Here is a 229,428-nt window from a genome sequence, read left to right on the forward strand (position 1 = left end):
GGGCATCAGCGGAACATCCAGGAACGGACCGCGGAGGGCGCGCAGGTACGCCGGGCCACCGAGAGACGCGGGGAAGATCTTCACGACGTCGGCTCCGAACTCGACCGCTGCCATGACCTCGCTTGGTGTAAGAGCTCCGGTCAGCACGAGGCGACCGGTGCCTTTCATCGCTGCTGTCAGCTCGGGTCGCGTACCGGGACTGACAAGGAAGCGGGCTCCGGCGTCGGCGGCCTCGGTCGCCTGCTGTGCCGTCGTGACGGTGCCTGCTCCGAGGTAAATTCGGTCGCCGTATTTCGCATCGAGCTCGCGAATCACCCGGGCGGCGTCCGGGGTTGAGTAGGTCACTTCGAGGCCCGTGATGCCGCCTTCGACCAGGGCGTCTGCGGCGAGCAGGGCTGATTCGGCCGATGGTGCCCGGAGTACAGCGAGGACGCGGGCCTCTGTGAGCGAGGACAGAGTCATGGTGAAGCCTTTCGCGATTGTTCAGGAGGTGTCAGCGGACCGTTGGTGTGGAGCGCATCAGGGCGGCTACGTCGGCGCTCGTCGGGATACTGGGCGAGGCACCTCGGCGCGTGACCGTGAGCGCACCTGCCGCGATGGCGCGGCGGATGGCATCCGTACTGTCATATCCCGCGGCAAGTGACGCCCCCAGATAACCGGCGAAGGTATCGCCGGCTGCGGTGGAGTCGACGACGTCGACGCGGAGGGCGTCGAAGTATTCAACGGTGTCGGCGGTCACCAAGACAGCGCCGGCGGCGGCCAGGGTGATCAGTGCTGATCCGGTGCCGCGTGCTGTGAACCAGCGACCCGCCTCAACCGCGGTAGCCGCATCGGTCACTCGGATGCCTGTGAGCAGGGTGGCCTCGGTCTCGTTTGGTGTGACGATATCGACGAGGGGCCAGATGCTGTCATCGAGGGTAGCGGCCGGGGCCGGATCGAGGATGACGGTGAGGCCCGCCTCCCGGGACCGGCGGATGGCATGCAGGGTGAGCTTTTGCGGTGTCTCAAGCTGGGTGAGCATGACGCGGCAGCGCGGCGCGAGGTCGGCGATGGCCGCGTCGATGTGGTCTGCGCTGAGTGCGTCGTTGGCGAGGGGGACGACGACGATGTTGTTTTCGCCGGCAGCGTCGACCCGGATGTGGGCGATCCCAGACGGACCGGGCACGCTGTGAACGTTCTCGACGCCTACGCCAGACGTGGTGAGGTCATCGAGAAGCATCCGGCTGAACGTATCGTCGCCCACGCAGCCGACCATGTGTGCCTGCCCTCCCGCACGCCCGGCGGCGACGGCCTGGTTGGCACCCTTACCGCCCAGCACCAGGGAAAAGTCGTCGCCGAGCAGGGTTTCACCCGGAGCGGGAAGGCGTGTCGAGAAGGTGGTGAGGTCGGCGTTGATGCTTCCGATGATGAGGACGCCTGTGGACGAATCGGAGGGGGTCATAAAGCGGCCTTTCGAACGTCGATGAGAGGCGCGGTCGCGGGGACCGGGTCCGCCCGGGCGGGTCATCTCCGTGATCGTGAAGACTCCGTCGTCGATGCCCGGCGTAGGAAAAGCCTACCGGTCACTGCAATCGTTGCTGCTTGGCCTGCACAGGCAAGAGGAGCAGCAAGCCGATGAAGATCACCAGCACGATGCCGAGTATTCCCCAGTACTGCTCGCCACCCACGGTGATAAACAGAGCGAACGCGGTCGGTGCCAGGAAGGACACCGCGCGTCCGGTGGTTGCGTAGAGTCCAAACACCTCGCCCTCGCGGCCGGCCGGAATGAGCCGAGCCAGGAACGAGCGCGAGGCAGACTGCGCCGGGCCAACGAAGAGGCAGAGGGCGAGGCCGAAGATCCAGAACATGTTTTGCCCGCCGTCGTGCAGGAAGAAGACAGCGAGGCCGGCGAGGACCAACCCGATCAGGGACGCCATGATGACCGGTTTGGCGCCGAGTTTGTCGTCGAGCAAGCCCACGGTGATTGTCGAGATGCCGGCGACGACGTTGGCAGCGATCGCGAAGATGATGACCTCACCAGCGGTGAACCCGAACCACCCGGCGGCGAGTACGCCCCCGAACGTGAAGACACCTGCGAGCCCGTCACGGAACACGGCGCTCGCCAGGAGGAAGTAGACGGTCTGCCGGCTTTCGTTCCAGAGTTTTCTGATGTCGTTGAAGAGCCGAGCGTAGGACGCAAAGAAACCGACCTTCGCGCGCCGAGCGCCGACGCCTTGGTACTCGGGAACCGCGAAAAACACGGGAAGCGCGAACAACCCGAACCAGATGGCAGACACCAGAACGGTGACACGAATATCCATGCCGTCCTGCCCGGTGATGCCAAACAGCCCCACCTCGGGCTGGATGAAGCCGAAGTAAACGATGAGCAGCAGCACGATTCCACCGAGGTAGCCGAGACCCCAACCGATGCCGGACACTCGGCCGATCGTTTGTGGTGTCGACACCTGGACGAGCATGGCGTTGTAGTTCACGCCGGCAAACTCGAAGAAGACGTTGCCGGCTGCCACGAGGAGAAGCCCAAGCCAGAGGAAGCCTGGGTCAGGCTGCACGAAGAACATGGCCGCGGTGATCGCGACGACGATGTAGGTGTTGACGGCGAGCCAGAACTTGCGGCGTCCGGAGCTGTCGGAGCGCTGCCCGGTGACGGGAGCCAAGATGGCGATGAGGAGGCCGGCACCAGCCAGCGCCCAGCCCAGCTGAGCGGAAACCTCGGCCTCGCCGCCGAAGGCGTCGCTGGTGAGGTAAACCGTGAAGACGAAGGTGGTGACGACCGCGTTGAAGGCTGCGGAGCCCCAGTCCCACAGCCCCCAGGCGAGAACCTGCTTGGAAGCGGTCTTCTTCGGAGCCTCGGAGAGTGCTGCAGCTGTTGTCGGTGCCGCCTCGTTGCCAGCGTTCGTCATCATGATGCTCAGGTTAGTGGCACAGCAAAGCGCCAGAGTGAACCGCTGGTTACCGTGTCCCGGTCAGAGCAGCTTGCGCGCCAGCGCCCACGCGGTCAGTTCGTGTCTCGACGACAACTGCAATTTTCGCAGGACGCTCGACACGTGCGTCTCCACGGTTTTGATCGAGATGAAGAGGGATGCTGCGACCTCCTTATACGCATAACCCCGCGCGATCAGCCGCATCACTTCCTGCTCGCGGGCCGACAGCCGGTCCAGCTCGTCTGAGGCCTCGGCTGTCTCGCCGGTGACGGCGCCAAAGGCGTCGAGAACAAAACCGGCCAGTCGGGGCGAGAACACGGCGTCTCCGTCGCGAACGCGCCTGGCAGCATCCGAGACGTCCGACCCTGAGGAGCTCTTCGTGATGTATCCGCGTGCCCCTGCGCGGATGACGGTCACGACATCGTCGGCGGCATCGGAGACACTCAGCGCAAGGAATCGGGTGGATGGCGCGTGCGGTGCGGCACGGCGAATCACTTCGGCGCCGCCACCGCCTGCCCCACCGGGAAGGTGCACGTCGAGGAGCACGACCTGCGGCTGCGCGCCGATCACAAGGTCAACCGCTTCGTCCACGGTCGCGGCTTCACCGAGAACGCTGATGTTGCCAGCCAGGTCGGCGCGCAAACCGGAGCGGAAAATGGAATGGTCATCAACGATGACCACCGTGAGGGCACCGTCGGTCGGTTCAGGCTTCGTCATGGTGTCCTCCGTGGCTGAGGGGCAGAAGGAGTCGGATCTCGGTTCCCGCTCCGCCCGGGCCAGCGGCGAGCTCGGCTGTGCCACCAATGCGGCGCATCCGGCCGAGAATGGATTCACGCACGCCCATCCGGTCGGACGGGATGTCGTCGAGGGTGAAGCCTGGTCCACGGTCGGTGATTGTGAGCTCCACCGCGGTGGGCGATGACTCGAGGTAGACCGACACGGTGCCGCCCGCGTGCCTGGCGGCATTGAGCAGCGCCTCCCGAGCGGCGCCGAGCAGCGCGTCGGGAACGGCGCTCGGGCTCTGCCCGGCGGAGACAACCTCGATGCGCACGGCATATTCCTCTTCGATCACCGCCGCGATCCGTCGCAACTCGTCGGCCAGATCGACCGAGCGCCCGGGGGAGCCCGCGAACAGCCAGTCCCGCAACTCCCGTTCTTGCGCGCGAGCCAGCCGGGAGGCTTCGCTCGCCGGGTCGGCCTTCTGCTGGATGAGCGCCAGCGTCTGCAGCACCGAGTCGTGGAGGTGGGCGGCGATCTCCGCTCGATCGGCTTCGCGCACCCGCGCGGCGCGCTCGTCGGCGAGGTCTCGGCTCAACCGCACCACCCACGGTGCCACCACGATGGCGACACCGACGAGTACTGCGATGGACGCCGCAAACACCGTCCAGACGTTCGGTTCCTCGCCGGTGACGAAGAACAGGAGAATGCCGAGCGCCACAAGGATGAGCGCACCGAGTGCCCGGATGACGAGCGCTGATGACGACGATGACCGCTGCTGGCGCAGGTCATCGAACTGGCGCCAGGCTAACCCGGCTCCGCCGAGCACCACGATCGCCGGAATGACGAAATCGAGCGGCACATCCGCTCCGAGCCGCGCGGCGACGAGCGCGGCCGCGGCCGCAAGCAGGGCCATGCCCAGCAGAATCTCGGTGACCGGGGCCGAACGGCGGGAAGCATCGGCCCCACCGTCGTCGCTCGGCAGGGTCAGCACGTGCTTGAGCGGATCCGCCGCGTACCCGGCAACCGGAGTCACCACCCATAACCAGAGATACATCAACAGTCCCGCACCGCCGCACACGCTGAGCACGACGGTGAGCGTGCGCACGAGTGGAAGCGGAAGCCCGGTGTGATCCGCAAATCCGGCACACACCCCGCCGACAAGCCGCACCCGCGGCCGTGTCATCAGTGCGGTGTCCATGCTGCAATCCAAGCACCCCGAGCGCCACCCGCGCGGCTCATCGGCAAAACTCAGGGTCCGGTCAGGGGGATACCCCATGGCCGCGTGCGTCACCCCAGCGCCAGAATCGCACTATGAACGACGCACCCTTCCCCTCCAACGCTTCGACGGCGACGCCATCGCCTGAGCCGCGGTCGAACTTTTTCGACTGGATTCGCGGCACCGGAATCTCCCGCACCGACGACGCCTGGCTCGGCGGAGTGGCTGGCGGCATTGCCCGGCACACCGGCGTTGACCCGCTCATCATCCGCGGCGTCATCCTGGTGGTGGCGGTGCTGGGCGGTCCAGCGCTGTTCCTGTACGCGGTGGCCTGGGCGCTGCTCCCCGACAGCTCGGGCCGCATCCACACCGAACGCGCCCTCCAAGGAATTTTCGACCCGGCCGTCATCGCGATCACCGTGCTCATCGCCCTCACCTTTGTCCCGTTCATGCGCGGCATCTGGTGGCAGGGAGCTCCCGCTTTCTGGAACATGCCGGAGTGGCTCGAATCGACCCTCCGCACCGGATGGGTGCTCGTGCTCGTTGCCAGCCTGGTCTGGCTCACAATCGTCATCGCCCGTCGAACGCCTCAGTCGGCAACCGAGGCGCCACCCGCCCGCTCCCACGCCGATTTCTGGACCAGTCCCGCGACACCTCCTGCCGGTGCGTCGTTTGCGTCAGCAACGGATGCTCCGGCGAACGCAACAACGCCCGGTCCGTCCGCTCCCGATTCGGGTGCCGCTCCCAGCGCCGGGACCTCGTCGGCCTGGTTCCCCACCCCCGAATCAGCGCACTCGGGATCGCCGGACCCCCGTGTCTACGGAGCCGTGTGGAACCCGGGCCCCACCGCCGAGCAACGGGAGGCCCAGCGCCGCGAGCGTGATGCCATCCGCGCGCAGAACCGGCGTGAGCACGAGGAACGCTACCGGCGCCGCCAGCCCGGCGCCGCGTTCGTCTCGATCGCCCTCGGGCTCGCCGTCCTCGGGGGAGTCTTCACGACCATCGCGCTCGGCTACGCCACGGTGTCAGACACATCGGTGCTCATCGGCGTCGGCGTTGCGCTCGGTGTTATCGCGCTCGCCACGGTGATCGCCGGCATTCGTGGGAAGGAAAGCGGCGCGCTCGGCTTCTTCTCGATCGTGGCGATCCTCGTCCTGCTCTTCGTCGGCGTGTTCCCTCGCGGGACGTCCGTCTCCGTGGTCGGCAACACGATCTGGGAGGTCACTGAGGCTGCCCCGCGGTCATCGGCGGGCTACTCGATGGCTGCCGGGTCGCCGACGCTCGACCTCTCGGCACTCGACGATCGTGGTGCCGAGGTGGGCGGGGTCGTGGAGCTCTGGCTCGGTGCCGGCACCGTCACCGTCGACCTGCCCGAAGATGTGCCGGTCATCCTCCAGGTCGCTGGCGGAGTCGCGGGGCTCAGCTACGTGGACGACGGCGAGCTCCGTGAACGCGGTGCGCCGCTGTACCGCGAGGTCGTGCGCTTCGGCGACACCTCCAGTGACGACACCACAACCGTTCGAATCTGGCTCGGCGCCGGCAGCGTCGACCTCGTGAACAGTGAAAGGAACGCACGATGAGCGACTCCGAGAAGACCCAACCGTATGAATCGCGGCCAAATAACGATGCGGATGCCACCGACGTGCTGTTTCCCCACGCCTCGTCGTCGAGCTCGAACCCGGTGATTCCGGCGCGGGCACCCGGTGAGGAGCGTCTCCGTCCTCGCTTCGGGACGATCTTCTGGGGCGTGATCCTCCTGGTGTTCGCCGCATTCATGGTGACGAATGCGATCGTGCCGTTTGTTCTCGACCCAAGCACGTGGATAATCGCCGGGTTAGTGGCCGGCGGTGTGGTTCTCGTCGGCGCAGGAATCGCGGCGGCAATGCGGAAAAGCGACTGACGGCATCCGCTTCGCACGAAGAAAGGCGGCTCCTTCGGGAGCCGCCTTTCTGCGTGACCGGGACAAAAAGTTGAGTCGGTACGGCTCAGGATTCGCTGTGAGAAGTTGACAGCGCTAGGAGGCTGAGTAAACTTGAGTCATCGCCGCTCAACTATGAGTGGCTCCCACAACTTCGAATTGCGGGCCCAGCATAACGGGTCACCGTCGAACCAGACCGTTCGCGGTCTCAAAGGAGAAAAAGACACATGGCACGTGCAGTAGGAATTGACCTCGGAACCACCAACTCGTGTGTGGCCGTTCTTGAAGGTGGCGAGCCCACCGTCATCGCGAACGCCGAGGGTCTTCGCACCACCCCATCGGTGGTTGCGTACACCAAGGATGGCGAGGTGCTCGTCGGTGAAACCGCAAAGCGCCAGGCCGTCACCAACGTTGACCGCACCATCGCGTCGGTCAAGCGCCACATGGGCACCGACTGGAAGTTCGCGGTCGACGAGAAGAAGTACACGCCGCAGGAGATCTCGGCTCGTATCCTCGCCAAGCTCAAGCGCGACGCTGAGCAGTACCTCGGCGACACCGTGACCGACGCGGTCATCACGGTTCCCGCATACTTCAACGACGCTGAGCGTCAGGCAACGAAGGAAGCCGGTGAGATCGCCGGACTCAACGTGCTGCGCATCATCAACGAGCCGACCGCAGCCGCCCTGGCCTACGGCCTCGACAAGGGTAAGGAAGATGAGTTGATTCTCGTCTTCGACCTCGGTGGTGGAACGTTCGACGTCTCGCTGCTCGAAGTGGGCAAGGACGACGACTTCTCGACCATCCAGGTGCGCGCCACCTCTGGTGACAACCGCCTCGGTGGAGACGACTGGGACCAGCGCATCGTTGAGCACCTCATCAAGCGCTTCAAGGAGACCACTGGCGTCGACGTCTCGAACGACAAGATCGCCAAGCAGCGCCTCAAGGAAGCTGCCGAGCAGGCCAAGAAGGAACTGTCCTCGGGCATGTCCACCTCGATCCAGCTGCCGTACCTCTCGCTCACCGAGAACGGCCCGGCCAACCTCGACGAGACGCTGACCCGTGCACAGTTCGAGCAGATGACCTCTGATCTCCTCGACCGCACCAAGAAGCCGTTCCAGGACGTCATCCGTGAGGCCGGCATCAAGGTCGGCGACATCGCGCACGTTGTGCTCGTTGGTGGATCGACCCGTATGCCCGCCGTTTCGACCCTGGTCAAGCAGGAGACCGGTGGACAGGAGCCCAACAAGGGCGTTAACCCTGACGAGGTCGTCGCTGTCGGTGCTGCACTGCAGGCCGGTGTGCTGAAGGGCGAGCGCAAGGACGTTCTGCTCATCGACGTCACCCCGCTGTCTCTCGGTATCGAGACCAAGGGCGGCATCATGACCAAGCTCATCGAGCGCAACACGGCCATCCCGACCAAGCGCAGCGAAACCTTCACCACCGCGGACGACAACCAGCCGTCCGTTGCGATCCAGGTCTTCCAGGGTGAGCGCGAGTTCACCCGTGACAACAAGAACCTCGGAACCTTCGAGCTGACCGGAATCGCTCCGGCTCCGCGCGGAATCCCGCAGGTTGAGGTCACCTTCGACATCGACGCCAACGGCATCGTGCACGTGTCCGCCAAGGACAAGGGCACGGGCAAGGAGCAGTCGATGACGATCACCGGTGGTTCCTCGCTCGCGAAGGAAGACATCGAGCGCATGGTTCGCGAAGCTGAAGAGCACGCTGCGGAGGACAAGGCCCGCCGTGAGTCGGCCGAGACCCGCAACAGCGCTGAGCAGCTCGCATACTCGATCGACAAGCTGATCAAGGAAAACGACGACAAGCTGCCCGAGGACGTCAAGAGCGAGGTGCAGGCTGATGTTGACGCTCTGAAGTCCGCGCTCGCCGGCGACGACGACGCAGCGGTCAAGACCGCCTTCGATAAGCTCAACGAAAGCCAGACCAAGCTCGGCGAGGCCATCTACGCTCAGGCCCAGCAGGAAGCCGCTGCAACCGGTGAAGCCGGAGCTGAGCAGCCGACTGATGCAGCATCCGACGAGGATGTTGTGGACGCCGAAGTTGTCGACGATGAGGAAAGTGACAAGAAGTAACAATGACTGACACGAACCCGACTCCAGAAGACGGTGACGAGGTTCAGCCAGTGAACGAAGGGTCGGAAGCTACGGCTTCCGGCCCTGCGTCGCAGGTGGACCCCGAATCTCCCGAGACCACAGACGACGAGCTCACCGTTGAGGACATCCTCAACGCCACGCAGGCCGAAGGCCTGGAAGACGAGCTCGACAACGAACGCGCTGCTGACGCGGAACCCGAACACGAGCACCTCGTTGACCTCAAGCGGCTGAGCGCCGAGTACGCGAACTACCGCAAGCGCACCGAGGCCAACCGCGAGGTTGAGCGTGAGCGCATGACGGGCGACGTCGTGAAGGCACTCCTCCCGGTGCTCGATGACCTCGACCGCGCTGAGAAGCACGGCGACCTCGAGGGCGACACCCCGTTCTCGGCTATCGCCGCGAAGCTCCGCACGAGCGTCGCCAAGCTGGGGCTCGCCCCGTTCGGTGCGAAGGGTGAGCCGTTTGACCACAACCTCCACGAGGCGATCTTCCAGCAGCCGAGCCCGGACGTTGAGGTCGAAACCATCCTCGACGTCGTCGAGACCGGCTACACGGTCGGATCAACACTGCTGCGCGCGGCCAAGGTCGTTGTCGCCGTTCCTGCTGAGTAGGCGCGATGGCAAGTCAGGACTGGTTCGATAAGGACTTCTACAAGGTTCTTGGTGTGAAGAAGGACGTCACGCCAGCGGATCTGAAGAAGACCTACCGCAAACTCGCGCGGCAATACCATCCGGACTCAAACGCCGGTGACTCTAAAGCCGAAGAGAAGTTCAAGGAGCTCAGCGAGGCCTACTCGGTTCTCAATGACCCTGAACAGCGCAAAGAGTACGACGCCGTTCGCGCCATGGGATCCGGAGCGCGGTTCACCGCGCCCGGGTCCGGTGGCGGCAACGGGGGCTTTGACGATGTCTTCGGCGGCATGTTCGGTGGCGGTGCTCGTGGAACGAGCTCGAGCTACCAGCAAGCCGATTTCGAGGATATCCTCGGCGGCATGTTCGGCCGCGGCGGTGGCTTCGGCCAACCAACCGGCGGTTACCGCGGGTTCGGTGGACCGACGCCGGGGCGCGACCTCACGGCATCGACCACGCTCGACTTCCTCACGGCGATCAAGGGTGACACCATCACCCTGCAGACCGCCGAAGGTCGCACGATCAAGGTAAAGATTCCCGCTGGTGTCTCGGACGGACAGAAGATCAAGCTCCGCGGCAAGGGTTCACCGTCGCCTGACGGCGGCCCTGCCGGTGACCTGGTTCTCTCGGTGACCGTTCGGAAGCACCCGGTCTTCGAACGCGACGGACTCAACCTCCGTGTGAACGTGCCGGTGACCTTTGTCGAAGCGACGCTTGGGGCCACCATCGAGGTGCCGACGCTCGGCGGCGACCCGGTTCGACTTCGCGTCGCTCCCGGAACGCCGTCCGGGCGAGTCCTTCGAGTGAAGGGCCGCGGAGTCGCCACGTCGAAGGGCACCGGCGACTTGCTCGCCGTTGTCCAGGTGGCAGTGCCGTCTCACCTCAACGCTGAAGCCCGCGAAGCGCTCGAGCGGTTCCATGAGCTCGAGCCGAAAGAGAACCCGCGTGACGACCTGATCGCGCGCGCGAGGGGATAACCAATGGACGAGAATTCGCCGATCTTCGCGATCGCGATAGCGGCCGAGCTGGCCGGAATGCACCCGCAGACTTTGCGGCAGTACGACCGGCTCGGCCTCGTCTCGCCTACCCGAACGGCGGGTAAGTCCCGCCGGTACTCGATGCGCGACGTTGTGCAGTTGCGCGAGGTCGCCCGACTGAGCGCCGAAGGCGTGAGCCTGGAGGGCATCGGCCGAATCCTCGCGCTCGAGAACGAGGTCACCGCTTTGAGCGCCCGGGTCCGGGAACTCGAACATGCACTCGCCGATGAAATGCTCAAATCGCCAGGGCGCCGGGTGTTCGCGGCCGGAGCACAAGGCGACGTCGTTCCGCTGAAGAGTGGTACCCGAGCGCAGCGCCGCACGGAACTTGTCGTGTGGCGGCCGTTCCAGCGATAACAACCGCAGGACCCTGGTACCACGGGACCCTCTCCGTCGTGGTACTGCCAGGGGTTCCGAGCCCCCATGCCCAGGTCTAGGCTGGCCGCATGAGCGACCAGAAGCCGCCGGCAGGGCCGGAACAGGAACCCCAACAGCCGACGGAAAATGAACCTCCGTACCCGGCGAACGTCCAGAACAGCACTGCGGGCGCAGCCTCAACGCAGCCCCCCGCCGGTCCGCCACCCGGCTCTCCTCAGGCACCCCCTGCCAGCTCCCAGCCACAGCCCGGCTCGCCCCAGGGACCGGTCCCGGGACCGCTTCAGCATGGCGCTACGCCGAACGGATATCCGGGTCAACCCGGCGCGGGTTACGGGGGATACCCGCCGCAACAGCAGGGGTACCCGCAGCAACCGCAGGGCTACCCGCAGCAGCCGCAACAGGGTGGATACCCGCCGCAGCCGCAGGGGTACCCGCAGCCGCAGCAGAGTGGCTACCCGCAGTCGTACCCGCCCCAGCCGCAGCACAGTGGCTACCCGCAGTCGTACCCGCCCCAGCCGCAGCAGGGCGGCTACCCGCCGCAGCCCGGCTACCTGCAACAGGCACCGCGCCCGGCCGCGCCACCGCGCCCGCCTCTTGCCCCTCGCCAGAAGCGCGGCGCCATGCTGGCCGGCGCCGTGAGCTTCACTCTGATGAGCCTCGGGTTCACCCTGTTCATCATTCCGCTGGTGATCGGGCTGTTCGGGGCCTTCTTCGGCACTCTGTTCACCTACATCGCGAACAACAACCCCGAAGACTTCACCGTCAACGGCGGCCCGGCCCCCGAAGACGTCAGCCAGATCGTCTCCGACCTCTGGGCGACATTCCTGCCCTGGCTGATTGGCTCGCTGATTCTCGGCATCATCATCTGGATCCTCGGCTACTTCTGCAGCCTCTGGATGCTGCGCAGCCACCGCGTCAATCGACCCGTTGCCGTCACCTGGAGCGGCCTGGGCATCGCGATCGTCGGCAGTTTCCTGCTCAGCGCCCTGAGCTCACCGATCAGCGGGTTGTTCGGCCTCGGCACACCCAACTTCGACAGCGATGACTTCTCCGGCTCTGACTCAATTCCGGGATTCGAGAATTTCGATTTCGGCCCGATCATCGGTCTCGGCGTGCTGTTCTTCCTGCTCAGCCTTCTCGTCAACGCCGGGATCGGCCTACTGAGCTGGTGGTGGATGGCCCACGCCTTCCGCGACCGTTCCGCCCTGTCCGAGAACGAGCACCCCGAGACCCGGCTACCCTGAACAGGTGACTGACTTCCCGTTCGACCGGCTTCGACGCTGGCCTGACATCGAAGCCGCCAACCTCTTCGCGTACGACGCCACCGACAAGCTACTTCTCGAGACGGCCGCCGACGCCCTCCGTACCGCCGCCCCCGGCGACACGGTGGTCGTCGGCGATCGGTATGGTGCGCTTACCCTCGGCGCCTTGCATCAGAACGTGTCCGGAATCCGCACACATCAGGATGACCTCTCCGGTGAGCGCGCACTTGACGCGAGCGCGGCGTCCTTATCGATCACGGATGCTGTCACGCACGCACCATTGGACGCCTCCCTTTTTCGGGACGCCCGCGTGGTGCTGATGCAACTGCCGCGGTCGCTCGAAGCCCTCGCCGAGACCGCGGAGCTCATCGCCCGGCACGCCGCCCCCGGCGTCGCCGTGTTCGCCGGCGGCAGGATCAAACACATGAGCCGGGCCATGAATGACGTGCTCGCCCGGTACTTCGGCTCGGTCACCGCATCACTCGCGCAGCAGAAATCACGGGTGCTCGTAGCCCGCGATCCTCGACCGCCCGTGGGGGAGCTGGCCTGGCCGGCGCGCGAGTTTCATGCTGATCTGGGTCTCACGGTGTGCGCCCACGGTGCCGCGTTCGCTGGCACCAAAATCGACATCGGCACTCGCTTCCTGCTCGAGTTCCTCGACCGGTTGCCCGACGTTCCTCGGGCCATCGACCTCGGCTGCGGCACCGGAGTGCTCGCCACCCTGGCGGCGCGTGCCCGACCGGCCATGCAGGTGATCGCAAGCGATTCATCGGCGGCGGCCGTGGCGTCCGCTCAACAGACAGCACTCGCGAACGACGTTGCTGATCGAGTCACCGTGGTGCGTGATGACGGTCTCTTGAGCCAGCCCGACGGCTCATCGAACCTCATTTTGCTCAACCCGCCGTTCCATGTCGGGGCGACCGTGCACGCGGGCATCGCACAGAAGCTGTTCGACGATGCCGCCCGGGTGCTTCGGCCGGGCGGCGAACTCTGGACGGTGTGGAACTCACACCTCGGCTATCGCCCGGCGCTCGAGCGCACGGTCGGGGCGACGCGGCAGCTCGGTCGAAACGCGAAATTCACCGTGACGGTGTCGACGAAGCGCTGACGGGTCACAGCGGGGTTGGCAACCCCCTCCGCTGTATTCGCGCCGTGCGGTTGGCTTGACAGAGTGAGCACAGAGAACTTTTCGCATGACGACCTTGAACGCACAGCCCGGGAACGCTTCGGGTGGGACGACCTGCAGGGCGGGCAGATCGAGGCCGTTGAGGCGTTGCTTCAGGGCCGGGATGTGCTCGCCGTCATGCCGACCGGATACGGCAAATCTGCGATTTACCAGCTGGCCGCCGCGCTGCTCGGTGGTGTCACCGTTGTGGTGTCCCCGCTCATCGCACTGCAGACGGATCAGGTTGCCGGACTTGCCGAGCTGCCGAACGCGCCGGCTGCTGTTGCCATTAACTCGAGTCTTCGACCTGCCGCGCTCGAGGCTGCGTGGCAGCGGGTCTCCGGTCCCGATGGCGGCATCGTCTACCTCGCCCCTGAACAACTGGCCAAGGACGAGACCGTTGAGCGCCTGCGCGATCTCGGCGTGACGCTATTCGCCGTGGACGAGGCGCACTGCGTGACGGCGTGGGGTCACGACTTCCGCCCCGACTATCTGCGGCTCGGCGATGTGATCGAGCGACTCGGGCACCCGCGAACGGTGGCGCTCACTGCCACAGGCTCGTCACCGGTGCGCCGCGACATCGCCGAACGACTCCACCTGCGTGACCGCCTTGAGATCACCCGCGGATTCGACCGACCCAACCTGTGGCTCGAAGTGACGCGGCACGTCGAGGCGAGCGAGAAAGAGCGGGCCGTGATCGAGCAGGTCACGGCTCTCTCGAAGCCGGGTCTGCTCTACGTCGCGACCCGGGCAGACACCGAGCGATATGCGGCCGAACTCGAGGCGAGAGGCCTGCGCGCTGCGGCCTACCACGGCGGACTTCGAGCCGCCGATCGTCGGGCCGTGCACGATGACTTCACCTCCGACCGCGTTGACGTGGTCGTCGCCACCTCCGCCTTCGGGATGGGGATCGACAAACCCAACGTCCGTTTTGTGGTGCACGCGGCCGTGCCGGAATCGGTCGATGAGTACTACCAGGAGATCGGCCGTGCGGGGCGTGACGGAGAACCCGCCGCCGCCAACCTGCACTATCGCAGCGAAGACCTGGGACTTCGGAAATTCTTCGCGTCCCGCAAACCCGACGAAGATGCCCTGCGCCGGGCGTACACGGTCATCGCCCACGCCGACAAGCCGGTGAAGGCGACAGAGCTCGCTCGAGAGCTCGACATCTCCAGCCGCGCGGCTACCGGACTCGTCAACGCGCTCGCCGACGCCGGGATGGTGCGGGTCGACCGGCGTGGCAGTACGGCGACGAGCTCCGCCCGAGCGCACACAGCGGTGAGCGCCGCTGTCGAGGTCATCGAGGAACGCGAGCGCATCGAGGAGTCGCGGCTCGAGATGATGCGAGGCTACGCCGAGACGACCGACTGCCGCCGGCTGTTCCTGCTCGGCTACTTCGGTGAGCAGCACTCCGAACCGTGCGGAAACTGCGACGTCTGCCGCCGCTCAGGCAACCAAACGCCTGAAGACGGAGCCGGTGCCACTGCCGCCACGAGCACCATTCCATTTAGCCCGCAGTCGAGTGTGGTGCACACTGAGTGGGGCCCGGGAACGGTCATGCGGGTTGAGGACGACCGCCTGACAGTGTTCTTTGAGCATGAAGGCTACAAGGTGCTCTCGCTCGAGCTGGTCACTGAAAACGGTCTCCTGCAGACGGCGTGACCGACCGGCGCTACAGTTCCGCTTCGTAAGTGCCGAAGTAGTCGAAGTCGATGACGGGCGGGTGCGATTCCCACTCTTCCACTTCCGCTTGGACCTTCTCGATTGACTCAAATCGCACACCGATGTGGGGTGTAATCATGACGCTGACGGCCGACCGGCCGACGGTTTCCAACTCAACGAAACCGGCTCCATTCTTGGCCGCTTCCACGATCCTGGCCTTCAGCTCGTCGAGGTCTTGCCCGGGCCTCAACACAAGCATCTGTCCGTCGATGCGCACCGTAGTGATCTTCATTTCGCCCTATCCCGGGCGACTTGTCGTTCTGCGCTCGTTAATGAAGGCTACGCGCGTCGATCTCCAAATTGTGAGGTTGGCCCAGATTCACAGGTGCCCCTCGTCACCACGCCATCGGGTGTGAGCTTCACTGGTCGCCGTTCAGCGTCGCGCGAACACATAGTTGTCGAGGAGGTAGTCGGCGATCGCCATTGACGAGGTCGCGGCCGGTGACGGTGCATTGCGCAGCAGGGTGACGGGTCCCACCTGGTCTACGGCGAAGTCATCGACGAGCGCTCCGCCCGAATCCCAGGCCTGCGCGCGCACCCCGGCCGCCGTTTTGCGCGTCAAATCCTTCATCTCCAACTCGGGCACGAAACGTCGAGCATCCTGGAAGTACACACTTTTGAGAACGGATGCCGTCACCTCCTTCACCCCCATCCGCCAGTGTTCGCGGGCGAGAGTCGCCGCTCCGGGCCAACGCAGTGAGGCCCAGGTGTCCTTCACTGAGATCCGTCCCCACGAATAGCCCTCACGAGCCAAAGCGGGAACAGCGTTGGGTCCGACGTGGACGTCGTCGTAGACGCCACGGGTGAAGTGCACGCCGAGGAACGGGAACCGCGGGTCGGGCACGGGATAGATCATGCCGCGCACGAGGTGCTGCCGGGCCGGGTCGAGTTCCCAGTACTCGCCGCGGAACGGGAGGATCTTCGGTGACGGCGATGCGCCGACGAACCGGGCAACGATATCGGATTGCAGCCCGGCGCAGACGATGAGTCGGTCGAAGCGCAGGTCCGCCGTCGGGGTCACAACGCGCACCCCGCCGGGTTCCTGCCTGATTCCGGTGACCTCGGACCCGAGCAGGATGTGGCCACCGGCGCGACGCACGTCATCGGCCATGGCTTCGGTGATTGCCGCGTAGTCAACAGCCGCGGTGTGTGGTGAATGCAGGGCGGCGACGCCCGCAGCGTGCGGCTCGATCTCGCGCAGCTCGGTCCCGGTCACTCGCCGCAGGTCAGGAACGCCGTTCAGGGTCGCGCGGTCCTCGATCACCGCGAGGGCGGCTCTGTCGTCGTCGGTAACCGCGACGACGAGTTTGCCGACCTCGCGATAGGGCAGGTTCTTCTCGGCACAGAACTCGCGAGTGAGCTCCCGGCCAATCGCGCACAACTGCGCCTTCAACGAACCCGGCGGATAGTACAGACCAGCGTGAACGACACCGGAGTTGCGGCCCGTCTGGTGCAGGGCCAGCCGACGCTCCTTCTCGATTACGGTCACCTCGCCGTCACCGCGCTGGGTCAGCGCGCGGGCAATGGCAATCCCGACGATGCCGCCCCCGATGACTCCGATTCGTTCCGTCATGCAGTCGCTCCTCGCGGCCAGCCAAGCTGAGCTTTCCTCAACTGTTTTAGCTTAGGGTGCCCGGCCCGATTCCCTCAGGCCCTCATCCGGGGGCTGTAACGTGAGCGGATGCCCCGCCGCTTCACACCCGTCGAAGAGCTCATCGATGCTCGCGCCCACGCGTGGCTGGATGGGGTGCCGACCGACGGCATCCGCTCAAAATTTATTGAGTTCCTCGTTTTTGGCGCCAAGCAAGCGTGGGCGTGTGTCTTCGGTGCGGCGTTACTCGCGGTCATTCTTGCCGCCCGGCTTTGGTATCCAGACGATGCCGCGCTCGCCCGCAACGACGCCCTCACCCTCGCTGCCATCGCAATCCAGATCCTCATGGTCGTTCTCAAACTCGAGACGCTGCGTGAACTCCGGGTGATCATCCTTTTTCACATCGTCGGTACCGGCATGGAGCTCTTCAAAACCGATGTGGGCTCGTGGATGTATGAGGCGGACGGCATTCTTCGACTCGGCAGTGTGCCGCTGTTCAGTGGATTTATGTACGCCGCCGTCGGTTCGTACATGGTGAGGGTCTACCGGCTCTTCGACCTGCGGTTCTCGCGTTATCCCCGGCTCTGGATCACGGCGATCCTGGCGACCGCCATCTACCTCAACTTCTTCACTCACCACTTCATTTGGGATTTCCGCTGGGTGCTCCTCGCCGCCGTTGCCGTGATCTATGCCCGGACAGTGATGCACTTCCGCTTTTTCCGGAGAACATTCCGGATGCCGTTACTCCTCGGATTCACGCTCGTGGCGTTCTTCATCTGGCTGGCGGAGAACATCGCCACCTGGGCCGGTGCGTGGGCATATCCCGATCAGGTCGACGGCTGGCAGATGGTATCTGCGTCGAAGCTCGTGTCCTGGTTCCTGCTCATGATCATCTCGGTGGTGCTCGTCACCTGGGTCTACCCGCCCCGCGAACCTGACGTCGCCGCCGTCGAGCCGCAGGGCTCGGAGCAGGACACGATCGCCGACGGTATGTAGAGCATTGTCAGGGCCCTAGGCTCGAAACCATGAGTATTCGCGTCGAGGATTCGGCTGTTCGTCCAGCCCTGAGTCCCGAACTGCGGCGGCGCCGCGCCGCTATCTTCCTGTTCATGCTCACGGTGGGCGTCGGACTTTCCTCGTTCATCGTTCGCACCCCGGCGGTGCGCGACCTCGTGCATGCGAGCACGGCAGAGATGGGTCTCATCCTCTTCGGTCTTTCGGTGGGATCGATGACCGGAATCTTGAGTTCTGCCGCACTCGTGCGGCGGTTCGGTGCCCGCCGGCCCATACTGATCGGTGGCACGGCGTTCGTTACGGGCCTCACCCTGCTCGCAAGCATGGCTGGCCTCGGGCAGGGCGTCGGCGTCTTCGTCGGCCTCGTTGGTATTGGTCTGGGTTTTGGGCTCGCGGAGATCGCGATCAACATCGAGGGTGCGGCGATTGAGGTTGCGTCGGGCCGCTCGATTCTGCCGGTGTTGCACGGATGTTACAGTCTGGGCTCCGTGATCGGAGCGGTCGCGGGCATCGGGCTGACCGCCGTCGCGTTCCCGGTATGGATTCACCTCCTCGTCGTTGCTGCTCTCGCACTGATCGCACTGCTCTGGGCCATCCCCAAGATCCCCACTACCACAGGACGTCAGGACGCTCACAGCAGCGCCCCGCCCGGGCTCCGCGCTCAACTCGCCGTGTGGAAACAGCATCGCGTGATCATGCTCGGCCTCATTGTTCTGGCCCTCGCGCTCGCCGAAGGGGCTGCGGGCGACTGGCTGCCGCTGCTGATGGTTGATGGACACGGCGCGACACCGGCAGTCGGCTCCATCGTGTTCGCGGCGTTCGCACTCGCCATGACGATCGGACGTTTCTCGGGCGAGCCGCTCATCGAACGATTCGGCAAACCAACTGTCCTGCGGGCGAGTGCGCTCGTCTCGGCAGCGGGCATCGCCCTGGTGATCTTCTCGGACAACATCGTAATTGCTGGTCTTGCCGTCGTTCTCTGGGGGTTGGGCGCAGCGCTCGGTTTCCCCCTCACACTTTCCGCCGCTGGCGAGAGCGACGACCCTACAACAACCGTTGGCGCCGTCGCCTCAGCGGGTTACGTCGCCTTCCTCGTCGGCCCACCGCTCCTCGGGTTCCTCGGCGAGCAGTTCGGGCTCCGCGGGGCAATGATCGTCGTTCTCATCGTTGTCGCGGCCGCTGCGATTCCGACGTCCGCGGCCAGAACTCCTGCGGCACCCGCGATCAAAGAGTGACGTCGTCCCCGGCGCTGTCGAGGTAGGCGAGCTGCGCCTCCACCGAATCCTCGGCTGCACACCGCACCGAGGCATCGACGTCGGGATACACCGTGTCGGTGATAGACCCGACGTTTGCCCGGGCGCCCAGGACTCGGCGTGCGGTCCGCACCTCGTCGAGCCGCTGAAGCCGGTGCTGGAGGTACCTGCTGCTGATTTCGTGAAGGTTGGGCACCGCGGGTCCGTGACCCGGGCGCACCGTCATCGCGTCGAGGTTGCGTAGTCGGTCAAGCGAGTCCAGGTAGTCGCCGAGGTTGCCGTCGGGCCGCGCGATGACGGTTGTCCCGCGTCCGAGGAGAGTGTCTCCGGTCAGGATGGATCCGAATGGGCCATCATCGGGGAGCACGAAACAGACCGAGTCCGCCGTGTGCCCCGGCGTTGTCACGGCTGTGATCCGAACTCCGGCTGCAGTGATCTCCTCGCCGTCAACCAGCGGGTCTCCGCCGATGCAGAACGCCGGGTCGAGTGCTCGCACCGGTGCGCCTGAACGCTCATGTAGTTCGGCGCTTGCCTCGGTGTGGTCGCCGTGAAAATGCGTGATGAGGATCAACTTGACTGAGCCGCTGGCCATCAGTGCGTCGATGTGGTCGGCGTCACCCGGGCCGGGATCGACGATGACCACCGATCCAGATCCGGGTGCTCGAACGACGTAGCTGTTCGTGCCATCAAGCGTCATCGGCCCCGGGTTCGGCGCGAGAACCGCTCGGGCGAGCGCGCTGGGGTGCGCCGTCACCACTACCCGAGTGCGCGGAGCCGGGGTGCCAGGTCGCGCTCGAACAGGTCGAGGAACCGCTTCTGGTCGTGGCCGGGTCCGTGGAAGACGAGGTGGTTGAGGCCGGCGTCAATGTAGGGCTTGATCAGTGAGACCGCTTCGTCCGGGTCGCTCGACACAATCCAGCGCTTCGCCACCTGCTCGATCGGCAGTGCGTCGGCCGCCGCCTCCATCTCGGTCGGATCATCGATCGAGTGCTTCTGCTCGGGTGTCAGCGACAGCGGAGCCCAGAACCGGGTGTTCTCGAGTGCGGTGTCTTTGTCGGTGTCGTAGGAGATCTTGATCTCGATCATCTTGTCGATCTCGGCAACGTCGCGGTTCGCCTTCTCGGCACCCTCCGCGACAGCGGGGAGGAGCTTGTCGGTGTAGAGCTCCATGCCCTTGCCCGACGTGCAGATGAAGCCGTCGCCAGCGCGACCCGCGTAGCGTGCGACCACAGGCCCGCCCGCGGCTACGTATACCGGGATGCCGCCTTCGGGCACGTCGTAGATTGACGCTCCCTGCGTGCGGTAGTACTCGCCCTCGAAGTCCACCCGGTCGCCAACCCAGAGCTGGCGCATGAGGTCAACCGACTCACGGAGCCGGGCAAACCGCTCCTTGAACTCGGGCCACTCGCCCCGGAAGCCGGTGGCGATCTCATTGAGTGCTTCGCCGGTGCCGACCCCGAGGAAGATGCGTCCCGGGTAGAGGCAGCCCATCGTCGCGAAGGCCTGTGCAACAACAGCGGGGTTGTAACGGAAGGTCGGTGTCATCACCGAGGTACCAATCGTGATGCGTTCGGTTCGCTCACCGACGGCGGTCATCCAGGCCAGGGAGAACGGAGCGTGGCCGCCGTTGTGTCGCCAGGGCTGGAAGTGGTCACTGACCGTGACGCTGTCGAAACCGTGCTGCTCCGCCTGCACACCGAGCTCAACGAGCTCGCGTGGGCCAAACTGCTCGGCCGATGCCTTCAAACCCAATTTCAACAACAGTGCCTCCACGGTGATGCAATTTTCGACGGCGGTCGTCGTCTTCTCGACACTATCCCGCTATCGCGTGAGGCCCCCCAGTGGTGGGCAGATTGTCTCAGGGAATTTACCGGGCACAAAAGTCACGGGCTGTGCTTTGTCGCTCGTCAGTGCAAAGCTGGAGGGGTGCCCCAGGTTGATGAACTGCAAGATCTCGACGAGCAACTGACGCTCGGCGAGCCATGGAACACCGTCGTCTGGGACGACCCGATCAATCTCATGACCTACGTGGCATGGGTATTTCGCAGTTACTTCGGCTTCTCCCAGGCACGGGCCGAAGAGCTCATGCTGCAGGTGCACAACAACGGTCGGGCAACCGTCGCCACCGGCACCCGTGAAGAGATGGAACGCCACGTCGCGGCCATGCATCACTACGGGCTGCTCGCCAGCCTGACCCGGAGCGAACGATGAGGGCCTTCGGCGTTGCCTCCGGCGGAGAGATCCTCGCCGAGTTCGAGTCGCAAGAGGTCATGATGTTCACTGACCTCGTGCAGCAGATCATCGCGCTTCTCGTGCGCGTGAAGGAGGGCGAGGCAGACATTGACGGCGCCGTCCTCTCTCGCCTGTTCCCCGATGCGTATGCTGACGACATCGAAGCATCCGACGAATTCCGGCGTTTCACCATCGACGACCTCATTGACCGCAAGATTGAGAACGCTCAGGGCGTGCTCGAATCGTTCGACAAGGCCGGCGTCCGCGCCACGGCAGAGGGCGACGTCACGCTCGTGCGGCTCGATCGCGAATTCTCGATGTACTGGCTTGGCACCCTCACCGACCTGCGGCTGGTGCTCGCCACGAACCTCGGCATCGGCACCGAAGCTCCCGCCGTTGAAGGCGCAGACAACGAATATGTGCAGAGCCTCTACGAGTGGTTCGGCTTCACTCAAGGCTCGCTGATTGAGGCGCTCGAAGAGGTCGAAGGCATCAGCGGTTAGATCGAACATCAGGCGGGCGGATGCTCCGGCGGCAGCATGCAGGACCCTCGGCCGGTCGCCGGTAACCTGAGAGCACCATGCACATACTGATGTTCAGCGACCAGCACGCCGACTCCCTCGGCGGAGTGCAGGTCTCCATTCGGTTGCAGAAACGATTTCTTGAACTCGCCGGGCACCGTGTCACCGTTGTGGCACCGAAAATGCACCGCGAGCACTCGGGCAGCGCCGACTATGTCGACACCCCGTCGGTTCCGATCACCCTCGATCGCGAGTACTCGGCGACGCTCCCGAGCCGTCGCATTGACCGGTTCCTCGACGAAGAGATGGCCACCCGGTCGCCGGTCGATATCGTGCACGTGCAGGCCGACTACTGGGGCGCGATGCTCGGGTACCGCTTCGCGGCGCGTCATGGCATCCGCTCCGTGCATACCTTTCACAACCACATGGAGTTCGGGCTGGAGCAGGTTGTGCCTTTCCCGACAGTTGTCATTCGGGCGCTGTTGTGGTGGCAGCACCGTGTGCTTCGGCCGCGGCTCTCGACGCTCCCGCCCAGCGCGTGGAGCTACCTCGATGAGCTCGCCGCTCGAGCGTCGGCGAGTGTGGCGCCGAGTGGACATTTCGCCCGGCTGCTGGAGTCGCACGGAGTCGGTAGTGGCATCGACGTGATCTGGACCGGTGCCGACGACGCGCTCGTTGACGACGTACTCGCGGCGCCTGCGCCTGCGCCCGCGACCTCGACTCGGCCGTTGTTCGTGTGGATGGGGCGGATGAGCGCCGAGAAACGCGTGATGGAGTATCTCGAGGCCATTCGGCTGGCGGGCGTCGACGCCGAGTTTCGGCTCTACGGCGCTGGCCTCCTCCTGAAAAAGGCACAGGCGTTCGTGCGGGAGAACGGGCTAGAGAATCGAGTCGTGTTCGCCGGGAAGGTGCCCTACCGCGATGCCCTGGCGGCCATCGCTGCGGCCGACGCGCTCGTGCAAACCTCGATCGGCTTCGAGACCCAGGGGATGACCGTGTTCGAGGCCGCAGCGCTCGGCACCCCGTCGATCGTGAGCGACCCAAATATCGCGGGCGAGCTGCCCGACGGTATTTACTGGCAGCCGGCCGACGGAAGCGTGCCTGCGCTGGCGGATGCTCTCCGGCACGCGGCAGCGGACGTCGCGTCGGGTTCGCGGCTCGTCGTGGAGCCGCAGGCCAGTCTCGAGTTTCGGCAGAGCTACCAAACCGCCCGAATGATCGAGGTCTACGAGCGGGTGCTGCCGGCGTCACGCGGCGAACGTGCGCCGGACACGGAAAAAGGCTCGAGGTAAGGGCTGCGGGTCCCACGGCTTCCGTCGCTCGCGTCGATGTCCTTATGTGCGGGTGGTGGCAGGGCTGCGTGGTGGTGGCAGGGCTTTCCGTGTCGTCGAGTGGCAGGGCCGCCTATGTCGCGCGTGGCTGTCGCTCGTGTGACGCTGTGTTGCGGCTCAACGTGACCAGGCGCGCAACCTGACGGACGATGGGGATATGACCCGTCACATCCGCTTCAATGCTTTTGATATGAACTGCGTCGCTCACCAGTCGCCCGGTCTGTGGCGTCATCCCGACGATCAGTCTCAGCGTTACACCGACCTCAGCTATTGGACGGAGCTCGCGAAGCTGCTTGAGCGCGGCAAGTTCGATGGGCTGTTCATCGCGGATGTGCTCGGAACCTATGACGTGTATGGCGGCAGCAATGAGGCCGCGTTGCGCAACGGTGCGCAGGTGCCGGTGAGTGACCCACTGCTGCTCGTGTCGGCCATGGCTGCTGTGACTGAGAACCTGGGCTTCGGCATCACGGCGGGGACGGCGTATGAGCACCCGTATCCGTTTGCGCGGCGGCTCTCGACGCTCGACCACCTCACCAAGGGGCGGGTCGGCTGGAACGTCGTCACCGGTTACCTGCCGAGCGCCGCGCGCAACATGGGGCACGAAGACCAGATCGAGCACGATGAGCGATACAACATCGCTGACGAGTACCTCGAGGTGCTCTACAAGCTGTGGGAAGGCTCGTGGGAGGACGACGCCGTTGTGCGCGACCGAGAGACCGGTGTGTTCACCGACCCGACGAAGGTGCACGAGATCGGGCACTTTGGTAAGCACTACACGGTGCCGGGCATTCACCTGGCCGAGCCGTCGCCGCAGCGCACCCCGGTGATCTTCCAGGCCGGTGCGTCGGGGCGTGGCATCCAGTTCGCCGCCGAGAATGCCGAAGCCATCTTCGTCGGCTCACCCACCAAGGCCGTGCTCAAGGCCACCGTGTCAAAGATTCGGGATGCTCTCGAAGCGGCCGGGCGCGACCGGTACAGCGCGAAGATTTACCAGCTCGTCACCGTCATCACCGACGAGACCTCGGAGAAGGCGCAGGCTAAGCACGAGGACTACCAGAAGTACGCGAGCGTCGAGGGCGCCCTCGTCTTCATGTCGGGCTGGATGGGCGTCGACCTGTCGCAATATGACCTCGACGACCCCATCGGCGATGTGAAGAGCAACGCCATCCAGTCGGCCGTCGCCAACTTCCAGGCCGCGGCCGAGGACGGCAGCGAGTGGACCGTGCGCGACATCGCGGCGTGGGCTGGCATCGGTGGACTAGGCACCCGCATCGTCGGCTCGGGCAGTGAGGTCGCCGACCAGTTGCAGTCGTGGGTCGAGGAGACCGATGTCGACGGGTTTAACCTCGCCTACGCCATCACGCCCGGATCGTTCGAGGACATCGTCGAGTTCGTCATCCCCGAGTTGCAGAAGCGCGACGCGTACCCCACCGACTACACGCCGGGGACGCTGCGCAACAAACTGCACGGTCGCGGCGACCGGCTCCCGGCCGAGCACAAGGGTGCATCGTTCAGCTACAAGGAGCGCGTCGCGACCGCATAGCGCCGCACCCTTGAACTACACCAGGTGTGCGCTTAGGGTCGAGGCGTACTCGCCGACGGTGTGGAGATAGCGTGACAGGGCTTGACGATGGCAGCGGTCAATCGCAACCGTTCGGCTATCTGATCACGGCCATCGCGATCGGGTGGATGACCTTCTTCGCGCTTGCACCTCGGCGGCGGCCGCGCTGGCTGGCCCAGGTGAGCTTTCAGTCGGGGCTCCTGGTCAGCGAACAGCCGTTTTACCCGTTCTATCTCCTTCTCGGGCTCACGCTGCTCGCTCAGGTCGAGGGTGACCTGAGCACCGAGGTGGGCGGTTTGGCACTGGCGCTCTCCGCAGCGATTGTCCTTGGCCTCGCAACTCTCGTGATGAGGTCGACCCGAACGGCTGGTGTGCTCGATCGAGCGCTTGATCGTGGGCTGGGACACGACGGGCGTGAGCGGGCGGGCAACGCCCGGCGTCGCGGAATCCCGCTCGGCCACATTGTCTTCGCGCCATTTTTCACCAGGCGTCACGACGTCCGGTGCATCCGCAACATCCGCTATGGCGACGCGGGTCGGCACAATTTGCTCGACTTGTACTGCCGACGGACGCGTCCACAGGGCGGCGGCGTGTTCATCTTCTTCCACGGCGGCGGGTTCTCGTCCGGTCGCAAGAGCTTCGAGTCTCGCGTCCTGCTCAACACCCTGGCCAGTGCTGGCTGGGTCTGCATCAGCGCGAACTATCGGCTGGGCCGCACTGCCCGGTTCCCCGACCACCTGGTGGACGCGAAGAAGGTGATTCGCTGGGCGCGCCAGCACGCGAGTGACTACGGTGCCGACGCATCGGCGCTCGTCGTCGGCGGCAGTTCGGCGGGCGCCCACCTCGCGTCGATGTGCGCTCTCACTCCGGACCGACCCGAGTTTCAGCCGGGATTTGAGGGGGCCGACACATCGGTGTCCGCCGCCGTGTGCCTGTATGGCTGGTTTGGGGCGGTGAGCGATCACGCGACCGGGTCGTCACCGCACGACTATCTCCCGACAACCGATAGATCCGCTGTACCGCCGTTTTTCGTCGCACACGGAAACCACGACACGTTGGTTCCGGTCGAGAGAGCTCGTGATTTTGTCGCCCGACTGCGGTCCGAGTCCGACGCTCTCGTCGTCTACGCGGAGCTGCCGGGTGCGCAACACTCCTTCGACCTCTTTCACTCGATCAGGTCCGACCTTGTCGTTCGCGGGATCGGCTCGTTCCTTGCGGCTGTCCTGATACCGAGTCGGCGATGACCGCCGTGAGCGAATGAGCCGAATGTCACTGTTGTGGCTGTCAAGGCCTTGGCCAGCGCGCCGCCCGAGCGTAGGTTCGCATCATGAGTGACGAACGCGATATCCAGGACCAGCTGAAGATCACGGACGCTGACGCAGAGGTCAGCCCCGCCGATCGCACGGAAGCCGGCGCGAACACCGGATCCGAATCCACCGAAGGCAATGTCGGAGTGCTTGGCGACGTCGCCCACCCCTTCGACCAGACCAATGGCATTGTCGACGGGTTCGACGAACGTCTCGCCCAGGACGGCGACCCCGTCACCTCGGCGGGTGGCGTCGATTCGTCGACAGATGAGACGACGGATGCTGTCGGTACGGACGCGGGAACTTCCGGTCGGCACGCCGCTCCGGTGACGAACGGTTCCGTGGCGCCCGACGATGACGACTCGCTGACCGCCGACGACACGGTTCGCTGACCCACCCTGCGCCGATCGCGCCACGTTCATTCGAGCGGGTCAGAAATCTCGCGCCGGTCGGGCGGACCTCTCTGGCGCTGTTGGACGAACGTGGCGCGGTCGACGCCGCGGCGCGTTAGCGCTTGAGTGCCTCGCGCTCGAGCGAGAAAAGTCCGATCGGGAGGTCGGTGCGTCCGCGCGTCGACAGGTCAGCCACAATGTCGCCGACAACGGGAACAAACTTGAAGCCGTGGCCGCCGAAGCCGGTGGCGACCGTCACCTGCGAGTGCTCGGGATGCAGCCCGAGCATGAAGTGGTCGTCGGGTGAGCTGGGGTAGAGGCACGTGCTCGCCGCGAGCAGGCGGCCGGTGAGGTGCGGAAAGAGTTCGAGCGCGCGCGACTGCATCTGGGCGACCTCGAACGGCAGCACCTCGCGATTGACGGCGTCCGGGTCGGTCGGCGTGTGATCGTGGAAGAACCCGATCTTGATTCCGGGCGTCTGGCCGGGCACCATCGGGAACCCGTAAACCTGTTCGTTGCCGTCCGTGTGCTCGATAAAAACCGGCTGCGTCCCCACCGAGTAGTCGTCGAGGCTCGGAGTGCCTTCGGAGGCATCCGGCGCGAACCAGTACACGACCTGGCGCTCGGGCGACACCGGTGCGCCCACCTCGCCGAGCAGGCGCTCTGACCAGGCGCCGGGCGCCACGACGAGCCGGTCAGCGCCGTAGCGTCCCCGGGTCGTGACAACCTCGGCCCCGCCGCCCTTCGTCGCGGTCCACGACAGCACAGTCTCACCGAAGTGCAGCTCGGCACCGTGCATCGTCGCCACTTGGATGTTCGCTGCCGTCGTCTCCTCGGGGTTCACGAACCCGGCGTTCTGCTCAAACAGGCCCATCGCGTGCGGTGCCGGGCGCATCGCCGGGAACCGCTCGGTGATCTCCTCACTCGTGAGCACCTCGTGGGGGAGTCCCCAGTGGTGCGCCGATGCGAGTGCACCGGTGAAGGTTTCCTCGTCCGGGTCGCCGATGTAGATGCCGCCGGTGAGTGTCATGAGCGACCGCTCAGACTGCTCCTCGAGCCGCCGCCACCCGGAGTATGCGCGACGAAGCAGCGGCACATACTCACGACCCTCGAAGTACGACTGCCGAATGATCCGGGTGCCACCGTGCGCCGAACCACGGTCATGGCTTGGCCAGAACCTCTCGATGCCCAGCACGCTGTGGCCGCGTTGTGCGAGCGCATTAGCTGCGGCACCGCCCATCGACCCGAGCCCGATCACGATGACGTCGACGTTGTTCACGGTGTCCCTTTGTGGTGAGAAGGCGAGCGGATGCCGTTCGCTCACGGCGTGCGGACGTCTCCCAGCTTAGAAGCTGGCGCTAATCCACAGCGCTTGGTAAACTTGAGTCAGACAGACTCAACTTTGAGGAGAAACATGCAGCCTGGACAGCAGCCGCAGGGCGAGCAGAAGAGCGCCCTCGAGCAATACGGCGTCAATCTCACCGATGTGGCGCGAACCGGAAAACTCGACCCGGTCATCGGTCGTGACGCGGAAATTCGACGGGTCAGCCAGGTGCTCACGCGCCGCACCAAGAACAACCCCGTGCTCATCGGGGAGCCCGGCGTCGGTAAAACCGCCGTCGTGGAGGGGCTCGCCCAGCGCATCGTCGCGGGTGACGTCGCCGACTCACTCAAGGGCAAGCAGCTCGTCTCACTCGACCTGGCGGCCCTGATCGCCGGCGCGAAGTACCGTGGTGAGTTCGAGGAACGACTCAAGGCCGTGCTGCAGGAGATCAAGGACGCCGAGGGCGAGATCATCACCTTCATCGATGAACTGCATACCCTCATGGGTGCTGGCGCCGGTGAGGGCAGTGTCGCGGCGTCGAACATGCTGAAGCCGATGCTAGCGCGCGGTGAACTGCGCATGATTGGCGCGACGACCCTCAACGAGTACCGCGAGTACATCGAGAAGGACGCCGCCATGGAGCGTCGCTTCCAGCAGGTTTACGTCGGCGAGCCGAGTGTCGAGGACACGGTCGCCATTCTCCGTGGGCTCAAACAGCGGTATGAGGCCCACCACAAGGTTGCGATTGCCGACTCTGCCCTCGTGGCAGCGGCATCCCTCTCCAATCGATATATTCCGGCTCGCCAGTTGCCCGACAAGGCGATCGACCTCATCGACGAAGCCGCGTCGCGGCTGCGGATGGAGATCGACTCGTCTCCCGTTGAGATCGACGAGCTGCAGCGCAGTGTGAACCGGCTCAAGCTCGAAGAACTCGCGCTCAAGAAGGAGAAGGACGAGGCCTCCAAGCAGCGCCTCGCCAAGCTCCGCGAAGACATGGCGGAGAAGCAGACCGAGCTTGATGGCTTGAAGGCCCGTTGGGAGAAGGAACGCTCGAACCTCAACCGGGTGGGCGATCTCAAGACCCAGCTCGACGAGATGCGATCGCGCCGGGACCGTGCGCTTCGTGAGGCGAACTACCAGGAGACCTCGCGGCTCGAGTACGAGGTCATCCCGAAGATCGAAGCCGAGATCAAGGAAGCCGAGCAGGCCGAGAACGACGGGCCTCTTATGGTCAACGACCAGGTCACCTCCGACGACATCGCGGCCGTCATCGCCGCCTGGACCGGCATCCCGGTCGGCCGACTGCTGCAGGGTGAGACCGAGAAGCTGCTGCACCTCGAGGCCGAGCTGGGCAAACGACTCGTCGGGCAGAAGCAGGCCGTGCAGGCGGTCTCTGACGCCGTTCGCCGCACCCGCGCGGGTATCTCCGACCCGAACCGGCCGACCGGATCCTTCATGTTCCTCGGCCCGACCGGTGTCGGCAAAACCGAGCTCGCCAAGGCGCTCGCCGAGTTCCTCTTCGACGACGAGAAAGCCATGGTGCGCATCGACATGTCGGAGTACGGCGAGAAGTTCTCCGTCTCGCGACTCGTCGGTGCCCCTCCGGGATACGTCGGCTACGAGCAGGGTGGCCAGTTAACCGAAGCCGTTCGTCGCCGACCGTACTCGGTCGTGCTCTTCGATGAAGTGGAAAAGGCACACCCCGAGGTGTTCGACGTGCTGCTGCAGGTGCTCGACGACGGCCGGCTCACCGATGGCCAGGGTCGCACCGTTGACTTCCGCAACACGATCCTCATCCTCACCTCGAACCTCGGCTCGCAGTACCTCGTCGACCCCGACCTGACGTGGGCGGAGAAGGAACAAACAGTTCAGCAGATCGTCCGCCAGTCGTTCAAGCCCGAATTCATCAACCGGCTCGACGACATTGTCGTCTTCTCCGCGTTGAGCGAGGATGACCTCGGCCAGATCGTCGAGCTCTACATCGACAGGCTGCAGCGCCGGTTGAACGAACGCAGACTCGAACTCGCAGTGACCCCGGATGCACGGCGCTGGCTCGCCGAGCGAGGCTACGACCCGATTTACGGGGCGCGCCCGTTGCGCCGGCTCATGCAGACCGAAATCGACGACCGGCTGGCTATGGCACTGCTCAGCGGCTCGATCCGCGACGGTGACACGGTGCGTGTCGACCTCGATTCGGCGAGCGATGCCCTGACGGTCGGCTCCGTTCCGGTGACCGCGTCTGAGGTTCGATAAGGAGACAAATATGAAGAGCGGATGCCATGGCATCCGCTCTTCTTATTTCGATTGTTTCTCTTGTGGGCTGGCCCCCCAACGGGTTTAGGCTCGGTACCCTCACGGATGGCGAGGGGAGCCTGCCATGAAGCACGAACACCATTTTGAGCCGCCGGATCACGACTCGGCGCCGGATCTCGAGAATGCGCGGGAGCGTATTGGCGACGAGATGATGGCGGTGCAGGACTTCTCTGTCGAACAGGAGGGGTACCACACCACACTCAAGCCCAGGCAGCTGCAGATGATCGCCATCGGCGGGGCGATCGGCACCGGTCTGTTCCTCGGAGCTGGAGGCCGATTGGCTTCCGCCGGCCCATCGCTCGTCTTCGTCTACGCGATCTGCGGGTTCTTCGCGTTCCTCATTCTGCGGGCGCTGGGTGAACTCGTGTTGCACCGGCCGTCGTCGGGATCGTTCGTCTCTTACGCTCGTGAGTTTCTCGGCGAGAAGGCCGCCTTTGTGGCTGGCTGGATGTATTTCCTCAACTGGGCCATGACGGCGATCGTCGACGTGACGGCCGTGGCGATCTACGTGAAGTTCTGGTCGGCGTTCACCGATGTGCCGCAATGGATTCTTGCCCTCGTCGCCCTGGCCATCGTGCTCTCGCTCAACCTCGTCTCGGTCAAGGTGTTCGGTGAGATGGAGTTCTGGTTTGCCATCATCAAGGTCATCGCACTCGTTGCCTTTTTGCTGATCGGGGCGGCGTTCCTCGCGTTCCAGCTTCCAACGGACGCGGGTGTTCCCGGCCTCGCCCTGCTGGCCGACAATGGCGGCTTCTTCCCGCAAGGCCTCTTGCCCGCGATCGTCGTGGTGCAGGGCGTCGTCTTTGCCTACGCCGCCATTGAGCTCGTCGGCACGGCCGCAGGCGAGACCGCCGATCCGCGCGCGATTATGCCGCGCGCCGTTAACACGGTCATTGTGCGAATCGCCGTGTTCTACGTCGGCAGTGTTCTGCTGCTGTCGCTTCTGCTGCCATACACCGAGTACAGCAAGAACGAGAGTCCCTTCGTCACCTTCTTCTCGAGCATCGGCAACCCGGCGGTCGCCGGAATCGCGGGCAACATCATGAACTTCGTCGTTCTCACTGCGGCGCTGTCGAGCCTCAACGCTGGCCTGTACTCGACCGGCCGCATCCTGAGGTCGATGTCGGTGAACGGTTCGGCGCCCAAGTTCACCGGTCGGATGAACTCGAGCGGCGTGCCATACGGCGGCATTCTCCTGACGGGCTTCATCACTCTGCTGGGGGTCGGACTCAACGCGATAGTGCCCGACGACGCGTTTGAGATTGTGCTCAACATCTCGGCCCTCGGCATCGTGACCGGCTGGGGGATGATCATCCTCTGCCAAATGAAACTGCAGCGCCTGGCCAAGAGGGGGCTGATGGAGCGACCGTCGTTCCGGCTCCTCGGTGCGCCGTTCACGGCATACCTGACGCTGGCGTTCCTCGTCGCCGTGCTTGTACTGATGGCGCTCGACTACCCGGTCGGCACCTACACGATCGGGTCGCTTGCCATCATCATCCCGCTGCTCATCCTCGGCTGGTTCGCCGCACGGAAGGGCATCCTCGAGATTGCGAAGGAGCGGGAGGGGTACACCGGGTCATTCCCCGTCATCCCCGAACGGCCGGGCATCGACAGCCGCAAGTCCCGCGGTGGTCGGACGCCCTGACCACCCGTCACATGACGAGCGACCGGTGTCCGTACGGAACACCGGTCGCTGTCGTTGGAGGGCGCTTTAGGCGCTGACGAGAACCAGCTCATCGAGCGGTCGTCGCACGCGCGGTGCCACCTCGCGCTCGCGCAGGACGTCGCTGGCGAGGGCCTCGGGGGCTCCGACGTAGCCGAGCGCGGTGACCGAGATCGGCTCGAGCGCGGCGTCAATGTCGAACGCGGCGCGTAGCCCGTCGACCTCGATGCCGCCCATCTGGTGCACGTGCAGCCCGTCGTGGTGAGCCTGCACGGTGAGGTTGGCGACGGCCTGCCCGAGGTCGTACTGGGCCCAGCGCATCGGGGTGCCGTCTTCGGCGGTGACCGCGGCGAGGTTGACGATGAGCACAGCGGCCGAGCCGGCCCAGGCCTGGTTGAAGCCCATCAAATTCTCCACGATCGTGGTGTGCTCGGCAGTTCCGCGACGGGCGACGATGAAGCGCCACGGCTGGGTGTTCGACGCCGACGCCGACCAGCGTGCGGCCTCGAGGGCTGCGGTGATCTTCTCGGCGTCGACCTCGAGGGAGGCGTCGAAGGAGCGGGGGCTCCAGCGTTCTGCAAGCACCTCGTGGATCGGTGCGCTGGTGACAGCCGTGCGGCTGAGTGATGACGTGGTCATATGGCTCCTCTGAATGAATCGATGGTGCGGTCGCCGTTGACCCATGCACATGCAAGGAAAAAGTGCCGTGGAAAATTCCACGGCACCTTCGCCTCTGTCACTGTATGACAGCATCCGCCTCATAAACCTCGAATGACACAGGATTGCGGATGCCATCGGCAGGGTTGACAACCATGCGACGGCTCCATGGGTTAACTAGTGAACTATAGAACCAAAGGTCGTGACAATGTTCACTGGGGAAATCCCGATCTACCAGCAGCTCGCTGATCGCGTTGCCGAAGACATTCTGGCCGGAACCTACCCGGAAGAAACCAGCGTGCCGTCGACCAACGAGTACGCGGTTTTCTACGAGATCAGCCCCATCACGGCCGCTAAGGGAGTGAACCTGCTCGTCGAACAGGGCGTGCTCTATAAGAAACGTGGCGTCGGAATGTTCGTGTCCCCTGGCGCACAGGAAAAGCTGCGCGCGAGACGGCGAGCACAGTTTGCCGAGCGGCACATCAGTCCGCTCGTGCGTGAAGCGCGACTGCTTCACATCGACAGAACCGAACTCGACGACTTGATCAGCCAGGAGGACAGCAAATGACGAACGCCATCGAAATCGACGCGGTGACCCGACATTTCGGTCGTGTGCACGCGCTCGACAACATCAGCTTCACGGTCCCGGAGCACTCGATTGTCGGGCTTCTCGGGCGTAACGGAGCGGGCAAGACGACAGTGATGTCGATCATGGCCGGGCAGGACCGACCAACGTCCGGGCACGTCCGGGTAGCCGGTCACGATCCGTTCGAACACGCTGCGACGCTCGCGCAGATCAGCTACGTGCGGGATAACCAGCGGTATCCCGACGATTACCGGCTGCACCACGTTGTGCGAATCGCGCCGGATTTCGCGCCGCACTGGAGCGAGGACATTGCCACTGAACTTGTCGAAGGCTTCCGGATCCCGGCGAAGACCCCGATCAAGAAAATGTCTCGCGGTCAGCTTTCATCGGTAGCGATCGTGCTCGGATTGGCTTCACGGGCTCCGGTCACTCTCCTCGATGAGCCGTACCTTGGCCTCGACGTCACAGGGCGAGCGTTCTTCCACCGGGTTCTGTTGCGTGATTACGGGGAGCACCCACGCACAGTGGTCTTCTCCACCCACCTCATCGACGAGAGTGCTTCGCTCTTCGACCGTGTCGTCATCATGGACGCGGGGCGCCTTGTCCTTGACGCAAACAGTGACGAGGCCAGCGAATCGGCATGGGTGATGAGCGGGGCAACCAACGCGGTCACTCAGCTCATCGGCACCGCGAACGTCCTGTCGACCAGCACCGTCGGTGGGCTGATGTCGGCCACCGGCTCCGGAGAGCTCGACACCGAAACGCGCGCACTGGCGGACGACCTGAGAGTTCACATCAACCGCGCATCCCTCCAGCAGCTCGTCGCCGCCTACGGAGCTGACCGCGCTGCATCTGACACGATTGACGAGGACCGACGAGCATGAGCACTGTGATTCCGACCACGAAGCTGCACCTCAACAAGCGGGAGGTCACCTTCGTCGTTCCGCTCTACATCACCGCACTGGTCGCTGTGGTGTCTGTCCTGATCTCGTTCCTGTTCTGGCGCGCCGGCAGTATTCCGGGCACCGCAGGCTGGGTGTCGGGCTCACAATCCAATCCGGGAATTCTCTATTCGCTTGCGGGTTTCCTCGTCTACCTGGGTGTGCAGTCGGTCGCGACGACGTTCCCCTTCGCCCTGACCCTCGGTGCTACCCGTCGGGGATTCGCCGGTGGCACCGTGCTCTGGGCCGTGCTGGTATCCGCCTATCTGGCGGTCGTCTTCGCTGTGCTGATGACGATAGAGGTCCAGACCGGCCACTGGTTCTCGGACTTCTACGTCTTCGATGTCTATGTGCTCGGGGCGGGCGACCTCGGTCGGCTCCTGCCGATTGTGTTTCTCGGGACGCTGTCGATGCTCACCATCGGCGGAGTGTTCGGTGGGGCCTGGGTTCGATTCGGGGCACGTGGTCCGCAGTTCATCGGCGTCGGGGTCGGGTTGCTGCTCGTCCTCGCCCTCATCGTGCTCATTCCGTCGGCCGAAGACATTCTCGCGGCGTTCCAGCTCTGGTGGCTCGCCGTTGCCGCCGTAATCGTCATCGCGCTGAGTTCGCTCGGCACCTGGCGGCTGCTGCGCACCGCGATCGTGCGCTGACCGCCACAACAGAGCGCCGGTGTCGTGGAGAAGTCCACGGCACCGGCGCCCTGTCACGCGCGAGACGGCATCCGTCGTCAACGCGCGGAAACCTCTGCGGTCAGGCGGTCGCCGGGGCCTGCGCAAGCGCCGGCAGCACGGTGCTTTCGAAGAGCTCAATTCCTGAGCGGTCGTACGCGGCTTCGGGGAAGTAGGTGATCGCGTATGCGAGTCCCTGGTCGCCCATCGACGAAAGCCGCTCGGTGATCTGCTCGGGTGTGCCAACGCCCAGTGCCTTGCCGCTCCGGTATTCGGCCATGAAGTCCGCGGCCTTGGCCTCGCCGAGGTACGGGGTGACGCGTGCCTGGATGGCGTCGAGGCGGTCGGCGACCTCGGCTTCGGTGTCGGCGATCACGACGTTGTAGTTTGAGCTGCGCACGATCTCAGAGAAGTCCCGCCCGAGCCGGTCGCAGTGCCCGCGGAGGATCTCGCTTTTGTGTGCGAAGCCTTCGGGGGAGCCGTCGAAGTTCGTGTACTGGGCGTACTGTGCAGCGATGCGAAGGGTGACTTTCTCGCCGCCGCCGGCAATCCAGAACGGGATGCCGTTCTCCTGTACGGGCAGCGGACGCACGATGGCGCCGTCGACCTGGTAGTGCTTGCCGTCGAGCGTGGCGGTGCCGGTCTCCCACGCTTGCTTCATTATCTGCACGCCCTCGTCGAGGCGACCGAGCCGGTCACCAGCGCTCGGGAACCCGTAGCCATACGCACGCCACTCGTGCTCGTACCACCCGCCGCCGATGCCCATCTCGACGCGTCCACCGGAGATGTTGTCGATCGTCGCGGCGACCTTCGCGAGGTAGGCCGGATTGCGGTAGCTCATGCACGTGCACATCTGGCCCAGCCGAACGCGTTTCGTGGTGGCGGCGAACGCAGACATCAACGTCCAGGCCTCGTGCGTTGCTTCTTCGCTCGGCACCGGGGTGGTGTGGAAGTGGTCGTACACCCAGATCGATTCCCAGGCGCCCGCGTCAGCGTGGGCGGCAAGGCTGGACATGGTGTTCCATTGCTCGGCAGGGTCAATATCTACAAGGTCAAAGCGCCATCCCTGTGGCACAAACATTCCAAATCTCATGCACGCCAGCCTATTGGTCGGTTCTACTGGGGTTCAGGGATTGACACAACAAATCCCCGCGGCGAAGCGGGCACCCGTCTCTATATGCTGTCGGGAGCTACAGGCGACCGCAGGCGACAGTGCGGCCATTCGGTCCAGAAGATATCACCATTGTGCCGGCGCCTATTGCCTTCTCGGTGCCGTCGAGGCGGATTTGTTTGACTATCACGGGCACAGAGCCGGTCACGGACGTTGCGACGCTGTAGGGGTAAAGCTGTACCTGCGGCCACCCCGTACTCGCTGTAGTCGTCGTTGCGACGGTGGAACCGTTGAGATACACGGCATAACCGGAAGTGTTTGGGTCGCCGGCGACCGGACTGTTCCATGAGTACTGAACATAGTTGCCGTTGTAATTCGCGCAGGACATCGCCGCGATTGGCGGGCTCAAAGTAGTCACCGTCACCGCTTGCGATCTAGCAGAAACGTTCCCGGCCTTATCGCGAGCCGCGACCTCGTACTTGTAAGACGTGCCGGCCGAGAGCAAGGCATCGCTGAAGGAAAGTGTCGCTACGGTTTTGATCAAGGTTCCATCGCGAAAGACGTCATAGCCCACCACTCCGACGTCATCGGTCGAACCGCTCCACGAGAGTTGCGTGGATGTTTGAGTTGTGTTTTTTGCGGTGAGGCTGGTCGGCACGTCCGGAGCCGTTGTGTCGACGAAGATGAGGCTAAAGGTCTGTGCATCGTTCATCGCGTCACAGATTTGCTGCTCATAGTGTGTGGCAGCAGTGGGTGCTACGCCTTGAATGACGGACAGGCACTTGCCGCTGTTTCGCGCGACGAACTGGTACTTGTTCTCCGCCACGGCAACCACACTGAATTGCTGATTCGTTCCCTGATTGGGCTGGTAAAGAATCACTCGGGCAGCGTTGGACCCTGCCACTCCTTCGACATCCCACACAACTGTCGGAGTGACCTTGGGTGCGACAGCGAAGTAGCCGGCGGGGTTAGTGCTGGTAAATGTCCATGATTGGCTGAGCGGCGCTTGACTCAGGCAGTCTTGCTGAGTCAAGGGCGCGAAATTGGTGGTCCCCCCAGCGTTGATGCACAATCCACTCTTGGTGTTGCGGACCTGGTAGTAACCGACCGGCGCGCTCACCGCAGGGGTTGTCACACTGAATGGCGCAGACGGCGTTGAGTTGCCCGCCCCATCTCGAGCGCGAATGACGTAGCTGTACTTCGTTGAGGGCTTGACCGTTAGGTCGGCGATAGACGTCGATGTCGTGGACCCAAGAAGGGTCGAGTCCCGATACACGTCGTAGCCGGTGACGGCAACCAGGTCACTCGAGGCGGTCCAACTGATCGTGGTCGAGAACGCAGCGGTTCCTGACGCCCGAAGGCCGACGGGCGCGGTCGGCGGCGCATCGCTGAAGGTCTGCGTCATCGGGGAACTGGCGGTGCTCGACCACGATCCACGAATCAGCGTCGTCTCCAGCGATGCGCTCACGCTGCCGCTAGCGAGTAGATTGTCGGCTCTCGAGAGGGACGTGAGAGCGCAATAGTGCACGGATGTCTGCGCAGCCAGCGTTCCCGTCAGTGCTATTTCCGGGGCGCCCCATGCATAGGACGGCGTGTTCGCCGGAAGGGTGCAAACGCCTGCTGTTGGCGTCTTCCACACTTGAACCTTGAGCCTGCCAGCGAATGTTGAGGAGGAAGGACCGGCTACCTTCGTCGTCGTCCTATAGTCGGCGGTGACAGTGCCGGTATTCGTGACTGTCGCGGTGTCTAAACGCGTCAACACCCCTGCAGAGAACGCTGCACTTGAAGACGTTGCGTTTGACGTGGCGGTGACGGTGCCTGCGGTTGCAATCTGCAGCTGTGCTTCTGAAGTGTCAGACCATAGCGCGTATGTCTGCCCCGTGTTCCCGGTTGCTCCAACTGCGAATATCGCAGCAATAGCGGCGGCCGCAACAAGGGGTCCTCGCACAAACCTGCGCCAAACACCGCGTCGACGCGCAGGCGTCGGTTCTGCGGGCAGGTTGGTCATCGCGAGGTCGGTCTCAACTTTCAGAAAAGGAAACTCGCCTTCAGCTTAGTCATGACGTCTGGGTAAAGACGCGAGCCGGCATACCCAGTTCGGGGCAGGCAGGCGGTCTCGCTTCGCGCGGCCGTCCAGCAAAAGGGACGTGTGCGCACACTCGGCTAAGAAAGGCTGGTGCTTTAGCCGATGAGACCGCGACCGGCCTTCACGATGTGCTCGATCCGAGCCGGCGCCGTCTCGTCCTGCAAGCTCGTCACGTCGCCGAGTGGGCGGGAGTCCGAGATATCGCCCAACAGTCGCCGCATGATTTTGCCGGATCGCGTTTTCGGCAGATCGGGAACGAGAATGATGTCGCGTGGTTTGGCGATGGGACCGATCTGCGCCCCGACGTGTGCGCGGAGTGTTGCGGTGAGTTCGTCGCGCAGACCGAGCCAGTAGGCGGGGTCGTCGGACTCAGGACCATGCGAACGCTCCGCAGGAATGACGTACGCCGCGATGGCTTGCCCGGTGATGGCATCCGTCACACCGACAACGCCTGCCTCGCCGACCGCCGGATGTGCGACGAGCGACGACTCAATCTCGATCGTGGACAGGCGGTGACCCGACACGTTGATGACGTCGTCGACGCGACCGAGTACCCAAATGTCGCCGTCGTCGTCCCACTTGGCGCCGTCGCCGGAGAAGAAGTAGCCCTGCTTCCAGAACCTGGCCCAGTACGAGTCGCGGTAGCGTTCGGGGTTGCCCCAGACCGAGCGTGCGAGGCCGGGACCGGGGCGATCGACGACGAGGTACCCTCCTTCGCCAAACGGCACCGCGTTGCCGTCGTCATCGACAACGAGCGTCGAGAGTCCGGGCAGGGCTCGGTTAGCGGAGCCTGGTTTGAGTGTTGAGACGCCGGGCATCGGGGCCATCACCGAGGCGCCGGTCTCGGACTGCCACCAGGTGTCGACGATTGGTGCTTTGCCTTGACCGATGTGGGTGTGGAACCAGACCCACGCTTCCGGGTTGATCGCCTCACCGACGGTGCCAAGCAGCCGCAACGACGAGAGGTCGTAGTCGGCGGGCACGCCATCGGGGAACCAGGTCATCAGCGTGCGGATGAGCGTGGGCGCCGTGTAGTACGTCGTCACGCCGTAGCGCTCGATGATCTCGAAGTGCCGTGCCGTGTGTGGAGTGTTCGGAGTGCCCTCGTAGATCACCTGAGTGAGCCCGTTCGACAGCGGTCCGTAGATCTCGTAGGTGTGCGCGGTAACCCAGGCAAGGTCTGCGGTGCACCAGTGCACGTCGTCGGGCTTGGCGTCGAAGATTGCCCAATGGCTCCACGACGCCTGGGTCAGGTAGCCACCCGACGTGTGCACAAGCCCCTTGGGCTTACCGGTTGTCCCCGAGGTATAGATGATGAACAGCGGCGTCTCGGCATCGAACGCCTCAGCGTCGTGCACATCGGCTGCTTCGTCGACGGTCTCGTGCCACCAGACGTCGCGTCCGTCAGTCCACGCGATGTTCGGGGTCGCATCGCCCGTGCGCCGCACCACGAGCACGTGCTCGATGCTCGGAACGCCCTCGACAGCGGCGTCTGCATTGTCTTTCACAGCGACCGCCGACCCGCGGCGGAACTGCCCATCGGTCGTGATCAACAGCTTTGCCCGGGTGTCCTCAACCCGGAACCGCAACGCCTCAGCGCTGAACCCACCGAACACCAACGAGTGGATCGCGCCGATCCGAGCAACAGCCAGCGTTGCGATGATGGTCTCCGGAATCACCGGCAGGTAAATGACAACGCGGTCGCCTGTGCCGATGCCGAGCTCGGTCAGGGCGTTTGCGGCCTTCGACACTTCACGCTGCAGTTCGGCGTAACTGATCGCCCGCCGGTCACCCGGCTCACCCTCGAAGTACAGCGCGATCTTCTCGCCCTTGCCCGCCGCCACGTGCCGGTCAACACAGTTCACCGCGACGTTGAGTTTTCCGCCGGCGAACCACTCGGCCTTCGGCACGGTCAGTTCGCCGTCGGCCCCTTCGGTGACCGGCTCCCAGGTGTGGGTGGTGTGCCAGGGCTCTGCCCAGTCGAGCCGGGCGGCCGCTTCGGCCCAGAACGCGGTGGGGTCCGCGTCCGCTTTCTCCCAGTCCGCGGCCGAGAAGTTGGCCTGTGCCGCAAACCCCTCGGGCGCTGGGTAACGTCGTGTCTCCGCGAGCAGGTTCGAGATCGTGGGGGCGGATGCTTCTGGCGCGGTCATTCTTCGACGTTACGTTCGGCAGGTGGCGGCCTCGAAATCGGGGTGCAACAGGAGGTAACCTGACCGCAAGTTGCTGACTATGCGGCAGTGGGGTGCGACACAACCCCTGCACTTTTTGCACCTCGCGGCGAGTGATCCTGACAGACTGATGGACATGTCTGCACAGAGTGTCCTCGTCCTTGGTGGAACCGGAATCATCAGCAGTGCCTCGGTGGCGCTCGCCGCCGAGCGCGGATGGGAGGTGACCGTGGTTAACCGCGGCAGGTCCGAAAGCCGCCCGCTCGGCGCTGACATCGAAACGCTCGAGGCTGATGTCCGCGATCCTGAGTCACTCTCGGCAGCGATCGGAAACCGAAACTTCGACGTGGTCGCTGACTTCCTCAGCTTCACTCCCGACCAGCTGCACCTCGACGCTTTTCGCGACCGCACGGGCCAGTACATCTTCATCAGTTCCGCTTCGGCCTATCAGAAGCCGCCCGCATACTCCCCGGTCACCGAGTCGACACCGCTGCGCAACCCGTTCTGGGAGTACTCACGCAACAAAATCGCCTGCGAAGACGTCCTCGTCGCCGAGTATCGGGCATCCGGTTATCCCATCACCATCGTTCGACCGTCACACACCTACGACCGCACCGCGCTGCCGACGTTGGGCGGTTGGACCGACATTGAGCGCATGCGTCGCGGGCTCCCCGTGGTCGTGCACGGCGACGGCACCACCCAGTGGACCATCACACACACTCGGGACTTCGCTGTCGGCTTCGTCGGGCTCTTCGGGCGCGACGCCGCGCTCGGCGACACGTTCCACATCACTGGCGACCAGGCACCCACCTGGGACGCGATTTACGCAGCACTCGGCCGCGCGGCCGGCGTCGAGCCCGTTCTCGTTCACGTTCCGAGCGACGCCATTGCGGCGGCAGCACCCGACTTGGGCCCCGGCCTTCTCGGAGACAAGGCCCACTCGATGGTGTTCGACAACAGCAAGCTCAAGGCACTCGTCCCTGACTTCCGACAGTCCACGTTCTTCGAGGACGGTGCACGCGAGATTATCGAGTGGTACGACGCCGACGCGTCGCGCCGTGTCGTCGACTCGCAGTTCGACGAGTTGTCTGACAGCCTGTTCCAGCGTTTCGGGGCCTAACGCGTTCCTTGTGCGGGCCGAGCGACGGTCGGAGTGACTACTTCCTGGCGGCCAAACGGTAACCGACACCTCGGACGGTCTCGATCCATCGTGGCTCGTCCAAACTGTCGCCGAGTTTGTGCCGGAGGTTGCTGAGGTGGCTTTCCAGCGAGCGCTTGTCTGTGTCCGTCACGTAATGCGACGACGACGCACTGTCACCGCGCGCGAGCAGCGCGAGGTCACCTTTGTTCTGCACGCGGCGATTTCCTTCCAGGACCGCGGCCAGGAGGTCGAACTCCGTGCGGGTGAGGTGCAACTCGGTGTCGTCGAGCACGGCCAGGCGCATGTCCGTGCTCAGTCGTAGTCCGTTGTGCTCGACCCAGTCTTCGGTGCTGCTCGCTCGATACGAAGCGGTGGTGCCAGGCTCCGAGGCGGGAATCATCGAGAGCTCCGTTTGAGGGGTGTCGGTCGGCTGCGGCAGGGGCGTGCGAGGGCGCCGAAGCATCGCGGCAATTCGCGCTCGAAGCTCACGTGGCCGGAACGGTTTCGTAAGGTAGTCGTCCGCGCCGGCCTGAAGACCGGACAACGTATCGATTTCGCTGTCGCGCGCGGTAACCATCATGAGGTAGGTATTGCTGAACTCCCGGATGCGTCTGGCGACTTCGAATCCGTCCATGCCCGACATGCTGAGGTCGAGCGTCGTGACAACCGGGTTGTGCTCATGAACGGCCTGAATTCCGTCGATGCCATTTCCGGCTCCGGCAACGTCGAATCCCGCCTGGGTTAATGTCACTTCGAGGAGGTGGCGAATATCGGCCTGATCCTCAATGACCACCGCAACTCGACGACCATCATCCAACGACCCCATCGTGACCTGCCCCCGCTCCAGATTCATTTGACGTAGTCACACTATGTGATCAGTGCTCACAAAAAGGGCGGGCAGATCGCGAGGGGTATTTCTGTTAGCATTCGCCGTCCAGCCCGGGGTGCGAGGAGGGGCAATCGCGAGGTACGGCGGAGATATCACGAAAAGCGGCTCGCACAGCCGAGATTGTGCGAGCCGCTTCTGTTACGGGTTACGCCCGGCGAAGCCGCCGAACGGCGACGAGCGCGCCGCCCATCAGGAGAAGTCCGCCCGCCACAGCGAACATCCATGCGTTATTGGTTCCCGTGGAGGGAAGCACGTCTGCAACCGGACTGCTGTCGGTCGCGGAAGGTGTCGGCGGAGTCACCGCAACCGGGCATTCGACGGGGGTCGCCGCACGAACCGCGGTCGTCGTCGTGGACGCCGGAGCTTCCGGCGTCCAGACGTTGGATGATGTGTCGAGGATCCAGTCGGTGCTGACTGTTGTCGTTGTTGTCGCGATGGACGTGCTCGAGCAGTCCTTCTCCTCGACAGGGATGCTTGTGACCACCGGAGCGGGCTTTGGTGGGACGACGACGGAAGGAGTGCAGCCGTCATCGACTCGGGTTAGTGTGCCAGCGAGGGTGGAGGTGAAGGTCAGTGTTTTCTCTCCATTGGCGAAGGTGTGGCCGTCGTCAGCGGTCGCAATCACGGAGTATGTCCCGGGGCCCACTTCGGCGGTGGGCGTCGACCAGGTGGCGTTCGTCACCGCACCGAGAACGAGCCGGGCGGGCGCGTCGCAGGTCGGCGGACGCACACTGACTTCCGCCACCGCATCCGCAGGCACAGAGGCCGCTGGGCAGGGATCAGTGGTTCCGTCGAACGTTCTGTCATAGGTCGTGCCGACGGCATCCACGATGATCGAGTAGGTATGGCCGACGGTGGTGCTGTCGAATGCGTAGGTGTCTCGGAACGATTCTCCGAACCGCTCTGCAGCCACTTCAATGTCATCAATGGAGACTGAAACGAGGTTGGGGTTGCTGTCTTCGGTGGTGGTCGAGTAGTTCTCGAAGTTGACCGAAATTCCTTCACAGCTGGCATCGACTTCGGGCGCATGCGCGCTTGCGGGGGCTGCGGTGGCGAGCAGCACCAAGGCGGCTCCTACGAGGACGCTCGCATTGAGTCCTGCGATTGCTCTTGTGTGGGCTTTCACAATGTCCTTTTCCGACGCGCACCCCGGGTGGCGGGATGCACGCCATGATTGAGGGTCAGGTGCGAGCGCAGAACCGCCGCATCGCAAACCCAGCCGCTTCATGCGACGGGTCTCGGGTGACCGGGCCGCACGGCAGAGAGGATCTTCCTCTCGCAGAATTCACCCTCCGGCACCCCCCATAAGGGGACCCCGTGAAAGGGTCTGGAGAAGCTCAAGATTTGCTCGGTTTTGAGTCTGTGCCGCCATGCGGCTGGCTGGTTATTGTCCGATGTCCGCGGGGAATCGAATTGCAGCCGACTCCCGGAAGCTAGTGCGCGGTCACCTTCGGGTGCCGTACCCGGTGCGTCGCGAGAATGAGGACAGCGGCAACGGCGACGCCCACGATCGTCTCGAGGCCCCGGTCGACAACCAGCGGGAGAACGGGTCTCGGGCCGTTGAGGAGCCCCATCCCGACCGTGAGCGGCGTCAGGAACAAGAGGGCAGAGCTGTAGTTACGCAGAACAACGAGCTCGGTGCCTGCCTGCAGGGCGACGAGGATCAGGATGAGCATGAGGCCCTGCGGTTGCCATCCGAACAGGAGGATCGCGACGAGTAACCCGATGAGTGTGCCGAGTACGCGGTGACTTCCCCGGATGAGCTGGCCAGACGTGGTCGCACCGACGACAGGAACAACAGCCGACACCATCGCCCAGTACGGGTGCTGCCAGCCGAGCGACAGCGCGATACCGCCCGCGATTCCGGCACCGAGGAAGCACATGGCGGCGTGCGTGACGATCAGCCGCCAGTCCCGAGGTGCCGGTCGCATCGCCGGGTAGGAGCCGGTGGCCTTGCCCGCAAGCCGTCGTCGAGCCCGAAGGCCCTGTTTACCGAGACCGGAGATCGCGGTCACGAGGAGGGTGAACGCCAGCGCGGACCCGGCGAGCATTGCGGCAACACCGACCCCGGGCCACGTGGTCGGCAGTGACGCCGACACACCGAGACCGAACACAAAGAACACTGACCCTGCCGGACGCCACGAGCGAGCATCAGCAACCACCGTGCCGAGCCCGGCCGCGATCGCGATGCAGAGGACGACCAGCCACGGCGACGCCTCGGCGGCGGACAGCGCCGCGCCGGCGATGATGAGCGCCACTTGACAGAGCCCGAACTCGGTCTGCACGACCATCCGTTGCAGCGGCGGTGCCATGCGGCCGTACACCGACGCCAAAGCGGCGAGCAACGCGTAGCCGGCGAGTTCGAGGTGATCGAGAGCAAAAAGCACGAGCAGCGGCGCAAGGATCGAAACCACAACGCGCAGCGCCACTTTGTGCGCACCGAGATGCGGACCAAACCGAACGAGCTCACGAGGGTCGAACAGAATCCCATCGGGGCGATATCGGTCAGCGTGCATGTGTTCCTTCTCGTTGCGCCCTCACGGAGAGCTCCCTCCAGCCTACGCGCGTGAAAGAGCAGCACATTCGCGCCCGACGCTCGACTAGCGCTGAGCTTTCGCCTCGACCGTCCGATGCCTGGGGCTGTCCGGATTCATCAGCGAATGACGCCGCCCGTACAAAAAGTAAATTGCGAGCCCGATCACGAGCCACACGCCGAAGCGAACCCAGGTTTCCCAGTGGAGCTGGATCATCAAAAAAGCGGATGCCACGACACCGAAAGCAGGAACCACCGGCATGAGAGGCAGACGGAACGTTCGCGGAGCATCCGGTTTCGTGTATCGGAAGACGATCACCGACGTACACACCACAACGAAGGCGGCGAGGATTCCGATGTTGGTGAGGTCTGCTACTTCCTTGATCGGAAACACTCCGGCGAGGAATGCCGACGAAATTCCGGCGATCCAGGTAACGCGTTGCGGGGTGCCGCGCTTGTCGGTGTGCGAGAACCAGGCAGGCAAAAGTCCGTCGCGACTCATCGAGAACCACACCCGAGTGACACCGAGGAGGAAGGTCAGCATGACCGTGAGGATGGACAGTACGGCGAACACGGCAATGATGGTGGCGATCACCGGAAGCCCGACGCTCTGGAACGCGGATGCGAAGCCGGCTGTTGGCGAGATGTCCTTGTAGTTCTGCATGCCGGTGAGCACGAGGGTTGCCGCGACGTAGAGCAGCATGGCGATGATGAGCGACAGGATGATGGCCTTGGGCATGTGCTTCTTGCCGTCGGTGGACTCCTCCGCTGCCGTGCTCATGGCGTCATAGCCGAAGACGGCGAAGAACACGGTTGCCGCTCCGGCGACGACGGGCCCGAATCCGCTTGGCATGAACGGGTTGTAGTTGGCCGTGTCGATGTAGAAGATCCCGAGCCCGATGATGAAGAGGATCAAAAGTACTTTGATCGCGACGGCGACCAGCTCGAAGCGACCGAATGCCTGGGTGCCTCGGCTGAGGATCCAGGTCACGAGCAGGCAGACGGCGATGGCGGGCAGGTTGACCACCCCACCACGTCCTTCGTCAAAGGTTGAGGTGAGCGCGGCCGGCATGTCGAGGCCGATGCCGTTGAGGAACGCCTCGAAATACCCGGAGATCCCGATGGCAACAACCGCGACAATCGCGATGTACTCGAGCAACAGATCCCAGCCGATGAACCAGCCGATGATCTCGCCGAGGGCGACGTAGCCGTAGGTGTAGGCCGACCCTGCGCGCGGGACCATTCCGGCGAATTCGGCGTACGACAGGGCGGCGGCGGCCGAGGCAAGCCCCGCGATGAGGAAGGAAATGAGCACGGCAGGGCCGACGCCCGGTGAATCTTCGCTCCCGGCAGCCACAAGCCCGGCCAGTGAGAAGATGCCGACTCCGATGATTCCGCCGACGCCGATGGCCGTGAGTTGCCAGAGACCCAAGCTCTTGGTCAGCCCGCTGTGTTTGTTCTCTTCCTCGATGTCTTCGATGGGCTTCCGCCGCAGAATCGACCGGTTGGAGTGTGTCGCAGTCATGAGGACCCCCTTGTCCGCCTTCGTTGCTCAGGCAGCGTCAGTATGGCAAGTGGGCCCACCCGCCGCAAGAACTCGACAGCGGGCAGATCAGGGGTTAAGCGCGGGCGTCTGTCGCGAGCTCAGTGCGAATGCCCTCGACAAAGGCATCGATGTCGGCTTCGGTCGTGTCAAACGAACACATCCACCGGACCTCGCGTTGTGCCGCATCCCAGTCGTAGAAGTGGAACTTTTCGCGCAACACCTCGATCGACTCGGCGGGCAGCGTCGCGAACACCGCGTTCGCCTGCGTCGGCTGACTGAACCTGAGACCCGTCACCGCACCGGTGGAAACCAGCTCGTCGAGCGCGCCCCGAAGCCGTGCGGCCATCGCGTTGGCGTGCTGGGCCGAACGCAGCCACAAGTCACCCTCGAGCAGGGCGATGAGCTGGGCAGACACGAAACGGAGTTTTGACGCGAGTTGCATGTTGAGCTTGCGAAGAAAAATCAGGCCATCGGATGCGGCGGGGTTGAGAACGACGACCGCCTCACCAAACAGGAGACCGTTTTTCGTTCCGCCGAACGAGAGCACGTCGACGCCGGCGTCGGTCGTGAACGCCTTGAGCGGGACGCCGAGCGAAGCCGCCGCGTTGGCCAGCCGGGCACCGTCCATGTGCAGCGCCATTCCATGCGCGTGGGCGTGGTCGGCGATGGCGCGCACCTCGTCGACCGAGTACAGCGTTCCGAGTTCGGTCGACTGGGTGATGGAGACGACGAGCGGCTGAGCGCGGTGTTCGTCACCCCAGCCCCATGCCTCGAGATCAATCAGCTCGGGGGTGAGCTTGCCGTCCGGGGAGGGCACCGTCAACAGCTTGATGCCGCCGACGCGTTCGGGGGCTCCGCCCTCGTCGACGTTAATGTGCGCGGTGGATGCGGAGATGACCGCTCCCCAGCGCGGAAGCATGGACTGTAGCGCGGTGACATTGGCGCCGGTTCCGTTGAAGACGGGGAACACCTCAACGCCCTCGCCGAAGTGCGAGGCGAAAACCTCCTGCAGACGGGCGGTGTACACGTCGCCGCCATAGGAGACCTGGTGGCCGCCATTGGCCTGGACGATCGCGTCGAGTACTTCGGGGTGTGCGCCCGCGTAGTTGTCGCTTGCGAAGCCGCGGAAGTTAGGGTCGTGGAGAATTTCAGTCACTCACTCAGCGTAATAGTCGTTCGTACTGTTCGTTGAGCACATCCCAGCCGTGTAGTTTGGCGGCTTCCCCGGTCATGGGCGGAATCTCAAGGCCCTGGGTGATGCCGTCGAGCGCGGTGAGGCAGAGGTGCCATCCCGCCGCGTAGCTGGCCGCGTTATCGCGGTCGTCGAACGTATGGCTGAGGCGAAGTACCGTCGCGTTCTCTGACGGAACCACCTCAAAATCGAGCGTGTCGTCGCCCCACGTGAGCGACAGCATCCGCCCGGGTATGACGGAAAGGACCTCACCTTGACTTTCTGGTGGTTCCTCGTCGTCGTCGTCCGTGGTGGATTCGGGGAGAGACACCGGGCCTGTCGCTGTGAGGTCGCGTGACGGGTGGTAGGGCGCCCAGCCGGCCACGCGATGGCGGTCGGTGAGTGCGTGCCAGATCTCAGGAATTGTCGCGGGAAGCACTCGCTCGAGCGTCAGCACAATGGCGTTGTCCAACGGTGCCACTCTGGCGTCGATCGGGTGCTGTGGTACCGCGGATTCGCTCATGAGATGTCCCCTCGTCAATCGCCGAGGCGAAGCACGGCGACGTGTGCTTTCCAGTGTTGCCGTTCGCGAGGAGTTCGTCCAGAGACTAACCGCCTACCAGTCCGGTCATCACCGAGCCAGCCGCGACAACTGCCGCGAGCAGAACGGCAGCGGCTCCGAGCGCGGCGACCGCGGGCCACCGCCGCCGTGACCGACGGGGAGGGGACGGCTCTGGGATGTGGGCCGGGTTCACCATGGCGTGGTAGCGCAGCGGATTGAGCGGCGGCTCCGGCGTCTGCCGGGGAAGGCGAGGGGTGGATGAGGGCGTAGCGGGAAGAGTCATATCCGGTCCTGTCGGGTAACGCACCGAGTGAGACCTGCAGCTTATAACTGAGGAACACTCAGTTTGTGGCCGGATACACAAATCACCCCTGAAGATGTGTCAGACATCGTCAGGGGTGATCTGGGGGCACGCGGCGAATTAGCTCTTGAGAGCCTCGCCCCACTTCACTCGAGCACCCATCTTGAGGAGCGAGTTCTGGTAGATCCGGGATCCGAGCGCGATGACCGCGATCGTTGAGACGACGAGGATCGCGAGCGACAGCAGCGGCTCCCACCACTCGGCCGAGCCGAGGAACAGGCGCACGGGCATTCCCACCGGAGCGGAGAACGGCACGTACGACATGATCGCCAGCACCGTGGGGTTGTCGTTGAAAAAGATGACCAGGAAGTAGGGAATCATCACGAGCATGGTGACCGGGGTTGTGGTCGAGCCGATGTCCTCCTGGCGGGAAACCATGGACGCGGTCGCTGCGAAAAGTGCGGCGAGGAGCACGAAGCCAATCGCGAAGAAGACGACGAACCAGACGATCGGGGCGCCGAGCCCGGTGAGCAGGTCGGTTTGCCCGGTGATGGTCAGGCCGATGATCGACAACGCCGCAATCACGGCGATCTGACCGAAGGCGAGGATCGAGTTGCCGAGTACCTTGCCTGCCATGAGCGCCTGGACCGGAACGGCCGACATCAGGATCTCGACGACACGCGTCTGCTTCTCCTCAACGACATTCTGCGCAATCGTCGAGCCGAATGTCATCGCCGACATGAAGAACACGAGCCCGAAGCCCAGGGCGACGAAGTAAACGATGAGCGGGTTTGCCGCAGTGTCATCGAGCAGGTGCACGGGCGGAGACATGCTCAACTGGCCGAGCAGCCCGCTGGGCACCTCGGTGTCGCCGATGACGGCAATCCCGAGCGGGGTGGTGGAGTCGGGCACGATGGCCGCTTCGACGGTTCCGTCCTTCACGAGCGCTTCGGCCTTCTCGACGCTGGAGGCCTCGGTCACGTCGAGACCTTCTGCCCCAGAGACCGCCTGCGACGCGGTTCCGACGACCGCGACCTTCGTGTCGCTTACGTTTTGGGCCGAGAACCCACCGATCACGATGGAGGCGAGAACGAGCAGTAGGAGAATTCCGGTGGAGATGAGAAACGCTTTGCTGCGCAGGCGCATCGTGATCTCACGCTCGGCGACAAGCCAGGTCGCCTGAACGGTGCTGGGTGCTGACGGCCGGGTGCGCGAGACACTGTCCGGGGTTGTGGTCGTCATTTGATGACCTCCTTGAAGATTTCGGCGAGGGACGGATGCTGCGGAGCGAACGTTGCCACGTCGCCCCGGCTCAGTGCGGAGCGGAGGACGTGTTGGGCGGTCGCTTCGGTGTCGGCGTCGAACAACGCATACCCACCGTCGAAGTCGACCACCGTTACACCGTCCTCAGCGCGCAGCCAGCCGGCGTCGCCGCTCGACACGAGCTCGTAGCGGAGCCGCGAGTGCTGGGCGCGGAGCCCCTCGCGTGAACCGGAAGCCCGGATACGGCCGTCGGCAATGATGACGAGGTCGTCGCAGAGTCGTTCGACGATGTCGAGCTGGTGCGACGAGAACAGTACGGGTGCTCCGGCCGTGGCGCGGTCCTTGAGCACACCGACGACAACGTCGACGGCGAGCGGGTCGAGTCCGGAGAACGGCTCGTCGAGTATGAGGACCTCGGGATCGTGCACCAGCGCTGCGGCGATCTGGGCGCGCTGCTGGTTCCCAAGCGAGAGGCTCTCAACGGCGTCGTTACTGCGCTCGCCGAGGCCTAGTCGTTCGAGCAGTTCGCGGGCGTTGCGGCGGGCGGCCTCGGTGGTGAAGCCGTGCAGCCGAGCCAGATAGACGAGCTGCTCCTCGACCTTCATCTTCGGGTAGAGCCCACGCTCTTCCGGCATGTAGCCGAACCGTCGACGATCGTCTGGAGTGAGCCGGCTGCCGCCGAGGCTGACCGTGCCGGCGTTGGTGCTCAGCACACCGAGGATGATGCGCATGGTGGTGGTCTTGCCGGCGCCGTTGCCGCCGACAAATCCGGTCATGCGGCCGGGTGCGACGTCAAAGCTGACGTCGGTGAGCACCTGCCGCGTGCCATATGTCTTGGTGACATTTCGAATCTCGAGCATGTGAAGCCCTTTCGGTGAACGTAAGCCAACGGTACGGCGGGCGAGCAGCGCGGAGCATCCGTCTGGGGAAGGGTCTTTCGTCTCCGCCGTGCGGGGGAGACGGCGCTATCCTTCGAGAGGATCACGTGCTTTGCTGGCTGCATGGCAACCGAGTGGACCCTGACCGTCGACTGCGCAGACCCGATGCGGCTAGCCGCCTTTTGGAAGCGAGCCCTCGGGTATCGGGATCGGCCAGCACCCGGTGGATTTCGTTCGTGGCATGACTGGTTCTCGAGCATCGGCGTTCCCGAGGCGGAATGGAACGACGGTGCCTACATCGACGATCCAAGCGGGACGCTGCCGCGCATTTCGTTCCTCCGCGTCCCTGAAAGCAAGATCGTGAAGAACCGAATGCACATAGACGTGCAAGCGGGTGGAGGGAGGGCCGAACCTCTCGCCGTTCGATGGCCGCGCGTGCGTGCTGCGGTCGCCGAGCTTGTCGACGCCGGTGCCGTGCTGGTTCGCCAGTATGACGACCCCGAGGGGCGACCGGATCACGTCGTGATGACCGACCCGGAGGGCAACGAGTTCTGCGTGGTCTGAACGGTGCTCATCGGGTCCTCCGGTGGCGCCCTGTTGTTCCCGCCAGGCCTACGCTGGGTGAGTGATTCGAGTGTCTCTGACCCGCCGCGCTACGGACTGCCCGCGGTTGCCGCGAGATGTGTTGGTGCTCGGTGTCGTGGCCTTCTTCGTGATGGTCGGGTTCGGTGTTGTTGTTCCGGTTCTCCCGGTCTATGTGGCCACCTTCGGCGTCGGGTATGTCGAGGTCGGCGCCGTCGTTTCGGCGTTCGCGCTTCTGCGGTTTGTCACCAGTCCGTTTTGTGGTCGGCTCATCGACCTCGTCGGCGAGCGGGTGCTTCTTGCGGTTGGCATCGGAATCGTCGCCCTGTCGAGCGGGCTCGTCGGGATCGCGCACAGCTACGTCGATGTGTTGTTGCTGCGGGGAGCCGGCGGCATCGGCTCGGCCATGTTCACGGTGTCGGCCATGACGCTCCTCCTCGGCTCGACAGTGCCGACGCAACGCGGCCGAGCGGTTGGCTTCTATCAGGGCGGCTTCCTCATTGGCGGCATGGCTGGACCGGCGATCGGCGGGGTGTTGGCCGCGATCTCGCTCACGGCCCCGTTCTTCTTCTATGCCGGGACGCTCGCGATTGCCGGACTCGTCGGCATTGTTTTGCTGCGTCCACGGTCGCGGGAAGTTGGGGGCCCGGCGCGGGTCGACGCTGTACCTTTCCGGGCCGTCCTCAGAGACACCCGATTCCGAGTGGCAGTGCTGGCGAACTTCGCCAACGGCTGGACCTCACTCGGCGTGAGGAGTGCGCTTATTCCGGTGCTCGTCGTGGACGTCCTGCGTGGTGAACCGGCGTGGACCGGCATCGCCTTCGCGATAGCGGCGGTGGCTCAGACCCTCGCACTGGGACCCGCGGGCAAGTTCGTGGATACCGTCGGGCGAAGACCTGCCATCCTCGGGGCCTATGCCGTCGCGGCACTCACCATTCTCGGTATTTCGTTCTCGCCGAATATGGTCGTCCTCACCGTGCTGCTCGCCGTCTACGGGGTGGCTGCCGCGTTCATGGGAACCGCACCAGCGGCCGCGGTTGGTGACGCGACGGCCGGAGCGAAGGGCGGTCGTCCGGTCGCGGTGTTCTCGATGGCCAGCGATCTGGGGGCCATTGTCGGCCCCCTGGTTGCCGGGTGGCTGGTGGACACCGCCTCGTTCCCGCTGGCGTTTGGTCTGGCCGCGCTATTCCTCGCCGCCGCGTCGCTTTTCGCCATCCGAATGCCACGCGAGAGCATCGTTTCATCCCCGTGACCGTGCTTCGGGCGGGAAATCGAGGGGTCCGTCGCGGATAGCGGGTCGGACACTCCACCTGACCTCCCGAAACTTCGGGTCAGGTGCCAGGGACCGCGACGCCGTGCTCGTAGGCGTAGACCACGGCCTGGATCCGGTCCCGCAGACCGAGCTTCTGCAACACCTTGGACACGTGCGACTTCACGGTGGCCTCACCCACGAACAGTTGCTGGGCGATTTCGGCGTTGGACAAGCCCTGCGCCACAAGTGAGAGCACTTCACCCTCACGATCGGTAAGGGTGTCGAGCGCGTCCGGCCGCACACGAGTCGCCACCCCAGAGACTCGAGCTGCAGCATCCGCGTGGCCGCCGAACCGCTCGATCACGCGACGGGTGACCGCTGGAGCAAGCAGAGCGTCGCCGGAGGCCACGACCCGAACGGCATCGATGAGTTGCTCTGGAGTCGAGTTCTTGAGCAGGAACCCGCTTGCTCCCGCGGACAGTGCCTCAAAGAGATAGTCGTCGCGGTCGAAGGTGGTGAGGATGAGAACGGCGGATGTTCCCTCGTCGTCCGCGATGATGCGTCGCGTGGCTTCCAACCCGTCCATGTCGGGCATCTGCACGTCCATGCAGATCACGTCGGGGTGGAGCTCGACGGCTCGGGCAAGCGCCTCGGTGCCGGTAGCCGCTTCTCCCACTACCTCGATGTCGGGTTGCGAGCCGAGGATGATGCGAAAGCCCGCCCGAACCATCTCGTGGTCGTCAGCGAGGAGCACTCGAGTAGTGGTCATCGTGCGGTCTCCTGTGGGGCTGGTGTCGATGCATCGTCGGGCGTGATGGGCGGCGCTTCGGTATCGGGAATGCGGGCGCGCACGAGGTACCCACCCCGGGCCCGCGGCCCGAGTTCAAGCGTTCCGCCCAGCGCATCGACACGCTCGCGCATTCCGATGTGGCCCAGACCGCCCGCCCGGGGTTGCGAGGGCACCGACCCGGTGTTCGCGACCTCCAGCTCCACAGCCCCGGGCAAGTAGCGCACGCGCACATCTGCTGTCGCGGCGGTTCCCGCGTACTTGCGGGCGTTGGTGAGCGCCTCCTGCGCGATGCGATAGAGGCTCAGGCGCACCAACCCCGGCACCTCACGTGGCTCGCCGATCATCTCAAGCGTGGTGGGCAGCCCGGACGCTGTCGAGTCGGCGGCGAGGGCATCCAGCGAATTGAGGCCGAGAGTCGACGCGCTCGTCGATGCGGAGTCGTCGACCGGTTCGGACTCGCGAAGCGTGTGCAGGAGCTTCTGCAGCTCGTCGATTGCCGTGCGGGCGCCGAGCTCAACATTCGACAGCGCATCGCGCGCCATGGCCGGATTCGAGTCGAGCACCGTTCGAGCAGCCCCAGCCTGCACCCCCATGACTGACACATGGTGGGCAACAACGTCGTGCAGCTCCCGGGCGATCCGCACTCGCTCAAGCGCGACCGCTTGCTGCTCGGTGCGCTCCCGCTCCCGCTCCAGCTCCGCGGTGCGAAATTCCAACAAAGCTTTCTGACGTGCCGACGCGTACGAACGGTCACCGAAGTAATAGGCACCGCCGAAGTAGAGCAGATTGGTGAGGATCTGGATCATCAGGTAAGCCACGAGCGGCGAGAACGCGCCCACCCGTGAGAACCCCTCGAGCGCGTCCGGGTCGGTGGTCTGCCGGAACATCGCGATAACCAACCAGCCGAGCATCGCCGCGATGATGACCGCGCGCACGACGAGTGCGGTGCGCCGGTTATCGACCCACGCACCCACCGCGTAGAGCGCCATGAACAGGGTGATGTTGCAGATCAGCAGTTCGGGCACATGCAGTTCGCCGCCGACGATGAATGCGACAGATACGACGACCGCCACGGTGTTCGGAAACCGGCGTCGAAGTGCGAGCGGCAGGGTGATGAGCACCGCCCACATGAGGCTCAGCCACATTGGTGCCGGATCCTCGTAGAGGCCAGCCACCTGGTAGAGCATGAGGCTGAATAGCGTCCCGACGAAGAGCACGGCGGCGAGGATCGCGTCGGCGCGCAACTGCGTGGGCGTCACGGCCGGGCGGCGCCAGGTCGCATCGTTCGGGTCGAGCGCGGGCACAGGAATCGACATCACAGCTCAACGCTAGCGAGGCCGCGTGCGTGAAGCATCCGCCGCTCGGCGGAGTTTGCGATCAGCTCCCCTCAGGAGCAGTGAGGATCGAACGCATAAAGAAAGCGGATGCCGCATCGGCCTCCCACAGGCGCGTCACTTCGGTCGCCAGTTGGGTTTCGAGACCGGCCAGGGCTCGCACCGCGAAGACGGTGACGCTCGCCGACGCCGCCGACTTCTCGAATCCGTTCGCGATTGCGCGCGCCCAGGTTTCGGCGGCCGCCTTCGCGGCAGCGTAGTTTGCTCCGCCGGGCATCGGCCGGTCGAGGGTCGTCGTCGAGACGAGAGCGAGCCGCCCGGCATCGGAGGCTTGCAGGTCGTCGACGAACACGCGGGTGGTGTTACGCAGGGTGGTGACGATGCGGGAGTGCAGAAAGTCCCAGTCCTCGTCGCTCTGGCCAGCCAGTCCGCCGCCGCCGCGCCAACCGCCGACGAGGTGAATGAGGCCGTCGATTCGGCCGTGATCCTCGTGGACACGATCGCCCAAACGGGCCACCTCATCGAGGTGGGCGAGATTGCAGATCATGCCCGTGGCATCCGGAACCGTCTCGACCAAATCGCGCATGCGCTCGTCGTGAGAACCGACAGCGATCACCCGCGCTCCCGCCGAGGCCAACTCGCGACAGACGGCGATGCCTGCGGCGCTCGTGGCGCCGGCGACGAGGACGAGTTTTCCGGAGATGTCGGTCATGTATTCATTCTGGCCGCGAGCTGGGGTTTCGTGCCAAGATCAACCATGGAGTCGCGGAAACGTGAACCAGAGAATCAGTCCGGCGCCTCGCGTCGCGACTTCTTCCGCGCATCCGGGATCGCGGTGTCAGGGCTCGCCGTCGGCGGTCTCACCGGAGCGGCGGTCGCGGCGGCCGCCGATGCCGATCCCGGGTACTCTCCCGTTGCGCCACGTTCGGAGCCCGGGTTCGATCACCTCGTTGTGCTCATGTTCGAGAACCGCTCGTTCGACAACCTGCTGGGTCGGCTGTATGAGAACACAACTCCGCCGAACGGCCAATCGTTTCGCGGTATCGCGGAGGGCCATCACAGCAACACGGCTCCCGACGGAACGGTCGTTCCTTCCCATGTCTTCGACGGACCGACCGACACGGTGATGTCGCAACCCGCTCCCGACCCGGGCGAGACCTATCCGCACGTGAACACCCAGCTGTTCGGCATCGTCGACCCACCTGACAATTCCCACCTCACCGAGCGCGGCGCCGCGAAACCGTTCAACGCCCCGCCGGACGGCGCGACGCCCACCATGTCGGGCTTCGTGACCGACTACATCATCAACTATCGGCACGAGCAGGGTGGGAAAGAGCCGTCCGTCGAGGAGTACGGCGTCGCCATGGGCGGCTTCTCGCCCGACATGTTGCCGGTGATGAGCACGCTAGCCCGCAACTTCGCGGTGTACGACGCCTGGCACTGTGCGGTGCCGTCGCAGACGTTCTGTAATCGCTCGTTCTTCCACGCGGGTACCTCGCACGGCTTCGTCACCAACGTCGAGAACGGCGGCATCGGCAAGTGGCTCGACCCCGCGTTCACCACGACGCTGTTTACCCAGCTTGAGGAGGCCGGGATCTCGTGGCGGGTGTACTACGACGATGACCAGCTCATCTCGCTTACCGGCCTCATCCACGCCGCGGCGACCGAACGGTACTGGAAGTCAAACTTTCGCGGCATGAAACAGTTTCACGACGATGTAGCACGCGGCACCCTGCCGACCTACGCGTTCATCGAGCCGCGAATGATCTTCAACCACAACGACATGCACCCGCCGGTCGGGCGGCTCCGTGAGAGCACGGTCGATGGCAAGCCTGTGACCGACAGCGCACTGTCGGATGTGCGTGCAGGCGAGGTGCTGCTCTCATCGGTGTACACGGCAATCAAGGAGTCGGCGTCGACGACGGGCTCGAACGCGCTCAACACGACCCTTGTCATCACCTTCGATGAGCACGGCGGGACGTACGACCACGTACCGCCGCCCGCCGCCACTCCACCCGACGAGGAGCCGAAGCCCGGCGAAATGGGCTTCACCTTCGACCGACTCGGCGTGAGGGTACCCGCGATTGTCGTGTCTGCATACACGCCCGTCGGTGCGATCCTCTCCGATGAGATGCACCACGGTGCCATCGCCGCGACGCTGGGTGAGCTATTCACACTCACGCCCCTCTCACGGCGCAACGAGGGCGCGCGAACAATCCGCAATGCGCTCACGCTGACGAAACCCCGGCAGCCCGCGCTCTGGCCAGACACACATCCCGCCTACGTGCCGCCGAACTCTGAGGCTCAGGGCGCCGTGCACGAAAGTGACGCACACCACCCGCTGACCTCGCCGGCCAAGGGCGTGCTCGGACTGCTGCTGGCCAAGTATGAGCCGAGCCGCCCGGTCCCTGAGACCTACGCCGATGCCTACGAGGTTCTCGTGAAGCATGGCACAGGTCTCTTCGGCGTCACCGAGTGAGCCCGACCCGGGGGAACCCCCCTGTTACTCGGCGGTTCGACCGGTGATGCCCGCCGTGGATTCGATCACGTCGCGCATCTTCTTGGAGAGCGCCTCGTAGAACATGCTGAGTGGGAACTCGTCATCCATCACGAGGTCGGTGTACCCCTTGGGTGCTCCGGTGAGTACGTCGTCGGGGAGACCCCGGGCCCACGCTGAGGCCGGGTGCGGCTCGACCGTGCTTGAGACGAGCTCGTACGCGGCGAGCCAGTGCGCGACCTTCGGCCGGTCGATCGAGCGCCAGTAGAGCTCGTCGATGGCGTTGCCGAGCGAGACTACGACGTCGGGCACCTCGGCCCAGTCGATGGTGAGCGCGGTGTCTGTCCAGTGCAGCACGTGGTGCTGGTGCAGCCACGCGAAGAGCAGCTGCCCACCGAGCCCGTCGTAGTTGCGCACCCGGTTGCCGGTGAGAGCGAACCTAAAGATCCGGTCGAAGATCACCGCGTACTGCACGAGCTTCGCGTGGGTGAGGATTTCGGTCTCCGCGTCGGTCAACTCGGCCGGGCTCTGCGCGCTCAGCGCGCGTTCGAGTTTCACCGACTCGCGGAACGCCGTGAGGTCACAGCGCAGTTCCTCGAGGGAGTACAGGAAGAACGGCATCCGCTGTTTGATCATGAACGGGTCAAATGGCAGGTCCCCGCGCATGTGCGTGCGGTCGTGGATGAGGTCCCACATCACGAACGTTTCCTCGGTGAGCTCCTGGCTCTCGAGCAGCGCCTGTGCGTCTGCGGGAAGTTCGAGTTTGGTGATTTCGGCGGCAGCCTTCACAACCCGGCGGAACCGAGCGGCCTCACGGTCGGCGAAGATCGCGCCCCAGGTGAACGTCGGGATCGCCCGCATCGCCACGGTCTCGGGAAAGAGCACGGCCGAGTTGGTGTCGTAGCCGGGGGTGAAGTCGAGGAACCGAATTGGCACGAACAGTTTGTTCGAGTACTCACCAGCCTCAAGCTCAGCCACGAAGTCGGGCCAAACGACCTCGACCAGCACAGCCTCAACGAGCCGGTCGGTCGACCCGTTCTGTGTGTACATCGGGAACAGCACGAGGTGCGAGCGCCCGTCGACGCGGTGCTGCTGCGGCTGGAACGCCATCAGCGAGTCATAGAAGTCGGGCACTCCAAAGTTCTCGGCCGCCCAACGCTCACAGTCCACCACGACGGCGTCGAGATACTCGGCATCCCACGGAAACAGCGCTGCCAGCTCACGAACTGCACTGACAATCGTTGCAAGGTGCTCGCGTGCCTCGCCATGGGCATCCGATTCAGGAATGGATCCGTCCTTGATTTGCAGCGGGCGGATGCTGACGGCCGCGTTCTTGAGACGAAGCCACGCGGGGTGGCTGGCCAGGTCGCTGCCGGTAGCCGGGCGGTCTTCGACGACCTCGGGCTCGCCAACGATCACGTGTGCGTGAAATTCAGACATAACAACCCTCCCGGCGTCGATGCAAACAGTGTGCATCGAGCGTATCCGGGGGAGTGCAAGCGTTTCTTTGACTCTCACGAGCGTTGGCTGCGCAGAACCCCGGGGAAGCGCAGGTAAATTGCGCCGAGCCTCCCGGCAGAACACTCAACCCACGTGGGCTGGGGGCGGTTGGCGCTCGCGGCAACTCGCCCCGACGTCAGTGGAGGAGGTGACTGATAAACAAGCCCAGCGAGAACACAACCGACACAGCTGACAGCCACAGGGCCACCTTCTGGAGCGCCCGGTCCCCGGTGTTCTGGCTCACCCGCACGATCGCCCAGACGAGAACCGCGATGGCGACGAGGGGGAGCACAAAGAAAACAAAGCTCGCGACTGAGCCGACGAGCAGCCAGATATCGGCCCACGGACGGGCCGCGGGTGCGGGAGCGACCGAATCAGAAGAAGGTTCCATGCATTGCACGCTACCGGTATCGTGCAATGCATGCGAGCTCGCTAGCGGGTCGGTCCCGACCCCACCGCAGACTATGCCGACTGCAGGAGCTGCCCGTCCGTCGGCCACGGCACTGCGGCTTCGAGCCGGTCTGCCGCAAGCTTCTCGGCCGCAGCCAACGTCGTCACCGAGCGCGTCGCCGCATCGCGGAACACTGCCTTGAGAGTGCGCCCGATGTCGTCGACTCGAGCGTGGATGGCCTCGCGGTCAGCGCCGGCCTGTGACGCCATGTCGAGATAGATCACCCCGCCCGCGTTGACGATGAAGTCGGGTGCCCAGAGGATCCCGCGCTCGGCGAGTCGTTCAGCGCCGTCTGTATCGGCCAATTGGTTGTTCGCGGCACCAACGACGGCGGCGCAACGAAGTTGTGCGATCACCTCGCGCGTGAGTGCCCCGCCGACCCCGCACGGCACGAACACATCGGTCTCGAAGAGATGCTCGTCGCCTGGTTCGATCCAGCTCGCGTGAATCTCTTCGGCGAATGCACGGCGAGCAGGATTCACGTCGGTGACGATCAGGGTCACCCCTTCCGCGGAGAGCCGTCGAGCGAGTCGCGATCCGACCTGACCGAGTCCGGAAATGGTGGCCCGTCGACCGGACAAGATCGGGCTGCCTGTCACCGTCTCCAGGGTGGCCACGATGCTCGAGTACACGCCCTGCGCCGTGGCGTCGCTCGGTTCACCGACTCCACCACGATCGGCTGGCAGGCCCGAGACGTGTGCGGTGCGCTCGCCGACAACGGCCATGTCGGACGCGGTTGTGCCGACGTCCTCCGCGGTTTGGTACGAACCGCCGAGGCTGTCCACCGCGTCACCGAGGTCGAGCATGGCGAGGCGTTTGCGCTCGGCGTCGAGCGCCTCGCCGCGTGGGACGAAGATCACTGACTTGCCGCCGCCCCGGGACAACCCGGCGGCCGCGTTCTTCAGGGTCATACCGGCCGACAACCGAAGAGAATCCTCCACCGCCTCAAGCCAGGAGTCGTATTGCCAGACCCGGGCGCCACCGAGGGCGGGACCCAGCTGGGTGGAGTGGACCGCGACGCTGATCGTCAGCCCCGACCGGGTGCCGCGGGTGATCAGGAGCGTTTCGTGGTCGAGAGTGCTCGAGTGCAGGGCGTCCAGGGACGCACCGGGTGAAAAAGACGACATTGTCAGATCTCCTTGTGGGTGATGTGGGAGCCCCGAGTCGGGGCGGCAACGCGATGCGCGGGTAGCGCAGCGAATCACCTGAGTTCCATCACACCAGCCCACTGCGCCGGTGGCAAGGGGCAGCGGCCAGACCTAGCTCCAGCGCTTATTGACCCAGCGTTCGAAGAGCCCGACGAGCGAATCGGTGACCTTGCCAAGCACGGCGAGAAGCACGATCGCGAGGAGGATCCGGTCGACGCGACCGTTGTTCTGCGAGTCAATGAGGAGGAAGCCGAGTCCCATCGACGACGCAATGAGTTCGGCCGCAACGAGGAACAACCACGCCTGCGCGAGCGCGAGGCGCAGCCCGGAGACCACGGACGGCAAAACAGCGGGCAGCTGCACGGTTGTGAACAGTCGGGCTCCGTTGTAGCCGAACGCCCGACCCGCCTCAACGAGCTGCCGATCGACGTGCCGCAGCGCCGCAGACACCGTCGTGTACACCGGGAAAAACGCGCCGATCGCGATGAGGGTGATCTTCGACTCTTCGCCGATCTTCAACCAGAGAATAAGCAGCGGGATCCAGGCAAGCGACGGCACCGCCCGAATAGCGCCGAGCGTCGGTGCCACCAGGATGTCGGCGAGGCGCGACAACCCCACGAAGGCACCGAAAAGCAGACCAAGCAGGGCGCCGATCGCGAAGCCGATGAGCACGCGTTGGGTCGAAATAGCGACGTATTGACCGAGCAGCCCGCGCTGCAGCAGGTCAACGCCAGCGAGCCAGACTGATGCGGGCGATGGCAGCTGTGACTCGCTCACCAGACCGAGCGTCGTCACCGCCTGCCACGTGGCCAGGATGATGAGCGGGAGAACCGCTCCACCGACGATCACAAACCAGGGGCGACGCGTCAGCGGACGGCGTCCGCGAGCCGAATCAGAACGACGAGCGGATGCTTCGGTGCGACGGGCAACCTCGGACCGCGCACGCACGCCAACCGGGTGCCCAGGAAGACCAGCAGCCGTTGCCGCGCGCACGTCGCTGCTCGTCGTCAGCTTGTCTGTGTCTGTCATGAGCTTTCCTGCCTGCGAAAAAGAAGAAAGAGGAGAAGAGCGGATGCCCCGCTCTTCTCCTCCGGACGGCTAACCGATGGCGTCGGGGTCGGCCTTCGTGATGAACGAGTCGTTAATGATGCTGTCGAGCGCCTCGTCGACTTTGTCCTGGCTCGTCACGTCACCGGTCTCAACAAAGATCGGGCCGACGATGGAGAGCACGTCGATCTGGGCGTCGCCGGGTACCGGGTCGACGTCGAGGTTCGAGCGCTCGGTGATCACGCGGGTGGCGACCGGCAGGTCGAGGCCGGCGACGCTCGCGAGGATCTGTGCGGCTTCCTCTTCGTTGTCAGCGGCCCAGGCGCGGGCGTGCTCGTATGCGTTCACGACGGCCTGCGCCAGGTCGGGCTTGTCCTTGAGGAATGACTCGGTGGCGTTGAGGAATCCGTAGGTGTTGAAGTCGACGTTGCGGTAGATGAGCTTGGCGCCCGCCTCTTCGGCGTTGGCCATGATCGGGTCAAGTCCGCTCCACGCGTCGACCGATCCGTTCTGCAGCGCAGCCCAGCCATCGGCGTGCTGGAGGTTCTCGATCGTGACGTCCTCGGGAGTGAGGCCGGCCTCCTCGAGGCTCTGCAGCAGGAAGAAGTACGGGTCAGTACCCTTGGTCGCGGCGATCTTCTTGCCCTTGAGCTCGGCGACATCGGTGATCGTCGAGTTCGGTCCGACAACGAGTGCCGACCACTCGGGTTGGGAGTAGAGGTCGATGACCTGGATGGGTGAGCCGTTCGACCGGGCCAGGAGGGCGGCGGAGCCGGCGGTCGAGCCCACATCGATGGCGTTGGCGCGCAATGCCTCGTTGGCCTTGTTCGAGCCCGCGGACTGCACCCAGTTGACGGTGACGTCCTGCTCGGCGAGGGCGTCTTCGAGCCAGCCTTTCTCCTTAATGATCAGCGACAACGGGTTGTACGTGGCGAAGTCGATGTTGAGGGTGCCGCCTTCGGTGACGATCGCGCCGCTGTCGTCTTTCGACGAGGTGGCGGCCGAGCCTTCACCGGCCACGCAGCCAGAAAGCAGGAGAGCCGCGGTGGCGGCGCCGGCGACGAGAGCCGCCAGGGAGAAACGTTTGCGAGCCATGAGAGGTCCTTTGGTCAGGAAGTGCTGTTCGGGTGCGAGCGGAGAAGTGCAGCGGTTAGTACGGGAAGGTCGGCATGGCCGTGGTTTTTTCGACGCCACGAGCCTCTCCGTGACGGTCGATGCCGAGGCCGGCGAGGAGCCGCCCGCGCAGTTCCGCGAGCTCGGCTGAGCCACGGTCGCGGGGGCGTCGGCCGGGAACGACGATCTCCTGGGCGATCGACGAGCCGTCGACGCCGTCCTTCCGGCCGAGGAGGATGATGCGGTCTGCGAGTTGGAGTGCCTCGTCGACGTCGTGGGTGACCAGGAGCACCGTGGTTGGCGCCGCCGCGTGCACATCGAGCAGGAGGTCCTGCATCTTGAGCCGGGTGAGGGCGTCGAGCGCACCGAACGGTTCGTCGAGCAGAAGCACACCCGGGTTGCGGGCGAGTGCGCGGGCCAGCGACGCGCGCTGCGCCATGCCACCCGAAATCTCGCGGGGACGGTGACCGGCGAACGCGCCGAGCCCAACCAGATCGATGAGTTCGGCCACCCGGGCAGCGCCATCGGCTTTCGGTGTGCCGCGGGGCAGCCCGAGGGCAACGTTGTCGGTGACGCTGCGCCACGGCAGCAGCCGAGGTTCCTGGAAACCGACCGCGGTACGGGCGTCGAACCGGGAAACCGGGGAGCCATCGATGAGAACGCTTCCGGCGGTGGCTGAGTCGAGGCCGCCGGCGATGCGCAGGAGGGTCGACTTTCCGCACCCGCTTGTGCCGAGAATGGCGAGTACTTCGCCCGCTCGAACCTCAAGCGAAATGTCACGCAACACGCGACGCTGGGCTCCGCGTTCGCCGGGGAAATCGCGACCGACGCCCGCAAGAGAAACGCCGAAAGCGGCATCCGTCCTCGAAGGAGAAGTTCCCGATGCCGACTGTGACGCGCCGCGCAAGGCCCCCGGGGGGCGAGCGGTGAGGCGAGAAGATGACATGAGGTGCTCCTCAGAGGGAGAGATCGGGTAGTTTCACGGTACTGAGATGCGCCGCTACCCATCAGCAACGCCGAAACACTCCGTAACACTGCGGGCAGGGAGAACACGCGAATGGTTGTCGTCGACAACGCCGTCTACCTCGGAGGCAACCGGGTGGCGACACCGCCGAGCCTCGATGCCACCTACGAACTGATGCAGGAAAAGGGCGGCATGGCGTGGATCGGCCTGTACCGCCCGGATGACGAGGAAGTGCACTCGGTCGCCGCGGAGTTCGGGCTGCACCCGCTCATGGTGGAGGATGCCCTGTCCGGGCACCAGCGACCGAAGATTGAGCGGTACGGCGACACCCTGTTTGCAGTATTCAAGGCCGCGCGATACGTCGACGCCGATGAACGGGTCGAGTTCGGTGAGGTGCACGTGGTCGTCGGGCGGGATTTCGCCATCACCATTCGGCATGCGGAGACGCCGAATATTGCGGGCATCCGCAAGCGCCTCGAGGGTGATGAAGAGCTCCTGGCCATGGGGCCCGAAGCGGTGCTGTACGCGGTGATTGACGAGATCGTCGACGGGTACGCTCCGGTGGTTGCCGGTCTCGAGAACGACATCGACGAGATCGAGGACGCTCTGTTTTCGGGTGGGCAGGAGTCGTCGCAGCGCATCTACGCCCTCAGCCGTGAGGTGATCGAGTTTCAGCGCGCCACCCAGCCGCTCGTCGGCATCTTCGAGTCCCTCGGCGACGGCGCGGATAAGTATGGGGTCCCGGTGGAACTCCGGCGGTACCTGCGGGATGTGCACGACCACGTGTTGCGAGTGGTTGAGCGCGCCGACGCTTTTCGGGCACTGCTGCAGAACGCGCTGAGCGTCAACACAGCCCTGGTCGGTCAACGGCAGAACGAGGCGAGCTTCGCGCAGAGTGAGCAGGTGAAACGCATCTCCAGCTGGGCGGCGATCTTCTTCGCTCCGTCTCTCGTCGGCTCGGTGTACGGCATGAATTTCCGGTACATGCCCGAGCTCGACTGGGTGTGGGGGTATCCATTCGCGCTTGCCCTCATGGTCGGAAGCGCGGGCGTGCTCTTCGGGATTTTCCGGAAGAACAAGTGGCTGTGACCGCCCCGGCGATCGTCTGGTTCCGCGAAGACCTGCGACTGGATGACAACCCGGCTCTCAGCGCGGCGGTCGAGTCGGGCCGTCCACTCATTGCGGTCTACCTCTACGACATCGAGTCACCCGACGTCCGGCCGCTCGGCGGCGCCGCACGGTGGTGGCTGCACCAAAGCCTCACCTCCTTGTCAGCATCACTCGCCGACGTCGGTGTCGACCTTGTTTTACGTCGGGGAGCAGCCGCCGACGAGATCCCCCGGCTCGTCCGTGAGGTCGGCGCCGATGCGATCTTCTGGAACCGGCGGTACGGCGCCGCCGAGCGCGCGGTAGACGCTGAACTCAAGGCTCGCCTGCGTGCGGATGGGCGTGCGGTGGCGAGTTTCGCGGCCGCGCTGCTCTTTGAACCATGGACCATCACAACCGGGTCGGGCACCCCGTACTCGGTGTTCACTCCATTCTGGCGGGCGTGCCTCGCGAGCCCGCCGCCTCGGGCTCCGCTCGACGAACCCGAGTCGCTGTCGGGGTGGACCGGCAGCGTGCCGAGCGACCAGCTGGACGATTGGGCGCTCGAGCCGACGCACCCCGACTGGGCGCGCGGGCTGCGGGAGGCGTGGCAGCCGGGTGAGGCATCCGCTCATGCGCTTCTCCACGAATTTCTCGGTGACAAACTGGCCGCGTACGACGACGAGCGTGATCTGCCCGCGCAGGCCGCGACGTCGGGACTCTCGCCGCACCTGCGCTGGGGCGAGATCAGTCCGCATTGGGTGTGGGCCGAGACTGACAGGGCGCGGCGTGGAGCCAGCGCCCGGGAAGCGGCTGGGGCGTCGCGGTTTCTCACCGAGCTGGGGTGGCGTGAGTTTTGTTACCACGTGCTGTTCGCGTCACCCGATCTCGCGACCAGGAACTGGCGACCCGCGTTCGACGCGTTTCCGTGGCCGCCCCTCAACGAGGAGGCGCTCGCTGCCTGGCAACACGGTCGAACCGGCATTCCTTTGGTGGACGCGGGGATGCGTGAGCTCTGGCGGACCGGAACGATGCACAACCGCATCCGCATGGTGGTTGCGTCGTTTCTCACCAAGAACCTGCTCATCGACTGGCGTGAGGGCGAGCAGTGGTTCTGGGACACCCTCGTCGACGCCGATTCGGCCGCCAATGCGTTCAACTGGCAGTGGGTGGCCGGCTCGGGAGCCGACGCCGCGCCGTACTTTCGCGTCTTCAACCCCGAGTTGCAGGCGAAGAAGTTCGACCCGCACGGGGAATACATCCGTCAGAACGTGCCGGAGTGGGGAACGGATGCCTATCCGCAACCGATCGTGGACCTCGCCGAGACCCGCAAAGCGGCGCTCGCAGCCTACGACGCCCTGAAACGCGCGCCGAATTGAACAGGTCCCCGGCGAGGCAGCTCATAACCCGTGGTCGGAAAGCCACGGGCTGAGGACCTCGAGGAACTCCCGCGGGCGCTCGACACTGGGCAGATGCGCCGTGTCGGGAAAAACGTGCCGCGTCGCGTTCGGAATCGACTGGGCCAGGTACTCGAACTGGATGAGCGCGGGCGTGATGTCGAACTCACCGACCGTGACGAGCGCCGGGATCTCCAGGTCCACGATCTGGTCATAGGCCGGTGGCTCGAGGTCGATTGACTCGCCGATCGCACTGTCGTGGTGCCGCAGATTGAGCCGGTTGAGTTCGAACGCGGTGCGCACGAAGTCGCCGTCGAGGTCCTGTTCATTACGGAGCGGACCAATCGACCAGAGCCGCACCTCCAGGTCAGCGATGCGCTGGTGATCTTTCGCCTCAAACGCCTCGTCGAGTTTCGTGCACAGATCGTCCTCGGCGTCGGTCAGTTCAACCTCAGGAAATCCGCTCGGGCCGGAGCCGATCGTGGCAATGCCCGCCACCCGATCGGGCGTCTCCACCGCGATGTCGAGCCCGATCCGCCCCCCGCGAGACGCACCGATGATCGTCGGACGCAACACCCCGAGGTGGTCAAGGATCGCGCGCGCGTCGTCCCGATCCGAGAACGCCTCTGGCCCGCTCGTCGTCTCGCCGAATCCCCGCGTGTCATACCGAATCACGTAGTGATTCGTGGCCAGCGCCGCCACAATGGGGTCCCACATCCGCAGCGTCGCGATGCCAGCGTGAATCAGCAGCAGCGGCTCATCGGCCGCGTGGCCATCTGTTTCGTAGTACAGCCGGGCTCCCGGCACATCCAGGTGAGGCATCCTCCGACACTACCCAGAGCACTCGCTGCTGGCTAGAGCGGTCGAAGCCCCTGCGGGCGTCGCTCGCATGCGGCAAGCGGATGCCATCGGTGCTGACACAATAGACGAATGTCAGGGGTGCTCACAGGGTTCGTGGTGATCGGAATCATCATCGCCGTCGGCTACCTCGTGGGACGTATCGATCTGCTCGGCAAGCACGGCCAGCAGGTCATGGCCCGGGCGATCTTCTTCGTCCTCTCGCCCTGCCTGCTCTTCACCGTGCTCGCTGAGGCCGAGGTCAGTCGCCTGTTCTCGCCGCTTCTCGTGGTATCGCTGCTCGCCGCCCTCTCGGCGTTCGGAGTGTTTCTGGTCGTCGCTGTCGTCATCTGGCGGCGCAAGCTGCCCGAGGCGACCATCGGCGCGCTGGCGTCGGGTTACGTCAACGCGAACAACATCGGTATCCCGGTGTCGGTCTATGTGCTCGGCGACGCCACGTATTCGGCGCCGGTGGTGCTGCTGCAGATGCTGATCTTCGCCCCCGTCGCGCTCACACTCCTCGACGTCGGTACCGGAGGTTCGGCGTCCGTTGGCCGCATCCTCACCCAGCCTTTCCGTAACCCCATCATCATCGGCTCGCTGCTGGGCCTTCTCGTCTCCGTCACCGGAATCACGGTGCCCGAGCCGCTCTTCGAACCGTTCAAGCTCATTGGTACCGCCGCCCTGCCCCTCATGCTCATCAACTTCGGCATGTCGCTCTCCGGCACCAAGATCCTCCAGCCCGGCTCAGGGCGGCGTGATGTCCTCCTCGCCACCTCGATTAAACTCGCGATCATGCCCGTCGCCGCCGGTCTCATCGGGGCGGCGTTCGGGATCACCGGGCACGAACTCTTCGCGATCGTCGTGCTGGCGGCTTTGCCGACAGCGCAGAATGTCTTCAACTACGCTCAGCGCTACTCGCGCGGCGTCATCCTGGCCCGCGACACCGTGCTTCTGACGACCGTGGGTTCGGTCGTCGTCCTGCTGATCGCCTCTCTGCTCCTCACCTAGGCGCGATTTCACCATGTGCCCTTGACGGGGGTCATGCCGAGGTCTACCGTGAAACCACCTAAACCGGTTAAGGCCCCGGTATCCGGGACGATCGGCACCTCAAGGCGGAGGCACGATGAGCGCTCGCAAGCCCACCATCTCTGACGTTGCCAGCGCGGCAGGTGTCAGTAAAGGGCTCGTGTCATTTGCCCTCAACGACAAGCCCGGGGTCGCAGTCGACACCCGTGACCGCATCCTGGCCGTCGCGAAAGATCTCGGCTGGCGTCCGAGCCTTTCCGCGCGTTCGCTGTCCACGCGCACATCCTTCGCCCTCGGCCTCGTCATCCGTCGTGCAGCCGAAGTAATCGGCGCGGACCCGTTCTTTCCGTCGTTCATTGCCGGCATCGAATCCGTCCTCTCCGAGGAGGGAAGGGCCCTCGTCCTCAGTGTGGTTCCCGACCAGGAAGCCGAACTCAGTACCTACCGAACGCTCGCGGCTGACAAGCGGGTCGACGGGGTCTTCCTCACCGATCTTCGCCAAGACGACAAACGGTTTGCCCTCATCGAAGAGCTGGACCTCCCGGCCGTCGCTCTCGGGCACCCGGCCTCGAGCGTTTGTTTCCCGTTCGTTGAACTCGACGACACCTCCGGCATTCAGGCCGCCGTCGAACACCTCGTCTCCCTCGGCCACACCCGAATCGGGCACGTCGCCGGGGATCCCGCCATGATCCACGGCGGTCGACGGCGAGAATCGTTCGCCGATGCCATGACCAACGCCGGCCTCGACTCGTCGCTCGTCATCGAGACCAATTTTTCGGTCTCACAAGGTGCGGATGCCACGCGTCGCCTTCTCGACGGCCCTCACCCGCCAACCGCGATCGTATTCGCCAATGACCCGATGGCCATCGCTGGCCTGGGGGTCGCCCACCAACGAGGACTCAGGGTGCCCGCAGACCTCTCGATCACCGGGTTCGACGGCACCGACATCTCGGCATACGTGTTTCCCGCCCTCACCACCATCACGAGCGACCCGGTCGAATGGGGCCGCGTCGCCGCTCGAACCCTGCTCGACCAGATCGCGACCGGAGCTGCGCCCACCGTGGCGCTCCCACCGGCCCAACTTCTGATCAGGGACTCCACCGCACCACCCCCACCTCCCGCGGCAGAAGTCGCACACAGATAAGGAGAAGAACCGTGCAACGACGCACTTTCACCACGGCGACCGCGACAGCCGCGGTTGCACTCCTCGCCCTGACCGCCTGTTCCGGCGGTGGAGCAAGCAGTTCCGACGCCCTTAAGGCGAAGGGCGACATCACCATTTGGTACTCCAATAACGAACAAGAAGTGGCCTGGGGTAAGGCCATGGTCGAGGCCTGGAACAAGGACCATCCCGATGAGCAGATCAAGGGACAGGAAATCCCGGCCGGAAAGTCGAGCGAAGAGGTCATCGGCGCGGCCATCACGGCTGGCACCGCCCCGTGCCTCGTCTTCAACACGGCGCCGTCGGCGGTCGGTCAGTTCCAGAAGCAGGGTGGACTCGTCGACCTCACGAAGTTCGACGACGGCAAGTCCTACATCGAGGAACGCAGCGGCGATGCCGCCGAGCAGTACCAATCGCCGGACGGCGGGTACTTCCAGATGCCCTGGAAGTCGAACCCCGTGATGATCTTCTACAACAAGGACATGTTTACGGCGGCTGGGCTCGACCCCGAGGCCCCCAAACTGTCCACCTATGACGACTTCCTCGCCACCTCTAAGACGCTCGTGGAATCGGGGGCCGCGCCGTTCGCCATCTACCCGACGCCGACAAGCGAGTTCTTCCAGTCACAGTTCGACTTCATGCCGCTCTACGCGGCCCAGACCGGGGGCACCGGACTCGTTGAAGACGGCAAAGCAACGTTCGACAGCGAAGACGGCCTCGACGTCGCCACGCTCTGGAAGACGCTCTACGATGAAGGCCTCGCCGGCAAGGAACAACTGCAGGGTGATTCGTTCGCTACCGACAAAGCAGCTATGGCCATCGTGGGCCCGTGGGCCATCGCGGTGTACGGCGAGGACAAGAACTGGGGAGCCGTTCCCGTTCCGACGAAGGACGGCATCGCCGCCGATGAAACGTACACCTTCAGCGACGCGAAGAACGTGGGGCTCTACTCGGCCTGCAAAAACCAGGCCACCGCGTGGGAGGTACTGAAGTTCGCCACGAGCGAGGAGCAAGACGGCCAGCTCCTCGAGTTGACCGGCCAGATGCCGATCCGGCAGGACCTCCCCGAGGTCTACGCTGACTACTTCGAAGCGAACCCGGCATACACGCTGTTTGGTGACCAGGCCAGTCGCACCATCGAAGTTCCGGCCGGACCCAACACGGTCGAGATGCTGCAGGACTTCCGCGATGCGTACACCAAAGCCGTGATCTCCGGAGAGGGTGACCTTGCGGATGCACTCAAGGGTGCAGCCGACAAAGTCACCAAACTCGCGGGTCAGGACTAACCACCATGTCGAGTGAAACGCTCGGTCGTCCCGCGGGGGTACGCAACCCCCGCGGGACGACACCACCCCGCCCAGGCAAGCGCCCCGGAATTCAGCGACTCTTCGGAAAGCACCCGCTCGGTGTCCTGTTCAGCGCTCCGTACCTGATCTTCGTCGGTGTCGTCTTCGCCTACCCGCTGGTCTTCGCGGTTTACATGTCGCTCCACGACTACTTCTTCGCGGCGCCCGGCGCCGTCGTAGATCGACCCTTCACGGGTATCGATAACTACGTCACCGCTTTGACCGACCCGCGGGTATTGCGCAGCTTCCTCAACGTCGGGATCTTCCTGATCATCAACGTGCCGCTCACCGTCGTGTTGTCGCTCGTCCTGGCCACGGCGCTTAACCGGGTGGTCCACTTCCGCAGCTTCCTCCGGGTGGCGTTTTATGTGCCGTACGTCACGGCGAGCGTCGCGGTCGTCGGGGTGTGGCTGTTTCTCTTCAACGGGGGCGGTTTAGTCTCGACGCTTCTCGGACCGCTGGCGCCCGACCCGGCGTGGTTGATCAACCCGGCGTGGGCCATGCCCACCATCGCACTGTTCGTGACGTGGAAGCAGCTCGGGTTTTACATCCTGCTCTACCTGGCGGCGCTGCAGAACGTGCCGAACGAACTGTACGAGTCGGCATCGACCGATGGTGCCGGAGCTGTGCGCTCGTTTTTCTCGGTCACGGTCCCCGGAGTTCGGCCGGCCACCGTGCTCGTCTTGCTGATATCGACGATCACGGGCGCGAACCTGTTCACGGAACCGTACCTGCTGACCGGTGGCGGCGGCCCCAATGGGGCATCGGCCTCGCCCGTTCTCATCATGTACCAGCAGGGTATCCAACAGGGGAAGCCCGGGTACGCAGCCGCGATCGGCGTTGTCCTGGTGATTCTTGTGCTGGTTATTGCGCTGTTGCAGAACCGATTCGTCGGCGGAAGGGAGGAGAAATAATGGCCGCTACGCAACGCCTCCCGGGCCAGATCAGCCGCGGACAGGCCATTCTTCGCGGAACGGTGTTGGGCATCGGAGCACTCGTGTTTCTGTTCCCGTTCTACTACATGGTGATCGGGTCGCTGCAGACCTCTCCAGATACCTCTCTGGCCGGCTTGTTTCCCAACCCGGCGAACATCACGGGCGAAAACTACGTGAACATCAACGAGCGCATCAACTTGTTCACGGGCCTGGTGAACTCCGGTATCTTCACGGCCGGAGTGCTCATCGGCACCACGGTCTTCGGCCTTTTGGTCGGTTACGCGCTCGCCGTGCTGGAGTGGCGAGGGCGAGGCGCGACCTTTGCACTCGCACTTCTTGTGCAGGTGGTGCCGTTCCAGCTCCTCATGATCCCGCTGTATGTCATGATCGCCAGGGATTACGGGCTCGGTGATACCCACCTCGGGATGATCCTGCCGTTCGCCATCAACTCAACCGCGGTGATCATCTTCCGCCAGTACTTCCTGCAGGTACCCAAGGAAATGTTCGACGCCGCCCGAATCGATGGCGCCGGTGAGCTCGGGTTGCTGTGGCGGGTGGCGATCCCGCTCGTCCGCCCGGCACTGGTCACCGTGGTTCTTCTCGCGTTCATCGGGCCCTGGAACGAGTTCCTCTGGCCTTTCCTCATTACTAAGGACGCGAGCCTGCAGCCGCTCGCCGTGTCGCTGGCCAACTTCATCTCCAACGTGGCCTCGTCGACGGCAAACCCCTTCGGGGCAATCCTCGCGGGCGCATGCGTGCTCGCAGCTCCGGTTGTCGTTCTCTTCCTGTTCTTCCAGCAGTACTTCATCTCAACGGACATCGGGTCCGGAGTGAAAGGATGACCATGTCAGCGCAGTCTCGTCCATTTCCGTACACGTTGGCCCGCGTGGGAGTGGTGATGACCCCGGAACCCGGGAACGAGCTCGAAGCCGAAGGGGTGCTCAACCCGGGCTCAGGTCGAGGACCCGACGGCGAGCTGTATCTGCTGCCGCGGCTCGTCGAGAAGGGGAACGTCTCGCGCGTCGGGCTCGCCCGGGTTGTGGTGGAGGACGGTGTTCCCATCTCGGTTGAGCGTGAGGGCGTCGTGTTGGCGCCCGACCGGGGCTGGGAACGCGGCGTCGGCAATGCCGGGGTCGAGGACCCACGCATCACCTGGATCGCGGAACTTGGCCTGCACGTCATGACCTACGTCGCGTACGGGCCGCTCGGACCGCGCACGGCTCTGGCCACGTCTGTGGACCTGCGGGACTGGACCCGATTGGGACCGGTGCACTTCGAGTACGACGACGCGCTCGACATGGACCTCAACCTGTTCCACAACAAGGACACGGTGTTCTTCCCCGAAGCGGTTTCCGGGCCAGACGGTGTGCCGAGCTTTGCCGTGTTGCACCGGCCGATGTGGGATCTCGATGAAGTGAAAATGGGGCAGGGAATTCGCGTGCCGGCGGGCATTGAGGACGAGCGGCAATCCATCTGGATCAGCTTCGTGCACGTAGACGACGTCGCGCGTGACATCCGTTCCCTGACGCATTGGAGAGGGCATCGACTGCTTGCCACGCCACAGTTCGCCTTCGAGGCGCTCAAGATTGGCGGTGGGCCGCCGCCGCTCCGTGTGCCGGAGGGGTGGCTGCTGCTGCACCACGGCGTGACCGGGAAGCTGGCACGCGCCTTCGATCAGCAGCAAAACGTCAACTATGCAGCGGGCGGCATGATTCTCGATGCGAACGAACCGTGGACGGTCCTCGCTCGAACCGAGGAACCGCTGCTTGCCGCCGAGACCGAGGATGAGCGCTCGGGCATCGTGCCGAACGTTGTCTTTCCGACAGCGATCGAGAATATCGACGGCGTGCATTTCGTGTTCTACGGGATGGCTGACTCAAAGATCGGCGTCGCGCGGCTGGAGAGCGTAAGCTGACCCCCATCCGACCGAGGTGAGAGCCTCAACTGACAACGGCGTGGGGAGTTCGGATCATGGCGAGTTCTGTGGCGAAGCGGGTTCTGTCCGTCGTCGCGAGCGCCGTTTTTGTGGCTGCCGGGCTTGGCATGTCCGCACCAGCCGTCGCCGAAACTGCGCCGCTGAGTAACCTCGATCAACTCAACTTCCTGCTGGACGACGTGGCACCAACGGCGACGCCGGAACACGACACCTGGCGCCTGGCGGAAGAACCGCAACTTGTGATGCCGTGGACCTACGCGGATGCGCGCGATGGCGGGACGTTTGAGCGGATCGGTGGCGGAACGCTCGACCCGGCTACCGGGTACTGGGGCCAGGGTGCGTTCAACGCGGACGATGTGGCGCGCACGGCGGTGGTGTACCTGCGGCACTGGACGCAATTCGGAGATAAGGCTTCGAGGCAGCAGGCGTACGATTTGCTGCGGTCAACCGCGTACCTGCAAACGCTGACCGGCCCGAACGCCGGCAATGTGGTGCTGTGGATGCAGGCGGACGGCACGCTCACCCCCAGCGCAGACCCGGTCGAGCTGCCCGACCCCTCGGATTCGGGCGAGAGTTACTGGCTGGCGCGCTCGCTCTGGGCATTCGGCGAGGGCTATGCCGCGTTCCGTGACGTTGATCCCGAGTTCGCCGGTTTCCTTCAGGACCGGTTGCGGTTGGGCGTTGCCGCCCTCGATCGGCAGACTTTGACTCGATACGGCCAGTACCTGACGGTCGATGGCGTGCAGCTTCCGGCGTGGCTCATCACCAACGGCGCGGACGCCAGTGCCGAAGCGGTGCTCGGGCTGTCGGCGTACCTCGAGGCGGCTCCGTCCGACACCGGTGTGCGTGCGGCGACGACGAAACTGGCTGAAGGTATCGCCGCGATGGCATCGGGTGACGCCCGAAACTGGCCGTATGGCGCCGTGTTGCCGTGGGCTGAATCGCGATCGGTCTGGCACGCGTGGGGCTCGCAGATGCCTGCTGCGCTCGCGGAAGCATCCGTTGTTCTGGGGAATCCGGCGTTGTTGGAGCCGGCGCTCAAGGACTCGGCGGTGTTCGATCCGATTCTATTAACGGCGGGAGGCCCGGATAACGGCTGGAACCCGGCACCGGTCGACCGAACCCAGATCGCTTACGGCGTCGACTCGCGACTGCAGTCGCTTATTGCCGTTGCTGCAGCCGGGAACACGCCCGGGCTGTTGGGGCTGGCCTCCCTCGTCGGCAGTTGGTACTTCGGCACAAATGCGTCGAGCGTGCCGGTCTATGACCCGGCCACCGGAGTGACCTTCGACGGTGTGGCTGCCGACGGCACCGTGAACCGGAACAGTGGGGCTGAGTCGACGATTCACGGACAGTTGTCGATGCTCGCGCTGGACGCGAACCCGGAGCTGCGCGCTCGGACGCTGGGACTGACCACCGTGGTGTCGCGGGATGGCGCGAGGGTAGTTGAGGCGGAGACGGCTACCTCAACGAGCGGAAAGGTGGTTACGCTTCCGGACTCGGAACGCTGGACCGGTGAGTCGCAGTATTCGGGCACCGGATACCTGCAACTCGCCAAGGGCCGCTCGGCAACGTTCGCCCTGCCACCCGCGACGTCGCAACGACTCGTCTCACCCATAATCTTCTCGGCGCAGAGCGGGAAGGCGAGCTCGCTGTGGCGCAGTGGATACGTGCCGCTCGGCGTGCTCACGCACAGTGTGGGGACGCAGGGAGTGACCGCGGTTCCCGGTGCGCTGCTGCCGCAGACGCTGCCGATTGCTGTGCCGACGAAAGGCACGAGCGTCGCGGTGACCGCGATCTCCGGTCCGGTGAAGGTGGACGCGTTGCTCGTTCGGCCGCTCTTCTCACGCCTCACCTACGGTGGCCCGGCCATGAGCACTGAACTCGTTCACTCGGCCAGCGCCGTGTCCCAGCGAGTCGCGGTGAACGCGGCGGGCGGAGCCGGAACGCTGACGAGCTATGACTCGCGTGGCGTTGTGGTCGCGGAACACACCATCAGCGGGGCCGCTCAGATCACGCTGAAGCCGGGCGGCTTCGCCCTCGTCATCAAGGGCTAACTGTACACACCGGACGATCGATGGAGTAACTCACGTGGCCTGGCCGTGCACAGGTCTGGCGTTTGCCGGGGGTTCTCCAACCTCCTCAATGGTGTGGCCGGTGCACGGCGTCGTTGTTACGCTGGCTCGTTCGATCCGCGACACCGTGAACCATCGCATTGCGGTGCGCAGTCTGCACCACCCAACGAGATACCAGGTGCCGTTTGTCGAGGCGAACAGAACGGGTTCGACATCGCGGGTGGTCGTGGCCCCGTCTGGCGTTGTATAGCGGATGCGGACTACTCGTTGCTCGACCATCGCCGCCTCTAGTGCCGATCTGATGGTGCGCGAAGAGGGGGGAGCCGCGTTGACCCAGACTCGGCCGGCCAGCTCGGCGGCTCGTGCTCGAGTTCTGGGATCGAGCACGTCCAGTATCTTTTGGACGCCGGCTGCTGCTAGATCGGCGTATGGCGCATCGGGTGCAGCCGACACGGCCGCCATGAGTGCAACGGCCTGCGCGGGGGACAGGCTGACCGGCGGGAATGATGCGCCGATCGCTAACCCGTAGCCACCGCCCGGTCCCGGGCGCGACCATACGGGCGCACCGCTGTTCTCGAGCGCAGCGAGGTCTCTCTTGACCGTGCGGACGGATACGCCGAACTCCTTCGCCAGACGGTCGGCGGAACAACCCCGTGATCCGTTACGACGCAACATCTCGGACAGGGCGTGGAGTCTCTCAGTTCGTTTCACTGCTCTCGTTTCACTGCTCAGCCTGATGTGAATTCATGACAGAAATAGTGACATACACCTGCCCGGAAGGCACCCCAATGTAGAGATATGACAACTACGACAACTCATCCGGCCATCATCCTTATCGCCGGCCACTGGCTGGGCGCATGGGCATGGGATGACGTCCTCGAGCACCTCGAAACCGACCACTCGCGTGCGCTGGCGATGACGCTGCCCGGCCTCGATGGGGATGATCCTGAGCGTGCGGCGAGAACTCTCGACGATCAAGTCGGAGCGATCTTGGACGTTTTCGCCCACCTCTCGGTCTCCGAAGATCAGCCGGCGATCATCGTCGCTCACAGCGGTGCGAACTTCCCCGTCAGCATTGTCCTTGACCGGCACCCTGAGCTCGTTCATCGGGTGGTGTGGGTCGACTCCGGCCCCGTTGCGACGGGAAGCGTCTTCGCCCCAGACCTCCCGGAGGAAGTGAAGGAGGTTCCCTTGCCGCCCCTGGACGTCCTCGCGCAGCGGGCGAGCTTGGACGGCCTAAGCGCAGAGGTCCTCGAACGTTTCCAAACCCGGGCCGTTCCTGAGCCCGGCCCCGTGCTTCGTCAGCGTATTGAGCTTACGAACGACGCCCGGCATGAGGTCCGGACAACCCTGGTGTGCTGCTCGATTCCGAGCGCACAGATGCTGGAGCTTGCCCGCGCGGGACACGCTATGTTCGCCGAAGTCGTGAAGATCGAGCACCTCGATGTCATTGATCTCCCGACGGGCCATTGGCCGATGTGGAGCCGTCCCCGCGACCTCGCCACGGCCATTCAGTCAGCGGCGACGCTGCCCCGCTGAACTGCACTCACCAACAAGCGAGGCCGGTCGCACGTGGGTGCGACCGGCCTCTTTCATGACGACTACTCGGCGTCAAGGTCCGTTTCGAGCAGGGCAACCAGCTCGGCGAGCGCCTCGTCGGCTCCGTCGCCGTCGGCGGCGAGCGTCACTGTCTCGCCATTCGATGCGCCGAGGCTCATGATCGAGAGGATGCTGGCGGCGTTCAGCGGACCGCTGTCGCCCTTCGCGATGGTGACCTTGACGGGCTGGCGCTTCACAGCGTCGATGAAGAGTGACGCGGGTCGGGCGTGAAGGCCAACGCGGCTGGCGATGACGGCGGTGCGTTCTGACATGAGATTCCTTACTGAGTCGTGGGGACGGTGGAGAAAACGAGTTAGACCGTCGCGGGGACGCCTGTTTCTATGGGGGTGGCATCCGTCACTGATGTGTCATCAGCAACCGGGCGACGCCGAACGAAGCGCTTCAGCAGCACCACGATGGCGGCCGAGATGATCGTGCCGACGACGATCGCCAGGATGAACATGAGCACGTTACCGATGGCGAAGAACACGAAGATGCCGCCGTGGGGAGCTTGCGAGGTGACACCTGTGCCCATCACGATCGCACCGGTGACTGCGCTTCCGACGATGCCCGCTGGAATGACCCGGAGCGGGTCAGCCGCCGCGAACGGGATGGCGCCTTCGGAGATGAATGCCGCGCCGAGCAGCCAGGCTGCCTTCCCGTTCTCGCGCTCTGCAGCGCTGAACAGTTTGCGGTCGACGAGGGTGGCGAGGGCGAGGGCCAGCGGCGGAACCATTCCGGCCGCCATCACCGCGGCCATGATCGCCCACGGGGCCTGGTTGTCGAAGGACCCGGCGCTGAGCCCGGCCACGGCGAAGGCGTACGCCACCTTGTTGACCGGTCCGCCCAGGTCGATGGCCATCATCGTGCCGAGGATGAGTCCAAGAAGTACAGCGGATGCTCCGGTAAGCGACGACAGCCAGGTGCTGAGTCCCGTCATCAGGGCGGCGATCGGTCCGCCGAGCAGCACGATCATGAGTCCGGAGGCGAAGATCGATCCGACGAGTGGGATGATCACGACGGGCATCAGGCCACGCAACCAGCGTGGAACGGTCAGGCGACCGATCGCCCAGGCGATGAATCCGGCGAGCAGACCACCGACAAGTCCACCGAGGAACCCAGCATTCATAACAAGAGCCACGGCGCCGGCAGTGAAACCGACGGCGATACCGGGCCGGTCAGCGATGGCGTAGGCGATGTAGCCGGCCAGCGCGGGTACAAGGAAACCCATCGACGCGCTACCGATGATGTACGCGACGGCGCCGAGGTATTGGCCCAGGCCGCCGTCGGGCAGGTTGGCCAGGCTGTTGCCGAGGACGATGTCCTTGGCGTTGTCGGTGATCTGGTAACCGGCAAGCAGGAAGCCGAGCGCGATCAGTAGACCGCCTCCCGCAACGAACGGGATCATGTAGCTCACACCGGTGAGCAGGTAGCGCTTGAGCTTCTGGCCGATGTGCTCGGATCGGGCGTCGTCGGAGGAGGCGGCGGATTCCGCACTACTTCCCGAGACGCGGCGAGCGTTCGGGTCGGTGGGAGCCGCGAGGGCCTCGGCAATCATTTTGTCGGGCTCGTCGATTCCGCGTTTCACCGGAGACTGCACGAGCGGCATGCCAGCGAAACGGCCCTTGTCGCGAACGTCGACGTCGACCGCGAAGATCACGGCAGACGCCCGCGCGATGATTGCCGGGTCGAGCGGGGTGACGCTCGATGATCCCTGTGTCTCTACATGCAGCTCAACCCCGGCGCGCTTCGCTGCGGCGACCAGCGAGTCGGCCGCCATGTAGGTGTGTGCGATGCCGGTCGGGCACGCGGTGATCGCAACGAGCACGGGTGCCGGTTCGCTTGATGAAGCGGATGCTCCGGCGCCAGCCGCCGAAGCGGCCGCCGGTTCTGCAGGCTTCGTCGGCGCCAGTGCCTCGTCGACGAGGTCAACGACGGCCTGCGGGGTCGGCGCGCTGCGCAGCGCGTCAGTGAAGTCCTCACGGATGAGCGAACGCGCCAGCGTGGACAGCAGCGTGAGGTGAGCCTGGTCTGCTCCCGCCGGCGCAGCGATGAAGAAGATGAGGTCGGCCGGGCCGTCGTCAGAGCCGAAGTCGACGCCCGGGTTCGGGCGAGCCATGACGAGGGTCGGCACGGTGACCGCTTCGGAGCGGCAGTGCGGGATGGCCAGGCCGCCCGGGATCCCGGTGTCGGTCTTCGACTCGCGGTCCCACGCGTCGGCGAACAGGGCGTCGACGCTCGTGGCGCGGCCGTTCTCGACGACGAGGGTCGCAAGAGTGCGGATGACCGCTGCGCGGTCGGTTCCGAGATTCTGGTCGAGGAGGACCAGCTCGGGGGTGATGAGGGAAGACATGAACGAAACTCCTTCGTTGTCGTGCGTGGGGGACGTGAGGGGCGCGTTACTCGGCGAGAACGCGGGGGGAGCGGCTGACGGCGATGGCGCCGGAGTCCGCTTGCTCGAGGGTGGGAACCTTCGAGCCGGGAAGAGAAGCGGCCGCAGCGCCGTGCGCGATGGCCTGGGCGAGACACCCAGCCGCGTCGTCGCCACGCTCGGAGGCCAGGAGGAAACCGGCGAGGGAGCAGTCACCGGCGCCAACGGTGCTGCGGGCCACAATGCGGGGGGCGGCGGCGCGGACAACGTCGCTGTCGGTGGCAAGCACGGCCCCACGGGATCCGAGGGTGATGAGGGCCGCGCCGAGACCGTGCTGCAACACCTGGTCCGCGATCTCGACTACGCTCGCGTCGTCGGAGCCGAGCAGCTCCGGGTCGACATCCGGAACCGCAATGCCAAGCGACGACGCCAGGTCGAAGAGCTCCTCGGCGTTGGGCTTGATGAGGTCGACCCGTTCGTCCGATGCGAGGAGGGCGGCGAGCGGCTCGCCCGAGCTGTCGACGGCGACGCGGGGGGCGGGAACGCCGCGGAGCGCAGCGTCGTTCCGTACCTCGTGCACGATGTGGGCGTAGAAGTCGCTGGGCAGACCGGGAGGCAGCGATCCTGCGAGAACCAGCCACGTGGCATCCGCAGATCTCGACACAATGAGGGTCATCAATGCAGCAGCCGTCGTCTCGGTAACGGGCGCACCGGGCTCGTTGAGCTTCGTGGTGGTGCCATCTGGTTCCGTGATGGTGGTGTTGGAGCGGATGGGCGCGGTAACCGGAACCGTCTCGGCCGGGATACCGTCGGCCAGGAGGGCGAGGACCATGGGGTCAGCGGACGCGCCCGGAAGCATCGCGAGGGTGGCGACGCCGGCGGTGTGCAGAGCGCGAGAGACGTTGACGCCCTTGCCGCCGGGTTCCTGGATAGCACGCGCCGCGCGTTGCACCGATCCACGCTCGAGCGGAGCGTCGAGGTCGATGGTGCGGTCGAAGGACGGGTTGAGGGTGACCGTGACAATCACGCGACGATCACCTCCACCTCGTCGGAGTCGAGCGCCGCCGAGAGAGTGCCGACCGGGTCACTGTTTGAGATCAGCGTGTCGAGTTCGCGCAGCTCGGCGAACCGGTAGAGCGCTTCGTCGCCGAGCTTGGACGAGTCGACGAGAGCGACCGTGCGTCGAGCGGCGCGGACCATGGCGGATTTCACCGAGGCTTCACGCTCTTCGGGGGTACTCAGGCCGAAATCGGCAGAGATGCCGTTCGCGCCGAGGAAGGCAACGTCAGGGCGCAGGTGGGCGAGTTGCTCGATCGTGCTACCGCCGACCGCTGCGCTCGTGACTCCGCGAACGCTTCCCCCGAGAAGGTGCAGGTCGATCGCAGGGTTGTGGTGAAGGAGCGCAGCGATGGGCACCGAGTTCGTGATGACCGTGATATTCGATGAGCCCTTGCCGCGCCAGTCGGCCAGGAGCTCAGCCAATGCCCCGGTTGTGGTGCCTGCGTCAAGCAACAGCGAACCGCGGAAGTCATCGCCGATGAGGTCGAACGCGGCTCTAGCGATCGCCATTTTGGCCTCGCGGGCCTCGCCGGATCGGTCGGCGACCGTGGACTCTACAACGCTCGTTTTGCCTGCGGCGACGGCTCCGCCGTGCACCCGGCGGAGAGCGCCCTGGCGTTCGAGGACGTCGAGGTCGCGGCGAACGGTTTCGGCCGTGACCGACAGGGAGTCGGACAATCCAGCGACGGTGACGCGGCCACTGGCCTGCAACAGTTCGGCGATGCGCTCGTGGCGTTCGATGGCATACATGTCGACGCTGACTCCTCGGACTTCTCTGAACCGGAATTCGCTGGACGATCCTTCGGCGAATCTTTGTTTCAGTGACTTTATGCCCGATTCTGTGGGAATGCAAGATTAACCGCAGAAAAAGCCAGAAATCTCCACATCCGATCGGAATGGGTGCGGGGATTAGAGGGTGAATCGGCCTTGGCCTAGAAAATCATGGGCCGATCGTCGTCGTCTTCGGTGGGCAGGTCCAGCTCAACCATGACGGGAACGTGGTCGCTCGGTGCTTCGCCTTTCCGCTCGTTCCGGTGAATGGAGGCACCAGTGACGAGGTCAGCGAAGTCGGGCGAGCCGAAGATGAAGTCGATGCGCATGCCTTCGTTGCGCGGGAACTTGAGCTGTTTGTAATCCCAGTAGGTGAATCCCTCCGGAACGAGCGGCCGCACAACATCGGTGAGCCCGATGTCGCCGAAGGCGGCGATGGCGGCGCGTTCGGGCGGGGAGATGTGGGTCGAGAGGCCCGGAACGAGGTTGGGATCGCCCATATCGGAATCGAGCGGAGCGACGTTGAAGTCGCCCATGAGCGCGAGCGGAACACCGGGGTTCGCCGAAAGCCAGCCGCCCATGTCTTCCTTGAGCTTGGTCAGCCAGTCGAGCTTGTACACGTAGTGCGGGTCATCGAGCGAGCGGCCGTTGGGAACGTACAGGCTCCACAGCCGGACACCGTTGATCGTCGCGCCCAGTGCGCGCGCCTCTTTCGGCAGGTCAGGTCCTTCTACGCCTTTCAGGAAGCCGGGCATCTCCGCAAAGGCGGTCGTGACATCCTCAATCGGAAGCCTGCTCGCGATCGCGACACCATTCCACTGGTTGAGACCGTGGATGGCGACCTCATAACCCGCGGCCTCGAATTGTTCGAGCGGAAACTGGTCTGGACGACACTTGATCTCCTGCATGGCCAGCACGTCGACGTCTTCACGCGCCATCCAGTCAACGGTGCGGGTGACACGGGCTCGAATGGAGTTGACGTTCCAGGTGGCGATTCGCATGATTCAACGCTAGCCGAGACCGACGACGCTTCCGTGCGCCAAGATGGGGTAATGGCTTCCCTCTCCGTCGGCTATTCGGCGATGCTCTCGCAGTTCGCCCCGCAGGAGGCTGTCGCGCTCAGCGCGCTCGCCGAGCAGCACGGGTTCGATGGAGTGATGGCTGCCGACCACTTCCAACCATGGGTGCCGCAACAGGGCGAGTCATCGTTTGTCTGGAGTGTGCTGGCTGCGCTGGGCGAGCGCACCACCGGCAATTTCGGACCCGGCGTCACTGCGCCCACGTTCCGCTGGCACCCGGCCATGGTGGCGCAGGCCTCGGCAACGCTCGGTGCCATGTACCCCGGCCGGCATTGGCTCGGGCTCGGCTCCGGAGAAGCGCTCAACGAGCATATTGTCGGCGCATATTGGCCCGAAGCGCACGAGCGCATTAGCCGCATGTTTGAGGCGGTCGACATCATCAAGAAGCTCTTCGCCGCGTCGCTGGCCGGTCGAGACGTCAAGCACTCGGGACCGTTCTACAAGCTCGAATCCACGCGACTGTGGACAATGCCCGCGGTTGCGCCGGAAATCCTCGTTGCAACATCCGGCCCCGTTACGGCCAAGCGTGCCGGCAAGACGGTCGACGGGCTCATCACGGTCGAAGCGCCGCGTGAAAAAATAGGCATGCTGCTGTCACGGTTCGATGAGGGCGCGCGCTCGATCGGTCGCGACCCGTCCACGATGACCAAGGTGTTGCAACTTCACCTGTCCTGGGCGTCGACCGACGAGGAAGCCCGCCGCAATGCGGTGGTGGAGTGGCCCAACGGCGGCATGCGGTTCCCGAAGTCCGACATCCGCTCGCCGTTCGAATTTGAGCAGATGGCGCGCATGGTCCGACCGGAGGACTTCGAGGGTCGGATGGTCATCTCCGCAGACCCCGACGTGCACCGGCGGCACATTCAGTCCTACGTCGACCTCGGTTTCGATCGGATTTACTTGCACAACGTTGGCCGCAACCAGCGCGAGTGGATCGAAACCTTCGGCCGCGATGTTCTTCCCCAACTCTCCCGATAGGTGGCAGTGTGCTGACAGTATTTGGACTCGACGGCATCGGTGAGATCACCGACGGCGACGACCTCGCAGCGGTGATCACGACGGCGGCGACCGGGCTCATTGAGGACGGTGACATCCTCCTCGTGACCTCAAAGATTGTGTCAAAGGCTGAGGGACGGATGCGTCACGCCGCCGATCGCGAACAGGCGATCACCGATGAGACGGTGCGCGTTGTTGCGCAGCGCGAGCATCCGAACGGCATTACTCGAATCGTCGAAAACCGGCTCGGACTAGTGATGGCCGCCGCAGGAGTCGACGCCAGTAACACCCCGGACGGGACCATCCTGCTGTTGCCGGTCGACCCCGACCGCTCGGCGCGGGAGCTCCGCGCTCACCTCTTCGTCAAACTTGGCATTCGGGTGGGCGTTGTCGTCACCGACACGGTGGGTCGGCCGTGGCGCGACGGGCAAACGGACATCGCCATCGGAGCAGCGGGTATCCGCGTTATTGATGACCTTCGCGGACAGACCGATGCCTCGGGTCGGCTGCTCACCGTGACCGCTGCCGCCGTCGCTGATGAGCTTGCGGCGGCTGGCGACCTGGTCAAAGGCAAGACAAGTGGACGCCCGGTCGCGGTCGCCCGCGGCATGGCGCACTTGGTCACCGACGAAGACGGCCCCGGCGCTCGGGCACTCGTGCGCGACGCCGAGCGCGACATGTTCCGGCTCGGAAGTGATGAGGCGTATGCGGCCGGATACGCGGCGGGACTCGCTGCGGCGAAGGTGGCCCGAGCCACTCCCGCGGGCTGAGCGTTTCGTCACCGCCGCAACAGGAAATAGTGCCCAAATCAGGATACTTTCGCCGGGAATGTCCTGATTTGGCGACTATTTCCTGATTTCGGCGTCACGCTGCATGAACGAACCATATGAACTGAGTCAGGTGGTGTCGAACGCGATGAGCGGCCGCCCGGTGCGTGGGTGCGTCAACACGTCGGCGCGGACGCCGTAGACGTCGCCAATCAATTCTGGCGTGAGAACGGATGCCACGTCGCCAGCAGCGACGACGCGCCCAGCGCTCAGCACAATGACCGAGTCGGCGTACGCCGCGGCAATGTTGAGGTCGTGAAGAGCCGCGATGGCGGTAATCCCGGCCGCCGTCTGCGCCCGGACGAGTGAGAGCAGGCTGAGTTGCGCGCGCACGTCGAGGTGGTTGGTTGGCTCATCGAGTAGCAACAGCCGCGGTTGTTGGGCCAGGGCGCGGGCGAGGTGTACACGCTGACGTTCACCTCCCGAGAGTGTGTCGAACGAGCGGTCGGCGAAAGCGCTCATGCCGACGGCGGCGAGGGCGTCCGACACGATGCGTCGATCGCCCTCGCTCTCGGCGGAGAAGCGGCCGATGTGCGGAGTGCGGCCAAGCATGACCACGTCGGTCACGGCGAGTCCGGTGTCGCTGTCACCGTGTTGCTCGCTGAGGGCGACAATCCGGGCGCGGTCCCGTCGGCGGAGTCCGAGCAGGTCGGAACCGTCGAACAGCACAGCGCCGCTCTCGGCGGGCAGTGTTCCGACGAGGAGGTGCAGGAGCGTCGACTTTCCGGCACCGTTCGGGCCGATCACCGCCCCGAACGAGCCGATCGGAACTGTGACGTCGACTCCATCGAGCACGAGTTTGCCGTCGCGCCGGAAGGAAACGCGACTGGCGGCCAGTGCGGAAACGTTCGCGACAGCATCCGTCGTCGAATTTGTGGTGACGTCGGTCACGAGATCCTCCGGGACTTGAGAAGCAGAAGCGCGAAGACTGGGGCGCCGACGACCGCCGTTAGGATGCCGACGGGCAGTTCGCGCGGGTCGAACAGGGTGCGAGCACCGGTGTCGATCCAGACCAGGAAAATGGCGCCGGCAAGGGCGGAGAGAGGAAGAACGACTCGGTTGCGCTGACCGGCGACCAGTCGGACCGCGTGCGGGAGGATCAGGCCGACGAAGCCGATCGATCCGGAGACCGAGACCATGGCGCCGGTGAGGAGCGCGGTCGCGGTGAGGAGGATCCAGCGGGTCGAGTTGACGCCGATGCCGAGCGCCGACGCGGCCGTGTCGCCGAACGCGAAGGCGTCGAGGGTGCGGCCGGTAAGCATCAGCGGGATGCCGACAATCACGAGGGCACCGATGCCGATCGCGACGGCAGGCCAGCGCGCGCCGCTCAGCGAGCCGAGTAGCCAGCTCAGGATCTCCCGGTAGGTGTCTCCGGTGGCTGACCAGAAGATGATGAGGCTTGTGAGCGCTCCGAAAAAACTCGAGACGGCGAGGCCGGCCAGCACGGTGCGGGTCGGCGTGAGGGCACCGACCGCCCCGGCCAGCCCGAGCGTTGCCACGAGGGCGGCGATGGCTCCGGCGAAGGCGGCGACCGGGAGCACAACGCCGAGTCCGAGCAGGATCACGGCGACGGCACCGAGCGAGGCGCCGGACGACAGGCCGAGCAGGTAGGGATCGGCGAGCGGGTTGCGCGTGAGCGCCTGCATCACCGTGCCGGAGAGGGCGAGCCCGGCACCGACCGCAGCGGCCGTGAGCACGCGGGGCATCCGCAGTTCCCAGACGATGCCGTCGCGCAGGGGCGAGAGGGCTTCGCCGCCGAGTGCGGTCGGGGAAAAGCCGAGGTGGCCGAGAATCGAGCCCCACACCTCGGTCGCTCGAATGTCGGCCGGGCCAAAAGTGACGGTGACAACGAGCGACACGAGCAGGAGAACCGAGAGTGCGATCACCCACACGGCCGTCGGCAGCCCGCGTAACGCCCGGCGGCGGGGAGGGGTCAGCCCCGCCGCCGGTGCGTCGATCGCGGTTGTTGTCGTCACAGGCCGAGCGCCTCCAGCTGAGTCGAGATCGACGTCGCTGCTTCAACGTTGCGCACCCCGGCCTCGCCGGTGGCGAAGGGAACGGTGACGTAGCGCTTGTTCACGACGGCATCGAGTTTCGCGGTGGCCGGGTTCGACTCGAGAACACCGATTTTCTTCTCGGCGCTGCCCCAGTCGGAGACGACCAGGACGATGACGTCGGGATTAGCGTCGACGACAGCTTCCCAGTTGAAGGAGGTCCAGGACTCGTCGACATCGGCAGCGATGTTGGTCAGCCCGACGGCGTCCATGATCATCTGCGGCGCGCCGGATCCGGCGCCAACGTAGGGCGTGTCTGACCCGCTCGAGTACCAGAGCGCGGTCACATCCTCGACCGGCTTGATCGCCTTGAGCTGCGTCTTCTGGGTGTCGACCAGCTCCGTCGCCGCATCGGTGACATTGAAGATCGAGCCGACCTCGCCAATGTGGGCGAAGACGTCGTCGAAACTCAGCGATTCCGGGGCGTATTCCGGTTCCTGGCATGCGGCGGGCGAGACGTAGGTGTTCACGCCGAGCGACTGCAAGTCAGCGCGCTCGCCGGCACCGTCGGCCGAGAAGTTCGATTCCCAACCGGCGTAGATGAAGTCGGGCTCCAGGTTGAGCACGGCCTCCTGGCCCGGCACCTTGTCGCTGATCACCGGAACGTCAGCACCACCGAGGTCTTCGGGCAACGGCCCGTCGGGGAACGCGCGCCCGATGAGCGCATCCTCGAGACCGAGGGCGAGCAACATTTCAGTGGTCGTCGACTTGATCGTCAGCACACGCTCGGGCGCCTTCTCGATGGTCACCTCGGTGCCGCAGTTGTCGAGGGTGAGCGGGTAGCTGGCGGCTGTTGGTGTCGCCGATTCTTTCGGTGAGACGGATGCCGCGGGGCTGGCACACGCAGACACCGCGAAAAGCGAGGCGGCAACGCCGATCGCGGCCAGGGGCCGTGCGAGACGGGGAACGGAAAAAGGGGAAGTCATGAAACCTCGGATTCGGATGCGCAGGGGTGAGAGAGCACGCCACGTACTTCTCTCGACCAGCCACCCAAATCCGGGCAAGCTCGACCGGTCATACCCAACCGGCGGTCTGTTTCCAGACTACAACTCGGCTGGCGGCCGCCCAACCATGTCAGGACAGAACGTCTTTCGTGGCGAAGCGGCCGTAGGCCAGAGCGAAGAACACGGCGATATAACCCAACTGCATCAGGGCGTTGGTGCCGAACTCGCTGAGGTCGGCAGGTTGGCTCAGCAGTCCCGCGAAACCGAGCCAGTGCTGCGTGAACAGCCACGGGTGCAACCACTCGAGCTGCGGCAGGGCTCCGAGTATTTGCGAAACCACCGACAGGAGGACGGTCGCTGCCATGGCGCCAACCGGCACCGAGGTCAGTGTGGAGATGAAGAGACCAATCGCGCACAGCCCGAGCAGTGACACTGTGACGTATGCGGCCACGAGCAGCGATCGCCACACCGACTCGGCAACACCGATGGTCTCGCCGGAGAGCAGGGTGACCGGCCCAACCGGAAAGAGGAGTGCGCCGATGAGGGACCCGACAACCAAAAGAGTGAGTGTTGCTGCCAGGCAAAACGCGGCCGCGCCAGCGAACTTCACCAGAAGGAGTCTCAACCGACCGGCTGGCGACACGAGGAGGTAGCGCAGGGTGCCGAGCCCGGCCTCGCCGGCGATCGTGTCGCCGGCGACGACACCGATGGTGAGGGGAAGAAACAGGGGGATCGCGACGACGGTGGCCGTGAAGCTCACGAACAGACCGTTTTGCGTGACGCGGTCAAGGAATGGTGGCCCTTCGCCGGGATCCAGTTCGCTCGCGGTGAGTCGAACTGCGACCGCCAGGAGGATCGGGATGAGCGCGACGGCGGCCAGCATGGCCCAGGTGCGTCGGCGGGAAAACAGTACGGACAGCTCGCTGCCGAGGAGGTCGAGCCCGGGCGAAGAACGACGCGCCACCGTGGTGTCAGGAACGGACATCGAATCCCTCCCCGGTGAGTGCGACAAAGCGCTCCTCCAGGCTGGCCTCTTCGATCCCGTATCCGCGAACGCGCACACCGGCCTCGAGTAGGGCAGGCAAGAGACGGTCAGGATCGAGTTCCGTCGATGGTGGAAGGAGGGCACTCACCTCGGGGTGGGCCTCGTTCGGAGACGTTAGAGCCGGGAGCAGACCGAACCGGGCAAGTACGCTTTCGGCTGTCGAAGCATCCGGTGTTTGAACGCGCACGTGTGATTCGCCAGCGCCCCGCAGCTCATCGAGTGAGCCCTGCGCGACAATCGAGCCGGCGCTCATGATCGCGGCGTGGGTGCACATCTGTTCCACTTCGGCCAGCAGGTGGCTGGAAACAAAGACCGTGGTGCCTTCCGCAGCGAAAGAGTGGACGAGGTTGCGGACTTCACGCGTGCCCTGTGGGTCGAGGCCGTTCGTCGGTTCGTCGAGGACGAGGAGATCCCGAGGGGAAAGCAGCGCGTTCGCGATGCCGAGTCGCTGCTTCATGCCGAGCGAGTATGCACCGGCCTTCTTCGATGCCGCGTTCGTGAGCCCGACACGCTCGAGTGCCGCGTTCACGCGCTCAGGGCGGGTCCGACGCGACGCGTGACGATCTGCGGTGTCGAAGCGGTGGAGATTCGCTCGGCCGGTGAGAAACGGGTAGAAGGCGGGTCCCTCAACGAGTGCGCCGACGCGGGGTAAGACGTTCCGCAGTTTGTCGGGCATGCGCTCGCCGAGTACCCGGATCTCGCCGTCGGACGGGGTGATCAGGCCGAGCAGCATGCGGATGGTGGTTGTCTTTCCTGACCCGTTCGGGCCGAGGAAGCCAAACACTGAGCCGCGGGGCACGGCAAGGTCAATGGAGTCGACCGCTGTTTGGGTGCGGAACCGCTTGGTGAGGCCTCGACTGTCTATTGCGAGGTCGGCGGCCGCGGATGCCGTCACTCTGTGTTCGCCGCGGCCTGCAACCGATCGACGGTCACGGACCCGGCAAACACCCGGCCGTCGTCGGTCAGCAGCACGTTGAGGAGCGACGTTGAGAGAAGACGTCCGCCGTCCACCGCGGTGGTGAGTTGATCGAGTAGCGGGTTGTCGGCGAATCCGTCTGGAGCGCTTCCGGCGGGAAGAGCCACGATGGTCTCCCACCCGGTGCCGAGTGTTGTGACGCCGCTCTCCGTACCGGGATTGTGTTCACCGTTCGGCGGCATCGACGGGAAGGGTTGCTCTTCTACCGTCACACCGTCCCCGGGCGTGTAGGTGAAGAGGTCGGCGGCCGGGTCAGACAGGTCGATGGACGTGAAGCCGATGCGAAGCGCGGGCTCATCCTGGCCCGCTGCCGAGACGGTGACCTGAAGCGGGAGCCCGGTCTCGGAGTCAACGGCGATGGACACTGACTCGGCCAGGGTGCCAGACACCTTGGGGGTGAGAACCAGTTCGTAAACGGTGCGGCCAGCGACTCGCGCGTCGGTGCCCACGGTGATGGTGGTGGTCGGTTCGAGCTCGGTCAGGAGGCGATCGGCCAGCTGGGGCGGAGTGAGCATTTCTCCGGTGTGAGTGTCGCCCTTCTCGTGGACCGACGTGTCGGCGGGGATGGCGACGTGTGTGGCAACGTTCGACTCTGAGTCGTAGAACCAGGCATCGTTGCCGTTGCTGACCGCTATTCGCTCGGCGAGCTGGTCTTTTACCTGAACCCGAACATTCTTCTCGCCGGAGACGTAGACGTTGGCGTCGTGAGTTCCGCTGAAGAGCTCGAGTGCCGCAGAGACGAGCTCGCTGGAGTCCTCGGCAGACAGGCCGGACGAGGGGCCACCCATCGACTGCGCCATTCCGGCGGCGTCGATGTCGGGCAATCCGAGTTCGGCCGTCTTCTCGACCGTGCCAGAGAACGTGTCCTCGGTGCTGTCCGACACGAGGAGCAGCACTTCTTTCGCCGTTTTGTCTGGCAGGTCGACGGCGGCTCCGGCCGACAGCGGGATGGCCACGACTCCGGCCGCGACCAGTGCGGGCACTGCGAGGGCGGGGAGCCACTTGAGAGATTTACGCGACACGATCAACATCCTTTGTCGGATCGAAGAGGTTCGCCATGATACGCCGCGGAACTGGGTTTTGACCTGAATAGAGAACCGAATCCTGCTTGTTAGCCGATGCTCTCAATTGTCGCCCACTCAACGTCGGTCACGCAGAGGCCACCCTCGGTCTCGCGGAGGAAAACGTCACTCGGCACGTTTTGGCCCGGGGTCAGGCCGTCGATACTGCCCTCGAGATTGATGTTCCAGCTCGGGTCTGCAGCGACTTGCTCCTGCCAGTACTCAGCGTGGAACCGTTCCGGCTCGCCGGCCGAGAGGCCTTCCCAGTCCTCGGGGTGGCCTAGATCAGCAACGCCGTCCGCACACATCAGGTCAGTACCCTCACCCGTCGCAACGGCTTCAATGAGGTGCTCGGTCGTGTCGATGACCCGGGCCCCGTCGCCACCCCAGATGAGTGCGTCCATCGAGCACCCGCTCAGCAGGACGATGAGCGCGCCCGCGGCCCCGAGCGATAAGGCTCGAGAGACACGGTTCATGAGCACAACCTATCGGTGGCCGGTCCCTGGCGCCATCATTGATCGTTCGACGGTCAGCCCGTCAGCGCGACGCTTGCCAAAGCATCCGCCACGAAATCAACCTCGTCATGCAGCACACCCGCGGTCACTCGCACAAAGGACCCGGCGTCGGGAGAAGACAGGTACGGCGTTCCGCCCGCAACACGGATGCCCGCAGCTGACAGGTGAACCAGCGCACCTCGTTCATCGTTCACCGGAATCCAGGTGTTGAGCCCATCGGCCAGCGTCGCGAAGTAGCCACGGCGGGTGAGCGCAGTAGCCAGGGCCTTTTGCCGCGAGAAGTACACCATCCGTGCTTCATTGACCGCGTTGACCGCTGCATTCTCAGTCAACAGTTCGGCGAGGATCGTCTGAACCATCCGGCTGGTCCACCCGGTGGTGAGCATGCGCCGCGACACGATGCGGTGCACGAGATCGCCGGGGCCGCCGAGCGCCGCGATACGGAGATCCGGACCGTGCGTCTTCGAAAAACTGCGGACGTGGAGGACTTGGGTGGGGAGGAACATGCCGAGGCTGACATCCGGCTCGGTGCTGATGCCTGCCGAGTGATCATCCTCGATAACGACCGCGTCGCTCGCGTGCCGGGAGGAGGAGATGACCTTCGCCAACTCGCGGGCCCTGTCCTCGGTCATCGACGCACCGGTCGGATTGTGTGCTCGAGGTTGCAGCACGATCGCGCGTGGCGATGACGGGAGGGCTTTCGCGAGCGCGGCAGGAAGCATCCCGAATTCATCAAGGGCAACCGGGATGCGTACGGCGCCGAGGGAATCGAGGAGATCGAAGAAGGGCGGGAAGGTCGGGTCTTCGATGATGACCCGGTCGCCGAAGCGCACGACCTGTTCGAGGGCGCGCGACATTCCGTCGAGGGCCCCGTCGACGACAGTGATGGCGTCAGCACGGTACGGCCACGTTCTCGTCAGTTCGGCATGGAGGGCGGGGATAACCGGTTCATCGGTGTAGCTGAACGTCGTCGCGTGTTCGGACAGGCGTGAGAGTGCAGGTCCGAGTGCGGGTAAGAGGGCGTCATCCGGGGTGCCGCGAGACAGGTCGATTCGTGTTTGCTCGCCGTAACCGGCCATGCGCTGCATACGCGGGCTGAGCCAAGGCATCGCTGCCTGCCGCACGAAACTGCCGCTCCGACCGCGGGACACGATGAGACCGACGGTCGACAGGGCTTGCCACGCTGCACTCACCGTCGCGGGACTAACCGCCAGTTCTGCGCCGAGTTCTCGCACCGTTGGGAGCCGGTCACCGGGAGCCAGCTGGCCGGAATTGATGAGCCGAGCCAGGGCAGCCGCGATGCCCTGGGGGGAGCGATCGTCTATGAGTTCTGCGAACGACTCAGTCATCAGAGGAGGCCTCATCCCGAATTGGGTATTTACGAACGCGTCACAGAGGGAAACAATGGAGAAATGTTCAACTCGAATAATAACAAATGAGCGGAACAGCAAAACCGTCTAACGGACCGAGGAACTGACCTCAATTCGACGGACACCGACAACGGCGTAATACCTACCGCTCAATGACGACACGGAGGCTAGAGATGACTGTAGTTCGCGCGGCAATCACCCAGACGACCTGGACCGGCGACAAAGAATCCATGATCGCGAAACACGAACAGTTCGCACGAGACGCAGCGAAAGACGGAGCGCAGATCATCTGCTTCCAGGAGCTGTTCTACGGACCGTATTTCGGAATCACGGAGGACAAGAAGTACTACGAGTTCGCCGAGCCGGCCGACGGGCCGATCGTCCAGCGCTTCGCGAAGCTCGCGAAGGAACTGGGCCTCGTGATGGTTCTTCCGATCTACGAGGAAGACATGCCTGGCGTCTACTACAACACCGCTGTCGTCGTTGACGCAGACGGCACCATCCTCGGCAAGTACCGCAAGCACCACATCCCCCACCTCGAGAAGTTCTACGAGAAGTTCTACTTCCGCCCCGGCAACATGGGCTACCCGGTCTTCGACACCGCGGTGGGACCCGTCGGTGTCTACATTTGCTACGACCGCCACTTCCCCGAGGGCTGGCGAGAGCTGGGGCTCAACGGAGCCCAGATCGTGTTCAACCCGAACGCGACGAAGCCCGGCTTGTCCAACCGCCTCTGGGACCTCGAGCAGGCAACGGCCGCGGCCGCCAACGGCTACTTCGTTGCAGCGCCCAACCGGGTCGGAACCGAAGACAACGAGTACGGCGACCTCGCCGTCACCTTCTATGGCACCAGCCAGTTCGCTGACCCGCAGGGCAACTTCGTCGGAGAGCGCGGCAGCTCGGAGCACGAGGACATCGTCATCCGCGACCTCGACCTCGACATGATCAAAAAGGTGCGCGACGACTGGCAGTTCTACCGAGACCGTCGTCCGGAGTCCTACACGTCGATCCCGAAGCCATAACCGGATACCGGACGCGAGGAGGAATCATGAAGACCCTCATCAAAAACGGTACGGTCGTCAACTCAACGGGCTCTGCTCCGGCCGATGTGCTCATCGACGGCGAGACGATCGCCGCTGTATTGGCACCCGGCTCAAACCTGCTCGGCTTCGACGTCGAGAACAACGTCGACACGGTGATCGACGCAAGCGGAAAGTACGTCATCCCCGGTGGAATCGACGCTCACACCCACATGGAGATGCCGTTCGGCGGTACCTTCGCGAGCGACACCTTCGAGACCGGAACCCGCGCAGCCGCCCACGGAGGCACCACGAGCATCGTTGACTTCGTCGTGCAGTACGCGGGGGAGAACGTCCTCGACCAGTTCTCGCTCTGGCACGAGAAAGCTCGAAGCAACTGCGCCATCGACTACGGATTTCACCAGATTCTGAGCGACGTGCAGGACTCGTCGCTCACCGCGATGGACGAACTCGTCAGGGAGGGTGTCTCGAGCTTCAAGCTGTTCATGGCCTACAAAGGAGTGTTCCTCTCCGACGACGGACAGATCGTCAAGGCGATGCAGCGAGCGAGCGATAACGGATCAATGATCATGATGCACGCCGAAAACGGCAGCGTCATCGATCTTCTGGTGCAACAGTCGCTCGAAGCCGGTAAGACCGCGCCGTATTACCACGGCATCACGCGGCCCTGGCAGGCCGAAGAGGAAGCTACGCACCGTGCCATCATGCTGGCGAACCTGACCGGAGCTCCGCTGTACGTCGTGCACGTCAGCGCGAAACAGGCCGTCGAACAGATTGCCATGGCTCGCGACAACGGCCAGAACGTGTTCGGCGAAACCTGCCCGCAGTACCTCTATCTCTCGCTGGAAGACCAGCTCGGAGCGTCCAGTGAGGAGTGGGGCGACTTCGAAGGAGCCAAATGGGTGTGTTCAACTCCGCTGCGGTCGAAGCATGAGGGCCACCAGCACCACATGTGGCAGAGCCTGCGCACCAACGACATCCAGATGGTCTCGACCGACCATTGCCCGTTCTGCATGAAGGGGCAGAAGGACATGGGGCTCGGCAACTTCGCCAAGATTCCCAACGGCATTGGCAGCGTCGAGCACCGCATGGATCTGCTCTATCAGGGTGTTGTTGACGGAAAAATATCGCTCGAACGCTGGGTCGAAGTCACCTCAACCACACCGGCGCGCATGTTCGGCATGTACGGAAAAAAGGGAGTGCTGCAGCCCGGCGCAGACGGGGACGTTGTCATTTACAACCCCAACGGCCACACCTCGATCGGCGTCGGCAAGACCCACCACATGAACATGGACTACTCCGCTTGGGAAGGCTACGAGATCGACGGCCACGTCGACACCGTGCTCTCACGAGGAAAAGTCATCATCGACGACAACCAGTACCTGGGCACCAAGGGCGACGGCAAGTACGTCCACCGCGGCCTCAGCCAGTACCTGATCTAAGGGCATCCATGGACTTCGGAGCAGTAATCCAAACCAACCCGCCCGCCTCGAGAACCGTCCACCTCGCCAAGCTCGCCGAGCAGTACGGCTTCAGCCATGTCTGGACGTTCGACTCCCACCTGCTCTGGCAGGAGCCATACGTTATCTACAGCCAGATTCTCAACGAGACCAAACGCGTCACCGTTGGGCCGATGGTGACAAACCCGGCCACCCGCGACTGGACCGTCACGGCATCCACCTACGCGACCCTCAACGAGATGTACGGCAATCGCACGATCTGTGGAATCGGCCGAGGTGACTCAGCCGTGCGCACGACAAACGGGGCACCGACCAACCTGAAGACACTGCGGGAATCCATCCACGTCATCCGTGAACTGGCTAACTCCCGTCCGGTCGAATACAACGGTGCCACGGTGCAATTTCCGTGGAGCGTGGGTTCACAGCTGGACGTTTGGGTTGCGGCGTACGGCCCACTTGCGCTGAAGCTGACCGGCGAGGTGGGCGACGGCTTCATCCTGCAACTCGCAGACGTCGACATCGCGAAATGGATGATCAAGACGGTTCGGGATGCTGCGGAGAAGGTCGGTCGCGATCCGATGTCGATCAAATTTTGTGTCGCCGCGCCGATGTACATTGGCGACGACTGGGAGCACATGCGAGACCAGTGCCGCTGGTTCGGCGGCATGGTCGGCAACCACGTCGCCGACATCGTCGCCAAGTACGGCACCAGCGGCGCCATTCCCCAGGCGCTCACCGACTACATTCAGGGCCGCGAGTCCTACGACTACAACGAGCACGGTAAGGCGGGCAACAGTCACACCAGCTTCGTTCCTGACGAGATCGTCGACCGATTCTGCCTGCTCGGGTCGGCGAGCGACCACATCGAGAAGCTCGAAGAACTCAAGAGCATCGGCGTTGACCAATTCGCCGGATACCTCCAGCACGACAACAAGGAAGAGACGCTTCGGGTATACGGCGAGACCGTGATCCCGGCCCTCCGAGAAAAGATCGTGGCAACGGCATGACCGCCGAAAACCTCGCCCCAGCGATCCGTCGGCGCCGTGGCGCGCCGGCTCGCGAACTGGTGCGCTGGGGTTATGGATTACTCGGAATCCTCGTGATCGCCGCGGCCTGGGAGCTGTACAAGTTTCTGGGTCCGGCGGACGGCGTCGTGATCGCTGGGGCCCGGGTTCTTCCTCGCACGACCGACCTGGCCATGCCCCATACCTGGGACATGGTGGCACGGCTGTTCGACCCGGTCACCCGCTCGGCCACGGCCAATCCGCTGTGGCTCGAGGTGGCACTCGCAGCACTCACCACCCTGGGCATCGCTGCGGTCGGCTGGCTGGTCGGAATCGTGATCGGCTTCCTGCTCGCACTCGTGATGCAGCGGTGGCGGCTCGCCGAGTGGGGACTCCTGCCCTGGATCATCCTCAGCCAGACCGTGCCCCTGATCGCGTTCGCCCCCATCGTTCGAAGCTGGGGCTCTCGGATCGAAATCGGCGCGTTCGAATGGCAGGACTGGATGAGCGTCGCTGTAATCGCGTCGTACCTCGCGTTCTTCCCGATCGCGGTCGGCGCCCTCAAGGGACTGCAATCGCCGGATGTCATTCACACCGAACTGATGCGCACCTACGGCGTTGGCTGGTGGAAGACGCTTCTGAAACTGCGGATTCCGGCATCCGTTCCGTACCTTCTTCCTGCTCTCCGGCTTGGCGCGGCCAATGCCGTGGTCGGTGCTGTCGTCGCCGAGGTGTCGACGGGAATGCAGGGCGGCATCGGGCGCATCCTCATCCAATACGCGGGTCAGGCTAGCGGCGACCCCTCGAAAGCATGGGGGCCGATCTTCGGCTCGATCGTGCTCGGTCTCGCTGCGGCAGGCTCCGTCGCCATCCTCGGCGCCATTCTCAGGAACTACCGACGTGTGGAGATCAACGCGTGACTCAGCTACCCGAATCCTCATCCGCTCCGCGCAGCGACGCGGTCAGCGTGAAGGCCGTCGACAAGACCTTCGACACCCGTTCCGGCCAAGTCCAGGCGCTCACGTCCATCGACCTTACGGTGTCGGCCGGCGAATTTGTGTCGCTCATCGGACCGTCCGGATGCGGCAAGTCCACCCTGATGCGCCTCATTGCTGACCTCGACCAGCCGACGGCGGGAAGTGTCACCGTCTTCGGGAAAACCGCGTCACAAGCGCGGCGCGACCAGGATTACGGCATTGCCTTCCAGCAGGCCGGGCTCCTGCCGTGGCGCACAGTGGCCGCAAATGTCGGCCTCCCGCTTGAGCTGCACGGTGCGTCAAGTTCGGCGCGAAGTGCGCGCGTCGCGGAGCTACTCGACATGGTGGGGCTGAGTGACTTCGCTGACCGGTATCCCGACCAACTCTCCGGCGGAATGCAGCAACGCGTTGCCATTGCTCGCTCGCTGGCCGAGAAGCCCGACCTGCTCCTCATGGACGAGCCGTTCGGCGCCCTCGACGAAATGACGCGGGAGCGGATGCAGACCGAGTTGCTGCGCATCTGTGCCGAGACCGGCGCAGCCGTTGTGTTCGTCACCCACTCCATTCCCGAGGCCGTATATCTCTCCGACCGGGTCGTCGTTATGTCACCCCGACCGGGACGCATTCAGGAGATCGTGCCGATGGCGTTGACCCGGGACCCCGAACATGCCGAGGCGCTTCGCGAGGAGCGTGCGTTCTTCGACGGCGTCACCGCTGTGCGCGAAGCGCTGCACACGGGGTCCCCGGTTCCGACCGGGGCGCGCGGAGTGGAGAACCGCTGATGGTTCTGACGCTGTCTGAGAAGCCACGCGCCACGGCGAGCCAGGAATCGGCGCTCAGAATTCTGGCTCCCGTTGCGGTCGGCCTCGTCGTCCTCGGCGTGTGGCAGTTCCTGGTCAGCGTGGTGGGAATCAGTGATTACCTTTTGCCGAGCCCGGTGGCCATCGCCGGACAGTTCATCGAGTTCTTTCCATCGATCGTTGCCGCGACCGGAATGACCGGGCTCAACGCGCTGCTCGGGTTGATTGTGGGGTCGCTCCTCGGCATTTTGCTGGCGGCGCTCGCCGCCGGATGGCGACCGATCGATCAGATGAGTGCTCCCATCGTTGCATCGCTCGCCGTCATTCCGATCGTCGCCCTCGCTCCGGTGCTCAACTCCATGTTCGGCGCAGACAGCCAGTTTGGTCGTCAGGCCATTGCCGGGCTCGCGTCGTTCGTGCCGGTTTTCATCAACACGCTTCGGGGTTTTCGCCAGACGCTTCCGGTTCACCGCGACCTCATGAAGGTCTATGCGGCCAGTTCGGGCCAAATTGTTCGCACCGTGACGCTGCCGACGGCCGTCCCGTTTGTCTTCACAGGCATCCGCATTGCGTCATCTCTTGCGGTTATCTCCGCACTGGTTGCCGAGTATTTCGGTGGACCGCGCGGAGGGCTCGGAGGGCTGATCTCAACGTCGGCCGCGTCGAGTGCCTACCCGCGAGCGTGGGCGTACGTCGTCGCCTCGATCGTGCTCGGACTCGTCTTTTTCCTCGTCACACTCGCGCTGGAACGCCTCGCAACCCGAAGCAGGCAGCGCTCCTCACTGTCCTGAGCCCGCCGGGCTCAGGGGCAACCGCACCATCCCCGCTCCGCCCCCGCACCACCTGCAGCACTCGATTGAAAGGACGCACCATGAAACACAGCACACGTCGCTTTGCGACGGTGGGTGCGCTGGCCGCAACGGCCGCGCTCGTACTCTCCGCTTGTTCAGGACCAGCCGACACCGGGTCCGGAGGAAACGAAAATGCAGGTGACAGCCTGACCGAAGTTAAACTGCAGCTGCAATGGCTGCCGCAGGGCCAGTTCGCCGGTTACTTCGCCGCCCTTGACCAGGGCTACTTCGAGGACGAGGGTCTCGACGTCGAAATCATCCCGTCTGGCGGTGACATCGTTCCGCAGGATGCGCTCGCCAACGGAGACGTCGACTACGCCATCGCCTGGGTGCCCAAGGTTCTCGGCTCGATCGAGGCCGGTGCCAACGTCACCAACATCGCCCAGATCTTCCAGCGCTCAGGAACACTTCAGGTGTCATGGGCCGACTCGGGCATCGAGAGCGTCGCCGACTTCGAAGGCAAGAAAATCGGCTCGTGGGGCTTCGGCAACGAGTGGGAAATCTTCGCGGCCATGGCTGCGGAGGGGCTCGACTCGTCGACGGTTGAGATCATCACACAGGACTTCAACATGAACGCCTTTTTGCAGGGTGACATCGACGCAGCGCAGGCGATGACCTACAACGAGTACGCACAGCTGCTCGAGACGACGGATCCGGAGACGGGTGAGCTCTACACCGAGGACGACTTCAACGTCATCAGCTATGAGGACACCGTCGGCGCGATGCTGCAGGATGCCATCTGGGCTGACACCGAAAAGCTCGAGGGTGACGAGGAGTACCAGGAGACCACCGTCTCCTTCCTCAAGGCCGTCGTGAAGGGTTGGATCTACGCAGCCGAAAACCCGGAGGAAGCATCGCAGATCACCCTCGACGCTGGCTCCGGCTGGGGTCCGAGCCACGAACTCTGGATGGTCAACGAGACCAACAAACTCATCTGGCCGGCCGCCAACGGCATCGGCATCATCGACGAGGCAGCGTTCGACAAGACCGTCCAGGGTGCTCTCTCCGCTGTCAACGAGCAGGGAGCCGCACTCATCAAGGAAGAGCCCCCGGCAGGGGTCTGGACCAACGACTACATCCAGAAGGCTCTCGATGAGCTTGAGGACGAAGGCGTCGACACCAAGGGTGAAGGTTTCACTCCGATCAAGGTCACCCTCGAGGAGGGCGGCAACTAACACTCCTGATCCCGGGCGGGGAGCTTCGGCTTCCCGCCCGGGGAACCACCGCACGAAACGCACAAAGGAGATGTCGTGGCACTCACGCTCACGTCAGAAAGCAACCAGGGCACCCTCGATCTCGATCGGGCCCACGTCTTCCACTCGTGGTCAGCGCAGGGAACGCTGACCCCCCTCGTCATCGCCGGCGGCCTCGGTTCGCGGGTGTGGGACTTCGACGGCAAAAACTACCTCGACTTTTCCAGCCAACTGGTCAACGTGAACATCGGCCACCAGCATCCCGCCGTCATCTCGGCGATCAAGGAGCAGGCTGAACAACTGACCACCATTGCGCCGTCCACGGCCAATCTCACGCGAGGCGAAGCCGCCCGGCGCATTACCAACCTCGCCCCCCAGGGCTTCCACAAAGTTTTCTTCACCAACGGCGGTGCGGATGCCAACGAAAACGCGATCCGGATGGCTCGCCTTCATACCGGTCGAGACAAGGTGCTTTCCACCTATCGTTCGTACCACGGCAACACCGGTGCAGCCATCGTGGCCACCGGTGACTGGCGTCGGATGCCCAATGAGTTCGCTCGTGGCCACGTGCACTTCTTTGGCCCCTACCTCTACCGCTCTGAATTCTGGGCATCGACGCCCGAGGAAGAGTCGGCGCGCGCGCTGCACCATCTCGAACGCGTGATCCAGGGCGAAGGGCCGCAGACGATCGCAGCCATCCTGCTCGAGTCGATTCCGGGCACCGCAGGCGTCCTGCTGCCTCCACCCGGCTACCTGGCCGGCGTACGCGAACTCTGCGACCGCTACGGGATCGTCCTCATTCTCGATGAGGTGATGGCCGGCTTCGGACGATCCGGCCGGTGGTTCGCCTTCGAAGGGTACGACGTGGTTCCCGACCTCATCACCTTCGCCAAGGGGGTGAACTCGGGGTACGTGCCCACGGGAGGCGTGATCATCTGCGATGAAATAGCATCCGATTTCGATTCGACAGTATTCCCCGGCGGACTGACCTATTCCGGACACCCGCTCGCAATGGCTTCGATTGTCGGCGCGCTCGACGCGATGGCCGACGAAGGCATCGTCGAGAATGCCGCTCGCATCGGGCGTGAGGCCATCGGCCCCGCCCTCGCCGAACTGGCGGAGAAGCACGACCTCATCGGTGAGGTGCGGGGTGAGGGCGTTTTCTGGGCCATCGAATTGGTAGCGGATGCCACGACGCGCGAGCCGCTCCCTGCCGCGGTGATGGGACGCATCAAGACCGCCCTTGTCGGGCGAGGGCTGCTTCCATTTGTGCAGGACAACCGCATTCACGTCGTGCCGCCGTGCACCGTCACGGACGACGAGGTCGCCGAGGCGATGGCGGCATACGACGCCGTTCTCACCGACGTTTCGAAAGGACTGTAATGACCACCTATCTCAACCACTTCATCGGCGGCACACTCGTCGAAGGCGAATCTACGCGAACGTCACCGGTGTACGACCCGGCCAAGGGAACCGTCTCGAAAGAAGTGCGACTCGCCAGTGTTGGCGACGTGGACACTGCGGTCTCTGCCGCGGCCGCCGCGTTTCCGGCCTGGCGGGATGCGTCACTGGCCAAACGCCAATCGGTGATTTTTACCTTCCGTGAACTGCTCAACGCCCGCAAGAGCGAGCTCGCCGAGATCCTCACCTCCGAACACGGCAAGGTGCTCTCCGACGCGGCCGGTGAGATCGCACGCGGACTCGAGGTCGTCGACTTCGCGACCGGCATGCCGCACCTGCTTAAGGGGGAGTACTCCGAGAACGTGTCGACCGGCGTTGACGTGTACTCGGTCAAGCAACCGCTCGGAGTTGTGGGCATCATCAGCCCGTTCAACTTTCCGGCCATGGTGCCGCTGTGGTTCTTCCCCATCGCGATCGCAGCCGGTAACACCGTTGTGCTGAAGCCGAGTGAGAAAGACCCGTCGGCTGCGAACTGGCTCGCCGAGCTGTTCCTTGAGGCCGGCCTGCCTGCCGGCGTCTTCAACGTGGTGCACGGCGACAAGGAAGCCGTCGATGCGTTGCTCGAGCACCCCGTTGTCCAGTCGATCTCGTTTGTCGGTTCGACGCCCATCGCGAAGTACATCTACGAGACAGCCGCCCACCACGGCAAGCGGGTGCAGGCGCTCGGCGGAGCGAAGAACCACATGCTGGTTTTGCCCGACGCCGACCTCGACCTCGCTGCCGATGCCGCGGTCAACGCCGGGTTCGGCTCCGCGGGCGAGCGGTGCATGGCGATCAGCGTGCTGCTCGCGGTCGACTCGGTGGCCGACGAACTCGTATCTCGCATCGCCCAGCGCATGTCGACGTTGAAGACGGGAGACGGCCGACGTTCCTGCGACATGGGCCCGCTCATCTCCAAGCCGCACCGCGACAAGGTGGCGTCCTACCTCGACGTCGCCGAGGCCGACGGTGCAACGGTCGTGGTCGACGGCCGCGCCATCGAGGTTGACGGCGACGCCGATGGGTTCTGGTTCGGACCGACCCTCCTCGATCACGTGCCGCTGAGCTCCACCGTGTATACCGATGAAATCTTTGGCCCGGTCCTCAGCGTCGTCCGCGTCTCGAGCTACGCCGAAGGACTCGAGATCATCAACAACTCGCAGTACGGCAACGGCACGGCGATCTTCACCAACGACGGGGGAGCGGCTCGCCGGTTCCAGCGCGAAGTGACCGTCGGGATGGTCGGCATCAACGTGCCCATCCCGGTGCCCGTGGCTTACCACTCGTTCGGTGGCTGGAAGAACTCGCTGTTCGGTGATTCCAAAGCGTACGGGCCGCAGGGCGTGCAGTTCTTCACCCAGGAGAAGGCGATCACCAGCCGCTGGCTCGATCCGAGCCACGGCGGACTCAACCTCGGCTTCCCCGAGCACGACTAGTCCGACGCCGATGCCGACCGGGACGTATTCCGGTCGGCATCGGCGCGCTCAAGTCCAGCGGGGCGTCGTGTACGGCGCGGCATCTTCAACAGGGTTGTGGGCAAGCTGCAGCCGAGCCGCCTCGGCGTGCAGCGCTTCCACTACCGTCCGCACGGCCAGACGTTCGGCCTTTTCCGGCCGCATCAGGGCAACAATATGGCGGGATGCCTCCACTCCCGTCAGCGGGCGCGTCACGATTCCTCGTTCACGGCCGGATGCTGTAAATCGCGGGACGAGGCCAACTCCGATGCCCGCCGCCACGAGTGCCTCGGAAACGCGGTTGTCGGTTACCCGCTGCACCACGCTCAGCTCCTTGCCGGTGACCGCTTCGATTTCGTGCATCAGTCCGTCGAAGGGGTATCCCTGTGGCACGCCGATCCAGGGCTCATCGACCAGCTGGTCCGGCGTGAGCATGTTGACACCTGCGAGCCGGTGTCCGACCGGCAACGACACATCAAGCGGTTCACTCAGCAGGTAGAGGTTGCGGAGGCCCTTGCCGCTCCACGAGCGTCGACCGGGCATCGAATGGGCGACCACGATGTCGTGGTCGATGGTCAGGGACGGAAAGTCGCCGGAGTCAGGATCGCGGTCAACCATGGTGACGGTGAGGCCCGGTCGGTCGGCCAGCGAGGAAATCGCTCCAGGCAAGAGCATCTGGCCGGCTGTGGGGAAGCTCGCAACCGACACCTCACCGGTGGCGTCATTGCGATACTCATCCCATACGGCGTGCGCCCGCTCGAGTGCGATGGCCACGTCGGTGGCACTGAGCGCCAGCGCCTTTCCCGCGTGGGTCAAGGAAATACCGCGCCCGCTGCGTTCGGTGAGAGGCACCCCGGCTTCACGCTCCAGCACTTTCAATTGCTGTGAGACGGCGGACGCAGTGCGGTGGGTGGCGGCCGCGACGGCCGCAATGCTTCCGCGATCAGCCAGTTCACGAAGAAGATCCAACCGGCGAACATCCATTTAGAAATACTACCGATTCACGTAAGCAATGTTCGCTTGTTCTGAATAGTTGCAGCGTGCACCATGGAGATGTATCCAGTGGTCGTTGCCACTTCACCCACAGAAAGGACTGGAATCCTCATGATCGTATTCTTTGCAGGACTTGCAGCCTTGAGCGCTGCCGCCATCGTCGGAAGCCTCGTCGTTGTGAAGCGCGACGGCTACCGCAAGGTGCCCACGCGCACCTATGCACTGCTGCCGTAAGGCGGCGCTAGCGAAAATCGCGCCCTCCCAGGAAGATCCCGTAGCGCCAGATGCGGTCGATCCCTGGGGAGGCGCGTTTTTCGTTGTCTGTAATTTGCCGGGCTCCGGGTGCGAGCCCCCGGTGGGCAGCCGGTCGCCTGTTGGGCGCGCCTCGTCACGGTGAAAGAACGTCGCATCGCTAAACTTGCTGCGTGACTGACGCGCGCCAGCAACTAATTGAGTACATTTCGGCCGAGGCCGTCTTCCACGGGGACTTCACCCTGACGAGCGGCAAGAAGGCGACCTATTACGTCGACCTCCGCAAGGTCAGCCTCGACCACCGCGTCGCACCGCTGATCGGCCAGGTCATGATCGACCTCATCGCCGACGTCCCCAATGTCGTTGCTGTCGGCGGCATGACCATGGGCGCTGACCCGGTCGCCGCCGCGGTCCTGCACCAGGGCGCCGCTCGGGGACTCGCCTACGATGCATTCGTTGTGCGCAAAGAGCCTAAGGACCACGGCCGCGGCAAGCAGGTCGAGGGTCCCGAACTCGAAGGCAAGCGCGTCATCGTTCTCGAAGACACATCGACAACGGGTGGTTCACCGCTCGCGGCCATTGAAGCGCTCAAGAAGGTCGGAGCCGAAATCGCCGGAGTTGCCGTGGTCGTCGACCGCAACACCGGCGCACGCGAGATCATCGAGAATGCGGGATACCCCTACTTTGCCGCTATCGGGCTCGCTGACCTGGGACTCGAGTAGTGAGCGACGACGACGCCTCGTTCCGACGGCGTCGCCGCCGGGACGGTGACCCGATTCCGGAGTCGAACGAAACGCCGGTCGAGAACGACGCGAGCGAGCCGCAGGCTGATGCCGAGGGCGCAGACTGGCTGCTTTCCCAGCTTGAGGACGATGACACCGAACGCACTCAAGCCATCCCGGTGACTGAGGGCAACGAGCAAGTGCCGTCGCGCCGTGCTGACGGGCCAGCACCGGACCTGACGCCGTGGTGGCGGAGCACCGCGCCCACATCCGACACCGCGACTGACGCTGAAGCCGATGGAGAGGATGACTCCGCACCCGACGCCGGGGACGAACCGTCGCCCCGCCGCCGCTCGACATTCCAAGCGTTCACCCCCGCCCTTCCTGAGGATGACTCGGCTGAGGCAGTCGTTGCGCCCACCGTCGAGCCGGGCCGCGTTCCGGTTGCTGAGCCAGAACCGATCGAGCCAGAACCGATCGAGCCAGAACCGATCGAGCCAGAACCGATCGAGCCAGAACCGGTGTCTGCGGTGGTCGTCGAGCCGCACGCTGAACCGACTCCGCTTCTCTTCAAACCACGACCAGACGCCGACCGGCCGTGGGTGACCCGGCCTGTCGACGGGCAGCGCGAACCCGCACAGGTGAGTTCGCCCACCAACGCCGGTGAGAACTCCACCGATGAGGTCGACCTCAACGACAGTGCACCGTTCGTCTGGTCGCTGTCCCCGAACGACCAGCTCGATCCGATCGTGCACAAGAGCACATCGGACACCGCCGCGCCAAGTGCTGCACTGAGTGCTGCGCCGAGCCCCGATGACGCCGCACCCACGACCGCCGAATCGTCGCCCGCCGATGCCGCACCTTCTGTGGAGCCCGTGTTCCTTCCAGCCCCGGCATTCGTGCCGGAGCCTGCGACGCCGCCGGTGCCGACCGAAACCGTCGTCATCCCGGAAATCGTCGACGACGGCCCCGACGAGAACGACCACGGGGCGCGGGCAGCGAGCGACGATGATGACATCATCGACGCCGAAATTGTGGAGTCGGAATCCGACGACGACGAGCCGGTTACGACGAGCACCTCGGCCACGCCGCGCACCGCCACGTTGAGCACCGACGACGTCGACAGTCTCGCGTTCCTCATGGGACTCGAAGAAGCGACTGCCGCAACGGTGGCGTTCAGCCCTGTCGAGAAGGACGAGCTCGACGAGCAGACCGAGAACGTCCCGACTTACCCAACGCCGGTGGGCAGCGCCGAGGACGCCGAGCCGCTGGCGCGCCGGAGAGCCGCAGAAATGGCATCGCCTGCCGCTGAAACACCGACCGCATTGTTCCCTCCCGTCGGACCCTTCCCCGCCGACCCGACGCCGGTGCCCGCGGCGACAGATACTTCCGGACGACCGCCGCTCCCGCCGTACGTCAAGTGGATCGCACTCGGTGTGGTCGCCCTGCTTGTGCTCGTTGGACTCTTCTTGCTCGGTACCCGCCTCCCGAGCCTCTTCGGCGCGCAGCCCGCGGCACCCGCGCCATCGCCAAGTGCCACCGCCACTCCCACCGCCACTCCGACCCCGACCGAGGCTCCGGCCGAAGACGTGGTCACGGTGGGGCCGGTCGCGCCGGGCGAGCACAAGTGGACCGCGCTCCTCGGCAGCGAGTGCCTCGAACCGTACTCCACTCCGTGGGCGGAGAACTTCATGGTCGTTGACTGCGCCACCCCGCATCGCGCCCAAATGGTGTTCACCGCTCCGGTCACGTCCGACCCGGCCGCTCCGTACCCGGGCGAAGCCGAGCTCGCCTCCCAGATCGCACTTTGGTGCAGCGCTCCCGGCGTCTTCGACACGGCAGCAGCCGGCGCGTTCACCGACCTCCAGGTGCAGGGCACCTACCCGGTAAGCGATGAACAGTGGGCCGACGGGGAGCGCAATTACTACTGCTTCCTCAGCCGCTCATCCAATGAGCCGCTCACCGGCTCGCTCGCCGTCGCGCAGCCTGCCACCTAGGGCTCTAGACGACCTCAGACTCGATCGGCTCCGCCTCGAGCAGGTCAACTACGCCCCCGAGAATCTCGGACGGACGGAACGGGTAACGCGCAATCTCGCGCTCATCCGAGATTCCGGTGAGCACGAGAATGGTGTGTAGCCCCGCCTCGATCCCGGCAACGACGTCGGTGTCCATCCGGTCACCGATCATGCCGGTGTTCTCCGAGTGCGCCCCGATCTTGTTGAGCGCCGAGCGGAACATCATCGGGTTCGGCTTGCCGACAATGTAGGGTTCCTTGCCGGTGGCCTTTGTGATGAGTGCGGCAATCGCGCCGGTCGCCGGCATGGGCCCGTCGGCACTGGGCCCCGTGGCATCCGGGTTGGTGGCGATGAAGCGAGCACCGTTGTTGATCAGGCGGATGGCCTTGGTGATCGCCTCGAACGAGTAGTTGCGGGTTTCTCCGACGACGACATAGTCGGGCGCAGTCTCGGTCATGATGAAGCCGGCTTCGTGCAGCGCCGTGGTGATGCCGGCCTCGCCGATGACGAATGCCGAGCCGCCGGGCATTTGATCCTTGAGGAACGCAGCGGTCGCGAGAGCTGAGGTCCAGATGAACTCCTCGGGCACCTCGAGGCCCGAGGCGCGCAGTCGCGCGCTGAGGTCGCGCGGCGTGAAGATGGAGTTGTTCGTCAGCACGAGGTATGGCTTGCCCTGGTCGCGCCACTGCTGCAGCAGTTCGGCAGCCCCGGGAAGCGGACGGTTCTCGTGCACAAGCACGCCGTCCATGTCGGTCAACCAGCATTCAACTTCGTCGCGACGGGTCATCGGGCTCCTTCGTTCGTGATCTCAGTGTAGGGCTGACGCCAAAGTCCAAGGTGGGTTAGGCACTCAACCAGATAGCGGATGCTGCCGCCTCGTCGAGAGGAACCGTCGCTTCGCCCGCGACCATGGCGCTTCCGGCCACGATCACCGTCGTCCCGATGTCGATTCCCGACGCTTCAAGCGTGCGCAGCAGTTCGGGGTCACGATCGCTGATGCGCAGAACGACGCCCACGTGCCCTTCGCCGGCGGAGCCCAGGAGCACAGCGTTTTCCCGCCGCACCGTGCCGTCACTCGCCGGAATCGGATCACCGTGCGGGTCGCGATCAGGGAACCCCAGCCGTGCGTCAATCGCCGCGAGCAGCCGGTCGCTGATGGCGTGCTCGAGCACCTCGGCTTCGTCGTGCACCTCGTCCCAGCTGTAGCCCATCTCACGCACGAGCCAGGTCTCGGTGAGCCGGTGTCGACGCACAACGGCTATAGCCTCGCCCCTGCCCGTGTCGGTCAGGCTGATCGCGCCATAGCGCACATGGGTGACGAGCCCCGCTGCGGCAAGCTTTTTCACCATCTCGGTCACGGTCGACGGCGCGAGCCCCAGCCGCTCGGCGAGCACCGACGGCGTGATTGCGTCGGCCTGCCACTCGGTGTGCGCGTAAATCGTTTTGAGGTAATTCTCGATCACCGTTTGGGAGAGCTTCATGGCACGGCCAGACTACTCGGCGCCGGTGACGAGCAGAACGAGAAGGACGGCGTTGAGGCTGACCAGGAGAACGGATGCCACGGCACCGGCGGCGGTTGTGAACCAGCGGTTCGCGTACTGTCCGAGTATTCCCTGCCGGGCGGTGATGACCACCAGGGGGATGAGAGCGAACGGAATGCCAAATGACAAGACCACCTGGCTGAGCACGAGGGCGAGGGTGGGGTCGAAACCCGAGCCGAGCAGCACCAGTGCAGGGATGAGTGAAATGAGTCGGCGCAGCAGGAGCGGGATGCGTACTTTGAGCAACCCCTGCATGATCTCGGCCCCGGCGTACGCGCCCACCGAGGTGGAAGCGAGACCTGAGGCGAGGAGCCCGACCGCGAACAGGGTGGCGATGACCGGGCCGATCGAGTTCTCCAGTGCGGCATGTGCGCCCTCGAGGCTGTCGGTGCCCGGCACCCCGGCGAGATTGGTCGCCGCCAGAAGGAGGATTGCGAGGTTGACGCTTCCGGCGATGAGCATCGCGATCGACACATCCCACCGGGTGACCCGCAGCAAGCGGGCGGTGGTGAGGCCTGACGCCCGCACGGCGAACCGATCACGGCTCAGCGCCGAGTGCGCGTAAATCGCGTGCGGCATGATTGTCGCACCGAGGATCGACGCGGCGAGGAGAACCGAGTTCGCATCTTCGAATCGTGGGAGGAGGCCGGAAGCGACGCTGGAGGCATCCGGTGGGGAAAGAAAGACACCGGCGCTGAAGCCGACAGCGATCACGACGAGCAGGCTGACGATGACCCCTTCGAAGGCGCGCGGGCCGCGGCGTGACTGCAGGGTCAGCATGATCATCGACACGGTGCCGGTGATGAGGCCACCAACGATGAGCGGCAGGTCGAAGAGCAGGTAGAGGGCGACGGCGCCGCCGATGATCTCGGCCAAGTCGGTGGCCATGGCGACGAGTTCGGCCTGGATCCAGTAGGCGATGCGGAGCGGGCGGCGCTGAATTCGTTCGCCGAGCACCTCGGGCAGGCTCTTGCCGGTGACAACGCCGAGTTTGGCGGACAGGTATTGAATCAGCCAGGCCATCACGTTGCCCGCGACGACGACCCAGACCAGGAGGTATCCGTATTGCGCGCCGGCCGTCATATTGCTGGCGACGTTGCCGGGGTCGAGGTAGGCGACTCCGGCGACGAGCGCGGGGCCGAGGAGCCACAGAAGCCGCGGCGGTTTGGTGGCGCGTGGGGGAACCAGAGGTGCAGCACTGACGTCGACGGCAGATTTCGGCATGCCGAAACCTTAGCCGCTTTTCGGTCGGCCGAAAAGGGGGAACCCTGCTCGGTTGAGGCGGCTACCCTTGGACGGTGCCGAACGCGATCGAAAACCCCAGCCACGAACTCTCAACGAACGGTGTTGGTCCGTGGCCGGGCGAGTGGCCGACCGAGGACTACTACGACGAGGACCTCCTCACACACGGCGACACCCGCAACGTGATTGATCGGTATCGCTACTGGAAGTTAGACGCGATCGTTGCCGACCTGGACGAGCACAGGCATCCGTTTCACGTGGCCATCGAAAACTGGCAGCACGACATGAACATTGGCTCGATCGTGCGCACCGCCAACGCATTCGCCGCCGACACAGTGCACATCGTCGGCCGACGGCGCTGGAACAAGCGCGGCGCCATGGTCACCGACCGATACCAGCACGTCGTTCACCACCCCGACGTCGACGCTCTCGTGGCGTGGGCCCAGGCTGAAGGCATGCCCATTATCGGTATCGACAACGTCCCTGGCTCTGTACTCATCGAGACCTTTGCGTTGCCCGAGCGGTGCGTGATGCTCTTCGGGCAGGAGGGCCCCGGACTGTCTCCCGAGGCCATTGAGGCATCGGATGCCGTTCTCGAGATTAGCCAGTTCGGGTCGACCCGGTCGATCAACGCCTCCGCTGCGGCCGCCGTTGCGATGCATTCCTGGGTGATGCAACACGTAAGCTTCCCTGCGCGGTAGCGTGGGCGCATGACTGAGATCACTGACGATCTGCCCGCCATCCTCCTTCGCGAAGAACACGAGGGCTGGAAGGCCATCCTCGCCGGGCGTGGTGGTGAACATTACGCTCGCGCGATGACGCGCGACGCGCTCATGATTGTCGAGGGAGCGGTGATCGGTCGAAACGAGGTCATTGCCGCGTTTTCAGCGGCCGCCCCCTGGGAGTCCTACGAGATCCACGAGCCGGCCCTGATCCGACTCGGCGACCGCAGTGGCATCGTCGCCTATCGTGCCGTCGCGACCCGGGGCGGCAACACGGTCGAACTGCGGATGTCGACGACCTATCTCTACGGCGGGGGCGCCTGGCACGTTGCCGCGCACCAGCAGACGCCTGCCTAAGCTTCCCGGGCCGTGCGACCTTACACGTCGAGCACTCCGCTTCGCAACGATAATTCGTCTCTAGTGTGTTTCGGGTTTCACTGGTTACGCTAAATCGAAGCCACCGACAGCAGTGCGCTCGAGGGGACCCAGAGAGATGATCAGGTTCGACGGAATATCGAAGCGGTTCCCCGACGGGACCCTCGCGGTCGACGACTTCACCATCACCATCCCGTCGCGCACAACGACCGTGTTCGTCGGCTCGTCAGGCAGCGGCAAAACGACACTGTTGCGCATGGTGAACCGGATGGTCGACCCGACATCGGGCAGCATTCACATCGACGATGACGACATCTCGACGCTCGAACCCGTGGCGCTCCGTCGCCGTATCGGATACGTGATGCAGAACTCGGGACTGCTGCCGCACCGCACTGTTGTCGACAACGTAGCCACCGTGCCCCTGCTCACCGGTGTGAGCAAGCGCGAGGCTCGCGCGGCTGCCCTCGACCTCATGGATACCGTCGGCCTCGACCGCGCGCTCGCCGACCGCTATCCGTCACAACTCTCCGGTGGCCAACAACAACGGGTGGGCGTGGCGCGCGGGCTCGCCATCGATCCGAACATCCTGCTCATGGACGAGCCATTCGGCGCCGTCGATCCGCTCGTCCGCAGCGAACTGCAGCAGGAGCTCGTCCGCATCCAAAAGGACCTCGCCAAAACCATCGTCTTCGTCACGCACGACATCGATGAGGCCTTCCTGCTTGGCGACCAGGTCGTCATCCTCAAAACCGGTGGGCGCATCGCCCAGGTCGGCACACCGGCCGAAATCCTCGCGAACCCCGCCGATGAGTTCGTCGACACGTTCATCGGAGCCGAACGCGGGCGTCGCGCCCTCTCCATCCAGACCGTGAACGGCAAAGAGGTCGTCGTCGATGGTACCGGCCGCCTGGCCGGCATCCTCAGGTCACCGACACCGGAATCGGGCCGGTCGGCATGACGTGGGTGCTCGCGAACCTCGGACAGATCTGGGAACTCACCGTTGCCCACGTGCTCCTGAGCATCGCGCCCATCGTCCTCGGTTTCCTGCTCGCCGTGCCGATCGGCTGGTTCGCCTACCGTTTTCGCGTCTCGCGCGGCCTCGTCCTCACCGTCTGCGGGCTGCTGTACACCATCCCCTCGCTGGCACTCATCGTGGCGATGCCCACGATTCTCGGCACAAAAATCCTCGACCCGCTCAACCTGATCGTCACGCTTACCCTGTACGCGATCGCCCTCATGGTTCGAACAGCGACGGATGCCTTCGACGCGGTCTCCACGGACGTCATCCAGTCATCGACAGCGGTCGGCTTCGGTGCCTGGCGCCGGTTCTGGCAAGTGGAGCTTCCTCTCGCCGGTCCCGTGCTGCTCGCCGGGCTCCGCGTCGTGTCGACGAGCACGGTCAGCCTCGTCACCCTTGGCGCACTTGTTGGGATGAGCGGGCTGGGTTACCTCTTCACCAACGGGTACCAGCGCAACTTCCCCACCGAAATTCTGACCGGGATCGTGGGAACGGTACTCATCGCCGTGGTCTTCGACATCCTCCTCGTGCTTATCGGGCGGATGCTTCTGCCCTGGGCACGGGTGGATGACGCGGCTCGCCGCGGCGCCGGTACGGCGCGCGTCAAGGCGGTCGCCGCGTGAACCTTTTTGGAGACGCCTTTCGCTGGATTCTGGAGCCGTCCCACTGGACCGGGCCGAACGGCATCCCGAATCGCATTCTTGAACATCTGGCATACACCGGCCTGACGGTGCTGATCGCCACACTCATCGCGGTGGCGCTCGGTCTGTATATCGGGCATACCGGCCGTTTTCGCGGAATCGCGGTGAGCGTGACCGGAGCCATGCGCGCGTTGCCGACACTTGGTCTGCTGGTGTACCTCGCCGTGCTGTTCGGGTTGGGGATTCAGTTTGCGCTGATCCCGACGATCATCGTGCTGGTAGTGCTCGCGATTCCACCTCTGCTCGCCGGAGCCTATTCGGGAGTGCAGTCGGTGGACGGACGCACCGTGGACGCGGCCCGGTCGATGGGAATGACCGAGTGGCAGATCCTCTGGAAAGTGGAGGTGCCGCTCGCCCTTCCGTTGATCCTCGGGGGAATACGGTCGGCGGTCCTGCAGGTTGTTGCAACAGCGACCGTTGCCGCATACATCTCGTTGGGAGGTCTGGGTCGGTACATCATCGATGCGTTGCCGGTGCGCGACTACACCACGGTGTTGGTCGGGGCACTTCTCGTCACGATTCTGGCGCTCGTGCTCGACGGCATCCTCATTCTCTGCCAGCGACTGACGGTCCCCGCCGGGGTCCGGGCAATCCGAAGTTCACCAGGGCAACGAAGCACAACGAAGTCGGCGAGCACCGTGTCGACTGCGGCATAACCGAAACGGTTTCGCCAATTTCGCTCAGCACCTTTTTCTCACAGTAAGGAAGACAGATGTTTACTTCACGACGCGGACGGATAGCGGCGGGGATCTTCGCCGCTGGCGCCGTTCTCACTTTGGCGGCGTGCTCGAGCGGCGACCCGCTCGCCGAGGACGACTCGGCAGGATCAGGGGGCGACAGCATCGCCATTGGAGCGGCCGGCTTTGCCGAGTCCGAGATCATCGCTCAGATTTACGCTCAGGCGCTGGAAGCCAACGACATTACCGTGGACTTCAAGGGCCAGATCGGTCAGCGCGACGTCTACATTGAGGCGCTCAACGACGGCTCGATCGACCTCATCCCGGACTACAGCGGCAACCTGCTGCAGTTCTTCGACGACAGCTCAGAAGCAAAGTCGAGCGACGAAGTTCTCGCCGCTCTGCAGGACGCCACACCTGACGGTCTCGAAGTTCTTGACCAGTCAGAGGCCGAGGACAAGGACAGCTACAACGTCACCAAGGAGTTCAGTGAGGCCAACGGCGTGACCAGCCTGGCCGACCTGGCCGGCATCGACGTTCCGCTCATCGTTGGCGGCAACCCCGAGCTGGCTGAGCGACCGTACGGACCCAAGGGATTGACGGATGTCTATGGCGTCGATGCTGCTCGCATCAGCTTCGTTCCGATCAGTGACTCGGGCGGACCGCTGACGACCGGGGCGCTGCTCGACGGCACCGTCACCATCGCAGACATTTTCTCCACAACCCCGTCGATCGAGGAGAACGGCTTCGTGACGCTCGAGGATCCGGAAAACCTGATCCTTCCGCAGAACGTGCTGCCGCTCATCAACTCGGACAAGGCCAGTGACAAGGTCACGAAGGTGCTCAACGCGATCTCCGCAGAGCTCACCACTGACGACCTCATCGAACTCAACGCCCGCAACCAGGGTGACGAGAAGGCCGAGCCGGAGGCGCTGGCCAAGGACTGGCTGGCCGAGAAGGACCTCTTTTAAGCACCACGCTGCAGGCGCCTGATGACGCCTCACCCGCAACGACCCGGCAGCTCACGCTGCCGGGTCGTTGTCGTGTCATGACGGTGTCACTGCGAGCAACATTGCGTTCTGTGCAGAGAATTACATAGCATGGGCATGAGGCTCTTGTTGCAGATGTGACGAGTGTTACTCATGTGACTACCCCCAGTTCGGCGCTGCCTACGAGCTAGAGTGCTGTTCTCTGACACCATGGAGCAATGCGCATGCGACTTCGGACCCTCATCGCGACGATCGCCCTTGGGGTTGTTGTCGCCTCCGTGGGAGTTTCCGCACCCGCCACCGCAGCGACGAGTTACCCCTCCTGGGAAGACGTTCAGAACGCGCGGGCAAGTGAGTCCGCCAAGGCCGCCGAGATCACCAAGATCGAAGATCTCATCGCCGGGCTTCGCACGAATGCGGAGAACGCGCAGCTTGCTGCAGTTGCCGCCGCCGACGAATACCAGATCGCTCTGGCCGTCGCCGAAGAGGCGCTCATCAAGTCTGAAGACCTCAAGACCCAGCTCGCGACCGCTCAGGAAACAGCGGCCGCCTCGTCGAAGCAAGCGGGCGCACTCTTCGCCCAAATGGGTCGTACGAGCACGTTCGACACCACGGCGAGTCTGCTCCTCGACTCCAAGCAGGCCGACGACACTCTCTACAAGCTCGGCGCGGTGTCCAAGCTCACCTCCCTGTCGACCGAGTTGCTCGACACCGCGGAGCAGGATGCCAACCAGGTGACCTCGCTCTCCGCGCAGGGCGAAGTCGCTGCTCAAGTTCTCGAAGATGCCCGCGCTGACTCCGAGGACAAGCTCGACAAGGCCAATGCGGCCGCCGACGCCGCAGCAGCAGCGGTTGCCGAGCAGGAAGCTCACGAAGAAACGCTCCTCGGTCAGCTGTCACTGCTCAAGGGTCAGACCGCGTCGATCGAAGAGGGATATCAGGCCGGTGTCGCCGAGCGAGCCCGACTGGCAGCGATCGAAGCTGAACGTCAGCGCAAGCTCGCTGAAGAACGCGCGGCAGCGGCAGCCGCAGCCGCCGCAGCGGCCGCGAAAAACAACACCGGTGGCGGCGGAAGCAGCAGCGGCGGTGGCGGTGGCGGATCGAACGCCGGCGCAACCGGTACCTACTTCCAGGCCTCAGCTCAGGGCTGGTGGCGACCGCTGCCCGGAGCCATCACCTCTTGGTACGGCCCGCGCCAGAAGCTCTGCGGTGGCACCGGCTGCTCGGTTCCGTTCCACGCCGGCATCGACTTCGGAAACGCTTGTGGCAGCGCGGTAAAGGCCGTCCATAGTGGAACCGTCACAGGCGCTTATTACTCGAGTGCGTTCGGGTACCGCGTGATCATCGACCACGGCGGCGTCAGCTCCACCTATGGGCACCTCAGCGCGGGCTCTTTCCGGGTGGGTGTCGGACAGCAGGTGTCGGGCGGTCAGATCATCGCGAGCGTCGGTAAAACCGGTGTCGCGACCGGCTGTCACCTCGACCTCAAGATCAACGACGGTGCCACTAACCCGGCCACCTTCCTCCGCGGCAAAGGCGTCTCGATCTAGCAATCCGCGCTCGTTCTCCCAGTCGCGGTAGGCTAACCCTGTGACTGGAGATAACCTGCTGGGACTGCCCGAGACCCGACTCCCGTTTGAACCGGAAGTCGTCGACGCCCTCGACCGTGCCACCTCGACGGACGACATAGCCGCCGTCGCGGCTAAATTCCCAACGTCCTCGCTTGCGTGGGCCCGGTTGGCCGAGGCAACGTTCGACCCCGCGAACCCGATCACCGGCTACGCCTACGCTCGCGTCGGCTATCACCGCGGCCTTGACGCCCTCCGCAAGGCCGGCTGGCGCGGACAGGGCCCGATCCCGTGGAACCACACTCCGAACCAAGGCGTCCTGCGGTCGCTCTACATGCTTCGCAAGACAGCGGATGCCATCGGCGAAGCAGACGAAGTCGCTCGCCTGACCGATTTCTTGCGTGACGCAGACGAAACCGCTGTCGCCCGGATTGAGACCGAATCCCTGCCTTCTGAACCCCAGCCGTCCACCGAAGCGTTCTTCATTCGCGGCCAGGACTAGTCAGCCGCACCGAACGTGCGCACAGTGACGTCGCACCATATTTTTTCCGTAGGTAATACACAGAAGGCAACAAGGGAGCATCCGTAATGCCAGCAATCGTGATCGTTGGAGCCCAGTGGGGCGACGAGGGCAAGGGAAAAGCTACTGACCTTCTGGGTAGTCGCATCGACTACGTGGTGAAGTTCAACGGCGGAAACAACGCCGGACACACCGTCGTCGTCGGCAACGAGAAGTACGCGCTGCACCTGCTTCCGTCGGGCATCCTCACCGAAGGCGTCACCCCGGTGATCTCGAACGGTGTGGTTGTCGACCTCGAGGTCCTCTTCCACGAGCTCGAGGCGCTCAGCGCCCGCGGCGTTGACGTGTCGAAGCTCAAGGTCAGTGCCAACGCTCACGTCATCACTCACTACCACCGCACCCTCGACAAGGTCACCGAGCGGTTCCTGGGCAAGCGCCAGATCGGCACCACCGGCCGTGGTATCGGCCCGGCGTACGCCGACAAGATCAACCGCGTGGGCATCCGCATCCAGGACCTGTTCGACGAAAACATCCTGCGGCAAAAGGTGGAAGGCGCCCTCGACGTCAAGAACCACATGCTGCTCAAGATCTACAACCGCCGCGCCATCTCGGCCGACGAGATCGTCGAAGACCTGCTGTCCTACGCCGAGCGGCTGCGCCCGATGGTCGCCGACACTGCGCTTGAGCTGCACCAGGCACTCGAGCGCGGCGAGATCGTCCTGTTCGAGGGTGGCCAGGCCACCATGCTCGACGTCGACCACGGTACCTACCCGTTCGTCACCTCGTCGAACGCGACGTCGGGTGGAGCGGCGACCGGTTCAGGCATAGCTCCCAACAAGATCGAGCGCGTGATCGCGATCGTCAAGGCGTACACGACTCGGGTCGGCGCCGGCCCGTTCCCCACTGAGCTGTTCGACGCGTCGGGCGACTACCTGCGCTCCAAGGGGTTCGAGTTCGGGACCACCACCGGACGCCCGCGCCGCGTTGGTTGGTACGACGCCCCGATCGCCCGCTATGCGTCCCGCATCAACGGTGTCACCGACTTCGTGCTCACCAAGCTCGACATCCTCGACGAACTCAAGACCATCCCCGTTTGTGTCGCCTACGACGTCGACGGCGTGCGCCACGAAGAGGTTCCGGTCTCGCAATCGGACTTCCACCACGCGAAACCGATCTACGAAGAGTTCCCGGGCTGGCAGCAGGACATCTCTGGCTGCCGCACCTTCGAGGAGCTGCCCAAGAACGCCCAGGACTACGTCCTCGCCCTCGAGGCCATGAGCGGTTCCCGGATCTCGGCGATCGGTGTTGGACCCGGTCGCGACGCGATTGTTGTGCGTCACGACCTGATCGACTAACTCGATGGGTGACCCGGTGGCGGATGCGACGAAGCAGCCGTCGGTCGACGTGCCTGCGGGTGGTGCCTCGGATGGGACTGTGCCGATCCGTCGGCGACCTTCTCAGGGTGGCGGTGCACCGTCCGTTCTGAGTCGCGTTGCGAATACCGTAGTGCGCGTCGTCAGCTGGACCGTGCTCATCGTCTGCGGGCTTCTGATTGTTGGATTTGTTCTCGTTCCGCGTCTCACCGGCTCGACGCCGTACACGGTGCTGACCGGATCGATGCGACCGACGATGCCGCCGGGAACCACAGTGGTCGTGAAGCCACTGGCCTTCTCCGACATCCGGGTTGGTGATGTCATCACCTACCAGCTCCGTTCGGGGGAGCCCGAGGTGGTCACGCACCGCGTGATCGGCATCAACATCACCGGTGACGGCGTACGACTCGAAACCCAGGGTGACGCAAACCCCATTCCCGACGAGAAGCTCGTACGCGAAGAACAGGTTCGCGGCAAAGCGTGGTACTGGCTACCCGTGATCGGGTACGTCACGAACGGTGTGACCAGCGACACCCGCACCTGGCTCGCGCAAGGACTTGGCGTCGCGCTCATCGGCTATGCGGTTGTGACGGTGTTTCTTGCCGTCGTGCGTCGCAAGAGCGGCTCTCGGGACTCCGAGAACGCTGCTGTTGACGGTGATACAGGAACGACGGCTGCCAGCGGAGATAGCGTGCCTGTAAAAAAGAAACCGATCTCAACGGAGCAGGCACTCACCCGTCGAGCGTTGCGACGCACGGGCGCCCCCGATCCGAGCGAAGCTCCGCCGAAATAGCCCGACTTCCGTCATCCGAGTGCCAGCCCGACGTGCAGGCGTTGTTGGCCCGCGTGAGAGATATTGACGTTCAGGCGGCCGGTTCCCGATGCGCACGGGCACGCTGCTCAATACGACGTGGTCGCGCTCTCATTGCTGTGATTGCGCAGATCTTGCGGATAACCTGAGCTTTGCTGAAAGAACTATCGCAACCTTACGGATGTGTTCTGGGTGTTCTTGATTGTCGCCGGGGAATATGGCTCTTGTTGGAAGCGAAAGCGGAAAACCCCATAGACTCCGGCCGCCTCTCGGCTGCCAGGCCCCAGAAGGAAGTACGCCGTGAAGAAGTTCAACATGAAGAAGACCACCGCTGCCGCGGTCGCCGCTGCCGTGGGTGCAGTTCTGCTCCTCGGAGGTGCGGGAACTCTCGCGTACTGGTCCGACACTACCCAGAGCGAAACCACCGCGATCTCTTCGGGTCAGCTTGACCTCCAAGCGGTACAGCCCGGAACGTGGACGGTGACCAACGGTGCGAGCGTCGACGTTCCTTTGACAGGCGACGCTGTTCCCGGCGATATTCTGACGTCGAAATTCAATGTGCCGGTGACGCTCGAGGGCCAGAACATGCAGGCCGATCTCACTGTCACGCCAAGCGTTCCGACCATTACTCCCGTTGCGGGAACGACGACTGTCGATGGGGCAGTCCTTGCCCAGTACATGCAGCTGAAGCTCGAGGGTTTTGACGCCAACCAGAAGTCGACGGGAGTCACCAGCGGGCCGCTTACGGCGACGACACTCTCGAAGATCACGCCTTCTACGGTTACTGTCAAGGTGAGCGTGACGGTTGCGTTCCCCTTTGATACAGACTTCAAGCAGGACGCGATGAACCGCACTCTGCAGGCCATTACGATGAACTACTCACTCGTTCAGGTTCGGAAGGCCTAGAACTCTTTATTTACGGCCCGGTCGTGTCCCGACACGACCGGGCTTGACCTCTTGAGACACCGGTTCAAACGGGCACCGCAGATCACGGAAGGAAGAGCGCGACATGAAGAAGTCCACCCGCTCTCTTCTTGGTGCTTCTTCGGCAGCCCTTCTCGGGGTGATTCTCCTTCTCGGCGGTACGGGCACTCTCGCATCCTGGACGAGCAACACGACGAGTTCCACCCAGCAGATTCAGTCCGGCACGCTACAGCTGGGATCGACCGACAAGATCAGTCTCACGGGTGCCACGATCCTGCACTGCACTTCCGTCTGCCCTCTGAACGCGCCCGCTGAAGCGTATACCGGGCAAGTCCTTGTTCCCGGCGATGTCATAACGGCGACCATGTCGATTCCCGTCACTCTGACCGGGCAGAACATGAAGGCCAACTTCTCGGTCAGCCCTCGCAAGGCGGCTGGAACGGCAGATGCCTCTGGGGTGGTCATCGCCACAGACGCCGATACCGCTCTCGCTACGGCGCTGCAAATGTCGGTCACCCAGATCGACGGTCAGAAACTCAAATCCGCCCCCGACACCACGCAGTCGATCGGAATGGGCGTCAGAACTACTCCGGTCGTCGTCACTCTGGAAATCAAATTCCCCTGGGGAGAGCCCGGTCAGTTCAACAAAGCGATGGGCGGGACAGTCGGTCTGACGGCCGTGTACTCGCTCACACAGGTCGCGGGTTAGCCGCCGTCGCAGCCTTGTAACCCAGAGCTACCGCACGGTTGATCTCCCTCCGATAAGGCCGTTCGGCTGCGGCCACGATCATGGGCGGCGCCGGCCATGTCTTCGTGGCTGTAAGCTCGCATCACGCTTCACATAAGTGACGCGAGTGGAGCCCATGATGGCGTGCATGGCACCGCTCAGGCAATCTCATGACGTCCAGTGTGGGGTGCCGACATCCATGGGTAAACGAGTCAAATTGGCTGACTGGTCTATGACCGTGGCCGGGACCGCTCTCGCAGTCCTCACAATTGTGGTCGTCGTTGTTGCCTCACCGACCCCAGCTTCTGCTGAACATCGCGAGCGCACACTTCATATGACACGGGTCGACGGGGCTCCGATTGGTGCATTGTTCGACGACTGGGTCATGGTACCGGGTGACAAGGCCAGTACGACGGTCGTCGCCAATCGGACAGGTGGCGGAGTTTCTTCGCTCGCCATCACGCTCGGAAACGGGAACACCCGGGCCGCGAGTGCGGCAGCGCTGCCAATCGAGGAGAACCTGCTGATCACAGCAGAAGTGAACGGACTTGTGTTTCGGTCCTCTGCAGCGTCACTCATGCAAGGCGATGCCGTTTTCGACCTGGGTCGCAGTACCGATCCTGCCGTCCCGATCGACGTCACATTCGAGCTTCCCTTCGAGTCAGGAAACAACACCCAACAGCAACCGTTCGATCTATCGTTGGTCGTCACAGCCGCTGATGTACCGACATCAGCGGACTCCCGGATTCGGGAGACGACGCTTCCGCTCCTTCCGGGAACCGGAGCATCCGTTCGCGACATCCTTATCGCCGCAGGTGCTCTTACCATGTCTGGGCTCCTCCTTCTGGGGGGTAGGCAAAAACGGCGTGAACGGCAGAACGCGAGCTAAGGTTTAGGGAGCGTGACAGGGGGTCACGTGCCACACCGTAACCGACGGCTTGAGTCGCTCGATGTGCTTGCCAGGGAACAGCCGAAATATGTCAGACCGCTCCATCCGCACCGCCGTAGTCATTGAGGACGATGCCGACATTCGTGGACTCATTGAAACGGTTCTCCGCCAGGGCGGCTTCACAGTCACTTCGACGGCCGACGGGGCTGAGGGAGTCGAACTCGTTCGAACTCTGGCACCGACGATTGTGACCCTCGACGTCGGGCTCATCGACATCGACGGCCTCGAAGTGGCACGCCGTATCCGTTTGTTCAGCGATTGCTACATCGTCATGGTCACCGCGCAGGGGGACGAGGCGGATCTCCTCTTCGGGCTCGAATCCGGCGCTGATGATTACGTCATCAAACCCTTCCGGCCGCGGGAACTGCGAGCTCGGGTTGAGGCCATGATGCGCCGGCCGCGCGCGTCTGCCGTCCCCCAAGCAGCGGAAGCTGCTGTTCTCGTTCCCGCACAGGCCTCCGGTGTGGGAGCAGTCGCTACGCAGATAGCACCGACCCTCGCGACCGGCCCGGGTGCGTCCGCCGACGACAGCGGTGAACTGATTTTTCGCCACAACGGGCTCACCTTGAACGCCGACACTCGCACCGTTGAATTGGGCGACGTCGAGCTGGACCTCACCCGCACTGAGTTCGACCTCCTCCAGTCGCTGTTGAGCAGTAAACGCCGGGTTCGCTCCAAAGCGGATCTGGTGCGCGACCTCCGTGACGAGGATTACGTCGCCAACGACTATGTCAGCGAGTCGGAAGAACGAGCGATCGAAGTTCACTTCGCGAATTTGCGCCGGAAGTTGTCTGACGACCCGAAGCATCCGCTCTGGGTGGAAACGGTTCGTGGCGTCGGCTACCGGCTACCGCCGGCTCGCGACGGTGAACGCTCATAACTCGCCGCTGATCGAAGCGCAACCGCGGCGGGGCTTGGGCCCTACGGTCGGCGGGCTTTGAGCGCCATCAGTGACTCAGCCCCCACAGCCCGCAACGTTTGCACACGGCCGAGAGCCGCAGGGAAATCTCCTGTACGCACCATGTGCTCGAGCTCGCAAGCGAGCGAAGTGAGTTGGCTCGTTCCGATCATCTGGCTCGACACCTTGAGGCTGAGAACAGCTGTCAATGCTCCATCGTGATCCCGGGCAGTGACACGCTCATCGATTCGCACCAACCGGGTGGGCCATTGGGAGACAAAGGCACAGACGAATCCCGTGACGGCGTCCCGATCGTCGTCGAGCGACTCCAGCAGATTTAGAAGTGCGGTGTCATCAACGAGAGGGAGACGCCCGGCGAGGAAATCGGGGAGGTCATTCGGGGGAAACCTCACCATCTACCAATCTCTACTGCGCCGGGCATCCGCCCGTGTGTGGCGGTCTAGGGAACCGCATCTCAGACAGTTTCGGGTGACTGCCTGTAAGTACTTTGACCCGTGAAGATCAGGATTAGCTGGCGCCCATGGTCAAGTTTTGAGCAAGATTTGATCGTTCAATGAAGATACGGGCAGGTCTTGCCGTCGCTGGCATTCTCAGCGTGAGGTCACTTGTGAAAAGCGCCGAATCGCCAACGGAACAAAGATGAGCAAAATCACGATGACGCCGATCAGCACGGCGAGCGCCGGGTTCTGCTGGACCCAGCTGTCACCAACCGGCGTGCCCGTCGGCACGTTGCCGAACAACTCACGCGCAGCCTGCACGAGCGACGTCACAGGGTTCCACTCCGCAAACGCTCGCAGCGGTCCGGGCAGGCTTTCGGCCGGAACGAACGCATTGGAGATAAAAGTCAGCGGAAATAGGACGAGGAACGACACATTGTTGATGACCTCGGGACTCCGCACCGTCATACCGAGAAACGCCATCACCCAGGAGAGCGCGTAGGCGAAGAGTAGGAGAAGAGCGACCGCGGCGACCGCTTCAAGGAAGCTCGAGTGGATGCGCCAACCCACGATGAACCCGGTAACCATCATCACTACCATCGAGATGCTGTTGATGAGTAGGTCACCATTAGTGCGCCCGATGAGCACGGCCGATGGGCTCATGGGCAGGGTGCGGAACCGGTCGATGATGCCGTCCTTGAGGTCCTGGGCCATGGCCGAACCCGAGTACGTCGACCCGAACACCACGGTCTGCGCGAAGATGCCGGCCATGATGAACTCGGCATAGGTGCTTCCCGGAATGTCGATCACTCCGGCATAGACGTAGGTAAAGAGCAACACAAACATGATCGGTTGCAGCGTCGTGAAGACGAGGATGTCGGGAACGCGCTTGATCTTGATCAGGTTGCGCCTGGTCGTGATCCAACCGTCATTGAACCACCCAGCCAAAGCGCCAGGGGAGTGCGGTGTATCCACCCCGGAGGGCTTCGCCGGCGACGCGCTCGTTTCGGTCATGTTGTCTTCCCCGCCGTCGTGCGCCCGCCGGTAGCCGCTTCGTCCGTCTCGGGCTCCTCGGTTGCAGCATGCCCGGTGAGTCGGAGGAAGACGTCGTCGAGGGTGGGGCGGCGCATGCCGGCGTCAAACAGCGCAACCTCGCGAACGCTCAGTTCGGCGAGCACGAGCTGCAGAGCTTCCGGTCCGCTCTCCACGCTGACGGTCACCGTGCGCGAGTCATTCGAGACCGCGGGCTCAGCCGTGCCGAAACGCCGAAGGATCTCGACGGTATCGCTCACGTCTGCGGCGGTCACGAGGTTGAGTTCGACCCGTTGGCCGCCCACTGACGCCTTGAGCTCGTCTGCCGTGCCCTTGGCGATGACCTTGCCGGTGTCGATGACACTGATGTCGTCGGCCAGTTGGTCGGCTTCCTCGAGGTATTGCGTGGTCAGCAACACGGTGGTGCCTCCGTCGACCAACGACCGGATGATGTCCCACATGCCCAAGCGGCTGCGTGGGTCCAGGCCGGTTGTCGGCTCGTCGAGGAAGAGTACGCTCGGTCGCGTCACCAGGGCACCGGCGAGGTCAATGCGTCGACGCATGCCGCCGGAGAACCCCTTCACCGGGCGGTTCTGTGCCTCGGAGAGCTCGAACAGGTCGATGAGTTCACGGGCCCGAGCCCGTGACGCTTTCGCGCCCAGGTGGTAGAGCCGACCGACCATATCGAGGTTCTCGAAACCGGTGAGGTTCTCGTCGACGGCAGCGTACTGCCCGGATACGCCGATGATCGGGCGAATGGCCTCCGGCCGTGTGAGAACGTCGATGCCGCCGATCGTTGCGGTGCCGCTGTCGGGCACGATGAGGGTCGTGAGCACTTTGACGGCCGTGGTCTTCCCGGCTCCGTTCGGCCCCAGGATGGCCGTGATGGTGCCCTCGGGCACATCGAGATCCAACCCGTCCAGCGCGTGGACCGGGTTGGCGCCCTTCGGCGTGTAGGTCTTCCGGAGATCGCGAGCTTCGATGAAACTCATCGTCCGAAGATACCGCTCGCTGGGCGCTTCGAAAAGGGGCCCGTCATACTCGACAGCCCCGACCTAAACGACACTGAAGCCCTCGGGCAGTTGCTCCCGTCCGGTGAGCGCCATGAGCACCTGCTCGCCGTCGCCCTTGCGGGCCGCGATCCCGGCGGCCAGCGACGCGCTCTCCTCGATCAGGTCAGCGGCGAAGTGCGCCTCCTGCCCGGTCGCTCGAGCAATATCGATCGAGTGAACGACGAGTTCAAAGACCCGGGTCTTGAGATATTCAGCAAGAGGGATGCCCATGCCGCCTAAGGAAACGAGCCGCGTGGCATCCGCTTTCGTAATGAGATCGAGCGCGCGCTGCCTGAGCTTTTCGATCGACGCCACCGGGTCATCGCCCAAGGCAATGCCGGCCTCGACACCGCGCTGGGCGATGGCCTCCGGGTTGGTGTAGACGAGGTAAATCTGGCCGTAGTAGTCGCCGGCGGTCTCCATATCGACCTGCCGGGCCGGATCGAGTTCGAGGTAGTCGCAGACCGTGATGAGAGCTCGGGCGGTATGCCCGACGAGCGATCGAACGCTCCAGACGCCGAGTCCGTGGGTCTCCCAGGTGTCGGGTTTAATACCCCGGACCACCTCGATGAACGCGTCGGCGGCCTTCGAGAACTTCTCCGCTGTAGCCATGGTTCATGCTTGCACGAACTGCTGCCAGACTGAAGAGCATGGCACAGCTCGAGAACCCCACTCCTCTGTTTTGGCTCGGTTCCTATACAGCGGATGCCGGCAGGTCCGGCGACGGAATCAGCGCACTGCGCCAGGAAGAATCGGGCACGCTGAAACCGGTGTCGCATTCGCAACTCGACTCGCCGTCGTTCGTTGCCACACACCCGACCCTGCCGGTCGTCTACGCGGCGCTCGAGACCTCGGGGCGGGTTGAAGCTCTGGCTCGCCGCGGTGAGTCCGGGCTGGTTCCGCTCGGGCAACCGCTCGATGCCGGCGAGTCGGTGTGCCAGCTCACCGTGACGCCGGACGGCTCAGCGCTTATCGCGAGTTGCTACGGCGATGGCCAGGTGCTGCTCTACGCCCTCACCGCCAACGGCTCGTTTGCGTCGGACGGTGTGCCCGCCGCCGCGTCGGTTGATCCATATGGTGACCCGCTCGCCGCGCGCGCCGCCGAGCTGGACGGCACCGACTTCGGCGATGACCCGTTTGCCGAGCTCGCACTTCGGAAGGTCGTCGATGACGCCGCCGAGGACCGCCAGTCTCGCGCGCACGCGTCGCTCGTGCTGCCAGACGGACGCATCGCCACCACGGACCTCGGTCACGACAGTGTGCGGATCTGGCGTCGCGCCGGAACCCGGATGGTGCTCGCCCAACAGATCGTTCTGCCGTTCGGGGTTGGGCCTCGTCACCTCGTCGGGCACCCGTCAGGACACATCCACGTCGTGACCGAATACTCCAATGAAGTCTTCACGCTCGGCCGAGGCGACGATGGCAACTGGCGCGTCGTTGCATCCGTTGTGGCGACGGCAGATTCGATCGAGGACGGCGACAACGCCTCCGAGATCAGCCTGGCTGCCTCTCGCGAGCAGCTGCACGTATCAATTCGCGGGACGAATCGGGTCTCGACGCTCGCCATCGGCGGGGACGGATCGACGCTGCGAGCTATCTCCGATGTGGAGTCCGGCGGCACATGGCCACGGCACCACGTCGAGTCGGGCCGGTTCCTGCACGTGGCGAACCAGCGCTCCAACGAGGTGTCGTCGTTCCTGCTCGACTCCCGCGGAATCCCCTCCAAGCTCCTCGGCTCGGTCGAGGCCGGGTCACCGACCTGCCTGGTGCGCGCCTGATGGTCGCGCGAATTCCCGAACCGGCGCCGCTCATCGGCAGTTTTATCCGGCTTGACCCGATGGTGCCGGACGACTATCCCGCCCTGTTCGAGGCGATTGGCCACCCCGAGGTGTTCGCCGGTGGATACGGCGGCGGCCCGGCCGGGCTGCCCGCCGATCTCGACGGCTTCGCCCGTTTTGCCGCATCGTACTTCGCACAGGACACCAACCAGAGCTTCACCATCCGCCTCATCGGCGGCGATGCGGATGGCACGATCGTCGGCACCTCGACCCTCGGCGACTTCGATGAGGCCAGCGAACACGCCCATATCGGCTGGACCGCGTACGACCCTCGGGTCTGGGGAACCGCCGTCAACGCTGAGGCCAAGTTGCTGCTGCTCGGACTCGCGTTCGACAGCGGCTTCGGCCGGGTGAAGATTCAGGCCGACGAACGCAACGAACGCTCCCGGGCCGCAATCGCCAAGATTGGTGCGACCTTCGAAGGGCTCATCCGACGCGACAAACGTCGTGCCGATGGAACCTGGCGAACCACGGCATTGTTCTCGGTGATCGTTGAGGAGTGGCCGACGGTACGCGCCGGTCTCCAGCAACGTATGGCCCGGTTCGACCCGCCGGTGGAGCTGCGTCCGACACGAGCGTGAACCCGGGCAGAAAGTCGCGGTTCGCTGTCCGATTTCCGCCGGTCAGCGCTCGCGGGCCAGAGTAGATTGTGGGGGTGTCTTCAGCCCCTCCCTCTGCTTCGGTCCAGTCGCCCGAAAGCTCGCCCGCCCTCTCAGCCGGTTCCCGCCGCATCACTCTTCAGTTCGTCGGAATGGGTCTCGTGTGGGGTGCCAGCTTCCTCTTCATGAAGGTGGCGCTCACCGGCGTTTCGTTCGGTCAGGTGGCGTGGACACGGATCCTGCTCGGCGCGCTCACCCTCGGCATCATCGCTCTCGCCACCCGGGCGAAGTTGCCGCGTAACCCGAAGATCTGGATGCACTTCTCCGTCATCGCCATCACCTACTGCGTGATCCCGTACTCACTGTTCGCCTGGTCTGAGCAGTACATCTCGTCGAGCCTCGCGTCGATCCTCAACGCGGTGACCCCGATCATGACCGCACTGATGGCGACGCTCCTGTTCCGAGTGGAGAAGCTCAGCGCAGGGCAGGTGTTCGGTATCGCCGTCGGCATCCTCGGCGTGATCATCATCGTCGCTCCGTGGCAGGCCGGGGCGCTCGTCGGCGACTGGCAGGGTCAGCTCGCGTGCATCGGCGCCGTGACCTCCTACGGCTTCAGCTTCGGGTACCTGCGCAAGTTCCTCACGCCGTACCAGGTGCCCTCCATCACTGCCGCGTTCATGTACATGGGTATCGCCGGGGTCATCATGTTGGTTCTCACGCCCGTGGTGGCGTGGCAGCCCGTCGACCTCGACATCTGGGTTGTGCTCAGCCTGGTCGGCCTCGGCGCGTTCGGAACAGGCATCGTCTACATCTGGAATATGAATGTGCTCGCCGCCTGGGGCCCGACTGCGACCTCAAGCGTCACCTACATCACCCCGGTCGTCGGCGTGATCCTCGGCGTTCTTCTGCTCTCCGAGTCACTCGGTTGGCACGAGCCGCTCGGCGCTGTCATCGTTTTCCTCGGCATCCTGCTCACCCAAAAACGCCTCCGGCTCCCGAAGCGTTCCGTTCCTCAGGTCTGAGGATCCGAGGAATACCTCGGGAGGATGACCCGAGTCAGCCTCAGGCACGATGTGCGGATGCCGGCGGGCGGCGAGTCTGGAAGCATGAACTTTTCGACGCCCTCATTTCCCACGAACCCCACCCCACCAACGACCGCATTTTCGGCACCGGCCATCCTCTCCGGCTCGGGCCTGGTGAAGACCTACGGGTCGAGCACCGCGCTCGCCGGGGTGGACATCGCGGTTCGCGCTGGCGAGTCCGTCGCCATCATGGGTGCGTCCGGATCGGGAAAAACGACGCTGCTGCACACCCTCGCTGGTATCACGTCGCCGGACTCCGGCCGGGTCGAGTTCCAATCGGCAGCCGGCGCTGTCGACGTCACCGCGATGAACGAGCGTGACCGTTCGCGCCTGCGCCGTGAAGCGTTCGGCTTCGTTTTCCAGCAGGGCCTCCTGATCCCCGAGCTCACCGCCATCGAGAACACCGCGCTACCGCTGATGCTCGCCGGCTACCCCCGTCGCGAAGCGGAGGGCCGCGCACAGCACTGGCTTGCCGCGCTCGGCCTCGCCGGCATGGAAGCCCGCCGCATCGGTGAGCTGTCCGGGGGACAGGCGCAACGTGTCGCCATCGCCCGAGCACAGGTCACCGGTGCAACGGTCGTTTTCGCCGACGAACCCACCGGGGCGCTCGACTCCGCCACCAGCGATGACGTGATGAGCGCGCTGCTCGGATCCACCGTCGGCCAGGGCCACGCCCTGATCGTCGTCACCCACGACGAAACCGTTGCCGCCCGCTGCTCCCGCATCATCCGCCTCCGCGATGGTCGAACCGACGCGACCGCCGGTGTCGCAGCTGGTTCGACCGGAACCGGAGTGTCAGCATGACCGCGACATCAACGGTGACGCCACCCATGGCATCCGCTGTACGAATCTCCGGCCGTGCGCCGATAGCGCGCCTCACCTGGCTGCTGGCGCGACCGAGCGCGCAGAGCGCCGCGGTTCTTGTGCTCCCCGCTATCGCGTTTGCGGTGACGACCGCCCTCATGCTCATCGTGCTCGGCGGTGCGCTCATGTTCTGGCGCTGGACGCCCGACGAAACCCCGGATTCGGGGGTCTACCAGATGCTCAGCGTTCTCGCGCTTGCCCTGCTGCTCGTTCCGCTTGCCAGCCTCGGCGGTGCTGCGGCCCGGCTGTCCGCCCGCCGGCGTGACGATCGCCTGGCCACGCTCCGTCTGCTGGGAGCAACCCCGAGCGTCGTCACTCGCATGACGGTTCTCGAATCGACTGCTGTTGCTGTTCTGGGCTCGCTCGTGGGAGTTGTGCTGTATCTCGCCGCGATGCCGCTGGTGGGACTCATTCCGTTCGCCGGCGCCCCGATTGGCGGCGGTGAGCTCTGGGTCGGCTTCGGGGTGCTTGCGCTCGTGATTCTGGCGGTGGCCGCCCTCGCTGCACTGAGCGCGGCGATCGGTCTGCGCCAGGTCACGATCTCACCCCTCGGCGTGCGCACCCGACAGTCGGCACCGAAGATGCACTGGATGCGGATCGTGCTCGGTGTGCTGATCATTGCAGTCGCATTCGGCGGGCTCAGCGCGTTCCCGACGATCGGTGATTACGTCGTGATGATCGCCATCCTGGGCACGGCATTCGCCGTCGGTGTCGCGGTGCTCAACCTCATTGGGCCGTGGGCGATCAGCGTTGCCGCGAAGATGTCGCTGCGCCGCGCCTCGACGCCCGCGAAACTTCTCGCGGCCCGCGGCATCCTCGAATCGCCGAAGGCCGCATGGCGACAGGTGTCCGGGGTCGCCATGACGAGCTTTGTGTCGGTTGTCGCCGGCACCGGCATCGCCTTCGTGAACACCCTCACCGGAGACTACGAAGCCGACACGTTCCTGCTGCTCGCCGACGTGCAGACCGGCATCACCATCACGGTGGTCGCGTCCTTCCTCATGGTGGCCTGCTCGGTCGGAGTGAACCAGGCCGCTGGCATCCTCGATCGCCGCGACCTGTATGTCAGCCTTGATCGGCTCGGTATGCCCCGTGAGGTGATCGAGAAGTCCCGCTCCCGCACGGTCATGAGCCCGCTCCGTTTCGTCACTCTCGGCTCAGCCCTCATCGGAGCGGTTCTCGTTCTCCCCCTCGTAGGGATCTCGATTGTCGTCGCACCGCTCTCGATTGTCACGATCGCGGGCTGCCTCGTCGGCGGGGTGCTCCTGGTCTGGCTCTCGCTCAAGGCGACCACCCCGGTGCTCACCCGGGTGCTCAGCCAGCCCGAGCGGCTCTAGAGCCGGGGCTGCCCCGTGCCGTACGGGTTCGGCACGGGGCAGCACCGTCGGTCGGCACGATAGATTGAGTTCATGGTCGACACCGAAGCAACAGCAGAGCTCCTCAGTTTGAGGTCCACCATCGACAACATCGATGCGGCACTCATCCACATGCTCGCCGAACGCTTCAAGGCCACCCAGCAGGTCGGCCGGCTCAAGGCCGAACACGACCTTCCCGCCGCTGATCCCGAGCGTGAGAAGCGCCAGATCGCAAGGCTTCGAGCCCTCGCCGAAGACGCCCACCTCGATCCGGCCTTCGCCGAGAAGTGGTTCAACTTCGTCGTCGCCGAGGTCATCCATCACCACGAGCAGATCGCCGCCGGCGAGCGATGACCTGGAATCCGGCCGACCTGCCGCTGCAACCCGGCCGCGTCGCTGCCGTGTCCGGCGCAAACGCCGGAATCGGTTTCTGGACCGCATACGCTCTCGCTGGCACCGGAGCATCCGTTCAGTTGCTTGCGCGAAATCCAGAGCGAGCGGATGCCGCGATGCGTGCCATTCGTGCGCACGTCCCTTCCGCAGACCTCACGGTGGTGCCGCTCGATGTGGCCGACCTCGCGTCCGTGCGTGAGGCCGGTTCTCGGCTGGCTGACCTGCCGCGGCTCGACGTTCTCGTCAACAACGCCGGGATTGTTCACGCGCCCAAGCGGCGGGACCAGACCGCCGATGGGCTCGAGCTGGTCACAGGCACCAACTTTTTCGGAGCCTTCGCGCTCACCGCCGCGGCGCTGCCCGCGCTTGAGCGCACGCCAGGGTCACGGGTCGTCTCGCTCGGGAGCCTTGCCACCCTGCTCGTTCGGCTCAACACCGACGACCTGCAGCAGGAGCGCGGGCGCTATTCGGGCTGGACCGCATACGCCTCGTCGAAGGTCATGCTTTCGTCGTTCGGGTTCGAACTCGACCGCAGGCTGGTCGCGCGGGGGAGCGTGACCCGCTCGCTTGTCGCGCACCCGGGCTACTCGATCTCGGGGCGCACCCGCACCGTCCCCGGAGTAAACGAGCCCTCGCGCCTCGACCGGTTCGTCGACATCCTGCAGACGCCGTTCACCCAGAGCAAGGAACGCGGGGCCGAGCCCGTTGTGCGGGCCGCGATCGACCCGGCCGCTGAGGGTGGCACGTTTTATGGGCCGAAGTATCTGGTGAAGGGCGAGTCCGTCGAGCTGAAGCCGGCTCAGGCGACGCGGGACCCTCGAGTTGCCGCCGCCGTATGGGCCGAGGCCGAGGTGGCCACCGGGGTGCAGTTGCTCTAGCGAGCTCGTGCGCGCCTCACGCTCTCGCCTGGTGCCGCTCCTCGCCTACAGTGGGCTCTCGCGCCGGCGCACGGAAAAAGCGGCGGCAGACGGTTGCGACTGGTGTTGTTTTCCGTTTCTCGGCGCCTTTTCCTTCTGTGGCTCGCTGCCGAACTGCCACACTGGTCGGATGGACTTCTGTTCAGCGATCCGAGACGCAGAGTTAGCGCTGCTGTCTTCGCCGGTACGCCGGAGCCCGGAACAAGTGCGAGCGATGCTCCACCCAGATTTCGTTGAGATCGGCCGCTCAGGACGACGATGGACTCGCGATGAAATCGTAGCTGCGCTGGCAGCGGCCGCCGACGGTGAGACGCCCGCAGTCGATGAGTGGGAATTCGTCGAGATATCGGGGGACCTCACGCTCGCCACGTACCTACTCCGAGGCGAAGATGGAACGAGTCGTCACTCCTCGTTGTGGGATACCTCTTCTGGTTCACTCGTGATGCGATTCCATCAGGGGACCGTCGTCCCCTCGCAGTAACGCAGAATCGCACGGGCCGGGAGGTGAATGTCCCGGCAACCGTGCGATTCGTTTGCCTTGCCGCCGTTAGGCCAGACGCGGCACCAGTTGGCGCGCGGTCACCGTTCGTGACCGAACCACCGCAAGGCACGTGACCACGAAGGCGCCGAGCGTCCAGAAAATGAGACCCGCGACTGCCGCCGCAATTCCGCCTCCGCTGGTCACAATGGCGCGGAAGCCGTCGAGTGCCGGCTGCAACGGGGTGACCCCCACTGCGGTATCCAGCGCGGCAGGAGCCGTCGCGATGATGCTCGTGCCGATCAGCACGAGGGCGACGACCATCGAAACGAAACGGCCTGCTCCGCCGAAGAACGCGTTGAGCGCCTGGTTCGTCGAAGCGAAGGCGATGGCAGCGAGGGCGGAGACTCCCGCGAAGGCGAACCAGTCGCCCGTGTCGAGCTTCATCAGCGGTTGCAGGACCGCAGCAACCATCACACCTTGCACGATGCCGACGAGCGCACCGGGTAACCACGCCTTGAATGCGAGCACCGTCGACGGGCGGGTCGAACCGAGCGCGCGGAGCGGCCGGGCACGCAGCACGAGGAAGCTCGCGAACGCGCCGAGCCACAGTGCGAGGGCCGCGAAGAACGGGACACCCGTCGTGCCAAACGAGAGACCGGTGCCGCTACCCTCGGCGACCACCGGAGTGGCGACGACGTCGGCAAGAGTCTCGCGTTCGGATTCGGTGTAGCTCGGGAGAGCGTCCGTTGCCTCGCCCAGCCCGGAGGCCAGACCATCGACGCCACCGGCAACGCCGGTCACGCCCTCGGAGATGCCGGTTGTTCCGGTAGCCAGATCCGCAGCGCCGGTCGCGAGTTCCTGTGCGCCCGAGCTGAGCGTCGCGCCCGAGGTGGAGAGCTGCGATGCGCCGGAGGCGATGGTTCCGATTCCCGAGGTGAGCGCGGGGAGACCGCCGGCGAGTTGGGACGCGCCGGATGCAAGCCCGTTTGCGCCGTCGACAAGCTGTTGGGTCCCGTTCGGGTTCTGAGCAGCGGCCTTCTGTGCCTCGGCGGCCCAGGTCAGAATCTCGACGCAGTAGGTCGCTGACAGGGGGTTGATGGCGCATTCCTCTGCGACCCGGCCCAGGAGGGCGCCCTGTGTGGTGACCGAATCGGCCAGGGTCTGGACGCCGGCAGCGAGGCCGGCGGCACCATCAGCGAGCTGACGGGTTTGCGCGGGCAGGGCGGCCGTCTGCTGCTGCAGCGTCGTCAGACCCGTCGAAAGCTGGGTGACGCCCCGCGTGTACTCGGTGACGCCCGAAGCGAAGGTCGAGACGCCACCGGAGAACTCGGTGGTTCCCGACGCGAGCTGCGAGGCGCCGTCGGCGAGGGTGTTGGCACCGGTCGCGAGTTCCTGCGCGCCATCGGCCGCTGTGCCCAGTTGCTCCCCGAGCGTGTTGAATCCGACGTAGATGTTCTCGAGGTACGTCGTGGTCAGTTGGTTGCCCACGAGGCTGGCCGCGGTCGAGGTGATGACCGTGCTGATGGCGTCGTCGACGAGGCGGCTCTTGTCGCTCGTGTTGACCTCGATGGTGGCCTTCTCAGCGTCAGCCGCGTCACCCGAGAACGAGGTCGCCGCCGCCGAGAAGTTCTCGGGAATGGTGACAACCGCGGTGAACCGACCTGAGTCGAGCCCGTCTGTCGCGTCCTCCTCGTCGGTCAGCACCCAGTTGTAGTTGGTGTCGGAGAGATCGGCACCGGCCGCACTCGCCGAGGTTGAAGCCGAGTCGCTCGTGCCGCCACCGACGAGCCCGGCGGCGAGCTGGCGCCCGAGCGGAACGGTCTGCCCATCGAGCTCAACCGGCTCGTCGAGGTTGACGATGGCCGCGTTCACGGTGTCGAGTCGCTCCTGCGGATTCCAGAACGCCCAGACGAGCACTCCGGCGACCACGAGCGGGACGAGGAGAATGCCGAGGACCGAACGCCAGGTAATGCGACCGGTGGCCCGGGAGGCCTGGAAACGTGCGAGTGGCGTGCTCATGCGGATACCTCTGCTTCGTGCTCGAGTTCTGAGTGTGTCAAGTCGAGTCGAACCGCACTCTCGACGCCAGGGACGGCGTCGGCAACGGTCTCGGGCGACGCGGTACCGACCGCGATCGCCAGGGTGGAGTCGCGTCGTTCAGCGGCACTTCGGGCCGAAACGAGCGCGTCGAAAATGTTGCGGCGAGTGACGGCATCCGTCACCTGGTCGATTCCGTCGAGGGCAATCAGGCGCGGCTTCTCGCGCAGCGCTTCGGTGAGATCGTGCACCGGGTCGGCCGCCTCGCTGAGCGAGACGAAGGCGACACGTGAGCGAACGGATGCCGCCCGCACGCTGGCCAGGTACCCAGCGACCTTGAGGCGACCGGTGTCTGCGGCCATGCGTCCGGACAGCGTGAGCAGCAACGCGGTTGCGCTGGCACCGCGATCGGCTGACACCACGAGGGTGCCGTCCGGCGGGAGCGAGAACGACACGTTCTCGTAGAGCCTGCTGGATGCGGCGTCGAGGGTGAGCCCCTCAGCGGTTGCGATGTCGGTGGAGTCGGGGGACGGCCAGTTGCGTAGCTCGATCTCCTTGGCAACACCCTCACCCTCAACGTCGAACGACGGGAGGATGCGGTCGAGCCACTTCGGTATCCACCAGGCCTTGTCGCCGAGCAGTGCGAGGACGGCGGGCACGAGCGTCATGCGCACAATGAACGCGTCGACGAAGACGCCGACCGCGAGGCCGAGTGCGATGGGTTTGATGTTGGTGTCACCCTCGGGCACAAAGGCTGCGAACACCGCGAACATGATGATGGCCGCGGCCGTGACGACCTTCGCCGAACCGATGAAGCCGGTGGTGACCGACTCCCTGGCCTTGCCGGAGTGGACGAAGTCTTCTCGCATGCGGGCGACGAGGAACACTTCGTAGTCCATGGCGAGACCGAACAGAACACCCATCAGGATGATCGGCATGAAGCTGATCACCGGCCCCTCGCGGGTGACGTTGAGGGCGTCGGCGAACCAGCCGTGCTCGAACACCAGGGCGACAACACCGAATGCGGCGCAGACGCTGAGGAGGTAACCGAGCGTGGCCTTGATGGGCACCCAGATCGACCGGAACACCATGGTGAGCAGCACGAGGGAGAGCCCGACCACGATGATGCCGAACGGCAGCAGTGCTCCGCCGAGCTTGTCGGAGACATCGATGCCGACGGCCGTGAAGCCCGTGACGGAGAGGTCAACGTCGTATTCGTCGAGGAAGTAGTCGTGCATCGAGCGGATTTCGGCGACGAGCTCCTTCGTCTCCACGGAGTCAGGGCCGCCGGTCGGGATGACCTGCACGATGCCCGTGTCTGCCGTCTCGTTCGGGGTGGCCAGCGGCACGGCTTCGACGCCGTCGAGCTTCTCGATCTCACTCTTGAGGTCGGCCATGAGCCCCAGCGGGTCGGTCGAGGTGACGATGCTGCCCGTGACGATGAGCGGCCCATTGAAGCCCTCACCGAAGTTGTCGGAGATGAGGTCGTATGTCACGCGCGCCGGCTCGTCTTCGGGCAGCCCGCCCGCGTCGGGCAGCGCGAGGCGCAGACCGAGTGCCGGGGCCGAGACCACACCGAGAATCGCGATGACACCCAGAATCGTGACGATCGGGAAACGAGTCGCCGCCTTCACCCAGCCCGCGAAGAAGCGGTTGGGGCGGTGAGCGGATGCCACGGGGGCAGCGTGGCTTCCCGCCTCGGCGCCCTGTCCGTCGGCAGCCTCAGCGGCCGCGGCGTGCTGCGCCGCCCGAACCCGGCGGGCCGCCTTGGGGCGCAGCCGTTCGCCGGCGAAACCGAGGAACGCGGGGATGAGGGTAATCGAGATGACGACGGCCACGGCGACGCCGGCCGCGGCGGAGACACCCATGATGGTGAGGAACGGGATGCCGGCGACGCCGAGCCCGACCAGCGCAATGATGACGGTGAGCCCCGCGAAGATGACCGCGCTACCCGCGGTGGCGACTGCGCGGGCAGCGGATTCCTCGCCTTCCATCCCGTCTCTCAATTGTTCCTGATGTCTCGAGATGATGAAGAGGGCGTAGTCGATGCCGACCGCGAGGCCGAGCATGAGCGCGAGCATCGGGGTGGTCGACGTGATGGAGCCGAAAGCCGTCGCGATGAAGATGAACGCGATCGAGATTCCGACCCCGAGCAGGGCGGTCAGAAGCGGCATTCCGGCGGCCAGGAACGAGCCGAATGTGATGATAAGGACGACCAGGGCGACGCCAACACCGATCAGCTCGGTGACGGAGAGGGTGGGGAAGCCCGTGCTGAAAAGCTGGCCGCCCAATGCGGATTCGGAACCGTCGGGAAGTGCGCTTGCGAGGGCATCCGCTTCGTCCTTCAGGCCATCTTTGGTCGCCTCGGTGACCTCATACTGTGACCCCTCAAGCTGAATGCTAATGATCGCGGCGCGCTCGTTGTCGCTGATCGCGCCGTCAATGTTCTCGTCGAATGGCGAGACAGCATTGGCGACACCGGGGATGTCGTTGAGCGTGTCGACGGCATCGTCGATGACACTCTTCACGTCGTCATCGTTCACCGACTCGCCCTCGGGCGCGACGACGGCGAGTTGGGCGGACGCGCCACTCACCTGAGGGAAGGTGGTCGACAGCGAGTCGAGCGCCTTCTGCGACTCGGTGCCTGGGATGGAGATCGAGTTGTCGAGGCCCTGGTTGAAGAGGAGAGCGCCTCCGCCGACGAGGGCGAGAATGAGGATCCACGCGCCGACGACGACACCGCGCGCGCGAAATGCCCAACGGCCGAGTGAATAGAGCGGTGAGGACACGGGTCTCCTTGGAAAGGCAGGGTGTGTGGGCGAAAACGCGAACGAGATACACCGGCGTATCCAATACATGAATGTATCGAATACACTGGTGTATCGCAAAACTCTCTCAGTAAGGTGTCAGGGTGTCTTCTTTGGTTGAACAGCTCGAAGCGCCGGGTGAAACGACCCGTCGCCGTAAAACGCGCGACCGGTTGATCGACGCTGCCTACGAAGTGTTCGCCGAGACCGGCATTCACGCGGCCTCCGTCGAGATGATCACGGAGCGCGCGGGGTTCACTCGGGGGGCGTTCTACTCGAATTTCGACTCCAAGGAGGAGCTGTTCTTTGCCCTCGCGGAGCGCGAGAACCGGGTGCGGTTTGAGCGGCTGCAGCAGGGCGTCGACTCGATTCTTCCCGGCCTTGATGCCGCGACCGCGGTGACTGACGCCACGCTCGGCACACTCGTCATGCGGTTCCTTGAGCTACAGGGCGACGACCGGCGGTGGTGCCTGGTGCAGTCTGAGTTCCGCTTACTCGCCATGCGCGATTCCGCGGTTGCGGCGTCGTACCTTGAGTACCAGCGCAACTTCCAGAATGAGCTGGCCGCGCGGCTTGACGACGCCCTCCGTTCGGTTGGCCTCACTTTCGTGATTGACCCGGTCGCGGTGACTCGAATGATCGTGACCGTGTACGAGTCGGCCATGCAGGAGTCGATCCTTGAGGGCGACACGGTGCCCAACATGGCGCGGTCGCCCATCGTGCTCGGCACTTTGCCGCCCCTCATTCAGTCGCTGACCCGGCCGCTGTAGCTCCGGCGGCTCGCGCTGCTCAGACACTAGCGGTCGTTGGGTGCGCCGACCTTGTGTTGCTCGGCCACTAACGGTTGTCAGGACCCGAAACTTCTGTGTGCTCGGTCACTTGTGGTCGCTGGCTCATTGCTCGGGCGTTTCGGGCGGATCCGAGAGCTGAGGAGCCGCCGCTTTCGACCGAGCAGTGAGGCGAGTCGCCTTTTGTGACGGAGGAGCCCGATCTCAGCGACCACTTGTGCCCGAGCGTGGGCTGCGTGAGCGTGAGTGACCCTAATCGACCGAGGAGTGCCGCGTGCTCCCACACAATCGGCGGCAAGCCCGGGTTGCCGCGGGTTGCTCGGTCACTTGTGGTCGCTGGCTCATTGCTCGGGCGTTTCGGGCGGCTCCCAGAGCTGAGGAGCCGCCGCTTTCCACCGAGCAGTGGGGCAAGTCGCCTTTTGTGACGGAGGAGCCCAATCTCAGCGACCGCTTGTGCCCGAGCAGCGGCCGCTCGAGTTCGAACGACGGCGATACGGACGGAAACTCTTCGCAGAAGTGGTCACAGCATTCGCTGCTACGACGGAGGGGCGAGAGTTCGGTGAGAACCCCCGCCCCTGGCGTCCAAGCAATGAAACTCGGGTCGCGGTTAGCCGACCGTCGGGCCGAACGCCGCCGGCAGCGTGGCGCGGTGAGTCGCACGCAGTTCATCGATCGTGGCGGTAAAGAGGTCCTGGATCTCGAGGGTGTGCGATGCCTTGTCGGTCACGCCGATGCGGAGGACCGGGTAGTTGCGTCCCTCGCACAGGCCGCGGAACTTCACGTCATCCTCGCGCGGCACCGAAACGAGCACTCGGCCCGTCGACTCCGAGAAAAGCGCGGTCGCGATGTCGACGCCGTCGCGCTCGAGAATCTCGCCGAGCCACACCCGGGCGCCAACACCGAAGCGCAGCACGCTTTCGGCGAGAGCCTGGGCCAGTCCGCCGTCGGAGAGGTCGTGCGCCGACGCGATGATCGACGACTGCGACCCGGCGTGCAGCAGTGCGGCGAGGTCCTTCTCGCGGCCGAGGTCCACCGCGGGGGGCAGACCACCGAGGTGGTCGTGGATGGTGCCGGCCCATGCCGAACCCGAGAGCTCCTCGCTCGTGGTGCCGAGGAGGTAGATGTTGTCGCCCTCATCCTGCCATCCGCTCGGGACGCGGCGAGCGACGTCGTCGATGACACCGAGCACGCCGACAACCGGGGTCGGGAAGATCGGGGTGTCGCCGGTCTGGTTGTAGAACGAGACGTTTCCGCCGGTGACCGGCACTTCGAGTTCGAGGCACGCGTCGGAGAGTCCCTCGACGGCCTGCGAGAACTGCCACATCACCTCGGGGTTCTCGGGCGAGCCGAAGTTGAGGCAGTCGGTGACCGCGGCCGGAACAGCTCCCGTGCAGGCGACGTTGCGGTACGCCTCGGCCAGCGCGAGCTTCGCGCCGAGCGACGGGTCCAGCTGGCAATAGCGACCGTTCGCATCGGTGGCGATCGCGAAACCGAGCCCCGACTCCTCATCGACGCGAATCATGCCGCCGTCATCCGGGAACGACAGCGCCGTGTTGCCCATCACGTAGTAGTCGTACTGGTTCGTGATCCAGCTCTTGTCGGCGAGGTTCGCCGAGCCGAGCAGCGAAAGAAACTGCGAACGCAACGTCGCGGCATCCGTCGGACGTTCGAGAGCGGATGCTGTATCCGCCTGCAGTGCATCAATCCAGGTGGGGTAGGCAACGGGGCGTTCGTACACGGGTCCATCAACTGCGACAGTCGACGGGTCGACATTGACGATCTCTTCTCCGTGCCAGTTGATGATGAGGCGACCGGTGTCTGTGACCTCACCCATCACCGAGGTTTCGACGTCCCACTTCGCGGTGACCGCGAGGAAACCGGCGAGCTTGTCGGGCTCCACGACCGCCATCATGCGCTCCTGCGACTCCGACATGAGGATTTCCTCTGGCGTCAGCGACGGATCGCGCAGCAGGGTGTTCGAGAGTTCGATGAACATGCCGCCATCGCCGTTCGCAGCCAGCTCGCTCGTTGCGCAGGAGATCCCGGCGGCGCCGAGGTCCTGAATGCCCTCAACAAGCTTCTCCTTGTAGAGCTCGAGGCAGCACTCGATGAGCACCTTCTCGGCGAACGGGTCGCCGACCTGAACGGCGGGGCGCTTGGTTGGGCCGGAGGCGTCAAACGAGTCGGAGGCGAGGATCGACGCGCCGCCGATTCCATCGCCACCGGTGCGGGCGCCGAAGAGCACGACCTTGTTGCCGACACCCGAGGCGTTGGCGAGGTGCAGATCTTCGTGGCGAAGCACACCGACTGAGAGTGCGTTGACGAGCGGGTTGCCCTGGTACACCTTGTCGAAATAGGTCTCGCCGCCGATGTTCGGCAGGCCGAGGCAGTTGCCGTAGAACGAGATGCCACTCGTCACGCCGTGCACGACCCGGGCGGTGTCAGGGTCATCGATGGCGCCGAAGCGCAGCTGGTCCATCACGGCGACGGGGCGAGCGCCCATCGAGATGATGTCGCGCACGATGCCGCCGACCCCGGTTGCGGCGCCCTGGAACGGCTCAATGTAGCTGGGGTGGTTGTGGCTCTCCACCTTGAAGGTGACGGCCCAGCCCTCGCCGACGTCAACGACGCCCGCGTTTTCACCCATGCCGACCATGAGGTTCTTCTTCATGGCGGGGCTGACCTTCTGGCCGAACTGGCGCAGGTACATCTTGCTGGACTTGTACGAGCAGTGCTCGCTCCACATCACCGAGTACATAGCGAGTTCGCCCGAGGTTGGGCGCCGACCGAGGATCTCCTTGATCTTCTCGTACTCATCAGGCTTGAGGCCGAGCGCCGCGTACGGCTGCTCCTTCTCGGGAGTAACGATGGCGTTGGAGACGGTGTCGGCCACAGACGTAACGGGATTGCTCACGGGGAGAGGCTCCTAGATCGAGGGATGCCGGAATGGCTCAATTCTATCCGGCCCCCAACGCGACCCGGTTCGGCCGGACGCCGCCGAACTACTCGTCGCCGCCACCGGGAGGGCCGATGATCAGCAGCACGGAGAAGATGACAACGAGCGCCACGACAAACAGCACGATGAGAAGCACGGGGTGAGTGAGTAACCAGCGCAGCAATCGGTCGATCCACGACCGGTCACGCGGGTCGTCTGTCGCTTCGCGTCGCCACTCGCCGTTGAGGCGACCAGTGCGGTCGGCCCACAGGTCGAACGGGATCGTGGCATACGGCACCACTGCAGTGGCTACGGCCCCGGCGATGAGCGGAATACCCCAGCGCTGGTTGAGCCCGACGATCAACGCGGTTCCCGCATAGGCGAGGAACACGAACCCGTGGATCGAGCCACCGATGCGCACCGCGAGGTCACCCAGCTCACCGGGTGCCCAGACGTATTTCATCAACAGGCCGACGATCAGCAGTGTCCAGGTCACCGCCTCAGCGAAAGCGAGCGTGCGGTAGAACAGGCGGGGAGACACGAAAAAATCACTCCAGAAGAGACGGGCGCCACAGCCAATTCGAAGAATCGAACGGATGCCTGTGGCCAAGGGGCGGGGGTCTCCCATCCTCGCAGGTGGGGTGCGAGGCTACATCGTCCCAAAGTTGTACCCGATGAGATGTGCCCGATCTCCGCCGCACGGGGGATATGCCCACACACCAATCCCTGCCACAGTAGGAGTACCCCCGCCCATTTACTTCAGGAGCAGAATGCCAACGGGAGTTCCCATCGAATTTGCCGGCCTGACCAAGAGGTTCGGCTCGGTCGACGCTGTCTCCGACCTGAGCTTCACCGTCGAGCCCGGCCGGGTCACGGGCTTCCTCGGCCCCAACGGCGCCGGCAAGACCACGTCGCTCCGGATGCTGCTCGGGCTCGTCGCCCCCACCTCCGGCACGGCAACAATCGGAGGCGTGAAATACCGCGACCTCGAGTCACCGCTGAGCACCGTCGGCGCCGCACTCGAAGCCGCGAGTTTCCACCCCGGCCGCTCGGCCCGCGACCACCTCCGGGTGTATGCCAAAGCTGCACGGATCGACCCGCAGCGCGTCGACATCGCCCTCGCCACGGTGGGGCTGAGCGAGTACGCACGTCGTCGGGTCGGCGGTTACTCGCTCGGCATGCGCCAGCGGCTTGGGCTCGCGTTCGCCCTGCTCGGCGACCCCGGTGTGCTCGTGCTCGACGAACCCATCAACGGCCTCGACCCCGAGGGTATCAAGTGGATTCGCGGGTTCCTCCGCACGCTCGCTGCCGAAGGGCGGACCGTCCTCGTGTCCTCCCACCTGCTCAGCGAAGTCCAGCAGTCCGTCGACGAGGTTGTCATCATCGCCAGGGGTGCACTCGTGCACCGCGGCCCCCTCTCGAGCCTCGAAGTCGAAGGAGCGGCAACCAAGGTGATCGTGGATTCCCCGAACCGTGAGGCGCTGCTTGCGGCGCTCACCGCAGCATCCGCTTCGTTTGAAATCGCACGCGCCGGAGTGCTTGTGTCCGGGCTCGAACCGGGAGAGATCGGGCATATCGCCTTCCTGGCCGGAGTGGAGGTGAGTTCGCTGCACCGACAGAAGTCGGGACTCGAGGACTCATTCCTCGCCCTCGTGGGAGAGGGGCGCTCGCTGTGACCATGTTCATCCCCGCGCTCCGTGCCGAAATCGCCAAGCTGCTGACCACCAAAATCTGGTGGATCCTCGCGATCATCCTGTTCCTCTACGTCGCTGGAGTGTCCGGTGGGCTGGGTGCCCTCTTCGGGTTCCTGTCGCAGTCGGCGGACGCCGACGCCTCGGGATCAGCGCCGCCGACCGACGTGCTCGCGCCCATGCTCTACGGCACGGTGTCCACGTTCGGCTACGTCTTCCCGGTGCTGCTCGGTGCGCTTGCCGTGACGAGCGAGCACCGGCACCAGATGCTCACACCCACGTTCCTGGCCACGCCTAAACGTGGGATCGTGCTCGCCGCCAAGTCGGTTGCGCTGCTGATGTTCGGCGCGATCTACGGTGTGATCGGAGTTATCGCCTCAGTGGGTGCTGGCGCAGGAGCGCTCGCACTGTTCGGCCTCGACACCCAGCTCGGCGAGAGCGACACCTGGGCGATGATCGCCCGGGCCATCCTCGCGCTCGCGCTGTGGGCGGTCATTGGTGTCGGGCTCGGCGCGCTGATCCCGAACCAGGTCGCCGCCATCGTCGTGATTCTCGCGTTCACCCAGTTCGTCGAGCCGACCCTGCGGGCGCTTGTTTCGTTGGCCGAATGGGCGGCGACCGTCGGCAAGTTCCTGCCCGGCGCGGCGAGCGATGCACTTCTGGGGGCGCCGAGCTTCTTCACCATGGGAATGACGGGCGACTCGCTCGAGTGGTGGCAGGGCGGGCTGCTGCTCGCCGCGCTCGCACTTGTGCTCACCGTGCTCGGCTACGTCGTGTCGTGGAAGCGAGACGTCACCTAGCGCGAGGCCGGGGAAGTTTTCGGAATGGCTTGACCCTCACACGATGTGAGGCGACATCGTCGGAGAATCATGTTCAGCATCGGAGAATTCGCATCGATCGGCCGGGTTTCCATTCGGATGCTGCGGCACTACGACGAGATCGGGTTGCTGGCGCCGGCGCGGGTGGACCCGTCCACCGGTTACCGGTTCTACGACGGCACCCAGATCGAGGTTCTCGCGCGCATCCTCGCCCTTAAGGACCTCGGGCTCACCCTCGACGAGGTGACGCGGATCGTGGGTGGGCTCGTTTCGAGGGATGCCCTCCACGCTCTGCTCGCCGACCGTCGACAGGCGCTCGCTGTGCAGCTCGACCTTGATCGGGCCCGCCTCGACCGGCTCGACGCGAAGATCCGACAGATCGAAGGAGTACCGCTCATGTCCACTCTGTCCACCGAACTCAAGCCACTACCTGCGGTGGTTGTTGCCCAAGCCAGTGCACCGATTCCGGGCTTCGGGCCCGAGAACGTCAGCCCGGTGATCGGGCCGCTGTTCGACACCCTGTACTCAGACCTCGTCGCGGCTGGGGTCACACCCAGCAATCACGCGCTGGCGATGTACGAAGCCGATGCCGAAAATGACACCGGCGCGCGGGCCTACGCAGCATTCCCTGTTGCGGAAGCGACAGCATCCGCTTCGGGATTCACCGTCACCGAGATTCCCGGTGTCGACCTTGCGGCCACAACGGTGCACCGCGGCTCGATGTCGACGATCGGGGACTCGTGGGAGGCACTGTACGCGTGGATCGCCGAGAACGGCTACCAGTTATCGGGCACCTGCCGCGAGCTCTACCTCGTGTCGCAGCCGGAGCCGCAGGAGAACTGGGTGACCGAACTGCAACAACCCGTGGTGCGGGTCTGACCCGGGCCGCCGTTTGCCAGAAAAGGCTCTCTGTCCACAAGAATTCGCGGGCAGAGAGCCTTTTTTGGTAGATCGGTGACGGTCGGAGGGGCCTAGACCGCCTGCAGCGCCTGGATCGCGCTCGTGAAGAGCGTGAGTCCGTCGGTGCCTGACCGCATGGCGGCCGAGGTGTCGGGGCCGAAGCCCGGCTCGACGGCGTGCTCGGGGTGCGGCATGAGGCCCACAACGTTTCCGCGCTCGTTGGTGATGCCCGCGATGTCGCGCAGAGAGCCGTTCGGGTTGACGCCGAGGTAACGGAAGACCACGCGGCCCTCGCCCTCGAGCCGGTCGAGTTCGTCTTCGGAGGCGATGAATCCGCCCTCACCGTTCTTCAGCGGGATGACGATCTCGTCGTTCAGCTCAAAGCCCGTCGACCATGCGGTGTCGGTGTTCTCGACACGCAGCGCCTGGTCACGGCGGATGAAGTGGCCGTGATCGTTGCGAATCAGCCCGCCTGGCAGCAGGTGCGCCTCGGTGAGCATCTGGAAACCGTTGCAGATCCCGAGCACCGGCATGCCCGAATTCGCGGCTGAAATGACCTCGGCCATGATCGGTGAAACGGATGCGATCGCACCGGCACGCAGATAATCCCCGTAGCTGAATCCACCGGGAAGCACCAGCGCGTCGACGCCATGCAGGTCGTGCTCGCCGTGCCAGAGCGCAACCGGCTCAGCGCCGGCAATGCGGATCGCGCGCTGCGCGTCACGCTCGTCGAGCGAACCCGGGAAAGTGATGACGCCGATGCGCATGTTACTCAGCCTCGGGGTAGGTGATGGCGACGACGTCTTCGATGACCGAGTTCGAGAGGATCTCGTCGGCAATTTTCTCGACGTCGGCGCGAACGATGTCGGTGATCGGGCCGTCGACGGTGAGCTCGAATCGCTTGCCGATCCGGACGTTCGAGAATTCGGTCTTGCCGAGGCGAGCGAGCGCTCCGGCGACGGCCTTGCCCTGCGGGTCAAGCAGTTCGGCCTTCGGCATGACTTCAACGACGATTGTGGGCACGGATGAACTCCAGGCTGTTCGAGGTGGCGGAGATTTCAGTCTATCCGACCTCGAACTTTCGGATGATGCCGCAGATCGGGCGTGGACGTAGGCTTTCGAGGGAAAGAGAGACGATGAACCACTCCGCCCTCACCCCGGTGTTCGCCGTATTGCGCTGGTCACTGCATTCGCTGCTGATAGCGCTGGTTGTTGTGGTCATCGTGCGGTCCGTCATTACAGGGGATGCCGATACCGGCGTCATTCACGGGCTTTCTGTGCTGTTACTCGCCAGCTACCTCGGCGGTGCGCTCATTGCCCACCTCCGGCCGGAGTTTGTGGAGTCGTCCCGCTGGGTTCCGATCGCATGGGTCGGGTTGCTCACAGTGTTCTGGGCCGCTCTTCTCGCCGTCACACCGGATGCCGCATTCATCGTTTTCCCCCTCTTCTTCCTCTACCTGCAGCTCTTTCCCGCCAAAGCAGCGGTGACCGCTGTCGCGCTCACAACGGCGATCACCATCCTGGCCCTCTCCCGGGAATCCGGGTTTTCCGTCGGCGGTGTCATCGGTCCGCTCATCGGAGCCCTTGTCGCGGTCACGATCGGGTTCGGCTACCGAGCGTTGTACCGCGAAGCCGAAGAACGCCAGCAGCTCATCACTGAACTGCTTGAGACCCGCGGTGAACTGGCCATCGCCGAGCGCTCGGCGGGAATGCTGGCCGAACGGGAACGCCTGGCCCGCGAGATTCACGACACTGTTGCGCAGAGCCTGTCGAGCATTCAGCTGCTGTTGCACGCGGCCGAGCGCCTCGACGCCGAGCGCCCTGGGCTCGAGCAGTTGCGCCTCGCCCGGGAGACCGCTGCCGACTCACTCGTCGACACTCGCCGGATCATCCGCGAACTCACCCCACCCGCGCTCGACGACCGCACGCTCCCCGCGGCGCTCAAACGTCTGGCCGTATCGACCGAGCAGACACTCCGCGCGGGCGGCGCCCCGACGAGGGTGAACTTTTTGGTCGAAGGAACACCGGTTCCTCTTCCGATGACTCTCGACGCTACCCTGCTGCGCATCGCCCAGGGTGCCATCGCGAACGTTGCCCGGCACGCTCAGGCAACCCGGACCGATGTCACCCTGACCTACCAGTCCGACAGTGTTTCGCTCGATGTGGTTGACGACGGTGTCGGGTTCGTTCCTGAAGTGCAGGCGCTTACCGCGGCGGCCGCTGGCTCGTTCGGGCTCACCGCGATCCGCCAGCGGGTCGACGCGCTCGGCGGAGTGCTCAGCATTGAGTCGGGAAATGCCGAGGGCACCGCCCTGGCCGTCACCCTGCCCATCCTCCAGTCGAGTGACGCTGTTGTTACCGGCTCCGATCCCAAGGTCAGTACATGATCCGACTCCTTATTGCCGACGATCACCCTGTCGTCCGTGCCGGTCTCCGTGCCCTGTTCGCCACCGAGCCCGACCTCTTGGTTGTGGGCGAGGCGGCGTCGGGCGAGGAAGCGGTCGCACGAAGCTACGCAGGCGTCGACATCGTGCTGATGGACCTGCAGTTCGGCAACGGAATGCAGGGGTGGGATGCCACCCGACGGATCCGGGAACGCCCGGGCGCTCCGCACGTGCTCGTGCTGACCAACTACGACACCGATGCCGACATTTTGGGTGCCGTTGAGGCCGGAGCGGCCGGTTACCTCCTCAAAGACGCGCCGCCCGAGGAACTCATCGCGGCCGTGCGTGCGGCCGCCCGCGGCGAGAGCGCCCTCGCGCCCACCGTGGCCGGCCGTCTCGAGGCACGACAAAACGCACCCGACGATGCGCTGAGCGCCCGTGAAGCCGAAGTACTCACGCTCGTGGCTGACGGAATGTCGAATCGAGAGATTGCACGATCGCTCTTTCTGTCTGAGGCCACGGTGAAAAGCCACCTCGTGCACATTTTTACAAAACTGCAGGTTTCGTCGAGAACGGCAGCCGTGGCATCCGCTCGCGAACGTGGCGCGATTCGTTCAGTCTGATAGGGAATCGTGCAGCGCGCGAAGCGCCGTGACGACATCAGCGTGCCAGCGTCGGGCCAACGGAACCACCTTGGTGTACATGGCCGCTTCGTGGGTTGCACCCTGATAGCGAACAGCGCTCGCGTCGACGCCGGAGGCACGGAGCGCGGCCGCGTAGGCCTCGCCGTCGAGCCGAAGGGCGTCGTACTCGGCCGTGAAGATGACGGCAGGAGGCAGTCCGCGGTGAGTGAGGGCGCGCGCCGGTGATGCATAGGGTTCCTTCGCGCGTGAGCGGTCACCGAGGTACGCGTTCGCAACCTGCACGAGCTCACGCCGAGCGAGGAACCGCGGGATGCGCATTTCTCGGATCGGCGACATGTCGATGGCCGTGCCGGTGAGATCGGTCACCGGGACTTCGAGGATCTGGACTTTGAGCGGGTGACCGAAACGGTCGCGGTTGAGCAGGGTGACGGCGGCAGCGAGGTTGCCGCCGGAAGAGGTGCCGTTGATGCCGATCCGTTCGGGATCGACGCCGAGGTCGGCGGCGTTCTCGACGAGCCACCGCAGAGCGGCATAGCCCTGCTCGATCTGCGTCGGGTAACGATGTTCGGGCGCGAGCGCGTAGTCGACGGCCACATGGATCACACGGGCGTCGACGGTGCGCATCCGGAAGGCCGCGTCGACGCTCGTGTAGTCGACACCTCCGAGCTGAAACGAGCCGCCGAAGAAAGCGAGCACGGCGGGCAGCGTCGATGACGCGTTGCCACGTGCGTCGATCGGGCGGTAGACACGCACCCGCACCGAGGGATAGTCGGGGACGGTCACTGTGTAGTCGGTGATGTCGACCTCGGGCGGGGTGAGACCGACCCGTCCGTACAGTTTGGTGTCCCACTTCTGGGCGTTTCGCCGCTTCCACGCCGGGGTCTTGCGCTTCGCTTTCTCGGCGGCGGACAGCTGACGCTTTGGTGCGGTCGCTTTCGGTGCGGGCGTTTTAACTGTGGAGGCAGCCTCGGCGCCAGCGGTAGCGGTGCCGGCGGCCGTATTGCCGACCGTCTGTGGCGCCGTCGTCGGGGCGGTGGCCGCCGGGCCTCGCCGCCACGGGGCAACCTTTTCAAGTGCGGTCGTGAGAAATCCGGTGACAGTGGCTCGCGCTTCCGCGACCATGTCCCGTCGCCTGGCGAGGTACATCTCCTGGAAGTACGGATCCAGCGGCACAGTTGCCTCCTTATCGATGGCTTCTCGACAGTAACAAGGGAACACATCGAGTGTCCGGGGGTTGCGCGGTGATGGACGGCGAGCTCCGGACGAGGTCGCGTGCAGTTCACCTACCCGTTACCGCGCGGTCGGTTACCGTTGCCCTCCGCTGGTTAGCGTTGGCCGGACGAGGTCCGAGTCAGGAGGAAACCATGACCACCTTTGACGACATTGTTGTCGACCACGGTGACACCCGGTTGTCATTCGTCAGTGACCCGGAAACCATCGAGGTGGAACTCGTGGTGCTTGATGTCACCGGCACGACCGTTGACGACGACGTTATCGTCGAGCGCGCCTTCGTCACCGCGGTGAAGCGCACCGGAATTGCGAGCACCAGCGAAGAGCTCGATGCGGCTGTGGGACGTCTTCATGCGACGAGAGGCCAGTCGAAGCTCGACGTTTTCCGTGCCCTCGCCGACGACGATGACAGTGCCGAGCGAGCGCTCGACGGGTTCGACGACGCCTATGCCGAGATCGTCGGCGCTGAAGGAATCGCGGCGATGCCCGGGGCGGAGGACCTACTCCACGCGCTGAGGGAGAGCGGAGTAAAGGTCGCACTGGCCACGGACTTATCCCGTCGCACCTGTGACGTGTTGCTTGACACACTCCGGTGGAAGGACCTCGTCGACGCCACGGTATCGCCCTCGGAGGCCGGGCGCGGACGCCCATTTCCAGATCTGCCGTTGACCGCGCTCATTCGCACGTCGGTGAGCCGGGTCGACGCCGTGGTAGTCGTGGGCGATACCACCAACGACATGCTCTCGGGCATCGCGGCTGGCGCCGGGCTCGTCGTCGGTGTGCTGACCGGGGCACACGATGAGGTGGCGCTCCGGGACGCCGGAGCCGACGACGTGCTCGACAGCGTCGCCGATCTTTCCGAACTGCTCGGGCTCGACGAGTCCTAGCGTCGCTTCACACCGAAGGGGATCGCAATGACGCGAGTGCGAGCAAGGCCCACCGGTCGTGACGTGCTTCTTCGGCCGACGCCCGTGGCCATGGTGTGGCCAGGAGCGGGGTATCGGCATGAGGCGATCGCCGTTCCGGGGGTGTGCCTGGCTCGGGGCGATGTGCTCGTCGCCGTCGAGCTGGCCACCGCCTGCGGCTGCGTCCTGGATGTCACACTGGCCTGCCGCGAAGCGCTGGTGCCCGTCGTGCTTGGCCATGAGCAAGTCGGTCGGATCGTCGCGGTCGCCGATGGCGCAGTAGCGGCGGGCGGAACGCCACTCGTGGTTGGCATGCGCGTTGTGTGGTCGGCGACAGCGGGTTGCGGTACCTGCGAACGCTGTGAAAGGGGCCACGCCGAGAGTTGTCGCGCACTTCGCGGCTACGGCCATGACCGGGTGCGCCGTGGCTGGGAACTGAGTGGCGGGTTCGCCAGTCACGTTCACGTGCGTGCAGGCACCGCTCTTGTCCTTATTGATGAGTCGCTCCCCGCGACGGTCGCAGCACCCGTTTCGTGCGCCACCGCGACCGCGGCGGCCGCTGTCGAGGCCGCTGACGAGCGGGTGCCCCTGGCCGAATCCACGGTCGTTATTCTCGGCGCAGGAATGCGAGGCCTCACGGCAACTGCGATGGTGACGGATGCTGGAGGCCGCGTGGTCATGTCGGACCCCGGTTCCCTGCGACGGAGTGCCGCGATCAACTTCGGCGCCGTCGCCGTCGCCGATTCAAGGGCTGGCTTTCGGTCCGCTACCGGGCTGGGTGGAGTGCTGGCAGCGCTCGCCGCATCGGGTGCGCGTGAGCCGCTCGTCGTGCTTGATTTCTCAGGCGCGCCCACCGGGCTGTCGACCGCTCTGGCTGTCGTCGGAGGCGGCGGCGTGATCGTGCTGGCCGCCCGTGGATCGGGAACCGAGGGCACCCGGGTGGAACCGGACATGCTGTCACGCAGACAGCTCACGCTCCGTGGAGTGCACCGGTACTCAGAGCATCATCTTGCCGCCGCGGTCGAGTACCTCGAGCGCGCGTGGTTACGGTACCCGTTCGCGGGGCTCGTCGGCGAGACCTTCGCTCTCGAGCGAGTAGACGACGCGCTGGCGCTCGCCGCAACCGGCATGCATCAGCGGGTAGCACTCGACCCACGAGGTCATAATTGACGCTAGCGCCGACCCGTGCGAAAGCTGGAAACGGCGATTGACGCTTAGGCCGATCCGGCCTGAACACGAATCAGGTTCACCCACGGGTCGTCGAAACTCAGAGTCTGCCCGTCATCTCGCACCTGCACCTTGTGGTGAGTCAGCCGCTCGGTGAGTTCCCCCAGCGAGTCGGCGTCGGGCACCTGGATGTCGATGCGACCGAGTCCAAGCGCAGGCATGCGTGGGCCGGCGCCGCGAGAGTTCCACACGTTCATCGCCATGTGGTGGTGGTAGCCGCCAGCCGAAACAAACAGCGCCTGGTTGCCGAGCGACGTCGTGGCGTCGAAGCCGAGTGTGTTCACGTAGAACTCACGAGCGGATGCCACGTCGCCAACGGACAGGTGCACGTGGCCGATCTGGGTGCGCCCGAAGACCGTCTCGTCGTCGGGGGCGTCCTGAGCTTCGGCGGTGAGATTCTGCGAGAGAAACTCGTTGGGATCGACGTAGAGCGTAGCCATCTCGACCTGCCCGTGAACCCAGCTCCACTCGGTACGATCGCGGTCCCAATACAGTTCGACGCCGTTACCCTCGGGGTCGGTGAAGTAGAAGGCAATGCTCACAAGGTGGTCGGCGCTTCCCGTGAAGGTGCCGGGCGCCTTCCGGGCGACCGAGTACAGCGCCGCGGCGAGGGCCGCCTTCGACTCGAAGACGATGGCTGTGTGGAAGAGTCCGGCCGATCCGGGCGATGCGTGCTTGAGCTGAGGCGCGTGCTCGAGGATAACGGTGGGAATCCCACCGCGACCGAGCGTCACCGAGTTTTCGGTGGCCGACAGGATTCGCAGAGTGACAGCATCCGTGTAATAACGGGTCATGGCGTCGAGGTCAGCCACGAGAAGGGTGACCGGACCCATCGCGGTGTCGGCGGAAAGTTTGTCTGAGGGTGCGAGCGTGGTCATGATGGGTATAACTATAGTTGTAGCGACAACATTCCCATTACATCGAGTAAATATCGGCGGGCACCAGATCGCGACCCAGGGAGACCGTTCTCGGGTTGTCGGCGTAGTACCCGTAGGGCGGGATGTCCCGGTAGCCGACCGAACGATAGAGGGCGATCGCGGCAGGATGATTTTGGTTGGTCTCCAGAACCATCGACGTTATGCCGTGCTCGATGGCTGACGTCTCCAGCCAGGTGAGTATCGATCGCGAGAAGCCCTGACCCCGGAATCCGTCGACGACAAACATCCGTTTGAGTTCGGCGGTGCCATCGCCCGTTTTCCGCCATGCTCCCATCGCGACCGGCTGGCCATCGACGTAGCCAACGGCCAGAGCCCCGCGCGGCGGCAGGAACTCAGCGTCGTGAATGGGGCTTGCGTCCTGTCCCCCATAAATTTGGGCATACAGCGCCTGAAGCTGGGTGATCAACTCAACAACATCGTGATGCGAATACTCGCGTCGCTCGACGTTGAGCCTCGATACGGTTTGTGACATAGATCCGGGGCGACGGTCAGGCCGCTGGCAGCTCTCGCTTGCGAAGGTCGAGGAGGCTGAGGACCAGCGCAAGAGCGAGCAAGGCGACGATGATCGTCGTGCCGCGACCGAAAGCGTCCCGGTAAATGTCGGTGGATCCCTCGAGTCCCTTCTCCGCGTAGAGCGTCGAGAAAAAGGTGCTCGACGCTACAGCGACACCAATGGCGGTCCCCACCCGCTGGCCCACCTGCGCCACCGAGCCGGCGACACCACCCTGGGTGACCGGCACATCCTGCAGGGTGAGGGTCTGGTTGGGGGAGATGACGAAGCCTCCGCCAGCGCCAGCGACCGTGAGCACGGCTGCGATGAGCCAGGGCATCCACGCTTCAGACGCGAACGCGGTGATCGGCAGAGTTGCGGCGATGCCGACGCCCGCCAGGGTGACACCGAGCACGACAATCTTGCGACCGTGCTTGTTGACGAGTCGGCCGCCGACCCACGAGGTGACAGCTGAGGCCAGGGCAAACGGAATCGACACCATTCCGGCGAAGACCGCCTCAAGGCCGAGGCCCTGCTGCAGGAAGAGGGTGACGATGAGGAACATCGCGGGGATCGCGGCAAAGTATGCGGTGGCGATGAGGATGCCGTTGCGGTACGACGCGAGTCGCAACAACCCGAAGTGAACGACAGGCGACTTGCCGATGCGCAGGTAGCGACGTTCCCACCAGACGAACGCGGCCGCAGCAACAGCGAAACCGATGAGCCAGAACCAGCGCCGGGGATCGTCATCAGGGCCACCCGTCGTAAGGACGAACGGCAGCATGAGGCTGAAGGTAGCGACGCCGAGCAGGATGATGCCCGTAACGTCGAGGCTCGACGCGCCGCCCTCGTGCACTTGTTTCTTGGGCAGAAGCCGCCAGGCAAACCAAACGGCGATGAGTCCGAGGGGGATGTTCATCCAGAACAGCAGTCGCCAGCCGTTCTCGATTCCACCGATGGCGATGAGCAGCCCGCCGATCGTCGGGCCGAACGCCGTGGAGAGGCCAATCGTCGCGCCGAAGACCCCGAACGCCTTACCGCGTTCCTGGCCCTGGAACAGTTGCTGAATAAGCCCGAGCACCTGCGGCATCTGAATACCCGCCGCGATGCCCTGCAGGATGCGACCGATGACAAGAATCTCGATTGTCGGCGCAACCGCACACAGCAGGCTCGCCAGCATGAACGACGTCAGCCCGATGAGGAACATGTTCCGGCGGGACTTGAGGTCACCCAGTCGGCCCGATGGTACGAGCGCGAGTCCGAACGCGAGAGCGTATCCCGCCACGATGAGCTGAAGTTCGGTAGCGCCGCCGCCCAGCGACTGCTCGATCGAGGGCAAGCCGACGTTGACCTTCGAGAGGTCGAGAATCGTGAGGCTCGCCACGCCCGCGCACACCCAGAAGGACTGCCACTTGACGCGGTTGGCGTGGAGCTCGTGAGGGGAAGTCTGAGTCGTCATCCCTCTGAACTTTACGCCGTGAGTCGAACCAGCAACTCCCGGTAGCGCTCCGCGGTCTTCTCGACTATAAAGTCCGGCAATTCTGGCGGTGTTCCGGTCTGGTCCCAGTTCGCCGCAAGCCAGTCACGCACGATCTGCTTGTCGAAGCTGGCCATCCGCTCGGTCGGGGTGTCCGCTGTGGTGTACACCGCGGCATCCCAATAGCGAGAGGAATCTGACGTGAGCACCTCGTCTGCCAGCGTGATCAACCCCGTGACCGAATCGCGACCGAACTCGAACTTCGTGTCGGCCAAAATGATCCCGCGTTTTTCAGCGAGAGCGGATGCCTCGGCGTAGATCGCGAGAGAAAGGTCGCGCAACGCAGTTGCGTCGGCCTCGCCAATCAACTCCACGCTCTGCTCGAAAGAGATGTTCTCATCGTGCTCGCCCATCGGGGCCTTGTAGGCGGGGGTGTACAGCGGCTCGGGCAGCCGGTCGCCGTTGGACAGCCCTGCTGGCAACGGGATTCCGCAGACACTCTGCGACTCGACGTATTCTTTCCAACCGGAGCCGGTGAGGTACCCGCGAACAACGCACTCGACCGGGAACATGTCGAGTTTCTTCACCAGCATGGCCCGACCGGCGAACTGCGCGGGAATAATCTCGGCCGAGGTGCCGTCGCCCGCCAGCTCGTGGTCGGGCAGCAGGTGGTTGGGCACGCTGAGCTGGTCGAACCACCACAGGCTCAACGTGGTGAGCAGCTCGCCTTTGCCGGGAATCCCGGGGGAGAGGACGTGATCGAACGCACTGACACGATCGCTTGCGACAACGAGCAGCGCGTTCGCCCCAGGCCCATCGGCACGTTCGTAGAGGTCTCGAACTTTACCCGAGTAAAGGTGATTCCAGCCGGCCAGGTCTGTCGATTCGCTCACCCCTCCATTATCGCGGACGGGAGCCAGGCGGTGGCGCCGGCGGACAGGTGAAATGGCTCCCTGCGACCGGGGGCACGGTCGCAGAGAGCCACTCGGCGTTGGAGGAATGACGGGGGATTACCCCTTCACTGCTCCGGCCGTCAGGCCCTGCACGATGTACTTGCTCGCGAACGCGAACAGCACCATCGTCGGGAGAATGGTCAACACCGCTGCGGCGGCCATGGAGCCCCAGTCGATGTTGTAGCTGGTGATGAAACCGTTGAGTGCCGTCGGCACCGTCTTGTTGGAGTCCCGGTTCATCAGCGTGACCGAGAGAAACAGTTCGTTCCAGCAGTTCACGAAGTTGAAGATGAATGCGGCAACGATCCCGGGCTTCATCACCGGCACGATCACCCGGAAGAGGGCGCCGAGTCGAGAGCAGCCGTCAATCATGGCTGCTTCCTCCAGCGCGTCAGGAATGTTCGCGAAAAAGCCGCGCAGCATGATCGTGCAGAACGGAATGCAGACGGCGACGTAGACGAGCATGAGGCCGGCACGGTTATCGACGAGGCCCAGCTGAACCATCATGAGGTACAGCGGACCAAGGGCGATGAACGCGGGGATCATCTGGGTGACGAGGAACGCCATCAGAACGGCGGTCTTGCTGCGAAACTCGAAACGGGCGAGAACGTAAGCGCTGAGCAGCGAGATGAGCGTGGCCACGGTTGCTGCGACCGTCGCGACCAGGAGGCTGTTGCCCACGTACGTGCCGAAGTCCGCCTTGGCGAACAGGCCGATGTAGTTCTCGAAGGAGATATCCTCCGGCCAGTAGGTCAGCGGGAAGCTGAAGATGGCACCCGGAGTCTTGAGGGAGGTGACGACAATCCAGTACAGCGGGAAAATCGTGATGATGAGCCACAGGCCGAGGAAGACGAACCGGGAGATGCGCTGGGCCGGGGATTCTCTGGTGATCATGTCAGCTCACCTTCTTTTCGCGGATCGCCATGAGGTAGAACGCTGAGAACACCAGCAGAACCGCAACAACGATCAAGCCGAGTGCTGATGCCATTCCGTAGTCACCGCGCTGGGTGATGTTGATCATCCAGGTGGTGATGATGTGGGTCTGGTTCGCAGGTCCGCCGCCGGTCATGGCCCAGATGATGTCGGGGAAGTTGAAGATCCAGATCACACGCAGAAGCACGGTCAGTGCGAGAGTCGTCTTGATGTAGGGGATGGTGATCTGGAAAAGAGTACGTACTTTGCCGGCGCCGTCGAGGGCGGCGGCCTCGAACATTTCGTCAGGAACCGACTGGAGCGCAGCGAGGATCATGATGGCGAAGAACGTGACGCCGTACCAAATGTTGGCAATCAGAACAGCAGCCATCGCTGTCGTCGGGTCGGCGAGCCAGGCGATCGGAGCGTCGATGAGGCCGGCCTTGGCGAGCAGGTCGTTGATGACGCCGAACTCGCTGTTGAACATCCAGCGGAAGAGAATGCCGATGAGGAATCCGGAGATCGCCCACGGGAAGAAGATCAGCGCCTGGTAGAGGCCGCGGAAGGGGAACTTGCGGCGGAGCCACAGTGCGATGGCGAAGCCGATGACGAACTGTGGCACGATCGAGGCGACCACCCAGAGCACGGAGTTGCCGAGGATGGTGAAGAACGCAGGGTCTTCGAGAATCTTCTGGAAGTTGCCCAAGCCCACCCACGAGGTGTCAGTGAGGTTGTTGAGGTTCCAGTTGCGGAACGCCATCTGACTACCGGCGATCATCGGATAGTAGGTGAAGATCGCCACGAACAGGACGGCGGGCGACAAAAAGGCGAGGATGACCAGTCCGCGTTTTGCGGTGAAGGGGCGGCGGCGAACCGCGCCCCCCGGAGCGCCCGTCCGTGTGGACGGGCGCTCCGGTTCGGTCGTCAGGCGACGTGGCATTGGGGGCAACCTACTCGTTCGCCCATTTTTCGGTCCAGTAGGCATCCCAGCTGGCAAGCAGCTCGTCCTGTGTCATCTGGCCGATCAGAACCTGCTGGAGTTCGGTGTCAGCTTTCTCGCTCCATTCGGTCCACCAGGCGACGCCGCGGGGCTGTTCCCCGGTCACGAAGTCCTCGGGGTGCTCGCTCATGTAGAGGTAGCTTTCCCACGGTCCGATCTTGTAGAACTCTGATTCGTCGGCACCCTGGATGATCGGTACCAGGCTGTTGCCTTCGGTGAATCGGATCGACGCGTCACCCTCGGAGAGGAACTGGATCAACTTCGCTGCCTCTTCCTTATGCTCGCTCTTCTCGGCGATTCCCCACCCCGCGGTAGCGAGGGCCTGGAACGCCTTGCCGGACGGGCCAGCGAGGGTCGGGGCCGTGTTCCACTGCTCGTCGGTGACAGCGGTGGACTGCTGGACGGAGGCGATGACCTCGGGGTCCTGCAGGAGGAAGCCGGTTGAGCCGTTGGTGAAGCCCTCGACCATTTCGGGGTATCCCCACGCGACCGACGACGGCGGCGATGCATTCTCGAACAGCTCGAAGTACACGTCGAGGGCATCGGATGCCTCGGGTGCGGAGAAGATCGAGTCGCCGTTCTCCAGCTTGTAGGCGTTGTCGGTGTCGATCTGGTCGGCGACGTACGCCGAGATCGCGGTAACGGCGTTGGTGAAGCCGTTCTTACCGCCGCGGAAGGCGTATCCGAACTCGTTGTTCCCCGCGTCCTGAATGGCGGTTGCCTGCTCCAGCAGCTCCTCCCAGTTGGCGGGAGGGGCGTCGAAGCCGGCGTCCTTGATCATGTCGGTTCGGTAGAAGAGGCTCAGGCCATAGAACCCGTAAGGAACGTAGTACATCTCGCCATCACCCTCGGCGACCGCCTTGGCGTTCGGCGTGAGCTTGTCCCAACCGTCCCAGCCGTCGAACTCTTCAGTCATATTGTCGAGCCAGCCGTTGGTCGAGAATGGGCCAACCGTGAGGTCACGAACTTCGAGCACGTCAACGCCGGAGCCCGACTGCAGCATCTGCTGGATCTTTTGATCGGCCTGCTCGGTTGGTGGGGAAATGAGTTCGACCGTGATCTTCGGGTTCTTCTCCTCGAACTCGCCAATGAGCTCGTCGAGCAATTCCGTTCGAACAGGGTTCGTCAGGCTTTCGACCATTTGCAGGGTGACTGTGCCGCCATCGTCGCCAGCGCTGCTGCTGCAGCCGCCGAGCGTGAGGGCTGCTGCGACGCTGATGCCGATGCCGGCAAGAACCTTTCGCTGGTGCATGTTCTCCTCGTTTCTGTGTGGGATGTAGCTGTCAGGGGCGAGCGGACTGTGCCGCGCGTCCCCATTCGATGAGCAGTGGAACCAGGCGCTCAACGAAACTGTCAAAATCGGATGCTGTGTTGTAGACGTGGGTGGAGAGTCGGTAGTAGCCGACCCCCTCGAAGCTCGTGAAGGCGGCTTCGATTCCGAATTGCGCCACGACCAGGTCACGCAGCGCGTCAGCTTCGGCATGCGATTTCGCCAGTCCCGAGGGGAGACGGACAAGTCGCAGCGCGTTGACCGAACTACCGACATCCACGTGGTGGTCTTCGCCGGTCTCCTCGGAGAACGCCGTTGCAATGACCGATTCGGCGTAGTCGGCAAGGCGCGACATGTAGATGCGTGCGGTGTCCCAGCCCCAGTTCGTCTCGATGAACTCAAACGACTTGGGAGCTGCCAGGTAGCTGGTGAGGTCGAGCGTGCCCTGGCTGTCGAACCGCTCGGGGAAGCCCAGCGGCGCACCCCAGGAGTCGATGAGCGGGTAGAGCTCGTCGCTGAGTTCGCCGGGCGCGACGAGAACAGCGGTTCCGCGGGGGCCACACGCGAACTTGTGCAGGTTGCCGACCCAGAAGTCGCAGTCGAGATCGCGCAGCGGGTCGGCATACAAGCCAGGGACGTGCGCGCCGTCGACGAGGGTGACGATTCCGCGCTCGCGAGCGCTCGCCGAAATTTCGCGGACCGGGAGAAGCCTCGCCGTCGCTGAGGTGATGTGGTCGATGACAATGAGCCGTGTGCGCGAGGTGCACTCGTCCATGACCGCGTCGTGCGCTTCCTGCGGGGTGGCGCCCAGCGGCACGTGGGCGGTGCGAACGGTTCCACCCCAGCGACGCGCCAGGCGCTCGGCACCCATGGTGACAGCGCCGTAGCCGTGGTCGGTTACAACGATTTCACGGTCGCGCGTCACGGGGAGCGACGAATAGACCACGCTGGCACCGGCGCTGGCGTTGGGGACCAGCGCCGTGGTATCCGGATCGCTGCCCACAAATCCAGCGATCTCACGCCGGACGGCGCCGACGCGTTCGGGCAATGTGGAGAACCAGGCCACCGGATCCGCATCCATGCGGGCGCGCAATGTGTTCTGAAGAACCTGGGTGGCGACGGGGACGGCACCGAATGAGCCGTGATTGACATGAAGGCCGGTGGCTGACAACGACCAGCCTGAAGCTGCGGAGCTTCCGTTGGGCAGAGTGAGCTCTGCCGGCGCGGTGAGTGTCGTCATTGCTGTCCTGATTCTCTAAGCGTCGTGTTTCGGCCGATGCCGGATGCCACGTCCCAATGAGCAAGACATTAGATGACTTTGATTACAACAGTGTTTCGTAGTCCGTTCTGCCGAGTATATAGAGAAAGTCATTGGATGTCTCGACCTGCGTTAGTGTAAACCGACACACATGGGGAGGTCAGATGAGTGCCGTTGACGACGCACTGCACGGACTGCGCAGGATGATCGCGTCCGGCGAGCTGGCCCCCGGTCAACAGTTTCCGCCTGAAGCCGCACTGTGCGAGCAGCTCGACGTCTCACGGGGCTCGCTACGGGAGGCCGTGCGGATGCTCGGCGCCCTCGGCGTGATCGAGTCACGTCACGGCTCGGGCACCTACGTTTCTGATCTCTCGGCGGAGAAGATTATCGGCGCTCTCGCGCTGACGGTGGGGCTCATGCCGTTCGAGGGTGTCCTCGACATGTACGAGATGCGGCGAGTGCTCGAGGGACACGCGGCAGCACAGGCGTCGGCGCGAATGACGCCCGAGACGGAAGCTTCGCTCACCGAGCTCTGCGTGCTGATGGAAGAGTCATCGGACCCGGAGCTCGCATCGGAGTATGACGCACGCTTTCACGACGCGATCGCCGTGCTGTCGGGCAATGACACTCTTGTGCACCTGTTGCGCGTGTTCCGTGCCCGTTCGCGGGCCTATCAGCTCTTCGACCTCCCGGAGGGGCAAGATCTGCGGGCGCAGAGCGACGCTGCCCACCGCGCCATTGTCGATGCGCTGGTCGCCCGGGACCCCGGTGCAGCGGGCACCGCCGCGACGGCACACGTCGCTCAGACCGAGCGGTGGCTGCGGCAGTATCGTCCGCCAGCCGTGCCCGGGCTGCGCTAGGTCCCGCTAATTCGCAACCCGCGCCGCGATGTCGGTACGGAACTGCGCCCCATCAAGTGAAATGTGGCCGAGTGCCTCATATGCGCGAGCACGCGCTTCGGTGAAACCGTCGCCCAACGCAACCACGCTGAGAACCCGACCGCCCGTCGACACGAGGTCATCGCCTCGATTCGCGGTGGCCGCATGGGCGATGTGAACGCCAGAAACGGCATCCGCTTCGGAAAGTCCCGTGATGGGCAGGCCGGTGACGGGTGCCGCGGGGTAGTTTTCGCTGGCCAGCACAACCGTGACAGCGGATGCCGGTGCGAACGTCGGCTGATTCAGCGTTGAGAGCGTGCCGGTGGCGGCCGCGTAAAGCAGGTCGGAGAGGTTCGATTGAAGGCGCGGCAGTACAACCTGCGTTTCGGGGTCACCGAACCGGGCGTTGAATTCGATCACCCGAATGCCCCGATCGGAGCCGCCGTCGCGCTTCGACGTGAGGATGAGGCCGGCGTAGAGCAGTCCGATAAACGGGGTCTGCTCGTCGGCGAGCTGTCGAACAACGGGCTTGGCGATGGTCTCGAGCACCTCGGAAACAAAGGCGTCTTCGCTGTCGAAGGTGTCGGAGAGCCAGGGCAGCGGTGAATACGCGCCCATGCCGCCGGTGTTGGGGCCTTCGTCACCGTCGGCGAGGCGTTTGAAGTCCTGGGCGGGGGAGAGCGGAACGACCGTGTGGCCGTCGCTCACGAAGAAGAGGGAGACTTCCTGGCCGTCGAGGAACTCTTCGACGAGCACGCTGCCCTGCTCGAGGTAGGTCCGGGCGTGGCTGAGCGCGGCGTCGCGATCAGTCGTGACCAGAACTCCTTTGCCCGCGGCGAGTCCGTCGGCCTTGACCACGTAGGGAGCGCCGAACTCGTCGAGCGCGGCTTCGGCCTCGGCCAGGGTGGCCGCGCGGCCGGCGCGACCGGTGGGGACGCCGGCGACGTCCATGATGCGCTTGGCGAAAGTCTTGGAACCCTCGAGCTGGGCGGCTGCCTTGCCCGGGCCGAACACGGGGATGCCCTGCTCGCGAAGTTCGTCTGCGACGCCGGCAACGAGTGGCGCTTCGGGGCCGATCACAACGAGCTCAATAGCCTGCGCGATGGCGTAGTTGGTGACGGTGGTGGGATCGTTGGGGTCGAGATCCACGGTGGGAACCGCGGCGGCGATGCCAGCGTTACCCGGCGCAGCGACGATGTCGTGCGCGGCGTCCTCTCCGGCGAGTGACAGGATGATGGCGTGTTCGCGGGCACCGGAACCGAGGACAAGAATCTTCACGGGTACTAGCCTAGAGCGCATGGCGCGTGCACGAATTTCTGATGACATCGGGCGAGTGGCCGTCGATCGTGCGGTGCGCGAAGCTGCGCTCCGCGACGACATCGCCACCGCGGTGCGATATACCCTGCAGCTGCTCGCCGAGCGCTCCGAAGGCAACACCCTCGAGGTTCGGGTGCCGCCGTTCGGTGCTGTCCAGTGCATCGAGGGTCCGCGTCACACGCGTGGTACCCCGCCGAACGTCATCGAGATGGGTGCCGAAACCTGGCTCGACCTGGCAACCGGTCGACTGACCTGGGCCGAAGCGTCGGTTCTGGGTTCCGTACAGGCCTCTGGCCAGCGTGCGGACCTGACCGGCCACATCCCGGTGATGCGGTTGCCCCGCTCGTAACTCAGTGCTGCGGTCGGTCGGGTTCACCGAGTGAACGCCGTGCCAGAAGGGTCGCACCCGCCGCCGCGGCGGGCATAGTGACAAGGGCGCCGAGCGGAACCAGGAACAACAGGAACGTGGCGATTCCGAAACCGAGCGTCGTGGACCGCAGGGACCGAAGTGCCTGGCGGCGTTGCTTGAGTGCGAGGCCACGGCGCTCGAAGGCCACGGTCGACAGCTCGAGGGCGAGGAACCAACCGCCGGTGATCGCGCCGAGCAGCCAGGCGAGGACAGTGCCGATGACTGGAATGAACCCGAGGACGAAGAGCCCCAGTCCGATGGCAATCGTCACGAGGAGGATACGCAACGACTCGCCGATGCCGCGAAGGATGGAGGCGAGTATCGGTGCCTCCACTTCACGGGGCGCCCCGAGGGACTCCTCGACGCGTTCGGCGATCTTCTCGAAGAACGGTTGCCCGATGAGCAGGGTAAGCGCCGCGTAACTGTAGATGGCGATGAGGACGGCGGCGCCCACAAGTGCGGCCATCACGATGACCCGGATTCCGGTGCGGTAGACCTCGTCCCAGCCGTTCGCGAACGGAGTGAGGAAGCTGGAGAGCGCTTCGAGGTTGATGCCGAGCGCAACACCGGCTGCGACGAGGAGCACAAATGTGATGACTCCGGGAATCATGCCGATGAGCATCAGCCTCGGTGAGGTCAGCCAGAGTCGGAAGCCCCGGCCGAGGAGGCGGATCCCCATCGCAAAGCCGGCAAGGAACCCGGGCTTCGTTGTTTCCGTCGTCATGGCTTCAGGGTAACGGTCACGCCACGCGGCGCGGTGGAAGAGTGATGGGGCTGCCGGTTTCGTGCGCGGCTGTGGTTCAGATTCATGGGCGACAATAGAGCTATGACTTCTGAGCCAGACCGGCCCAACACCCCCGCACGTTCTCCTCACGAGCCGGGAACCGTTCAGGTTCGTCGCTCGCCTCGATACACGAACTTCATGTTCCTCGGCGCGCTCGTCGGAGCTGTCGTCGCGTTTGTGTTGACGCTTGCCTTCCCGGAGAACCCGGATTACGGCCGTCTTCAGGTCTTCGGTTTCCTGCTGCTGATCGGCGTCGCTGCCGGTGTTGCTCTCTTCAGCCTCCTGGCCATCCTGCTCGACCGCGTCGTCGGACGGAAGGTGCACAACGTGCGAGCGGATAGGGTAGAGGTGCACGAGGCGCGGGTCGACGAAAACGACACCCGAACAGACACCGAAATGCCGGAGTCCGAGACATCGTCCGAGCACAATCCCCCGCAACTTCCCCCCACGACACACGAGGGCAACGCGTGAGCATGAACTCCCCGATTGACGACGCCTCAACGAGCTACCGAGAGGCCGGCGTTGATACCGCCGCGGGAGACCTTGCCGTCTCGCTCATGAAGTCGGCCGTGGCGAACACGCACGGACCCGAGGTGCTCGGTGGAGTTGGCGGATTCGCCGGGCTCTTCGACGTGTCCTTCCTCACGTCCTACACACGCCCGTTGCTTGCCACCTCGACCGACGGCGTCGGCACGAAGGTCGCCATCGCCCAGGCCATCGACAAGCACGACACCATCGGCCAGGACCTCGTCGGCATGGTCGTCGATGACATCGTCGTTGTTGGCGCCAAGCCGCTGTTCATGACCGATTACATCGCGTGCGGCAAAGTCGTTCCGCAGCGCATCGCCGACATCGTTGCCGGGATCGCGCGCGCCTGCTCCGCCACCGGAACCGCGCTCGTCGGTGGCGAGACCGCCGAACACCCTGGCCTTCTCGGCCCGGACGACTATGACGTCGCCGGTGCAGCTACCGGCGTCGTCGAAGCCGATGCCCTGCTCGGCGCTCACCTCGTGCAAGACGGCGACGTCGTTATCGCGCTCGAATCATCGGGACTCCACTCCAACGGCTACTCCCTGGTTCGGCACATCCTGGCCCAGCGCAGCATCGGCTTCACCGACACCTCGGCTGAACTGGGCGGTGTCGTCGGTGAAGTGCTGCTCGAACCGACACGCCTCTACACCTCACCGCTCCTCGACCTGATCAGCCGTCACCCGGGCGCTATCCACTCGCTCTCCCACGTCACCGGTGGAGGCATCGCGGCCAACCTGGCGCGGGTTCTCCCCGTCGGCAGCTGGGCTGAAGTCGACCGCACCACCTGGTCACCGGCACCTGTCTTCCGCGCACTCAGCGACATGGCCGGCTCCTCCCTCGAGAGTGCTGAAGGCACCTGGAACCTCGGCATCGGCTTCTTCGCAATCGTTCAAGCGGATGCTGCGTCAGCGATCATCGCGGACCTTACGTCAGGCGGCATCCCGGCCTGGCAAGCGGGCACCGTGCACATCGGACCTCGCGACCTCACCGGGTTCGAGCAAGGTGCCAAGGGCGTCGACGGCGGTGCCGTTCGGCTCGTCGGAAGCTACGCGAATTAACATTTCGGCAATTCACACCACTGCAACGCAAGGAGCCCGCTAAGTATGTGCGGCATCGTCGGCATCGTTTCCCCTGAGCCTGTCAACCAGCAGGTCTACGACGCGTTGCTGCTTTTGCAGCACCGCGGGCAGGACTCCACCGGTATCGCTACGGCGGATGGTCCGACCTTCCACATCCACAAGGCTAAGGGCCAGGTGCGCGAGGCGTTCCGCACCCGCGACATGCGCTCGCTGCTTGGCAAGATGGGACTGGGCCACGTCCGCTACGCCACGAAGGGTATCGCCGACAATGAACAAGAGGCACAACCGTTCTACGTGAACGCGCCTTATGGCATCATCCTCGTGCACAACGGCAACCTCACCAACACGCGTGAACTCGCCGATGACCTCTTCCACATCGACCGCCGCCACGTGAACTCCACCAGCGACACCGAGATGCTGCTCAACGTCCTCGCGACCGAACTGCAGTCGCAGATCACCGGTCTCGGACTCGACCCTGACCAGATCTTCACGGCCGTGTCCCAGGTGCACGAGCGCGTCGAGGGGTCATATGCCGCGATCGCCATGATCGCGGGTCACGGCTTACTTGCATTCCGTGACCCGTATGGAATCCGCCCGCTCATCCTCGGCAAGCGTTCCGCTGGGCTCGTCGGCGACGAGTGGATTGTGTCCTCCGAGTCGCTCGTGCTCGAGAGCGCGGGTTATGAGGTCGTCCGGGAGGTCGCCCCGGGTGAAGCCATTTTCATCACCACCTCCGGCGAGATGTACTCGCGCCAGTGCGCCAAGAACCCCCGGCTCGTGCCGTGCTCCTTTGAGTACGTGTACCTGGCGCGCCCCGACTCGGTGATGAACGGCATCTCGGTCTACGAAGCCCGCCTCCGCCTCGGCGACCGCCTGGCCTCGACCATCGCCGAGCACACACCGATGGGTGACATCGACGTGGTCATGCCCATTCCCGACTCCTCGCGTCCCGCTGCCATGCAGGTCGCCCAGAAGCTCGGCATCGAATACCGGGAGGGCTTCTACAAGAACCGCTACGTCGGTCGCACCTTTATCATGCCTGGGCAGGCCCAGCGCAAGAAGAGTGTTCGGCAGAAGCTCAACGCAATGTCCATGGAGTTCAAGGGCAAGAACATCCTCATCGTCGACGACTCGATCGTTCGGGGCACGACGTCGAAGGAGATCGTCGACATGGCCCGCGCCGCCGGTGCCAACAAGGTCACGTTCACCTCGGCGGCTCCTCCCGTCCGGTACCCGCACGTGTACGGCATCAACATGCCGTCCCGGTCTGAGCTGGTCGCCCACAACCGCAAGATCCCCGAGATCGCTCGTGAGCTCGGCGCCGACCGCCTCATCTACCAGGAGGTCGCCGACATGGAGAAGGCCATCATTCAGGGATCCACAGTGACCGAGCTCGAGATGAGCTGTTTCACGGGCGACTACGTCACGGGAACCGTCACTCCCGAATACCTGAGCTGGGTCGAACGCAACCAACTCTCCTAAACACCGGAACCACCGGCGCCCGGCGGCCTCGTGCTGAGTGGGCTGCCCATGAACAATGAACGGATGCCACGCGGCCAGCGAGCCGCGTGGCATCCGTTCATTGCGCTAAGGCTGACCCCCAAAAGAGGGAATTCGTCGCTCTCATTAACTCGCGCACGTGTCAACCCGAAGGCTCCCTTTTTCCAAAATCTCTTACTAGGTGAGAGAGTTTTCTTCAGACGGGAGAGTGAGCACAATGAGCATTTCACAGCGAAACACCGGGCGGCTTCACAGCCCCTTTACCGAGGTTCGAGGCGCAGCACGCGAGCAGGTCCTGATGACCGTCGCGAGTGCTACCGGACTCATCTCGGTGGCCACTGTTGTGGTCACGGTCGTTCTCAGTTCCAGCTGGATCTGACGAACATCCCGCACACGCATTACACAGAAAGCACGCAATGACACTTCTTGACAGCCCAGCGCACGCCCCAATGACGTGGGCGACGCCGTCGACTGACGTCGAGGCCCCCACCCAGCTTTCCCCGCGGACCCGAGCCGAATGGCGACTGGCCGACGTTGATTTCTGGGCGGCATCGTACCGAGGCTACTTCGGTGGCACAATTGACAAGCAAGGTGACCACTACTTCGTCCGCGACACGTTCGCGAGGTACATCGGGGATTTCTCCGACCTCGCAACCGCGCAGCGGAAGCTTGAGGATCACCTTGAGTCACTGCTCACGGAGCGTCGCGACCAGCTGTAACACCCGAGGCCAGCACGGCACGAGGGTGGCCGCGCAATCCGTCCGCAGAATTCGGAAAGGATGCGCCACGCATGCCCCTCAACGTCGTGCGACACGAAGCGGAGCATCTCTATGCCCGCGAGCCGCGCCGGGCCTCAGCGCTCGGTGCGATTCAGGGCGTTCTCCGGCTGCATCGCGCCGAGGAAGTGAGCATCGAACGGGTGCGGAAGGCCTCGGGGCTTGGCAAGAACGAGTTTCATGCCATGCGCTACCTCATGCAGGCGCAGCGCGAAAACCGTGAGATGGGGCCCAAAGACCTGATCGTCATGCTTGGTCTCTCAAGCGCTGCGGTGACGAAGATCGTCGATCATCTCGTCGAGCTGGGCCACCTGACCCGGTCTCCGCACAAGACAGATCGGCGCGCGTGGATCCTGCAGCCGACCCCAGCCGGTGCCGACAACATCGAGCGTTCGTATGGAAACTTCCACACGTCGGTCGTCGAGGTGATGGAATCGCTGTCGCCCGCCGACGCTGCCACCGTTGAGAAGGTTCTCTCCGACGTGATCGCTCGACTCGAGTCCGCCGACCGGCAGTAGCGATTCAGGTTCTGCAACTTCGGGATCGGGTCTAGTAAAGACTCAGATTCGGGTTATAGCGTGTGGGCATGATCACCGAGGGCCTGATCCAGCGCGAGATTACCCGTGGCGAGAGTCCGGAGCGTCCCATCCGCCGCTTGCTTCGCGGCATCCGGTCCTGGATTGAACGCCACCCGCGATTGCGGACGACCTACCGCGTCGGTGTTGGGCTGCTCGGCGGGGTGGTCGCGGTGGTCGGGCTCATCCTCGTGCCACTTCCGGGGCCGGGATGGCTCGTTGTCTTCCTCGGGCTCGCGATCCTCGGAACGGAGTTCGCGTGGGCCAGGCGACTGGCTCACTTTGCGAAGCGGCAACTCGCCCGTTTCTGGGCATGGTGGAACGCGCGCAAATTAGAGCGCGCGTCTCGCTGACGACAGCTGCCGACCGAAGGGGTCAGGCTCGCTTGGGCTCGTCTGCCGCCTTATAGTCGTCGGCGTATTCGGCCCACTTCGCTGCTTCATCTGCGTACGACTCATCGTGCGCGTGCCCCGTGAGTTCGCGCTCAAGAGCGTCGTAATTCACGTCGGGACTAAACGACTTCAGCTCACGTGCGATCTTCGTGTGCTTTGCCTTCTGACGGCCACGCCCCATGCGAGACCCCCTTACGAATTGATAGCGGGGCGGTGGAGATCCGCCCTATGGTTTTAACCAACCAGGGAACGATAAAGACTAAATTCGATCTTAGCATGGCGTGCCCCAAGCGCTGGCCGATCAGATGAGCGCAAAGCCCACAGCGGCCGCGCCAACTCCGAACACCAGATTCGCTCCCATCGAGAGCGCTGCGATTCGCCACCGCCCCCGCTCGATGAGTTGTATGGTTTCCACACTGAGCGTCGAGAACGTCGTGAGCCCGCCACAGAATCCGGTGACCAGCACGAGCTTCCACTCGGACGACAAGGCCGAGTGGGTGGCCAGGCTGACAATGGCGCCAGCGATGAATGACCCGATCACATTGACGACGAGCACCCCGAGGGGGAGTCGGCTGGTCGCCGCGTCGTGTGGGAAGAGGAGGGTGGCCAGATAGCGCAGTACCGCTCCGAGCCCACCCGAGCCGCCGACGGCGAGAGCGAGTGCCAACGTCATTCGGTGCTCCAGTCGTGGGGTTCGGCGCCTCGGCCTAGGAGGTGCCCGAGGCGAATCCCGGCGAGGGCAGCTCCTAATCCCAGAACCAGGGACGACGCCAGGTAGGCCACTGCAAGACCCATCTGGTCGGATGCCACTTGGACGACAAGCGCGGACGCGAGCGCTGAGAAGGTGGTGAAGGATCCCAGAACTCCGGCGCCGAGCCCCGCGCGGAGCCAGTCGGGGACACCGCGACGCACCCAGAGGCTGCCGACCAGAATTCCAAGCACGAGTGAGCCAGCCACGTTGACCAGAAGTGTGCTGAACGGGAACGTTTCGTTGGAACCGGACAGCAGGGTGTCCACGGCCCACCGCAGCGAGGTGCCGACGACGCCGCCGAGGAACACGGCGACGAGGCGGATCAGCATTGACTTAGGCTACTTCCTCGGCGGTGACAGAGGTTGCCGCGGCACGGGCCGAACGGGTTCACCCCGTCGTTCCTGGCCGGGGAGCGGTCGGGAGCGTCGGCCGTAGATGAGCTCTGACGAATCGAGCAACCACGGCACGAGCGCGATGGTCACCCCGTGCACAAGCATGAGTTGCTGTCGCATCCGATTCGCTCGCCGGTTGTGCAGCAGGCTCTCCCACCAGTGGCCAACGATGTACTGGGGCATGTAGACCGTGACCACGGTCGGCCCATGCTTCTCACGGTATTTCTTGATGTACTTGATGATCGGTACGGCATAGTCGCGGTAGGGCGACTCGAGAACGATGAGCGGCACGCGAATGTTCTGTTCGGCCCATTGCCGCTCAAGATGCAGGGTCGCCTCTTCGTCGACGGCGATGTGCACGGCGACAATGGACTCGTGGCGGGCGGCGATGGCATAGTCGAGGGCCTTGAGTGCTGGCTTCTGCATCTTGTTGATGAGAACAATGGCGTGGTCGCCGGACGCTCCAAAGGTGGTGGTGGCGTCGACCTCGATCTCGCGTTCCACGTCGCGGTAGTACCGGTTCACGCCGAGCATGAGCGTGTAGAGCACGGGCATGAGAACAAAGACCAGCCACGCGCCATGGGTGAACTTTGTGATCGTGACAACGATGAGAACAATGGCGGTGAGGGTTGCGCCACCACCGTTGATCAACAGTCCGCGCCAAACGCTTCGGGGGTGTGAGCAGCCTTCGCGGAGCATCCGTCGCCAGTGCCTGACCATGCCGATTTGACCGAGCGTGAACGAGACGAAAACGCCGATGATGTACAGCTGGATGAGTTGGGTGAGGTTGGCGCGGTAGACGACGAGAATGGCGCACGCCGCCAGGCCCAGCAGGATCATGCCGTTGGAAAAGACGAGGCGGTCACCGCGGGTGTTGAGTGCCTTCGGCGCGTAAGCGTCGCGGGCCAGGACAGCGCCGAGAAGTGGGAATCCATTGAATGCGGTGTTGGCGGCGAGGAGAAGCACGCACGCGGTCGCGGCCTGGATGACAAAAAACAGGATGCTGCCCTGACCGAAAACGGCGGATGCTACTTGCGCCATCAAGCTCGGTTGCGGGGCTGACTCGCAGTTCTCGAAGCCCACAAGGGAACATGCGTTTTCGGCGTAATGCACACCCGAGATAAGGGCGACCGCCGTGAGGCCGGCGAAAAGCACAATCGCGGTGCCGCCCATGAGCACCAGCGTGGCCTGTGCATTGCGAACCTTCGGGGTGCGGAAGGCGGGCACACCGTTCGACACAGCTTCCACACCGGTGAGCGCACTACAGCCGCTGGAAAAGGCGCGAAGGAGGAGCAGGATGAAGGCGGCGCGGCTGAGGTCTTCACCTTCCACGGTGAATCCGGCGCTCGACGCCACGGGAGCGTCACCGAAAGCGGTGCGGACCAGGCCCACCACGATCATGACGAACACGCTCGCGATGAACAAGTAGGTGGGCACCGCGAAGGCCTTGGACGACTCTCGGACACCGCGGAGGTTGACGGCCATGAGCAACAGGACAAAGCCGACGGCCAGTTCGACGCGCCATGGGTTGAGGTCAGGGAGGGCGGAGATGATGTTGTCGACACCAGACGCAACCGACACCGCCACCGTGAGGACGTAGTCGACGAGCAGTGCCGAGGCAACAACGAGTCCGGCCTTCTCACCCAGGTTCTTGTGCGCCACCTCGTAGTCACCGCCGCCGGACGGGTACGCCTTGATCAGCTGACGATAGCTCGCCACCACGACAACGAGCAACACCACCACGCAGGCTGCGACCCACGGCGCGAAGCTCAGAAATGCCAGCCCGCCGAGCATGAGGATCATGAGTAGCTCTTGGGGTGCGTACGCAACGCTCGAGAGGGCATCGCTGGCGAAAATGGGCAGGGCGAGCCGCTTGGAGAGCAGTTGGCCGTCGAGTTTGTCGGTGGGGAGAGGTTCACCGAGGAGCAGGCGTTTGGCCGTTCGGTTATCCGACCCGGGTTCTTTACCCTGATTAGTCACGAGCGAGAACACTACTCTTTCGCCGGGCGGAGTCAAGCCGCATTCCGCCACGTGCCTTCTGCGTGGTGCGCAGGGACAAGCACAGCCGGTATTCCGCGCCGAGCGCGCTGGAATACCGGCCGTGGTTCTGCGGGGTCCCGTTTAGCTCTGTCGACTCCCGAGCGCCGACGAAATGCCGTCTTGCACACGACGGAGGTCGTCTTTCAGTTGCCGAACGACGGCATCCGTCACGGTTCCGCCAGCGCTGACGTGCGATCGAAGCTCCGACCGCACGGACTGCCGGAAGTCGGCCAGTACCGTGTCGGCGTCGTGAATTGCGATGCGGCTGGTCGTGCGTGGGTCAGGAGCGTCTGTCGACACGAACGGCGCACTCGTGGCGGATTGCTTGGCCTGGCGGGCCGCAGATGCTAGATCAGCCTTGAGAGTGCGCATGGCGTCGGTGACGCCGTTGCGTACTTCGTCGGCGAGGCGTCGGACCGAGTCCGTGACCTCAAGCTCGATCGCATCGAGGTCGAGGCGACGATTCTCGAGTTCGTGTCGGCCAGCGTCAGTGATCGAATACACGGTCTTGCGTCCGTCGCTCTCTTTGCTGACAAGGCCGTCTTCCTCGAGCTTCTGCAGCCGGGGGTAGATGGTGCCAGCGCTCGGAGAATACGTTCCTCCGAACCGATCGGACAGCGCCTGGATTAGTTCGTACCCATGCTTTGGGCCCTCCGACAGGAGGCTGAGCAGGTAGAGCCGGAGGCTTCCGTGGCTGAAGACGGGGGTCATGCGAGACCGCCCGTGGTGAAGGCATCAGCGTCATCATCGTCTACTGGAGAGGACTGCGAAGCGTTTGTGGAAGCATCCGTTTCGGAGGGCGCTCGACGGATGACCGTGACGTTGCCGGACACCGAATTGGCGAGGACGTCGGTGTAGAAGTTTCCGTCGCCTTCGGTGGTGCTGGAGAAACCGCGACCCCGAGTTCCCTTGATGACGGAGTTGTCGAGTTGGAGGGTGCCGGACACGGTGTTCACGACGTACCGGGTGCCGGAGCCGGCGTCGAGGCGGGCCGTCAGGCTGCCCGAGACGCTGTTGGTGGAGATCCTGTCGCACCGGCCGATTGCGTCGACAAAGACGCTCCCCGATACGGTGTCGCTCGAGAATTTGGTGATGTGCCCGGACACCGTGATGTCGCCGGAAACGCCGTGGGCATTGATGGCTCCGGTATGCCCGGAGACACTCATCTCGCCGGAGACGCTGTTTAATTCGAGGTCGCCGGTGACGCCCTCCACCTGGAGTTCGCCGTTCACCGTCGACAGGCGGGCGCTGGTCGAGAGGCCCGAAATGAGGGCGCTCGCAGACACCATGCCGAAGGTAAGAGCGACGGACCGTGGCACGAGCACGCTGATTTCGGCTTTCGCCGAGTTCTGCCCAAACGATTTGAAGACGTCGAGGAAGTTCTCCCACCCGAGTTGCGGGTGGTCGATTTCGAGGACGTCGCCATCGATCGAGATCTTCAGGTCCTTACCCGAAACGCTGTGAACTTCGACTCGAGCGCCGGGTTCGTCGTGGGCCAGGATGTCGATCTGACCGCCGATGAGCCCGACCTTGAGCTTGCGCACAAGTTCGAGATCGATGATGCGTGACTCCCCGGGGAGCACGTTCCATTTTTCTAGTGCCATTGTTTTCTTCTTCCTGCTTTCCCGAACGGCGGACGCCGGTCGAAGTCACGATATATCGCGATCTGTAAAAACAAGATATATCGCGTTTATGGCCGTGGCAAGTCGTTTCGAGAAATACTCAGGATTGGAGTCCAGGTTGAAATGGCTGCGGGTTATGGCAGGTCGGAGACTCCGGTGTAGGTCGCGAAGGGTGCTTGACCGGTCGCCTCATACCGCTGAATGGTCAGGCCCCCGGGGGTGGTCTCATTACTCAACTGCTTCAGGCCTGCGGGTGGCCCATCTATTGCGAAGAGTCGACGCCCCTGGCCGACCGCGACCGGAGCGATAGCTAGCCGGATCTCGTCGATCAGTCCGACGGCGAACAACGACTGCGCGAGCCGAGCACTGCCGTGAATCTGCAGGTGTCGGCCCGGCCGGCTCTTGAGTTCGGCGATCCGCGCCGCAACATCGCCCGAAAGGACTGTCGTCGGATTCCACGAAGCATCGGTCAGCGTCTGTGAAGCCACGTATTTCGGCAACCCGTTCATCAGCTCAGTGAACGGATCCTCTGGGTCGGTGATCTGGGGCCAGTCCCGTGCGAACGCCTCATAGGTGCGCCGCCCAAATAGCAATCCATCGGCATCGCCGAGCCAGTCCGCAGCCTGCTGAATAAAGACATCGTCCATGTACGGCACAAACCAGCCGCCACGGGAGAAACCGTCGCTCGTGTCTTCGTCCGGGGAGCCGGGGCCCTGCGACACTCCGTCGAGACTCACGAATTGGGTCAGCGTCAGCTTCACGGGTGCTCCCTCTGTCGGCGGCGACGTGAGACAGTCGCGGCGAACAGCAGGGTAACGGCTAGCCCTGTTCGACCGGAAGGCCCGCGTCGGTCCAGGCGTAGGTGCCTCCCTCGACATTGACCACGTCGAAGTCGCGCGTCTCCAGGTACTCTGCGACCTTGCCGCTGCGGCCCCCGCTGGCGCAGATGAGGTGAATGGTGTCGTCTTCGGGGAGCTCGTCGATCCTGTCGATGATTTGGCTCATCGGAATGCTCACTGCACCAGCAGCACGCACCTGTGCGTATTCGTCGGGCTCGCGGACGTCGATGACGGTGGCGCCATCGAGCTTGGCGAGTTCGGTCACGGTGATGCTCTGCATAATGCGGTCCCCTCGAGAAAGATCGGTTCCTTTGATTCTGCGCTAGCGGTTCGACAACCGCAAAACGGTTCCCGAAAGCGCTTGACCTTGACGCGGCGTCAACATCTAACGTGGCTGATACGCGGAAACGAAACGAAGGAGGAGACGCGCATGGAGTGGTCAATTCAAGACATAGCGAAGCACGCGAGCACGACGTCGCGGACCTTGCGTCACTACGACGAGATCGGTTTGTTGCGGCCCACTCGAGTCGGCTCCAACGGCTACCGCTACTACAACGCGGCCGCGTTGGTCACCCTGCAGCGCATCCTGCTGCTGCGCGACCTTGGGCTCGGATTGCCTGCCATCGCCGACGTTCTTAACCACGCGACGGATGCCACGGGCGCACTTCGTACCCACCTCACGTGGTTGCAGAAAGAACAAGACCGACTCGGCCGGCAGGCCGTCTCGGTGCGAAAAACGATTGAGCAATTAGAAAAAGGAGAAGAACCGATGGCAGACAAGATGTTCGACGGCTTCGATCACACGCAATACAAAGGTGAGGTCGAGGAGCGTTGGGGCAAGGACGCCTATGCCCACAGCGACTCGTGGTGGCGTTCGATGAGCGACAGCGAGAAGGCGGAATGGCAGGCGCAACTCGCCGCGCTCAACTCAGATTGGATCGCGGCCAGTGAAGCGGGGATCCACCCCGATAGCGAGGATGCGCAAATGCTCGCACGCCGGCACGTGACGTGGCTCACGTCGATCCCCGGAACGCCCGCTGCCGTAAAGGAATACGTCACCGGGCTCGGCGACATGTACGTCGCCGACGAGCGGTTCGCCGCGAACTACGGCGGCGCGGACGGTGCTGAGTTCGTGCGGGACGCCCTCGCGATTTACGCGGACCGCAACCTGTAGTTCACCACGTCACGCGCTCCCGGCAAGGCGATACGCGCGGGGCCGGCGTCCTTATGCTGCGAATGTGAGCGAGTCAGCAGTGAATGAGTCAGCGGTGAATAATGTCGAGGAGCGGCTGCGCGCGCTGCTCGACCGCTATCGCCCGGAGTTGGCAGACGCGACGATCTATGGAGTGCCGCGCTCGTGTGGCCCGGTGCCACCGGGCACGACTACTTCGCGGCGTTCAAGCGGGGCGCCTCAAAGGTAGGGCTGTACCTCATCATCGTGGATCGGTATCCCGACGACCTGGCGTTGGCTTCACCGGCGTTGCAGGCACGTCGCACCGGTCGGGCCACGTTCTCATTTTCGACTCTGGATGATGAACTCGAGGTCGAACTGGGCGAATTGCTGGATCGGCTGATGGAACGGTATCGCGCCGAGCACTCCTGACTGGGCGTCAGTTCGCCGGAGAATCGATGAGAGGTTCGCTCGGTTTTACGGATCCCTCGAGTCGCTCGTCGGACTTCACGTCGCTCGGAAGGGAGATGCGGAACCACGGAATCGTGATGCCGCAGAGCGGGCCAACAAGCACGGCGAACAGGACGGTACCGACACCCACGTTGCCGCCCAGGACCCAGCCGATGGCGAGTACCGTCAGCTCGATGCCGGTGCGACCAACCCAGATCGGCCAGCCAGTGCGTTCGTGGATGCCGGTCATCAGGCCATCGCGCGGGCCCGCACCGAATCGGGCACCGATGTAGAGCCCGGTAGCAAGAGCGAGGGTGAACAGTCCAGCAGCGAAGAGCAGGACGCGCGCCCACAGAGGAAGGTTCTCGGGAATCACCCACAGGCCGAAGTCCGCGGCTGGGCCGACGAGCAGCACGTTAAGGACAGTGCCGATGCCCGGCTTCTGGCGAAGCGGGATCCAGAGCAACAGGAGGAACGCACCGATGACAATTGTGATGACGCCGAAACCCCACCCGGTCTTGAGCGAGATCCCCTGGGTGAGGACATCCCATGGTGCAACACCGATAGCGGCCCGCACGATCAACGCGATAGCGATGCCGTAGAGGAAGAGGCCAAGGAGAAGCTGAGGGATGCGGCGAATCATAAAAACAATCCAATTTCAAAATTGGCCTCCTGGCAAGAGGCCAATCTGTCTATAGTGGCCCCATGGCAGACGTCCACATCACCGCTCGAGCGCTTTCTGCCCTGCTGGGGCCCTGGCGAAACGACGACGCCGTCGCCTACCGAAGCCTGGCCGATCGGGTTCGGCTCCTCATCCTCGACGGGCGCATTCCTGCTGACACTCGGCTGCCCGCTGAGCGTGACTTGGCCGAGCGGCTCAACGTCAGCCGAACCACGGTCACCGCCGCCTACCGCGAACTGCGAGATAACGGCTTTCTCGAGTCCGTTCGCGGGTCGGGCAGCGTGGCTCAGCTTCCGGGCACTCGGCCCGGGCCCGACATCGCGCGACGGTCGGGCTACCTCGATTTCAGCAAAGCTGCGCTCCCCGCCATCGGCGCCATCACGGGTGCCGCCACCCGGGCCGCCGAACGACTTCCTCGGTATCTCGACGACTTCGATTACGACACCATCGGGCTGCCGGAACTGCGGGCGGCCATCGCAGACCGCTACATCGAAGCCGGACTGCCGACGTCACCCGACGAGATTATGGTCACCCTGGGTGCCCAGCATGCGATTGGGCTGATCGCCCGAACACATTTGTCCCGGGGCGATCGTGCAGTCATCGAACACCCCACCTACCCGCATGCCCACGACGCGTTGCGCTCAGCCGGTGCTCGCCTTGTGCCGATCCCGGTCACAGCGGAAAACGGTTGGGATGCGGCGGACCTCGAGTACACACTCGACAATTCATCGCCGACGCTCGCCTATCTGATGCCCGACTTCCATAACCCCACCGGTGCGAGCATGCCGCTTGACACCCGACGTCGCGTGTGCCGGGCTGCAGCCCGGCAGGGCACCGTGTTGGTCATCGACGAGACGACACGTGACCTCGACATCGATCGACCGGAGTCGTTCCCGCCGTTCGCGGCCACGGATGACGTCGGAGCGAAGATCATCACTGTTGGTTCGGTCGGTAAGACGGTCTGGGGCGGCATCCGACTGGGCTGGATCCGCGCCGATCGCGGTGTCATCCGCAAACTCGTGGCCGCACGATCGATCGGCGACTTGGGCACACCGATCCTGGAACAACTCACCGTGCTCGAAGTCCTCCCCGAAATGCCGTCGATTCTCGAATCCCGGCGGGCTCAACTCCGGGCAACCCGTGACCGGCTCGAGGAGTTACTCGGGGAGCGGTACCCCTACTGGGAGGTCCCGCACGTAAACGGCGGACTCTCGACATGGGTCAACCTGGGTGTTCCCGTGAGCTCCCAACTCGCGCTTGCCGCACGCAACCAGGGCCTTCTCATCGCGTCTGGGCCCCGGTTCGGAATTGACGGCGCCTTTGAGCGTTTCATCCGCATTCCTATTACCTACGGTCTGGCCGACACCGAGCAAGCCATCGACGCACTGGCCGTCGCGTGGCAGTCGATCCTCCGAGCTCCCGTGCCCGACTCGGCTCTTCTCGCGGAAGTGGTGTGACCCGTGGCCCTGATCAGCTATACCGGTATCCAGTCGCTCGACGGATTCATCGCCGATGCCCAAGGCAATTTCGACTGGAGCACGCCCGACCTTGACGTGCATCGATTTGTTAACGACCTCGAGCGCCCTGTCAGCATCCATCTCTACGGACGCCGGCTTTATGACGTCATGGCCGCGTGGGAAGAGATCGGTACCCCGAACGATCCCTCAGCGTCCCAGGCAAACGCGGACCCGGTCAGCGAGGCCATGGTCGACTACGGCGAAATCTGGCGAGCAGCCGAGAAAATCGTGTTCTCGACGACCCTGAACGAACCGCGAACGACGCGCACGCGCATCGAGCGCGCGTTCGACCCCGACGCGATTCGCTCGCTCGCGGCGAAGAACGCCGGTGAGATCTCCCTCGGTGGAGCCCGCCTTGCAGCGCAAGCCCTCGAAGCCGGACTCGTCGACGAGCTGCGGCTCTTCGTCTCACCGGTCGTCGTTGGCGATGGCATCCGATTTCTCCCGGCCGGCCTCCGCCTCGATCTTGAGCTGACCGATGAACGCCGGTTCGGCAACGGCGTGGTGTTCCTCCGCTACAAAATTCGGCGCTGACCGCCGATAACAGATCGCTGAGCATTTGTCGCCCATGCAGTTACTGCATGTGCGCTGTGACAGACTTTCAGGTGTAGGGCGGCCGCGTGCCGCCTCTTCCGTCGCGTTCGCGGCAGCCATCGCATTGCCCTCAGGAGAACCGTGCACGTCCTCGCCGTTCTAAGCATGAAAAACCGCGCTCTCATCGCGCTCGTCACCATCGTCGCGGCGGTGTTCGGCGGCATTGCCCTCACCAGCCTCAAGCAGGAGCTCGCGCCGAGCGTCACCTTCCCCCAGCTGGCCATCGTTGCCAGCTACCCGGGTGCGGCGCCGGAGGTAGTCAACGACGACGTCTCAACACCGATAGAGACCGCAATTCAGGGCGTTGCGGGTCTGGAGTCGACGAGCACAACCTCGTCGACCAACCTCGGACTGATCTCCGCCACGTTCACATACGGCACCGACCTGGCGACCGCCGAGCAGAAGATCAACCAGGCCATCAACCGCATCAAATCGACTCTTCCTGAGGGCGTCGAACCTGAGGTGCTCTCCGGAGGACTCGACGATCTCCCGGTCATCCAGATTTCCGCGTCCGCGTCGGGCGAAGACACCGACGCGCTGGCTGAAAGCCTCAACACCACGGCTGTGCCTGACATTGAAGACATCGACGGCGTGCGCGAGGCGGCCCTCATTGGTGAGGTTCGCCAGCGAATCACCATCGTTCCGGATGCCATCCGGCTGGCTGAATCAGGACTCACTCGCAGTGACATCAGCTCGACCCTCGAGCAGAACGGTGTGCTCATCCCGGCTGGTGAAGTCAGCGATGACGACAGTACATTCGCGGTCCAGACGGGGTCGAAGCTGGGTTCGGTTGACGACCTTGCCGGACTTCCGCTCGTCAGCTCAACACCTGCCGCACCGGGCTCAGCCGTCCTCACGATCGGCGACGTGGCATCCGTTTCACTGACAGACAACCCCGTCACCAGCATTTCCCGGGTGAACGGCGAGCCCGCGCTCACCATCGCCGTGACGAAGCTGCCCGCCGCCAACACGGTCGACGTGTCGAAGGGCGTTCGCGCACTCCTGCCCGACCTTGAGAAGGCTCTGGGCTCCGACGTCACGCTCACTATCGTTTTTGATCAGGCTCCCTACATTGAGCAGTCGATCGAGTCGCTGGCCACCGAGGGCCTGCTCGGCCTTGTGTTCGCCGTGCTCATCATCCTCATCTTCCTGCTCGACGTGCGCGCGACCCTCGTGACCGCCATCTCGATCCCGACGTCGGTGCTCATCACTTTCATCGGTTTGCAGGCGACCGGGTACACGCTCAACATCCTGACCCTCGGTGCGCTGACCATTGCGATCGGACGAGTCGTCGACGACTCGATCGTTGTCATCGAGAACATCAAGCGACACATGGCGTCTGCGCGTGATCGCAGTGCCGACGGTCGCGCATTCTCGATCGTCACGGCGGTACGCGAAGTTGCCGGTGCCATCACCGCGTCGACCATCACGACCGTTGCGGTGTTCCTGCCGTTGGCGTTCGTCGGCGACATGACCGGCGAACTGTTCCGCCCGTTCGCGCTCACCGTCACCATCGCCCTGGTCGCGTCACTGTTCGTTTCGCTCACCATCGTTCCCGTTCTCGCGTACTGGTTCCTGCGGGCCAAGGAGCGCAAAGCGTCGGTTGCCAAGCCCGACAAGCCTGCCAAGGCGCCCCGGGCCAGCACGGCATCGACGACACCGGCGATCGAAGCTCCGACTCCCGGGCCCGATGAGGCTGCGGTCACCGAACCGGCTCTCGTCTCATCGACCGCCAGCGATGCTGACGTCACCGTCGTCGAGTCGTCGGATTCGGCGCTCCCAACTGGTGTCTCGGCGTCGCCCTCGATCGTCGACCCGTCGTACATCGCGCAGCCCAAGGTGCTCACTAACGCCACGCCTACGACGGATAGCGACACAGATGTGAGCGCCGGCACGGAGACGAACACCGCCGCGCAGGTCACCGCGTCGGTCAACGAACCCGCCGGCTCTTCCGACGTGCACACGGAGCGTCAGCCAGAGCCCGCGACGGGGATGTCCACCGTCGTGGCCACCCGGCGCGGACGCAAGGCGGGGGTCGAGGGCGAAGACGAACTCGACCACCCCACCCGGTTGCAGAAGGGCTACCTGCCGATCATCAACTGGACGCTCAAGCACTCGGTCGCCACTCTTCTGCTCGCCGTCCTTGTGCTCGGCGGCACGCTCGCGCTCGTGCCGTTTATGAAGACCAACTTCCTCGGCGATTCGGGTCAGAACACCCTCAACGTCTCGCAGCAGCTGCCGGTCGGCACGAGCCTCGATGCACAGGATGCCGCGGCCTCCAAGGTGGAAGACGCGCTCCGCGACATTGAGGGCATCGATACCGTGCAGGTCACCATCGGCTCGTCCGGCGGCTCCCTGCTCTCCGCGTTCGGCGGCGGTGGCGGTGGCGAGGGCAGCATCCGCTACTCCGTTACGACCGACGAAGACGCTGACCAGGAGGCGCTCCAGGACACCGTTCGCGAGGAACTCGCGAAGGTCGACGATGCCGGTGAGATCGAGCTCAGCGCGGCCGGCGGCTTCGGGGCGTCCAGTGACATTGAAGTGGACATCACGGCACCCGATCAGGATTCATTGCAGGAGGCGACGGATGCTGTCACGAACGCTGCGAAGGACCTGGACGGAATGCGGCAGGTCAGCAATAACCTCAGCGACTCCCGCCCCTACGTTGGCGTGCAGGTCGATCGCGCAGCCGCAGCCGCGGCCGGGTACAGCGAGGTCGCTCTCGGTGGATTTGTGTCGCAGGCCATGCAGCCGAGTACGGCCGGCACGATCGTCATCGACGAGACAACCCTCAACATCTACATCGCCACTGAGAACTCGCCGGCCTCGATTGAGGAACTGTCGGCGCTCGAGGTGCCGACCCTCCTGGGGCCGGTCGCTCTCGACTCGCTGGCGACCGTCGAAGAGGTCGACGGGCCTTCGACGATCACCTCGGTACGCGGCCAGCGGTCAGCCACCGTTGCGATCACCCCGGCGAGCGACAACATCGGAACGGCCAGCGCCGAGGTCGCAACCATGCTTGACGAGACCAACCTTCCGGCGGGAGCAACCGCGACCCTCGGTGGCGTCACGGCGGACCAGGGCACTGCCTTCCAGCAGCTGGGCCTCGCGATGCTCGCCGCGATCCTCATCGTCTACATCGTCATGGTGGCCACGTTCCGCTCACTGCGGCAGCCGCTGCTCCTGCTGGTGTCGGTACCGTTCGCGGCCACCGGTGCCATCGTCCTGCAGATCCTCACCGGAGTTCCGCTTGGTGTTGCGTCGCTCATCGGTGTGCTGATGCTGATCGGTATCGTCGTGACGAACGCGATCGTGCTCGTTGATCTTGTCAACCAATATCGAGCGCGAGGAATGACGGTTCCCGAGGCGGTGCGCCACGGTTCGTCGCGCAGGCTCCGACCGATTCTCATGACGGCGCTGGCCACGATTTTCGCACTCGTGCCGATGGCGCTCGGCCTGACCGGCGAGGGCGGATTCATCTCGCAGCCGCTGGCCATCGTCGTCATCGGCGGACTCATCTCGTCGACGTTGCTCACGCTCATCGTGCTGCCCACGCTCTACAACCTCGTCGAAGGTGCTCGGGAACGCAGGCACGGTCGTCGGGAAGCGAAGGGATCGTCGCACGACGTCGAGACGGCATCCGCTTTATAGAGTTCGACGAATGACATATCAGTGGCACCGAGCGACACGCTCGGTGCCACTGATGGTTAAGGCTCGATGAGTCGCGCGAGGAGTTCGGTCAGAAGACGTTCGACGAGTGGCGCGGGGAGCTCTTCGATCAGGGCGAGGAGGGGCGCCATTGCGGACGGAAGAGTCTCGTCGCCGGACCCGATGCCGAGTGCGGTGAGCGCGGCGAATGCTTCCTCCGAGCCGAGAGCACCGGGAGCCGCGAGGAGCGACCCGAGTGCGACGCGCACCTCGTCGGGCAGCTGGTCGGTGACGTCGTCGGCGCGAGCAGCGGGCAACCCGCGCACGGCGTCGGCTGCCGAGGTGAGAGCGGGAACCAACGAACCGAGCACGCTTTCGGTGACCGGCGTGATGGTCAGGTGGGTGGTGTGCGGCAGCCTGCTGCCGTCGGGCTGGGTGATTCCGGGTTGCTGTTGCAACAGCCAGCCGTCGGTGCGCACCCGGTCAGCCCAGAGGTGTGGGTCGACGCGGCGTTCGGGCGGAACGGAGTCGTCGGTCGCGACGGCGAGCAACGGTCCGACGGGTGAGCCCACGACACGCAAACCGTCGCAGGCGTTGATGGCCTGAGCGACAGCATCCGTCGCGCGCTGGCAGGTGGCGGCGAGCTCCGCGAAGCCGTCTTCGCCCAAGCGTTCAATGATGGCCCATGCCGCTGCGAGGGCTCCGGCGGACTTCGACCCGAGGATAGTGGGGTTCACGACCGGGTAGCCCGGCCACCGTTTGGTCGCGAAGTACTGGGCGCGGTGCCGGTCACGGCCGCGGTGCAGCAGGACGGATGCTCCCTTCGGGGCGTATCCATATTTGTGGAGGTCGGCCGAAATGCTTGTCACGCCAGGGACCGTGAAGTCCCACGGCCCAAGAGCGGCGCCGCGATCGGTCCACCACGGCAGCACCCATCCGCCGATGCAGGCATCGACGTGGCACGGGATGCCCGCAGTCTGGGCAGCGGCCGCGACGGTTGCGACCGGGTCGAGGCTCGCGTGCGGGTAGGCCGGGGCCGAGACGACCACGAGTGCCACATCCGGGCCGAAGCGGGCCTGCAGGTGCCCGGGGTTCACCTGTCCGTCGGGCGCGACGGAGACGAGGTCAAGCTCCACCCCGAAGTAGTGCGCGGCTTTCGCGAAGGCAGCGTGCACGGTGATCGGGGCGATGATGCGGGGGACACCGACGCCTCCTGCTGTGCGCCAGAGATCACGGGCCGTCTTCACGGCGAGCAGGCAACTCTCTGTTCCGCCGGAGGTGACGGAGCCCACGACGTTCTCATCGCCGTGCAGCATGTTCCGGGCGAAACGCACAATGTCACGTTCCATCGACGCGACGGAAGGGAACGTTGTGGGGTCGAGCCCGTTCACCGGTTGCATGATGCGAATGGCTTCGGCGGCGAGTTCGTCGAGTTCGGCGAGCCCCGAGTCGTAAACATAGGAGAGGACCCGACCGCCGTGGGTGGGAGCATCCGCGTCGCGGCGCTGGCGAATGGCGTCGAGGATGTCGAGGGAGCGGGAGGTGAGGGCAGACGTCATGAAGTGGTCTCTCGAGTCGGCGTGGTGGCGGTGTCGATATCGCTTTGGCGCAGGCGGTATTTGCCGAGTGTGACGAGGCTCGCGGCCATGAGAGCGGCAGGAACCACACTGAATGCGAGGATGATGCCGGCCACAGCGGTGGGCGTTTGCTCGACCACCTCACCGGCGACGTGTTCGGTGTAGCCGGTGATGGCGAGCACGAGCGTCAACACGGTGGCGCCGAACGCCATGCCCGTCGTTTCGCCGGCGGTCCAGACGCCACCGAAAATGCCGGCTTTGCCCGCACCGTGACGTTGGGCATCGTGTGAGATCACGTCGGGCAGCATGGCCATCGGCAGTGTCTGCATACCCGCGTATGCGGCTCCGGCCAGCGCGACCGGGAGGTAGATCCAGGCGCCGGGCACCCACATCAGGCCGACCATCGACAGCGCGGCGAGCGTGAAGAGCGCGCTCGCGATCCGGAACGCCCGTTCCTTGCCGATGCGTCGCGCAATCGTGCCCCACAGCGGAGCGAGGAGGAGCGCCGGGCCGATCAACACCACGAAGAGGAGCGTGACGGCGTCCTCGGAGCGGAGTACCCAGGTGGCCACGTATTGAGCGCCCGCCAGCATGAGGCCGGTCGCCAGGCCCTGCAGCATGAAAGTGCCGAGGAGCGCCCGGAACGGCTGGCTCCGCCGCAGGATCGTGATGCCCGCGCGATAGCTCTCCCGGTAGGCCGGAAGGGAGCCACGCTTCGTCAATGCCGGGCTGCGCGGGGCAACCATACTCGCGACGAGCATACCGGCGCCGATGACAAGCCCGGCAACAAGCGCCATCAGGAGGTACCCGAGCCGCGAATCCTCCACGGCGCCGCGAAGGAGCGGGCCCCCGGCACCGAAGAGCAGGATCGCTATCGTGAGCACGACCACGCGCCAGGTCAGCAGCCGGGTGCGGTCGTGATATCCGGGCGCGAGCTCGGTGGGGAGCGCGATGTACGGCACCTGAAACAGGCTGAACGCCGTGGCGCAGGCCAGAAACGCGAGCAGCACCCAGAGGGCAGACAACAGTGCATTCGCACCGGCCGGCACCGCAAAGGTCAGGATGAAGAAGATCGGAAGGAACGACCCGCCCAGCAGCATGAGCCGACGGCGCGAGCCCGTTGTGGCGAGGCTGTGGTCGCTGCGGGTGCCGATCACCGGGTCGATGAGCACGTCCCACACTTTGGCCGCGGTAACCACCAGCCCGGCGATGAGCGCACCGAGTCCGAGCGTGTCAGTGAGGTAGTAGACCAGTACGAGCCCGGGAAGCGTGGCGAACCCGCCTGTACCGAGTGATCCAATGGCGTAAAGCGCGACGGTCTTCGTTGACACAGTCTGCACCGATGCATTCATGAGGTGAGCCTATGGCCTCGCGGTAGCCACAGTCCGGCACCACGTCGGCCGAATGCTGCGAACGGTGGTCTGAAATCCCAGACCACCATGAATCCCGGATGCTGTCGCTGATGCCGTCAGCTTGCTAACGTTCCGGCATGGCAGCTTCCGCACTCCCCGTCGACCCGCTGTGGCCCCGGGCCGGATCCTGGCCGACGGCGAGTGAGACGGTGGGCCCGATCGATCTTGCCGTTCTCGGTATCCCGACCTGGCGCGCCTCACTGTCACCGACCGGAGCACACGCCACGCCCGCCGCCATCCGCGACGCACTCCGTCGGTACTCACCGTTTGCTGCGTCGCTCGACGGTCGGAACGTCGATGAGCTTGTCATTGCCGACTTTGGCGATGTACCGGACCCCGACGGCACAGAGGGAGAGCGTCGTGCGTCCGAAAGAATGACGGAGGCGGTAGCCCGGTCGACTCTCACCATCGCGATCGGCGGAGACAACGCGGCAACCGTTCCCGCTGCTCTTGGTTCGTGGGGCGACAGCATCAGCACGGCGGGGTTGGTTACCCTCGACGCGCACCACGACCTCCGCGACGGAGTCTCAAACGGATCACCCGTTCGCCGGCTTCTCGAGGCGGGGCTCGACGGCCGGCGGGTCGTCCAGGTGGGAATCGCCGACTTCGCCAACTCGAAGGCGTACACCGACCGGGCACGCGAGGGCGGCATCACCGTTGTTCGCCGCGACGAACTGCACCGCCGCTCAATGACCGACGTGATCGCTACCGCCCTGAGCATCGCCGGGGCCGCGGGCGGACCCATTCACGTCGATATCGACGTCGACGTCTGCGATCGCTCGGTCGCGCCGGCCTGCCCGGCCTCGGTTCCCGGTGGACTCGCGGCGCACGAGGTGAGAGAAGCGGCTCGCGCGGCGGGAAGCGATCCACGCGTCCGCTCCATCGATATCACCGAGATTGACGCGCTCGCGGATGCGCCGGACGGCCGGACGGTGCGTTTGGCGGCGCTGTGCGTTCTCGAGATCGCGGCTGGCCTTGCTGCGCGACCACCTGTGTCGTCTGCAGCCGGGCCGACCGCTACGAGACTGTGATCGTGCCGCGTTTCCAGACCCGCTCGATGAGCGGAACGCCCGGTCGGTAGGCCAGGTGAACATAACTGGGTGCTCGAAGCTGCACGAGGTCGGCCCACGCTCCAATGGTGATCCGGCCAACGTCGGAACGGCGCAACGCGGCAGCGCCCCCGGCCGTCGCCGCCCACACCGCTTCCGCCGGTGTCATCCCCATGTCGCGCACGGCAACGGCGATGCAGAACGCCATCGAGGAGGTGAAGCTCGAGCCAGGGTTGCAATCGCTCGCGAGAGCAACGGTGACGCCGGCGTCGATCAACCGCCGGGCATTGGGGTAGGGCTGTCGCGTGGAAAACTCAACCCCGGGCAGCAGAGTGCACACGGTGTCCGATGACGCGAGCGCGCGGACGTCGTCGTCGCAGAGGTACGTGCAGTGATCAACACTCGCCGCGCCGAGCTCGACTGCCAGCCGTACTCCCTCGCTCTCACCCAGCTGGCCCGCGTGTATCCGAAGACCCAGGCCGCGTGACGCGCCAGCCTCGAGAATTCGCCGGGACTGTTCCGCGCTGAACGCGCCGGTTTCACAGAACACGTCGATCCAGCGCGCGTGCGGTGCACAGGCATCGAGCATGGGACCGACCACCGCACTCACGTAGTCGTCGGCGCGACCGTCATACTCCGGCGGCACTACGTGGGCTCCGAGAAACGTGACCTCGTCGGTCACCTCTCCGGCGAGCCTCACGAGTCGCTCCTCGGCGTCAACACTCAGTCCATAGCCGCTCTTGACCTCAAACGTCGTGGTTCCCTGTGCCGTCAGCTCGGTCACGAACCCCGCCAGTCGAGCCCGGAGTTCCGCGTCCGTTGCTGCCTGGGTCTGCGCAACCGTTGAGCGAATACCACCCGCCGTATAGGCCAGACCGGCCATGCGGGCTTCGAACTCCTCGCCACGGTCACCGCCGAAGACAATGTGAGTGTGGCTGTCGACGAAACCGGGGAGTAGGGCGCAGCCGACCGCGTCGGTTACAACGTCCGCGTCCGGAGCATGACGCGATGGTCCCACCCAGGCAATCCGTTCATCCTCAATCAGGACGGCGGCGTCTGTCACGATGCCGAGAAGGCCGTCGCGCTCGGGATCGTTGGTGACGAGTTGACCGATATGAGTGAGAAGCGATGTCGTCATGATTCCTGCATGGGCACCCGAAGGCCGCGCTCGCGGGCGACCTCGGCGGCGCGCGGGTATCCGGCGTCTACGTGCCGCATGACCCCGGTGCCGGGGTCATTGACGAGGACCCGGGCGATCTTCTCGGCGGCCAGTGGGGTGCCGTCGGCCACGATAACTTGGCCGGCATGGATCGATCGACCGATGCCGACCCCGCCACCATGGTGGATGGACACCCACGTCGCCCCGGACGCCGTATTGAGCAGGGCGTTGAGGAGCGGCCAATCGGCGATAGCGTCCGAGCCGTCAGCCATGCCCTCGGTCTCTCGATAGGGAGACGCGACGGAGCCGGAGTCGAGGTGGTCCCGACCGATGACGAGCGGAGCGCTGAGCTCGCCGGTCGCCACCATCTCATTGAACCTCAACCCGGCGAGGTGGCGTTCCTGGTAGCCCAGCCAGCAGATGCGAGCCGGTAGCCCTTCGAACTGCACCTTCTCCTGCGCGTGGGTGATCCAGCGGTGCAGGTGCTCGTCGTGCGGAAACAGATCGAGGATCGCGCGATCGGTTGCGGCGATGTCGGCCGGGTCCCCGGAGAGGGCGGCCCAGCGGAATGGGCCTTTGCCCTCTGCGAACAGCGGACGGATGTATGCGGGAACGAAGCCCGGGAAATCGAAAGCGCGAGCGCAGCCACCCAGCTGCGCCTCCCGGCGAATCGAGTTGCCGTAGTCGAATACCTCGGCACCGGCATCCTGAAACCCGACCATGGCGGCCACATGCTTGGCCATTGAGGCGCGGGCCAGTTCGGTGAACCCGTCAGGATCCCGCTCGGCCGCGAGGTGCCACTCCTCGACCGAGACTCCTTCCGGCAGGTAGCTCAACGGGTCATGCGCGCTGGTCTGGTCCGTGACAATGTCGATGGGCACCCCGCGCTCACGAAGTTCGGCGAACACGGTGGCCGCGTTGCCCACAACGCCGACCGACAGCGGGATGCCCGACGCCTTCGCGCCGAGCACCCGCTCGACAGCCTCGTCGAGTGACGGCGCGAGTTCGTCGAGGTAGCCGTGGTCGACCCGGCGCTCGAGCCGGGCCACGTCGACATCGACGATGAGCACCACGCCCTCGTTCATGGTGACGGCAAGGGGCTGGGCGCCCCCCATGCCGCCCGCACCAGCGGTGAGCGTGAGCGTGCCGGCGAGGGTTCCGCCGAACCGTTTCGCCGCCACGGCCGCGAATGTTTCGTAGGTGCCCTGCAGGATGCCCTGTGTGCCGATGTAGATCCACGAGCCGGCGGTCATCTGCCCGTACATGGTGAGCCCTAGCGACTCGAGCCGTCGAAACTCGGGCCACGTCGCCCAGTCCCCGACAAGGTTCGAGTTCGCGATCAGAACCCGTGGCGCCCACTCGTGAGTACGAAATACACCCACCGGTTTTCCCGACTGCACAAGCAGCGTCTCGTCGGATTCCAGCGACTCCAGGGTGCGCACGATCGCGTCGTACGCCTCCCAGTTGCGCGCAGCCTTGCCGGTTCCGCCGTACACGACGAGATCCTCCGGCCGCTCGGCGACATCCGGGTCGAGGTTGTTCATGAGCATGCGCAGCGGCCCCTCGGTCTGCCAGCTCTTCGCGGTCAGCGTTGACCCTCGGGCGGCGCGGATGGTTCGCGTTTCGATCATTTCAATCCTTTCGTGACGGATGCCGCAGCATCCGTTATCGATCCATATCGAACGAGGTCATACACAGCCTCGATCTCCGGCGAGAGGTGGCGGTCAGGGCCGGGCCCATCGACCACCGTGCGCACGACACCCAGCACGGCAGCCGTCGCTGGCCCCGGCTGGAGCGGAGCGCGCAGGTCAAGTGACCGCGTCGCAGTCATCACCTCGATGGCGAGCACGCGAGTGAGACCGTCGATCGAGCGGCGGAGTTTGCGGGCGGCCGCCCAGCCCATCGAAACGTGGTCTTCCTGCATGGCCGACGATGGGATCGAGTCGACGGACGCCGGTGCGGCGAGGCGCTTGAGTTCGGACACGATGCCGGCCGCGGTGTACTGGGCGATCATGAGCCCGGAGTCGACGCCAACCTCAGCTGCCAAAAAGGGCGGCAGGCCTTTGCTGCGCGACACGTCGAGGTGCCGATCGATGCGGCGCTCGGAGATCGAGGCGACGTCGGCGACCGCGATCGCCAGGAAGTCGAGGACGTAGGCGATCGGTGCGCCGTGGAAGTTACCGTTGGACTCGACCCGGCCATCGAGTGTGACGACGGGATTGTCGATGGTGCTGGCCAGCTCGCGGGAGGCAACCAGGGCGGCATGGGCCGCGGTGTCTCGCGCCGCGCCGTGCACCTGCGGACTGCAGCGCAGTGAGTACGCGTCCTGGATGGTGGTGCACTCCGGGCCCGCGTGCGACGCCACGAGCGGCGAGTCGGACAGGAGCGCGCGCAGGTTTGCGGCGGAGTCACCCTGGCCCAGCTGGGGTCGAAGCTGCTGCAGGTCGGCTGCGAACACCGCGGCGGTGCCGAGCAGCGCCTCAACGCTCAGGGCAGCGGCGACGTCGGCGGTCTGCAGGAGGACGTGCAGGTCGGCGAGTGCGAGGACCAGCATGCCCAGCATGCCGTCCGTTCCGTTGATGAGTGCGAGTCCTTCTTTCTCTGCGAGTTGCACCGGTGCGATGCCCGCCGCATCAAGGGCGACGGCCGCGTCGATGAGGGCGCCGGTTGCATCCCGCACGCGACCCTCGCCCATCACGGCGAGAGCACACGCCGCGAGCGGTGCCAGGTCGCCGGAGCAGCCCAGCGAGCCGTACTCCGAAACGACGGGCGTGATGCCGGCGTTGAGCAGCGCGGCGTAGGTCTCCACCACAACGGGCCGCACACCGGTGCGGCCCGACATCAGGGTGGAGAGGCGGAGGAGCATGAGTGCGCGCACGACCTCACGCTCCACCTCGGGGCCCGAACCGGCGGCGTGAGACCGGATGAGGCTTCGCTGCAACTGGGTGCGCCGGTCGGGGTCGATGTAGGTCGTGGCGAGGGCGCCGAATCCCGTCGATATTCCGTAGTGGCCGGCCGGGTCACTGGCCAGCGCGTCGATGATGCGGCGGGTGGACTCGACGCCGTCGAGCGCTGCGGCGTCGAGGGTAACTGGAGCGTCGAGCCGGGCAACAGCGACGACGTCGTCGAAAGTCAGCGGCGCGATGCCGACGAGAACAGGGCCCTCAGCACCACAGGTGAGGGGCTCGGCGGGGCGCCGCGGGGTAGACAGAGTGCTCATGTCTCGATTCGACCAGTGACCGGATCCAGGAGCAACGGCGTGGGAGAGGCTCTAGTCTGGGATTCCAGACGTCTCGCACCACGGAAGAGGGGAATCGAATGGCTGCTTAGCAGGTTCCCGCAGCGGATGCCACCCTGCGCATCCTCAGTCATCTCGCCACCCAGCGTGGCCCGGTGGCCGCTGCCACCCTGGCGACCGCGCTCGACCTGCCGCGGTCGACCGTGTACCACCTGCTCGGTGTCCTGCAGAAGCGCGGGTTCGTTGTGCACCTGCCGGAGGCTCGCCGGTACGGACTGGGGGTGGCCGCCTTCGAGCTCTCCGGCGGATTCGCTCGCCAGCAACCGCTGAGCCGACTCGGACACCCACTGCTCGCCGAGCTCGTCGACCAGGTGGGGGAGAGTGCGCACCTCGCCGTGATGCACGGCCGGGACGTTCTCTACATCGTTGAGGAACGTGCGCCGCACCGGCCGCACCTCGTCACCGACGTCGGTGTCCGGCTCCCCGCACACCTCACCGCGTCCGGTCGCGCAATGCTGGCCGCTCTGCCGAAAGGCCAGGTTCGGGCTCTCTTCCCGGATGCCTCGGCGTTCGTCGATCGGACGGGAAGCGGCCCCACCCGCTACCGCGAGCTGCGAACGCTGCTCGACGCCGTATCGACAGAGGGATACGCAACGGAAGATGGTGAAATTACGCCAGGCCTGGCATCCGTCGCCGTTGCTGTCAGTGACCACGTGGGCTGGCCAGCGGCGTCCGTTGCCGTGACGTTTCCGAGTGACACCCACTCGGAGAGGACAACGCTCGTCGCGGCGGTTTCCGCGGCCGCTGCGGAGTTGTCGCGGCGCATCGGCGGCTGAGGGATTCGCGCGGCTCGTCGGCGGGATATCGCACTCGTCACGCGGTCGATGGCGAAACCGAGAGTGACAGCCAACACGATGCCGATTGCGGCACCGAGCAGCGGGCGGTCCCGAACCCAGTGCCCGGCCAGCAGGCCGATGCCCACGGAGTAGCCCGCCCACGACGCGCCGGCAAGCAGGGTCAGCGGCCAGAATCGGCGATGCGGAAACCGGGTGGCGCCCGCCGTCATGTTGACGGCGATCCGGCCGATCGGGATGTAGCGAGCGGTGATGAGGAGGGCGGCCGGTCGGCGACGGATACCCGATGCGGCCCGATCAAAAGCACGGACCATCCGTGGGTGGCGCATCCATCGGAATCGGTCGGTGCCGATCCGGCGCCCGAGCAGGTATGCGATGTTATCGCCGAGTGCGGCGCCGAGCGCTGCGAGCAGGATGACGACAGCAGGGTGCGGGGTGCCGGTGGAGACACCGATTGCTGCGGCGGCGACGACGAGGGCCTCACTCGGCACGGGCGGGAAGAACCCGTCGATCACCACGACGGCAAACAGAACGGCGTACACCCACGGTGAGGTCACGGTGGCGAGGAGGGCGTCGCTGAGGAATTCCATGAGGACCGTTCGATCGCGGCGCCGCTGGGGTGCGGCACCGTTTTCGAGACTACGAAGCCGGTGGCCTCAGGGCATCCACCTCAGGTATTGCACCGGGTCACCCCAGAGGAGGAGATCGCTCAGTGCGCGAGCATCTTGGCCATACAGACGCTGTACGGCTCGCCGATATAGATGCCGAAGAGCGGAATCTCGACGTATCCGTTGCGGCGGTAGACGGCTTGAGCGACGTGGTGTTCGGTGCCCGTCTCGAGCACGATCTGGCGAAGGCCGGCGGCACGAGCATCGGCTTCGGCCCTCGCCAGGATGCTCGAGGCCACACCACGCCCGCGCGCGTCGGCATGAACGAACATGCGCTTCAGTTCGGTGACGGCGGTGCCCCAGGGAACGAGGGCGGCCATGCCCAGGACACGACCGCCCTCATCGCGCGCGACATAGACGGTCACGCCGGGCCTCTCGAGTTCTTCAACGTTCAGGAGGAACGTGTTCTCGGGCGGGTAGAGCCCGAGTGCGAACTCCGAACCGAGAGTGAGGAGTTCGACGACGTCGGGCTGTCGCGGGTGCTCAATGGCAACCCGCACAGCGGCCGACGTCAGTCGTGCATCGGAGGGAGGGGACGGCGGCAGACTCATGGAGCCAGCAAACCGCACCCGTGTTTCATCCCGGTTACGCCGGAAGAAACTAGTTGGTGCGTCAGGCCTGTTCGCCAATTGCAAAGCGCACGGCACCGGCTTCGTCGACCTCGGCATCCAGGATCTTGTCGTCGAGAACCGGCGCGGCGTTCTCGTCGATGAAGATATGTGCTCCGCCGCTCTCGACGACGGCATCGCTCGCCTCGGGTGCGGCTGCGACGGCGACGGACAGGTCGGTTGACGCGGCAGCGGGGCTGGAGATCCGCAGACCTGCCTCTTCGCTCCCGGTGGTCTGCAGGGTAATGGTCTTCACGATGGTGCTTGCGTTCTCGGTGAGGGTGAGCATGAGCTTCCTAACGATTGGCGGATACGAGTGTTCCACCATTCCGAACCGAGTAAGCGACCTCAAGTTGGATCCGGTCATTCACACGAAAGACGGAGGTCCATAAACGACGGATGCCTCTTCGCTCGCGAGCGAAGAGGCATCCGTTCTGGAAATGGATCGTTAGACCGTACGTCCACTCCGAGAGTTGCGCGTGAAGAGGCCGTAAATCAGAAGCACAATGATGGAACCGACGATGGCGGTCAGCCAGGTCGAGATGCTCCAGAACTCAGCCATGTCGATGCCGAACAGCAGGCCACCGAGCCAGCCGCCGAGGAGTGCGCCAACCACGCCGAGGATCAGCGTGATGACCCAGCCACCGCCCTGCTTTCCAGGAAGAATGGCTTTTGCGATTGCGCCAGCAATCAGACCGAGAAGAAGAAATGCCAGGAAGCTCAAGGCTCCACCTCCATTTGTTCGAGGAGACTGTCGTTACCGACGTCCCGTTGACCCGCCCGGTTAGGCTGGTGTAACCCGAGAGTACCCCTTTCGGGGGTTTATCTGAGGAATTGCTCCTAGTCCTTGCGATATTCGTCCGAGTACGTGACAATTCCGCCTCGAAGGCGTAATGTAGCCAAGTCGGCTCTGGACACCGTGGATGTACCGCGGAAGGGTTTGTAAGTCTGGTGGGCCGGTTATACATCGCGAAAACGCGAATTGTATTCACTCTGATGTGAAACGGTCCCGGTCATCGACTGCTCGGGTATGAGAATGCCGCTGCTTTTTGCTGCGTGCGCTTGCGATTCACGCATGATCTAAAACCCGGAAAGAACTATGCCCAAGAACAAAAAGCCAGCAGGCGGCCGACCCGCCAAGAATTTTGACCCGAGCTACGCCCGTAAAAGCGGTGGTCCGGCAGGAACGACAACCGGCAGCAGGAGCCCGGGACACCGCGGCTTCCGCGCCGTTGAGGGTGACGCGCCCAAGAAGGCACGTTGGAACGCGGATGAGCGCGCCGCTCGCCGTCACTCCGACGAGCCGCGCGAACAGCGCGCCCCTCGTGATGACCGCTACGACGGCGGCTCCTCGGCCAGCCGCAGCGAGCGCCCCGCGTACAACCGCGGCGAGAACCGCAACGAGCGTCCCGCGTATAACCGTGGCGAAAACCGCAGCGAGCGTCCCGCGTACGGTCGGACCGAGCGTCCCGCGTACGGTCGCGACGAACGAGCACCCCGTGGCGAGCGGACCGAGCGTCCCGCCTACGGTCGCGATGAGCGCGAGCGTCCCGCATACGGTCGTGGAGACCGGAACGAACGTCCCGCGTACAACCGCGGTGAGAACCGCACTGAGCGTCCCGCGTACAACCGCGATGACCGCGCACCCCGCGGCGACCGTGCCGAGCGTCCTGCGTACAACCGTGGCGAGAACCGGACTGAACGTCCCGCGTACAACCGCGGTGAGAACCGCACTGAACGTCCCTCGTACAACCGAGGTGAGAACCGGACTGAGCGTCCCTCGTACAACCGGGACGAGCGCGCACCCCGCGGCGACCGTGCCGAGCGTCCCGCGTACAACCGTGGCGACCGCACCGAGCGTCCGTCCTACAACAACGACCGCCCGTTCACGCGCGGCCAGCGCATCGAGCGCCCCTCAACCGGTCGCGTTTCCCGTGACGAGCGTGCCCCCCGCCGCGACAGCAACTTCGACCGCCCGCGTCGTGACGCCGGTGTCGACAAGAACTTCTACCCGAACCGCGATGCAAAGGGTCACTTCACTCCTGAAGATGACGTCGTGCTCGAGCGGCTTGAGGCACAGGCCACCCTGGCCATCGACGTCGAAGGCGTCTCGTTCTCTGACCTCGGTCTTGGCGGCAACATTGTTGCTGCTCTCGCTGAGCTGGGAGCGCCGAGCCCGTTCCCGATCCAGGCAGCGACCATCCCGGACGTTATCGCCGGCAAGGACGTTCTCGGCCGCGGCCGTACCGGATCCGGCAAGACCATTGCCTTCGGCGCACCGCTCGTCGAGAAGCTCATGGAGAACGGCGGAGGCAAGAAGCGTGCCATGGGTCGCAAGCCCCGCGCACTGATCCTCGCGCCGACCCGCGAGCTCGCACTTCAAATTGACCGCACCGTTCAGCCCATCGCACGCAGTGTTGGCCTGTTCACCACCCAGATCTACGGCGGAGTTCCGCAGAACCGTCAGGTTGGCGCACTCCAGCGCGGCGTCGACATCATTGTCGGCACCCCGGGTCGTATTGAAGACCTCATCGAGCAGGGACGCCTCGACCTCTCCGAGGTGACCATCACGGTCCTCGACGAGGCCGATCACATGTGCGACCTCGGCTTCCTTGAGCCTGTGCAGCGCATCCTGCGCCTCACCGCTAACGGTGGCCAGAAGCTGCTGTTCTCCGCAACCCTCGACAAGGGTGTTGCGTCGCTCGTCAAGGAATTCCTTCCGTCTCCCGCCGTGCACGAAGTTGCTGGTGAAGACCAGGCTTCCGCAACGATCGACCACCGCGTTCTCGTGGTCGAGCACCGCGACAAGGACCGCATCATCGAGGAACTCGCGAACCGCAATGAGAAGACACTGATCTTCTCGCGCACCCGTGCCTACGCTGAGCGTCTTGCTGACCAGCTGGAGGATGCAGGCATCCGTGCTGTGTCGCTCCATGGTGACCTGAATCAGGCCCGTCGTACCCGCAACCTCGCGCAGCTGACCTCAGGTCGAGTGAACGTGCTTGTTGCGACCGACGTCGCGGCTCGTGGCATCCACGTTGACGACATCACCCTCGTTATCCAGGCTGACGCGCCCGACGAGTACAAGACCTACCTTCATCGCTCGGGCCGTACGGGCCGTGCGGGCAAGGAAGGTGTCGTCGTCACAATCATCCCGAAGGCGCGTCAGCGCCGTATGACCGAGCTGCTCGGTCGCGCTGAGATCGAGGCAGACTACGTCAACGCTCGTCCCGGTGACGAGATCATCGAAGAGCTGGCCGGTCACATGACCAACGCGAAGCTGACCGCCTAACCCACGGCGCTGAAAAACCCGTCCGGACGGACTCCCAAGGAGTTCGCCCGGACGGGTTTTCTGTGTCTGCGGATTTACCCGGCGGCGACTAGCGGTCGACCGAAAGGAAGCCGCTCGAGAGCGAATCGTCGAAAATGCGGTAGTCCACCTGGGCGCCGCGATCGGCGGATAGCTGCCACACGCGCTTCTGCGGTTTCGCGACGGAGCCGTAGTTCATGACGATCCGGTCGTACGCTTTGCCGGCGACTCGCTGTCCAATGACATAGCTGGGCGCACCAGGGCTCGTGGTTGAGAGAGTGGCAATGTACTCGTCATCGCCGAGCGGCCGCGGCTTGATGTGCTGCTGTGCCAGCTGGTCTGCCGAAACGTTGGCGAGCAGCAGTGTGTGTTCCGTTGTCTGAGGGTACGTGGTCGACATAGTGGTCTCCTGTGTGTCGTGATGGGAGGGGCGCGATAATTCGGCGACGCGCGGCCGGGACTCCCAGCCCTCACGCGAAGTGAGCGTCGTGCGTCCTGGCAGACCAGTGCTCCGTACACACGCCCTGCGAGCGAATGTGGAGACACCGTCGTAGCGCGTCGACCCGGCCGTGCCGGATCGCTGTCGGGGTCAACCCCTCGAATTCATCCTAGCTTATTTTGAATGATTCAAAAAAACCAGATTTGAACTCATCAAGAGAGAGGCCGTCTAAAACAGCATGGGTTGCTCGGTCGATGGCAGGATGCGCGCACCGGTTGAGCCGTCGTCACTCTGGAATGCGACGCGCTCGCCCGAATCGTCTCGGAGCATTCCCAGCGCTTTCGAGCGGATGCCGCCGGTCGCCGGATCTTCCCGGCCTCGTTCTAATCCGTGCGCGCGAATCAGGGGAGAAATACGACCGGCCAGCCAGGCCCGATATTCCTTGGGCGCATATTGTCCGCGTGAGTACAGCTCCGTGTATTTCCCGACCAACTCGGGGTGCTGTCGTTGGAGCCAGTGCATGAACCAGGGCTTCACTCCCGGTTTGAGGTAGAGCGAACTGAAGAGAACGCTCGTTCCGCCCGCCTTCTTCACCCGGCGGAGTGCTTCGTCGAGGTGGGCTTTCGTGTCGGTGAGGTAGGGCAGTATCGGCATGAGGAAGACGCTGCAGTCGAGCCCGGCATTCCTCACAGCGGTGACCGTCGCGAGTCGCGCTTTCGCAGACGGCGTCCCCGGCTCGATCGACTTCTGCAGTTCATCGTCATAGATAGCAATCGACATCGCTACATCGACCGGAACCGTCTGGGCGACCTCGGCGAGAAGCGGAAGGTCGCGCCGCAGCAGCGTGCCCTTTGTCAGGATCGAGAGCGGTGTGCCCGACTGGGCAAGTGCGGTGATGATGCCGGGCATGAGCGAGTAGCGGCCTTCGGCCCGCTGGTAGGGGTCCGTATTCGTGCCGAGCGCCACCGGGTAGCGACCCCAGCTTGGCTTCGCGACCTCCTTCGCGAGTACGTCGGCCACGTTGATCTTCACGACCACCTGGTTGTCGAAGTCGTCGCCGGCGTTGAAGTCCAGGTACGAGTGGGTGGGGCGGGCGAAGCAGTAGACACACGCATGACTGCATCCTCGGTAAGGATTGATCGTCCAACCGAATGGCATCTGCGACTGCCGCGGGATCTTATTGAGCGCCGACTTGGCGAGGACTTCGTGGAAGGTCACTCCAGCGAACTCGGGTGTCTGCACACTCCGGACCAGGTTATTGAGCTTCGCCAGCCCCGGAAGGGCCGATGGCTCCTCAGTGCCGAGCTGCTGACCGTTCCACCTCATGCAGTCCATTAGAACATGCTTTCGAGCGTGCGAGGCGGATCTGTGGTGAAGTCTCCGAAAGTGTCACGTCATGTCGCTTCCGAAACCGCTATCCGAGCCGGGCCGTCCCGACGATGACGCTCGCCCCGATTACCCAGAACGCCGCGGCGAAGATCCAGTCCCGCGCCCTGAGGGGGACGAGGTACCGCTCGGTGCGGGTCTCGAATGCGCCGAACGCACGAGAATCCATGGCGAGGGCGACGCGCTCCGCGTGCCGGATCGCCCCGACCAACAACGGCACGATGTAGCCCAGGTAGCGGCGCAGGGCAGCCAACGGCCCGCGTCCGCCGGCGATCCCGCGCACCCGGTGAGCGTGGCGAATCCCGTCGAGCTCATGGCGAAACCGGGGCACAAATCGGTACGCGGCAAGGGCCGTGTAGCCGATCCGGTAGGGAACGTGGAGGTGCTGCACGAGCGCGCGCACGAGGTCAGGGCCCGTCATGGTGAGCCCGGCGATCAAGGCAAGTGAGAGCAGTGCGCCCAACCGGAGAGCGGTGGCGAGCCCGATCAGCCAGGCGCCCAGGAAGAATCGGTAGTCACCGAGCTGGAAGAGGAGCGGTGTGTGGTCGACGCGCGAAGCATCCGTCCATAATCCAAAGCTCAGCGACAGCACGCCGACGACCAGGGGAAGGCCCAGCCAGAGTGCGATGCCGAGCCTCGGTGTGAGCCGCGCGCCGACGGTGACAAGCAGCAGCGCGAGGCAGGCGAACGCGAGCGGCGTGGCGATGTCGCGCACGAAGAGCAGGTAGACCATGAACGGCAGCGGCCCGGCGATCTTCGCCAACGGGTTGAGCGCGTGCAAGAAGTGTCGCGCCGTCACGCCCGGGCGGGTGGAATACGGGTCGAGCGCTGCACTCATGCGTCGCCACCGGGCAGGTCGGCGAGCCGGGTCACGCCCTGCCACGATGGGTGCGCGGTCACACCGCGCAGCGCCCGGGCGAGCGGGGGACGCACGAGGCCGGCCACTTCGAGTAGCGCCCCATCGCTGAGGATCTCGTCGGTCGGCCCGAAGGCGAGTAGCCGCCCCTCGTGCATCACTGCAACGTGGCTTGCGTACTCCGCGACGAGTTGCAGGTCGTGGGTCACCGTGACCACGGTGGTGCCCGATGCGTGCAGTTCCCTGAGCAGGCTGAGCAACTCGTTCGCGCGCTCGCGGTCCTGGCCGAACGTCGGTTCGTCGAGAACCAGCACCGGCGCCCGGGTGATCAGGGCGGTGCCTACCGAGAGCCGCCGCTTCTGGCCACCGGAGAGGAGGAACGGGTGCACATCGCGCAACTGCCCTAGCCCGAATCGTTCGAGCATCTCGCCCACCCGCACCTCGATCTCGGCATCGCTGAGTCGGGTTCGCCGCACCCGCAGTCCGTGCGCCAGCTCGTCGAACACGGTGTTCTCGAGAAACTGGTGCTCCGGATTCTGAAACACAAACCCGACGTGGTCGGCGAGTGCTCGGGCGTCGCTCGTCGCGGGATCCAGACCGCCGATGCTCACCGTGCCCCTGGGCGGCGGCACGACACCGGCCATTGCCTGCACGAGCGTCGTCTTCCCGGCACCGTTCGTACCGATCACCGTGACGAAGTCACCGCCGCCGATCTCGAGCGACACATCGCGCACGATCGTGATCTTCCGTCGTGTCACCGTGAGGTGTCGCACACTCACCGCCGGGCCGGCGGTTGCGGGCGGCTCGATTGCGCGGGCAGGAAGATCAGGCAGTGAGCGGATGCCATTGAGCGCGTGTGTCAGCTCACCCGAGGTGAGCGGGAGGGGATCGAGTGACACCCCGCCCCGGTTCAATCGCAGTGCGGCCAGCGTCGCGACCGGAAGCCACACCCCGAGCTCGGCAAGGGCGTGGGCGTTGCCGGCGAGCACGTCGCGAGTCGGACCGTCGAAGGCCAGCGCACCCGACCGATCGAGGACAACCACCCGATCCACGAGGTCGATGGCTGCGTCGAGGTTGTGCTCGATCAGCACGATCGAGTGGGTGCCGGCGGCAACGATGTCGCTCAACACCGCATACACGTCGTCGATCCCGGCCGGGTCGAGGTTTGCGGTGGGCTCGTCGAGCACGAGAATCGGGGTGTCCAGGGCCAGGGCACTCGCGATGGCGAGTCGCTGCTTGCCTCCGCCAGACAGCAGGTCGGGATTGTCGAACCGACGCTCCCACAACCCGACGGCACGGAGCGCTCGCTCCGCCCGCTGCTCAATCTCGGCAACGGGCAGGCACAGGTTTTCCGGGCCGAAGCACACCTCGTCAAACACGGTGCCGGTGACGATTTGCGCGTCGGGGTCTTGGAAGACCATCGCGACTTCTTGCGACAATCGCGACACCGGAGCATCCGTTGTTCGAATTCCGTTCACGGAGACGGAGCCTGAGAGGGTCGCAGCGAGTGCGTGCGGAACCAGTCCGTTGAGCGCGAGGGCGAGCGTCGACTTGCCGGATCCTGACGGACCGAGCAGCAGAACCACTTCGCCAGGTGCCACCGCGAAGGTCACACCGTTGGGGGCGTTCTCGGCGCGCTCGTCATATCGAATGCGCAGGTCTTCCAGGCGCAGTGCCGGGTCGGGAGCGGCCATTCAGCGGGTCACGACGTCGTCAGTGATGCATGGGTTGCGGCGCTTTCTCGCCCAATCCGCCGGTCGATCTCGCGTTGCAGGCCGCGCGCGACCCCCGTTTTGTCGATGCGCCCGGCGACGATGCGGCCGATCCAGGTGAAGACCACGGGGCTCACGACGAAGAGGCCGAAGTAGACGACGTTGGCCCACGGCTCGAACTTCTCGCCACCGATGCCCACGAAGACCCCGGCGCCGAAGATGACCCCGGCGATCGCGGCCGCGAGGTAGAACACCCAGGCCCGCCAATAGCGGTAGCGGCCGATGACGAACGGCAACTCCTGAAGGAGACCGATGGCAATCCCGGCACCGAGATAACGCAGGAACCACTGCGGGCTGAACGCGGCGGCGATGAGTCCGGCGAACAGCCCGGTGAGCAAGGCGACGCCACCACGGCGAAGCAGCGCCTGCGACACTACGCCGGGAAGGAAGTACACGCCGACCAGCGCGCCGTAGAACACCGGCACCGTCGCCGACATCAGCCCGTTGAGATAGCCGCTGACCACGAACACGAGCCCACCGGCGACACCGATGGCCGCGCAGGTGAGCAGGAGGCGTGTGCTCGCGTTTCGCATATCGATCTCGGTTCGGTCGGACGTCGATGAACTATTAAGGACACCCTAAGTTTAGTGCGGGCAACCTGCGCGAATGCGATCAGGTGGTTCGACGTCGAGGTGTCAGTCGCACCGCCGGAAGCGGCGGCGCCGGAATGCGTTCATCGCCGTGACCATTCACGACACCAAAACGGATGCTTCGGGCCTCCCACGCATCGCGGGCGCTCACGATCTCTTCATGACTGCGAGCGACGAAATTCCACCACATAATGAGTTCCTCTCCGAACGGAACACCGCCGAGAATCACAAATCGGGCTCCCTCCGCACTGCCGAGGTCAAGCGACTCGCGGTCGGTGCCGAGGTAGAGGAGGGGACCGGGGGCAAGTGGGGTTTCGGCGACGGTGATCTCTCCTGACACGACCATCACCGCGTATTCGAAATGGGATTGGAGCGGAAGCGTGACGAACGCGCCCGCGTCGATTGTGGCATCCGCCCCCATGAGAGGTGTGAAGACCGTCGCCTCCGAGACGACGTCGCCGAGTTGGCCGACCAGCACGTGAGCGCGGAGGCCGTCGAGGGTGAAGACGGGCAGGTCGGTGTGGCGTTCGAAGAACGGGTCGATGTCGGCGACGTCCCGCGGGAGGGCCACCCAGAGCTGCAGGCCGCGCAGCGGGCTCCCGGGTGCGCCGAGTGAGAACTCGGAGTGGGAGATGCCGTACCCGCTCGTCATGATGTTGAGCTCGCCGGGCTGAACGGCAACGTCGCTGCCGACGCTGTCGCGGTGTCGAATCTCGCCCTCGACGGGCCAGGTCACGGTTTGCAGGCCGATGTGCGGGTGGGGCAACACGCGCATGCCGACCTTTTCATCGTCGAAGCGATCGAGGAAGCACCACGCGCCGACCATGGGGAGGGCCCGCTGGGGGAGTGAGCGATGCACGAGGATGCCACGGATGCCGCCGAGCGGCACTTCTCGCGCTTCGAGCAGCATCGTGGTGCTGCCGGTGGGGTCGCAGCGGGCGCTGACCGACTCGCTCACCGGGGTGTCGAGTCGGGTCATGCTGTCGCTGGTTCCCAGTCGATTGTGCCGTCGAACTCGGGGTGCCGCTTGAGCCAGTCCTGGATGAAGGGGCAGAACGGGACGATCACTTCGCCGCGGGCGGCGGTGTCAGCGAGGGCTTCGCGCACGAGGGCGCTGCCGAGACCCTGGCCTTCGAAGACGGGGTCCACAACGGTGTGGGTGAAGGCGAGGCGCCCGGGCTGGGGCTGGAACGCGGCGAATCCGGCGACCGTGTCGCCGAGGGAAATCTCGTACCGGGACTTCTCGTCGTTTCGCGTGACGACGGGGGTCTGGTCGATGGTCTCAGTCACTGGGCTCCTGCTTCCTCGCGCGCGGCGCGTGTCTGGGTGTCAACCTCTGCCCCATTCTTCATGCACGAGCATGGAATTGGCTGCATGTGCTCAGGCGAGGGCGAGCAGCGCGGCGGCGACCAGCGCAAGGGCGAGACCGACCCACTGTACGGGCGCGATGCGTTCCTTCAACACGACGGCCGCGAGGAGGATCGTGCCGGCCGGGTACATGGCGGTGAGCACGCTCATCACCGTGAGCTCGCCGATACGGATACCCACGAGGAGCAACACGTTTGCCGCGGCGTCCACCACGCCACACGCCACAGCGAGCAGCAGCCCGGGCCGCCAGCCCCTGCGTGGCACCGTCGCGGTGGCCGCCGCTGGTGCCCGATGACGGGAAATAAGCCAGAGCACCAGCACCAGCGTGAACATGATGGCCGCGCTCACCGAGCGGTTGGCGACGAGCGGCACGATCCCCGAGTCCTCGGGCGTCTGGTCGATGAGGATGAGGAATGTGCCGATCATCGCGCCGGAGCCGACGGCCATGATGATGCCCGTGACGCTCGGCCGCACCGCGCCCTTCTCCGGTACGAAACCGACCAGAACAACAGCGGCCAGGGCGATGCCCAGCGCAACGTAGCCGGCTGGGGCAAGCTCGTCGCCGGTGGCGAGGCCCCAGGTCATCGGCACGATCGCCGAGACCACGGCCGTCAGCGGCGACAGGATCGACATGGGCCCGATCGCGAGGCAGGCGTAAAGCAACACGATGGCGAGCGCTCCGCTCACACCCGACAGGGCGCCCCAGAACACGGCTTCGAAGGACCATTCGCCGAAGCCGAACGCGAGGACCAGGACGAGCCCAACCAATCCGGATGCCGCAGACAGGGCCGTGACCCGCACCGGACTGATGCGCTTGGACGCGAGCCCGCCCAGAAAATCGGCGGCCCCGTAGACGAGCGCGCCGACGAGGCCGATGATCGCGGTGAGCATGGGGAAAGCGTAGTTGAGGTGCCGGAGGACGCTCGGCGTGCCTCTGCTCGGTCGGACACCGGCACACGGCCCCTTGCTCGGACAGAAACGGTCACACAACTTTTGCTCCGGCACTTGTGGCGGCAAAAGTCGAGAAACTTTGACCGTAATCGACCGAGCAGCCAACGCTCCAGCCACTAGTGCCCGAGCAGGGCTTGCGGTGCCGCCCCTTCTGTCCACGCAACACGTCGGGCTGTCGTCAATGACCGTTTCTGCCGGAGCAATGAACTCGTCCGCACCCGAATGACCGCTTCTGTCCGAGCACCACCTCGACCTGGCGTCAATGACCGTTTCTGCCCGAGCAACGAACCCGTTCCCGCCCGAGCGCCCCTTGCTCCGACAGAAACGGTCACACAGCTTTTGCTCCGGCACTTGTGGCGGCAAAAGTCGAGAAACTTTGACCGTAATCGACCGAGCAGCCATCCCTCCAACCACAACTGCCGGAGCAGGGGTCGTCCCGCCGCCCTTTCTGCCCGAGCAGCGGTACGGTCGCGCGTCAATGACCGTCTCTGCCCGAGCAACGAACCCGTTCCTCACCCGAACCACCGTTTCTGTCCGAGCACCGCGTCAGCCGCGCGCCAATGACCATTTGAGCCGGAGCGACGGAGCCGTCTCGCCCGAACGCCCCTCCTGCCCGAGGCGCCCTGGTCCCCGGCGCTCACCGCACCGAAGCCGCACCGCGCGCCGGATACAGTGGAGAGTAGTAGCCCACCCCACCCGGAAGGACGTCACTCATGCGCGCTCGCCGCATCCGCGTCCTCCGTGGTCTCGTCGCTGCCGCTATGGCCACGTTCTTCGCGGCGTTCTCGCACGCCGTGTCGGGTGCCGACGCACCGGGCCTGTTCGCGTTGGTGGCGGCATCCGTTCTCGCTGCAGTCGTCTGCATCGTCCTCGCCAGCCGCTCCCTCTCACCCGTGCGCCTCGCCGCATCGGTCGTGGCCAGCCAGCTCGGCTACCACCTCCTCTTCGCCCTCGCTCCGGCGGCCCACGGCACGGTCGCCTTCGCACCCGGCCACCACGCTCAGATGGTGATGATGACAACGGATGTTCCCACCCACGTCCACGCATCGGCCAGCCCGATCATGTGGCTGGGCCACGCCCTCGCAGCGGCCGTCACCTTCGCGGTGCTCCTGCGCGGCGAACAGCTGCTCGCTGCCCTCGTCGACACGCTGCTCCTGAGCGTTCGAGTGCTGTTCCGGCTGCTTCGCTTGGCGCCGCTCGAGCGCCCGGCTCTGCCCGGTGCCGACTGGCTCCCGGTTCTGATCGCGCGGCAGCGGATACTCCTGTCGGCGATGCGGCACCGCGGTCCACCGGCGATGATGCGCCGGGCAGTTTTCTCCGTCGCCTAATCGCGCGAGGCCTTCCTCGCGGATTCGGCCCGGATCACCGATGCCTGCCCGGCACCCGTGACCCACTACTCTTCGTCGACCGCCCAGCAGCGCTCCTGCGCGTCCGGTCGCACCCTCATGAATTTGGACACCCATGAAACGCCTCACTCTGGCGGCCCCAGCCGTCGCCCTCACCTCCGCCTTCCTCGTCGTGGCCGCACCGCTCGCCGCCGGTGCGCACGTCTCGGTCACACCGAGCTCGGCACCGGCCGGGCAAACCGCCCAGCTCACCTTCTCGGTCGGCCACGGCTGCGACGGGTCGGCGACAACGGCCCTGACCTTCACCATTCCCGAGGAGATCGTCTCGGTCACGCCGACCGTGAACCCCAACTGGGACGTGAGCAAGACCAGCGTCGACCTCGCCGAGCCGATCACCGACTCCCACGGCAATGCCCTGGCCCAGCGTGTTGGCGAGGTGGTGTACACGGCTCACCAGCCGCTCGCCGACGGCTTCCGCGACACCGTGACCCTGCAGCTCACCCTGCCCGCTGACAACGCCGGCGAGACACTCGCGTTCCCCGTGCTGCAAACTTGCGAGGTCGGCGAAACCGCGTGGACCGAGATCGCGGCCGACGGTCAGGACCCACACGACCTCGATGCTCCCGCTCCGACCATCAGCGTGACGGATGCCTCGGCCAGCGAGGCAGCGCACGGTTCTGCCAGTGGTTCAGCCGACGCCGCTGGTGCATCGAGCGCAGCCGCCCAGGCCCCAGCGAACCCGGATATTCTCGCCCGTATACTCGGCATCGGCGGGCTCCTGGTCGGTGCGATCGGCGTCGTCCTTGCCGTGGTCGCTCGTCGGCCCTCAACCCCGTCGCAGAAAGGTTAAGCGGATGCGTATTCGTCGACTGCTCGGAATCGGAACCCTCACGGGTCTCCTCGCCGCGGCTGCCCTTAGCCTTGCGGCTGCCCCGGCCCAGGCTCACAACACACTCGTCTCGTCGAGCCCTGCTGCGGGTTCTGTTGTCACGGAACAGCCGGGCACCTTCGCCGTCACCACCAACGACGCGCTCCTCGAGGCGGGCGGCACTGCCAACGCCATTCAGGTTCGGGGACCGGGCGCTGAGCCCCTCTACTACGGCGACGGCTGCATGACCGTCCAGGGACCGACGCTCACCACACCCGTCACGCTCGGTCAGCCGGGGGAGTACACCGTTATTTGGCAGGTGGTATCGGCCGACGGGCACCCCATCGACGGTGAGTTCACCTTCACCTGGCAGCCCGCCGAAGGGCAGGAGCTCGCAGAGGGGCTGGCCTCGGCGCCGGTGTGCGGACAGTCGCGGGCGCCGGTGGAGTCGGGCACGCCGACACCTGAGCCCACTTTCACCACCCAGACCGATTCGTCCGGAACAACTGACGCCGTCGCCCCGGAGGAGACCTCGGCAGCATCAAGCGACATCCTGTGGATCGGCGGCGCACTCGCGATCGTCGTGGTCGCAGCGGTCGTCGTGCTCATCGTCCTCCGGCGAAAGAGCGCGACATCGGCTGCAGCCGCCGACGACGAGTCGAGTGACACTCCGCGGGAGTAGCCGGCAGGTCCAGCCGGGTGCGGGCTGCGGATTACTCGCAGCCCGCACTCCAGCCCTCACAACGCAACTCACGCAGCTCAATCCCGTCGCCCGTCCGGCGGGATTAACCGATGTCGCGGGCAGCGGCTATCGTTTCGGGGGTGACCGACGTACTCCCAGACACCGCCCCCACAGCGCTCGATGTGCTGCACTCGGTGTTCGGCTTCGAGTCGTTCCGTGGTGAACAGCAGGCCATCGTCGAGCAGATCATCGCTGGCGGGGATGCCGTCGTTCTCATGCCGACCGGCGGCGGAAAGAGCCTCTGCTACCAGGTGCCCTCCCTCGTCCGTGAAGGCACGGGCATCGTCGTCTCGCCACTCATCGCCCTCATGCAAGACCAGGTCGACGCCCTGCAGGCCGTCGGCGTTCGAGCCGCGTTCCTCAACTCCACCCAGGATGCCGCCGAGCGTGACAGCGTCGAGCGGGCCTACCTGGCCGGGCAGCTCGACTTGCTCTACGTCGCTCCCGAGCGACTGAGCTCCGAGTCCACCAAACGCTTCCTGGCGAACGGCACCATCGCCCTCTTCGCCATCGACGAAGCCCACTGTGTGTCACAGTGGGGCCACGACTTCCGGCCCGATTACCTCAGCCTGGGTGACCTCGCCGAACGCTGGCCCGATGTCCCGCGCATCGCCCTGACCGCGACCGCGACGGATGCCACGCATCGCGAAATCACCGAACGCCTTCACCTCAGCAACGCAGCCCACTTTGTGGCGAGCTTCGACCGTCCGAACATCCAGTACCGCATCGTGCCGAAAAACGAGCCGCGCAAACAGCTCGTCGACTTCATCCGGAAGGAAGGCGCGGGCCAGGCCGGCATTGTCTACGCGCTCAGCCGGAATACGGTCGAGAAAACGGCAGCCCACCTGCAGTCTCAGGGCATCAACGCCCTGCCGTACCACGCGGGTTTGGACTCGTCGGTTCGGCAGAAGACCCAATCCCGGTTCCTGCGCGAAGACGGCATTGTCGTGGTGGCGACCATCGCGTTCGGCATGGGCATCGACAAACCCGACGTGCGATTCGTCGCCCACATCGACCTGCCCAAGAGCGTCGAGGGTTACTACCAGGAGACCGGGCGTGCCGGTCGCGATGGTGAGCCGTCGGTCGCCTGGCTCGCCTACGGGTTGCAAGACGTTGTGCAGCAACGCCGCATGATCGACGAGTCGCCCGGTGACCTCGCCCACCGGCGACGCATGTCCGCGCACCTCGACGCCATGCTCGCGCTCTGCGAGACCGTCGAGTGCCGTCGCACCAATCTGCTGAGCTACTTCGGCCAGCCCTCCGAGCCGTGCGGCAATTGCGATACCTGCCTCGACCCGCCCGAGGTGTGGGACGGCACCATTCCCGCACAGAAACTGCTCTCCACCGTGGTTCGGCTGAAGCGCGAACGCAATCAGGAGTTCGGTGCAGGGCACCTCATCGACATCCTCCGCGGCAAGACGACACCTCGCACCACGCAGTGGACGCACGAGACCCTCGCGACCTGGGGCATTGGGCACGACCTCACCGAGCAGCAGTGGCGCGGCGTCGTCCGGCAGCTTCTCGCCAAACGGCTCCTCGCTACTCGAGGTGAGTATGGGACGCTCGGCCTCACCGATGACAGTGCCTCCGTGCTGTCTGGCGCACGCGCCGTGCCCATGCGCACCGAGCCTGAGCGCCGGTCATCGTCCAGCAAGGCACGGCGGCAGTCGGCGTCCGACCTGGCCCCGGGCGACGCCGAGCTGTTCGAAGCGCTTCGCGCCTGGCGCGCGGTCGTCGCTAAGCAGCAGGGCGTTCCGGCGTACATCATTTTCGGCGACGCCACTCTGCGCGCCGTGGCCACCGAGAAACCCGACTCAATCGACGCCCTGTCGGCGATCACCGGAATCGGCGAAAAGAAACGGGCCACCTTCGGCCAGCAGTTGATCGACGTTGTCGCCGGTCGCGTTCCAGCCGACCTCACGTTTGACGCTTAACAGGCACAGGCGTCGAACTCGCGATGAGTTCGACGCCTGTGAGCGACACCGATAACGGGTTAGTCCTTACGGGACTTGACCTCGGTCTTGGCCTTCTTATCGGCGCGCTTCTCCTTCAACGACTTTGCGGGTTCCTTCTTGGCGGAGCTTTTCTGAGGGGACTTACTGGGCATTGGTGAACTCCTTTGACCTGCAGCCACGCCGGCTGTGACCCCGACCATACGTTGTTTCCTCCGAAAGGTCACTTCCTCACTCGGGGCCGGGTTCTTTTCTCGACGCTTTGTCGGGTGTCGCCGATGAATCCGGTGCTCGACTGTAGCTTTCCACAGGAGAGATGTGGGCGGCTCGGCCTCGATTTGTAGTCGGCGAACGGCTCATTTATGAACTGCGGATGCCGCTCGTACGGTTAAGAGACGTGCTTCAGTGCCGAAAGACAAGGATCGATAATGGTTGACACTTCCATCCGACCAGATGAGATTAATCGCGACGACGTTCTCGCCGACCTCCCAGCCGGTGGCCCGGACGGCGCCAGGATCAACGTCCCCGAACTCGCGCACCAGCTGCTCGGTACCTGGCCGGACGCGCGGATCAAGGCCCGCGCCCTCGCGGCGCGTGAGGAGTTTCACCGCATCGAAGGCCTGACCGTCGATGAGCACCGCGAGCGGGTGTTCGGTCAGCTGAAGCTCCTCGTCGAAAACGGACAGGTGCACCGCGCCTTCCCCAAGCACCTCGGCGGCCAGGAAGACCACGGCGGCAACATTGCCGGCTTCGAAGAGCTCGTCACCGCCGACCCGTCCCTGCAGATCAAGTCCGGCGTTCAGTGGGGCCTGTTCGGCTCAGCCGTGATGCACCTCGGCACCAAAGAACACCACGACAAGTGGCTCCCGGGCATCATGAGCCTCGAGATCCCTGGCGCATTCGCGATGACCGAGGTCGGACACGGCTCAGACGTCGCATCGATCGCCACGACAGCCACCTATGACGCCGAGACCCAGGAGTTCGTCATCCACACGCCGTTCCGTGCGGCGTGGAAGGACTACCTCGGCAACGCTGCCGTCCACGGCAAGGCGGCCACCCTATTCGCCCAGCTCATCACCAACGGCGTCAACCACGGCGTGCACTGCTTCTACGTTCCGATCCGTGATGACGACGGCAACTTCCTCCCGGGGGTCGGTGGTGAGGACGACGGCATCAAGGGTGGCCTCAACGGCATCGACAACGGAAAGCTGCACTTCACGAACGTGCGCATCCCGCGCACGAACCTGCTCAACCGTTACGGTGACGTGGCCGAAGACGGCTCGTATTCGTCACCCATCTCCAGCCCCGGCCGACGTTTCTTTACGATGCTGGGCACGCTCGTGCAGGGACGCGTGTCGCTGGATGGGGCTGCAGTCGCGGCATCCGCTGTCGCATTGCAGATTGCGATCACCTACGGTAGCCAGCGGCGCCAGTTCAACGCATCGAGTGACGTCCAGGAAGAAGTCATTCTTGACTACCAGCGGCACCAGCGCCGGCTCCTGCCGAAGCTCGCCACGACGTACGCCGCCATGTTCGCGCACGACAAGCTGCTCGTGAAGTTCGACGGGGTGTTCAGTGGCAAGAGCGACACTCCCGACGACCGTCAGGATCTCGAAACGCTGGCCGCCGGGCTCAAGTCACTGTCAACCTGGCACGCGCTCGACACGCTGCAGGAGGCGCGCGAGGCCTGTGGCGGTGCCGGGTTCATGGTGGGCAACCGTCTCACCAGCCTGCGAGCCGACCTCGACATCTACGTGACCTTCGAAGGCGACAACAACGTGTTGCTGCAGCTCGTCGGAAAGCGACTGCTCGGCGACTACGCCAAACGGTTCAAGGGCGCAGACGCCGCGACCCTGGCGAAGTTCGCGGCTGAGCAGGCTCGAGGCAAGGTTGTGCATGGCACCGGGCTGCGCTCGCTGGCCCAGACCGTTGCCGACTTCGGCTCGACCGCGCGCTCGGTCGGGCACCTGCAGAACGAAGAGACCCAGCGCGAACTGCTGACCGACCGGGTCGAGACCATGGTGGCCGCAATTGCCGGGCGACTGCGTGCCGCGAGCAAGCTCTCACCCGCCGACGGCGCCGCGCTGTTCAACGCCAACCAGAACGAGCTCATCGAGGCCGCTCGGGCGCACGCCGAACTGCTGCAGTGGGAAGCGTTCACCGAAGCGCTCGGCACGGTGACCGACACGGGCACCAAGACCGTGCTGACCTGGCTGCGCGACCTGTTCGGCCTCGGGCTCGTGGAGCAGCACCTGGCCTGGTACCTGATCAATGGTCGGCTGTCCGGCCAACGCGCCTCGGCCGTGACGTCGTACATCGACCGGCTCCTCGCCCGGATCCGCCCACACGCGCTCGACCTCGTCGAAGCCTTCGGCTACACCCAGGACCACCTCCGCGCACCGGTGTCGTCGGGCATTGAGGCTGAGCGCCAGGACGAGGCGGCGGCGTACTTTGCCGAGTTGCGGGCATCGGGCACCGCCCCGGTTGCCGAGAAGTCGCTCAAGGCCAGCAAGAAGTAGCGCTCAGAACACACGAAAAGCCGCCCTTTCCGAAGCTTGGGAGGGGCGGCTTTGTCGTGCTCAGCGACGCAGTCGGCGGTAGGCGCGGGCCGAGAGCGGGAGGAAGACGAGAGTGAGAACGAGCGGCCATGCGGTGGCCATGAGGAGGGCACTGTCGTTCATCCATGCCGTCGTGATACCCGTCGGGTTCCCAAAAAGCTGCCGGGTCGCGGTCGCCGTTGCTGAGATTGGATTCCACGCGGCAACTGCACCGAGCCAGGCCGGCATGGTTTCCGGCGCGACGAAGACGTTGGAGAGGAACCCGACCGGCCAGATGAGCACCTGTACGGCCATCGTTGCCGCCGGGTTCCGGAACGTGAGCCCGAGGAAAATTCCGACCCAGAGCACGGCGAAGCGGAGCCAGATGAGAAGCAGCACGCCGACCAGTGCTGATCCCAGATCGGTGGTGATCTGCCAGCCGATCAGCAGCCCACCGACGAGCAGTACGGCCAGGTTGAGAACTGATGACGCCATGTCGGCCCCACAGCGGCCCAGCGCAACGGCAGAACTGTGGATGGGCATCGACCGGAACCGGTCTGTGATGCCCTTCGCGGCATCCGTCGACATCGCCAGCATGGTGCTTTCAACGCCGAACAGCATAGTGAGGGTGAACATGCCCGGCAGCAGGAAGGTGATGTAGTCGCCGCCGCCCGGCACCTCGATGGCGCCGCCGAAGAGGAAGCCGAACATCAGCAGCAGCATGATCGAGAACAGCAGGCCGAAGATGGGCAGCGCAGGTTGTCGCTCCCAGTGCAGCAGTTCGCGTTGGGTGAGGATCCAGCCGTTGCGAAGCGCCGAGGAGCGCGGTGTCGAGAGTGTGGTCACGATGTTGCCTCCTGGGAAGTGAGGGCGAGGAAGACCTCGTCGAGGGTCGGGCGACGAAGCACCAGGTCTTCCGGCTCAATGCCGGCTTCGTCGAGGGCACGCACGGTCGCGAGGAGGGCCGCGGTTCCTGACGGAGCTTCGATCGTCACGGTTCGCGCAGCGCTATCGATTTCTGGCGTCGAGTGAGAATGAACGGATGCTGTGACGCGCGGCAGATCCGCAGCATCCGACACGGTCACGACAATACGGTCGGACCCGAGCTGTTTTTTGAGCTCGACCGGTGTTCCCGTTCGAACCACGTGTCCGGCCTTCATCACCGAAATTGAGTCGGCCAGTTGGTCGGCTTCGTCGAGGTATTGCGTCGTCAACAGCACGGTGGTGCCGTCCGCCGCAATGCGTCGGATGGTTCGCCACACCTCGTTGCGTCCGCGCGGGTCGAGCCCCGTTGTCGGCTCATCGAGGAAGAGCACGGCGGGCGACAGGATGAGACTCGCGCAGATATCGAGCCGTCGGCGCATGCCGCCGGAATACCCAGACACCGGCCGGTCGGCGGCCTCGATGAGGTCGAATGCGGCCATGAGCTCACCGGCCCGGCTCACAGCCTGGGTCTTCGACAGGCCGAAGAGCCGGCCGAACATTACGAGATTCTGAGTCCCGCCGAGGATGTCGTCGACGGCGGTGCCCTGGCCGACCAGGCCGATGCGTTCTCGAACCCGGCGGGATTCGGTACGGACGGCGTATCCCGCCACCCGGGCTGTTCCCGAGTCAACGTCGATGAGCGTGGTCAGCGCGCGAACGGCCGTGCTCTTGCCTGCGCCGTTGGGACCGAGCAGCCCGTGGATCGAGCCAGGGGCGCAGTCGAGGGAGAAGTCATCGAGAGCCGTCACGTCGCCGTAGCGCTTGTGCAGTCCAACGGCCTGGAGAGAGGGAGATTGCGACACAGTAATCCTCACGTCGTACGGTATACGGAGTTATGCGGAGAATTGAGCGTACACCATACGGAGTAAGTACACTAGGGCCATGAGCGTCAACGAACCTGCTGCTCGAAGCGATCCCGACCGCACCCTGGCGTTGTTATGGCGGCGTACGCTCGGTGAGCAGCCGCCCGCGCGCGGACCCCGGCAACGAACGACTGTCGACGCCGTGGTGGACGCGGGTATCGCTCTCGCTGACGCAGAGGGACTCGACGCCTTCTCCATGCGGAAAGTCGCCGAGCACCTCGGCATCGGCGTGATGAGTCTCTACACCTATGTTCCCGGGCGCGATGAGCTGATCGGACTCATGGTCGACCAGGTGACCGGCGAACTGCCGCATCCCGAACTGACGGGCACGGTACGGGAGCGACTCGACGCCGTTGCCCGGCACCTGTGGCTCGAGTATCGGCGGCACCCATGGCTGTTGTCCGTCGACACGTCACGGCCCGCACTGGGGCCGCACGTTTCAGACCGGTACGAGTGGGAGCTCTCTGCCGTCGAAGGTGTCGGCATTAGCGACATCGCGATGGATCAGGTGGTGACGCTCATCGCGGGCTTCGTGGCGAGTGCCGCTCGAACGGCTCGGGACCAGGAGACGACGAGGGAACGCTCCGGGCAGAGCGACGCCGAGTGGTGGGAAGCAAACGCCCCCGTGCTGGAGAAGGTGATGGACGGATCGAAGTATCCGATCGCCGGTCGGGTGGGGCAGGCGGCCGGAGAGGCCTACCAGGCCGCAAGCAATCCCGAGCTGGCATTCGAGTTCGGCCTCGCCCGGGTGCTCGACGGAATCATGGTGTTCGTCGAGGCGGGCGACTGACCGCCGCCCGCCTCGACACGATCAGCCCGCGGAGACGGCTGCGGCTACAGCCGCAGCAATCGGGGTCTCACCGGAGATGGCTTCCCAGGTGAAGCCTGCGGTTTCCGGGAAGGTCAGTACGGCCGCAATGAGTGCAGCGACATCGGCACGCGGAATGGAGCCACGGCCGGTGTCGGACTCGAGCTGGACCATGCCGGTCGGCTCGTCATCGGTCAGCGCGCCCGGGCGGAGAATGGTCCAGGCTAGCGACGTCTTCTTGAGGTCGATGTCTGCATTGCGCTTGGCGGCAACGTACGCCGCCCACACGTCGTCGCTCGTGTCGACCTCCCCGTCGATTCCCATGGCGGAAACCTGCACGAATCGCGAAACACCGGCTCGTTCGGCAGCGGCAGCTGACTTGACCGATCCCTCGTAATCCACAGTGTGTTTCCGTTCCGCGCCGGAATTGGGGCCGGCCCCCGCAGCGAAGACGACAGCATCCGCCCCGCTCAGGATGGGAACGAGATCGTCGACGGATGCGGTTTCGATGTCGCAGACGACGGGTTCGGCGCCGAGGCCGGCGATGTCCGACGAGTGGTCCGGGTTACGGAACACGCTGACGACGTCATCGCCGTTGTCGACGAGCTGGCTGGTGAGGATACGGCTGATCTTGCCGTGCCCTCCGATGATCACAATTCGGCTCATGTGTCTCTCCTCGTTCAGTGGGCCGTCGTCGGTTAGGACGGACGGTTTTCGGGGGACTGGGTCTTGGACGGGTCGGTCTCGGGCAGCGTGCCGAGCACCTCGTCGATGCTCGCGAGGGACTCGCTCGAGAGTCTGACGCCCGACGCCTGCACATTGTCACGCACCTGCTCGGGCCGGGACGCGCCGATGAGGGCCGCCGCCACGTTGTCATTCGCCAGGACCCACGCGATCGCGAGCTGGGCGAGGGTGAGCCCGTTCTCGTCAGCGATGGGTTTGAGATTCTGCACTGCCGTGAGCACCTCATCGCGGAGGAACGCCTTCACGGTGTCGGCGCCGCCCTTCGAATCGGTGGCACGCGAGCCCTCGGGCAGCGGCTGGCCGGGCAGGTACTTGCCCGACAGGATGCCCTGGGCAACCGGCGACCAGACGATCTGCGAAATCCCCAGCTCGCGCGACGCCGGAACGACCTCTTCCTCAATCACCCGCCAGAGCATTGAGTACTGCGGCTGGTTGGAGACGAGTGAGAAGCCCAGCTCCTTGGCCAGGGCCGAGCCGCGACGCAACTGGTCGGCGTTCCACTCGGAGACGCCGATGTAGAGCGCCTTGCCCTGCCGAACCACGTCGGCGAACGCCTGCATGGTTTCTTCGAGCGGTGTCGAGTAGTCGTATCGGTGTGCCTGGTAGAGGTCAACATAGTCGGTGCCGAGGCGGGTCAGCGAGCCGTGGATCGACTCCATGATGTGCTTGCGGCTGAGCCCGGAGTCGTTGGGACCCTTCGGACCGGTCGGCCAGTACACCTTCGTGAAAATCTCGAGTGATTCGCGGCGCTCGGAGGCAAGCGCTTCGCCGAGCACGGTCTCCGCTGCCGTATTGGCGTAGGCGTCAGCCGTGTCGAAGGTGGTAATGCCGCTCTCGAGCGCTGCGGCCACGCACGCCTTCGCAGTCTCGTTCTCGACCTGTGAGCCGTGAGTGAGCCAGTTGCCGTAGGTAATTTCTGAAATTCTGAGGCCTGAGTTGCCGAGGTATCGATAGTCCATGCCGCCACGCTACGCCCCGGCCGTGCCCGGCACTACAGAAGGCCGAGACCTTGCACCTGCTCCCGTTCTGTGGCAAGTTCCCGAACGGATGCCTCGATGCGGCTCGTCGAGAAATCGTCCAGCTCCAACCCGGGCACGATCCGCCAGGCGCCGTTCACGCTCTCGGCAGGGAACGACGAGATGAGGCCGTCCGGCACGCCGTAGCTTCCGTCGGACGGCAGCGCAACGCTCGTCCACCGGCCGCGCTGCCCGTTCAGCCACTCGTACATGTGGTCGATGGTCGCGTTCGCCGCCGAGCCGACCGAGCTCGAGCCGCGCACCTCGATGATCTCGGCACCGCGATTCGCGACGCGCGGGATGAACTCGCTCGTCAGCCACTCCTCATCGACGAGCTCACGCACGGCAGTGCCCGCCGCGGTGGCGTGCGAAACGTCGGGGTACTGCGTTGCCGAGTGGTTGCCCCAGATGGTGACACCGTCGATGTCGCGCACCGGCACCCCGAGTTTCGCGGCCAACTGGCCAACCGCCCGGTTGTGGTCGAGCCGGGTGAGAGCGGTGAACCGTTCGCGCGGCACGTCGGGCGCGTGCGCCTGGGCGATGAGCGCATTGGTGTTGGCCGGGTTGCCCACCACCACAATTCGAATGTCGGATGCCGCGTGCTCGTTGATTGCCGCACCCTGCGGTCCAAAAATGGCACCGTTGGCAGCCAGCAGGTCGGCCCGTTCCATGCCGGGACCGCGCGGCCGCGACCCCACGAGCAGTGCCACGTTGGCGCCGTCGAACGCCGCTGCGGCGCTGTCGGTGACGTCGACGCCCTCGAGGAGGGGAAAGGCGCCATCCTGCAGCTCGAGCGCCGCGCCCTCTGCGCCGGCGATGCCCGCCGGAATCTCGAGCAGACGAAGCCGCACCGGAACGTCCGGCCCGAGCAGCTGCCCGGACGCGATGCGGAAGAGCAGCGCGTAACCGATCTGGCCGCCCGCTCCCGTCAGTGTCACGGTGACCGGTGGGGGTGTCGAAGTGGGCATTGTGCCTCCTGGATGATGTGCGCGCCAGCCTAGCGACAGCATCCGTTTTCCTGAAGGGAACGATACGGTCGTTGTATGCGCGACATGTATCCCGAGATCGAACCGTACGATGCTGGCCACCTGGACGTGGGCGACGGCCAGCAGATCTACTGGGAGGCGAGCGGTAACCCGAACGGAAAGCCTGTTGTTTTTCTGCACGGTGGCCCTGGTGGTGGGACCAACCCGAACCAGCGTCGGGTGTTCGACCCCGCGAAGTACCGCATCGTGCTGTTCGATCAGCGCGGATGTGGCAAGAGCACGCCCCACGCGAGCGCTCCCGAGGCGAATCTCGACACCAACACCAGCTGGCACCTCGTCTCTGACATGGAGAAGCTGCGTGAGCACCTCGGCATCGAGCAGTGGCAGGTGTTCGGCGGATCCTGGGGCAGCTCACTCGCGCTCGCCTACGCCCAGACCCACACCGATCGGGTGAGCGAGCTCGTGCTGCGCGGCATCTTCACCCTGCGGCAGGTTGAGCTCGACTGGTTCTACGAGGGTGGAGCGTCAGCGGTATTCCCCGACCTGTGGGAGGGGTTCCTCGCGCCGGTGCCCGAACAGGAGCGCGGCCACCTCGTCCGCGCCTACTCGAAACTGCTCAACAACCCCGACCCGGCCGTGCACGAGCCCGCCGCCGTCGCCTGGTCACGTTGGGAGTCGTCGACGATCACCCTGCTGCCGAACCCCGACAACGTTGCCCGGTTCACCGAGCCCGCTTACGCCGTTGCTTTCGCTCGCATTGAGAATCACTACTTCATGAATGGCGGTTGGTGGGAGGAAGGCCAGCTGATTCGCGACGCGTCGAAGCTCGCCGACATCCCGACCGTGATCGTGCAGGGGCGCTACGACATGTGCACGCCGCCGATGACCGCGTGGGCGCTCGCCGAGGCCATGCCGCACGCCGAACTCAAGATGATTCCAGACGCCGGGCACGCTTTCGACGAGCCCGGGATCCTCGACGCGTTGATCGAAGCAACCGACAGCTTCGCCGCATAGTCGCCCCAGCACCGGCGGCGCAAGGCGTGGAGCCGCCCGGGCGCCGAGGGATACGGTGGGCGAGTGACGTTCAATCCTGACTCAGACATTTCCGGCAGCAATGTCCGTAAGCGCGGCCGCGGCACGGCGATTGGCGTTGGCGGCGGCGGGCTCGCGGTCGTTGCCGTGTTCCTCATCGCCCAGTTCACTGGAATCGACCTGAGTGGATTTGTCGGTGGCGGCGACACGAGTGGCGGGTCGGCACCATTGACGACCTCGTTGAGCGAGAAATGCAAGACGGGTGAAGACGCCAACGAGAACATCGAGTGCCGGATGGCCGGCGCTGGCGTCTCGATCGACGACTTTTGGGCCGACAACTATTCGCTCGTGTCGAGCGGCGAATACCGCACCCCGCAGTTCGCCCTGTTCGAAGCGTCGACAACCACTCAGGGCTGTGGCGGGGCGTCGAGCGCGACCGGGCCGTTCTACTGCCCGGGGGACGAGACCATCTACATCGACACCTCCTTCTTCTCCCAGCTGCAGCAACCACCGTTTGACACCACCGGTGGCCCGCTCGCGCAGCTCTACATTGCCGCGCACGAGTGGGGGCACCACATCCAGGCCATCTCCGGAATCATGGAGTCGGCGAACCGCACCGGCACCGGCGCCGACTCCGACTCGGTGCGCATCGAGCTGCAGGCCGACTGCTTCGCCGGTGCCTGGGTCGCCGGTGCCAGCCAGACCGAAGACTCGAGCGGTCGCACGCTGCTCGAGGAGCCCTCGGCCGCCGAGATCGCCGACGCCCTCGACGCAGCGGCAGCCGTTGGCGACGACCGCATCCAGGCCGGCTCGGGACAGGGAGTCAACTCCGAGGCGTGGACCCACGGGTCAAGCGAGCAACGCCAGCGCTGGTTCAACGCGGGCCGCGAGGGCGGACCTGCGAACTGCGACACCTTCTCGGTAGACGGCTCACAGCTCTAAACCTCGCCGCCAGCTTCGCCGCTCGATCCCGGGTGCCGGCGACCACGGTACCGCGGTATGAGGCAGAGCCCGATCTGCTGGCCTGAGGGTGGACGCGACGCGGTGTGCCTCGCTCGTAGCGTTGCAGCATGATCGAAGCACACACCCTCACCAAGACCTACGGGTCAAAGACCGCGGTCAACGACATCACGTTCACGGTGCGTCCCGGAGCCGTCACCGGGTTCCTCGGCCCCAACGGCGCTGGCAAGTCCACCACGATGCGCATGATCGTCGGACTCGACCGGCCCACCGCCGGCCGAGTCACCGTCAACGGCAAGCTCTACGCCGACCACAGCTCACCACTCCACGAAGTCGGTGCCCTCCTCGACGCCAAGGCCGTGCACACCGGCCGAAGCGCCGAGAACCACCTCCTCGCCCTCGCGGCCACTCACCGCATTCCGAAACGTCGGGTGAGCGAGGTGATCGAACTGACCGGCCTCGAGTCCGTCGCCCGCAAACGAGTCGGCGGTTTCTCTCTCGGCATGGGCCAGCGACTGGGCATTGCCGCGGCCCTGCTTGGCGACCCGCAGACCCTCATTCTCGACGAGCCGATCAACGGGCTCGACCCGGAGGGTGTGCGCTGGGTCAGGTCGCTGGTCCGGGGACTCGCGGCCGAAGGCCGAACCGTCCTGCTGTCGAGCCACTTGATGAGTGAGATGGCCGTTACTGCCGACCACCTCATCGTTCTCGGCAAGGGACGCGTGATCGCGAATGCTCCCGTCGCCGAGGTCATCGGTGGAGCCACCCGCGTGAGCGTTCGCGTTCGATCGCCACAGGCATCCGTTCTCGCCTCAACGCTCGCCTCACCAGAGGTGACCGTGACCCACGTGGAGCACGATCTGCTCACCGTCACCGGGATCACCGCCGAATCGGTCGGCGACCGGGCCGCACGCGCTGGAATTGCCCTGCACGAACTCACCCCGATCACCGCCTCACTCGAAGAGGCCTACCTGCAACTGACGAACGACGACGTGGAGTACCGCACCGGCGCCTCCGCTCGAGACCTGGAGATGACACGATGACCACATTGACGGTGGCGCATGATGCGCCAGAACTGCGGATGCCACGGGCACTGCCCGCGAGCCCGGTACGTTTCGGCGGCGTCCTTCGTTCCGAAACGATCAAGCTGCGCAGCCTGCGATCGACGGTCTGGTCGTACGCGGTCCTCATCCTCGTCTCGTTCGGACTGGCCGCGCTCATGGCCTCGACGATCGCGAGCACGATTGACGGCGCGGTTCCTGCCGAGGGGCAGACCGCAATCGTCATGCAGGTGAGTTCGTTCCCCGTCGCCCTGGGGCAACTGGTCGCCGCCGTCCTCGGTGTGCTCTTCATCGCCGGTGAGTATGGAACCGGCATGATCCGCTCGACCTTCGCGGCCGTTCCACGTCGGCTGCCGGTGCTCTGGGCGAAGACCCTGGTGCTGTTTGTGGCGACCTTCCTCGTCGGGCTGGTCTCGACCGTCGGCGCCTACCTCATCGGCATTCCGTTCCTGGCGGGCAGCGACGTCTCCGCGCCGCTCACCGACCCTGACGTCCTGCGGGCCGTGATGGGCGGAGCGCTCTACCTTGCCCTGATCGCTGTCTTCGCGCTCGGTGTCGGCACGGTGCTGCGCAACTCGGCTGGCGGAATCGCCGTTGTGCTCGGCATCATCCTGATCGTGCCGACCGTGCTGCAGCTCATCCCGGCGGACTGGGCGACAAATATGATCCCCTACCTGATCTCCGACGCGGGCCTCGGTGGCCTCGGCATACAATCGGATATCCCCGGCAGCCTCGAGCCGTGGCAGCAACTGCTGGTCGTGCTGGGCTGGGTCGCCGCCTCGCTCACCGCTGGGGCCATCATGATGAAGCGGAGAGACGCCTGACCGAGACGCCGAGAAGCTCCCCGCCGCACGCCTCCCCGGGTGCGGACGGGGAGCTTCGTCTGCCCCGGCCACCCGGAGTGATTCGTTCGTTCTGGGCGCGGCACCTGCGCACAGCCGACATTCTCATCACCCTCATCTACGCGATCCCTGAAGCGGTTGCTCGAATCGTCACCTACGTCGATGGCTCGCTTCCGCCGGCGTTCAACACCCTGGAGCTGCTGCTCGGGGCGGTGACGGCCGTTGCTCTCTACAAGCGTCGAACGGCCCCGGTTACCGCCGTGGTCATCTCACTGGCCGTCAGCGCTCTCTTCATCTGGAACGCAACGGGCATGGCCCCCATCGCGCTCGTCATTGCGTTGTACTCGATCGCCGTGCACCACAGCGTGCGAGCAGCCTGGATCGGTCTCGGAACGACAGCCGTTGTGCTGACCGTGTCGGGCATTGTTACGGCAGGTCTCATCACCGACCCGGGCAACGACGATGTTGTATCCACGCTCGTCATCGGCCTCTTCGCTGTACTCATCGGTATCAATATCGGCAACCGCAAGCGCTACATCAGTGCTTTGGTCGACAGGGCAGGCCAGCTGGCTCGAGAACGTGACCAGCAAGCGCAGTTGGCCGCGGCATCCGAACGTTCGAGAATTGCCCGCGAGATGCATGACATCGTCGCACACAGCTTATCAGTGATGATTCGTTTAGCCGATGGCGCCGAGGCAATGGTGGAGAAGGACCCGGAAGCCTCGCTTGCGGCGATTCGCAATGTCGGCTCGACCGGGCGCGCGTCGCTCGCTGAGATGCGGCGGCTGCTCGGTGTGTTGCGCGACGAAGAGAACGAGATTGCCGAGCGGACCCCGCAGCCCACCCTCGAAGAATTGCCACAACTGGTGGAGAGTTATCAGGCTGCTGGCTTGCCCGCGACCCTGACGGTGACCGGAGTTCCTCCGACCGGTCAGGGGGCACAAATCACGATCTACCGTGCCGTGCAGGAAGCACTCACGAATGCCCTCCGCTATGCGCGTCAGCCGACTCGGGTGGATGTGTTGCTCGAGTGCGTCGGTGCTGCTGTGACGGTCACGGTGACCGATGATGGCGCGCCCGGAGTCGCGGCCGCTTCCGAAGGCTCAGGGCGCGGCCTCATTGGAATGGCTGAACGGGCCGCCCTCTACGGCGGAAACGTAACGAGTGGCCGGTTGTCCGGCGGAGGCTGGCGGGTTCGAATGACCCTGCCGGAAGCAGGAGAAGAGCTGTGACTATCCGTGTATTGATCGTCGACGACCAGGATCTGTTGCGCATGGGACTTTCCATGGTGCTTTCGGCGGAAGACGACATACAGGTGGTTGGCGAGGCTGCCGACGGTGCCACCGCGGTCGATCGGGCCGCGGCTCTCCAACCTGATGTGATCCTGATGGACGTGCGGATGCCTGCGCTCGACGGCATTGAGGCAACGCGGCAGATCATCGCCAAACGGCCGGATGCCAAAGTCATCATCCTCACAACGTTCGATCTCGACGAGTACGCCTTCGGCGGGCTCAATGCCGGAGCCAGCGGGTTCCTCCTGAAGGATGCGCCGCCAATTGAGCTGCTCGCCGCCGTGCGCGCTGTAGCGACTGGTGAGGCCACGGTGTCGCCTCGAATCACCCGACGGATGCTTGACCTCTACGGCGGCAAGCTGCCGGTCAGCGGCTCCGATGGTTCCTCGGCTCGGCTGGCTGCGCTCACTGAGCGCGAGCGCGAGGTACTCATCGCCGTGGGTGAGGGGTTGTCGAATCCCGAGATCGCTTCGCGGTTGTTCCTCTCCGAATCCACGGTGAAGACACACGTCGGTCGGATCCTCTTCAAGCTGGAACTGCGCGACCGGGTGCAGGCCGTCATTCTCGCCCACCGCGAGGGTCTGGTCTGACCCTAAGAAAACCTGAGCAATTCTCACCCGAAAAGGGGGGAGTGCTCAAGGGTGCGCCCGGGTTACTCTTTCACCACAGAACGTGAAATTCCATCACGTTTTGCGTCTTGCGGCCACAGCGAGCCGTCGCTCCTCCTTCCTACAGCAGCCATGCCAGGAGGCGGTGATTCTCGCGGCCAATTTCTGGTGAGAAGAGTTCTGAAGTGTCTGGGTCGAGCAAATTAGGGTCGTGGGTCGGTACACGATTGTCGCGCACTTCCGTGGCTCTCGCTGCCGTGCTCGGGCTGGTAATCACCGTGGCCGTACCTCTGGGCATGGGCGCGGCCCATGCGGCAGGGCCTTGCGATCCGGGCTCCAACGCGATCGTTTGTGAGAATTCCAAGCCAGGAACGAGCCCGGAGATTTGGGACATTTGGCGTGCCGGCGATCCTAGTATTCAGGGCTTCGCGACCGACATCAGTGTCAATGTTGGCAATCAAGTTGACTTCAAGATCGACTCGGAGGTACTCGGCTACACCGTCGACATCTACCGGACTGGTTACTACCAAGGTCTCGGTGCACGGTACATCGATTCCGCAGATCTGGCGCCAAATCGCCCCCCGACTCAGGACGAGTGCATTACTGATGAAGAAACCGAAATCTACGACTGCGGCACGTGGGACGTATCGGCGTCATGGGATGTTCCTGCCAACGCCGTTTCAGGCGTGTATATCGCCCGTCTGACCAGGACAGACACCGGCGGATCGAGCCACATCATCTTCATCGTTCGCGATGAAGCGAGTACCTCTGACGTTCTCTTCCAGACGTCGGACCCCACGTGGCACGCGTATAACACCTACGGCGGAAGCGACTTCTATCAGGGCGCAGACAATGGCCGCGCATACAAAATCAGCTACAACCGGCCGTTCAACACTCGCGCCGACATGGAGGGGCGTGACTTCTACTTCTCCAGCGAGTACGCACAAGTGCGATTCATGGAGAAGAACGGCTACGACGTCAGTTATTTCAGCGGCATCGACACCGACCGATTCGGATCCTTGCTGACCAACCACAATGTCTTTTTGTCGGTGGGACACGACGAGTACTGGTCGGGAGCGCAGAAGGCCAACATCGAGGCTGCTCGGGACGCCGGCGTGAATCTTCAGTTCCTTGCCGGCAATGAAGGCTATTGGCGGACGAGATACGAGCCTTCGTCCGATGCAAGCGCGACCCCATATCGCACGCTGGTCAGTTACAAGGAAACCTGGAGCAACAAGAAACTCGATCCGTCCTCTGAGTGGACCGGAACCTGGCGTGACCCGCGGTACGCACCATCCACAGCGGGAGCTGCCCAGCCCGAGAACAAGCTCATTGGGACGCTCTATCAGGTCAACTACTCCGACCTCGCCGTGGCCGTTTCTTCCCGTGAGGGCAAGTTGCGTCTCTGGCGGAACACAAGTTTGACAAGCCTGCCCGCGGGCTCGACGACATCCCTGGCACCACACACCGTCGGATACGAGTCGAACGAAGACGTGGACAACGGCTTCCGGCCCGGCGGGTTGATCCGGCTATCTACGACGACGGGTGATGTGCCTGAGTATCTGCAGGACTATGGCAACACCGTCAAGTCTGGAACGACAACTCACCATTTGACTCTCTACCGCGCTTCGAGCGGTGCGCTGGTTTTCTCCGCCGGAAGTGTCCAGTGGGCGTGGGGACTTGACTCCGAACATGACGGGGACGGTGCCGCTGCCGACCGCCGGATGCAGCAGGCGCAGGTGAACCTGCTTGCGGACATGGGGGCCCAGCCCTCTTCGCTAGACGCTGCCCTCGTTCGAGCAACCGCAAGTTCCGACACGGTGGCTCCGACGGCTACCATCACCAGTCATCCACAAAGTGTTTCCATGTCACACGGTTCCGTGGTTGAACTGGGTGGAACCGCATCGGATGTGGGCGGGCAGGTCGCCGCAGTGGAGGTTTCGACGGACAACGGAGCAACGTGGCACCCTGCCGTAGGGACCACCGACTGGTCGTTTCGATACGTTCAGAAAGGGAGTGGAGCAACCCCGGTCCTCGTCCGAGCAATTGACGACAGTGCCAACTATCCCGCCACTCCGACGGCGCTCTCGGTCGACGTCACAGGACCATATTCGGTCTTTGGCAACGTGCTGCCCATTGTCCCCGACAGCGGCGACAATTCAGCTGGAGAACTCGGGCTGCGCTTTACGCCGACCAGCAATGGATTCGTCTCCGGGGTGCGGTTCTTCAAGAGCGCCGCAAACACCGGCATTCATACCGGATCACTCTGGCGGGACGATGGTGTGCGGCTGGCCAACACCACCTTCTCAGAGGAGACCCCTTCCGGGTGGCAAACCGCCATGTTCGATGTCCCTGTCCCGGTCACCGCTGGTCGAACCTACGTCGTCTCATACTTCGCCCCCATGGGGCACTACTCCATCGAGTCAGACTTCGCTGACTATGGACCAGTCGATTCACACTTGCTTACCGTCGCAGGCGGTTTCGGATCACGCGCAGCCGCGGTGCACAGCACTGACGGGACATACCCGTCGCAAAGCTTTGGACGCAGCAATTACTTCGTCGATGCGATCTTCGATGTTGTGGACACATCGCCGCTCGTTGCGCTCCAACAATGGCCCCACCCTGGATCGTCGAGCGTCGCCACGTCGACAACGGTTCGCGCTGTTCTCTCAAAGGACGTCGCAGCGGACGCCGCAGACTTCGTGGTCCGGGACAGCTTGGGCGTGACGGTGAGCGGCACGACGACCTACGACGCCCTCACACGTATCGTTACCTTCACTCCCTCCTTGCCCCTTGCCGGTTTCGTGAAGTATTCGGTCTCGCTCTCCGTATGGGGTGCGGCTGGAGCGGAAGCGGTCGCTGGGGGCGAGTGGTCCTTCACTACGGTGAAGCCTCCAGCACAGGCTGGAATATGTCCGTGCAGTCTTTACGACGATGGGGACCTGCCAGGAATCGTTGATGTCGGCGACCCCGACGCCGTCACGCTGGGGGTTCGTTTCTCCGCTAGCGAGAACGGCATTATTCGGGGAATCCGCTTCTACAAGGCCGCTGGGAACACTGGAGTTCACGTCGGTGCTCTCTGGTCGTCCGACGGCGATTCCCTGGCGACGGCGATCTTCAGTGATGAGAGTTCGTCCGGATGGCAAACGGTGTATTTCGCTCAGCCGGTGTCGGTGATTGCGGGGACCGAATATGTCGCTTCCTACCGAACTCCGGTCGGTCACTATTCGGCGACCCCAGGTGCATATGTGGGGACGGGCTTGACCAAGGGGCCTTTGCACGTCGCCGCGGATTCAGGCGTGTACAGCTACGCCAACCAGTTCCCGAGCGCGCGAACCTCGACGGGGTATGCCGTTGATGTTCTGTTCGAGTCGACCCCAGACCCGTTGACCGTGGTGGGTACAAACCCTGCGGCTGGGGCCCTTGGCGTGGCGAGGGATGCTGGCATCTCGATTAGTTTCTCCACAGCGGTGGCGGATGGATACCAGGTCGCCGTCTCTGCAAATGGGAATGTTGAAGGTACATCCGTGCTGAGCGGTAACCGGAAAACCATCATCTTCACGCCGAACGAAGATCTCCCTATTGACGAGCAAGTCGAGGTAACGGTGTCGGGGATCCGGTCGACCGGCGGCATCGCACTAGCCAATCAGCAGTGGTCCTTCCATACCGCCGAATCCGATGCGCCGAGCGCGAAATACACAATGTTTGGTGCAGAAGTGCCAGCGGTTCCTGCGGCTACTGACGATTCGTCACCCGTAGAACTCGGGATGGCCTTCACCACCAGTGAGCCAGGTTCGGTGACAGCGATTCGCTTCTTCAAGGGTCCCGGGAATGACGGTGTGCATACCGGATCGCTTTGGAACTCTGCGGGTGAGAGGCTCGCGACGGTGCACTTCGGCGGCGGATCGAGCACCGGGTGGCAAACCGCAGCGCTCTCGGCGCCGGTGCCCCTCACCCCAGGTCAACAGTATGTGGTGTCCTACTTCGCGCCACAGGGGCATTATTCGTACACATCGGGATACTTCCAGTCGATGAAGACATCCGGGCCGCTCACGGGCATCGCCGGGCGCTTCTTCTACGGAGCCGAGGGAGGGTTCCCTCTGTACCCGTTCAACGGCACGAATTACTTCGTGGATCTCGAGTTCGCGTCGTCGGTCGCTGGTCCGACTCCAACGCCGACTCCAACGCCGACTCCAACGCCGACTCCAACGCCGACTCCAACGCCGACTCCAACGCCGACTCCAACGCCGACTCCAACGCCGACTCCGACCCCAACGCCTACGCCGACCCCAACGCCTACGCCGACCCCAACGCCTACGCCGACGCCTACGCCGACCCCAACTCCGACCGAACCAACGGAGCCGTTGATCGATCCACTGACCCAGCCCGGAGTCACATCATTGTTTGCCCCAGCTACGGTGCCGGATACAACGAACTGGGACGACGCAGGTCCAGTGCAGCTCGGAATGACCTTCACCCCCTCCGCCAACGGAGAGGTCCTCGGAGTTCGATTCTTCAAAGGGACTCAGGACACCGGGACGCACCGCGGGTATCTCTGGAACGCCAACGGGGACCTGCTAGCGGAAGCAACCTTCTTCCACGAGACCGCTGAGGGCTGGCAATTCGCTGTGTTCGACTCTCCGGTCCAGGTGCTGGCGGGGCAGAACTACACCGCCAGCTATTTAGCGCCGAACGGCCACTATTCGCTTTCCGCCCATGGCCTGGCGAACCCGGTGACCGCAGGTCCTTTGAGCTCGCTGGCCCGGGGAGGGGCATACACCTACGACGCCTCAGTGACCGCACCAGTGCAAACGACTCCGCACAACTTCTGGGTCGACGTCATGTTTAGGCCAACGCCTTGAGCCGCCGCACACCGACCATCAATCGCACAGACCATAACGCCACGAGGGGAAGAAAATTGACACACGAAAAACTCCGGATTGCTGTTGTAGGCGCCGGCTACTGGGGACCCAACCTCGCTCGAAATTTCTCAACCAGCCCCGACTGGGATCTCGTCGCGATCTGTGATCTAGACCGGGATCGTGCAGAACGAGTCGCGAATCAGGTGGGTCAGGTGCCGGTGGTCACATCTCTTGACGAACTTCTGTCTTCGGACGATCTGGATGCGATCGCAATCGCAACCCCAGCGAGGACTCACTATCCGATCGCCATGCAGGCGCTTGCCGCGGGGAAACACGTGGTTGTTGAGAAGCCTCTCGCGGATTCAACGAGCAACGGCCAGGCAATGGTGCTTGAAGCCGCAACCCGCGGTCTCATACTGATGGCGGATCACACCTACTGCTACACGCCAGCGGTGCTCAAGATCCGTGAACTCATCGCGGCCGGAGATTTGGGTGAGATTCTCTTCATCGACTCAGTTCGTATCAACCTCGGTCTTATCCAACCGGATGTTGATGTTTTCTGGGACCTCGCGCCTCACGACCTTTCCATTCTGGACTTCGTTCTCCCTGGGGGCCTTCGACCGACGGCCGTTGCCGCCCAGGGTGCTGACCCTCTCGGAGCTGGTCGATCTTGTATCGGATACCTCACGCTGCCTCTGGAGAGTGGAGCGATCGCGCACATCCACGTCAACTGGCTGAGTCCCACCAAGATCCGGCAAATGGTCATTGGGGGAACCAAGCGAACCTTGGTGTGGGATGACCTGAATCCCCAGCAACGACTGAGTGTGTATGACCGCGGTGTCGATCTCGGGAAGCAATCTGCCGGGCGCACCGATCGTCGCGACGCGAATATCTCATACAGGCTGGGCGACACCTGGTCGCCAGCTCTGCCGGAACGGGAGGCCCTGTCAACAATGGCGGCCGAATTCGCTGCGAGTATCCGTTCGGGCCAACCGTCGCGGACCGACGGGGAAGCGGGGCTTCGAGTGCTTTCCGTGCTCGAGGCAGCGAGTCGCAGCCTGGCGGACTCCGGCAGCGCAGTGCCACCAACCCAAGGAGATCGACAGATGGAGACAGCGCGATGAGTGCACTAAGTGGAGCACGTGTTCTGGTGACTGGGGGAGCGGGCACGATTGGTTCCACAATCGTCGACCAATTGCTCAAAGCAGGAGTCAGCCATATAGACGTCCTCGACAATCTGGTTCGGGGTCGTCGCGCAAACCTCGACGACGCACTGCGGTCCGGTCGAGTCACCCTCGTCGACGGCGACATTCGTGACCGAGATCTCGTTCACGACGTCACCCGGGGCAAGGATCTCGTATTCCACCAAGCCGCTATTCGGATCACGCAATGCGCCGAGGAACCGCGTCTCGCTCTGGAAGTGCTCGTCGATGGGACGTTCAACGTCCTCGAGGCGGCCGTTGAAGCATCCGTCGATAAGGTCATTTCCGCTTCCAGCGCATCTGTCTACGGTATGGCGGAAACCTTCCCCACGAACGAACGCCACCACCATCACAACAACGACACCTTTTACGGGGCGGCGAAGTCCTTCAATGAGGGCATGCTTCGCAGCTTTCGAGCGATGCACGGACTTGACCATGTCCTCCTGCGATACTTCAACGTTTACGGGCCGCGAATGGACGTACACGGCGTTTACACGGAAGTGCTTGTGCGGTGGATGGAGCGGATCGCCGACGGAAAGCCGCCGCTAATTTTTGGGGACGGGCAACAGACCATGGACTTCGTGTTCACAACTGACATTGCGCGAGCAAATTTGCTTGCTGCATCGTCGCCAGTGACCGAAGGGGTCTACAACATCGCAAGCGGTACCGAGACGAGCCTCCTCGATCTCGCCCAAACGCTGCTGATCGCGATGGACTCCGATCTTTCGGTCGAGCACGGCCCCGAACGTGCGGTGAACGGCGTCGCCCGTCGTCTCGCCGATACGTCAGCCGCACGCGCTGATCTGGGCTTCGAATCGACCGTTGGTCTTGAGGAAGGCCTCAGGCAACTTGTGGCATGGTGGCAACCGCTCCGTGATGAGATTTCTGCCACCAGGCAGGCGGTGCCGGCATGAACCGGATCAACGTCATGAAGCCGTGGCTCGGTGCAGAGGAAATCGCAGCAGTGACGGCTGTGCTCGAGTCGGGGTGGGTAGCGCAGGGCCCGCAGGTTGCACGGTTTGAATCTGCGTTCGCCGAGGCGATGGATGCGCCATACGCCGTGGCTACATCGAATTGCACTACCGCGCTTCACCTCGCACTCGTGGTAGCAGGGGTCACCGCAGGAGACGATGTGGTCGTGCCATCCTTCTCCTTCATCGCGACGGCAAACGCGCCAACCTACGTAGGAGCGAGGCCGGTATTCGCGGATGTCGATCGCCACACCGGCAATGTCACGGCCGAGACCATCGCCGAAGTGATGACTGACCGAACGACCGCTGTCATCGTGGTCGATCAGGGCGGAGTACCCGTCGATCTGGATCCGATCCGGCTCCTTTGCGAGAAGCGTGATGTCCGGCTAATCGAGGACTCCGCGTGCGGTGCGGGTTCCACCTATAAAGGCGCGTCCGTCGGATCCGGTGCCGATATTTCGGCGTGGTCCTTCCACCCACGGAAGCTCCTTACAACCGGTGAAGGAGGTATGCTCACGACCCCCCACGAGGACTGGGCGAACCGCGCTAGGCAGTTGAGAGAACACTCAATGAGCGTCTCTGCGAATGCTCGCCATGCGAGCGTCCTTGCGCCGCCCGAGGAGTACAGCGAGATCGGGTTCAACTATCGCATGACCGACCTGCAGGCAGCGGTAGGCATCGTTCAGCTGGGCCGACTGGGTCAGATCGTCGCTCGTCGCCGAGAAATTGCTGCGACGTACACGGCGGCGCTCGCGGAGATCGACGGCCTACGGATCGTGCGCGACCCCTCGTGGGGAACCAGTAACTTCCAGTCGCTTTGGGTGGAAGTGCAACCGGAGTATCCGATGTCAAGAGAACAGCTTCTCGAGCACCTGGCCACTCGTGACATCTCTGCTCGACGCGGAATCATGGCTTCCCATCGGCAACCCGCGTACCGTGAGCGAGACACGGGGAGCGCCCGTCTTTCGAACACTGAGCTGCTCACCGATAACACGCTGATCCTGCCGGTCTTTCATCAGATGACCTCAGTTGAAATTGAGCGAGTGGTCGAAGCCATCGCCGAACCCGCCCTTCCCGACCTGGCCGGTCGCGCTCCCGCCGCCGCGAGGAGTTGACGGAATGGAGAAGACTCTCCTCATCGGTGCCAGCGGCCTCGCACAAGAAGTGCTTGCCCTCACCCGGGCAGGTTCCACGCACGTGGTCTTCGGCATCCTCGATGACGGATGGGCTGACATGGGCGAATCCTTCGCTGGTGTACCCGTGCTTGGTGGCATCGAGCGAGCTGCAGACTACATCGATATCAAGCTCCTCATTTGTGTTGGATCCGGCGGCGCGCGCGAAGCGATTGTCGACCGGCTGGCTCTTCTGGGCGTGAGTTCGAACGCATACACCACAGTGGTTGACCCGAGTGTGAGCGACCACGATTCCTCTGCCATCGGCGAGGGATCCGTGGTCCTGGCCAACGCAGTACTGACTGCCGACGTCTCTATTGGGAATCACGTCGTTGTCATGCCCAACGTCACGTTCACCCACGGCAATGCCGTAGACGACTTCGCCACTGTCGCTGCCGGAGCCACCTTCGGCGGCGACGTTCGGATCGGTCGGTGCGCGTATATCGGAATGAACGCATCAGTGAAGCAACGGGTTCACGTGGGTGACTATGCGGTGCTCGGTATGGGGGCCGCACTTACCAAGCACCTTCCCGCTGGCGAAACGTGGGCCGGAGTGCCGGCTCGACCCTTGCACGACCCGCACCACAGTGTTGCCCCAACTCTGCCCGCGACTGACGCGGCCTCGACAACCGAAAGGTCATCATGAACGTTCTCCAGAGAATCCCACTCGTCGACTTGGCAGCTCAGCAAGCAGAAGTGAATGAGGAAATCACCGCCGGGATAAAGGAGGTGTTTGAAAGCACCTCATTTATCGGAGGAAGACAAGTCGGGCAATTCGAGGAGGCGTACGCACGAATGATCGGAGCGCGACATTGCGTAGGGGTCGCAAACGGCACCGACGCACTCGAACTCGCATTGCGTGCCTCAGGCGTTACTCCGGGTGGCGAAGTCATCCTGCCAGCCAACACTTTCATCGCCACCGCCGAAGCGGTGTGCCGAGTCGGTGCGCATCCTGTGCTTGTGGATGTCGATCCCACTTATCTCCTCATTGATCCACAACGTATTGCCGAAGCGGTAACTGATGCCACCCAGGCGATCATTCCTGTGCATCTTTTCGGGCAGGTAGCGCCAGTCGAGGCCATACAGCCCGTCGCGGATGCCAGTGGAGCGGTCATTGTGGAGGACGCCGCTCAAGCGCAGGGCGCCACCCGTCACGGGCGGTATGCGGGAACGTGGGGCGCAGCAGCTGCAACTAGTTTCTACCCGGGGAAAAATCTCGGGGCGGCAGGCGATGCGGGCGCTGTGACAACGAATAGTGACGCGATAGCCGCTCAGGTTCGGCTCTTGGGAGCTCACGGGAGCTCAATCAAGTACCAACATGATGTGATCGGAATGAACTCGCGCCTCGACACGATTCAAGCAGTGGTGTTGAACGCGAAGTTGGCTCGACTGGCTGAATGGAATGAACGACGTCGGGTTGCGGCGCAGTACTACTCCGAGTTGCTCAACGGCGTCGCCGGCGTCACGCTTCCCGCCACCGCCGACGGAAACGTTGATGTCTGGCACCTGTATGTCATTCGAGTCACCGAACGGGATCGGGTGATGCAGGCGCTCAGCGATGTAGGCATCGGTGTCGGCGTTCACTATCCGGTGCCAGTGCACCGCACTCCGGCGTTTGCACACCTCGGACATGCAACTGGCGCCTTCCCCGTCGCAGAAAGCGCCGCCTCAACGATGCTGTCTCTTCCGCTTTATCCCCACATCACTCCTGAACAACAGCGCTACGTAGCACATCACGTGGAGAATGCGTTGCAGTCGTGAGCAGAACTAGTCAGGCGCACACCACTCGGCCGGGCCCTGGCGCTTCAAGCGCCTTCGGCTGGAGTCTGGCTAACACCGTCGTGTCTCGACTAGCGACGCTTGGCATCGGCATCGTTCTAGCCCGAGTTCTCGGACCAGAATCCTTCGGCACATTCGCAGTTGCGCTTATCGCGCTTATGGCCGTATTGAGCTTCAATGAGTTGGGCGTCAGCCTCGCGATCGTGCGCTGGCCTGACGACCCCAGACGAATAGTCCCGACCGTCAACACGATATCTGTGTTGGGTAGTGCCGTGTTCTGTACCGGGGCTTTTATGGCGGCCCCCGTCTTTACCGCCGCGATGGGAGATCCCGAGGCCACCGATGTGGTTCGGGTGCTCATCGTCAGTGTGCTCGTCAACGGCGTGGTGGCCTCACCAGCGGCGCTTCTTCAACGC

218 protein-coding genes and 2 pseudogenes (2 of these 220 cut by a window edge) are annotated in these 229,428 nt (G+C 64.5%); 116 read left to right on the forward strand and 104 right to left on the reverse strand.

Going from position 1 to position 229,428, the window contains the following annotated elements:
• The 5 genes from L1277_RS07060 to L1277_RS07080 all read right to left on the reverse strand — a co-directional run.
• On the reverse strand, positions 1-462 hold the 5' portion of the coding sequence (locus L1277_RS07060) for a bifunctional 4-hydroxy-2-oxoglutarate aldolase/2-dehydro-3-deoxy-phosphogluconate aldolase (RefSeq protein WP_253375650.1). The gene continues 165 nt to the left of window position 1, outside the view; only the first 462 of its 627 coding nucleotides appear in the window; its start codon is at positions 460-462; its stop codon lies off the left edge, out of view.
• Positions 463-493: 31 nt separating this feature from the next.
• Positions 494-1,441 (reverse strand): ribokinase, encoded by a 948-nt coding sequence (gene rbsK / locus L1277_RS07065; protein ID WP_253375651.1) that lies wholly within the window; start codon positions 1,439-1,441, stop codon positions 494-496.
• 121 nt (positions 1,442-1,562) lie between these two features.
• A complete protein-coding gene (locus L1277_RS07070) occupies positions 1,563-2,900 on the reverse strand; it encodes an MFS transporter (protein WP_253375920.1) in 1,338 nt (445 codons plus the stop codon).
• A 63-nt stretch (positions 2,901-2,963) separates the two neighbouring features.
• A complete protein-coding gene (locus tag L1277_RS07075) occupies positions 2,964-3,638 on the reverse strand; it encodes a response regulator transcription factor (protein ID WP_253375652.1) in 675 nt (224 codons plus the stop codon).
• Positions 3,625-4,839 (reverse strand): ATP-binding protein, encoded by a 1,215-nt coding sequence (locus L1277_RS07080; RefSeq protein ID WP_253375653.1) that lies wholly within the window; start codon positions 4,837-4,839, stop codon positions 3,625-3,627. Before L1277_RS07080 ends, L1277_RS07075 begins: the two co-directional genes overlap by 14 nt.
• A 113-nt stretch (positions 4,840-4,952) precedes the next feature.
• On the opposite strand from L1277_RS07080, the gene L1277_RS07085 reads away from it, so the two are divergent.
• The 9 genes from L1277_RS07085 (at position 4,953) to L1277_RS07125 (ending at position 15,022) form a co-directional block, all read left to right on the forward strand.
• A complete protein-coding gene (locus L1277_RS07085; protein WP_253375654.1) occupies positions 4,953-6,437 on the forward strand; it encodes a PspC domain-containing protein in 1,485 nt (494 codons plus the stop codon).
• A complete protein-coding gene (locus L1277_RS07090; protein ID WP_253375655.1) occupies positions 6,434-6,757 on the forward strand; it encodes a hypothetical protein in 324 nt (107 codons plus the stop codon). The genes L1277_RS07085 and L1277_RS07090 overlap by 4 nt, the downstream gene beginning before the upstream one ends.
• Positions 6,758-7,002: 245 nt before the next feature.
• The gene (dnaK, locus tag L1277_RS07095; RefSeq protein WP_253375656.1) at positions 7,003-8,868 is read left to right on the forward strand and encodes a molecular chaperone DnaK; all 1,866 of its coding nucleotides are present in this window, start codon (positions 7,003-7,005) and stop codon (positions 8,866-8,868) included.
• A 2-nt stretch (positions 8,869-8,870) separates the two neighbouring features.
• Positions 8,871-9,500: a nucleotide exchange factor GrpE gene (locus L1277_RS07100; protein ID WP_253375657.1), complete on the forward strand. Its 630-nt coding sequence runs from the start codon at positions 8,871-8,873 to the stop codon at positions 9,498-9,500.
• A gap of 5 nt (positions 9,501-9,505) precedes the next feature.
• A complete protein-coding gene (locus L1277_RS07105) occupies positions 9,506-10,495 on the forward strand; it encodes a DnaJ C-terminal domain-containing protein (protein WP_253375658.1) in 990 nt (329 codons plus the stop codon).
• A gap of 3 nt (positions 10,496-10,498) precedes the next feature.
• A complete protein-coding gene (locus L1277_RS07110; RefSeq protein ID WP_253375659.1) occupies positions 10,499-10,912 on the forward strand; it encodes a heat shock protein transcriptional repressor HspR in 414 nt (137 codons plus the stop codon).
• A gap of 89 nt (positions 10,913-11,001) precedes the next feature.
• Positions 11,002-12,177 (forward strand): DUF2062 domain-containing protein, encoded by a 1,176-nt coding sequence (locus L1277_RS07115; RefSeq protein ID WP_253375660.1) that lies wholly within the window; start codon positions 11,002-11,004, stop codon positions 12,175-12,177.
• Positions 12,178-12,181: 4 nt separating this feature from the next.
• Positions 12,182-13,303 (forward strand): methyltransferase, encoded by a 1,122-nt coding sequence (locus L1277_RS07120; protein ID WP_253375661.1) that lies wholly within the window; start codon positions 12,182-12,184, stop codon positions 13,301-13,303.
• Positions 13,304-13,366: 63 nt separating this feature from the next.
• Positions 13,367-15,022, forward strand: a complete 1,656-nt coding sequence (locus L1277_RS07125) for a RecQ family ATP-dependent DNA helicase (protein ID WP_253375662.1) — start codon at positions 13,367-13,369, stop codon at positions 15,020-15,022.
• Positions 15,023-15,032: 10 nt separating this feature from the next.
• Here the strand turns inward: L1277_RS07125 and L1277_RS07130 are convergent, their stop codons facing one another.
• Both L1277_RS07130 and lhgO read right to left on the reverse strand, forming a co-directional pair.
• Positions 15,033-15,314, reverse strand: coding sequence for a hypothetical protein (locus tag L1277_RS07130; RefSeq protein ID WP_253375663.1), 282 nt, complete (start codon positions 15,312-15,314; stop codon positions 15,033-15,035).
• 141 nt (positions 15,315-15,455) lie between these two features.
• The gene (lhgO, locus tag L1277_RS07135) at positions 15,456-16,655 is read right to left on the reverse strand and encodes an L-2-hydroxyglutarate oxidase (protein ID WP_253375664.1); all 1,200 of its coding nucleotides are present in this window, start codon (positions 16,653-16,655) and stop codon (positions 15,456-15,458) included.
• A 108-nt stretch (positions 16,656-16,763) separates the two neighbouring features.
• On the opposite strand from lhgO, the gene L1277_RS07140 reads away from it, so the two are divergent.
• Both L1277_RS07140 and L1277_RS07145 read left to right on the forward strand, forming a co-directional pair.
• A complete protein-coding gene (locus L1277_RS07140; protein WP_253375665.1) occupies positions 16,764-17,669 on the forward strand; it encodes a DUF817 domain-containing protein in 906 nt (301 codons plus the stop codon).
• A gap of 29 nt (positions 17,670-17,698) precedes the next feature.
• Positions 17,699-18,922: an MFS transporter gene (locus L1277_RS07145; protein WP_253375666.1), complete on the forward strand. Its 1,224-nt coding sequence runs from the start codon at positions 17,699-17,701 to the stop codon at positions 18,920-18,922.
• On the opposite strand, the gene L1277_RS07150 is transcribed toward L1277_RS07145, so the two are convergent.
• Both L1277_RS07150 and fgd read right to left on the reverse strand, forming a co-directional pair.
• Entirely contained in the window at positions 18,912-19,697 is a 786-nt protein-coding gene (locus L1277_RS07150) for an MBL fold metallo-hydrolase (RefSeq protein WP_374110178.1), read from the reverse strand. The genes L1277_RS07145 and L1277_RS07150 overlap by 11 nt on opposite strands.
• Positions 19,697-20,704, reverse strand: a complete 1,008-nt coding sequence (gene fgd, locus L1277_RS07155; protein ID WP_253375922.1) for a glucose-6-phosphate dehydrogenase (coenzyme-F420) — start codon at positions 20,702-20,704, stop codon at positions 19,697-19,699. Before fgd ends, L1277_RS07150 begins: the two co-directional genes overlap by 1 nt.
• 162 nt (positions 20,705-20,866) lie before the next feature.
• Here fgd and clpS point away from each other — a divergent pair, with 162 nt between their 5' ends.
• From clpS to L1277_RS07185, 6 genes are all read left to right on the forward strand, one after another.
• Positions 20,867-21,151, forward strand: coding sequence for an ATP-dependent Clp protease adapter ClpS (gene clpS / locus L1277_RS07160; protein WP_374110180.1), 285 nt, complete (start codon positions 20,867-20,869; stop codon positions 21,149-21,151).
• Positions 21,148-21,675: a DUF2017 family protein gene (locus L1277_RS07165; RefSeq protein ID WP_253375667.1), complete on the forward strand. Its 528-nt coding sequence runs from the start codon at positions 21,148-21,150 to the stop codon at positions 21,673-21,675. Before clpS ends, L1277_RS07165 begins: the two co-directional genes overlap by 4 nt.
• A 77-nt stretch (positions 21,676-21,752) precedes the next feature.
• Positions 21,753-22,985 carry a glycosyltransferase gene (locus L1277_RS07170; protein ID WP_253375668.1) on the forward strand — a complete coding sequence of 411 codons (1,233 nt, stop codon included), beginning with the start codon at positions 21,753-21,755 and terminating at the stop codon, positions 22,983-22,985.
• Positions 22,986-23,181: 196 nt separating this feature from the next.
• Positions 23,182-24,567 carry an LLM class flavin-dependent oxidoreductase gene (locus L1277_RS07175; protein WP_253375669.1) on the forward strand — a complete coding sequence of 462 codons (1,386 nt, stop codon included), beginning with the start codon at positions 23,182-23,184 and terminating at the stop codon, positions 24,565-24,567.
• 71 nt (positions 24,568-24,638) lie between these two features.
• Positions 24,639-25,829 (forward strand): alpha/beta hydrolase, encoded by a 1,191-nt coding sequence (locus L1277_RS07180; protein ID WP_253375670.1) that lies wholly within the window; start codon positions 24,639-24,641, stop codon positions 25,827-25,829.
• Between the two features lie 83 nt (positions 25,830-25,912).
• Positions 25,913-26,284: a hypothetical protein gene (locus L1277_RS07185; protein ID WP_253375671.1), complete on the forward strand. Its 372-nt coding sequence runs from the start codon at positions 25,913-25,915 to the stop codon at positions 26,282-26,284.
• Between the two features lie 115 nt (positions 26,285-26,399).
• Here L1277_RS07185 and solA read toward each other — a convergent pair whose 3' ends face one another.
• The gene (gene solA, locus L1277_RS07190) at positions 26,400-27,563 is read right to left on the reverse strand and encodes an N-methyl-L-tryptophan oxidase (RefSeq protein WP_253375672.1); all 1,164 of its coding nucleotides are present in this window, start codon (positions 27,561-27,563) and stop codon (positions 26,400-26,402) included.
• 135 nt (positions 27,564-27,698) lie between these two features.
• On the opposite strand from solA, the gene L1277_RS07195 reads away from it, so the two are divergent.
• Entirely contained in the window at positions 27,699-29,861 is a 2,163-nt protein-coding gene (locus L1277_RS07195; protein WP_253375673.1) for an ATP-dependent Clp protease ATP-binding subunit, read from the forward strand.
• A 208-nt stretch (positions 29,862-30,069) separates the two neighbouring features.
• A complete protein-coding gene (locus tag L1277_RS07200) occupies positions 30,070-31,566 on the forward strand; it encodes an amino acid permease (protein WP_253375924.1) in 1,497 nt (498 codons plus the stop codon).
• A gap of 66 nt (positions 31,567-31,632) precedes the next feature.
• Here the strand turns inward: L1277_RS07200 and L1277_RS07205 are convergent, their stop codons facing one another.
• Positions 31,633-32,223, reverse strand: coding sequence for a nitroreductase family protein (locus L1277_RS07205; protein ID WP_253375674.1), 591 nt, complete (start codon positions 32,221-32,223; stop codon positions 31,633-31,635).
• A 226-nt stretch (positions 32,224-32,449) separates the two neighbouring features.
• On the opposite strand from L1277_RS07205, the gene L1277_RS07210 reads away from it, so the two are divergent.
• The 3 genes from L1277_RS07210 to L1277_RS07220 are packed head-to-tail and all read left to right on the forward strand — an operon-like array spanning position 32,450 to position 34,418.
• Positions 32,450-32,809 (forward strand): GntR family transcriptional regulator, encoded by a 360-nt coding sequence (locus L1277_RS07210; RefSeq protein ID WP_253375675.1) that lies wholly within the window; start codon positions 32,450-32,452, stop codon positions 32,807-32,809.
• Positions 32,806-33,711, forward strand: coding sequence for an ABC transporter ATP-binding protein (locus L1277_RS07215; RefSeq protein WP_253375676.1), 906 nt, complete (start codon positions 32,806-32,808; stop codon positions 33,709-33,711). Before L1277_RS07210 ends, L1277_RS07215 begins: the two co-directional genes overlap by 4 nt.
• Positions 33,708-34,418 (forward strand): hypothetical protein, encoded by a 711-nt coding sequence (locus L1277_RS07220; RefSeq protein WP_253375677.1) that lies wholly within the window; start codon positions 33,708-33,710, stop codon positions 34,416-34,418. The genes L1277_RS07215 and L1277_RS07220 overlap by 4 nt, the downstream gene beginning before the upstream one ends.
• 100 nt (positions 34,419-34,518) lie before the next feature.
• Here L1277_RS07220 and L1277_RS07225 read toward each other — a convergent pair whose 3' ends face one another.
• From L1277_RS07225 to acs, 4 genes and pseudogenes are all read right to left on the reverse strand, one after another.
• Positions 34,519-35,529, reverse strand: coding sequence for an LLM class F420-dependent oxidoreductase (locus tag L1277_RS07225; protein WP_253375678.1), 1,011 nt, complete (start codon positions 35,527-35,529; stop codon positions 34,519-34,521).
• 97 nt (positions 35,530-35,626) lie between these two features.
• Positions 35,627-36,667 carry an RICIN domain-containing protein gene (locus L1277_RS07230; protein ID WP_253375679.1) on the reverse strand — a complete coding sequence of 347 codons (1,041 nt, stop codon included), beginning with the start codon at positions 36,665-36,667 and terminating at the stop codon, positions 35,627-35,629.
• 24 nt (positions 36,668-36,691) lie between these two features.
• Positions 36,692-37,555: pseudogene (locus tag L1277_RS15835) on the reverse strand (fibronectin type III domain-containing protein); the annotation flags it as partial.
• A gap of 173 nt (positions 37,556-37,728) precedes the next feature.
• Positions 37,729-39,783: an acetate--CoA ligase gene (gene acs / locus L1277_RS07235; protein ID WP_253375680.1), complete on the reverse strand. Its 2,055-nt coding sequence runs from the start codon at positions 39,781-39,783 to the stop codon at positions 37,729-37,731.
• A 154-nt stretch (positions 39,784-39,937) separates the two neighbouring features.
• On the opposite strand from acs, the gene L1277_RS07240 reads away from it, so the two are divergent.
• A complete protein-coding gene (locus L1277_RS07240) occupies positions 39,938-40,921 on the forward strand; it encodes an NAD-dependent epimerase/dehydratase family protein (RefSeq protein ID WP_253375681.1) in 984 nt (327 codons plus the stop codon).
• Positions 40,922-40,958: 37 nt separating this feature from the next.
• Here the strand turns inward: L1277_RS07240 and L1277_RS07245 are convergent, their stop codons facing one another.
• From L1277_RS07245 to L1277_RS07285, 9 genes are all read right to left on the reverse strand, one after another.
• A complete protein-coding gene (locus L1277_RS07245) occupies positions 40,959-41,795 on the reverse strand; it encodes a response regulator transcription factor (RefSeq protein ID WP_253375682.1) in 837 nt (278 codons plus the stop codon).
• Positions 41,796-41,976: 181 nt separating this feature from the next.
• A complete protein-coding gene (locus L1277_RS07250) occupies positions 41,977-42,894 on the reverse strand; it encodes an LPXTG cell wall anchor domain-containing protein (RefSeq protein WP_308215086.1) in 918 nt (305 codons plus the stop codon).
• A 370-nt stretch (positions 42,895-43,264) separates the two neighbouring features.
• Positions 43,265-44,347, reverse strand: coding sequence for an FUSC family protein (locus L1277_RS07255; RefSeq protein WP_253375684.1), 1,083 nt, complete (start codon positions 44,345-44,347; stop codon positions 43,265-43,267).
• 84 nt (positions 44,348-44,431) lie between these two features.
• Complete coding sequence (locus tag L1277_RS07260) at positions 44,432-45,889, reverse strand: amino acid permease (RefSeq protein ID WP_253375685.1); 1,458 nt, start codon at positions 45,887-45,889, stop codon at positions 44,432-44,434.
• Positions 45,890-45,983: 94 nt separating this feature from the next.
• Positions 45,984-47,066 carry a low specificity L-threonine aldolase gene (locus L1277_RS07265; protein ID WP_253375686.1) on the reverse strand — a complete coding sequence of 361 codons (1,083 nt, stop codon included), beginning with the start codon at positions 47,064-47,066 and terminating at the stop codon, positions 45,984-45,986.
• 4 nt (positions 47,067-47,070) lie between these two features.
• The gene (locus L1277_RS07270) at positions 47,071-47,604 is read right to left on the reverse strand and encodes an SRPBCC domain-containing protein (protein ID WP_253375687.1); all 534 of its coding nucleotides are present in this window, start codon (positions 47,602-47,604) and stop codon (positions 47,071-47,073) included.
• Positions 47,605-47,689: 85 nt separating this feature from the next.
• Positions 47,690-47,926: a hypothetical protein gene (locus tag L1277_RS07275; protein WP_253375688.1), complete on the reverse strand. Its 237-nt coding sequence runs from the start codon at positions 47,924-47,926 to the stop codon at positions 47,690-47,692.
• A gap of 138 nt (positions 47,927-48,064) precedes the next feature.
• Positions 48,065-49,186, reverse strand: a complete 1,122-nt coding sequence (locus L1277_RS07280; protein WP_253375689.1) for an ABC transporter permease — start codon at positions 49,184-49,186, stop codon at positions 48,065-48,067.
• Positions 49,183-50,067: an ABC transporter ATP-binding protein gene (locus L1277_RS07285; RefSeq protein WP_253375690.1), complete on the reverse strand. Its 885-nt coding sequence runs from the start codon at positions 50,065-50,067 to the stop codon at positions 49,183-49,185. Before L1277_RS07285 ends, L1277_RS07280 begins: the two co-directional genes overlap by 4 nt.
• 141 nt (positions 50,068-50,208) lie before the next feature.
• Here L1277_RS07285 and L1277_RS07290 point away from each other — a divergent pair, with 141 nt between their 5' ends.
• Together L1277_RS07290 and L1277_RS07295 are read left to right on the forward strand one after the other, a co-directional pair.
• The gene (locus tag L1277_RS07290; RefSeq protein WP_253375691.1) at positions 50,209-50,649 is read left to right on the forward strand and encodes a VOC family protein; all 441 of its coding nucleotides are present in this window, start codon (positions 50,209-50,211) and stop codon (positions 50,647-50,649) included.
• Between the two features lie 61 nt (positions 50,650-50,710).
• A complete protein-coding gene (locus tag L1277_RS07295; protein ID WP_253375692.1) occupies positions 50,711-51,919 on the forward strand; it encodes an MFS transporter in 1,209 nt (402 codons plus the stop codon).
• 79 nt (positions 51,920-51,998) lie between these two features.
• Here L1277_RS07295 and L1277_RS07300 read toward each other — a convergent pair whose 3' ends face one another.
• The 3 genes from L1277_RS07300 to L1277_RS07310 all read right to left on the reverse strand — a co-directional run bounded on the left by L1277_RS07300 (position 51,999) and on the right by L1277_RS07310 (position 54,755).
• Positions 51,999-52,688, reverse strand: coding sequence for a response regulator transcription factor (locus tag L1277_RS07300; RefSeq protein WP_253375693.1), 690 nt, complete (start codon positions 52,686-52,688; stop codon positions 51,999-52,001).
• Positions 52,685-54,025 carry a sensor histidine kinase gene (locus L1277_RS07305; protein ID WP_253375925.1) on the reverse strand — a complete coding sequence of 447 codons (1,341 nt, stop codon included), beginning with the start codon at positions 54,023-54,025 and terminating at the stop codon, positions 52,685-52,687. Before L1277_RS07305 ends, L1277_RS07300 begins: the two co-directional genes overlap by 4 nt.
• A 61-nt stretch (positions 54,026-54,086) precedes the next feature.
• Complete coding sequence (locus L1277_RS07310; RefSeq protein WP_253375694.1) at positions 54,087-54,755, reverse strand: SDR family NAD(P)-dependent oxidoreductase; 669 nt, start codon at positions 54,753-54,755, stop codon at positions 54,087-54,089.
• A gap of 45 nt (positions 54,756-54,800) precedes the next feature.
• Here L1277_RS07310 and L1277_RS07315 point away from each other — a divergent pair, with 45 nt between their 5' ends.
• The gene (locus tag L1277_RS07315; protein ID WP_253375695.1) at positions 54,801-56,522 is read left to right on the forward strand and encodes an alkaline phosphatase family protein; all 1,722 of its coding nucleotides are present in this window, start codon (positions 54,801-54,803) and stop codon (positions 56,520-56,522) included.
• Between the two features lie 24 nt (positions 56,523-56,546).
• Here the strand turns inward: L1277_RS07315 and L1277_RS07320 are convergent, their stop codons facing one another.
• From L1277_RS07320 to L1277_RS07345, 6 genes are all read right to left on the reverse strand, one after another.
• A complete protein-coding gene (locus L1277_RS07320; RefSeq protein WP_253375696.1) occupies positions 56,547-57,980 on the reverse strand; it encodes a DUF6421 family protein in 1,434 nt (477 codons plus the stop codon).
• A gap of 196 nt (positions 57,981-58,176) precedes the next feature.
• Entirely contained in the window at positions 58,177-58,431 is a 255-nt protein-coding gene (locus L1277_RS07325; RefSeq protein ID WP_253375697.1) for a hypothetical protein, read from the reverse strand.
• Between the two features lie 71 nt (positions 58,432-58,502).
• Positions 58,503-59,618, reverse strand: coding sequence for a Glu/Leu/Phe/Val dehydrogenase dimerization domain-containing protein (locus L1277_RS07330; protein ID WP_253375698.1), 1,116 nt, complete (start codon positions 59,616-59,618; stop codon positions 58,503-58,505).
• A gap of 132 nt (positions 59,619-59,750) precedes the next feature.
• Entirely contained in the window at positions 59,751-60,668 is a 918-nt protein-coding gene (locus tag L1277_RS07335; RefSeq protein WP_253375699.1) for an ABC transporter permease, read from the reverse strand.
• A gap of 69 nt (positions 60,669-60,737) precedes the next feature.
• Entirely contained in the window at positions 60,738-61,781 is a 1,044-nt protein-coding gene (locus L1277_RS07340) for an aliphatic sulfonate ABC transporter substrate-binding protein (protein ID WP_253375700.1), read from the reverse strand.
• A 55-nt stretch (positions 61,782-61,836) separates the two neighbouring features.
• A complete protein-coding gene (locus L1277_RS07345) occupies positions 61,837-62,745 on the reverse strand; it encodes an ABC transporter ATP-binding protein (RefSeq protein ID WP_253375701.1) in 909 nt (302 codons plus the stop codon).
• 111 nt (positions 62,746-62,856) lie between these two features.
• Between L1277_RS07345 and L1277_RS07350 the strand changes: the two genes are divergently transcribed.
• Together L1277_RS07350 and L1277_RS07355 are read left to right on the forward strand one after the other, a co-directional pair.
• The gene (locus L1277_RS07350) at positions 62,857-63,852 is read left to right on the forward strand and encodes a magnesium and cobalt transport protein CorA (protein ID WP_253375702.1); all 996 of its coding nucleotides are present in this window, start codon (positions 62,857-62,859) and stop codon (positions 63,850-63,852) included.
• Positions 63,849-65,228 (forward strand): deoxyribodipyrimidine photo-lyase, encoded by a 1,380-nt coding sequence (locus L1277_RS07355; RefSeq protein WP_253375926.1) that lies wholly within the window; start codon positions 63,849-63,851, stop codon positions 65,226-65,228. The genes L1277_RS07350 and L1277_RS07355 overlap by 4 nt, the downstream gene beginning before the upstream one ends.
• A gap of 21 nt (positions 65,229-65,249) precedes the next feature.
• Here the strand turns inward: L1277_RS07355 and L1277_RS07360 are convergent, their stop codons facing one another.
• Positions 65,250-66,068 (reverse strand): alpha/beta fold hydrolase, encoded by an 819-nt coding sequence (locus L1277_RS07360; RefSeq protein ID WP_253375703.1) that lies wholly within the window; start codon positions 66,066-66,068, stop codon positions 65,250-65,252.
• A gap of 108 nt (positions 66,069-66,176) precedes the next feature.
• On the opposite strand from L1277_RS07360, the gene L1277_RS07365 reads away from it, so the two are divergent.
• The 7 genes from L1277_RS07365 (at position 66,177) to L1277_RS07395 (ending at position 74,548) form a co-directional block, all read left to right on the forward strand.
• Positions 66,177-67,094, forward strand: a complete 918-nt coding sequence (locus tag L1277_RS07365) for an AEC family transporter (RefSeq protein ID WP_253375704.1) — start codon at positions 66,177-66,179, stop codon at positions 67,092-67,094.
• A 115-nt stretch (positions 67,095-67,209) separates the two neighbouring features.
• The gene (locus L1277_RS07370; protein WP_253375705.1) at positions 67,210-68,256 is read left to right on the forward strand and encodes a LacI family DNA-binding transcriptional regulator; all 1,047 of its coding nucleotides are present in this window, start codon (positions 67,210-67,212) and stop codon (positions 68,254-68,256) included.
• Positions 68,257-68,267: 11 nt separating this feature from the next.
• Positions 68,268-69,560, forward strand: a complete 1,293-nt coding sequence (locus L1277_RS07375; protein WP_253375706.1) for an extracellular solute-binding protein — start codon at positions 68,268-68,270, stop codon at positions 69,558-69,560.
• A 5-nt stretch (positions 69,561-69,565) separates the two neighbouring features.
• Positions 69,566-70,534: a carbohydrate ABC transporter permease gene (locus tag L1277_RS07380; RefSeq protein ID WP_253375707.1), complete on the forward strand. Its 969-nt coding sequence runs from the start codon at positions 69,566-69,568 to the stop codon at positions 70,532-70,534.
• The gene (locus tag L1277_RS07385) at positions 70,534-71,397 is read left to right on the forward strand and encodes a carbohydrate ABC transporter permease (RefSeq protein WP_253375708.1); all 864 of its coding nucleotides are present in this window, start codon (positions 70,534-70,536) and stop codon (positions 71,395-71,397) included. The genes L1277_RS07380 and L1277_RS07385 overlap by 1 nt, the downstream gene beginning before the upstream one ends.
• A 2-nt stretch (positions 71,398-71,399) precedes the next feature.
• Complete coding sequence (locus tag L1277_RS07390) at positions 71,400-72,470, forward strand: glycosidase (protein WP_253375709.1); 1,071 nt, start codon at positions 71,400-71,402, stop codon at positions 72,468-72,470.
• A 56-nt stretch (positions 72,471-72,526) separates the two neighbouring features.
• Entirely contained in the window at positions 72,527-74,548 is a 2,022-nt protein-coding gene (locus tag L1277_RS07395) for a hypothetical protein (RefSeq protein ID WP_253375710.1), read from the forward strand.
• A gap of 30 nt (positions 74,549-74,578) precedes the next feature.
• Here L1277_RS07395 and L1277_RS07400 read toward each other — a convergent pair whose 3' ends face one another.
• Positions 74,579-75,277 carry a YafY family protein gene (locus L1277_RS07400; RefSeq protein ID WP_253375711.1) on the reverse strand — a complete coding sequence of 233 codons (699 nt, stop codon included), beginning with the start codon at positions 75,275-75,277 and terminating at the stop codon, positions 74,579-74,581.
• A gap of 87 nt (positions 75,278-75,364) precedes the next feature.
• On the opposite strand from L1277_RS07400, the gene L1277_RS07405 reads away from it, so the two are divergent.
• Entirely contained in the window at positions 75,365-76,105 is a 741-nt protein-coding gene (locus L1277_RS07405) for an alpha/beta fold hydrolase (protein WP_253375712.1), read from the forward strand.
• A 62-nt stretch (positions 76,106-76,167) separates the two neighbouring features.
• Here L1277_RS07405 and L1277_RS07410 read toward each other — a convergent pair whose 3' ends face one another.
• From L1277_RS07410 to L1277_RS07430, 5 genes are all read right to left on the reverse strand, one after another.
• Positions 76,168-76,437 (reverse strand): HPr family phosphocarrier protein, encoded by a 270-nt coding sequence (locus L1277_RS07410; RefSeq protein ID WP_253375713.1) that lies wholly within the window; start codon positions 76,435-76,437, stop codon positions 76,168-76,170.
• 41 nt (positions 76,438-76,478) lie between these two features.
• A complete protein-coding gene (locus L1277_RS07415) occupies positions 76,479-78,518 on the reverse strand; it encodes a fructose-specific PTS transporter subunit EIIC (RefSeq protein WP_253375714.1) in 2,040 nt (679 codons plus the stop codon).
• A 46-nt stretch (positions 78,519-78,564) separates the two neighbouring features.
• Positions 78,565-79,563 carry a 1-phosphofructokinase family hexose kinase gene (locus tag L1277_RS07420; RefSeq protein WP_253375715.1) on the reverse strand — a complete coding sequence of 333 codons (999 nt, stop codon included), beginning with the start codon at positions 79,561-79,563 and terminating at the stop codon, positions 78,565-78,567.
• Complete coding sequence (locus L1277_RS07425) at positions 79,560-80,345, reverse strand: DeoR/GlpR family DNA-binding transcription regulator (protein ID WP_253375716.1); 786 nt, start codon at positions 80,343-80,345, stop codon at positions 79,560-79,562. The genes L1277_RS07420 and L1277_RS07425 overlap by 4 nt, the downstream gene beginning before the upstream one ends.
• 182 nt (positions 80,346-80,527) lie before the next feature.
• Entirely contained in the window at positions 80,528-81,367 is an 840-nt protein-coding gene (locus tag L1277_RS07430) for an exodeoxyribonuclease III (RefSeq protein ID WP_253375717.1), read from the reverse strand.
• 51 nt (positions 81,368-81,418) lie between these two features.
• On the opposite strand from L1277_RS07430, the gene L1277_RS07435 reads away from it, so the two are divergent.
• Complete coding sequence (locus tag L1277_RS07435) at positions 81,419-82,420, forward strand: TIGR03557 family F420-dependent LLM class oxidoreductase (protein ID WP_253375718.1); 1,002 nt, start codon at positions 81,419-81,421, stop codon at positions 82,418-82,420.
• Positions 82,421-82,428: 8 nt separating this feature from the next.
• Positions 82,429-83,208, forward strand: a complete 780-nt coding sequence (locus tag L1277_RS07440) for a coenzyme F420-0:L-glutamate ligase (protein WP_253375719.1) — start codon at positions 82,429-82,431, stop codon at positions 83,206-83,208.
• A gap of 126 nt (positions 83,209-83,334) precedes the next feature.
• Here the strand turns inward: L1277_RS07440 and L1277_RS07445 are convergent, their stop codons facing one another.
• The 8 genes from L1277_RS07445 to L1277_RS07480 all read right to left on the reverse strand — a co-directional run bounded on the left by L1277_RS07445 (position 83,335) and on the right by L1277_RS07480 (position 91,209).
• A complete protein-coding gene (locus L1277_RS07445) occupies positions 83,335-84,156 on the reverse strand; it encodes an ATP-binding cassette domain-containing protein (RefSeq protein WP_308215081.1) in 822 nt (273 codons plus the stop codon).
• A complete protein-coding gene (locus tag L1277_RS07450; protein ID WP_374110182.1) occupies positions 84,153-85,241 on the reverse strand; it encodes a putative F420-0 ABC transporter permease subunit in 1,089 nt (362 codons plus the stop codon). The genes L1277_RS07445 and L1277_RS07450 overlap by 4 nt, the downstream gene beginning before the upstream one ends.
• On the reverse strand, positions 85,238-86,245 hold the full coding sequence (locus L1277_RS07455) for a putative F420-0 ABC transporter substrate-binding protein (RefSeq protein ID WP_253375720.1): 1,008 nt from the start codon (positions 86,243-86,245) through the stop codon (positions 85,238-85,240). The genes L1277_RS07450 and L1277_RS07455 overlap by 4 nt, the downstream gene beginning before the upstream one ends.
• A 148-nt stretch (positions 86,246-86,393) precedes the next feature.
• Complete coding sequence (locus L1277_RS07460; protein ID WP_253375721.1) at positions 86,394-87,248, reverse strand: ABC transporter permease; 855 nt, start codon at positions 87,246-87,248, stop codon at positions 86,394-86,396.
• Entirely contained in the window at positions 87,235-88,203 is a 969-nt protein-coding gene (locus L1277_RS07465) for an ABC transporter ATP-binding protein (protein WP_253375722.1), read from the reverse strand. The genes L1277_RS07460 and L1277_RS07465 overlap by 14 nt, the downstream gene beginning before the upstream one ends.
• Entirely contained in the window at positions 88,200-89,306 is a 1,107-nt protein-coding gene (locus L1277_RS07470) for a hypothetical protein (RefSeq protein WP_253375723.1), read from the reverse strand. The genes L1277_RS07465 and L1277_RS07470 overlap by 4 nt, the downstream gene beginning before the upstream one ends.
• Before the next feature lie 89 nt (positions 89,307-89,395).
• Positions 89,396-89,821 carry a hypothetical protein gene (locus L1277_RS07475; RefSeq protein WP_253375724.1) on the reverse strand — a complete coding sequence of 142 codons (426 nt, stop codon included), beginning with the start codon at positions 89,819-89,821 and terminating at the stop codon, positions 89,396-89,398.
• Between the two features lie 53 nt (positions 89,822-89,874).
• Positions 89,875-91,209 (reverse strand): PLP-dependent aminotransferase family protein, encoded by a 1,335-nt coding sequence (locus tag L1277_RS07480; RefSeq protein WP_253375725.1) that lies wholly within the window; start codon positions 91,207-91,209, stop codon positions 89,875-89,877.
• A 194-nt stretch (positions 91,210-91,403) separates the two neighbouring features.
• Between L1277_RS07480 and L1277_RS07485 the strand changes: the two genes are divergently transcribed.
• The 9 genes from L1277_RS07485 to L1277_RS07525 all read left to right on the forward strand — a co-directional run bounded on the left by L1277_RS07485 (position 91,404) and on the right by L1277_RS07525 (position 101,431).
• On the forward strand, positions 91,404-92,252 hold the full coding sequence (locus tag L1277_RS07485; RefSeq protein ID WP_253375726.1) for a nitrilase-related carbon-nitrogen hydrolase: 849 nt from the start codon (positions 91,404-91,406) through the stop codon (positions 92,250-92,252).
• Between the two features lie 23 nt (positions 92,253-92,275).
• A complete protein-coding gene (gene hydA / locus L1277_RS07490; RefSeq protein WP_253375929.1) occupies positions 92,276-93,712 on the forward strand; it encodes a dihydropyrimidinase in 1,437 nt (478 codons plus the stop codon).
• Positions 93,713-93,720: 8 nt separating this feature from the next.
• Positions 93,721-94,737 (forward strand): TIGR03842 family LLM class F420-dependent oxidoreductase, encoded by a 1,017-nt coding sequence (locus L1277_RS07495; protein WP_253375727.1) that lies wholly within the window; start codon positions 93,721-93,723, stop codon positions 94,735-94,737.
• Positions 94,734-95,654 carry an ABC transporter permease gene (locus tag L1277_RS07500; protein WP_253375728.1) on the forward strand — a complete coding sequence of 307 codons (921 nt, stop codon included), beginning with the start codon at positions 94,734-94,736 and terminating at the stop codon, positions 95,652-95,654. Before L1277_RS07495 ends, L1277_RS07500 begins: the two co-directional genes overlap by 4 nt.
• Positions 95,651-96,493, forward strand: coding sequence for an ABC transporter ATP-binding protein (locus L1277_RS07505; protein WP_253375729.1), 843 nt, complete (start codon positions 95,651-95,653; stop codon positions 96,491-96,493). Before L1277_RS07500 ends, L1277_RS07505 begins: the two co-directional genes overlap by 4 nt.
• On the forward strand, positions 96,493-97,302 hold the full coding sequence (locus L1277_RS07510) for an ABC transporter permease (RefSeq protein WP_253375730.1): 810 nt from the start codon (positions 96,493-96,495) through the stop codon (positions 97,300-97,302). The genes L1277_RS07505 and L1277_RS07510 overlap by 1 nt, the downstream gene beginning before the upstream one ends.
• An 80-nt stretch (positions 97,303-97,382) precedes the next feature.
• Positions 97,383-98,537, forward strand: coding sequence for an ABC transporter substrate-binding protein (locus tag L1277_RS07515; RefSeq protein ID WP_253375731.1), 1,155 nt, complete (start codon positions 97,383-97,385; stop codon positions 98,535-98,537).
• Between the two features lie 75 nt (positions 98,538-98,612).
• Positions 98,613-99,938, forward strand: coding sequence for an aspartate aminotransferase family protein (locus L1277_RS07520; protein WP_253375732.1), 1,326 nt, complete (start codon positions 98,613-98,615; stop codon positions 99,936-99,938).
• Positions 99,938-101,431, forward strand: a complete 1,494-nt coding sequence (locus tag L1277_RS07525; RefSeq protein ID WP_253375733.1) for a CoA-acylating methylmalonate-semialdehyde dehydrogenase — start codon at positions 99,938-99,940, stop codon at positions 101,429-101,431. Before L1277_RS07520 ends, L1277_RS07525 begins: the two co-directional genes overlap by 1 nt.
• A 48-nt stretch (positions 101,432-101,479) precedes the next feature.
• Here the strand turns inward: L1277_RS07525 and L1277_RS07530 are convergent, their stop codons facing one another.
• The gene (locus L1277_RS07530; protein WP_253375734.1) at positions 101,480-102,433 is read right to left on the reverse strand and encodes a LysR family transcriptional regulator; all 954 of its coding nucleotides are present in this window, start codon (positions 102,431-102,433) and stop codon (positions 101,480-101,482) included.
• Positions 102,434-102,553: 120 nt separating this feature from the next.
• Here L1277_RS07530 and L1277_RS15620 point away from each other — a divergent pair, with 120 nt between their 5' ends.
• The 3 genes from L1277_RS15620 to L1277_RS07540 all read left to right on the forward strand — a co-directional run bounded on the left by L1277_RS15620 (position 102,554) and on the right by L1277_RS07540 (position 105,413).
• A complete protein-coding gene (locus L1277_RS15620; RefSeq protein WP_256481491.1) occupies positions 102,554-102,676 on the forward strand; it encodes a hypothetical protein in 123 nt (40 codons plus the stop codon).
• 191 nt (positions 102,677-102,867) lie between these two features.
• Positions 102,868-103,416, forward strand: coding sequence for an orotate phosphoribosyltransferase (gene pyrE / locus L1277_RS07535; protein WP_253375735.1), 549 nt, complete (start codon positions 102,868-102,870; stop codon positions 103,414-103,416).
• The gene (locus tag L1277_RS07540; RefSeq protein WP_253375736.1) at positions 103,416-105,413 is read left to right on the forward strand and encodes a hypothetical protein; all 1,998 of its coding nucleotides are present in this window, start codon (positions 103,416-103,418) and stop codon (positions 105,411-105,413) included. The genes pyrE and L1277_RS07540 overlap by 1 nt, the downstream gene beginning before the upstream one ends.
• Before the next feature lie 4 nt (positions 105,414-105,417).
• Here L1277_RS07540 and L1277_RS07545 read toward each other — a convergent pair whose 3' ends face one another.
• Genes L1277_RS07545 through L1277_RS07555 form a run of 3 tightly spaced genes read right to left on the reverse strand, consistent with a single transcriptional unit; the run spans position 105,418 to position 108,196 of the window.
• Positions 105,418-106,218, reverse strand: a complete 801-nt coding sequence (locus tag L1277_RS07545) for an HAD-IIA family hydrolase (RefSeq protein WP_253375737.1) — start codon at positions 106,216-106,218, stop codon at positions 105,418-105,420.
• 55 nt (positions 106,219-106,273) lie between these two features.
• Positions 106,274-106,912, reverse strand: a complete 639-nt coding sequence (locus tag L1277_RS07550; protein WP_253375738.1) for a metal-dependent transcriptional regulator — start codon at positions 106,910-106,912, stop codon at positions 106,274-106,276.
• 12 nt (positions 106,913-106,924) lie between these two features.
• Positions 106,925-108,196, reverse strand: a complete 1,272-nt coding sequence (locus tag L1277_RS07555; protein WP_253375739.1) for an Nramp family divalent metal transporter — start codon at positions 108,194-108,196, stop codon at positions 106,925-106,927.
• Between the two features lie 74 nt (positions 108,197-108,270).
• Here L1277_RS07555 and L1277_RS07560 point away from each other — a divergent pair, with 74 nt between their 5' ends.
• From L1277_RS07560 to L1277_RS07625, 14 genes are all read left to right on the forward strand, one after another.
• On the forward strand, positions 108,271-108,915 hold the full coding sequence (locus L1277_RS07560; protein ID WP_253375740.1) for a TrmH family RNA methyltransferase: 645 nt from the start codon (positions 108,271-108,273) through the stop codon (positions 108,913-108,915).
• 9 nt (positions 108,916-108,924) lie between these two features.
• Complete coding sequence (locus L1277_RS07565) at positions 108,925-109,293, forward strand: DUF4440 domain-containing protein (protein WP_253375741.1); 369 nt, start codon at positions 108,925-108,927, stop codon at positions 109,291-109,293.
• 136 nt (positions 109,294-109,429) lie between these two features.
• Positions 109,430-110,269 (forward strand): ABC transporter ATP-binding protein, encoded by an 840-nt coding sequence (locus L1277_RS07570; RefSeq protein ID WP_253375742.1) that lies wholly within the window; start codon positions 109,430-109,432, stop codon positions 110,267-110,269.
• Positions 110,266-110,952 (forward strand): ABC transporter permease, encoded by a 687-nt coding sequence (locus tag L1277_RS07575; protein WP_253375743.1) that lies wholly within the window; start codon positions 110,266-110,268, stop codon positions 110,950-110,952. Before L1277_RS07570 ends, L1277_RS07575 begins: the two co-directional genes overlap by 4 nt.
• On the forward strand, positions 110,949-111,686 hold the full coding sequence (locus L1277_RS07580; protein ID WP_253375744.1) for an ABC transporter permease: 738 nt from the start codon (positions 110,949-110,951) through the stop codon (positions 111,684-111,686). The genes L1277_RS07575 and L1277_RS07580 overlap by 4 nt, the downstream gene beginning before the upstream one ends.
• Before the next feature lie 56 nt (positions 111,687-111,742).
• Entirely contained in the window at positions 111,743-112,678 is a 936-nt protein-coding gene (locus L1277_RS07585; RefSeq protein WP_253375745.1) for an ABC transporter substrate-binding protein, read from the forward strand.
• Positions 112,679-112,920: 242 nt separating this feature from the next.
• Complete coding sequence (locus L1277_RS07590; protein WP_253375746.1) at positions 112,921-114,246, forward strand: peptidoglycan DD-metalloendopeptidase family protein; 1,326 nt, start codon at positions 112,921-112,923, stop codon at positions 114,244-114,246.
• A gap of 40 nt (positions 114,247-114,286) precedes the next feature.
• On the forward strand, positions 114,287-114,766 hold the full coding sequence (locus L1277_RS07595) for a DUF3151 domain-containing protein (protein WP_253375747.1): 480 nt from the start codon (positions 114,287-114,289) through the stop codon (positions 114,764-114,766).
• Positions 114,767-114,852: 86 nt separating this feature from the next.
• A complete protein-coding gene (locus L1277_RS07600; protein WP_253375748.1) occupies positions 114,853-116,139 on the forward strand; it encodes an adenylosuccinate synthase in 1,287 nt (428 codons plus the stop codon).
• A 4-nt stretch (positions 116,140-116,143) separates the two neighbouring features.
• Positions 116,144-116,950 (forward strand): signal peptidase I, encoded by an 807-nt coding sequence (locus tag L1277_RS07605; RefSeq protein ID WP_253375749.1) that lies wholly within the window; start codon positions 116,144-116,146, stop codon positions 116,948-116,950.
• Between the two features lie 318 nt (positions 116,951-117,268).
• Positions 117,269-117,874: an alternate-type signal peptide domain-containing protein gene (locus L1277_RS07610; RefSeq protein WP_253375750.1), complete on the forward strand. Its 606-nt coding sequence runs from the start codon at positions 117,269-117,271 to the stop codon at positions 117,872-117,874.
• A gap of 103 nt (positions 117,875-117,977) precedes the next feature.
• Positions 117,978-118,601, forward strand: a complete 624-nt coding sequence (locus L1277_RS07615) for an alternate-type signal peptide domain-containing protein (protein ID WP_253375751.1) — start codon at positions 117,978-117,980, stop codon at positions 118,599-118,601.
• Between the two features lie 235 nt (positions 118,602-118,836).
• Positions 118,837-119,508 (forward strand): hypothetical protein, encoded by a 672-nt coding sequence (locus tag L1277_RS07620; protein ID WP_253375752.1) that lies wholly within the window; start codon positions 118,837-118,839, stop codon positions 119,506-119,508.
• 88 nt (positions 119,509-119,596) lie between these two features.
• Positions 119,597-120,448, forward strand: a complete 852-nt coding sequence (locus L1277_RS07625) for a response regulator transcription factor (protein WP_253375753.1) — start codon at positions 119,597-119,599, stop codon at positions 120,446-120,448.
• 41 nt (positions 120,449-120,489) lie between these two features.
• On the opposite strand, the gene L1277_RS07630 is transcribed toward L1277_RS07625, so the two are convergent.
• From L1277_RS07630 to L1277_RS07645, 4 genes are all read right to left on the reverse strand, one after another.
• Positions 120,490-120,882 (reverse strand): Hpt domain-containing protein, encoded by a 393-nt coding sequence (locus L1277_RS07630; RefSeq protein WP_253375754.1) that lies wholly within the window; start codon positions 120,880-120,882, stop codon positions 120,490-120,492.
• A gap of 195 nt (positions 120,883-121,077) precedes the next feature.
• Positions 121,078-121,938, reverse strand: a complete 861-nt coding sequence (locus tag L1277_RS07635; protein WP_253375755.1) for an ABC transporter permease — start codon at positions 121,936-121,938, stop codon at positions 121,078-121,080.
• Positions 121,935-122,948: an ATP-binding cassette domain-containing protein gene (locus tag L1277_RS07640; RefSeq protein WP_253375756.1), complete on the reverse strand. Its 1,014-nt coding sequence runs from the start codon at positions 122,946-122,948 to the stop codon at positions 121,935-121,937. Before L1277_RS07640 ends, L1277_RS07635 begins: the two co-directional genes overlap by 4 nt.
• Before the next feature lie 63 nt (positions 122,949-123,011).
• Positions 123,012-123,620, reverse strand: coding sequence for a maleylpyruvate isomerase N-terminal domain-containing protein (locus L1277_RS07645; protein ID WP_253375757.1), 609 nt, complete (start codon positions 123,618-123,620; stop codon positions 123,012-123,014).
• Positions 123,621-123,658: 38 nt separating this feature from the next.
• Between L1277_RS07645 and L1277_RS07650 the strand changes: the two genes are divergently transcribed.
• The 8 genes from L1277_RS07650 (at position 123,659) to L1277_RS15840 (ending at position 130,537) form a co-directional block, all read left to right on the forward strand.
• Entirely contained in the window at positions 123,659-124,786 is a 1,128-nt protein-coding gene (locus L1277_RS07650; protein WP_253375758.1) for a beta-propeller fold lactonase family protein, read from the forward strand.
• Positions 124,786-125,427 carry a GNAT family N-acetyltransferase gene (locus L1277_RS07655; protein ID WP_253375759.1) on the forward strand — a complete coding sequence of 214 codons (642 nt, stop codon included), beginning with the start codon at positions 124,786-124,788 and terminating at the stop codon, positions 125,425-125,427. Before L1277_RS07650 ends, L1277_RS07655 begins: the two co-directional genes overlap by 1 nt.
• Positions 125,428-125,501: 74 nt before the next feature.
• Complete coding sequence (locus L1277_RS07660; protein ID WP_308215082.1) at positions 125,502-126,467, forward strand: DMT family transporter; 966 nt, start codon at positions 125,502-125,504, stop codon at positions 126,465-126,467.
• Between the two features lie 84 nt (positions 126,468-126,551).
• Positions 126,552-127,331: an ABC transporter ATP-binding protein gene (locus L1277_RS07665; protein ID WP_253375760.1), complete on the forward strand. Its 780-nt coding sequence runs from the start codon at positions 126,552-126,554 to the stop codon at positions 127,329-127,331.
• Positions 127,328-128,728, forward strand: coding sequence for an FtsX-like permease family protein (locus L1277_RS07670; RefSeq protein WP_253375761.1), 1,401 nt, complete (start codon positions 127,328-127,330; stop codon positions 128,726-128,728). Before L1277_RS07665 ends, L1277_RS07670 begins: the two co-directional genes overlap by 4 nt.
• A 72-nt stretch (positions 128,729-128,800) precedes the next feature.
• A complete protein-coding gene (locus L1277_RS07675) occupies positions 128,801-129,100 on the forward strand; it encodes a chorismate mutase (RefSeq protein ID WP_253375762.1) in 300 nt (99 codons plus the stop codon).
• Positions 129,097-130,017, forward strand: a complete 921-nt coding sequence (locus L1277_RS07680) for an SDR family NAD(P)-dependent oxidoreductase (protein WP_253375763.1) — start codon at positions 129,097-129,099, stop codon at positions 130,015-130,017. Before L1277_RS07675 ends, L1277_RS07680 begins: the two co-directional genes overlap by 4 nt.
• 169 nt (positions 130,018-130,186) lie before the next feature.
• Positions 130,187-130,537, forward strand: coding sequence for a DUF4440 domain-containing protein (locus L1277_RS15840; RefSeq protein ID WP_374110183.1), 351 nt, complete (start codon positions 130,187-130,189; stop codon positions 130,535-130,537).
• A 66-nt stretch (positions 130,538-130,603) separates the two neighbouring features.
• Here the strand turns inward: L1277_RS15840 and L1277_RS07685 are convergent, their stop codons facing one another.
• Positions 130,604-132,556: an ABC transporter permease gene (locus L1277_RS07685; protein ID WP_253375764.1), complete on the reverse strand. Its 1,953-nt coding sequence runs from the start codon at positions 132,554-132,556 to the stop codon at positions 130,604-130,606.
• Positions 132,553-135,363, reverse strand: a complete 2,811-nt coding sequence (locus L1277_RS07690; RefSeq protein ID WP_253375765.1) for an MMPL family transporter — start codon at positions 135,361-135,363, stop codon at positions 132,553-132,555. The genes L1277_RS07685 and L1277_RS07690 overlap by 4 nt, the downstream gene beginning before the upstream one ends.
• 122 nt (positions 135,364-135,485) lie before the next feature.
• On the opposite strand from L1277_RS07690, the gene L1277_RS07695 reads away from it, so the two are divergent.
• On the forward strand, positions 135,486-136,151 hold the full coding sequence (locus L1277_RS07695) for a TetR/AcrR family transcriptional regulator (RefSeq protein ID WP_253375766.1): 666 nt from the start codon (positions 135,486-135,488) through the stop codon (positions 136,149-136,151).
• A 625-nt stretch (positions 136,152-136,776) separates the two neighbouring features.
• Here the strand turns inward: L1277_RS07695 and purL are convergent.
• Together purL and L1277_RS07705 are read right to left on the reverse strand one after the other, a co-directional pair.
• Positions 136,777-139,083 (reverse strand): phosphoribosylformylglycinamidine synthase subunit PurL, encoded by a 2,307-nt coding sequence (gene purL / locus L1277_RS07700; protein ID WP_253375767.1) that lies wholly within the window; start codon positions 139,081-139,083, stop codon positions 136,777-136,779.
• 88 nt (positions 139,084-139,171) lie between these two features.
• A complete protein-coding gene (locus L1277_RS07705; protein ID WP_253375768.1) occupies positions 139,172-139,645 on the reverse strand; it encodes a DUF3817 domain-containing protein in 474 nt (157 codons plus the stop codon).
• A 229-nt stretch (positions 139,646-139,874) separates the two neighbouring features.
• Here L1277_RS07705 and L1277_RS07710 point away from each other — a divergent pair, with 229 nt between their 5' ends.
• The 3 genes from L1277_RS07710 (at position 139,875) to L1277_RS07720 (ending at position 142,492) form a co-directional block, all read left to right on the forward strand.
• Complete coding sequence (locus L1277_RS07710) at positions 139,875-140,780, forward strand: ABC transporter ATP-binding protein (protein WP_253375769.1); 906 nt, start codon at positions 139,875-139,877, stop codon at positions 140,778-140,780.
• Between the two features lie 2 nt (positions 140,781-140,782).
• Positions 140,783-141,595: an ABC transporter permease gene (locus tag L1277_RS07715; protein WP_253375931.1), complete on the forward strand. Its 813-nt coding sequence runs from the start codon at positions 140,783-140,785 to the stop codon at positions 141,593-141,595.
• A gap of 69 nt (positions 141,596-141,664) precedes the next feature.
• On the forward strand, positions 141,665-142,492 hold the full coding sequence (locus L1277_RS07720) for a MerR family transcriptional regulator (protein WP_253375770.1): 828 nt from the start codon (positions 141,665-141,667) through the stop codon (positions 142,490-142,492).
• 92 nt (positions 142,493-142,584) lie between these two features.
• Here the strand turns inward: L1277_RS07720 and purQ are convergent, their stop codons facing one another.
• Both purQ and purS read right to left on the reverse strand, forming a co-directional pair.
• Positions 142,585-143,280, reverse strand: coding sequence for a phosphoribosylformylglycinamidine synthase subunit PurQ (gene purQ, locus L1277_RS07725; protein WP_253375771.1), 696 nt, complete (start codon positions 143,278-143,280; stop codon positions 142,585-142,587).
• A gap of 1 nt (position 143,281) precedes the next feature.
• Positions 143,282-143,536 (reverse strand): phosphoribosylformylglycinamidine synthase subunit PurS, encoded by a 255-nt coding sequence (gene purS / locus L1277_RS07730; protein WP_253375772.1) that lies wholly within the window; start codon positions 143,534-143,536, stop codon positions 143,282-143,284.
• Between the two features lie 113 nt (positions 143,537-143,649).
• Between purS and L1277_RS07735 the strand changes: the two genes are divergently transcribed.
• The gene (locus L1277_RS07735) at positions 143,650-144,900 is read left to right on the forward strand and encodes a sensor histidine kinase (RefSeq protein WP_253375773.1); all 1,251 of its coding nucleotides are present in this window, start codon (positions 143,650-143,652) and stop codon (positions 144,898-144,900) included.
• The gene (locus tag L1277_RS07740) at positions 144,897-145,520 is read left to right on the forward strand and encodes a response regulator transcription factor (protein ID WP_253375774.1); all 624 of its coding nucleotides are present in this window, start codon (positions 144,897-144,899) and stop codon (positions 145,518-145,520) included. The genes L1277_RS07735 and L1277_RS07740 overlap by 4 nt, the downstream gene beginning before the upstream one ends.
• Here the strand turns inward: L1277_RS07740 and L1277_RS07745 are convergent.
• On the reverse strand, positions 145,512-146,714 hold the full coding sequence (locus tag L1277_RS07745; RefSeq protein ID WP_253375775.1) for an alpha/beta hydrolase: 1,203 nt from the start codon (positions 146,712-146,714) through the stop codon (positions 145,512-145,514). The two genes, L1277_RS07740 and L1277_RS07745, sit on opposite strands and share 9 nt — an antisense overlap.
• Before the next feature lie 191 nt (positions 146,715-146,905).
• Between L1277_RS07745 and L1277_RS07750 the strand changes: the two genes are divergently transcribed.
• Complete coding sequence (locus L1277_RS07750) at positions 146,906-147,658, forward strand: HAD family hydrolase (protein WP_253375776.1); 753 nt, start codon at positions 146,906-146,908, stop codon at positions 147,656-147,658.
• Between the two features lie 27 nt (positions 147,659-147,685).
• Positions 147,686-148,846 (forward strand): alcohol dehydrogenase catalytic domain-containing protein, encoded by a 1,161-nt coding sequence (locus tag L1277_RS07755; RefSeq protein ID WP_253375777.1) that lies wholly within the window; start codon positions 147,686-147,688, stop codon positions 148,844-148,846.
• Positions 148,847-148,890: 44 nt separating this feature from the next.
• Here the strand turns inward: L1277_RS07755 and L1277_RS07760 are convergent, their stop codons facing one another.
• From L1277_RS07760 to L1277_RS07795, 8 genes are all read right to left on the reverse strand, one after another.
• Entirely contained in the window at positions 148,891-149,781 is an 891-nt protein-coding gene (locus L1277_RS07760) for a VOC family protein (protein ID WP_253375778.1), read from the reverse strand.
• Positions 149,782-149,818: 37 nt separating this feature from the next.
• The gene (locus L1277_RS07765; RefSeq protein ID WP_253375779.1) at positions 149,819-150,313 is read right to left on the reverse strand and encodes a GNAT family N-acetyltransferase; all 495 of its coding nucleotides are present in this window, start codon (positions 150,311-150,313) and stop codon (positions 149,819-149,821) included.
• Positions 150,314-150,329: 16 nt separating this feature from the next.
• The gene (locus tag L1277_RS07770; RefSeq protein ID WP_253375780.1) at positions 150,330-151,790 is read right to left on the reverse strand and encodes an MFS transporter; all 1,461 of its coding nucleotides are present in this window, start codon (positions 151,788-151,790) and stop codon (positions 150,330-150,332) included.
• A gap of 11 nt (positions 151,791-151,801) precedes the next feature.
• A complete protein-coding gene (locus L1277_RS07775; protein ID WP_253375781.1) occupies positions 151,802-152,701 on the reverse strand; it encodes a phosphoribosylaminoimidazolesuccinocarboxamide synthase in 900 nt (299 codons plus the stop codon).
• A 117-nt stretch (positions 152,702-152,818) separates the two neighbouring features.
• The gene (locus L1277_RS07780) at positions 152,819-153,655 is read right to left on the reverse strand and encodes a carbohydrate ABC transporter permease (protein ID WP_253375782.1); all 837 of its coding nucleotides are present in this window, start codon (positions 153,653-153,655) and stop codon (positions 152,819-152,821) included.
• A 1-nt stretch (position 153,656) separates the two neighbouring features.
• On the reverse strand, positions 153,657-154,613 hold the full coding sequence (locus L1277_RS07785) for a carbohydrate ABC transporter permease (protein WP_253375783.1): 957 nt from the start codon (positions 154,611-154,613) through the stop codon (positions 153,657-153,659).
• Positions 154,614-154,623: 10 nt separating this feature from the next.
• Positions 154,624-155,925 (reverse strand): sugar ABC transporter substrate-binding protein, encoded by a 1,302-nt coding sequence (locus L1277_RS07790; protein WP_253375784.1) that lies wholly within the window; start codon positions 155,923-155,925, stop codon positions 154,624-154,626.
• 31 nt (positions 155,926-155,956) lie between these two features.
• Positions 155,957-157,183, reverse strand: coding sequence for an aminotransferase class V-fold PLP-dependent enzyme (locus L1277_RS07795; RefSeq protein WP_253375785.1), 1,227 nt, complete (start codon positions 157,181-157,183; stop codon positions 155,957-155,959).
• A 182-nt stretch (positions 157,184-157,365) separates the two neighbouring features.
• Here L1277_RS07795 and L1277_RS07800 point away from each other — a divergent pair, with 182 nt between their 5' ends.
• Positions 157,366-158,061, forward strand: coding sequence for a FadR/GntR family transcriptional regulator (locus L1277_RS07800; protein WP_253375786.1), 696 nt, complete (start codon positions 157,366-157,368; stop codon positions 158,059-158,061).
• A gap of 6 nt (positions 158,062-158,067) precedes the next feature.
• Here L1277_RS07800 and purD read toward each other — a convergent pair whose 3' ends face one another.
• A complete protein-coding gene (purD, locus tag L1277_RS07805) occupies positions 158,068-159,357 on the reverse strand; it encodes a phosphoribosylamine--glycine ligase (RefSeq protein WP_253375787.1) in 1,290 nt (429 codons plus the stop codon).
• A gap of 19 nt (positions 159,358-159,376) precedes the next feature.
• Between purD and L1277_RS07810 the strand changes: the two genes are divergently transcribed.
• On the forward strand, positions 159,377-159,745 hold the full coding sequence (locus L1277_RS07810) for a sterol carrier family protein (RefSeq protein WP_253375788.1): 369 nt from the start codon (positions 159,377-159,379) through the stop codon (positions 159,743-159,745).
• Position 159,746: 1 nt separating this feature from the next.
• On the opposite strand, the gene L1277_RS07815 is transcribed toward L1277_RS07810, so the two are convergent.
• Entirely contained in the window at positions 159,747-160,529 is a 783-nt protein-coding gene (locus L1277_RS07815; RefSeq protein WP_253375789.1) for an EI24 domain-containing protein, read from the reverse strand.
• A 102-nt stretch (positions 160,530-160,631) separates the two neighbouring features.
• Here L1277_RS07815 and L1277_RS07820 point away from each other — a divergent pair, with 102 nt between their 5' ends.
• From L1277_RS07820 to L1277_RS07850, 7 genes are all read left to right on the forward strand, one after another.
• Positions 160,632-161,060, forward strand: a complete 429-nt coding sequence (locus tag L1277_RS07820; protein ID WP_253375790.1) for a hypothetical protein — start codon at positions 160,632-160,634, stop codon at positions 161,058-161,060.
• 2 nt (positions 161,061-161,062) lie between these two features.
• Positions 161,063-162,178, forward strand: a complete 1,116-nt coding sequence (gene purM, locus L1277_RS07825) for a phosphoribosylformylglycinamidine cyclo-ligase (RefSeq protein WP_253375791.1) — start codon at positions 161,063-161,065, stop codon at positions 162,176-162,178.
• A 45-nt stretch (positions 162,179-162,223) separates the two neighbouring features.
• Positions 162,224-163,681 (forward strand): amidophosphoribosyltransferase, encoded by a 1,458-nt coding sequence (purF, locus tag L1277_RS07830; RefSeq protein ID WP_253375793.1) that lies wholly within the window; start codon positions 162,224-162,226, stop codon positions 163,679-163,681.
• A 235-nt stretch (positions 163,682-163,916) separates the two neighbouring features.
• Positions 163,917-164,078 (forward strand): hypothetical protein, encoded by a 162-nt coding sequence (locus tag L1277_RS07835; RefSeq protein ID WP_253375795.1) that lies wholly within the window; start codon positions 163,917-163,919, stop codon positions 164,076-164,078.
• Positions 164,079-164,115: 37 nt separating this feature from the next.
• Positions 164,116-164,418, forward strand: coding sequence for a hypothetical protein (locus L1277_RS07840; RefSeq protein WP_253375796.1), 303 nt, complete (start codon positions 164,116-164,118; stop codon positions 164,416-164,418).
• Positions 164,419-164,489: 71 nt separating this feature from the next.
• Positions 164,490-164,993 (forward strand): MarR family winged helix-turn-helix transcriptional regulator, encoded by a 504-nt coding sequence (locus tag L1277_RS07845; RefSeq protein ID WP_253375798.1) that lies wholly within the window; start codon positions 164,490-164,492, stop codon positions 164,991-164,993.
• Between the two features lie 68 nt (positions 164,994-165,061).
• On the forward strand, positions 165,062-165,403 hold the full coding sequence (locus tag L1277_RS07850; protein WP_253375799.1) for a TIGR02611 family protein: 342 nt from the start codon (positions 165,062-165,064) through the stop codon (positions 165,401-165,403).
• Positions 165,404-165,425: 22 nt separating this feature from the next.
• Here the strand turns inward: L1277_RS07850 and L1277_RS07855 are convergent, their stop codons facing one another.
• The 8 genes from L1277_RS07855 to L1277_RS07890 form a co-directional block, all read right to left on the reverse strand.
• Complete coding sequence (locus L1277_RS07855; protein WP_253375801.1) at positions 165,426-165,623, reverse strand: DUF3073 domain-containing protein; 198 nt, start codon at positions 165,621-165,623, stop codon at positions 165,426-165,428.
• 120 nt (positions 165,624-165,743) lie between these two features.
• On the reverse strand, positions 165,744-166,115 hold the full coding sequence (gene crcB / locus L1277_RS07860) for a fluoride efflux transporter CrcB (protein ID WP_253375802.1): 372 nt from the start codon (positions 166,113-166,115) through the stop codon (positions 165,744-165,746).
• The gene (locus tag L1277_RS07865) at positions 166,112-166,522 is read right to left on the reverse strand and encodes a CrcB family protein (RefSeq protein ID WP_253375803.1); all 411 of its coding nucleotides are present in this window, start codon (positions 166,520-166,522) and stop codon (positions 166,112-166,114) included. Before L1277_RS07865 ends, crcB begins: the two co-directional genes overlap by 4 nt.
• Before the next feature lie 9 nt (positions 166,523-166,531).
• Complete coding sequence (locus L1277_RS07870; RefSeq protein WP_253375804.1) at positions 166,532-168,565, reverse strand: APC family permease; 2,034 nt, start codon at positions 168,563-168,565, stop codon at positions 166,532-166,534.
• 141 nt (positions 168,566-168,706) lie between these two features.
• On the reverse strand, positions 168,707-169,336 hold the full coding sequence (locus L1277_RS07875; protein ID WP_253375806.1) for a PadR family transcriptional regulator: 630 nt from the start codon (positions 169,334-169,336) through the stop codon (positions 168,707-168,709).
• The gene (locus L1277_RS07880; protein ID WP_253375807.1) at positions 169,333-170,229 is read right to left on the reverse strand and encodes a DUF4097 domain-containing protein; all 897 of its coding nucleotides are present in this window, start codon (positions 170,227-170,229) and stop codon (positions 169,333-169,335) included. Before L1277_RS07880 ends, L1277_RS07875 begins: the two co-directional genes overlap by 4 nt.
• A gap of 152 nt (positions 170,230-170,381) precedes the next feature.
• A complete protein-coding gene (locus tag L1277_RS07885; RefSeq protein WP_253375808.1) occupies positions 170,382-171,008 on the reverse strand; it encodes a dihydrofolate reductase family protein in 627 nt (208 codons plus the stop codon).
• A gap of 58 nt (positions 171,009-171,066) precedes the next feature.
• Entirely contained in the window at positions 171,067-171,366 is a 300-nt protein-coding gene (locus tag L1277_RS07890) for a rhodanese-like domain-containing protein (protein WP_253375809.1), read from the reverse strand.
• 150 nt (positions 171,367-171,516) lie between these two features.
• On the opposite strand from L1277_RS07890, the gene L1277_RS07895 reads away from it, so the two are divergent.
• Both L1277_RS07895 and L1277_RS07900 read left to right on the forward strand, forming a co-directional pair.
• Complete coding sequence (locus tag L1277_RS07895; RefSeq protein ID WP_253375810.1) at positions 171,517-172,260, forward strand: MerR family transcriptional regulator; 744 nt, start codon at positions 171,517-171,519, stop codon at positions 172,258-172,260.
• A 183-nt stretch (positions 172,261-172,443) separates the two neighbouring features.
• Complete coding sequence (locus L1277_RS07900) at positions 172,444-172,689, forward strand: hypothetical protein (RefSeq protein ID WP_253375811.1); 246 nt, start codon at positions 172,444-172,446, stop codon at positions 172,687-172,689.
• A gap of 7 nt (positions 172,690-172,696) precedes the next feature.
• Here L1277_RS07900 and L1277_RS07905 read toward each other — a convergent pair whose 3' ends face one another.
• Entirely contained in the window at positions 172,697-173,350 is a 654-nt protein-coding gene (locus tag L1277_RS07905; RefSeq protein ID WP_253375812.1) for a YitT family protein, read from the reverse strand.
• 62 nt (positions 173,351-173,412) lie between these two features.
• Between L1277_RS07905 and L1277_RS07910 the strand changes: the two genes are divergently transcribed.
• From L1277_RS07910 to L1277_RS07920, 3 genes are all read left to right on the forward strand, one after another.
• On the forward strand, positions 173,413-174,846 hold the full coding sequence (locus tag L1277_RS07910) for a PLP-dependent aminotransferase family protein (protein WP_253375813.1): 1,434 nt from the start codon (positions 173,413-173,415) through the stop codon (positions 174,844-174,846).
• A gap of 3 nt (positions 174,847-174,849) precedes the next feature.
• Positions 174,850-175,440 (forward strand): dihydrofolate reductase family protein, encoded by a 591-nt coding sequence (locus L1277_RS07915; protein WP_253375814.1) that lies wholly within the window; start codon positions 174,850-174,852, stop codon positions 175,438-175,440.
• A gap of 165 nt (positions 175,441-175,605) precedes the next feature.
• Entirely contained in the window at positions 175,606-179,151 is a 3,546-nt protein-coding gene (locus L1277_RS07920; protein WP_253375815.1) for an efflux RND transporter permease subunit, read from the forward strand.
• A gap of 56 nt (positions 179,152-179,207) precedes the next feature.
• Here L1277_RS07920 and L1277_RS07925 read toward each other — a convergent pair whose 3' ends face one another.
• Both L1277_RS07925 and L1277_RS07930 read right to left on the reverse strand, forming a co-directional pair.
• Complete coding sequence (locus L1277_RS07925; RefSeq protein WP_253375816.1) at positions 179,208-180,707, reverse strand: pyridoxal-dependent decarboxylase; 1,500 nt, start codon at positions 180,705-180,707, stop codon at positions 179,208-179,210.
• Positions 180,704-182,077, reverse strand: coding sequence for an MFS transporter (locus L1277_RS07930; RefSeq protein ID WP_253375817.1), 1,374 nt, complete (start codon positions 182,075-182,077; stop codon positions 180,704-180,706). Before L1277_RS07930 ends, L1277_RS07925 begins: the two co-directional genes overlap by 4 nt.
• A gap of 137 nt (positions 182,078-182,214) precedes the next feature.
• Here L1277_RS07930 and L1277_RS07935 point away from each other — a divergent pair, with 137 nt between their 5' ends.
• Positions 182,215-183,168 carry an agmatinase family protein gene (locus L1277_RS07935; protein ID WP_253375818.1) on the forward strand — a complete coding sequence of 318 codons (954 nt, stop codon included), beginning with the start codon at positions 182,215-182,217 and terminating at the stop codon, positions 183,166-183,168.
• Here L1277_RS07935 and hutI read toward each other — a convergent pair.
• Genes hutI through hutH form a run of 3 tightly spaced genes read right to left on the reverse strand, consistent with a single transcriptional unit; the run spans position 183,155 to position 187,565 of the window.
• Entirely contained in the window at positions 183,155-184,324 is a 1,170-nt protein-coding gene (gene hutI, locus L1277_RS07940; protein ID WP_253375819.1) for an imidazolonepropionase, read from the reverse strand. The genes L1277_RS07935 and hutI overlap by 14 nt on opposite strands.
• A complete protein-coding gene (gene hutU, locus L1277_RS07945) occupies positions 184,321-185,976 on the reverse strand; it encodes a urocanate hydratase (protein WP_253375820.1) in 1,656 nt (551 codons plus the stop codon). Before hutU ends, hutI begins: the two co-directional genes overlap by 4 nt.
• Positions 185,973-187,565: a histidine ammonia-lyase gene (hutH, locus tag L1277_RS07950; protein WP_253375821.1), complete on the reverse strand. Its 1,593-nt coding sequence runs from the start codon at positions 187,563-187,565 to the stop codon at positions 185,973-185,975. Before hutH ends, hutU begins: the two co-directional genes overlap by 4 nt.
• Before the next feature lie 134 nt (positions 187,566-187,699).
• On the opposite strand from hutH, the gene L1277_RS07955 reads away from it, so the two are divergent.
• Complete coding sequence (locus tag L1277_RS07955; RefSeq protein WP_253375932.1) at positions 187,700-188,419, forward strand: IclR family transcriptional regulator; 720 nt, start codon at positions 187,700-187,702, stop codon at positions 188,417-188,419.
• A 146-nt stretch (positions 188,420-188,565) separates the two neighbouring features.
• Here L1277_RS07955 and L1277_RS07960 read toward each other — a convergent pair.
• The 4 genes and pseudogenes from L1277_RS07960 to L1277_RS07975 all read right to left on the reverse strand — a co-directional run.
• Positions 188,566-189,027: pseudogene (locus L1277_RS07960) on the reverse strand (DedA family protein); the annotation flags it as partial.
• A gap of 119 nt (positions 189,028-189,146) precedes the next feature.
• Entirely contained in the window at positions 189,147-189,656 is a 510-nt protein-coding gene (locus L1277_RS07965) for a GNAT family N-acetyltransferase (protein WP_253375822.1), read from the reverse strand.
• Positions 189,657-189,717: 61 nt separating this feature from the next.
• The gene (locus L1277_RS07970) at positions 189,718-190,002 is read right to left on the reverse strand and encodes a Fe-S cluster assembly protein HesB (protein ID WP_253375823.1); all 285 of its coding nucleotides are present in this window, start codon (positions 190,000-190,002) and stop codon (positions 189,718-189,720) included.
• 159 nt (positions 190,003-190,161) lie between these two features.
• A complete protein-coding gene (locus tag L1277_RS07975) occupies positions 190,162-190,437 on the reverse strand; it encodes a GlsB/YeaQ/YmgE family stress response membrane protein (RefSeq protein ID WP_253375824.1) in 276 nt (91 codons plus the stop codon).
• Positions 190,438-190,812: 375 nt separating this feature from the next.
• On the opposite strand from L1277_RS07975, the gene L1277_RS07980 reads away from it, so the two are divergent.
• Positions 190,813-193,005, forward strand: a complete 2,193-nt coding sequence (locus L1277_RS07980) for a DEAD/DEAH box helicase (protein ID WP_253375825.1) — start codon at positions 190,813-190,815, stop codon at positions 193,003-193,005.
• 88 nt (positions 193,006-193,093) lie between these two features.
• Here the strand turns inward: L1277_RS07980 and L1277_RS07985 are convergent, their stop codons facing one another.
• From L1277_RS07985 to L1277_RS08020, 8 genes are all read right to left on the reverse strand, one after another.
• Positions 193,094-193,423, reverse strand: a complete 330-nt coding sequence (locus L1277_RS07985; RefSeq protein WP_253375826.1) for a hypothetical protein — start codon at positions 193,421-193,423, stop codon at positions 193,094-193,096.
• 267 nt (positions 193,424-193,690) lie between these two features.
• Positions 193,691-194,788: an Rv2578c family radical SAM protein gene (locus L1277_RS07990; RefSeq protein WP_253375827.1), complete on the reverse strand. Its 1,098-nt coding sequence runs from the start codon at positions 194,786-194,788 to the stop codon at positions 193,691-193,693.
• A gap of 88 nt (positions 194,789-194,876) precedes the next feature.
• Entirely contained in the window at positions 194,877-195,686 is an 810-nt protein-coding gene (locus tag L1277_RS07995) for an energy-coupling factor transporter transmembrane component T (protein ID WP_253375828.1), read from the reverse strand.
• Positions 195,683-197,398, reverse strand: a complete 1,716-nt coding sequence (locus tag L1277_RS08000) for an ABC transporter ATP-binding protein (protein ID WP_253375829.1) — start codon at positions 197,396-197,398, stop codon at positions 195,683-195,685. The genes L1277_RS07995 and L1277_RS08000 overlap by 4 nt, the downstream gene beginning before the upstream one ends.
• Positions 197,399-197,406: 8 nt before the next feature.
• Entirely contained in the window at positions 197,407-198,009 is a 603-nt protein-coding gene (locus L1277_RS08005; protein ID WP_253375830.1) for an ECF transporter S component, read from the reverse strand.
• A gap of 79 nt (positions 198,010-198,088) precedes the next feature.
• Positions 198,089-199,045 (reverse strand): pirin family protein, encoded by a 957-nt coding sequence (locus L1277_RS08010; RefSeq protein ID WP_253375831.1) that lies wholly within the window; start codon positions 199,043-199,045, stop codon positions 198,089-198,091.
• Positions 199,042-199,356, reverse strand: coding sequence for a GNAT family N-acetyltransferase (locus L1277_RS08015; protein WP_253375832.1), 315 nt, complete (start codon positions 199,354-199,356; stop codon positions 199,042-199,044). Before L1277_RS08015 ends, L1277_RS08010 begins: the two co-directional genes overlap by 4 nt.
• 90 nt (positions 199,357-199,446) lie before the next feature.
• Positions 199,447-200,325, reverse strand: coding sequence for a DMT family transporter (locus L1277_RS08020; protein WP_253375833.1), 879 nt, complete (start codon positions 200,323-200,325; stop codon positions 199,447-199,449).
• 773 nt (positions 200,326-201,098) lie between these two features.
• Between L1277_RS08020 and L1277_RS08025 the strand changes: the two genes are divergently transcribed.
• The 5 genes from L1277_RS08025 (at position 201,099) to L1277_RS08045 (ending at position 207,812) form a co-directional block, all read left to right on the forward strand.
• Positions 201,099-201,713, forward strand: coding sequence for a hypothetical protein (locus L1277_RS08025; protein WP_253375834.1), 615 nt, complete (start codon positions 201,099-201,101; stop codon positions 201,711-201,713).
• Between the two features lie 133 nt (positions 201,714-201,846).
• Complete coding sequence (locus L1277_RS08030) at positions 201,847-202,581, forward strand: YcnI family protein (protein WP_253375835.1); 735 nt, start codon at positions 201,847-201,849, stop codon at positions 202,579-202,581.
• A gap of 4 nt (positions 202,582-202,585) precedes the next feature.
• The gene (locus L1277_RS08035) at positions 202,586-203,281 is read left to right on the forward strand and encodes a copper resistance CopC family protein (protein ID WP_253375836.1); all 696 of its coding nucleotides are present in this window, start codon (positions 202,586-202,588) and stop codon (positions 203,279-203,281) included.
• 110 nt (positions 203,282-203,391) lie between these two features.
• A complete protein-coding gene (recQ, locus tag L1277_RS08040; protein WP_374110185.1) occupies positions 203,392-205,275 on the forward strand; it encodes a DNA helicase RecQ in 1,884 nt (627 codons plus the stop codon).
• A gap of 446 nt (positions 205,276-205,721) precedes the next feature.
• Positions 205,722-207,812: an acyl-CoA dehydrogenase gene (locus L1277_RS08045; protein ID WP_253375838.1), complete on the forward strand. Its 2,091-nt coding sequence runs from the start codon at positions 205,722-205,724 to the stop codon at positions 207,810-207,812.
• Between the two features lie 60 nt (positions 207,813-207,872).
• On the opposite strand, the gene L1277_RS08050 is transcribed toward L1277_RS08045, so the two are convergent.
• Together L1277_RS08050 and L1277_RS08055 are read right to left on the reverse strand one after the other, a co-directional pair.
• Positions 207,873-208,676: an ABC transporter permease gene (locus tag L1277_RS08050; protein ID WP_253375839.1), complete on the reverse strand. Its 804-nt coding sequence runs from the start codon at positions 208,674-208,676 to the stop codon at positions 207,873-207,875.
• Positions 208,673-209,617, reverse strand: coding sequence for an ATP-binding cassette domain-containing protein (locus tag L1277_RS08055; protein WP_253375840.1), 945 nt, complete (start codon positions 209,615-209,617; stop codon positions 208,673-208,675). The genes L1277_RS08050 and L1277_RS08055 overlap by 4 nt, the downstream gene beginning before the upstream one ends.
• Before the next feature lie 79 nt (positions 209,618-209,696).
• Here L1277_RS08055 and L1277_RS08060 point away from each other — a divergent pair, with 79 nt between their 5' ends.
• Entirely contained in the window at positions 209,697-210,467 is a 771-nt protein-coding gene (locus L1277_RS08060; RefSeq protein WP_253375841.1) for a TetR/AcrR family transcriptional regulator, read from the forward strand.
• 21 nt (positions 210,468-210,488) lie between these two features.
• On the opposite strand, the gene L1277_RS08065 is transcribed toward L1277_RS08060, so the two are convergent.
• The 3 genes from L1277_RS08065 to L1277_RS08075 are packed head-to-tail and all read right to left on the reverse strand — an operon-like array spanning position 210,489 to position 213,213.
• Positions 210,489-211,151, reverse strand: a complete 663-nt coding sequence (locus L1277_RS08065; protein ID WP_253375842.1) for an SDR family oxidoreductase — start codon at positions 211,149-211,151, stop codon at positions 210,489-210,491.
• 32 nt (positions 211,152-211,183) lie between these two features.
• Entirely contained in the window at positions 211,184-212,188 is a 1,005-nt protein-coding gene (locus tag L1277_RS08070) for an aldo/keto reductase family protein (protein WP_253375843.1), read from the reverse strand.
• Positions 212,189-212,220: 32 nt separating this feature from the next.
• Positions 212,221-213,213: a malate dehydrogenase gene (locus L1277_RS08075; RefSeq protein ID WP_253375844.1), complete on the reverse strand. Its 993-nt coding sequence runs from the start codon at positions 213,211-213,213 to the stop codon at positions 212,221-212,223.
• Positions 213,214-213,288: 75 nt separating this feature from the next.
• Here L1277_RS08075 and pip point away from each other — a divergent pair, with 75 nt between their 5' ends.
• From pip to L1277_RS08140, 13 genes are all read left to right on the forward strand, one after another.
• Entirely contained in the window at positions 213,289-214,245 is a 957-nt protein-coding gene (gene pip, locus L1277_RS08080) for a prolyl aminopeptidase (RefSeq protein WP_253375845.1), read from the forward strand.
• Between the two features lie 63 nt (positions 214,246-214,308).
• On the forward strand, positions 214,309-215,205 hold the full coding sequence (locus L1277_RS08085; protein ID WP_253375846.1) for a neutral zinc metallopeptidase: 897 nt from the start codon (positions 214,309-214,311) through the stop codon (positions 215,203-215,205).
• Between the two features lie 128 nt (positions 215,206-215,333).
• A complete protein-coding gene (locus L1277_RS08090) occupies positions 215,334-216,266 on the forward strand; it encodes an ABC transporter ATP-binding protein (protein ID WP_253375847.1) in 933 nt (310 codons plus the stop codon).
• A complete protein-coding gene (locus L1277_RS08095) occupies positions 216,263-217,108 on the forward strand; it encodes an ABC transporter permease subunit (RefSeq protein ID WP_253375848.1) in 846 nt (281 codons plus the stop codon). Before L1277_RS08090 ends, L1277_RS08095 begins: the two co-directional genes overlap by 4 nt.
• Positions 217,024-218,358: a sensor histidine kinase gene (locus L1277_RS08100; RefSeq protein WP_253375849.1), complete on the forward strand. Its 1,335-nt coding sequence runs from the start codon at positions 217,024-217,026 to the stop codon at positions 218,356-218,358. The genes L1277_RS08095 and L1277_RS08100 overlap by 85 nt, the downstream gene beginning before the upstream one ends.
• A 41-nt stretch (positions 218,359-218,399) precedes the next feature.
• Positions 218,400-219,008, forward strand: coding sequence for a response regulator (locus L1277_RS08105; protein ID WP_253375933.1), 609 nt, complete (start codon positions 218,400-218,402; stop codon positions 219,006-219,008).
• 260 nt (positions 219,009-219,268) lie between these two features.
• Positions 219,269-223,888, forward strand: a complete 4,620-nt coding sequence (locus tag L1277_RS08110; RefSeq protein ID WP_253375850.1) for a DUF4082 domain-containing protein — start codon at positions 219,269-219,271, stop codon at positions 223,886-223,888.
• Between the two features lie 56 nt (positions 223,889-223,944).
• The gene (locus tag L1277_RS08115; RefSeq protein ID WP_253375851.1) at positions 223,945-225,012 is read left to right on the forward strand and encodes a Gfo/Idh/MocA family protein; all 1,068 of its coding nucleotides are present in this window, start codon (positions 223,945-223,947) and stop codon (positions 225,010-225,012) included.
• Complete coding sequence (locus tag L1277_RS08120; RefSeq protein WP_253375852.1) at positions 225,009-226,004, forward strand: NAD-dependent epimerase/dehydratase family protein; 996 nt, start codon at positions 225,009-225,011, stop codon at positions 226,002-226,004. The genes L1277_RS08115 and L1277_RS08120 overlap by 4 nt, the downstream gene beginning before the upstream one ends.
• The gene (locus L1277_RS08125; RefSeq protein WP_253375853.1) at positions 226,001-227,176 is read left to right on the forward strand and encodes a DegT/DnrJ/EryC1/StrS aminotransferase family protein; all 1,176 of its coding nucleotides are present in this window, start codon (positions 226,001-226,003) and stop codon (positions 227,174-227,176) included. Before L1277_RS08120 ends, L1277_RS08125 begins: the two co-directional genes overlap by 4 nt.
• A gap of 4 nt (positions 227,177-227,180) precedes the next feature.
• Positions 227,181-227,879 carry a NeuD/PglB/VioB family sugar acetyltransferase gene (locus L1277_RS08130; protein ID WP_253375854.1) on the forward strand — a complete coding sequence of 233 codons (699 nt, stop codon included), beginning with the start codon at positions 227,181-227,183 and terminating at the stop codon, positions 227,877-227,879.
• Positions 227,876-228,994 carry a DegT/DnrJ/EryC1/StrS aminotransferase family protein gene (locus L1277_RS08135; RefSeq protein ID WP_253375855.1) on the forward strand — a complete coding sequence of 373 codons (1,119 nt, stop codon included), beginning with the start codon at positions 227,876-227,878 and terminating at the stop codon, positions 228,992-228,994. The genes L1277_RS08130 and L1277_RS08135 overlap by 4 nt, the downstream gene beginning before the upstream one ends.
• Positions 228,991-229,428 carry the 5' end (the start) of an oligosaccharide flippase family protein gene (locus L1277_RS08140; protein ID WP_253375856.1) on the forward strand. It continues 1,068 nt past the right edge of the window, so the window shows 438 of its 1,506 coding nt (coding positions 1-438); it begins with the start codon at positions 228,991-228,993; the stop codon falls past the right edge of the window. Before L1277_RS08135 ends, L1277_RS08140 begins: the two co-directional genes overlap by 4 nt.

It is taken from the genome of Okibacterium sp. HSC-33S16, assembly GCF_024171565.1.
In the GTDB taxonomy this organism is placed as follows: domain Bacteria; phylum Actinomycetota; class Actinomycetes; order Actinomycetales; family Microbacteriaceae; genus Mycetocola_A.

Excerpts from the sequence above, each read along its gene's own strand:
- rbsK (WP_253375651.1), bottom strand. The coding sequence starts at position 1,441 with ATGACCCCCTCCGATTCGTCCACAGGCGTCCTCATCATCGGAAGCATC.
- L1277_RS07070 (WP_253375920.1), bottom strand. The coding sequence starts at position 2,900 with ATGACGAACGCTGGCAACGAGGCGGCACCGACAACAGCTGCAGCACTC.
- L1277_RS07075 (WP_253375652.1), bottom strand. The coding sequence starts at position 3,638 with ATGACGAAGCCTGAACCGACCGACGGTGCCCTCACGGTGGTCATCGTT.
- L1277_RS07080 (WP_253375653.1), bottom strand. The coding sequence starts at position 4,839 with ATGGACACCGCACTGATGACACGGCCGCGGGTGCGGCTTGTCGGCGGG.
- L1277_RS07085 (WP_253375654.1), top strand. The coding sequence starts at position 4,953 with ATGAACGACGCACCCTTCCCCTCCAACGCTTCGACGGCGACGCCATCG.
- L1277_RS07090 (WP_253375655.1), top strand. The coding sequence starts at position 6,434 with ATGAGCGACTCCGAGAAGACCCAACCGTATGAATCGCGGCCAAATAAC.
- dnaK (WP_253375656.1), top strand. The coding sequence starts at position 7,003 with ATGGCACGTGCAGTAGGAATTGACCTCGGAACCACCAACTCGTGTGTG.
- L1277_RS07100 (WP_253375657.1), top strand. The coding sequence starts at position 8,871 with ATGACTGACACGAACCCGACTCCAGAAGACGGTGACGAGGTTCAGCCA.
- L1277_RS07105 (WP_253375658.1), top strand. The coding sequence starts at position 9,506 with ATGGCAAGTCAGGACTGGTTCGATAAGGACTTCTACAAGGTTCTTGGT.
- L1277_RS07110 (WP_253375659.1), top strand. The coding sequence starts at position 10,499 with ATGGACGAGAATTCGCCGATCTTCGCGATCGCGATAGCGGCCGAGCTG.
- L1277_RS07115 (WP_253375660.1), top strand. The coding sequence starts at position 11,002 with ATGAGCGACCAGAAGCCGCCGGCAGGGCCGGAACAGGAACCCCAACAG.
- L1277_RS07130 (WP_253375663.1), bottom strand. The coding sequence starts at position 15,314 with ATGAAGATCACTACGGTGCGCATCGACGGACAGATGCTTGTGTTGAGG.
- lhgO (WP_253375664.1), bottom strand. The coding sequence starts at position 16,655 with ATGACGGAACGAATCGGAGTCATCGGGGGCGGCATCGTCGGGATTGCC.
- L1277_RS07140 (WP_253375665.1), top strand. The coding sequence starts at position 16,764 with ATGCCCCGCCGCTTCACACCCGTCGAAGAGCTCATCGATGCTCGCGCC.
- L1277_RS07145 (WP_253375666.1), top strand. The coding sequence starts at position 17,699 with ATGAGTATTCGCGTCGAGGATTCGGCTGTTCGTCCAGCCCTGAGTCCC.
- L1277_RS07165 (WP_253375667.1), top strand. The coding sequence starts at position 21,148 with ATGAGGGCCTTCGGCGTTGCCTCCGGCGGAGAGATCCTCGCCGAGTTC.
- L1277_RS07170 (WP_253375668.1), top strand. The coding sequence starts at position 21,753 with ATGCACATACTGATGTTCAGCGACCAGCACGCCGACTCCCTCGGCGGA.
- L1277_RS07175 (WP_253375669.1), top strand. The coding sequence starts at position 23,182 with ATGACCCGTCACATCCGCTTCAATGCTTTTGATATGAACTGCGTCGCT.
- L1277_RS07185 (WP_253375671.1), top strand. The coding sequence starts at position 25,913 with ATGAGTGACGAACGCGATATCCAGGACCAGCTGAAGATCACGGACGCT.
- L1277_RS07195 (WP_253375673.1), top strand. The coding sequence starts at position 27,699 with ATGCAGCCTGGACAGCAGCCGCAGGGCGAGCAGAAGAGCGCCCTCGAG.
- L1277_RS07200 (WP_253375924.1), top strand. The coding sequence starts at position 30,070 with ATGATGGCGGTGCAGGACTTCTCTGTCGAACAGGAGGGGTACCACACC.
- L1277_RS07205 (WP_253375674.1), bottom strand. The coding sequence starts at position 32,223 with ATGACCACGTCATCACTCAGCCGCACGGCTGTCACCAGCGCACCGATC.
- L1277_RS07210 (WP_253375675.1), top strand. The coding sequence starts at position 32,450 with ATGTTCACTGGGGAAATCCCGATCTACCAGCAGCTCGCTGATCGCGTT.
- L1277_RS07215 (WP_253375676.1), top strand. The coding sequence starts at position 32,806 with ATGACGAACGCCATCGAAATCGACGCGGTGACCCGACATTTCGGTCGT.
- L1277_RS07220 (WP_253375677.1), top strand. The coding sequence starts at position 33,708 with ATGAGCACTGTGATTCCGACCACGAAGCTGCACCTCAACAAGCGGGAG.
- L1277_RS07225 (WP_253375678.1), bottom strand. The coding sequence starts at position 35,529 with ATGAGATTTGGAATGTTTGTGCCACAGGGATGGCGCTTTGACCTTGTA.
- acs (WP_253375680.1), bottom strand. The coding sequence starts at position 39,783 with ATGACCGCGCCAGAAGCATCCGCCCCCACGATCTCGAACCTGCTCGCG.
- L1277_RS07240 (WP_253375681.1), top strand. The coding sequence starts at position 39,938 with ATGTCTGCACAGAGTGTCCTCGTCCTTGGTGGAACCGGAATCATCAGC.
- L1277_RS07245 (WP_253375682.1), bottom strand. The coding sequence starts at position 41,795 with ATGAATCTGGAGCGGGGGCAGGTCACGATGGGGTCGTTGGATGATGGT.
- L1277_RS07255 (WP_253375684.1), bottom strand. The coding sequence starts at position 44,347 with ATGCACGCTGACCGATATCGCCCCGATGGGATTCTGTTCGACCCTCGT.
- L1277_RS07260 (WP_253375685.1), bottom strand. The coding sequence starts at position 45,889 with ATGACTGCGACACACTCCAACCGGTCGATTCTGCGGCGGAAGCCCATC.
- L1277_RS07270 (WP_253375687.1), bottom strand. The coding sequence starts at position 47,604 with ATGAGCGAATCCGCGGTACCACAGCACCCGATCGACGCCAGAGTGGCA.
- L1277_RS07275 (WP_253375688.1), bottom strand. The coding sequence starts at position 47,926 with ATGACTCTTCCCGCTACGCCCTCATCCACCCCTCGCCTTCCCCGGCAG.
- L1277_RS07280 (WP_253375689.1), bottom strand. The coding sequence starts at position 49,186 with ATGACGACCACAACCCCGGACAGTGTCTCGCGCACCCGGCCGTCAGCA.
- L1277_RS07285 (WP_253375690.1), bottom strand. The coding sequence starts at position 50,067 with ATGCTCGAGATTCGAAATGTCACCAAGACATATGGCACGCGGCAGGTG.
- L1277_RS07290 (WP_253375691.1), top strand. The coding sequence starts at position 50,209 with ATGGCAACCGAGTGGACCCTGACCGTCGACTGCGCAGACCCGATGCGG.
- L1277_RS07300 (WP_253375693.1), bottom strand. The coding sequence starts at position 52,688 with ATGACCACTACTCGAGTGCTCCTCGCTGACGACCACGAGATGGTTCGG.
- L1277_RS07305 (WP_253375925.1), bottom strand. The coding sequence starts at position 54,025 with ATGTCGATTCCTGTGCCCGCGCTCGACCCGAACGATGCGACCTGGCGC.
- L1277_RS07310 (WP_253375694.1), bottom strand. The coding sequence starts at position 54,755 with ATGACCGACATCTCCGGAAAACTCGTCCTCGTCGCCGGCGCCACGAGC.
- L1277_RS07315 (WP_253375695.1), top strand. The coding sequence starts at position 54,801 with ATGGAGTCGCGGAAACGTGAACCAGAGAATCAGTCCGGCGCCTCGCGT.
- L1277_RS07320 (WP_253375696.1), bottom strand. The coding sequence starts at position 57,980 with ATGTCTGAATTTCACGCACACGTGATCGTTGGCGAGCCCGAGGTCGTC.
- L1277_RS07325 (WP_253375697.1), bottom strand. The coding sequence starts at position 58,431 with ATGGAACCTTCTTCTGATTCGGTCGCTCCCGCACCCGCGGCCCGTCCG.
- L1277_RS07330 (WP_253375698.1), bottom strand. The coding sequence starts at position 59,618 with ATGTCGTCTTTTTCACCCGGTGCGTCCCTGGACGCCCTGCACTCGAGC.
- L1277_RS07335 (WP_253375699.1), bottom strand. The coding sequence starts at position 60,668 with ATGACAGACACAGACAAGCTGACGACGAGCAGCGACGTGCGCGCGGCA.
- L1277_RS07340 (WP_253375700.1), bottom strand. The coding sequence starts at position 61,781 with ATGGCTCGCAAACGTTTCTCCCTGGCGGCTCTCGTCGCCGGCGCCGCC.
- L1277_RS07345 (WP_253375701.1), bottom strand. The coding sequence starts at position 62,745 with ATGTCATCTTCTCGCCTCACCGCTCGCCCCCCGGGGGCCTTGCGCGGC.
- L1277_RS07350 (WP_253375702.1), top strand. The coding sequence starts at position 62,857 with ATGGTTGTCGTCGACAACGCCGTCTACCTCGGAGGCAACCGGGTGGCG.
- L1277_RS07360 (WP_253375703.1), bottom strand. The coding sequence starts at position 66,068 with ATGCCTCACCTGGATGTGCCGGGAGCCCGGCTGTACTACGAAACAGAT.
- L1277_RS07365 (WP_253375704.1), top strand. The coding sequence starts at position 66,177 with ATGTCAGGGGTGCTCACAGGGTTCGTGGTGATCGGAATCATCATCGCC.
- L1277_RS07370 (WP_253375705.1), top strand. The coding sequence starts at position 67,210 with ATGAGCGCTCGCAAGCCCACCATCTCTGACGTTGCCAGCGCGGCAGGT.
- L1277_RS07380 (WP_253375707.1), top strand. The coding sequence starts at position 69,566 with ATGTCGAGTGAAACGCTCGGTCGTCCCGCGGGGGTACGCAACCCCCGC.
- L1277_RS07385 (WP_253375708.1), top strand. The coding sequence starts at position 70,534 with ATGGCCGCTACGCAACGCCTCCCGGGCCAGATCAGCCGCGGACAGGCC.
- L1277_RS07390 (WP_253375709.1), top strand. The coding sequence starts at position 71,400 with ATGTCAGCGCAGTCTCGTCCATTTCCGTACACGTTGGCCCGCGTGGGA.
- L1277_RS07395 (WP_253375710.1), top strand. The coding sequence starts at position 72,527 with ATGGCGAGTTCTGTGGCGAAGCGGGTTCTGTCCGTCGTCGCGAGCGCC.
- L1277_RS07405 (WP_253375712.1), top strand. The coding sequence starts at position 75,365 with ATGACAACTACGACAACTCATCCGGCCATCATCCTTATCGCCGGCCAC.
- L1277_RS07410 (WP_253375713.1), bottom strand. The coding sequence starts at position 76,437 with ATGTCAGAACGCACCGCCGTCATCGCCAGCCGCGTTGGCCTTCACGCC.
- L1277_RS07415 (WP_253375714.1), bottom strand. The coding sequence starts at position 78,518 with ATGTCTTCCCTCATCACCCCCGAGCTGGTCCTCCTCGACCAGAATCTC.
- L1277_RS07425 (WP_253375716.1), bottom strand. The coding sequence starts at position 80,345 with ATGTATGCCATCGAACGCCACGAGCGCATCGCCGAACTGTTGCAGGCC.
- L1277_RS07430 (WP_253375717.1), bottom strand. The coding sequence starts at position 81,367 with ATGCGAATCGCCACCTGGAACGTCAACTCCATTCGAGCCCGTGTCACC.
- L1277_RS07435 (WP_253375718.1), top strand. The coding sequence starts at position 81,419 with ATGGCTTCCCTCTCCGTCGGCTATTCGGCGATGCTCTCGCAGTTCGCC.
- L1277_RS07455 (WP_253375720.1), bottom strand. The coding sequence starts at position 86,245 with ATGACTTCCCCTTTTTCCGTTCCCCGTCTCGCACGGCCCCTGGCCGCG.
- L1277_RS07460 (WP_253375721.1), bottom strand. The coding sequence starts at position 87,248 with ATGTCCGTTCCTGACACCACGGTGGCGCGTCGTTCTTCGCCCGGGCTC.
- L1277_RS07475 (WP_253375724.1), bottom strand. The coding sequence starts at position 89,821 with ATGAACCGTGTCTCTCGAGCCTTATCGCTCGGGGCCGCGGGCGCGCTC.
- L1277_RS07480 (WP_253375725.1), bottom strand. The coding sequence starts at position 91,209 with ATGACTGAGTCGTTCGCAGAACTCATAGACGATCGCTCCCCCCAGGGC.
- L1277_RS07485 (WP_253375726.1), top strand. The coding sequence starts at position 91,404 with ATGACTGTAGTTCGCGCGGCAATCACCCAGACGACCTGGACCGGCGAC.
- L1277_RS07495 (WP_253375727.1), top strand. The coding sequence starts at position 93,721 with ATGGACTTCGGAGCAGTAATCCAAACCAACCCGCCCGCCTCGAGAACC.
- L1277_RS07500 (WP_253375728.1), top strand. The coding sequence starts at position 94,734 with ATGACCGCCGAAAACCTCGCCCCAGCGATCCGTCGGCGCCGTGGCGCG.
- L1277_RS07510 (WP_253375730.1), top strand. The coding sequence starts at position 96,493 with ATGGTTCTGACGCTGTCTGAGAAGCCACGCGCCACGGCGAGCCAGGAA.
- L1277_RS07515 (WP_253375731.1), top strand. The coding sequence starts at position 97,383 with ATGAAACACAGCACACGTCGCTTTGCGACGGTGGGTGCGCTGGCCGCA.
- L1277_RS07525 (WP_253375733.1), top strand. The coding sequence starts at position 99,938 with ATGACCACCTATCTCAACCACTTCATCGGCGGCACACTCGTCGAAGGC.
- L1277_RS07530 (WP_253375734.1), bottom strand. The coding sequence starts at position 102,433 with ATGGATGTTCGCCGGTTGGATCTTCTTCGTGAACTGGCTGATCGCGGA.
- L1277_RS15620 (WP_256481491.1), top strand. The coding sequence starts at position 102,554 with ATGATCGTATTCTTTGCAGGACTTGCAGCCTTGAGCGCTGCCGCCATC.
- L1277_RS07545 (WP_253375737.1), bottom strand. The coding sequence starts at position 106,218 with ATGACCCGTCGCGACGAAGTTGAATGCTGGTTGACCGACATGGACGGC.
- L1277_RS07550 (WP_253375738.1), bottom strand. The coding sequence starts at position 106,912 with ATGAAGCTCTCCCAAACGGTGATCGAGAATTACCTCAAAACGATTTAC.
- L1277_RS07555 (WP_253375739.1), bottom strand. The coding sequence starts at position 108,196 with ATGCCGAAATCTGCCGTCGACGTCAGTGCTGCACCTCTGGTTCCCCCA.
- L1277_RS07565 (WP_253375741.1), top strand. The coding sequence starts at position 108,925 with ATGACTGAGATCACTGACGATCTGCCCGCCATCCTCCTTCGCGAAGAA.
- L1277_RS07570 (WP_253375742.1), top strand. The coding sequence starts at position 109,430 with ATGATCAGGTTCGACGGAATATCGAAGCGGTTCCCCGACGGGACCCTC.
- L1277_RS07575 (WP_253375743.1), top strand. The coding sequence starts at position 110,266 with ATGACGTGGGTGCTCGCGAACCTCGGACAGATCTGGGAACTCACCGTT.
- L1277_RS07585 (WP_253375745.1), top strand. The coding sequence starts at position 111,743 with ATGTTTACTTCACGACGCGGACGGATAGCGGCGGGGATCTTCGCCGCT.
- L1277_RS07590 (WP_253375746.1), top strand. The coding sequence starts at position 112,921 with ATGCGACTTCGGACCCTCATCGCGACGATCGCCCTTGGGGTTGTTGTC.
- L1277_RS07600 (WP_253375748.1), top strand. The coding sequence starts at position 114,853 with ATGCCAGCAATCGTGATCGTTGGAGCCCAGTGGGGCGACGAGGGCAAG.
- L1277_RS07605 (WP_253375749.1), top strand. The coding sequence starts at position 116,144 with ATGGGTGACCCGGTGGCGGATGCGACGAAGCAGCCGTCGGTCGACGTG.
- L1277_RS07615 (WP_253375751.1), top strand. The coding sequence starts at position 117,978 with ATGAAGAAGTCCACCCGCTCTCTTCTTGGTGCTTCTTCGGCAGCCCTT.
- L1277_RS07625 (WP_253375753.1), top strand. The coding sequence starts at position 119,597 with ATGTCAGACCGCTCCATCCGCACCGCCGTAGTCATTGAGGACGATGCC.
- L1277_RS07630 (WP_253375754.1), bottom strand. The coding sequence starts at position 120,882 with ATGGTGAGGTTTCCCCCGAATGACCTCCCCGATTTCCTCGCCGGGCGT.
- L1277_RS07635 (WP_253375755.1), bottom strand. The coding sequence starts at position 121,938 with ATGACCGAAACGAGCGCGTCGCCGGCGAAGCCCTCCGGGGTGGATACA.
- L1277_RS07640 (WP_253375756.1), bottom strand. The coding sequence starts at position 122,948 with ATGAGTTTCATCGAAGCTCGCGATCTCCGGAAGACCTACACGCCGAAG.
- L1277_RS07645 (WP_253375757.1), bottom strand. The coding sequence starts at position 123,620 with ATGGCTACAGCGGAGAAGTTCTCGAAGGCCGCCGACGCGTTCATCGAG.
- L1277_RS07650 (WP_253375758.1), top strand. The coding sequence starts at position 123,659 with ATGGCACAGCTCGAGAACCCCACTCCTCTGTTTTGGCTCGGTTCCTAT.
- L1277_RS07655 (WP_253375759.1), top strand. The coding sequence starts at position 124,786 with ATGGTCGCGCGAATTCCCGAACCGGCGCCGCTCATCGGCAGTTTTATC.
- L1277_RS07665 (WP_253375760.1), top strand. The coding sequence starts at position 126,552 with ATGAACTTTTCGACGCCCTCATTTCCCACGAACCCCACCCCACCAACG.
- L1277_RS07670 (WP_253375761.1), top strand. The coding sequence starts at position 127,328 with ATGACCGCGACATCAACGGTGACGCCACCCATGGCATCCGCTGTACGA.
- L1277_RS07675 (WP_253375762.1), top strand. The coding sequence starts at position 128,801 with ATGGTCGACACCGAAGCAACAGCAGAGCTCCTCAGTTTGAGGTCCACC.
- L1277_RS07680 (WP_253375763.1), top strand. The coding sequence starts at position 129,097 with ATGACCTGGAATCCGGCCGACCTGCCGCTGCAACCCGGCCGCGTCGCT.
- L1277_RS15840 (WP_374110183.1), top strand. The coding sequence starts at position 130,187 with ATGGACTTCTGTTCAGCGATCCGAGACGCAGAGTTAGCGCTGCTGTCT.
- L1277_RS07685 (WP_253375764.1), bottom strand. The coding sequence starts at position 132,556 with ATGAGCACGCCACTCGCACGTTTCCAGGCCTCCCGGGCCACCGGTCGC.
- L1277_RS07710 (WP_253375769.1), top strand. The coding sequence starts at position 139,875 with ATGCCAACGGGAGTTCCCATCGAATTTGCCGGCCTGACCAAGAGGTTC.
- L1277_RS07715 (WP_253375931.1), top strand. The coding sequence starts at position 140,783 with ATGTTCATCCCCGCGCTCCGTGCCGAAATCGCCAAGCTGCTGACCACC.
- L1277_RS07720 (WP_253375770.1), top strand. The coding sequence starts at position 141,665 with ATGTTCAGCATCGGAGAATTCGCATCGATCGGCCGGGTTTCCATTCGG.
- purQ (WP_253375771.1), bottom strand. The coding sequence starts at position 143,280 with ATGCGCATCGGCGTCATCACTTTCCCGGGTTCGCTCGACGAGCGTGAC.
- L1277_RS07735 (WP_253375773.1), top strand. The coding sequence starts at position 143,650 with ATGAACCACTCCGCCCTCACCCCGGTGTTCGCCGTATTGCGCTGGTCA.
- L1277_RS07740 (WP_253375774.1), top strand. The coding sequence starts at position 144,897 with ATGATCCGACTCCTTATTGCCGACGATCACCCTGTCGTCCGTGCCGGT.
- L1277_RS07750 (WP_253375776.1), top strand. The coding sequence starts at position 146,906 with ATGACCACCTTTGACGACATTGTTGTCGACCACGGTGACACCCGGTTG.
- L1277_RS07755 (WP_253375777.1), top strand. The coding sequence starts at position 147,686 with ATGACGCGAGTGCGAGCAAGGCCCACCGGTCGTGACGTGCTTCTTCGG.
- L1277_RS07760 (WP_253375778.1), bottom strand. The coding sequence starts at position 149,781 with ATGACCACGCTCGCACCCTCAGACAAACTTTCCGCCGACACCGCGATG.
- L1277_RS07765 (WP_253375779.1), bottom strand. The coding sequence starts at position 150,313 with ATGTCACAAACCGTATCGAGGCTCAACGTCGAGCGACGCGAGTATTCG.
- L1277_RS07770 (WP_253375780.1), bottom strand. The coding sequence starts at position 151,790 with ATGACGACTCAGACTTCCCCTCACGAGCTCCACGCCAACCGCGTCAAG.
- L1277_RS07780 (WP_253375782.1), bottom strand. The coding sequence starts at position 153,655 with ATGATCACCAGAGAATCCCCGGCCCAGCGCATCTCCCGGTTCGTCTTC.
- L1277_RS07785 (WP_253375783.1), bottom strand. The coding sequence starts at position 154,613 with ATGCCACGTCGCCTGACGACCGAACCGGAGCGCCCGTCCACACGGACG.
- L1277_RS07790 (WP_253375784.1), bottom strand. The coding sequence starts at position 155,925 with ATGCACCAGCGAAAGGTTCTTGCCGGCATCGGCATCAGCGTCGCAGCA.
- L1277_RS07795 (WP_253375785.1), bottom strand. The coding sequence starts at position 157,183 with ATGACGACACTCACCGCGCCGGCAGAGCTCACTCTGCCCAACGGAAGC.
- L1277_RS07800 (WP_253375786.1), top strand. The coding sequence starts at position 157,366 with ATGAGTGCCGTTGACGACGCACTGCACGGACTGCGCAGGATGATCGCG.
- L1277_RS07810 (WP_253375788.1), top strand. The coding sequence starts at position 159,377 with ATGGCGCGTGCACGAATTTCTGATGACATCGGGCGAGTGGCCGTCGAT.
- L1277_RS07815 (WP_253375789.1), bottom strand. The coding sequence starts at position 160,529 with ATGACGACGGAAACAACGAAGCCCGGGTTCCTTGCCGGCTTTGCGATG.
- L1277_RS07820 (WP_253375790.1), top strand. The coding sequence starts at position 160,632 with ATGACTTCTGAGCCAGACCGGCCCAACACCCCCGCACGTTCTCCTCAC.
- purM (WP_253375791.1), top strand. The coding sequence starts at position 161,063 with ATGAACTCCCCGATTGACGACGCCTCAACGAGCTACCGAGAGGCCGGC.
- purF (WP_253375793.1), top strand. The coding sequence starts at position 162,224 with ATGTGCGGCATCGTCGGCATCGTTTCCCCTGAGCCTGTCAACCAGCAG.
- L1277_RS07835 (WP_253375795.1), top strand. The coding sequence starts at position 163,917 with ATGAGCATTTCACAGCGAAACACCGGGCGGCTTCACAGCCCCTTTACC.
- L1277_RS07840 (WP_253375796.1), top strand. The coding sequence starts at position 164,116 with ATGACACTTCTTGACAGCCCAGCGCACGCCCCAATGACGTGGGCGACG.
- L1277_RS07845 (WP_253375798.1), top strand. The coding sequence starts at position 164,490 with ATGCCCCTCAACGTCGTGCGACACGAAGCGGAGCATCTCTATGCCCGC.
- L1277_RS07850 (WP_253375799.1), top strand. The coding sequence starts at position 165,062 with ATGATCACCGAGGGCCTGATCCAGCGCGAGATTACCCGTGGCGAGAGT.
- L1277_RS07855 (WP_253375801.1), bottom strand. The coding sequence starts at position 165,623 with ATGGGGCGTGGCCGTCAGAAGGCAAAGCACACGAAGATCGCACGTGAG.
- crcB (WP_253375802.1), bottom strand. The coding sequence starts at position 166,115 with ATGACGTTGGCACTCGCTCTCGCCGTCGGCGGCTCGGGTGGGCTCGGA.
- L1277_RS07865 (WP_253375803.1), bottom strand. The coding sequence starts at position 166,522 with ATGCTGATCCGCCTCGTCGCCGTGTTCCTCGGCGGCGTCGTCGGCACC.
- L1277_RS07875 (WP_253375806.1), bottom strand. The coding sequence starts at position 169,336 with ATGACCCCCGTCTTCAGCCACGGAAGCCTCCGGCTCTACCTGCTCAGC.
- L1277_RS07880 (WP_253375807.1), bottom strand. The coding sequence starts at position 170,229 with ATGGCACTAGAAAAATGGAACGTGCTCCCCGGGGAGTCACGCATCATC.
- L1277_RS07890 (WP_253375809.1), bottom strand. The coding sequence starts at position 171,366 with ATGCAGAGCATCACCGTGACCGAACTCGCCAAGCTCGATGGCGCCACC.
- L1277_RS07895 (WP_253375810.1), top strand. The coding sequence starts at position 171,517 with ATGGAGTGGTCAATTCAAGACATAGCGAAGCACGCGAGCACGACGTCG.
- L1277_RS07905 (WP_253375812.1), bottom strand. The coding sequence starts at position 173,350 with ATGATTCGCCGCATCCCTCAGCTTCTCCTTGGCCTCTTCCTCTACGGC.
- L1277_RS07910 (WP_253375813.1), top strand. The coding sequence starts at position 173,413 with ATGGCAGACGTCCACATCACCGCTCGAGCGCTTTCTGCCCTGCTGGGG.
- L1277_RS07920 (WP_253375815.1), top strand. The coding sequence starts at position 175,606 with ATGAAAAACCGCGCTCTCATCGCGCTCGTCACCATCGTCGCGGCGGTG.
- L1277_RS07925 (WP_253375816.1), bottom strand. The coding sequence starts at position 180,707 with ATGACGTCTGCCCTCACCTCCCGCTCCCTCGACATCCTCGACGCCATT.
- L1277_RS07930 (WP_253375817.1), bottom strand. The coding sequence starts at position 182,077 with ATGAATGCATCGGTGCAGACTGTGTCAACGAAGACCGTCGCGCTTTAC.
- L1277_RS07935 (WP_253375818.1), top strand. The coding sequence starts at position 182,215 with ATGGCAGCTTCCGCACTCCCCGTCGACCCGCTGTGGCCCCGGGCCGGA.
- hutI (WP_253375819.1), bottom strand. The coding sequence starts at position 184,324 with ATGACGACATCGCTTCTCACTCATATCGGTCAACTCGTCACCAACGAT.
- hutU (WP_253375820.1), bottom strand. The coding sequence starts at position 185,976 with ATGATCGAAACGCGAACCATCCGCGCCGCCCGAGGGTCAACGCTGACC.
- hutH (WP_253375821.1), bottom strand. The coding sequence starts at position 187,565 with ATGAGCACTCTGTCTACCCCGCGGCGCCCCGCCGAGCCCCTCACCTGT.
- L1277_RS07965 (WP_253375822.1), bottom strand. The coding sequence starts at position 189,656 with ATGAGTCTGCCGCCGTCCCCTCCCTCCGATGCACGACTGACGTCGGCC.
- L1277_RS07970 (WP_253375823.1), bottom strand. The coding sequence starts at position 190,002 with ATGCTCACCCTCACCGAGAACGCAAGCACCATCGTGAAGACCATTACC.
- L1277_RS07980 (WP_253375825.1), top strand. The coding sequence starts at position 190,813 with ATGCCCAAGAACAAAAAGCCAGCAGGCGGCCGACCCGCCAAGAATTTT.
- L1277_RS07985 (WP_253375826.1), bottom strand. The coding sequence starts at position 193,423 with ATGTCGACCACGTACCCTCAGACAACGGAACACACACTGCTGCTCGCC.
- L1277_RS07990 (WP_253375827.1), bottom strand. The coding sequence starts at position 194,788 with ATGAGGTGGAACGGTCAGCAGCTCGGCACTGAGGAGCCATCGGCCCTT.
- L1277_RS07995 (WP_253375828.1), bottom strand. The coding sequence starts at position 195,686 with ATGAGTGCAGCGCTCGACCCGTATTCCACCCGCCCGGGCGTGACGGCG.
- L1277_RS08000 (WP_253375829.1), bottom strand. The coding sequence starts at position 197,398 with ATGGCCGCTCCCGACCCGGCACTGCGCCTGGAAGACCTGCGCATTCGA.
- L1277_RS08005 (WP_253375830.1), bottom strand. The coding sequence starts at position 198,009 with ATGCGAAACGCGAGCACACGCCTCCTGCTCACCTGCGCGGCCATCGGT.
- L1277_RS08010 (WP_253375831.1), bottom strand. The coding sequence starts at position 199,045 with ATGACCCGACTCGACACCCCGGTGAGCGAGTCGGTCAGCGCCCGCTGC.
- L1277_RS08020 (WP_253375833.1), bottom strand. The coding sequence starts at position 200,325 with ATGCTCACCGCGATCATCGGCCTCGTCGGCGCGCTCGTCTACGGGGCC.
- L1277_RS08025 (WP_253375834.1), top strand. The coding sequence starts at position 201,099 with ATGCGCGCTCGCCGCATCCGCGTCCTCCGTGGTCTCGTCGCTGCCGCT.
- L1277_RS08030 (WP_253375835.1), top strand. The coding sequence starts at position 201,847 with ATGAAACGCCTCACTCTGGCGGCCCCAGCCGTCGCCCTCACCTCCGCC.
- L1277_RS08035 (WP_253375836.1), top strand. The coding sequence starts at position 202,586 with ATGCGTATTCGTCGACTGCTCGGAATCGGAACCCTCACGGGTCTCCTC.
- recQ (WP_374110185.1), top strand. The coding sequence starts at position 203,392 with ATGTCGCGGGCAGCGGCTATCGTTTCGGGGGTGACCGACGTACTCCCA.
- L1277_RS08045 (WP_253375838.1), top strand. The coding sequence starts at position 205,722 with ATGGTTGACACTTCCATCCGACCAGATGAGATTAATCGCGACGACGTT.
- L1277_RS08060 (WP_253375841.1), top strand. The coding sequence starts at position 209,697 with ATGAGCGTCAACGAACCTGCTGCTCGAAGCGATCCCGACCGCACCCTG.
- L1277_RS08065 (WP_253375842.1), bottom strand. The coding sequence starts at position 211,151 with ATGAGCCGAATTGTGATCATCGGAGGGCACGGCAAGATCAGCCGTATC.
- L1277_RS08070 (WP_253375843.1), bottom strand. The coding sequence starts at position 212,188 with ATGGACTATCGATACCTCGGCAACTCAGGCCTCAGAATTTCAGAAATT.
- L1277_RS08075 (WP_253375844.1), bottom strand. The coding sequence starts at position 213,213 with ATGCCCACTTCGACACCCCCACCGGTCACCGTGACACTGACGGGAGCG.
- pip (WP_253375845.1), top strand. The coding sequence starts at position 213,289 with ATGCGCGACATGTATCCCGAGATCGAACCGTACGATGCTGGCCACCTG.
- L1277_RS08090 (WP_253375847.1), top strand. The coding sequence starts at position 215,334 with ATGATCGAAGCACACACCCTCACCAAGACCTACGGGTCAAAGACCGCG.
- L1277_RS08095 (WP_253375848.1), top strand. The coding sequence starts at position 216,263 with ATGACCACATTGACGGTGGCGCATGATGCGCCAGAACTGCGGATGCCA.
- L1277_RS08105 (WP_253375933.1), top strand. The coding sequence starts at position 218,400 with ATGGGACTTTCCATGGTGCTTTCGGCGGAAGACGACATACAGGTGGTT.
- L1277_RS08120 (WP_253375852.1), top strand. The coding sequence starts at position 225,009 with ATGAGTGCACTAAGTGGAGCACGTGTTCTGGTGACTGGGGGAGCGGGC.
- L1277_RS08125 (WP_253375853.1), top strand. The coding sequence starts at position 226,001 with ATGAACCGGATCAACGTCATGAAGCCGTGGCTCGGTGCAGAGGAAATC.
- L1277_RS08130 (WP_253375854.1), top strand. The coding sequence starts at position 227,181 with ATGGAGAAGACTCTCCTCATCGGTGCCAGCGGCCTCGCACAAGAAGTG.
- L1277_RS08135 (WP_253375855.1), top strand. The coding sequence starts at position 227,876 with ATGAACGTTCTCCAGAGAATCCCACTCGTCGACTTGGCAGCTCAGCAA.